Source organism: Pseudooceanicola onchidii (assembly GCF_004959925.1).
GTDB classification, from domain to species: domain Bacteria; phylum Pseudomonadota; class Alphaproteobacteria; order Rhodobacterales; family Rhodobacteraceae; genus Pseudooceanicola; species Pseudooceanicola onchidii.
Genome location: NZ_SPUW01000002.1, coordinates 508,314 through 729,864, shown reverse-complemented (window position 1 = coordinate 729,864; position 221,551 = coordinate 508,314). Strand labels below are relative to the sequence as shown.

The following is a 221,551-nucleotide window of genomic DNA, read 5'->3' as shown; positions in this document are numbered from 1 at the left end:
CCTGCATCGCCTATGAAACCGTGACCGCGCCCGGCGGCGGCCTGCCCCTGCTGCGCCCGATGAGCCAAGTCGCCGGCCGCATGGCGATCCAGGCCGGCGCCCACGCGCTGGAAAAGGCGCAAGGCGGGCGCGGCATGCTGCTGGGTGGCGTGCCCGGCGTGGCCCCGGCCAAGGTGATCGTGATCGGCGGCGGCGTCGTTGGCCGGAACGCGGCGCAGATGGCCGTCGGCATGGGTGCCGATGTCACCGTGCTGGACCGGTCGCATGACGTGCTGGAAGACATCGACCGCCAGTTCAATGGCCGCGTCCGCACCGTCTATTCCACGGCGACCGCGCTGGCCGAGTTGACCCGCACTGCCGATCTGGTGATCGGCGCCGTGCTGATCCCCGGGGCCGCTGCACCCAAGCTGATCAGCCGCACAATGCTGGCCGACATGCTGCCCGGCGCGGTGATGGTCGACGTGGCGATCGATCAGGGCGGCTGTTTCGAGACCTCGCGCCCCACCACCCACGCCGACCCGATCTACGAGGTCGACGGCATCATCCACTATTGCGTGGCGAACATGCCGGGCGGCGTGGCGCGCACCTCGACCTATGCGCTCAACAACGCGACCCTGCCGCACCTGCTGCGTATCGCCGACAAGGGCGTGAAGGCGGCGCTCGAGGCCGACCCGCACCTGCGCGCAGGCCTGAACGTGGCAGGCGGCCGGATCACCTGCGCCCCGGTGGCCGACGCACAGGGGCTGGACTGGATCACCCCGGAAGAGGTGCTGGCGCATCTCGACACCGCCGCGCCTGCCGCCGCCTGAACGGATAACGTCAAATCCTGAAACGAGAGCGGCGGGCCAGTGGCCCGCCGTTTGTTTGGTCGATATCCCATCTACGGGGTCAGCGCTGCCCGGCGTTGCCGCCGGACGGGACCTGCGACCCACGTTCGGGCGCAAGGCTCATTCAAGCTACGGATCCGTCAGTTGAGGATCCGCAACAGGAACAGCGATATCCCGGGGAACAGCACCAGCAGCCCCACCCGCAGCAGGTCGGAAGTGACGAAGTAGATCACCGCCTTGTAGGTCTGCACGATCGGCGTTTCCCGGTCCATCGAGTTGATGACGAACAGGTTCATCCCGACCGGTGGCGTGATCAGCCCCACCTCGACCACGATCAAGACGATGATGCCGAACCAGATCGCGAATTCCTCGGCGTTCAGGCCGAAATCCAGCGCCGACACGATCGGGAAGAAGATCGGGATCGTCAGCAGGATCATCGACAGGCTGTCCATCACGCAGCCGAAGATCAGGTAGAGCACGAGGATCATGACCAGCACGGTCCAGGGGTTGAAGCCGCTCTCGGCGACCCAGGCCGCCAGTTCCTGCGGAACCTGCGTCAACGCGAGGAAGCCGTTGTAGACTGCCGCCCCCAGCACGATGAAGAAGATCATCGCGGTGGATTTCGCCGTGGCGTAGAAGCTCTCAAGCCAGGCGCGGCCACGCAGCCCGCCGTTCACCAGCGCGATGAACCCGGTCCCCGCAGCCCCCACGGCCGCCCCTTCGGTCGGCGTGAAAAGGCCAAGGTAGATGCCGCCCACGACAACGAGGAAGACGATCAGCACCGGCAGCACGTCGACCAGCGATTTCACCCGGTCGGCCATCGGCACCGGCGGACGCGTCCCCGCGCTGTCGGGGTTCACGCGCACATAGATCGCGATGGTGATCATATAGCCGATCGCGGCAAGGATGCCGGGAATGAAGGCCGCGAGGAACAGCTTGGCGATATTCTGTTCGGCAAGGATCGCGTAGATCACCAGGATCACCGAGGGCGGGATCAGGATGCCGAGCGTGCCGCCTGCGGCCAGCGTCGCCGAGGAAAAGCCGCCCGAATAGCCATAGCGCTTCATCTCGGGCAGGGCGACCTGCCCCATGGTGGCCGCCGTTGCCAGCGACGACCCGCAGATCGCGCCGAAGCCCGCACAGGCGCCGATGGCCGCGATGGCCACGCCGCCCTTCAGGTGCCCCAGCCACGACTCCGCCGCCTTGAACAGGGCCTGGCTCATCCCGCCCAGGGTCGCGAACTGCCCCATCAGCAGGAACATCGGCACGATCGACAGCGAATAGGACGAGAAGGTCGAATAGGTTTCCGACTTCAGCCGTGCCAGCGCGACGGTGGTGCCGCCGGTGACATAGAACAGACCCACGATCCCGACGGAAAACATCGCCAGACCGATCGGCATCCGCAGGAAGATCAGGAACAGGAGGATCGCGAAGGACAGAAGCCCGGCGTCGAAATTGCTCATTAGTGTGCGCCCCCTTCGGCGTGCAGAATGACCCGGCCGGTGACCACTTCGGACACCCGGGCCGCCGCGACATAAACCGCGACCACGGCGGCGATCACCGCCCCCGACAGCGACAGCGCATAGGACCACCAGACGGGGAACTGCAGCAGCATCGTCGTTTCGTTGTAGCGCATCTTGCCGGCCATCCCTTCATAGAGCTTCCAGGCGATCACGATCAGCACCACGGCAAACAGCACCTCCCAAATCATCGACAGGACGCGGGTGACCCAGGCGGGCAGCTGCATCGTCAGGATGTCGACGGTGGCATGGGCGCCGGTGATCTGCGCCAGCGGCAGGAAGGCGAAGATACAGAAGGCGACACCGGCCTCGACCAGTTCGAAATCACCCATGACCGGGCCGACGCCCGCGTCCAGCATCCCCTGCCCCACACCGGCCAGCATGCCGGAGTTCACGAGGAAATGTCCCAGGGTGTTCAGCCCACGCCCGGTGACGGACACGACCGTCAGCAGGATCAGGAAGGTCAGCACGATCCCGCCCAGGATCGCGGCAATCTTGGCCAGTGTCAGGAAGGCACGTGTCATTTCGGTCATCCCCCGCCCGAAAAGAAGAACGCCGGGCTGGATCGCCCGGCGTCTGCAGGCCGCGACCGGCGCGGCCCACCTGTTTTACATGGAGTTCTTTTCGATAAGAGCCTTCGCCTCGTCAAGCAGGGCCTGCCCGTCGATTCCCGCGCCCTTCATCTCTTCGACCCACCAGCCCTTGATCGGCTCGGCGGCGTCTTTCCACTCTTGCTGCTGCTCATCGGTCAGCTCGATGATGTTGTTGCCACGCTCCATCGCGAACTTGTGCGCCGGTTCGTCGGCCGCAGCCATCGTCTTGCCCGCGAAGGCCGAGAATTCCTCGCCCGAGTTCGCGTCGATCACGGCCTTCAGGTCATCGGGCAGGCTGTCGTACTTGGCCTTGTTCATACCGAAGATGAAGGTCGTGGTGTACAGGCCCTGACCCGGGAAGGTCGTGTGGTTTTCAACCAGCTCCGACACCTTGAGCGCCGTGGTCACTTCCCACGGGATCACGGTCGCGTCGATCACGCCCTTGGACAGCGCCTCGGTCACGGCCGGAACCGGCATGCCGACGGTGGTCGCACCCATGTCGGTGAACATCTTGTTCGTGACGCGGGTCGGTGCGCGCAGCTTGACGCCGTTCAGATCCGCCACAGTGGTGATCGGCTTCTTGGAATGGATCAGGCCCGGGCCATGCACCCAGACGGCCAGCATCTTCAGGTCCTTGAAGTCCTGGTCGAGCATGTTCTTCTCGACGTACTGCCAGTAGGCGCGGCTGGTGTCTTCGCCATTGGTCATGGTGAAGGGCATCTCGAAGGCTTCCGAACGGGGGAAGCGGCCGGGGGTGTAGCCGGTCACGGTCCAGACGATGTCGGCCACGCCGTCCATCACCTGGTCGACCAGTTCTGGCGGCTTGCCGCCCAGCTGCATCGAGGGGTAGCGGTCGATCTTGATCCGACCATCGGACTCCGCCTCGACCTTGTCGGCCCAGACGTCCAGCACCTGCGCCGGCACCGAGGCCTGGGCGGGCAGGAACTGGTGAAGTTTCAGCGTGACCTCCTGGGCCATCGCAAAGGTGCTGGTCCCGGCAAGCAGGGCTGCCGTCGCAAGACCGCGGGCTGCGGTTTTCATGAATGACATATGATCCTCCCGTCATCTGGTGGCGCCTGTCCCGTGACCCCGGGGCCTCCGCCCCCAAGACCCGTTTACCGGGTTCTGGTCATTGCGGTTTCAGGCACCGCGCGCAGCAAAAATGACGCCGCCCATGAGGCGTGTCAAACGCTCAGATGAGACAAAAGGTATTTTCCAAGGAAATAATTGGCATTGTCACATAAATTTCCTGCAAAGGCGGTGCTGCGCAGGCGACAAACAGCGTCGAAAGACCTGTTTGCACGACGAATCAGACAGATGTTTGAAACCTAGAACCGGGGAAGCAGGGCCGCCGGTGCGTCATCGTTCCGGGCGAAATCCAGCGCGGGGCCGTCCATGGCGACCGAGCGGCGCTTGAACTCGTAGATCATCTCGCCACCCTCTTCGGCCGAGGCGACGATCAGGCACTGACAGACATGCCGCGCACCATCGTAGAGATCGACCAGCCCGCGCAGCCGCGGCGCATCTTCCAAAGGCAGGGCAAAGCCATTGCGTTCCAGCCGCAGGACCGGATGCGCCACGCCATCCACGACCACGCGCAGGCGGCGGGATTTACGCAGGGCCCTGGCCCGCGCGGCGGCAAGCCCATCCCGGATTTCCTTGGACAGATAAGTCGACATGATCGCCCCTCCCCGTCAAAGGATGCCTCAGTTTACCTTTCCGTCAAGTTAAACGAAGGTATCAAATTGTTTCCGGACAGACTGTTGTCAGGCCTCCACAGGCCTCACCCGCGGCCGCAGCACATGCGGGATCGCCGCATCATAGAGCGCGGAGTCCTTGAAATCGCGGATCTCGCCCAGCACCGGCCCCACCAGGATCAGCGCCGTACGCGTGATCTTTTCCGCCCGCACCTTGCCCTGGATATCCGACAAAGTGCCCCGGATGAACATCTGGTCCGGCCAGCCGACGCGATAGGCCACGATCACCGGGCAGTCGGCCCCATAGTAGGGCGCCAGCTGCCGCTCGATCTCGCGCAGGTTCCGCACGCCCAGGTGGATCGCCAGCGTCGCGCCGGTGCGGGCAAAATTCTCCAAGGTCTCACCGGCGGGCATGGCGGTGGATTTCATCGACACACGGGTCAGCACGATCGACTGCGCCACCTCGGGCACGGTCAGTTCCTGTCCAAGCGCCGCCGCCGCCGCCGCATAGGCGGGCACGCCGGGAATGATCTCGTACGGGATGCCATCGGCGCGCAGCCGCCGGATCTGCTCCGCGATCGCACCATAGAGCGACGGATCGCCCGAATGCACCCGCGCCACGTCCTCGCCCCGGCCATGGGCCGCCACGATTTCCGCATGGGTGTCATCCAGCGTCATGGGCGCCGTGTCCATCACCCGCGCCCCCTCGGGCGCGCAGCCCACGACCTCTGGCGGAACCAACGACCCGGCATAAAGACAGACCGGGCAGGACCCGATCACACGCTGCGCCTTGAGTGTCAGAAGCTCCGGATCACCCGGACCCGCACCGATGAAATAGACCGTCATTCTTTTTGCCTCAAATATCCCGGGGGGACGACAAAGCCTGCTTTGTCGTGGGGGCAGCGCCCCCCTCTTCCGGCTCCCACAGGGCGCCCGACCCGATGTGCCGGTTGCCCACGTCCACAAGGTCGCCGTCGATCCGCCGCGCATAGCCGCGCGGGGTGAACATGCGCGGCCCCTCACCCAGCTGCGCCAGCCGCGTGTTCGACGACCCGACCAGCACCACGGTCAGCATGTCGACCTCGTCAACTTCCAGCTCATCCAGCCTCCGATAGCGCACATGTTCTTCGGGCCGACCCAGAGAGGTCGCCAGCATCACCGGCGTATCGCCCGGGCGGTGCTGCAACAGGATGTCCCGGCCTTCGGCCAGAAGGGTCCGGCGCGTCTTGCTGACCGGGTTGTAGAAGGCCACGACGAAGTCCCCCTCGGCCGCCGCACGCAGCCGCCGCAGGATGTCGTCGCGCGGCGTCAGCAGGTCCGACAGCGAGATCGCGCAGAAATCATGCCCAAGCGGAGCACCCGCCCGCGCCGCCGCACCCTGCAACGCCGAAACGCCCGGCGAACAGATCACCTCGACCCGCCGCGCGGCGTCGGTCACGCCGGTCTCATCGCTGCGGTCCAGCAGTTCGAACACCAGCGCGCCCATGGCGTAGATGCCTGCATCGCCCGAGCAGACCAGCGCCACGTTGCGCCCCTCGGCCGCGCGTTCCAGCGCAAAGCGACAGCGGTCCTCTTCTCCGCCAAGCGGGAAATCGGCGCGATGCTTGCCCGCCGCCAGCGGTCCCAGCAGGTCGATATACAGCCCGTAGCCCACCAGTTCCTCGGCCTCCGCGATCAGGCGCGACACCTCGGGCGTGCGCCAGGCGGCCTGCCCCGGCCCGATGCCGACGACCGACACCCGGCCACGCGCGCGGCCCCTGGGCGCCGCGATCACCCCCGGCACCACGGCCAGCGCGCAGGTCGCATTGGCCGTCTTGCGCTTGGGATAGATCAACGCACCCTCGGCCCCCGCACCGGCCAGCGCCGCCCCTTCGGACACGCCGTGACAGCCAACCTCGGCAAAGACGACCTCGGACGGGGTTTCCAGCCGTGGCGTCTCGGCCTCCAACTCGGCCGGTGAAAACAGCCGCAGAGGCAGCCCCAGCCTTTCAGCCAGGCGGATCATCGCGGGCTCATCCCCCTTCACGTCGATCGAATGCACAGCCGAAATCGCCCCCGGCGCGACGCCGGCCTCGTCCAGCATCTGCTGCACCAGCGCGTTCAGCTCCTCCGGCGGGCAGTTGCGCGAACAGCCCACGCCAAGCGCGAACCGCACCGGGTGAAAGGTCAGCACCCCCGGCGTCGCAGGCTCCGCCGTCGCCGCAATCTCCACCACATCCGTATCCTCTGGCCCGGCCTGCGGCAACGCGTCCAGCCACCCGGCCTTCGCGGCCTCATCGCCGACGATCCGCGCCTTCGCGCCCGACAACAGCCGCGCCATCGCCTCCTGCGCCAGATCCGGCGTGCCCAGACGCCAGCCCGCGGGCGGTTCGTCCAGCGACACGCCAAGCGCCACGTCCCCCGCCGTCGTCACCGCCGCCACGCCATCCAGCGCCTCTGCAATCTGCCGCGCCAGCCGGTTCGCCCCCCGGTGCCCGCCCAGCAGCGGCACGACCACCGCGCCGTCATCGCTGACCGACACCACCGGCGGCTCGACCGTCTTGTCACCAAGCATCGGCGCCACGGCCCGGATCAGGATGCCCGAGGCACAGATCCCCACCACCGGACGCCCCGCTGCGAACATCTCGCGCGCGAAATCCAGCGCGTTGGCAAAGCTGTCGTCAGCGCCTGCGACCCGGCCCGCACGGCCCCACATCGGCACGCCAAGCGCATCGGCCACCCGCCGCGCCACCGCCGCGCCGGATCCCGACACCGCCATCACAACCGGATCTAGAGCCATGGATCGCCACCTTTGTTCATCAGGATCATCGAGAAATAGGGCGCCGCCTCGGGCGCCTCGGCCAGCGGGCACAGCACCTCGTCCGGCAGGCCCACACGGGCCACATAGGTCGCGCGATCCAGCAGACCCAGATCGGCAAAGACCCCCCGGATCTTGGCCATGTGCCGCCCGACCTTCATGATCGCCACGGCCTCGGCCCCGGCAACCCGCTCGCGCAGCTCGGCCTCGGGCAGAGGCCCCGGCAGCACCGTCAGCCGTTCGTTGCGCGCCACGAGCGGCCTCCCGGCCCGCGCCGCGCAGGCACTGACCGAAGTCACCCCCGGCACGACCTCGACCGCATACCGATCCGCCAGCCGCGCGAAGAGATACATGAACGACCCATAGAAAAACGGATCCCCTTCACAAAGACACACGACATCCAGGCCACGATCCAACGCCGCCGCGATCTCGGCCGCGCCCGTGTCATAGGCGGCCTGCGCCGGTCCACGCTCGACCGTCATCGGCACATCCATGACGATCTCCCGCGCCCCCGCCGGGATCAGCTCGGCCGCGATCGACCGCGCGAAACTCGCCCCGCCCGCCAGCGCCGGATAGGCCACGACGCCGGCCCCCGCGATCAGACGCGCCGCTTTCAGCGTCAGCAACTCCGGATCGCCCGGGCCAAGCCCGACACAGTAAAGCCGCCCCTTCATCTTGCCGGAAATACTCCCGCCGGAGGCATCCCCGGCCACCACTCGCGTCATCGCTTCACCAGGCTCCACTGCGTCACGGTCATCGACGGCTTCCACCCCGACAGCCGCCCGACCGCTTCGGCCCGCGCGATGGAGATCTTGGTCAACTCGCCGCCGTGTGTCGCATGCAGGGCCAGCATGACCTGTTCGCTCTCGATGGTCACCGCGTTGGCCACGAACCGCCCGAGCGGTTTCAGCGCCGCCCAGCCCGCCGCGAAGACCTCCTCCGACAACCCGCCGCCGACAAAGACCGCATCCGGCCGGTCCAGACCGTCCAGCGCCGCGGGCGCCTCGCCCTCGATCAGGTGCAGCCCCGGCACGCCAAGCGCCAGCGCATTCGCCGCCGCCATCGCGCGACGGTCGGCGCGTGGCTCGATCCCCACGGCGCGGGCATAGCGCGCCCCCCGCATCCATTCGACCGCGACCGACCCGCAGCCCGTGCCGATATCCCACAACAGCGCGCCGCGCATCGGCATCAGCTTGGCTAGCGTCACCGCCCGCACCTCGCGCTTGGTCATCGTGCCGTCGGATTGAAAGAGCTCATCCGCCAGCCCCGGCACCCGTGGCACCAGCGCGGCATCGGGCGCCGCGATGCACTCGACCGCCAGAGTATTGAAGGCCGGCACCTCGTGGTCCCAGCCCTCGGCCTCGCCATCGAAGCGCAGTTCCGCCTCGCCGCCCATGTTGGCCAGCACCGTCATCTTCGACCGGCCAAAGCCGCGTTCGGTCAGGAACCGCGCGATCTGGCCGGGCGTCTCGGCTCCCGTCGTCAGGATCAGCAGCCGCGCGTCGGGCTGGATGAAGGCGATCATCTGTTCGACCGGGCGGCCATGCACCGTCAGCGTTTCCAGATCCGCCATGGACCAGCCCATGCGGGCCGAGGCCAGCTGAAACGCCGACAGCTGCGGGTGATAAGTGATCTCGGACGGTGCAATCGACCGTCCGATCCGCGCGCCCACGGAAAACCACAGCGGATCGCCGGTGACCAGCACGACCACGCGCCGACCCTTCAGCCCCTGCAACACCTCGATCAGCGCATCGAAGGGATGCGGCCAGGCCAGCCGTTCGGCGGTGATCGCCTCTGACAGCTTGTGGTGCCGGTCGCCGCCGATGATCACCTCGGCCGCCTCGACCACGGCGCGCGTCGCGGGCACCAGCCCGTCCATTCCGTCCTCGCCTATGCCGACGATATGCAGCCAGGGTGTATTCACGTCCTGTCCCCTTCACATGTTGCGAATTGAGTATTTCCGGCAAGATGAAGCCCCCGTTCATCTTGCTCCAAATACTCCCGCCGGAGGCATCCCCGGATGGCCACATGCCCCATCATCAGACCTCTTCCCCCGGCAGCCCGGCCGCCAGCGCATTGACCGCGGCCGAGGCCATGGCCGACCCGCCCCGCCGCCCGCGCAGGGCCACGAAATCGCAGCCGCGCGGGCGTGCCGCCAATTCGGCCTTGCTTTCCGCCGCGCCGACAAAGCCGACGGGAAAGCCCAGGATCACGGCCGGGCGCGGGGCGCCGGCGTCGATCAGTTCAAGCAGGTGGAACAGCGCGGTCGGCGCGTTGCCGATGGCCACCACGGCACCGTCGAGATGCGGTTCCCACAGCTCGACCGCCGCCGCCGACCGGGTGTTGCCGATCCGTTTGGCGCGGTCGGGCACCTCCGCGTCGTTCAGCGTCACGATGACCTCGTTGTCAGAGGGCAGCGTGCGGCGGATCACCCCGGCCGCGACCATTTCGCAATCGCACAGCACCGGGGCGCCGGCCAGCATGGCGGTGCGCCCGGCCTCCCACGCGCGCGGCGAAAAGGCGAGCCGGTCCGCCACCTCGACCATGCCGCAGGCGTGGATCAACCGGATCGCCATCGCATCGAGCCCCTTGGGAAAACGGTCAAGCCGCGCCTCGCGCCGCACCGTGGCAAAGCTTTCGGCGTAGATCGCGGCGGGGTCGTGTTCATAGCGCATGACGGCGGGCACATGCACCGGGTCATCCGGCGCGTCATCCAGCCCCGCGCCAAGGATCCAGGCCTCTTCGCGCGCAATCACCTCGCGCTGGTCGGGCGTCAGGGCTGCGGGCCCGGCAAAGGCGCGGGCCAGGGTGCCCTGCGCGTCCCAGGCGGCCAGCTCGGCCGCGGTCACACGCACCTGCGCGCTGTCCAGCACCTCGTCCTCGCGCCGGGCCGCATGGGCCTTGGCCTGCCAGAGCGAGGGGTAGACCTCGGCCAGGACGACCTGCGCTTCGGGCACGTCCAGACCCGTCTCGAACGGCCAGACGGCCACGCGGCCCGCCAGGCGCGGATCGCTGCGCAGAGCGGCAAGGGCCGGCAGGCCAAGGATCACCTGGCTGCCGACGGATCCGGCATAGGCCAGCTGCCAGATCGTCTTGGCCCCCTTGACCGACGCATCGGCGTGGCGCCGTTCGGCAGGCTGATCGGCCCCGGCGCGCGCCGTCTGCTTGACCGGGATCGCCGGGTGATCGGCCGTCTCGGGTCGCCCCCAGAAGGGCCCCACCCCGTCGAAAAGGTCATTGATCCGCGCCGCCACGGCAAAACGGTTAGAGGCATTGTCGACCCCGTCCGACACCTGCCCCGCGAACCAGTCCCAGAGGTCGAGCGCCCGGTCGGATCCGCAGATCCGCTGCGCCACGCCCTGCGGGTAGCCGAAAGGAAAGTCGAAGCCCGCCAGCACCCGGCGGCCCAGGGCGGCCTCGGCCGACAGGAAATCGGCCAGCCAGGCGACGGCACCGTGGCGGGTGCGGAAATAGCGCGGCTCTTCGGCCTGCGCGTCGCGCTGCACCCCGATCCAGATCGCGTCTTTCGACGGGCGCACCGGACTGGGCGCATTGCGCGCCGACCAGTCGACGACGACATGGGTGTCAAAGATCCGCGCGGTCATGACCGGCGGGCGCTTTCCGGCCCGAGCGGGTGCTTGGCGTGCGGATATTCGGCGTGGTGGTGGTGCCCGTGGCCGTGGTCATGTCCGTGGTGGTGCCCATGGTGATGACCGTGCCCATGATCATGCCCGTGATCATGGTGGTGGTCATGCCCATGATCGTGTCCGTGGTCATGGTGGTGATGCCCCAAGTCCAGCCGGCATTCCCCGGTGCAGAAGGTGTCGCACAGCGCACAGTCCGCCACGTTCGACCCGGGCGCCGAGGCCCCCTGCCCTTCGACGTGGTGATGGTGGCTTTCCTGCACCGCGCCGACCTCGCCCTCGAAGCCGATCACGGCGGTGCGGTACTTGCACAGCACGCAGGTCGGCGGCGGCACCTCGGCAAAGGCCGGGTGGGCGCGGTCTTCGGGGCGGATGTGGACGTGTTCACCATTGTCCATCGCCAGCACCTGTTCGCGGTAGGCGCAGATGCCGCAGTTCGGCACGACCACGCCGCCAGCGATTTCGCGCACGCGTTCGGCGAAGGTATCCATGACCAGCGGGTGGTCGCTCAGATACCCGGCCTTGAGGAATTCGATCTCAGGGTGGCGGTCGGCGACCCGGTCGGTAAACCCGTAGATCCGGTCGACGAGGATCCCGGAGAAGAGGAAATAGGGGAAGACCACGACGCGCTTGTAGCCCAGCTTCACCACATGGTTCAGGCAGGGTTCGACCAGCGGGAAGGTGACACCCGAATAACCGACTTCGCACCAGCCAAAGCCGATCCCCTCGTGCAGCATCCGCGCGACCTTGGCGACATTGCCGTTGGCGTCCGGGTCAGACGCACCCCGGCCGATCACGACAAGGCAGGTCTCCTCAAGCGGGACATCGCTGTCGGCCGCGTCGATCGCTTCGCGGATGCGGGCGGCGGCGGCGGCGATCATCTTGGGATCGACGCCCAGCTCGCGGCCATAGCTGACCTCGATCCCGTGCTTGGCGGCATAGGTGTTCAGCACCGTCGGGATGTCGTTCTTGGTGTGCATCGCGGCAAAGAGCATCCCCGGCACGGCCAGGATCCGATCGCACCCGGCCTCGCGCAGGCGGTCCAGCCCGTCGCGGATCACCGGGTTGGCGAATTCGAGATAGCCGTAGTCGACCGGCCAGTCGGGCGGCAGCAGCGCGGGCAGCTTTTCGGCCAGCACGGCGAATTCGTCGACAGCGGACTGGCTGCGGGACCCGTGGCCGCAGATCATGACACCGGTCTTCATGGGCTCAGGCCTCCTGCGGCTCTTCGTCGGACAGCTCTTCCGTGTCCTCGGCCTCGTCTTCCTTCTCGGATGCCTTGCCGCGCAGGCCCTGCCACAGCCCGATGGCGATGGCGGCACCGATGGCGGCGGCGCCCAGCCAGTGACCATGGCCGGCGACCTCTCCGAGGTGACCGATATGGGCCGCGGCGGGACCGGCAAGAACCGTGAAGACCGTCATGAGGAGGGCGAGTGCGATGCGCATAGGCTGTCCTTTCCACGTCTTCGAAAAGGCCGCTGGCCCGCCGGGCGGCGGGGCCTCACAATCCGGCCACGCGATCCCCTGATTGGGTCGATGCGCAGGCCCGGCACCTTTCCGGCCCCTCTTGGGGCATTGCCCCCCGTCTATAGGCGGCAGGCGGACGACAGGCAATGTCCATTCCCGACGCCCGTGGCCCCGGGCACGACATGGCCGCCGTCACGATCGCCTCCGGCCCCGCCCCCCCTGTGCATCACCGCACCCGACCTGCGCGCCCCGCACGGTGGCGCGGCCCGCCCTGCGGGTTAGGTTATGTCGCAAAGGAGATATACACATGGGTCAGCTGATCGACGGTAAGTGGCGCACCGAAAGCCTCGCCAGCCTGTCAAAGGATGGGTCCTTCGACCGCAAGGAAAGCACGTTCCGCAACTGGATCACCGCCGACGGCAGTGCCGGACCAAGTGGCGAGGGCGGGTTTCCCGCCGCCTCCGGGCGCTATCACCTCTACGTCGCCTATGCCTGCCCCTGGGCGCATCGCGCGCTGATCTTCCGCAAGCTCAAGGGGCTTGAGGATCACATCACCGTCTCGGTCGTCGATCCCGACATGCTGGATGAAGGCTGGACCATGTCGGGCGATTACCCCGGCGCGACCGGCGACACCCTGCTGGGCAAGGACAAGCTGCACGAGGTCTACACGACCTCGGATCCCCAGGCGACGACCCGCGTGACCGTGCCGGTGCTCTGGGACAAGGAGCAGGGCAAGATCGTGTCGAACGAAAGCGCCGAGATCATTCGCATGTTCAACAGCGCCTTCGACGCGATCACCGGCAACACCGACGACTACTATCCCGACCCGCTTCACGACCGGATCGAGGAGATCAACGCCCGCGTCTACGACACCGTCAACAACGGCGTCTACAAATCCGGCTTCGCCTCGTCGCAGAAGGCCTATGACAAGGCGGTCACCGAACTCTTCGACAGCCTCGACTGGATCGAGGGCATCCTGTCCGAAAACCGCTATCTGACCGGTGACCGGATCACCGAGGCCGACTGGCGGCTCTTCACCACTCTGGTGCGGTTCGACACGGTCTATCACACGCACTTCAAGTGCAACCGCAGCCGCATCGTCGATTTTCCGAACATGTGGGGCTATCTGCGCGAGCTGTACCAATGGCCGGGCGTGGAGGAGACCGTGAACCTCGATCACATCGCGCGGCACTACTACTACAGCCACGACCACATCAATCCGAACCGGATCATCCCGATCGGGCCGGATCTGGATTTCGCCGCACCCCACGGGCGCGGCTGATCCACACGCTTGCCAAATCGGACCGATTTGGATGATACCCCTCCGGACTTGGCCCCGCCCGGGCCGGAGGGAACGACGATGACAAGCTGGATCACCATCTGCGACACCTGCAAGCGCGAGGACTGGGCCGAACGTGGCACGGGCGTGACCGATGGCGAGGCGCTCGCCATGCTGGTCGAGGCCGCAGCCGAGGGCACCGAAGTCCGCACCCGCCGGACCTCGTGCCTGATGGGCTGCACCCATGGCTGCAACATCGCGATCCAGGCGCAGGGCAAGCTGGCCTATACCCTGGGCCGCTTCACCCCGGATACCGAGGCCGCGCAGGCCATCGTCGACTATGCGGTGATGCATTCCGACAGCGACACCGGCCGCGTGCCCTTCCGCGACTGGCCCGTCGGCGTGAAGGGGCATTTCGTGACCCGGCACCCGCCGCTGCCCGATGCCGACTGATCCCGCCGCCACCCGCGACCATGGCGGTCGCCTCGATGCCGCCGTCGCCCTCTATGGCGGCGACCGTGCGGGCTGGATCGACCTGTCGACCGGCATCAACCCGGTGCCCTACCCGCTTGGCGACATCCCCCCGGGCGCCTGGACCGACCTGCCCGACCAGGCCGCCGCGCAGGCCTTCGTCACCGCCGCGCGGCGGTTCTGGCGCTGCCCCGAGGGGGCGGCGCTGATCGCCGTGCCGGGCCTGTCGTCGGTCATCGCGCAGATCCCCTACCTGTCGCGCCCCGGCAGCGTGCGGATCACCCAGCCGACCTACAACGAACACGCCGCATCGTTCGAGGCGGCGGGCTGGCAGGTCGTCACCGACGACGCCGCCAAGGCCCGCGTCGTGGTGCACCCGAACAACCCCGACGGACGCTGGTTCACGGAAACCGAGGCCGACGCGCCACTCTGCGTGATCGACGAAAGCTTCTGCGACATCGCGCCGGATCGCTCGCTCGTCCACCTCGCCACCCGCCCCGGCACGCTGGTGCTGAAAAGCTTTGGCAAGTTCTGGGGTCTGGCGGGCCTGCGCCTGGGCGCGGTCATGGGCGATCCGGAGCTGGTGGCGAAACTGGCCGCGCGTCTTGGCCCCTGGCCCGTGTCCGGCCCCGCGCTGGACATCGGCCGCCGCGCCCTGACCGATCTTTTCTGGCCCGAAGACACCACCGCCCGGCTGACCGCCGATGCCCTGCGGCTGGACACTGCGATGCAGTCCGTGGGCGCGACACTTACCGGCGGCACGCCGCTCTTCCGGCTATATGACCACCCCGAGGCCGAGGATCTGCACCACCACCTCGCCGCCGAACATATCTGGACCCGGACCTTCCCCTGGTCGGCCACCGTCCTGCGCCTGGGCCTGCCCGCGCCGGACGACTGGCCCCGGGTCGAAGCGGCCATCGCCGGGTTCGCCTGATGTTGGCGCTCGCCCTGCTGCTGGACGCGGCGTTCGGCGAACCCCGCTGGCTCTGGTCGCGGCTGACGCATCCGGCGGTGCTGATCGGCAACGCCATCGGCTGGGCGGACAGGCGGTTCAACCATGGCGCCGCCCGCCGCCTGAAGGGTGTGCTGCTGACCGGGGCGCTGGTCCTTGGCGGGGTGGCACTGGGCGGGGTGATCGAAGCCCTCGGCGCCCTCCCGACGGTGCTGGTCGCCGCCGTCCTGCTGGCACAACGCTCGCTGGCCGATCACGTCCGCGCCGTCGCCCGTGCCCTGCGCCTGTCGACTACCGAAGGACGCCGGTCCGTCGCCATGATCGTGGGCCGCGACACGACCCAGATGGAGCCCCCCGCCATCGCCCGCGCCGCCATCGAAAGCGGGGCGGAGAACCTGAGCGACGGGGTCATCGCCCCCGCCTTCTGGTTCCTGATCGCGGGCCTGCCCGGCATGCTGGCCTACAAGGCCGTCAACACCGCCGACAGCATGATCGGCTACCGCACCCCGCGCCACGAAGCCTTCGGCTGGGCCGCCGCGCGGCTGGACGACCTGCTGAACCTCGTCCCCGCCCGCCTGACCGCCCTGCTGCTCGTGCTCGCCTCGGGGCGCGGCACGGACTGGCGGGCGCTGCGCGCCGACGCGCGCCTGCACCGATCGCCCAATGCCGGCTGGCCCGAAGCCGCGATGGCCCGCGCCCTTGGCATCGCGCTGTCCGGCCCGCGCAGCTATCACGGTGAAATGCAGGACCTGCCCTGGGTCAACGAAACCGGCCGCCGCGACGCCGCGCCCGGCGACATCGACCGCGCCGTGATGATGCTTTGGAAGGCCTGGGGCGTGATGCTGTTCGTGGCCATCCTGGGCGCCGCGCTCTGAGGCATTGCCCACCCGGCCTGACCTGTTACGCTGCCCCCGCCGCGACCAGCCAAGAGGACCCTCATGATCCGCACCCTGACCGCCCTGACCCTGATGGCGCTGACCAGCACCCAGGCCGCCGCCAGTTGTGGCGGAAATTTCGGAAGCTTCGTCAAGGGCCTGAAGGCGGAAGCCACGGCCAAGGGTCACGCCGCCGCCACGGTCGACCGGTTCTTCTCGGGCGTGCGGCAGGATGGCGCCGTGCTCAAGGCCGACCGCGCGCAGGGCGTCTTCCAGCTGGATTTCACCACTTTCGCCCGTCGCCTGATCTCGGCCAACCGGATCAACGCGGGCGTGGCGAATGCCAAGAAGTACGACGCGATCTTTGACCGCATCGAACGCGACTACGGGGTGTCACGCGGGGTGCTTCTGGCCTTCTGGGCGTTTGAAACCGACTACGGCGCGTTTCAGGGCGATTTCAACACGTTGAACGCCCTGACCACGCTGGCCCATGATTGCCGACGCCCCGAGATCTTCCGCCCCCAGATCTTCGCCGCGCTGGAACTTTACGAACACGGCGATTTTGACCCCGCCCGCACCACAGGCGCCTGGGCCGGGGAAATCGGCATGGTCCAGATGCTGCCCGAGGATATTCTGACCAATGGCGTCGATGGCGACGGCGACGGGCATGTCCTTCTCAAGACCTCGGCACCCGATGCGCTGATGTCCGGCGGCAAGATGCTAAGCCATCTGGGCTGGCGCGCCGGCGAGCCGTGGATCCAGGAGATCACCGTGCCCGCCGAGATGGACTGGTCCAGAACCGGCCTGCGCACGACGATGACCCCCGCCGAATGGGAAAGGATGGGCGTCCGTCCCCGGTCGGGCCAATGGGCCGCCAACCTGCCCGCCTCGGTGATCATCCCGCAGGGGCGCAAGGGGCCGGCCTTCCTCGCCTACCCGAACTTCAACGTCTATTTCGAATGGAACCAAAGTTTTACCTACGTCCTGACCGCCGCCTACTTCGCCACCCGCCTGACCGGCGCGCCGGTGTTCGACGCGGGCAACCCCGATCCGGGCCTGTCGGGCGGGCAGATGAAGCAGCTGCAACAGAAGCTGGCCGCGCGGGGCTATGATGTGGGTGACATCGACGGCATCCTCGGCGCCAAGTCGCGTGAGGCCGTTCAGCTGGTCCAGCAGGAGCTTGGCCTGCCCGCCGACGCCTGGCCGACACAGGCGCTTCTTAACCGTCTTTGAGGGTCGTTCTTTACCGGATGTTAGGGGATGTGGTACATCTTGAGGCATCGATATTCTTTTCGTTCAGCGAAATCACCAAAAGGCCCGGCAGAGGTGCGACTCTGCCGGGCCACTCTGTCCCGACCTACGGAAGGCCGGACCAGAGTTTGATGATCGCGATCACCACCGTGATGGCGGCCAGTACGACCATCCACTTTCGGTATTCATTCTCGTTCAGTCTCATCACCTCCTCACGCCGCGAAGGGTCGCGACACGGCGAGGCTACGGTGCACATGGTTAAGCGTCTGCTAAGGCTGGCGGCGGCCATCCCGGGTCAGGCCGAGGTCGTCCAGCAAATAGTCCGGCAGATGGCGCAGCCGCTCGGCATCGCGCGCCAGCCGACGGTGCTCGACCCAGGCGGCAAACATCAGGCGGACTAGCGAGGGCCGCTTGAGGACGGCAGGACGGCTTGGAATTGAAGCATGGAACATGGGGCATCTCCTGTTGATACGACAAGGATGACCGGCCACGACGATCACGGATCGCAAAATCTCGCAAACAGTGATAATCTTCCGCAAGTTGGACCGCTTGAACGCGGCAAAAACACGACTAGCGAGAAATTCCCATGGACCTCGACCAGTTCGACCACCAAATCCTCGCTCTCATGCAAAAGGACGCCCGCCAGACCGGCGCCGAGCTGGCCGACCAGGTTGGCCTCTCCCCCGCTGCCTGCCTGCGTCGCCTGCAGCGTCTTCGCAAGATCGGCGCCATCACCCGCGAAATCGCCGTCCTCTCCGACGACGTCACAGGCCGCAACATCACCCTGATCGTGACCCTGCCCCTCAACCGCGGTCGCCCCGACATGCGGGCCCGGTTCCGCGAGTACTTTGGCAAGCTGCCCGAGGTGAAGCACCTCTATCACGTGACCGGAGAGGCCGACCTTGTCCTGATCCTCGAATGCCAGACGATGGAGGCCTATGCCGACTTCGCCGAACGCCATTTCCGGATGGACGAAATCAAGGGCTACGAAACGAACGTGGTCCTGCAAACGCTGATCTAGGCGACCAGCTGCTCGGCCTTCTTCAGGTCGACGGACACCAGCTGCGACACGCCCTTTTCCTGCATGGTCACGCCGAACAGGCGATCCATCCGGGCCATGGTCACCGCGTGGTGGGTGATGATCAGGAACCGCGTGTCGGCGCGGCGGACCATTTCGTCCAGCATGTCGCAGAACCGCGTGACGTTGGCGTCGTCCAGCGGCGCGTCGACCTCGTCGAGGACACAGATCGGCGCCGGGTTGGTCAGGAAGACCGCAAAGATCAGCGCCATCGCCGTCAGCGTCTGCTCGCCCCCCGACAGCAGCGACAGGACCGACAGTTTCTTGCCCGGCGGCTGGCACATGATCTCAAGCCCGGCTTCCAGTGGGTCCTCGGATTCGACCAGCACAAGGTTCGCCTCGCCGCCGCCGAAGAGGTGACGGAACAGCATGCCGAAATTGCGGTTCACCTGCGTGAACGCCTGCAGCAGCCGATCGCGCCCTTCGCGGTTCAGCCCGGCGATACCGCCGCGCAGGGTGGCGATGGCGCTGGTCAGATCGTCCTTTTCCGTGACCAGCGTCTGATGTTCGGTGGCGATCTCCTTGGCGTCTTCCTCGGCCCTCAGGTTCACCGCGCCAAGCGCGTCACGCTGGCGGCGCAGGCGGTTGAGGTCATTTTCGATGGCATCCGACGACGGCATGGTCGCAACCTCGACCCCCAGGCTTTCCAGCAGCTGCTTCGGCGTCATCTCCTGCTCTTCGGCGATGCGCTCGGCATTGCGCGACACGTTTTCCTGCGCCGCATCCGCCTTGGCCTCGACCCGGGCGCGGGCCTCGCGCGCCTCCGAGGCGGTGCGTTCGGCGTCCCGTTCCCCCGCCACGGCCTCGCGCAGCGCGGCCTCGGCCACCGCCAGCGCCTCCCGCGACTTGGTCTTCCGCGCCTCGGCGGTGACGATATCGGCATCAAGCGCCGCCCGCTTCCCGGCAAGCTCGGACGGCACGGCCTGCGCCACGGCCAGTTCGGCCTCGCTGTCGCCGCGACGGCTGTCCAGCTCGGCGATCCGCTTGTCGGCGGTCTCAAGCCGCAGTTTCCAGCCGCTGATTTCCTTGACGACTTCCTGGCTGCGACGCTTGCGGGCCTCGCCTTCGCGGCGCAGCTCGTCATGGCTGGCACGACGCGACATCATGGTGACCCGGGCCGCTTCGACCGCCATCTTGACCTCTTCGACGGCGCCGCGCGCGGTGTCGAGGTCGGGCAGATCCTTGACCGCCTTCTCCGCCTCTTTCAGCTGGGCCGAGGCCGCGAGCGTCTCTTCCTCGAACCGCGACACCGACAGGCCAAGGTTTTCCAACCGCGTCTCTGCCATCGAGTGATCGGATTCCGCGCGGTTCAGACGCCGCGCGGCCTGGGCGACCAGCCCGTCGGCCTGCCGCCGCGCCTCGCGGGCGCGCTTGTCGGCGTCGGCCAGGTCGGCCAGGCGTTTCGACAGCGCCTCATGCGCGGCGCGGGCGCCGTCGGCCTGGGCAGTGGCGCGCTCCATCTCCTGTTTCAGCTCTTCCAGCCGGTTCAGCTGCTGCAACCGCAGCGCGGCTTCCGACGGAGCGTCTTCGGCCCAGGCGCGCAGCCCGTCCCACCGCCACAGGTCACCCTCGATCGACACCAGCCGCTGGCCCGGACGCAGCAGGGGCTGCAGACGCGGCGCATCCTCGGCCTCGATCAGGCCGATCTGGGTGATCCGGCGGCGCAGCACCTCGGGCACGGTCACCACCTCGGCCAGCGACATCGCGCCCTCGGGCAGCGCGGCGGTACGGTCATAGTCCGGCAGGCTGACCCAACCCGAGGGGCCGTCATCCACCACGATCGGCGCGCGCAGGTCATCGGCCAGGGCGGCGCCCAATGCCTTTTCATACCCCGGGGCCACGCGCACGGTATCCAGCAGCTGCCCGGTTTCCGCCGCCTCGCGCTGTACCAGCCGGGCAAGCGCCGTGGTTTCGGCCCGCAGCGCGTTCAGCTCCCCCTCGACCGAGGACCGCGCGGCGCGGGCTTCGGCCTCGCGGGTCTGGGCCTCGGCGCGGGCGGCTTCGGTCTGCACAAGCGTCTCTTCGGCGTTCTCGACCGTGGCGCGGGCGGTATCCAGCTCGGCCGCCGCCTTCGTCCGGTCCTCGGCTGACGAGGTCAGGACCTTGCGCGCCTCGGTCACGGCGGTGCGGGCCTTTTCGGCCTCGGACTCGGCCCGGGCGCGATTGCGCAGGCTGTCGTCCAACATACGCTGCGCCGACTGGTGCCGTGCGGCCAGACGCGCGACGTCTTCGGTCAGCTGCGACAGGTCGCCCTCACGTTCGGTCAGGATCGCGGCGGCCTGCCGGGCTTCTTCGGCCAGATCGGCCAGCGCGCCCTCGTGCCCCTCGCCCGCCTTGGCCAGTTCGCGCTGTTCCCATTCCAGACGGGCGATGGTTTCGCCCGCGTCCCGGTTCAGCCCCTGTTCGCGGTCGCGGTCCTTCGACAGCTGGTCGATGCGGGCGGTCAGGGTCGCGATCATCTCGGCGGCACGGGTTTCGTCCTCGGTCAGCTGGTCGCGTTGCACCTGAAGGCGTTGCAGGATCGCGCCCGCCACGGCCTCTTCCTCGCGCAGCGGCGGCAGGGCCTCTTCGGCGGTGGCGCGCGCCTTGGCCGCCTGGACCGCCGCCTGTTCGGCCTGTCCGGCCGCCGCCACCTTGCCCCGCAATTCGTCCAGTGCGGCCGACCGCGCCTCGTCCGCCTCTTTCCAGCGACGATAAAGCAGCAGGCCCTCGGCCCGCCGCAGTTCCGCCCCGATGGCGCGATAGCGCTGCGCCTGACGGGCCTGCCGTTCCAGCGTCGCCAGCTGCTGCGCGAGCGTCTCGATCACGTCATCGACCCGGGCGAGGTTCTGTTCCGCCGCCTTCAGCTTCAGTTCGGCCTCGTGCCGCCGCTGGTAGAGGCCCGAGATCCCCGCCGCCTCTTCCAGCACGCGCCGCCGCGCCTTGGGTTTGGCGTTGATCAGTTCGGAAATCTGCCCCTGCCGCACCAGCGCGGGCGACTGCGCGCCGGTCGAGGCATCGGCAAACAGCATCTGCACATCGCGCGCGCGGACTTCCTTGCCATTGGTCTTGTAGGCCGACCCGACGTCGCGGGTGATCCGCCGCACGATCTCGATCTGGTCCTGGTCGTTGAAACCAGCGGGCGCCAGCCGTTCCGAGTTGTCGATCTGCAACGCGACCTCGGCAAAGTTGCGCGCGGGCCGCGAGGCCGCGCCGGCGAAGATCACGTCCTCCATCCCGCCGCCGCGCATCGCGGTCGGGCGGCTTTCGCCCATGACCCACCTCAGCGCTTCCAGCAGGTTGGACTTGCCACAGCCGTTCGGCCCAACCACGCCCGTCAGACCGTCATGAATCAAAAGCTCCGTCGGATCGACGAAGCTTTTGAAGCCGGTCAGTCTGAGTTTCGAAAAGCGCAATGCAGGTCCTGATGATTCCAAAAGGTCCGGCCATGCTGGGTGTCCGGACCGGCCGAGTCAACAAATGTAGGGCCTATTTGGCATTCGCCCGCCGAGTTACCCACAAGATATTGCGGAACCCCACGTCATATCGAAGCCAAGACCGCCCCTTGCCAGTCAGGCCACCGCATTGCCCCGCGCCACGGGGACCCGTCGCAACGGCCCGCCCTATACCGCTTTTGCCCTTGACGGAACGACCCCCAAGCCGCCAGAACGAAGGGATACGGTTCCCCGTTATGGTGCCAAGCGCCAGGGGATAATCGGGAATGCGGAACGGATGACCCATATCGGGGTCCGAAACCGCAGCCGCCCCCGCGACTGTAAAGCGGCGAGCGCGCCTTTGACGCCACTGGGACACCGGGAAGGCAAGGCCGCGCAACGACCCGCCAGCCAGGAGACCGGCCGTGTGAGCAAACCCAAACCGCCGTCGGGGATGACGGCGAAGGAGTATAGACATATGACGACCCAGACCCTTGGCCTCTCCGCCGTTCGTTCCGACATCGCCGCGATCTTCGCGGTCGCCGTGATCGGCCTTGGCATCGTGTTCGCCGCCGGCCACGCACAGGCATCGGCCCTGCATGACGCGGCCCACGACGTGCGCCACGCCACCGGCTTCCCCTGCCACTAAGGCCCTGACCCCTAGTCAGATGTTCCAGAAATTGCTGACCAGCGCGTTGTTCGCTGGATTCGCGGCGGGCCTGTTGGCCGCCGTGCTGCAACTGGCATTCGTCCAGCCGTCCCTCCTGCGGTCCGAGCTGTTCGAATCCGGTGCCCTTGTCCATTTCGGTTCCGGGTCGACCCCGGTGCCGCCCATGCCCTTTGCCCTCGACCCGGTGCGCGACGCGCTGTCGGTTCTCTTCTCGGCCCTGATCTACTGCGGCTACGCCATGCTGCTGGTCGCGGGCATGTCACTGGCCCAAGGGCGCGGCGCGCGGATCGATGCGCGCACCGGCCTGCTCTGGGGTGTGGCGGGATTTGTCGCGGTGCAGTTTGCGCCCGCCTTTTCCCTGCCGCCGGAACTGCCCGGCAATGCGGCGGCAGATGTCGGCGCGCGGCAGGTCTGGTGGTTCGCCACTGTGGCGGCCACCGCCGCTGGCCTTGCGCTGATCGCCTATGGTCGGGGATGGGTCCAGTGGGGCCTTGCCGCCCTGCTGATCCTGGCACCGCATGTCATCGGCGCCCCCGAGGCCCCCGATTACGTCGGCCCCGTCCCGCCTGAACTGGCCGGACTGTTCGCCGCCCGCGCCCTTGGCGTCGGCCTGATGGTCTGGACCGTGCTTGGCGCGCTCGCGGGTTGGCTCTGGTCGCGCGAGGATACGGCATGAAGGCGAACCTCCTGCTGCTGGTGATCGGTCTCTTCTTCGGGACCGGTGCGGGGTTCCTGCTGGGTCAGCAGGTCGAGGCCCCGGCCGGCCACGACCACGACCATGCCGCCCACGGCGAACCGCACGACGACGCGGGCCCGATGACCCACGACCACAGCGCCCTGCTTGAAGGTCCCGTCGCCAGCGTCGCCGTCACCGCCCTGCCCGACGGGCCGGGCGCGCTGAATGTGCGGATCGTGCCGACCGGCATGACCTTTGCCCCCGAAGCCGTCAACGCGGCCCATGTCGCTGGCCAAGGCCATGCCCATGTCTACGTCAACGGGGTGAAGGAAGCGCGGGTCTACGGCGAATGGGTCCACCTCTCGGGCCTGCCTTCGGGGCCCGCGACGCTGCGCGTGACGCTGAACGCCAACAGCCACGAACAGCTGGCGCACGACGGCACCCCGATCGAGACCGTGACCGAGGTCGTGATCCCGTGACCTATGCCGCCGGGATCCGACCGATCAGGCAATGCCTGAGCACCGGGATCGCGGTGGCCTCTGCGATGCGCCCGCCGGGCGCGTCGCGATACAGCTCCAGGAACACCGGCACATCCGCCGCCGCAGCCACCGGCACCGGCCCGAAGAGATACGCCTCGCGCCCCGGGTCGCGCACCGCCATGACGGGCGCCGATCCACAGGCGTTCATGCAGCCCACCAGCCGCACCGGCGCTCCCGTGGCCTCGACCGCCTCGGCCAGCGCCGTGCCGCCTTCGCAATTCGCACAGACCAGGATCACCTGCGTCCCCTTTCCCAACTCACCCGACGCTGATAGGCCCTGATCAGCCGTCACCGCAACACCGGAGGCCCTCATGCCCGCCAAGATCCCCGCCACCGTCGTCACCGGCTTCCTCGGCGCCGGCAAGACCACCCTGATCCGCCACATGCTGCAAAACGCCAACGGCAAGCGGATCGCGCTCATCATCAACGAATTCGGCGACCTCGGCGTCGACGGCGACATCCTGCGCGGCTGCGGTGATGAAACCTGCCGCGAGGAAGACATCATGGAGCTGTCGAACGGCTGCATCTGCTGCACCGTCGCCGACGATTTCATCCCCACGATGGAAAAGCTGCTGGACCGCGAGGATCGGCCCGACCACATCGTGATCGAAACCTCGGGCCTCGCCCTGCCGCAGCCGCTGGTTCGCGCCTTCAACTGGCCCGGCATCTCGACCCGCGTCACCGTCGACGGCGTGGTCACCGTGGTCGACGGCCCGGCGCATCACGCGGGCACCTTCGCCCATGACGTCGCCGCCGTGGACGCGCAGCGCGCGCAGGACGAAAACCTCGATCACGAAACGCCGCTGTCCGAGCTTTTCGAAGATCAGCTGGCCTGCGCCGACATGATCGTCGTCAACAAGTCCGACCTGATGGACCCGACCGCGCTGACCGCCACCACCCAGACGCTGACCGAGGCAACCCGCCCCGGTGTCCGCGTCGTGCAGGCCTCCATGGGCGCGCTGCCGACCGAGGTTCTGCTGGGTCTGGAAACGGCGGCCGAAGCCGACATGGCCGCGCGCCACGAGGTGCACCACCATCATCACCACGACGATGACGAAGACGACGATCACCACGATCATGAACACGAACACGGCCATGACGAATTCGAATCCTTCGTCGTGTCGCGCGGCGAGATCGCCGACCCCAAGGCCTATGCCGAACAGGTCGCCGACGTGATCCGCACCCACGGCATCCTGCGGCTCAAAGGCTTCGCCGCCGTCGCGGGCAAGCCGATGCGCCTGACCCTGCAGGCTGTCGGCCCCCGGATCGACACCTACTTTGACCAGCCCTTCGGCACCGCGCCCCGCGAAACCCGCCTTGTCGTGATCGGCCAGACCGGCCTTGACCGCGCGGCCATCGAACAGGCGCTGGTCGCGTGATCATCGTCGAGCCCGGCAATCCGCTGGCGCCCGAGGCCTCGGCGCTTCTGGACGCCAGCCAGGCGCTGATGCGGCGGCTGTTCAACCCCGAGGAAAACCACTTCCTCAGCCACGCGGCGCTCGCCCAGCCCGAGGTGCGGTTCTTTACCGCCCGAGACGGCGCTGAAACCCTTGGCACGGCGGCTCTCAAGCTCTGCGACGGCTATGGCGAGGTCAAAAGCTTCTTCGTCACCGACGCCGCCCGTGGCCGGGGCGTCGGCGCGGCCCTGCTGCGCCAGATCGAAGACACCGCCCGCGCCGAAGGCCTGACCCTTCTGCGCCTTGAGACGGCCGAGCTGCTCGACGCCGCCTGCCGCCTTTACGAACGCAACGGATTTGCCCGCCGTGGCCCCTTCGGGGCCTACCAGGCCAACGGTACCTCGGTCTTCATGGAGAAATCCCTGCCCGCCGAAGACACCGCCGCCTGATCCTTCACCTTTCCAGACATACTCCCGCCGGAGGCGCCGTCCCGGCAGAGGCGAAACACCCAAATGCACCTTCTTGCCGCCACCCCCGGCCGTGTCGATGACACCGAAGCCACCGACCTGAACCAGACCCCGGCTGATCTGGTGGTGATCTCTGCCGCCGACACCGAACTGGCGGCCCTGTCGACCGCCCGCACGCTCATGACCGACCCGCCCGAGATGCGGCTGGCCAACATGATGATGCTGCAACACCCGCTGTCGGTGGACCTGCACCTTGACCAGACCGCGACCCGCGCGAAACTGGTCGTCGCCCGCATCCTCGGCGGCGCGGCCTACTGGAAATACGGGTTCGAACAATACGCCGCGCGCCTGCGCGAGGCCGGGGTGCCCTTTGCCGCCCTGCCCGGCGACGACAAGCCCGACGCCGACCTGCGCACCTTCTCGACCGTGTCCGAAGACGACTACACCGCCCTCTGGCAGGCGCTGGTCGAAGGCGGGCCGGACAACGCCCAGACCTTCCTTGCCCATGCCAGGGCGATGATCGACGGCACCGACCGCCCGGCCCCGGCCCGGCCACTGCTGAAATCCGGGCTCTACTGGCCCGGCGCACCCGACCCGGACCTCGCCACCCTGCGCCAGACCTGGACCGAAGGCGCGCCGACCGTCCCGATCATCTTCTACCGTGCGCTGTTGCAGGCGGGCGACCTTGGCCCGGTGAACCGCCTGACCAAGGCACTGCTGCGGGCGGGCCTGAACCCGCTGCCCATCTACGTTGCCTCGCTGAAAGACCCGGTCTCGGCCGCCACGCTGGATCACCTCTTCACCAAAACCCGGCCCGAGCTGATCCTGAACCTGACCAGCTTCGCCGTCGGATCGCCGCACGGCGAAGACACCGGCCAGAACCCTCTGACCGCCGCCTCGGCCAACGAAAGCCCCGTCTTTCAGGTCGTCCTCTCGGCCTCGTCCGAAGAGGTCTGGTCCGAGACCCTCACCGGCCTCTCGGCCCGGGATATCGCCATGAACGTCGCCCTTCCCGAGGTCGACGGCCGCATCCTGTCGCGCGCCGTGGCCTTCAAGGGGCAGACCTTCTTTGACGAGGCCACGCAATGCCCGATCGCGGGCTGGCAGACCCGCGGTGACCGCATCGATTTCGTCACGCAGCTGGCCAGGAACTGGACCACCCTGCGCCGCACCGCGCCTGCCGACCGCAAGACCGCGATCATCCTGGCGAATTATCCCAACAAGGACGGGCGGCTGGCCAACGGCGTCGGCCTCGACACGCCCGCCGCCACGGTCCACACGCTCAACCTGCTGAAATCGCAGGGCCACACCGTCGACGCTGCCCCCGCCGACAGCGCCACGCTGATGGAGGAGATCACCGCAGGCCCCACCAATTACCTGACCGACCGGGCGACGCGGACGGGCGGCACCTTCCTGCCGCTCTCGACCTACCTCGACCACTTCAACGCCCTGCCCTGGGACGTCAAACAACAGATCACCGACAGATGGGGCAGGCCCGAAGACGACCCCTTCGTCGCCCCGCTCGCCCCGTCCGACTTCATCTTGCCCGAAATACTCCCCCCGGAGGGCCCGCCGCCCGAAGGCACCCCCGGATTCAAGCTCTCGCTCCACCCCCACGGCAACACGATGGTCGGCGTGCAGCCCGCCCGCGGCTACAACATCGACCCCGAGGCGACCTACCACGCCCCCGACCTCGCCCCGCCGCACAACTACCTGGCGTTCTACATCGCCCTGCGCGAGGCCTGGGGCGCGCAGGCGATGATCCACATGGGCAAGCACGGCAACCTCGAATGGCTGCCGGGCAAGGCCATCGCCCTATCGGACACCTGCCTGCCCGAAGCCGTGCTCGGCCCGGTGCCGCATATCTACCCCTTCATCGTGAACGACCCCGGCGAAGGCACCCAGGCCAAGCGCCGCGCGCAGGCGGTGATCATCGACCACCTGACCCCGCCGCTGACCCGCGCCGAAAGCTACGGGCCGCTGCGCGACCTCGAGGCGCTGGTGGATGAATACTACGAGGCCGTCGGTGTCGACCCGCGCCGCATCGACCACCTGCGCCGCGAAATCCTGTCGCTCACCTCGGTTACCGGGGTCGATCAGGATGCTGGCTTCACCGGTGAGGAAGAGACCGATCTGGCCAAGCTTGACGCCTGGCTGTGCGAGCTGAAAGAGGCACAGATCCGCGACGGGCTGCACATCTTCGGCCAGACGCCCGAGGGGCGGCTGTTCCGCGACCTCCTCATCGCGCTGACCCGCATCCCGCGCGGCGAGGGCAAGGGCGGCGATGCCTCGCTCCCCCGCGCGCTGGCCGCCGATCTGGGCCTGAGCTTCGACCCGCTCGACTGCGACATGGCGGCAGGCTGGGACGGGCCGAGGCCCGAAATGCTGGCGAACCTGTCCACCGAGACCTGGCGGACCAACGGCGACACGGTCGAGCGGTTGGAGCTGCTGGCCATGGCGCTGATCGACGAGTTGCTCGAGACTATGGACAGCGCCCCTTACGAAACGGACAAGATCGGCCCAGCCACGACCGCCGTCCTCGCGCAGATCCGCACCCACATCGCCCCCACGCTCGAAGCCTGCGGGCCGGACGAAGGCTCGGGCCTCCTCACCGCCCTGTCTGGGCGTTTCGTCGCCCCGGCGCCCTCCGGCGCGCCGACCCGGGGTCGGCTGGACACCCTGCCCACGGGCCGCAACTTCTTCAGCGTCGACAGCCGCGCGGTACCCACGCCAACCGCATGGAAACTCGGCTGGAAAAGTGCCAACCTCCTGATCGACCGGCATCTTCAGGATCACGGCGATTATCCCCGCACTCTGCTGCTGACCGCCTGGGGCACGGCCAACATGCGCACCGGCGGCGATGACATCGCGCAGGCCCTGGCGCTGATGGGGGTGAAGCCCACCTGGGATTCCGCCAACCGCCGCGTAACCGGGTTCGAGATCATCCCCGCCACCACCCTTGGCCGCCCGCGCGTCGACGTCACTCTGCGGATCTCTGGCTTCTTCCGCGATGCCTTTCCGCAGCTGATCGCCCTGGTCGACAGCGCCGCGCAGGCGGTCCAGCGGCTCGATGAACCCGAAGACGTCAATCCCGCCGCCGCCCGCACGCGGGCAGGTGAAGCGACGCACCGCGTCTATGGATCGAAACCCGGCGCTTATGGCGCGGGGCTTCAGGCGATGATCGACGAACGGCTGTGGAATGACACCAGGGACCTGGGCGAGGCCTACCTGACCTGGGGCGCCTATGCCTACGGCGCGAAGACCGAAGGCGAGGCCGACCGCGAGGGGCTGACACAGCGCCTGCGCCAGACCGAGGCGATCGTGCAGAATCAGGACAACCGCGAACACGACCTGCTGGATTCCGACGACTACTACCAGTTCGAAGGCGGGGCCTCGGCCGCGATCCAATCGCTTCAGGGCCAGGCCCGTCCGATCTACCACAATGACCATTCGCGCCCCGAACGGCCCGTCATCCGCACCCTGGACGAGGAAATCGCCCGCGTCCTGCGGTCGCGCGTGGTGAACCCCAAGTGGATCGACGGGGTGAAACGGCATGGCTACAAGGGCGCGTTCGAGATCGCCGCGACGGTCGATTACCTGTTCGCCTTCGCCGCCACGACCGGCGCGGTGAAGAACCACCATTTCGATCTGGTCGAAGAGGCTTTCCTGCAGGACGAGGACACGCGCACCTTCATCGAAGACGCCAATCCCGCCGCCCTGCGCGAGATCGCCGAACGCCTGCAAGAGGCCATCGATCGCGGCCTCTGGGTGCCACGGTCGAACTCGGCCCGCGCGCGCATCGGCGGTGAGCTGGGGGGATGACACCGGTCAGGCTCGGCCCCGGCGATCCGTCCCTGCTTGCGGTGCTGACACTGCTGCACGACAGCTTTGCCTACATGGAGGGTCGGATCGACCCGCCGTCTTCGCTGCGCGAGATGACGCTGGCCTCGCTCGCACGTGACGCCGAGGTGAACGAACTCTGGGGCCTCTTTTCCGGGGATCGTCTTCTGGCCTGCGTGATCCTGACGCCAAAGCCGGATCACCTGTATCTGGGCAAGCTGGCCGTGGCCCGTGACGCCCGTGGCACGGGTCTGGCCCGGCAGCTGGTCACCCTGGCGCTGGACCGGACCCGGCAACTGCGGCTGCCCGCCCTGCGCCTGCAGACCCGGGTCGAGCTGACCGAGAACCAGGCCGCCTTCGCGCGTCTCGGATTCCGTGAAATCGCGCGAACTGCCCACGCAGGCTATGACCGTCCGACCAGCGTGACGATGCAGCGCGAGGTCTGACCGCGCAGGAGGGGGCCAGCCCCCTCCACCCCCGAGGTATTTCAGACCAGAAGAAGCCTAGGGACAGGCGCGCAGCACCGGCGCGCGAAACCCGCGCGGGCCCTGCAGGACAGCGTCGACATCACAGGGCGCACGTGGCCGCCCCCCGCAAGAGAGAGAGCCGACCAGAACGGCCGCATCCCCGCCCAGCCTGGTCACCCGGCACCCGCTGGCCGCCTGCATCGCCACCGCCGCCTGTCCGGCCAGTGGGCCGATGCGCGGCGCAAACTGGCGATTGGTGCGCACGGCCTGCGCGGTCTCGCCCTTGACATAAACGGCGAAGGTAGAGCCGTCGACAGTATGGCGGCTTACATCGGCCCCGCGAAACCCCGGGGTGGGCGCATCACAGGCGGCGAGGATGGGCAGACACGACAAGACGGCAGCAACTCTGGACATGACCCAGCTTGACCCGAACAAGGTAAACAAAGTCTTAGTAAAAGCCCTTTTCCTTGCCCGCCCGCCCGCGTCACGTTACGCCTGTAGCGCCAATGAGGAGTGCAAGATGACCATCGAAGACCCCGACCGCCACGCCCAGAAGATGGCCAAGAAGAAGGCCGCCCGCGACAAGATCATGGCGACCAAGACGGACGAAAAGGGGCTGGTCATCGTCCACACTGGCAAGGGCAAGGGCAAGTCCACTGCCGCCTTCGGCATGATCTTCCGCTGCATCGCCCATGACATGCCCTGCGCCGTGGTGCAGTTCATCAAGGGCGGCATGTCCACCGGCGAACGTGACCTGATCCTGTCGCGGTTCCAGGACAAATGCGCCTTCCACACCATGGGCGAGGGCTTCACCTGGGAAACCCAGGACCGCACCCGCGACACCGAGATGGCCCAGGCCGCGTGGCAAAAGGCGAAAGAGCTGATCCGTGATCCCGCCAACCGCATGGTCCTGCTGGACGAGATCAACATCGCCCTGCGATACGACTATATCGACGTGAACGAAGTGGTCGAATTCCTGCAGGCCGAAAAGCCCGCGATGACCCATGTCGTGCTGACAGGTCGCAACGCCAAGGAAGAGCTGATCGAGGCCGCCGATCTGGTGACCGAGATGGAGCTGGTCAAGCACCCCTTCCGGTCCGGCATCAAGGCCCAGATCGGCGTGGAATACTGATCTTCATCTTGCCGGAAATACTCCAGGGTGGCCGGGATCGCAGATCCCGGCAGGGGCAGCGCCCCTTGCCCGATCGCCCCCGGCACACCGACAACGAAAAAGGCCCGGAGGATCCTCCGGGCCTTTTCAATTCGGTTGGGGTGCCGCTCAGTGCAGCTTCTGTTCGACCGTCTCGATGGCGTCATCGATCATCTTGTTCGCGTCGGCGGCCTTCATCTGGCTGGTGATCACGTCACGCGCGGCGGCGACGGCGATGGTCACGGCGCGGTTCTTGACTTCCTTGACCGCGCTCGCCTCGGCCGAGGCGATCTGGTCTTCGGCGGCGGCCAGACGGCGCGCGATGGAGGCTTCGAGATCCTTCTTCGCCTGTTCAGCCGCGTCGGAGGCTTCGGCCTTCGCGGTGGCGACGATCCGGTCCGCCTGCGCCTGCACGTCCTTCTGCTTGCGCTCGTAGGATGCCAGCAGGGCCTGGGCTTCCTCGCGCAGCGACTTGGCTTCGTCCAGCTCGGATTTGATCTGGTCCGCCCGCTTGTCGAGCATGCCGCCCAGCATCTTCGGCACGCCGAAGTAGAACAGCACGGCGACGAACAGGATGAACGCCAGCAGAACGATGAAGTCGGTGTTGTGCAGCGAGAAGAACGGGCCGGTGGCGGCAAACGCCGGGGTGGCCGCGGTCATGGCTGCGAGTATGGCAAGAGTACGCATCGGTCAGCCTTTCATCCGGGAGGTGACGGCGGCATCGACCGCCTTGGCATCGGCCGTGAACCCGAGGCTGGTGATGACGGCTTCGGCGGTGTCCTTGGCCACGACCTCGATGTTTTCGAGAGCGTTGGCGCGGATCTCCGCGATGGCCTTTTCGCCTTCGGCAGCCTTCGCCGCGATTTCGGCATCCGCCTTGGCGGTGGCCTTGTCGAGGTCGGCCTGGATCTCGGCGCGGGTGTCCGCGACGATCTTGTTCGCCTCGACCCGGGCGTCGGCCAGTGCCTTTTCATAGGCGGCCTCGGCCTCCTGGGCCTTGCGCTTCAGGTCTTCGGCCGCAGCGATATCATTGGTGATCGTACCGGCCCGCTCGGCCAGAACGGCCGAGATCCGGGGCAGCGCGACGCGGCTGAGGATGAAGTAGATGGCGACCAGAGTGACGATCAGCCAGAAGATCTGGTTGCCCCAGTGGTCGAAGTTCAGCTGCGGCATGCCGGGGGCAGAACCCGCTGCGTGTTCGGCTACGCCGGTTGCATCGGCAAGCCCGTCACCTTGTGCTGTGGCCATGTCGTCCTCCGTAGGAACGTCGGGTGGAATTCTGGCGGTCTTTCCCGGTGGTCAGGGCGATAGCCTCGCCCGGGGCCTCGCAATGGGCGGAGCGCGATGGCTCCGCCCCTGCGTAAGGATCGCGTCAGTGGATTAGACGGCGAACATCAGCAGCAGAGCGACGAGGAACGAGAAGATCCCCAGTGCTTCTGCGAAGGCGATGCCGATGAAGAGGGTTGCAGTCTGCGAAGCAGCTGCGGAGGGGTTGCGCAGGGCGCCGGCGAGGAAGTTGCCTGCGACGTTGCCCACACCGATTGCGGCTGCGCCGGAACCGATTGCTGCGAGGCCTGCGCCGATGTGTGCGAGTTGACCTTCCATTGGTGTATCTCCTTACGATTGGAAGTTGCGTTACTCAGGGTGCGCGCCGACGGGCCCGCACCGCATCTTTTAGTGACCCGGGTGAAGGGCGTCCTTCAGGTAGACGCAGGTCAGAATGGTGAAGACGTAGGCCTGGATGAAGGCCACGAGAACCTCGAGCCCGTACATCGCGGTGATGGCGACGATCGACACGGGGCTGATCACGGCGATGGCGGCAAAGCCCGCGAACACCTTGATCACCGCGTGACCTGCCATGACGTTACCGGCAAGACGGATGGAGTGGCTGACCGGACGCACGAAGTAGGAAATCAGTTCGATGATCGCCAGGATCGGGCGCAGCGGCAGCGGCGCGGACGAGACCCAGAAGAGACCCAGGAACTTCGACCCGTTCTTCATGAAACCGTAGATCGTGACGGTCAGGAACACGGCCAGCGCCAGAACCACCGTCACGGCAAAGTGCGACGTGGTGGTGAAGGACATCGGCAGCAGGCCAAGGAAGTTGGCGAAGACGATGAACATGAACAGCGTCATCACGTAGGGGAAGAAGCCGACGGCATCCTTGCCCGCGACGTCTTCGACCATCTTGTAGACGAAGCCGTAGGCGAGTTCCGCGATCGACTGGCCCTTCGAGGGGATCGTCGCCCGGCGCGAGGTTGCCAGGACCATCAGCGCGAAGATCGCGATCACGGCCAGCGCCATCCACAGGGTCGCGTTGGTGATCGTGTACCAGTGAACGGCACCGTCGCCGAACAGCGGCTTGACGATGAACTGGTCCATCGGGTGGAAAACCAGACCACCCTCTTCGCCGTGTGCTGCTGCGGTCTCAGTCGCCATCTCGGTCCCCTTCGCGTGTCGCCGGAGTCTCTCCGGCCGCATTCGTCGCGCTGAATTCGGCCGAAGTGCGCATCATCGTCTTGATGCCCGCGGCCAAGCCCAGCAATGTAAACACCAGCATCAGGAACGGTTGGGTGCCAAACAGGAAGTCCAGCCCGTATCCGATGCCGAAGCCGATCCCCAGACCGGCCACCAGCTCGATCACCATGCGCCAGGCGAGGTTCGCCGCCGAATAGTGTTCGTCCCCACGGGGTTTCGGCGCCTGGGCCTGCCTGGCCGCTGCGATCCGGTCTTCGAGTTCGGCCATCTGCCGCTTCGGGTCGGGATCGGACACCTGTTCCCCCATGGAAAAGTTGCCGCTTTGCTAAGTGGCGGGGGGGATTTAGTCAAGCTGACTCATTGCCCGAACATATGCGCCACAACCATTTGTAATCATGAGTATTTTTTGCAAGATGAAGACAGGACGACAGCGCGTCGCAGGCCGCGATAGCGCGAACGGCCCCGCATGGCGATATTCAACTTTGCGGTTGAATCTACAAAGGATGCGGGCGCGATCCCTCAACCATTTGGTTGACCGTCCAGGGTCCTTGGGCCCAGATGGCCCGCATGAGCGAGCATCTCGACACCGTTTTCGCGGCCCTGGCCGACCCCACCCGCCGCGCGATCCTGTCGATGCTGCTGGAGGATGACATGGCCGTCACCGACGTGGCCGAACCCTTCGAGATGTCGCTGGCCGCGATCTCAAAGCACCTGGCCATCCTGACCCGCGCGGGCCTGATCAGCCAGGAGAAACGCGGGCGGGTGAAATGGTGCAAGCTTGAGCCCGACGCGATGAAGCAGGCCTCGGTCTGGATGCAGGGCTTCGGGCAGTTCGAGCCGGTGAACCTGGATGCGTTCGAACGGTTCCTGGAAACCGAGCTGCGCGATCAGGAGGGCTGAGCCCGCCCGACCCGCAACAACAGCAAGAGCGACAGGATCGTCAACGCCACCCCGGCCAGGATCGTCACCGGCGGCAGGGCCGCGCCGCGCGCGATTTCCCACAAGATGACCCAGGACGGCACGAGGTAGGTGTAGGCCATCACCTTGGCCGAGGGCAGTCGCAGCGCCGCGTATTGCATCAGCACGAAGGTCATGGCCGAGGCGAAGATGGCGACGTAGAGGATCGTGATCCAGACGATGCGCGGAAGCGCGGACCAGTCGGTGGCGAGGATGTCCCCCGCCCCATAAAGCCCGACGGTCACGCAGGCGGCGCAGAGCATCCCGAAGGTGAAGACCACAGGCGGTTCGCCCCGGTTCAACGTCGGCACCAGCGGCGTATAGATCGCATGGGCGACGCAGCCCCAGAAGTAGATCCATTCGCCCCGCCCGATTTCGAACCGCACGAGCGCGGACAGATCGGCGCGGAAGATCACCCAGACCGCCCCCGCCGCCCCCACGGCCAGCGCCAGCGCCATGCCGCCCGTCGTCACCTGCCGCAACAGGATCCAGCCGAAGCCCGCCGCCATCACCGGCACCAGCGTGAAGACGGCCGAGGCCGCGACCGGATCGGCGGTCTTCAGGCCTTCGAACATCAGGACGAAATAGCTGCCGAACACCCCGCCCAGCACGAAGTACCGCCAGGGCGCCCGGAAGGCGCTGCGTGGAATTCCCGTGGTTGCCAGCGCCGCCACGCCGACCAGCACCGCCGCGATGGCGAAGCGCACGGTGTTCAGTGCGGCGGGTGCGATATGTTGCGCCGCCTGCACGCCAAGCGAGAACGATCCCGCCACCAGGCAGGAGAAGAGCAACATGGCGAGGTGGCCGCGCCCCTCGTCGGTCATTCCTCGGGTCTCAGGTGCTTGGTGTCTTCCTTGAGGTATCGCAGGAAGGTCTGCACCTTGTTGGTCCGGTGCAGGTCCATGTGCGTGACCAGCCACAGGCGGCTTTCCCAGTCGGGCAGCGGCGCATGTACCTCGACCAGGTCATGGGTCGCGCATTCATAGGTGCGCAGGAACCCCAGCCCGATGCCGCTGAAGATCGCCTGACGTGTCGCCACCGGATCACCCGACCGGAAGACGACCTGCCGTTCGGGGATGTTCTCGCGCATCCAGCGGGCAAAGGGCGCACGACTGGCAGCATCGTCAGAGCCGACAAAGCGGTGGCGCGACATGTCCCCGCAGAAATCGGGCATGCCGTGTTCCTCGATATAGTCGCGGCTGCCGTAGATGCCGAATTGCAGGTGCAGGAAAGGTTGCACGACATTGTCGGGCTGGCTGGGCGGGCTGCCCGCGCGGATCGCCACATGAGCCTCGCCATATTCCAGCCGGAACAGCCGCGCCGAGGTCAGGTAGCGCAGGATCACGTCGGGGTGGTCGTGCTGGAACCGGGTCAGCACCGGCATCACGAGGTCCGACAGGCCTTCGATGGTGGTCACGACCAGTTCGCCCGAGACATCGTTGCCGCGCCCCTTGATCCGCCCGGCCAGCTGGCTGAACTGATCGTCCGTCGCCTGCGCGACGCGCAGCAGGTCCTGCCCGGCCTCGGTCGCGGTATAGCCGCGCGCATGGCGCTGGAACAACTTTACGCCCAGCCGCCCCTCGAGCGCGTCGATGTGGCGGATCACCGTGGCGTGGTGCACCCCCAGAACATCGGCCGCACCGGAAACGGTGCCAAGCCGGGCCACCTGGAAGGCCGTGCGGATTTCATCCCAATTGTCCATCTGTCTCTGCGCGCTGAGGAACCTTGCGCCAGCAATCAACCGCCAATCGTGCGCGAACGCAAGGGCCTGCTAGCGCTGGTCCATCCGGATCGCGAGGTAATCGGCCAGCCGGTCGGCAAAATGCGGGATCGCCTGCGGATGGGTGAAATAGCTGCGCGGCGGCATCAGCTCCCACGACTGTCCTTCGTCGCCCAGCACCACGTCGTGCGCGATGTCCGGCCCGAATTCGGCCGCGAAGAAGATCGAGGGGCCGGACGGGCCCGGCGCCTGCACCCGCCAGATCAGGTCCGCGGCAGACAGGCTCAGCCCCAGCTCCTCTTCGGTTTCGCGCAGCACGCAAACCTCGGCCGTCTCGCTGCCCTCCCGGCCGCCGCCGGGAAAATCGAGGTGGTCGGGCCATGGGATATCCGGCCGGTCATCGCGACGGATGACCAGTAGTTTCCCGCCAATCAGCAGGATCAGCTTTGCAGCCCCGAAGGAAGTGTGGTCTGCTTCCATGTCCGCCCTTATACTCCGTTGGCGTCGGAAAGACGACGCCGCCCAAGGATTGCCGCATGGACGCCCTCTGTCGTGACTGCCTGAACAGCTTCGACGCCAAGCCGGGCGGCCTGTTGCGCTGCCCGGCCTGCCGCAGCCCGCGCTGCATCGCCCATGCCGAACTGAATACACTGTCGATCGCCCATATGGACTGCGACGCTTTCTACGCTTCGGTCGAAAAGCGTGACAATCCCGAACTGGCCGCCAAGCCGGTGATCATTGGCGGCGGGCGGCGCGGCGTCGTATCGACCGCCTGCTACATCGCGCGGATCCGGGGCGTGCGGTCGGCCATGCCGATGTTCCAGGCGCTGAAGCTTTGCCCCGAGGCGGTGGTGATCAAGCCACGGATGGAGGCCTATGTCGAAGCCTCGCGCGCGATCCGCCAGATGATGGAGGAGATGACGCCGGGCATCGAACCGCTGTCGCTGGACGAGGCGTTTCTGGATCTGACCGGCACCGCGCGCCTGCACGGCCATCCACCCGCCTGGATGCTGGCGCGGCTGACCCGCCGGATGAAGACGGAACTTGGCCTGACCGGATCAATCGGGCTGAGCCACAACAAGTTCCTGGCCAAGGTCGCCTCGGACCTCGACAAGCCGCACGGGTTTTCGGTGATCGGCGTGGCGGAAACCGCTGCCTTCCTGAAGGACAAGCCGGTGCGGATGATCTGGGGTGTCGGCGCAGCAACGCAGGCGGCGCTGGAAAAGGCCGGGATCCGGACCTTCACCGATCTTCTCAGATGGGACCGCACGGATCTGGTGGCGCGCTTCGGGTCCATGGGCGACAGGCTGTGGCACCTGGCGCGCGGCGAGGACCGGCGGCGGGTGTCGGCCAATGCGCCGGTCAAGTCGATCTCGAAGGAAACGACCTTCAACGAGGACACCGGGGACGCCGATCTGCTGGATGGACACCTGTGGCGGCTGTCAGAACAGGTGGCCGACCGGGCCAAGGCCAAGGGGATCGAGGGGCGCGTGGTGGTGCTGAAGCTGAGGCGGGCCGATTTCACCACCCTGTCCCGGCGCCTGTCGCTGCGCGACCCCGCGCAGCTGGCAGATACGATCTACCGCACCGCGCGGGGCCTGTTCGACGGCGTGGGCGATCAGGGGCCCTACCGTCTGATCGGGGTCGGCATCGCGGACCTCACCCCCGAAAGCAACGGGGCTGCCACGGGGGATCTGCTCGACCCGGATGCCTCGCGCCGGGGACAGGCCGAACGCGCCACGGACGAGATCCGCAAACGCTTCGGCCCTGACGCGATCCTCAAGGGACGGGCCCTGCGTTAGAAATCTTCGGGCGGGTCGATCCAGTGGCCTGCCGGGTTCCAGCGGCGCGGCTTTTTCTCGACCGGGCGAACCTTGGGGGTGGTCGGGCTGGCGCTGGTGGGGTGGCCCGCGGCCAACATGAAAGTTTTCGCGTAAATTCCAAGCATCGTGACCTCCTGGCCGTTTGCGTTTCGATGATTGATATATGGACCCAAAGGCCCGCACAGGCTAATCAGGAATTCAAGCCGCACGTAAGCTGAGGTTACATGATGGATTGGACCGCCCTGCCGCCCCTGACCGCGCTGCGTGCCTTCGCGGCCTATGCCGATACCAAGTCGATGGCCGAGGCGGGCGCACGGCTCAATGTCAGCCACGCCGCCATCAGCCAGCAGATCAAGGGGCTTGAGGACCGGATGGGCCTGTCGCTGCTGGACCGCGCACGCGGCAGCGGCGCCCTGACGCCCGAGGGCATGGCCCTGGCCGAAGCGACGCTGGACGGGTTCGCCGCGATCGCGCGCCTGTCGGCCGAACTGACGGGCCAAGATGCCGAACGGCCGATCCAGATCTCGACCACGCCGACCTTTGCCTCGGCCTGGCTGATGCCGCGCCTTGCCGCGTTTCGCGCAAAACACCCCGAGCTGTCGCTGATGGTCGACCCGACCCCGGATCTGCGCGACATCAAGCCCGGCGGGCTCGACATGGCGCTGCGCTATGGATCGGGCCGATGGCCCGGGCTCGAATCCGAGCTGATGGTCGAAACCCCGATCGCCATTGTCGCGGCCCCGTCCCTTGTTGGCGACACCCCCTTCAAGACACCGGGCGAACTGACGCAGTTTCACTGGCTGCAAGAGCTTGGCACCAGCGAGGCCTCGGATTTCCTGAGCCGGTACGGGGCGGTGCTGAACAAGGCCAGGGGCGTGACCTCGATGCCCGGCAACCTTGTCGTCGAGGCCGCGCGCAACGGCCAGGGCATTGCCGTGTCGGCCCGCGCCTTCATCCAGCCCGATCTCGATTCGGGTCGCCTGCGGCTGCTGTTCGAAGACACCCGGAACAAGGGCTACTACCTTGTCTACCGTCCCGGGGTCATGCGCCCGTCGGCGCGGGCCTTCTATCGCTGGCTGGTGGCCGAGGCCGGGATGCACCGCCAGAAATAGATAGGCCAAGAATACCGCATTTGATGCAGGTCAAAGAGCACGACCGCGCGGGCTGCGAGAAGCACACTCAATAGCCACGCCAGCGGGAGCCCTCCCCTTGTCCGCCACCGACCAGCAACCTGAAAACCTTTACGCCGCCCGCGAGCCCATTTTCCCCAAGCGGGTCAAGGGCACCTTCCGGTCGCTCAAGTGGGGGATCATGATCGTCACCCTGGGTATCTACTACCTGACCCCCTGGATCAGGTGGGACCGCGGGCCGAACCTGCCCGACCAGGCGGTTCTGGTCGATCTGGCGAACCGGCGCTTTTTCTTCTTCTGGATCGAAATCTGGCCGCATGAATTCTATTTCGTCGCGGGCCTGCTAGTCATGGCGGGGCTGGGGCTGTTCCTTTTCACCTCGGCGCTTGGCCGCGTCTGGTGCGGCTACACCTGCCCGCAGACCGTCTGGACGGATCTTTTCATCCTTGTCGAACGCTGGATCGAAGGCGACCGCAACGCCCGCATACGCCTGCAGCGGCAGAAGACATGGGACCTGCGCAAGGCCCGGCTGCGGCTGACCAAGTGGGTGTCGTGGTTCCTGATCGCCATGGCCACGGGCGGCGCCTGGGTCTTCTATTTCGCCGATGCACCGACGCTTCTGGGCGACCTTTTCACGCTGAACGCGCACCCCGTCGCCTACACGACGATCTTCGTGCTGACGATGACGACCTTCATTTTCGGCGGGTTCGCCCGCGAACAGATCTGCATCTACGCCTGCCCCTGGCCCCGCATCCAGGCCGCCATGATGGACGAGGACACGATCACCGTCGCCTACCGCGAATGGCGGGGCGAACTGCGCGGCAAGGGCAAGCGGCGCGAGATCACGATCCCCGACCAGGTCACCTATGCGGCCGGTGAAAAGCACGGCGGCACCTCTCCGAAGATCCCGATGCCCGGGATGCCCTCGGGCGTCGGCAAGCCCCCGGTGCAGGAATTGGGCGACTGCATCGACTGCAATGCCTGCGTCAACGTCTGCCCCATGGGCATCGACATCCGCGACGGTCAACAGCTGGCCTGCATCACCTGCGCGCTGTGCATCGACGCCTGCGACGACGTGATGGCCAAGATCGGCAAGCCGCGCGGGTTGATCGACTACATGGCGCTGACCGACGAACAGGCCGAACGCGCCGGGGCGCAGCCGCGCCCGATCTGGAAACACATCCTGCGGCCGCGCACGATGCTGTACACTGCGCTCTGGTCGCTGGTCGGCGTCGCGCTGGTCGTCGCGCTGTTCATCCGGCCCAACATCGACATGACGGTCGCCCCCGTGCGCAACCCCACCTTCGTCACCCTGTCGGACGGATCGATCCGCAACACCTACGACATCCGCCTGCGCAACAAGCATGGCGACGACCGCCCCTTCCGCCTGTCGGTCAGCGGTGACCTCGCCCTGCGGGTGACGATCGAAGGGTCGGCCTATGACACCGTGACCGTGCCCGCCGACACGGCCAGCCTGCAACGGGTCTATGTCACCGCCCCGCGCGGGTCCGACCCGGCCGAAGCCGAGCGCACCGAATTCCGCTTCTGGGTCGAAGATATCAGCAACGGCGACCGCGCCCACAAGGACAGCGTCTTCAACGGGAGGACAAACTGATGAGCAACCTCGCAGACACCACCGGGTTCCGCCTGAAGGGCTGGCACGTTCTGGCCGGCTTTGTCGGGGCCTTCGGCGTCATCATCACCGTCAACATCGTGATGGCGACCCAGGCGATCCGCACCTTTCCGGGGCTGGAGGTCAAGAATTCCTATGTCGCCAGCCAGCAGTTCAACGACCGCCTGCACGCGCAACAGGCGCTGGAATGGACCGTCCGTGCCGATTGGCACGACGGCCGGGTGCATCTGTCGATCACCGACCCCGAGGGGCCCGTGCGCGTCAAGGATCTGCACGCCGTCGTGGGACGCGCCACGCAGATCGCCGACGATGTGGAACCTGTCTTTGCCTTCAACGGCACGACCTACGAGGCGCCGCTGGATCTGGGGCCCGGCAATTGGAACATCCGCATGACCGCCCGCGCGCAGGATGGCACCGACTTCATCCAGCGCGTGATCCTGCATGTGACCCGGTGACCCCATGACGACTGTGGCCCTTTCCGCCTGCCCGGCCTGCAACGCCGCCCCCGCCGCCGAGGCGCTGGCGACCCGCGCCGCGCCCCGGGACGTCAAGCTGACCCTGTCTTTGCCAACGATCCACTGCTCGGCCTGTATCGCCACGGTCGAACGCGTGCTGAACGGCCATCCCGGCGTGCAGGGCGCGCGGGTGAACCTGACGCTGAAGCGCGCGCAGGTCGATGCGGATGCGGAGGTGTCGGCCGAGGACCTGGTCGCCGCGCTCAAGGGCGCGGGGTATGAGGCACACGAGCTGGACGCGGGCAGCGCCGCCGTGACCGCGACCGACCGCGCGGGACGCGACCTGCTGATGCGGCTGGCGGTGGCGGGCTTTGCCTCGATGAACGTGATGCTGCTGTCGGTGTCGGTCTGGTCGGGGGCCGAGGACGCGACCCGCGACCTTTTTCACTGGATCAGCGCCTTCATCACCCTGCCGACCATCGCCTTTGCCGCCCAGCCCTTCTTTCGCAACGCCTGGGCAGCCCTGTCGGCGCGGCGGCTGAACATGGACGTGCCGATCACGCTGGCCATCCTGCTGGCGCTGGCGACCTCGCTTTGGGAAACCATGCTGTCGGGCGAACACGCCTATTTCGACGCAGCCCTCACCCTGACCTTCTTCCTGCTCGCCGGCCGCTACCTCGACCACCGCACCCGCGCCATCGCCCGGTCCGCGGCCGAGGAACTGACCGCCCTCGAAGTGCCCCGCGCCTGGCGCATCGTCGACGGCCACGAGGTGCAGACCCCCGTGGCCGAGCTTTGCGTCGGCGACCTGATCCGCGTCCGCCCCGGTGCCCGCATGCCCGTGGATGGTGAGATCATCGAGGGCACCTCGGAGCTCGACCGGTCCCTGCTGACTGGCGAAACCCTTCCCGTTGCGGCCGCCCCGGGCACCCAAGTCAGCGCGGGCGAGGTCAACCTGACCGGCCCCCTGACCCTGCGCGCCACCGCCGTCGGGCAGGATACCTCTCTGCATCGCATGGCAGATCTGGTGGCGATCGCCGAAAGCGGTCGGTCGCGCTACACCTCGCTCGCCGACAGCGCGGCAAAACTCTATGCGCCTGGGGTGCACATCCTCTCGGCGCTCGCCTTCGTCGGCTGGTATCTTTACGCGTGGGATGTGCGGACGGCGCTGAACATCGCCGCCGCCGTGCTGATCATCACCTGCCCCTGCGCGCTTGGCCTTGCCGTGCCGGCTGTCACGACTGCCGCATCGGGCCGCCTGTTCCGCCGTGGCATGCTGGTGAAACACGAGACCGCGCTGGAACGGCTGGCACAGGTCGACACCGTCGTTTTCGACAAGACCGGCACGCTGACCACGGGTACGCCCACACCCACGAACCTCGACGCGCATGACGCCGACAGCCGCGCCCTGGCGCTGGCACTGGCCGAGGGGTCGGCCCATCCGCTAAGCCGGGCCCTGACCGAAGCGCTGCGCGCGGAAGGCGTGAACCCCGCCGGGCTGACCGACATCCGCGAGATCCCCGGTCATGGGACCGAGGCAACCTGGAACGCCACCCGCGTCAGGCTGGGCCGCGCCGATTGGGTCGGGGCCCGCACCGGGGTGGAAACCTCGGCCTGGCTGGCCATCGGCGACACGCCCCCGAAGCCGTTCACCTTCACCGACAGCCTGCGCCCCGGCGCGGCCGAGGCCGTTGCCGGCCTGAAGGCCGCCGGGCACCGGGTCATCCTGATCTCGGGCGATGCCGAAGCGCCGGTCCGCAGACTGGCCGACACCCTTGGCATCGACGACTGGACCGCCACCGCCCTGCCCGGCGACAAGGCCGCCCGGATCGCCGCGCTTCAGGCCGAAGGCGCCAATGTGCTGATGGTCGGCGACGGGTTGAACGACACGGCGGCGCTGACAGCCGCCAATGTCTCGATCTCTCCGGCCTCGGCGCTGGATGCGGCGCGGGTGGCGTCGGATATCGTGCTGCTGGGCACCGACCTGTCGCCCATTCCGGACGCGCTGCGCACCGCGACCCGCGCCACCCGGCGGATCCGCGAAAACTTCCGCATCGCGACGCTTTACAACGTGATCGCGGTGCCGCTGGCCATCGCGGGCCTTGCCACACCGCTGATCGCGGCGCTGGCGATGTCGATCTCGTCGATCACGGTATCCCTGAACGCATTGCGCCTGAGGTAAACATGGACGTTCTTGTCTGGCTTATCCCGATCTCTCTGCTTCTCGGCGGTGCCGGGCTGATCGGGTTTCTCTATACCCTCAGGTCGAACCAGTACGACGACCCCGAAGGGGACGCGCAGCGGATCCTGTCGGGCGAATACGACGACCATCCGAAGCGATAGCGGAAGCGTCGCCAGGGCTCTGCCCCGCGCCCCCGGAGTAGTTCCGGCAAAATGAAGAGCCGCCTCGGATCTCGGGGCGGCTCTTGTCATGGGGTAGGTTCGGTGTCCGAGGTCAGCTTGGCCCGATCATGAAGCAGGTCTGGTTGCGCGCCTGAAGACGGCGGCAGGCAAGATCGGCAGTCTCACGTTCCATCCCAAGGAAGTTCGCGTCGAAACCCGTGGGCCGCCGCACCACCTTGCGCAGTGCGCCGTCCAGAGTGCCGGTTTCCTTGAGAGCCGTCTGCAGCAGGATCCGTTCGGCAGCATTGTGCGACTTGTAGCGACCGATGTTGATGCCCCAGTGGCGCCCGCCCGAGGTCGAGACCCGGGTGACAACGCGCGGTTCGGCGGGTTCGGGATCGACCGCGGGTTCCGGCGACAGCACGCGCTGGAACAATCCCACGGGCCGCGCTTCGGGCGTGACCATGGCGATCGCGGCCGAGGCCGACTTGACCGGCTGGGGTTTGGCCTCCGGTTCCGGATCAGGTTGCGGCATCAGGCTGGCCTTCTGGGCCACGTCCGCGACGACCTGGTCGATCACGTCGGCCATGGCCACGGCAACCGGCGCCTCGGTGCTGCCCGGACGGGCCTGCGGACGCAGGCTGCGGGTCACGGCGGTGTTCAGGCGGATGACCTTGCCGGCGGACCGGGTCGCGCCGTCGGCCTGCTTGACCGTTTCGATATCGGCGTAGACCGGGGCGGACGGCGCCTTGAGCGGCGCCTTGGACGGCGCGCGCTTGAACCCGAGGTCGAGCAGTTCGGCCACCTTGGCGTTCCGCGACGCCGAGGACCGGCCGCCGAAGACGGTCGCGATGATCCGTTCGTTGCCCCGTTCGGCCGAAGCCACGAGGTTGAAGCCGGCCGCGCGCGTATAGCCCGTCTTGATGCCGTCCGCACCACGATAGCTGGCCAGAAGGCGGCGGTTGGTGTTCAGAACCGACTTCACCCCGGCGTCCGTTTCCGTGCGGGAGAAGAGGTTGTAGTAGTCCGGGTAATCATAGAGCAGATGCCGCCCCAGCACGGACATGTCCCGTGCGGTCGACAGGTGGCCGTCCTCGGTCAGGCCATGCGCGTTCTTGAAGCTGGTCCGGGTCATGCCGAGCGCCTTGGCGGTGCGGTTCATCCGGCGGGCGAATTTCGCCTCGGAGCCCTCGATCGCCTCGCCGATGGCGGTGGCGGCGTCGTTTGCCGATTTCACCGCCGCCGCGCGGATCAGGTAGCGCAGCTTGATCTTCTGGCCCGAGACCAGACCCAGTTTCGATGGCGGTTCCGACGATGCGTTCTTTGAGATCCGCACCGGCGTATCCAGCGTGATTTCGCCGTTCTTGATCGCCTCGAACGCGATATAAAGCGTCATCATCTTGGTCAGGGACGCCGGATGCAGCCGTGCATCGGCGTTCGACGAATGAAGCACCTCACCGGTGCGCGCATCCATCACGTAGGCGGCATAGGGTGCCGCTTCGACCTGACGCACACCGACCCCGCCAAGGATCAGCGCAAATGCCCAGAAAAATAGAAAAACGAGTGCCCGCCTACGGGTCGGCTTCGCCTGCCGCTCCATCATGCCTCTCACAACTGCCTCTGGCCGCTGGTTTTCCAACTGACCTTTTTATCATTACGAATAGGCTAACACAGACAGGGCCTGTCGCGAAATACCTAATTTCTAAGGTTTCGCTGCGGGTAAACTGTATACACCGGGCCGATCTAGTGGTCGGCCGGGCCAGCCCCCACCAAACAGGCAATCGTGTCAACATTGTGGCGAAATCGCGGCGGAATAATTCCGCCGATACAAGGGCTTGCCGCAGGGTCAGGCAACAGCCGGACCCGCTTCAGCCAATTGCCTGAAGAATAGGCGCCAGTCCCGACAGATCGCGGATTTCGCGGTATCTGGCACTATCGACGGGGGCTTCGGCATGCTCCAACGCCCAGTTGAGGCTGCCGGGGACATAGATACCCCAGCCGCCGGCGTCGATCATCGGCACCACGTCGGACTTCATCGAATTGCCAACCATCAGACCCCGGTCTGCCCCTGCCCCGTGACGCGCAAAGATCGCCTCGTAGACCGGGCGGGTCTTGTCCGACACGATTTCGACGCCGTGAAACAGATCGCCCAGCCCCGACTGGGCCAGCTTCCGCTCCTGGTCCAGCAGGTCGCCCTTGGTGATCAGCAGCACCCGGTGCGTGGCGGCGGCGGCCTCGACCGCCTCCTGGGCGTGGGGCAGAAGTTCGATCGGGTGCGACAGCATCTCTTGCCCGGCCGCGATCAGCTGGGCGATCACCTCTCCCGGGACGCGGTTGTCGGTCACTTCAAGCGCGGTTTCGATCATCGACAGGACGAACCCCTTGATGCCGAATCCATAGTGGCCGATGTTGCGACGTTCCGCCGCCAGAAGCCGGTCGGCCAGGTGGTCCTTTTCGGCATGATCGGCCAGCAATTCGGCGAAACGGTCCTGCGTCAGCTGGAAAAACCGTTCATTTTGCCACAGCGTATCATCCGCATCGAAGCCGATCGTGGTAAGGTTTTTCGTCATTTTCCCCCAGCTTTTCGCCACGGGGCCCGATCCGACCCCTTCCAACTTTCGACCGCCACGTTATATACAAGGGCCTATCGCCGAAACCCCACGCGACGGTCTTGCATATCTGATGAAGCTGACACCGGACCATATCCCTGGCCTTGCCCCCGCCATCCTGATGTCTTCGGACGGGGATGACGGCGATGCGGGCGTGGTGGTGGAAACCAAGGCGCGGACCAAGCGGCCGCCGCTGTACAAGGTGCTTCTGCTGAACGACGACTACACCCCGATGGAGTTCGTCGTGGCCGTTCTGGAGCGCTTCTTCGGCATGAACCACGCTCAGGCGTTCGAGATCATGCTGACCGTGCACAAGAAAGGTGTCGCGGTCGTTGGCGTCTTCAGCCACGAGATCGCGGAAACCAAGGTGGCACAGGTCATGGACTTTGCCCGCCAGCATCAGCATCCGCTGCAATGCACGATGGAAAAGGAATAGTCGCGCCTTGACCGGGCATCCGCGACTTGACCTGGCGCTCGCCCCCGGCGGGCTGACCCTGCCCGAGGGCCGGATCGCCGTGTTTGGCCCCCGCGAAGGCACATCGCTTGACCCGTTGCCGAAAGACCGGGTCGAGGTCATCACCACGCTGTTCCCCGATCACGCCTGGTTCGATCGTCAGGGGTACGCCTGCCGACTGGCGCCCGATGGCACCTATGCCGCCGCCGTGGTCTTTCTGCCCCGCGCCAAGGCGCTGGCCCGCGACTGGATCGCCCGTGCCCGCGCCGCGACATCTGGCCCCGTCATCGTGGACGGCGGCAAGGAAGACGGCATCGAGGGCGTGCTGAAGGACTGCCGCAAGCGCACGCAGGTTTCGGGCCCGGTGAACAAGGCGCATGGCAAGCTCTTCTGGTTCGAGGGCGGGGATTTCACCGAATGGCTGGCACGGCCCGCAGCCGGGCTGGACGGCTTCGTGACCGCGCCGGGCGTGTTTTCCGCCGACGGGATCGACCCGGCCTCGGCCCTGCTGGCCGAGGCGCTGCCGCGCAGCCTTGGGGCCCATGTCGTCGACCTGGGCGCGGGCTGGGGGTACCTTGGCGCGCAGGTCCTCGAGCGGACGGATGTCACCCGGCTCGACATGATCGAAGCGGACCATGCCGCGCTGGACTGCGCCCGCCAGAACGTGACCGATCCGCGCGCCCTGTTCCACTGGGCCGATGCCACCGCCTGGACGCCCGAGGTGCGGGCCGACGCGGTGGTGATGAACCCGCCCTTCCACACCGGCCGCAAGCCGCAGCCCGACCTGGGCCGCGCCTTCATCCGCACGGCCGCCGCCTGCCTGAAGCCGAAGGGCACCCTGTGGATGGTGGCCAACCGACACCTGCCCTACGAGGCGCAGATCGAAGATTGCTTTGCCACGCACGAAGAAGTCGCTGGAACCGGACGGTTCAAGGTGCTGCGTGCCACAGGCCCCCGGGTCGCCAAGTCGCCTCGCCTGATCCGGCGGGATCGGCTAGGCTGATCCGACGGCCCATTCCCAAGGAGCTCTCATGTCCTTTTCCCTCGCCGGCAAGACCGCCATCGTGACCGGAGGTGGCAACGGCATCGGCCTTGCGATCGGGCGCCACTTTGCCTCGCGCGGGGCCAATGTGATGTTCACCGACATCGACGAAGACGCGCTGGTCCGCGAACTTGGCGCCACGCCCGAAGAAGACAACATCCGGCACTTTGCCGGGGACCTGCGCGAAAAGCTGACCATCGCCAACCTGTTGTCGGCCACCATCGACGCCTTCGACCGGGTCGACATCCTGGTCAACGCGGCCCGTCAGATCATGGCCTCGGATCCGCTGAACCCGGATGACGACGCGATGGAAACGCTGCTGGAAACGAACCTGATGACTGCTCTGCGCGTCACCCAGACGATTGCCAAGCGCATGATCAAGCAGGCCGACGGCAACACCGACGGGCCGACCGGGTCGATCGTCAACCTGTCGTCCATCGCCGCCCGCCGCACCCATCCCGAACTGCTGGCCTATTCGGTGTCCTGCGCCGCGCTGGACCAGATGACCCGGTCGCTGGCCGTCGCCCTGGCCCCGCATGGTATCCGGGTGAACGCGCTGGCCTTCGGGTCGGTGATGAGCGCCAGCCTGCAGTCCGCGCTGAAGGACGACGACGACATGCGTTCGGACATCGAGGACCATACGCCGCTGAACCGCATTGCCGCGCCGGGCGAACTGGCCGAGGCCGCGCAATACCTGGCCTGCGATGCCTCGGGCTTCATGACCGGGCAGGTCCTGACCGTCGACGGCGGACGCACGCTTCTGGATCCGGTCAACACGCCGGCGCACTAGCGGACGCACGAAGGCGGCAGGCCGGGGATGCCTCCGGCGGGAGTATTTCTGGCAAGATGAAGGGGATCCCATGGCCGATCTGATGGAGACCGAGAAGGCGCAGGCCGCGGCATGGTTCCGGCAGTTGCGCGACCAGATCGTCGCGGCCTTCGAGGCGCTGGAGGATGCGCAGACCGACGGACCGCTGTCGGACATGGCCCCGGGCCGGTTCGAGGTAACCGAGACGCGCCGCGCCGCACCGGACGGTGGCGATGCGGGCGGCGGGTTGATGAGCGTGATGCGCGGAGGCCGGGTGTTCGAAAAGGTCGGCGTCAACATCTCGACCGTTTACGGAGAGCTGGGGCCGGAGGCCCAGGTCGCCATGGCCGCCCGCAAGGGTCTGCCCGGCATGACCGAGGATCCACGATTCTGGGCCTCGGGAATTTCGCTGGTCGCCCATATGCAGAACCCGCACTGCCCGGCCGTTCATATGAACACCCGCATGTTCTGGACACCGCACGGCTGGTGGTTCGGCGGCGGATCGGATCTGAACCCCTGTCTCGAGTATGACGAGGACACACGGCACTTCCATTCCGTCCAGAAGGCCCATTGCGATCCGCATGGCGCGGGCGAATATGACCGGTTGAAGGCCTGGGCGGACGAGTATTTCTATATCCCGCACCGGGGCCGCGCGCGCGGCGTGGGCGGGATATTCCTTGACGATCACTGCACCGGCGACTGGGTGGCGGACTTTGCCTTCATCCAGGACATCGGCCGCGCCTTCCTGCCTGCCTACCTGCCGCTGATCGAGAAACGGCGCGGTACGGAATGGAGCGACGCCGACAAGGACGCGCAACTGGTCCATCGCGGGCTTTATGCGGAATACAACCTTGTCTACGACCGGGGCACCAAGTTCGGCCTGGCCACGGGCCATGATGCCAATGCGGTTCTGATGAGCCTGCCGCCCATGGCCAAGTGGGTCTGAGGTCCAAGCGGGTCCGAGGGGCTTCCGCCTCGGCCCGGTTTGATCAGCCCGGTTTGCTCAGATCGATGTCGACGTTGAGTGTGTAGCTGTCGGCGGTTTCCTCGACCTCGGCCCGCGATCCCAGCTGCGCCGCGAAGGCGGTGATCAGCTGCTTGCCCAGGCCGCTGCTTGATCCGCCGTCTTCGACATCGTCGCGTTGCGCCCCCTTCGAGTTCGCCACGCTGAACCGGCAGCCGTCGTCGCCGGTCTTGATCAGCGAGATCTTGATCCAGGGCTTGCTGCCATCCGCCGGTCGGCCGAAGTACTTGATCGCATTGGTCACGGTCTCTGTCGCCAGCAGCGACAAGGGCACCGCGCGGTCAGGCGACAGGATGACCTCTTCGACCTCGATCAGGACATCGGCCTCGCCATCCTGCGGCAGGGCACTTTTCACCACCTGGTCGAGGATATCCTCAAGCAGCCCGTCCGCCCGCAAATTCGCCAGGCGGGCGGTGTGATACAGGTTCGAATGCACGGTCGCGAGGCCAAGCACCCGGTCCTGGATACGGCGCAGGGTCGACTTGGTTTCGGTGTTGCCGGCCTTGCGGACCTCCATGTTGATGATCGACGCGATCAGCTGGAGGTTGTTCTTCACCCGGTGGTGCACCTCTTTCAGCAGGACGTTCTTTTCATGCAGGTTGTTTTCCAACTCGGCCGTGTCGCGGGTGATCCGTTCGACCATGTTGTCGAAGGTTTCCTCGATCTGGATCAGCTCGGTCGGGGCGCGGCTTGCGATCAGGATGCCGGGTTCCTGGTAGCTGTAGGTCGCACCGAAACGCCGCATCTTGACCCGCAGGCTGCGGATGTGGCGGATCACCAGCCGGTGCACGGCGAAATAGGCCACGACAAGCGACACGATCCACATGAGGATCGGGAAGGCCACGGCGGACCGGCTGATCAGCCCGACCTCGTTGCGCGCGGCCTCGGCCGGCCAGACCGATATGGCCACGACGATGCCGGGCACGATCGGCGCGATGGAATAGACCCGCATCACGCCATCCTGGTCCTGCGCGCGGAACGGGTTGAGATGGCGGTAGAGTTGCGAATTCAGGTCGCGGAAGGCCGGCAGGCGGTTGGCGGCGGTATTGATGTCACCCATGGACAGCAGCACATCGCCATCGACATTGATGGTGATCAGGTCGTCCGGTTCGGCCGGGCCAACGAAATCAGGCTGGAAACGGGCGTTGGCGCGCGGCAGCGACAGGGACACGAACCCCATGAACCGGCCTTCTTCGAAGACCGGCTGCGCAATGACCATGACCTCTTGCTTGGTGATCTTGCCGCTGTCGGTCGCCTTCATCAGCGGCCGTGGATCGGCCAGCATGGACTGGAATGTCGAGGTCGACCGCACATCCGCAGGCGCACCGCGCGAATTGCAGCGGGTCACGCCACTGGGTTCGACGAAAAGCGCGAGGATGAAGGCCGGATGGGACCGGATGAACCCCTCCATGAGGGACGTGCAGGCCGCAGGATCGTCACGCATTTCCATCAGCGCGCCACCCAGAACCCGAGCCGAGGCGAAGCCTTCGTGGATCAGGTCGCTTTGCCGTTCGGTGGCGGCGACCGTCTGACCAAGATAGGCGGCCCGCGTAAGAGCGTCCGCCTTCTCGACCACGGAACTGGTCTGGTAGAGAGAGATCAGCCCGATCGGCAGAAGCGCAATCGACAGGAGCGCGACAACCCGCACCCCAAGCCGGTCAGTGAAACGAAGACCCACCGGGTACCCTTTACATGGATTTCATCTTGGCAGCCGACATCACGGCCATGGTCGACTGATCTGTTAGCTCCATCGACTCATCATCGTCCAGATTCATAAGCTCGGCAAGCTTGGCCCGGCCGCGGTTCGCGCGACTTTTGATCGTGCCGACGGCGCAGTCGCACATGTCTGCCGCTTCTTCGTAGGAAAACCCCGAGGCGCCGACAAGGATCAGGGCTTCGCGCTGTTCGTCGGGCAGCTGCGCAAAGGCCTTTTCGAAATCCTTCATGGCCAGGCGGCCGTCGTGATCGGGCTTGGTGGCGAGGTTGGCCGAGAACACGCCATCCACATCGGCAACTTCACGGCCGGACTTGCGGCGGGCGGAGTAGAAGGTGTTGCGCAGGATGGTGAAAAGCCACGCCCGCAGGTTCGTCCCGACCTTGAATTTTTCGATGTTGGTCCACGCCTTGACGATGGTGTCCTGAACAAGGTCGTCGGCCTGGGCGGAATTGCGGCAAAGGCTCATGGCGAATGCGCGCAGGGAGGGAAGATGCTCGACGAGCTCTTCGCGAGGATCGGACGACATTAGACGTTGTCCCCTTCACCCTGCGTCTTCTTCAACTGATCGAGGAGCGACTTGAAGCGGTCCGGAAGATCCTCTTCGAGCTTTTCCTGGTAAACCCGTTTCAAGTTTTCGTCGATCTGTCTCAGCACGTGTTGATTTTCGTTGTCGTGCGCCATAGCCCTACTTTTTCTTGGGTCATTCCTACTTTTCTCGGAACCTAACGCAGTTTACCCGCGTTGGGTTCCCGAAAACCGAAAAAAAAGGTACGAAAAAAATGAACCAGACGGTGGGGTCCGAAGATTTTGCCATGAACGTCGCGACAGAGCTGCCATACCTCCGTCGATACGCGCGCGCCCTTACGGGCAGCCAGACCTCCGGCGACAATTACGCCGTGGCGACGCTTGAAGCGATCCTCGAAGATCCGATGCTGGCCAAGTCCGGCAAATCCACCCGCGTCACCCTGTTCGGCGTCTTCCACGCCATCTGGAACAGCTCGGGCGCGCCGGTCGCTGCCGAAGAGGCCGGGATCGAAGCAAGGGCGCAGGCACACCTTAGCCGCCTGACCCCGAACACCCGCGAGGCGCTTCTTCTGTCCACGATCGAGGAATTCTCGTTCGAGCAGATCGGCGAAATCATGAAGATCGGCACAGCCGAAGCCGAAGAATTCGTCCGGATCGCGCAGCGCGAACTGGCCGAAAGCGTCACCGGCCGCGTCATGATCATCGAGGACGAGGCGATCATCGCCATGGACCTGCAAAGCATCGTGAGCGAAATGGGCCATGCCGTCACCGGTGTTGCGCGGACCCGCGACGAAGCGGTCGCCCTTGGCAAGGCCGAGCGTCCCGACCTTATCTTCGCGGACATCCAGCTGGCGGACAATTCGTCTGGTATCGACGCCGTGAACGATCTTCTGGAAATCCTCGGCGATGTTCCGGTGATCTTCATCACCGCCTACCCAGAACGCCTGCTGACCGGCGAAAAGGCCGAACCGGCCTTCCTGATCACCAAGCCATATTCCGAGGAACAGGTGCGGCTGGCCGCGAGCCAGGCGATGTTCTTCTCCTCGACCGAAACGCTTCGGCACTGATCGTCATCCGGTCAGTCGAATTGAAAAGGGGCGGCCAGTGGCCGCCCCTTTTGTCATCTGTCACCGTTACGGCGTCTGGCCGCGAACGGCCCGTGCCACCATGGCGACGACAAACAGGACCAGGAAGATCACGAACAGGATCTGTGCGATACCGGCCGATGCGCTGGCGATGCCGCCAAAGCCGAAAACAGCCGCGATAAGGGCGATGACAAGGAAGGTAAGTGCCCAGGAAAGCATGGTATTTTCCTTTCAGTATGGTTTTCCGTGCATATCTTGCAGTCTGGGAATGAAACGCCAGATCAGCCCCGCCGGTTCCCGAAATCTGCCGCTGAAAAATTTTTGCAGAAAAATCTGAAACCGGTGGAACCCGGGCGTTCCGCGCGCGTTAACACTGCAGACGCACCCCAAGCGTCTGTCCCTCGAAGACTGGCGGGGACTCCCCGACCTACCTCTCCCCGCCAGTCTCAACCCCTCCCCTGTTCGGGGCCGGGACGCGCTTTCCCTGAATTGAACCAAGGACATCTATCATGTTGGAAGTATCTGGAATTGGCGGCCTCATCATCCTCGCCCTCGACATATGGGCCATCGTGTCGATCATCGGATCCGGCGCATCGACGGGGAAGAAAGTTCTCTGGACGCTGCTGGTCCTGATCCTTCCGGTTCTCGGCTTCATCATCTGGCTGGTTGCCGGGCCGCGCAGCCGTACCGGAATGGCATGATCCGGGGTTTGCCCGCCCGTCCCCGCACCTTAGGGTGAAAGAACCAGACAGGAGAGACACCGCATGGTTCGGGGGATCCGACAAGTTGTCATCGGCATCGTCACGGATGTCGGTGACAAGAACCTAAGCCTGATTGCCGCCGGCGTCGCCTTCTATGCGATGCTGGCCATTTTTCCGGGGATCGCCGCGCTCATCGCGCTGTGGGGGTTGCTGTCCGACCCCCATGTCCTGATCGATCAGCTTGATGCGATCCGGACGATCCTGCCCCCCGATGTCGTCAATCTTGTTGCCACCCAGATCAACGCCCTGACCAACGCCAGCGGCGACCAGCTGGGCTGGGCGGGTCTTCTGTCGACGCTTTTCGCCATCTGGTCCGCACGGTCGGGCGTGGCGGCGCTGATGCTCGGGCTCAACACCATTCACGGCCGGATCAATCGCGGGTCGCTGCGCCATTACCTGATCTCTCTGGTGCTGACGCTGGCCCTGCTGGGCGTGTCGATCGTCACCCTGTCGGCCGTGGTCGTCGTTCCCGTCGTCTTCTCGATCATCCCGCTCGGCCCGGTCACCGCCATGATGGTCGAGGGCTTCCGGTGGTTCGCCGCCGTCTTCGTCCTGCTGGCCGCGCTGGCGGTGATCTATCGCTTCGGGCCGAACAACAAGGGCGAGCGGCTGAAATGGATCACGCCAGGCGCGATCCTGGCCGTGGTCCTCTGGGCCGTCGCGTCCTACGGCTTCTCGCTCTACCTGACGAATTTCGCCAACTACAACGAGGTTTACGGATCGATCGGGGCCGCCATCGCCATGTTGATCTGGCTGTACATCAGCGCCTTCCTGATCCTCCTCGGGGCAGAGGTGAACCTGCACCTCGGTGCCCGCCGAAGCCTGTTGAAAGCCGTGGACGGAGTGGCCGAGGCCACCTAGCGGCCGCGCACCGTATCGATCATCAGCTGCACGTTCTCGGGATCCGCGTCCGGCGTGATGCCATGGCCGAGGTTGAAGATATGTGGCCCCTTCGACAGCGCCTGCACGATCTCGCGCGTTTCATCTACCAAGGCCTGCCCCCCGGTGACCATGTGCGACGAGGCAAGGTTGCCTTGCACGCATCCGTCGACCTGGACATGGTCGGCCGCCCAATGCGCCGACACCGAATTGTCCAGCGCGACACAATCCGCGCCGGTCGCCTTGGCAAACCCGACATAGCGATCGCCCGCCTCACGCGGGAAGGCGATGACCGGGATGCCAGGGTGACGCGCCTTCAGCTCTGAGATGATGCGTTTCGCGGGGTCCAGCGCGAAGTCATCGAAATCCTGCCCCTTGAGCGATCCGGCCCAGCTGTCGAACAGCTTCACCACCTCGGCCCCGGCGTCGATCTGACGGCTGAGGTACTCAATCGTCCCTTCGGTCAGCAGATCGATCAGTGCGGCAAAAAGTGCGCGGTTCTCGTCCTTCAGCGCATGGGCCGGCCCCTGATCCGGCGTGCCCCGCCCCGCGACCATGTAGGTCGCGACGGTCCAGGGCGCCCCGGCAAAGCCGATCAGCGTGGTGTCCTCGGGCAGTTCACGCGACAGTATCGACACGGTGTCATAGATCGGCGACAGCACCTCGTGCACGTCCGACGCGGGTTTCAGCGCGTCGAAATCCGCCTGCGACGTGATCGTCGACAGCCGCGGCCCTTCGCCCGTCACGAACCACAGATCCGCGCCAAGCGCCTGGGGGAGCAGCAGAATATCGGCAAACAGGATCGCCGCATCGAAGCCATACCGCCGGATCGGCTGCAGCGTGACCTCGGCGGCCAGTTCGGGGTTGTAGCACAGCGACAGGAAATCCCCGGCCTGCGCGCGGGTGGCGCGGTATTCCGGCAGATAGCGCCCGGCCTGCCGCATCATCCAGATCGGCGGCACGTCCTGCTCTTCTCCGCGCAGGGCTTTCAGGATCGTCTTGTCGGTCTTGGCTGTGGGCATGGCATCCTCCGTCCGGCCTGTCGTCGCCGCGCGCGTCCGGGAAGTCAAGCAGACCCCACTTGCAGGGACCCTATGCCGCGTCTAGACCATCGCCATGACGAAGGATCTGCCCTCCCCCGCCCGCCCGCTGAAAATCGGCACCCGTGGCTCGCCCCTGGCGCTGGCCCAGGCGCATGAGACCGCCGATCGTCTGGCCAAGGCCTTCGACCTGCCGCCCGAGGCGTTCGAGGTCTGCGTGATCCAGACCACCGGCGACCGGGTGCAGGACCGTGCCCTGCGCGAAATCGGCGGCAAGGGCCTGTTCACCCGCGAGATCGAACAGGCCATGCTGGTCGGAGAGATCGACATCGCCGTGCATTCGATGAAGGACATGCCGGTGCTTCAGCCCGAGGGGCTGGTACTGGACTGCTACCTGCCGCGCGAAGACGTGCGCGATGCCTTCGTGTCCAACGCTCACAAGCGGCTGGCGGATGTGCCCGAAGGCGCGACCATGGGCACCTCGTCGCTGCGCCGCCGCGCGCAGCTTCTGGTGAAGCGCCCCGATCTGAAGGTCGTTGAATTCCGCGGCAACGTGCAGACGCGCCTGCGCAAGCTGACCGAAGGCGTGGCCGAGGCGACCTTCCTGGCCATGGCGGGCCTGAACCGTCTGGGCCGCCCCGAGGTCGCGCAATCCGCGCTCGCCCCCGAAGAGATGCTGCCCGCCGTGGCCCAGGGCGCAATCGGCATCGAACGGCGGCTGGACGACACGCGCACCGCCGACATGCTGGCGGCAATCCACGACACGCCCACGGCACAGCGCCTGGCCGCCGAACGCGCCTTCCTGGCGGCGCTGGACGGGTCTTGTGAAACCCCGATCGCCGGGCTGGCTGACCTGGACGGCAGCACCCTGCGTCTGCGCGGGGAAATCTTGCGCCCCGACGGCAGCGAATGCCTGACCGACGACCAGACCGCCCCGATCGAGGACGCGGCCGAACTGGGCCGGACCATGGCCACCGGCCTGCTGGCGCGCGCGGGCGACGGGTTCTTCGATTTCCGGACTTAATCTACGATCTGGCAGTCGCCCGAGGCATGGCAGCGGGCGACCCGGTCAATGTCCTCGTCGCTTGGATCGGTGAACATCCAGCCGCCGCAGGGTCCGACGTTCAGCTGATAGCCGTCGGGTGATTCCTGCAGGTAGACCAGCACCTCCTGCGAGGGCTCGGGCATCTGGCCGCAGGTCATCATCACGCAGTCCACGTTCACGGTGACCGGCGCGGCAAAGGCGCCGTGAAACCGGTCGTCCTTCAGGAACGCCCCGGTCAGGGTGGCGGGGAAGCTGACGGGCTGTTCGGGCGAATGCCGGTCGGGAACGGACGTCGGATCATGGCTAAGCGTGCCTGTGACGACCAGATAGGCCTCCTCCGCCTCGGCGGCCTGCTGATAGCTGCGCACCGGGTCCGGACGCATGCAGGACAGGGCCAGCGCGGGACCGGCCGACAGTGACAGCACCAGAACGGGGAGGAGGGATTTCATATCTTGTCCTTCAGTTCATCCAAAACGGCCTCGTAGACGGCGCGCTTGAACGGGACGATGTTGTCGACCAGATCCCCGGTCGGCAGCCAGCGCCAGCGGGAAAACTCGGGGTGATCGGTGTCGATGTTCACATCCGCGTCGTCCCCGAGGAAACGCATCAGGAACCACTTCTGTTCCTGCCCGCGAAACCGCCCCTTCCACAGTTTCGGCACCAGGTCATGCGGCAGGTCATAGGGTACCCAACCCGAGGTCTCGGCGATGACCTCGACCTTGTCGGCCGTCACGCCGGTTTCTTCCCACAGCTCGCGCAGGGCCGCATCGCGCGGATCCTCGCCCTTGTCGACACCGCCCTGCGGCATCTGCCAGGCGGGCCCGGGGTTGTCGATGCGCTGACCGACGAAGACATGGCCATCGCGATTGGCCAGCATGACGCCGACGCAGGGGCGATAGGGCAGTTGGGCGATCTCTTCGGGGGTCATGGCGGCTCCTTTGCTTTGGCGAAAGGCTTGCCCGTCGGGGGCCGGGAACTCAAGGGGGCTCTGCCCCTGCGACAAGGCAGGCCTTGTCGCCACCCCGGAGTATTTTCGGCAAGATGAAGATCAGGCCCAGATGTCCTCGATCTCGGCGCGCAGCCAGTCGCGGAAGCGCGCGAAATGCGGCAGGGCCTCGCTGTGGTCGGGGTAGATCAGCGTATAGGCCTCGCCCGTGGCCAGATCGCCGGGCAGCGCGCGGATCAGATCGCCCCGGGCAATCGCGGCACGGGCAAGGATTTCGGGCACCAGTGCGACACCCAGCCCGGCGGTGGCGGCATCCAGCACCATGTCGAAGTGATCGAAGCGCGCGCCGCGCAGCGCGTGGCGCGGGTCCAGCCCCATGGCGCGGCACCAGTCGGGCCAGAGGGTCGGGCGGGTCGATTGCTGCAGCAGCGGCAGGCGCAGGATGTCGTCCGTCCCGAGCGGCGTGCGCACCAGCGACGGCGCGGCGACGACGGTCAGTTCCTCGTCCAGCAGGTGGATGTGGCGATGGCCCGGGGTGCGGTGGCGCGTGCGCTGGATGGCCAGATCGAAGGGGTCGGTTTCGAAATCCACCGGGGCAAGGCGCGCGGCCATATCGATCGAGAGGTCCGGCATCGTCGCCTGGAACCCGCGCAGCCGCGGGATCAGCCAGAGCCGCCCGAAGGTCGGCAGTACCGCGATCCTGAGCACCCGCGCCTGCCCGCCGAAGGCCATCACCGTCATCGCCGCATCGTCAAGCCGGTCCAGCAGCGGCCCGGCCTCGCGCAGAAGCGCCCGGCCCGCGTCCGACAGGCTGAGCCGCTGGCGGGCCCGGATGAAAAGCGCGACGCCCAGCTTGGCCTCGAGCCCCGCGATGGACCGGCTGACAGCGCTTTGCGTGCGGCCCAATTGCTGCGCCGCCTGGATCGTCGTGCCGGCGCGGGCGCAGGCACAGAAGGCCTCGAGTTCCGGGACCGAGGGCGTGTAGGCGTGACGCATCGCGCAACCTATGCGTTTGACTCATCAAGTCGGCAGGATAACTCGTTATGAGATACCACCACAACCGGGTATACGCCACATCAAACTCATAGAGCCACGCGCAGGGAGACCGACATGGACGCTGAAAACCGCCCGATCATCAAGGACAAGGACCGCCCCAACATGGCGTCCTTCAACTGGGAAGACCCCTTCCTGCTGAACGACCAGCTGGAAGAAGAAGAGCGGATGATCGGTGAATCCGCCCGCACCTTCTGTGAAGAGCGCCTCGCGCCGCGGGTCGAGAAAATGTACCTGGAGGAAGGCGTCGACCCCGAGATCTTTGCCGAGATGGGCGAAGTGGGCATGCTGGGCGTGACGGTTCCGGAGCAATACGGCGGGCTGGGGTCCGGCTATGTGTCCTACGGGCTGGTTGCGCGGGAAGTGGAACGGATCGACAGCGGGTTCCGGTCGATGTGTTCGGTTCAGTCCTCGCTGGTGATGTACCCGATCTATGCCTACGGCTCGGAAGAGCAACGGATGAAGTACCTGCCGAAACTGGCCTCGGGCGAATGGATCGGCTGCTTTGGCCTGACCGAACCCGATGCGGGGTCCGACCCGGCGGGCATGAAGACCCGCGCGAAGAAGGTCGAGGGCGGCTATGTGCTGAACGGCGCGAAGATGTGGATCTCGAACGCGCCGATCGCCGATGTCTTTGTCGTCTGGGCCAAGTCCGACGCGCATGACGGGGCGATCCGCGGCTTCGTTCTGGACAAGGGCACCAAGGGCCTGAGCGCGCCGAAGATCGGCGGCAAGCTGTCGCTGCGCGCCTCGATCACCGGGGAAATCGTGCTGGAGGACGTCGAGGTCGGCGAAGACGCGCTGCTGCCGCATGTGTCGGGCCTGAAGGGGCCGTTCGGCTGTCTGAACCGCGCACGCTATGGCATCGCCTGGGGCGTGATGGGCGCGGCCGAGGACTGCTGGTTCCAGGCCCGCACCTACGGCCTGGATCGCAAGCAGTTCAACAAGCCGCTGGCCGGCACGCAGCTGTACCAGAAGAAACTGGCCGACATGCAGACCGAGATCACGCTTGGCCTTCAGGCCGCGCTGCGGGTGGGGCGCCTGTTCGACCTGGCCAAGGCCGCGCCCGAGATGGTGTCGATCATCAAGCGCAACAACTGTGGCAAGGCACTGGACATCGCGCGGATGGCCCGCGACATGCACGGCGGCAACGGCATCCAGATCGAATACAAGGTCATGCGCCACGCCGCGAACCTTGAGACGGTGAATACCTACGAGGGGACGCATGACGTGCACGCGCTGATCCTGGGCCGTGCCCAGACCGGGCTGCAGGCGTTCTTCTGATACCGGGTGCCAGGCGGGCCTGTCCCGCCGCCTCCGGCAGGAGTATTTCGGGCAAGATGAAGAAGGGGCCTTTCGGGGCCCCTTTGTCATTCAGGCGTTCATTGTCGCGGCGGCCAGAAGCTGCTGCGTATAGGGATGGCTGGGCGCCTTGAAGACCTGTTCGGCCGTGCCGACCTCGACCACGTCGCCCTGTTTCATCACCATCACCCGGTGTGACATGGCGCGCACCACGTTCAGGTCGTGGCTGATGAAAAGATAGGCCAGCCCGTATTTCCGCTGGAGGTCCCGCAGCAGGTCGACGATCTGCACCTGCACCGTCATGTCGAGCGCCGAGGTCGGTTCGTCCAGCACAACCAGCTTGGGCCGCAGGATCATCGCGCGGGCGATGGCGATGCGCTGGCGCTGACCGCCGGAAAATTCGTGCGGGTAGCGGTCCATCGTCTCGGGGTTCAGACCGACCTCGGTCATCACTTCGGCCACGAGGTCGCGCACCGGTCTGTCTGTCGGCAGTTTGTGGACCGTCAGACCCTCGGCGATGATCTGCATCGCGGTCATGCGCGGCGAGAGCGAGCCGAAGGGATCCTGGAAGACGATCTGCATCTCGGACCGCTTGTTGCGCAGTTCACGCGTGGACCAAGCGTGGACGTCATCGCCGTTGAAGCGGATGCCGCCCTTGCTATGGATCAGCCGCATGATCGCCAGTGCCAGCGTCGTCTTGCCCGACCCCGATTCGCCCACGATGCCAAGCGTTTCACCGGCCCGCACCTGGATCGAGGCCTCGTTCACGGCCTTCACATGGCCCACGGTCTTCTTGAAAAGCCCGCGCTGGATCGGGAACCAGATGCGCAGCTTGTCGGTCTCGGCCACCACGGGCGCGCTGTCCGACGCCGGATCGGGGGTGCCTGCGGCATGGGCCGCCAGCAGTTTCTGCGTGTAGGGATGCTGGGGTGCGTCGAAGATCGCCTTGGTCTCTCCGGTCTCGACGATTTCGCCGTCCTTCATGACGCAGACCCGGTCCGCGATGCGGCGCACGATGTTGAGGTCATGGGTGATGAAAAGCATCCCCATCCCCTCGCTCGACTTGAGCTCGGCAAGAAGGTCCAGGATCTGCGCCTGGATCGTCACGTCAAGCGCCGTGGTGGGTTCGTCCGCGATCAGCAGCTCGGGCCGGTTGGCAAGCGCCATGGCGATCATCACCCGCTGCCGCTGTCCGCCCGAGAGCTGGTGCGGGTAGGAGCCCAAGCGGCTTTCGGGATCGCGGATGCCGACCTTGTCGAGCAGTTCGATGATCCGCACCCGCACCGCGTCGCCGCGCAGCCCCTGGTGCAGCTCAATCGATTCCGCCAGCTGCTTTTCCAGCGTGTGCAGCGGGTTGAGCGATGTCATCGGCTCCTGGAAGATGAAGGAGATATCGTTGCCCCGCACTTCGCGCAGATGCGCATCGTCGGCGCCGATCATTTCCTTACCCTTGAAGGTCACCGAGCCGTCGACATGGGCATTGCCACCCAGAAGCTGCACGGTCGAGAGCGCGGAGACGGATTTGCCGGATCCGGATTCACCCACCAGCGCGACGGTTTCGCCCTTGTCGACGTGAAAGCTGACGCCCTTGACCGCGGGCACCAGCTGACCGTCCTGCTTGAACGACACCTTCAGGTTTTTCACATCCAGCATCATTCGAACGTCTTTCTCGGGTCAAAGGCGTCGCGCACCCCTTCGAAGATGAACACCAGAAGCGACAGCATCAGCGCAAAGACGAAGAAGGCGGTGAAGCCCAGCCAGGGCGCCTGAAGGTTCTGTTTCGCCTGCAACGTCATCTCGCCCAGGGACGGGGCCGAGGACGGCAGGCCGTAGCCCAGGAAGTCGAGCGAGGCGAGCGAGCCGATCGTGCCGGTCACGATGAAGGGCAGCATGGTCAGCGTGGCGACCATGGCATTAGGCAGCATATGGCGGAACATGATGGTCAGGTTCGACACGCCAAGCGCCCGGGCGGCGCGGACGTATTCCAGGTTGCGTGCGCGCAGGAATTCGGCCCGCACCACGCCGACCAGCGCGGTCCAACCGAAGGCGATCATGAGGAAGACCAGAAGCCAGAAGCCCCGGCCCAGGATCGCGAAGAGGATGATGATGACGTAAAGCTGCGGCACGCCCTGCCAGATCTCGATCACCCGCTGGAACACGAGGTCCAGCCGCCCGCCGAAAAAGCCTTGGATGGCCCCCGCGAAGATCCCGATGAGCGAGGCGCAGGTCGTCACGATCAGGGTGAAGAGGATCGACAGCCGGAAGCCATAGATCGCCCGCGCCAGCACGTCACGCTTGGTGTCGTCGGTGCCCAGCAGGTTCGCGCCGCGCTGATCGGCAGGCAGAAGGCCCCAGTGATCTTCGCCCGCGTCGTCCGTGTAGGATCCGATCACGTTCGGGGCCAAGGGCGCGGCGCCGGGCAGTTCGACCGGCGTGTCGTAGGAATAGGGGATGATCGGCCAGATGGCCCAGCCCTTGTTGATCGGCTCGCCCTCGATCACGCCGTCCTGCGCGTCTTCGAAATAGGCTTCGGGGTCGTCGAAGCACAGGTCCAGACCGCCGGTTTCGATCAGGCATTTGACCTCGGGGTCGCGATAGATCGCCTCGGTCCGGAAGTCGCCGCCAAAGGCGGTTTCGGGATAGAACTTGAAGACGGGGAAGTAATATTCGCCCTGGTACTTCACCAGCATCGGCTTGTCGTTGGCGATGAATTCGGCGAACAGCGACAGCCCGAAGAGCACGGAAAAGATCACCAGCGACCAGTAGGCGCGGCCATTGCGACGGAAGTTGCGCCAGCGGCGCTTGTTGAGAGGCGACAGCGCGAAACGTCCCTGTTTCGCGGGGGGCACGGGGGCCGGGGCCATCTGGCCGGGTTCACGGCCGGGCAGCGGATCGGTGGCGGAATGGACCATGGCTCAGCCCTCCCGCCGTTCGAAATCGATGCGGGGATCGACGAAGACATACATCAGGTCCGACAGGATCCCGACGACCAGCCCGATCAGACCGAAGACGAAGAGCGATCCGAAGATGATCGGGTAATCCCGCGCCACTGCGGCCTCGTAGCCAAGCCGCCCCAGCCCTTCGAGGCTGAAGAGCGTCTCGATGATGATCGACCCGCCGAAGAAGACGCCGATGAAGACCGCCGGGAAGCCCGCGATCACGATCAGCATCGCGTTGCGGAAGACGTGGCCATAAAGCACCTTCCGTTCCGACAGGCCCTTGGCCCGCGCGGTCATCACGTAGTGTTTCTTGATCTCGTCCAGGAACGAGTTCTTGGTCAGCAGGGTCAGCGTCGCGAAGGACGAAATGGTCGAGGCCAGCACCGGCAGCGTGATGTGCCAGATGTAATCCTTGATCTGCCCGAACAGGCTCAGCTGGTCGAAGTTGTCCGAGGTCAGGCCGCGCAGCGGGAAGATCCGCCAGTAGGACCCGCCGGCAAACAGCACCAGCAGCAGGATCGCGAACAAAAAGCCCGGGATCGCATAGGCCGCGATGATCAACCCGCTCGTCCAGGTGTCGAACCGCGACCCGTCGCGCACGGCCTTGCGGATGCCAAGCGGGATCGAGATGAGATAGGCGATCAGCGTCGACCAGAGGCCAAGCGAGATCGAGACCGGCAGGCGTTCGATCACCAGGTCGATCACGTCGGCCTTGCGGAAGTAGCTTTCACCGAAATCGAGCCGCAGGTAGTTGCCCATCATGACAAGGAACCGTTCCACCGGCGGCTTGTCGAAGCCGAACTCCTTTTCCAGCTGTTCGATGAATTCAGGCGGCAAGCCGCGCGCGCCGGCATAGGTTTCGTTGGCGACCGCGCCAGAGTTCGACTCCAGCCCCATGTCGCTGCCCGACCCGGCGAAGGATCCGAACACGTCCCCCTGCCCCTGCTGCTGCGCGATGATCTGTTCGATCGGTCCGCCCGGCACGAATTGCACCAGTGCAAAGTTGATCACCATGATCCCCAGAAGGGTCGGGATCACCAGCAGCAGTCGACGAAGAATATAGGCTCCCATGGGGGCGGCTTACCTCAAGGCCCCGGCGGCTTTCAACGCCTCTTCCTTCTCGGCGTCGGCCCACCAGAAATCCATCTGGCCGACGGCAAAGGGTGGCATGTCCTCGGGGTGGTCGTACATGTTGAAGTAGGCCAGCCAGTTGTCGGCCTTGAAATAGGCGGGAACCATGAAGAACTCGTGCCGCAGAACCCGGTCGAGCGCGGTCAGGGCAGCGGTTTCCGTCTCGGTCTCCTCGGCCTCGAGCGCGGTCTGGATCAGCGCGTCGATCAGGGGGCTGGCGACACCCGCAGGGTTGAAAAGGCTCACATCGGCGTTTTCGGACCCATACAGCTGGAACAGCCCCGTGCCCGCACCGACGAAGGTGCGATAGCCCGCGAAGATCACGTCATAGTCTCGTTCGCGCTGACGCAGCGTGTACTGGCTGGGGTCGACCTTCTGCATCTGGGCGTTCACACCCATTTGCTGCAGGTTCTGCACGTAGGTCTGCACCATGCTTTCCAGCGTCGGTGACCCGGACGAGTTGATCGGGATCACGATGTCCAGCGTCTGCCCGGCGTCGTTCCGGCGCATCCCGTCACCGCCGACCGACCAGCCGGCCTCGTCCAGAAGACTCATGGCGCGGCGCAGGTTCTTGCGGTCCAGAACGCGGGTGGGGCTGCTGGTATGGGCCATCCGCACCGGTTCGCTCAGCACCTCGGCAGGGACCAGATCGCCGAGCGATTCCAGGATCTCGCGCTCCTTGCCCTCGGGCACGCCGGTGGCTTCCTGCACGGTGCCCTGGAAGAAGGAGTTGCGCTGTTCGAAAAGGCCGAACTGCAGGCTCTCGTTCGTCCATTCGAAGTTGTAGCCAAGCGCCAGCGCCTCGCGCACACGCTTGTCCTTCAGCACTTCGCGGCCCAGGTTGAAGACGAACCCGACGTTGGTGGGCGGGTTGCCGTCGGGAATGCTCTCAAGCTTCACATAGCCCTTGTCGACCGCAGGAAAGTTGTACCCGGTCGCCCACTGCTTTGAGTTCGTTTCTTCCCGGAAGGTATATTCGCCGGCCTTGAAGGCCTCGAATGCCGCCGTTTCATCGGAAAAGTATTCGACCCGGATCTCGTCGTAGTTGTGCCGACCCTTGTTGATCGGCAGGTCCTTGCCCCAGTAGTCCGGGTTGCGCTTGTAGGTGATGCGCCGGTTGATGTCGTAGCTGTCCAGCATGTAGGGGCCCGACCCCGGCGAGGTTTCCATCCGCGGCTCGTCCAGCCGGGCGCCGGTTTCCTCGAACCACTTCTTCGACCAGACGGAAACGCCACCGGCCTGATCGATCAGGGACCGGCGCGGGATGTCCGTCGCAAAGGTGAACTTGACCGTGTAGTCGTCCAGCGCCTCGGCCCCGGTGATCCGCTGGCTGACCGCGCGGGCATAGGACGGCAGGCCCTGTTCCAGCAGCAGTTCGTGCGAGAAGACGACGTCATGGGCCGTCACCGGCGTGCCGTCGGAAAACTTGGCGTCCTTGCGCATGTGGAAGATGACCCAGGTCTTGCCCTCGTCGTATTCCAGGCTTTCGCACAGCAGGCAGTATTCCGACCCGTATTCATCCGCCGGCGCCGAGGGATCGAGCAGGGATTCGTACATCATCGACGACATGGCCCCGGGCCGCCCCTTGCGGCTGTAGGGGTTCATGCTGTCGAAGGTGCCCGAGGCGTCGATGGCGAAGGTGCCGCCCTTGGGCGCATCGGGATTGACGTAGTTCATCTGCGGGAACCCGGCCGGATAGGCCAGATCGCCGTAATAGTTGTAGCCGTGCGACTGGATCACCGCGTCGCCCTTGGTCATCTCGGCATGGCTTTCCGCCAGCGCCATCGAAGCACCGAGAAAAAGAGCCAGGCCACCAAGGGCAACCGCCATTGCCGGCCGCGACAGGCCCCACTGCGACAGACCGGTATCTACCTTCGCGCGCGTCTGGCTGCGGGTCGGGGCTGATCGCATGGTGGGCTCCTGATCTCTGGGCAATGCTCTACCTGTCGAATTAGGCTACTTGGCCGCAAAGGCGACATTCAAGTTGAGATTGCGTCAAACCAGCGTGAGCAGACCCGCCCGCCAAACAAAAAGGGCCGCGATCCCGTGATCGCGGCCCTTTTTGTATTGAGATCAGGCTGGATCAGCCGCCGATCGACTGCAGATAGGCAATCAGGTCAGCGCGATCTTCGGCCTTACGCAGACCGGCGAAGGACATCTTCGTGCCGGGGGCCGCACCCTTGGGGTTCTCGAGGAAGGTGTTCAGGTGCTCGGGCGTCCAGGTGTCGAAGACAGCCTCGAGAGCGCCGGAGTAGGCATAGCCGTCAACCGCATCAACCGCACGGCCGACCACACCATCCAGGTGCGGGCCGGTGGCATTGGTGCCGTCGATCTTGTGGCAGGCCTTGCACTTGCCGAAAACCTTGGAGCCGGACGCGACATCCGCGCTGGCCAGAAGCGTTGCAAAGTCGGGGCCTTCTTCTTCAGCCGCGCCGCCTTCTTCTTCGCCGGTTTCGATCACATATGCCTGGGTATATTCGTCCCCGTGGCCGCCGGATTCGGTGGAGTAGAGAAGTTCCGCCGCCCAGTTGCCAAGCAGAAAGACCAGCAGTGCGCCACAGAAAGCGCCGCCAACCTTGGTAATGGTCATGGTGTCGAACATATGATGCCGAGTCCTCGATGTTTCGTCACTTGTTCGGCGCGTATCTATATGCTTCCCCTCCCCCTGCGCAAGGTGTAGTTACCGCGACCATTCGCCCGATCCCCCGGGCACGGAAGGAAAGTGCATGTCGAAACCGCTGATCGCATTCCAGGGCGAACTTGGCGCCTATTCCCACGAAGCCTGCCGCGAGGCCCGCCCGGATCACGATCCGCTGCCCTGCCGCACCTTCGAGGAATGCATCGACGCGGTCCTGGACGGCACGGCGGATCTGGCCATGCTTCCCGTTGAAAATTCGACCTACGGCCGGGTTGCCGACATCCATTCGCTGCTGCCCAAAAGCGGCCTGCACATCGTGGACGAGGCCTTCGTGCGCGTGCGGATCAGCCTGATGGCCCTGCCGAATGTCCCGCTGTCCGACATCACCAAGGTGCGGGCCCACCTCGTCCTTCTGCCGCAGGCGCGGAATTTCCTTAAAAAGCATGGGATCAAGGCGGAAACGGCGGCAGACAGCGCCGGCGCGGCGATGGAGCTTGCCGCCTCGGGCCGCCGCACCGAGGGCGTCCTGGCCAGCGACATCGCAGCCGAGATCCACGGTCTGGACGTGCTGGCCCGCGACATCGAAGACCACGGCCACAACACCACGCGTTTCCTGGTCATGTCGCGCCAGCCCGACCACCACAGGCGCGGTGATCTGGGCATGATCACCACCTTCGTCTTCGAGGTCCGCAACATCCCGGCGGCGCTTTACAAGGCCATGGGCGGCTTTGCGACCAACGGCGTCAACATGACCAAGCTGGAAAGCTACATGGTCGGCGGCAGCTTCACCGCGACACAGTTCTATGCGGATATCGAAGGCCACCCCGACGACCCGAACGTCAAGCTGGCGTTCGAGGAACTGCGGTTCTTCACCTCGATGTTCGAAATCCTGGGCGTCTACCCGGCCGCGTCACAACGTCACTGACGCCCGCGCGCTCAGGCCATCCTGTCCTGGCGCGCTGCGATGTCACGGGCATAGTCGGCCACGCGCGCCTCGAACTTCTTGTCGACGGTGCCCTTGGCCAGCTTGATCGACTGGATCAGGAGCCGCGCCGACAGCGTGTGCGGCTTGAGATCCAGCGACACCCGCATCCGGGTCTTCTTGGGCGACAGGGCGATCAGTTCGATCTCGCAGAACCCGGTCAGCCCGGCGCTTTTGCCTGCAAAGCCCAGCATCACCGGTTCTTCGTAATCCTCTAGGTCGATCCGCACCTCGCGGGTCTTGCCGCGAAAGGTGAATTCGGTCTGCCAGGCCATGCCGGGGCCGCGCACATCCTGGCTGTCCACCCGCTGCACCTTGGCGCCGCGCCGCATGGCAGACCGTTCGAAGGTCGAAAAATCGGACACCTCGGCGAAGACATGCTCGATCGGTGCCTCGATATCCGTGCGGGTCGAAAACTTCATGCTGGCTGCCCTTGTCCTGATGTGTCGCCGCCCCTGACCGAAAGGGGTCTTAACCTCGATTTACTAATAAATTTTAAGCGAGTGTATCCGCAACCCAGTTCCGGATCAGAAACTCGGCGATGGCGCCTTGGCGCAGGGGCCGGATGTCGGGGTGGTTGCCCGCCAGCACGTCGACCATGTCTTCGCGTGACACCCAACGCGCGCCTTCCAGTTCGACCGGGTCGATCTCGATCTCGCGGCCCGTCGCTTCGCCGATACAGCCGAACATCAGCGAATTGGGGAAGGCCCAGGGCTGGCTTGACAGGTAGTCCACCCGCCCGACGGGCACCCGGGCTTCCTCCATCACCTCGCGCCGCACGGCGGCTTCCAGCGTCTCGCCCGGCTCGACAAACCCGGCCAGCAGCGACCACATGTTGTCCGGCCAGCCGGGCGACCGGCCCAGCAGAACGTCGTTGCCATGGGTGATCAGCATGATCACCACGGGATCGGTGCGCGGAAAATGCTGACCGCCGCAACTGTCGCAACTGCGCTGCCACCCGGCCATGGCCATGCGGCTGGCCCGCCCGCAGCGCGAACAGAATTCGTGGGTGGAATGCCAGCTGTAAAGCGCCCGCGCCGTCGCGGCCAATTCGGCATCCCGCCGGTTCAGCCGCCCCATCACACCGCGGAGGTCCCCGAAGTGAAGGGCATCCTCGACCTCGGGGTGCCGGGGCAGCGGCGCCTGTTGCGGCCGACCGGGGCCTGCATCCATCGGCGCATCGGGCGGCGACCATTCCGAGATGTCCTGCGCAAAGGTCATCCCGTGATCTTCGCGGCCCAGGAAGATCGGTGTCTTGTCCCGGCCCTGAAGCACCGGGTGATCCATCGGCAGCCGCGCCAGCGCAGATTCACCGGCCATCAGAAGAAACCCGCGCCACAGCAGAAGGCATTCCGACCCCGGATCGCGCCGCGCCGCCTGCAGGACCTCGTCCTGTCCGCGCAGCTCGGCCGCCCGATCCAGTCCCGATCCGCCGAATGTCACGTCTTCCGCGTGCCGCATGTCCTGTCCCTCGCGCCTGAAATCCTGTGCCGGACCCTGCAACGGGATCAGGGATTGCGCAATGGCCAGGCGGCGGGTGACAGAATTGAACGGCCCGTTCCGAGAATTCTGTTCCCCTGCCCCGAAGTCACGCGCAGTATACCCCCACGACCGTGCCCGACCGTAGCGCAGCTGTCATGCTAGGGTGACACCGTCCCCGCGATGGAATCAGGAGAGAGCCATGACCCGTACCCCACACACGACCCTTTCGCGCCGCCACTTCCTGGCCACCACGGCCGGCGCGTCGCTGATTGCCCTGCACCCCTTTTCGGCCCGCGCCGCCGCAAGCCAGGTGCACCTGCGGATCATGGAAACCACCGACCTGCACGTGCATGTCTTCCCCTACAATTATTACGCCGACAAGGAAGACGACACCGTCGGCCTGGCCCGCACCGCGGCACATATCGCCGACATCCGCGCCGAGGCGTCAAATTCGATGCTGATCGACAACGGCGACTTTCTTCAGGGCAACCCCATGGGCGACTATATCGCCTATGAACGGGGCATGAAGGACGGCGACATGCACCCCGTCATCCAGGCGATGAACACGCTTGGTTTCGATGCCTCGACCCTGGGCAACCACGAATTCAACTATGGCCTGAGCTTTCTGGAAAAATCACTGGCGGGCGCGAACTTCCCCGTCGTGTCGGCCAACATTGCCAAAAAGAAGGGTGCCGATCCGACCAAGGACGAAACGCTGCTCAAGCCCTATGTGCTTCTCGACCGCGTGGTCGTCGACGGCAATGGCGTGGAACATCAGATCAAGGTCGGGATCATCGGCTTCGTGCCACCGCAGGTCATGAACTGGGACCGCAAGCACCTGGAAGGCAACGTCGAGGCCCGCGATATCGTCGAGACCGCCCGCGCCTGGGTGCCGCAGATGAAGGAAGCGGGCGCGGACGTCATCATCGCGCTGTCGCACTCCGGCATCGGGTCGGCGCAGCACGAGGACGGGATGGAAAACGCAAGCGTCCCGCTGGCCGAGGTCGAGGGTATCGACGCGCTGATGACCGGCCATTCGCATCTTGTCTTCCCGTCCGCCAAATACGCCGATTTCGCGGGTGTCGATGCCGACAAGGGCACGATCCACGGCAAGCCGGCGGTCATGGGCGGCTTCTGGGGGTCGCACCTGGGCGTGATCGACCTGATGCTGGAAAAGGACGGATCGGAATGGCGCGTGCTGATGCACGAAGCCGCCACCCGCCCGATCTCCAAGCGCAACGAAGACCGGTCGATCACCGCGCTGGTCGAAAGCGTGCCGACCGTGCTGGCCGCCGTGCAGAAAGAGCATGACGAGACGCTGAATTACGTCCGCACCGCCGTCGGCAAGACCGACACGCCGCTGCATTCCTATTTCGCGCTGGTGGCCGACGATCCCTCGGTCCAGGTCGTGACCAATGCGCAGAAGTGGTACATCGAAGAGATGATGAAGGGCACCGAATGGGAGGCCCTGCCGATCCTGTCGGCCGGTGCGCCCTTCAAGGCCGGCGGCCGGGGTGGACCGGAATATTATACCGAGGTGCCCGTGGGCGATGTGGCGATCAAGAACGTCGCCGACCTCTACCTCTATCCCAACACGATCCGCGCGGTGAAGATCACGGGCGCGCAGCTGCGCGGCTGGCTGGATCGGTCGGCGGGCATGTTCAACCAGGTGGAGCCCGGCGCGACCGATGCCGTCCTGCTGAACCCCGATTTCCCGTCCTACAACTTCGACGTGATGGACGGGGTGAGCTATAAGATCGACCTGTCCAAGCCAATGATGTTCAACCGCGATGGTGAGAAGATCGGCGAGGAAAGCCGGATCGTCGACCTGATGTTCGACGGCCAGCCGGTGACGGACGACATGGAGTTCGTCGTGGCCACCAACAACTACCGCGCCAGCGGTGGCGGCGCCTTCCCCGGCGCCATGGGCGACACGGTGATCTTCGAGGGGCCGGACACCAACCGCGACATCATCGTTCGCTATATCGTCGAAAAGGGCACGATCAGCCCCGCCGCCGATGGCAACTGGACCTTCGCGCCGATGGACGGAACCACCGTGCTGTTCGAGACCGGACCGGGCGGCAAGCAATACGCGGACAGCGTACCGGGCGTGAAGATCGAACCGGCCGGCGACGGCGAAGGGGGCTTTGCGCTCTATCGCATCACCCTTTGACGGTTGCGCGGGCGGTTGCCTGCGCCTCCGGCGGGAGTATTTATGGCAAGATGAAGCAGGGGGCGCGCGTCGTCCCCTGTCGTTTTTGAAGGAGGAATGCGATGCGGGTCTATCTGTCCGGCGAAATTCACACCGACTGGCGCGCGGAGGTCGAGGCGGCCTGCGACGGGCTGGACGTGGTGTTCGATGCCCCCGTCACCGATCACGCGGCCAGCGACGACTGCGGGGTGGCGATCCTGGGTGGGGAGCCGTCAAAGTTCTGGCACGACCACAAGGGCGCCAAGGTCAATGCGATCCGCACCCGCAACGCGATTGAAGCGGCAGACGTGGTCGTCGTGCGCTTTGGCGAGAAATACAAGCAGTGGAACGCGGCCTTCGACGCCGGCTATGCGTCGGCACTTGGCAAGTCATTGATCATCATGCACGGCGCTGATCACCAGCATGCACTGAAAGAGGTCGATGCCGCGGCTCTGGCGGTGACCGAGACGCCGCAGCAGGTGGCCGACATCCTGCGCTATGTGCTGACCGGGCAACTGCCGGGCTGAGCCTTTCGATCTTTCCGACGCACGGGCCGCGCCATGTAGCCAGGCGTTCCGTTTGTCCGTAATCTGGAAACGGATAGTGTCTGCGCGCGGGGTCAAACCCGGGCACAGGTTCGGTCCGGGGCACCTACTGGAGATCATCATGCTCGAAGAATTCAAGGCATTCATTGCCAAAGGCAACGTCATGGACATGGCCGTCGGGATCATCATCGGCGCGGCGTTCACCGCCATCGTGAAGTCGATGGTCGACGATCTGATCAACCCGATCATCGGTCTTTTCACCGGCGGCGTGGATTTCACCAACAACTTCGTCGTGCTGTCCGGTGGCGGCGATTATGCCAGCCTGGAAGCCGCCCGCGAAGCCGGGGCGGCCGTCTTTGCCTACGGGGCCTTCCTCATGGCGGTTTTCAACTTCCTGATCATCGCCTTCGTGGTCTTCATGCTGGTCAAGATGGTGAACCGCGCAAAGGACAGCGTGATGAAGAAGGAAGAGGCCCTGCCCGCCGAAGAGAAGAAGGCCGGCCCGACCGAGCTGGACGTCCTGCTGGAAATCCGAGATTCGCTGAAATCCGGCGCCTGAGAGCGATTTCGGCGCAGATCCTCTCGCCAATCCAGCGGATTATCGAATACCCTTCCGGCCAGTGACCGGCCGGAAGGACCCCCATGACCCTTGATGACATCGACCGCAAGATCCTGCGCGTGATCCAGAAGCAGGGCCGCATTTCCAACGCCGACCTGTCCGAGAAGGTGAACCTGTCGCCGTCGGCCTGCCACAGGCGGGTGCAGCGGCTGGAAGCCGAAGGGATCGTGAAGGATTATGTCGCGCTGCTGGACGCCCGGCGGATCGGCCTACCGTCGACCATCTTCGTCGAGATCAAGTTGCAGGGCCAGGCGGACGAGATCCTCGATGCCTTCGAGGCCGAGGTGAAGCGCGTGCCCGAGATCCTGGAATGCCACCTGATGGCCGGGACCGCCGACTATATCCTCAAGGTCGTCGCCGACAGCACCGAGGATTTTGCCCGCATCCATCGCCAGCACCTGTCCCGCCTGCCCGGCGTGCAGCAGATGCAGTCGAGCTTTGCGCTTCGCACGGTCTTCAAGACCACGGCGCTTCCGGTCTAGGCTGGGCCGCAGGGCTGGGAATTTCGGGGGAGGACCATCATGGACTGGGATTACATCATCGTGGGCGCGGGCAGCGCCGGGGGCGTGCTGGCCAAGCGTCTGGCCGAAGGCGGGCACAAGACGCTGATCCTCGAAGCCGGCGGGCAGGACAATTACCACTGGGTGCATATCCCCATGGGGTATCTCTATTGCATCGGCAATCCACGCACCGACTGGATGTACAAGACGGCCGAAGAACCGGGGCTGGGCGGACGGTCGATCCTTTATCCGCGCGGCAAGGTGCTGGGGGGATGTTCGTCGATCAACGGCATGCTCTACCTGCGCGGCCAGTCCGCGGATTACGACGACTGGCGGCAGATGGGCCTGCCCGGCTGGGGCTGGGACGATGTGCTGCCCTACTTCAAGAAGTCGGAGGATTACGTCGACGGCGCGTCGGACGCGCATGGCGCAGGCGGCGAATGGCGGGTGGAAAACCAGCGGCTGCACTGGGATCTGCTGGACGACTGGATCACCGCGGCCGAAGAAGCGGGTTTCCCCCGCACCAGCGATTTCAACACCGGCGACAACGAAGGTGTCGGATATTTCCGCGTGAACCAGCGCAACGGCTGGCGGATGAACACGGCCAAGGCCTTTATCCGCACGACGTCTGGCCCGAACCTGCGGGTCGAGACGCACGCCCACACCACCCGCCTGCTGATGGACGGCCGCCGGGTGACCGGCGTGGAATACCGGCGCAATGGCCAGCTGCATCAGGTGAAGGCCCGGCGCGAAGTCATCCTGTCGGCCGGGGCCGTAAACTCTCCGGCGATCCTGCAACTCTCGGGGATCGGCCCGGCGGATCTGCTGCGGCAGCACGGGATCGAGGTCGTGCAGGACAGCGCCGAGGTCGGGGCCAACCTGCAAGATCACCTGCAACTGCGCTGTTCGTGGCGGTTGACCGGGGCCAAGACGCTGAACACCCTGGCCAATTCCCTGTTCGGCAAGATGATGATCGGGATGGACTACACCTTCCGGCGGCGTGGGCCGATGTCGATGGCCCCCTCGCAGCTGGGTGCCTTTACCAAGTCCCGCCCCGATGTCGCGACGCCGGATCTGGAATACCATGTGCAGCCGCTGTCGCTGGACGCTTTCGGGCAACCGCTGCACAACTTTCCGGCCATCACGGCCTCGGTCTGCAACCTGCGCCCCGAAAGCCGGGGCCGGATCGAGATCACGACCAACGACCCCATGGCCGCCCCCCGGATCGCGCCGAATTACCTATCGACCGAAGGCGACCGGCGCACCGCCATCGACGCCATCCGGCAGGTGCGGCGCATCATGGAACAGCCCGCCATGTCCCGCTATGCCCCTGACGAGCTGAAGCCGGGCGCCGCCGCCCAGACCGACGCCGAAGTCGCCGAGGCCGCGGGTCAGGTCGGCACCACCATCTTCCACCCAACCAGCACCGTGCGCATGGGGTCCGACGACGCCGCGCCGCTGGACGAGACGCTGAAAATGCGCGGGATCGGTGGCTTGCGCGTGGTCGATGCATCGGTCATGCCGCGCATCACCAGCGGCAACACCAATGCCCCGACCATCATGATTGCGGAAAAGGCCTCTGACATGATCCTGAAGGACGCGCGCGCATGATCGCCATCGCCTATTTCTCGGGCTCGGGCGCGATATCCCACAGCGCAGAGCTGATCGGCGAAGCCGCCCGCGCGGCGGGCGTTGAGACGCGATTGATCGATGTCGCCACGCTGACCGACGCCGACTGGGCCACGCTGGCGGCTGCCGACGCGATCCTCTTTGGCACGCCGACCTACATGGGCGGCCCGGCGGCCGGGTTCAAAGCCTTCATGGACGCCACCGGCGACGACATCTGGCTTGACCGCAAATGGCGCGACAAGATCGCGGGCGGCTTTACCGCAGGCGTCAATACGGGCGGCGACAAGCTTGCCACGCTTCAGGCCCTCAATGTCTTTGCCATGCAGCACGGGATGATCTGGGTCGGGCAGGACATCATCGGCGCCCCGGTCTTCAAGGAAAACGACGGGTTGAACCTCTCGGGCACTTTCCTTGGCCTCGCGGTGAACGCAAATACCAAGGGCCTGACCGAGGGCTGCAAGGCCTCGGCCAAGCTGTTCGGTGAACGGGTCGCGGGGCTCGTCAAACGCCTGCAGGTCGGGAATACCTGACCCCTCACGGCCTTCATGACAGCATAGTTCATGTGAATTGCGCCGCCCCGGCGGCTAAAGTCATTTCCAGTACTTCAACTCAGCTCGATCCCCAGACCGGAGCCGCCCATGCGGCACCGACCACCCCCGGATTGCCGGTTTCCCGGCCTTAGTCAGTAAAGGATTTTCCCATGACACGTTTTACCCTGACCCGCCTGACCCTTCGCCGCTCCATCGCCGCGCTGGCCGCCGCGATCACACTGACCGCCACGCTGTTTGGACAGGCCGCGCAGGCGACCAACTGGCACGGATCAAAGTTCCTGCAGGTCTATTCGATGTCCCATGTCGGCGAGGCCCGTGCCAAGGCCTGGCACATGAAGAAGGCCGGGTTCGGCGACGCCGCCATCTTCCGCGCCTCGAATGGGTATTACGCCGTGGTCGCCGGAAAGGTGCCCCATGGATCGGAACATGTCGTCAAAGAGCTCAAGCACTGGGGCAAGATCCCCCACGACAGCTTTCTGACCTCGGGCCGCGCCTATGTGGAACAGGTCAGCCTGCACAAGCCCAAGCCCCACGGCCACCTGTCCGGCTACAAACCCGCCGCGACGCCGCAATACCACGCCAAGCCGGTGCACACCCACGGATACAGGAAGGTGATCGTCTACGGCTACTGACATCCCCGAGGCCGCCCGAAAGGGCCGAGCAGCGACCGGAGCGACTGTCCCCGCTCCGGTCTTTCGCCTGCGCGACAAACGCGGTGATATCTGGCCACCCTGTCCAAACGCAAAAACAAACCCCCGGGGCCAGGCCACGGGGGTCGCTTGAACTTGCGTTCGTCGAAAGGCTCTTAGAGCAAACCTTCACGCTGCGCTTTTTTGCGTGCCAGCTTACGGGCACGGCGGACAGCTTCGGCTTTCTCGCGCGCTTTCTTGACCGACGGTTTCTCGAAATGTTGCTTGAGCTTCATTTCACGGAACACGCCTTCGCGCTGGAGCTTTTTCTTCAGGGCACGGAGCGCCTGATCGACATTGTTGTCGCGAACACTAACCTGCATGTGGTTGTCACCACCTTCCTAGTTTGAGTTGCAAAAGTTGCAGGAGGTGGCCGTATAGCCGCAAATGCCCTATCTGTCCAGTAGGACACCGAACCGGAGGCTTTGATGACCGAACTGCAGGACAAGCTGATCGACGCGATCCTCACGCATGTCGCTTTTGACGGCTGGTCGGACGAGTCGTTCCGCGCCGCCGTCGCGGATACGGGCACGGATCCGGCGGTGGCACGGGCTCTCTATCCTCGCGGTGCCCGTGACCTGGCCCGCGCCTGGCACGACCGGGGCGACGCCCGCATGGTCGCCGCGATGGAGGCCGCCGACCTGACCGAGATGCGCTATTCCGAAAAGGTCGCCCATGCGGTCCGCCTGCGGATCGAGGCCATCGAGGACAAGGAGGCGCTGCGCCGCGCCATGACCCAGAACATCCTGCCGCTGAACGCGCCCGACGGGGCCAAGATGCTGTGGCAAACCGCCGACCGGGTGTGGACCGTACTGGGCGACACCTCGGACGATTACAACTGGTACACCAAGCGGATGACCCTGTCGGGCGTGATCGGATCGACCCTGCTGTTCTGGCTGGGTGACGACAGCTATGACGGGCAGGCGACCTGGGATTTCCTTGACCGCCGGATCGACAACGTGATGCAGTTCGAAAAGGTGAAGGGCAAGGTCACCAGCGGCCCGCTTGGCCGCGTGCTGACCGCGCCGGGATCGCTTCTGAACATGATCCGCGCCCCGCAACGCCGCGACGACCTGCCCGGGCGGCAGGGCTGAGGCGCGATCCTTCTGCAAGGGCGCCCCTCCCTCACCCCCGGTAGACATTCCCCCCGCCGCGCCGGATAGTCCCCCCAACATCAGGAGGACACCATGACCGACATGCGCGCGATCGAAATCACCACCCCCGGCGGACCGGAGGTGCTGAAGCCGACAACCCGGCCCCGGCCCGAACCGCAGGCAGGCCAGGTTGTCATCAAGGTGGCCTATGCCGGGGTGAACCGCCCCGATGCGCTGCAACGCGCGGGCAATTATGCGCCGCCGCCCGATGCCTCGGACCTGCCGGGTCTCGAGGCCTCGGGCGAGGTCGTGGCGGTTGGCGATGGTGTCGGCTGGCCCAAGGTCGGCGATCAGGTCTGTGCACTGCTGCCCGGCGGCGGCTATGCCGAATACGTCGCCACCCCCGCCGCGCACTGCCTGCCCATCCCCAAGGGCATGGGCCTGAAAGAAGCCGCATGCCTGCCCGAAACCTATTTCACCGTCTGGACCAATGTCTTCATGCGGGGCGGGTTGAAGGCCGGTGAACGGTTCCTGATCCATGGCGGGTCCTCGGGCATCGGCACGACGGCGATCCAGCTGGCCAACGCTTTTGGCGCCCGCGTCTTCGCAACGGCCGGCAATGCCGAGAAATGCGCGAAATGCGTCGAACTGGGCGCCGAGCGGGCGATCAACTACCGCGAGGAAGACTTTGCCAAGATCCTGAAGGACGAAGGCGGCGCGAACCTGATCCTCGACATGGTGGGCGGCGATTACATCCCGCGCGATGTGTCCTGCCTGGCGCTTGAAGGACGGCTGGTCTTCATTGCCTTCCTCGGCGGGCCCAAGGCCGATCTGAACTTTGCCCAGGTCATGGTGAAGCGCCTGACCATCACCGGATCGACGCTGCGCCCGCAGTCCGACGCCGCCAAGGCCGAGATCGCCGAGGGTCTGCGCAAACACGTCTGGCCGCTGCTGGATGAAGGGCGCATCGCACCGGTCATGGACAGCGAGTTCGCCTTCGAGGACGCCGCCAAGGCCCATGCCCGGATGGAGACCTCGGAACACATCGGCAAGATCGTCCTGAAGGTCGGCTGACCCCTGCCCGCCCGGATGGAACGCCGGGGCGAAACGGTCCGGCGGCTGCTTTGGTCGGCGGCCGCCCTGATCGTCTACGTCGGCACGGTCGCCGTTGTGGCCGAAATTGCGCTATGGCTGTCCCCGCCCCCGCCCCGCGGCGTCGGCCATGGCGTGACCCTCTGGTATACCTATCTGATGCTGTGCTGTCTGGGTGCAGTCACCCTTGCCCTGCCATCGCGGCTGGGTTTCGTGCGGTCGTTTGGACTGATCCTGATGGCAAGCGGCCTGATCGCCGCCCTGACCTTCCCTGGCTTTGCCGAGACCACACCGGGTTACGTCGCGATGTTTGGCGGCGCCCTGGCGCTGTCAGCCCTCTACCTGTCGATCCGGGCACAACGCCGCGGCCCACGCGGGCCTACCCCGCCTCGACCGCCCAGTCAGGCAGGGCCCCGCCGCTGACGATCACCGCGCCAAGCCGCCCCAGTTCGTCCGAGTTCTTGGCCGCCCGGCCACAGCCGCCGATCGCCGTGAACACACGATCCGACAGCGCCTTGAGATGCGGCAACTGGTTGGGCGTGTAGCTGGTCACGCAGGTCACGACCCGCCGCCCGGCGATCGCCAGATCGGGCATCCTGTCGCGAATCATGGCCTCGATCTGGTCGGCGACACCCGGCGTCCCCTCGGACCTAAACCAGGCCTTCACGTCCGCAGTGTCACGCAGAAGGATGTCTTCGGGATCATACCCCAGTTTCACGTAGACCTTGCCATCGGGATAGCGGATCGGCGGCAGCAGGTAGGGATTGTCGCGATCCGGGTCCTGCCAGATCAGCGACGGCATGGAGGCAAGGCGCGCGGCCTCGGCCTCCTCAAGCTCGAACAGCGCGACGGTGCGCCCGTAGACCTCCATCGGCAGGACGGAGCCAATCAGCGCGTCCGAAAATCCACCCGTCGCCATCAGGACCCTGTCAAAGACCCGGGGGCCCGATGCGCAGTGCAGCGTGACGCCATCGGGTCCGTCGTCAAAGCCCGTCACCTCTTCGGCCAGGTGCTGCACGCCCGCAGCCACCCCCGCCGTCAGCTGTGCCCGCACCAGCGACCGCGGAGAGATATGCCCGGCCCCGACCGCTTCGAACCGGCCCGTCGCGCCGTCGGGGAAGGCGAAATAGGGGAACCGCCGCGCCAAGGCGTCCCGGTCGAAGTATTCGCAAGACAGCGCATCGCGCGCCGCAACCTCGTCGATCGCGGCCATCTTGGACGATCCTTCGGGCCCCGCCATCAGGCAGCCGACCTCGGAATAGAACCGGATGCCCGATGCGGCCTCGATCTCTCCGTACCGCGCGATCGAGGCGCGTGAAGCGCGGGACCAGAAGGGCATCGGGTCGAGCCCCCGGGTGATCCGGCCCTCGTCATAATGCGATCCGAAGACGCCGGCGTGGCTGCGCAGGTCGGCGGGTTCGCCCGGCCCGATCAGCGTCACGTCCAGCCCGGCCAGCGCCATGTGCCGCGCCGCCGCCGATCCGATCAGCCCTGCCCCGATCACCGCGTATTTCATGCCCGTTCCCTCTGTCAGTCGCGGCGACGGTGGCGCAACTGCCGACGGAAGGAAAGGGCCCGCCGCACGTTCCGATACACCGCAGATGCCCTGCCAAGAAAAAAGGCGCGAAGGTGTCCCCCGCGCCTTCCGATCCTGTCCGGGCCTGCCCGATCAGGGCTGTTCGTCTTCGTCGTCCGAGCTGTTGGGCAGGTTGAAGAAGCTATCCGCATCGACGAGGTTGTCCTCGTCTTCATCGTCCTTGTCGTCGTCGGCGAGGGAAAAGGTTTCAAGCCCCTCGATCGCCGTCGGCATGCGCGGTTCGGTTTCCATGCCAAGCGACTGTTCGGTCGACAGCAGCTTGCGGCGGTCATCGTCCGACATCGCCTCGCCTTCGGCGGCACGCTTGGCCGCGGCCTTCTGCACCTGCGTGTCCAGTTCGGACTGTTTGCAAAGCCCAAGGGCAACCGGGTCGATCGGCTGCATGTTGGCGATGTTCCAGTGGGTGCGTTCGCGAATCGACTGGATCGTCGGCTTGGTGGTGCCCACCAGCTTGGAGATCTGGCCGTCACTCAGTTCCGGGTGGAACTTGACCAGCCACAGGATCGCGTTCGGACGGTCCTGACGCTTGGACAGCGGGGTATAGCGCGGGCCACGGCGCTTTTCCTCGCCGACCGCAGCCGGGTTGAACTTCAGCTTCAGCTTGTGCAGCGGGTCGGCCTCGGCCTTGTCGATGTCGTCCTGCGTCAGCTGGTTGTTGGCGATCGGGTCGAACCCCTTCACGCCCGCCGCGACGTCGCCGTCGGCGATGCCCTGCACTTCCAACTCGTGCATGCCGGTGAAATCCGCGATCTGCTTGAAGGTGATGGTCGTGTTGTCCACCAGCCAGACGGCGGTGGCCTTGGCCATGATCGGTTTGCCCATCTCTGCAACTCCTTCTCGTTTACCCATGATCCGAACAAGTCTTTCCCGTGGCCTGCCGGGACAGGCGGCACCGTGTGGTGCGGGTTTCCGTTGTCGGGGAACTTGGCGGCTATATAGTGCCGAAAACCGCATATGGGAAGAGAGAAGATGCCCAGACACCTGGCCGCCCTGCTGTGCCTGGTCCTTGCCACGCTGACCGCCCCCCCGGTGCGGGCCGAGGGCGAGCGGCCCGGAGACTATGATTACCTGCTGCTGTCGCTCAGCTGGTCGCCGACCTGGTGTGCGCTGACCGGCGATGCGCGGCAGTCACCGCAATGTGACGGGGACAAGGATTTCGGCTGGGTGCTGCACGGGCTTTGGCCGCAGTACGAGGACGGCTATCCGTCCTATTGCCCGACCTCGAAACGCCCGCCATCCCGCGCGATGACCGCCCAGATGGCCGACATCATGGGGGCGCCGGGCGTCGCCTGGCACCAGTGGAAGAAGCACGGCAGCTGCACCGGCCTCGAGGCCGCGCAATACTATGCGCTGATGCGGCTGGCCTATGACAAGATCACCCGTCCCGAGGTTCTGCGATCGCTTGGCAAGGACGTGCGCCTGCCCGCGACCGTGATCGAGGAGGCCTTCCTGGAGGCGAACCCCGGACTGCGGCGCGAAGAGATCACCATCACCTGCAAGCAGGGCCGGATCCAGGAAGCACGGATCTGCCTGGACACGCAACTGAAGCCGCGCCGCTGCGGCGACGACGTGATCCGCGACTGCCGGATGCAGGACGCGCTGCTGGAGGCGGTGCGCTAGGGCTGGCGTCGCAGGGGGGCGCTGCCCCCCGTCCTGCGGACTCCCCCCGGGATATGGAACCAGAGGAAGGCGGGGCCGACGCGCGAGGCCCTCGGACTGCCGTCAGATCTCTTTCCGGGCGCGCAGTGCGGCCGTGATCGTGCCGTCGTCGAGGTAGTCAAGCTCGCCTCCGATCGGCACGCCCTGCGCCAGCGAGGTCAGCTTGACCCGACCGTCCAGCTGGTCGGCGATGTAATGCGCGGTCGTCTGGCCGTCGACCGTGGCGTTGAGCGCAAGGATCACCTCGGTGATGTGCTCTTCTCCAACCCGATCGATCAGCCGGGGGATGCGCAATTCTTCGGGCCCGACAGCATCCAGTGCCGAGAGCGTGCCGCCCAGAACGTGGTAGCGCCCCTGGAAGACGCCCGCGCGTTCCATCGCCCAGAGGTCCGCCACGTCTTCGACGATGCAGATCTCTCCGGTCGCACGCTTGTTGCTTTGGCAGATGTCGCAGAGCGGTTCCGAGCCGATATTGCCGCAGTTCGAACATTCCCGGACCGAGGCCGCGACGTGGTGCATCAGGTCCGCCAGCGGCATCAGCAAGAGTTCCTTCTTGCGGATCATCTGCAGCACCGCACGCCGCGCCGACCGAGGACCTAGCCCCGGAAGCCGCGCCATCATGTCGATCAGCGCGTCGATGTCGCGACTGGCGGCCATCTGCCCTTAGAACGGCATCTTGAAATCGGCGGGCAGGCCCAGACCTTCGGTGATCTTGGCCATTTCCGCCTGGTTGGCCGTCTGCGCCTTCTGCTGCGCATCCTTGATCGCGGCAAGGATCAGGTCCTCGACCACTTCCTTTTCCTCGGGGTTGAAGATCGACGGATCGATGTCGAGGCCCTTGAGCTCGCCCTTGTAGGTCGCGACGGCCTTGACCAGGCCCGCACCCGACTGGCCCTCGACGGTCATGCGGTCCATCTCTTCCTGCAGCGCCACGACCTTGGTCTGAAGCTCCTGCGCGGATTTCAGCATCTTCGCCATGTCGCCCATCTGGCCCAAGCCCTTGAACATCGTCTCTCTCCTGATCTGTTGTGGCGCGGGGGCGCCGTCATCTGTCGATATCGCGATCCCGCGCGGGCTGTGCAACCCCGGGGGTCAGTCTTCCTCGAAGGGATCCCATTCGTCCTCGACCTCGGCCAGGGCTTCGGTCGCGGCTTCAGCGGCCACCTCCTCTGGCGTGCGGATCGCCTTGATCGCGGCCTTGGGGAAGGCGGCCTTGATCGCCTGGAACATGGCGTGCGCCTCGGCCTGCTTTTTCAGCGCGAGGTCCTTGGCATCGCGCTTTTCCACGATGGTTTCCGCGTCACCCCCTGCAGATACGATCACCGCCCAACGGTTGCCGGTCCAGTCCTGCAGACGGCTGCCCAGCTTCTGCGCCAGATCGCGCGGGGCCGTGTCGGTCGGGGCGAATTCGATCCGCCCGGGACGGTAGGAGATAAGGCGAACGCAGGTTTCCACATCGACCAGAAGCTTCACATCGCGGTTTGACCGGATCAGTTCGACCACGTGATCGAAGGTCGGATACCGCGCCAGCGCCTCGTCCAGATCCTCGGCCAGCGCGGTCACCGCGCCATGCACCCGCCCGCCGGGCGCCGGTGCCCCGCGCGCCATCGTGGCGCCGCCCGTCGTGGCACCGGCCGATCCGCCGCCACCCGGCGGCGTCGGGGGCCGGGGTTCGTCCTTCAGCTTGCGCACCAGTTCCTCGGGCGAGGGAAGCTCGGCCACATGGGTCATCCGGATCACCGCCATTTCGGCGGCCATCATCGCGTTCGGGGCCGCGGCGACCTCGTCCAGCGCCTTGAGCAGCATCTGCCACATCCGCGTCAGCGCCCGCATGGGCAGGCGGCCCGACAGGTCGACGCCCCGCGCCCGTTCCGAGGGCGAGATCGTCGGATCCTCAGCCGCGTCGGGCGTGATCTTCACAACCGAAATCCAGTGCGTGATCTCGGCCAGATCGCGCAGCACCGCCAGCGGATCGGCGCCCTCGGCATATTGGCTGGACAGCTCCTCGAGCGCGGCGGCGGCATCCCCGCGCATCACCATCTCGAACAGGTCCAGCACCCGGCCCCGGTCCGCGAGGCCCAGCATGGCGCGCACCTGGTCCACGGTCGTCTCGCCCGCGCCGTGGCTGATCGCCTGATCGAGCAGAGAGGTGCCGTCGCGCGCCGATCCTTCCGCCGCGCGGGTGATCAGCGCCAATGCATCCTCGGCAATCTCGGCACCCTCGGCGGTCGCGATCTTGCGCAGCAGCCCGATCATCACCTCGGGTTCGATCCGGCGCAGGTCGAACCGCTGACAGCGCGACAGAACCGTCACCGGCACCTTGCGGATCTCGGTCGTGGCGAAGATGAACTTCACGTGCTCGGGCGGTTCCTCAAGCGTTTTCAGCAACGCGTTGAAGGCGTTGACCGACAGCATGTGAACTTCGTCGATGATGTAGATCTTGTAGCGGGCCGAGGCCGCGCGATAGTGCACCGAATCGATGATCTCGCGGATATCGCCGACCCCGGTGTTCGAGGCCGCGTCCATTTCCATCACGTCGACATGGCGGCCTTCCATGATCGCGACGCAATGTTCGCAGACACCGCAGGGTTCTGTCGTCGGCCCGCCGGTGCCATCCGGCCCGATGCAGTTCATGCCCTTGGCGATGATCCGCGCGGTGGTGGTCTTCCCGGTGCCCCGGATGCCGGTCATGATGAAGGCCTGCGCGATGCGGTCCGCCTCGAACGCGTTCTTCAGGGTGCGCACCATGGCGTCCTGACCGACAAGATCGGCAAAGGTTTCAGGCCGGTATTTCCGGGCCAGCACCTGGTAGGCGGGTTTGGCGTCGCTCATCTGCCCCTCGGGATTCTCTGTCCCGCGACCCTAAAACCTGCGGCAACCAGCGTCCACCGGCCTTTGAGGGAACCGAACCCTGCTGTACGACTTTACCCAGTATTGGTGAAAGGAATCGCGATGCGGCTCAGAGGTGTCAGAAGAAGCTCCAATATCGAAGACCGGCGCCGCATGGGCGGACGGGGCGGCGCGATCGGAGGCCTTGGCATCGGCGGCGTCCTGCTGGTCCTGGCGATCGGCTATTTCACCGGCATCGACGTATCGCCGATCCTGACCGGCAGCCCGAGCCAATCAAGCGCCCCGCGCGACCTGACCCCGGCCGAGGAAGAGGCCGCCGCCTTCTCATCACGGGTGCTGGCCACCACCGAAGACACCTGGGCCGAGATCTTTCCGCAACAGGTCGGCGAGGCCTACCAGCCCCCGACCCTCGTGCTTTTCTCGGGTCAGACGTCCAGCCCCTGCGGCGGCGCCTCGGGCGCGACCGGCCCGTTCTACTGCCCGCTGGACGAAAAGGCCTATCTCGACACGCAGTTCTTCGCCACGCTGGCGCAACGCCTGGGCGCGAAGGGCGACTTCGCCCAGGCCTATGTCATCGCACATGAGGTGGCGCATCACGTTCAGAACGAACTTGGCATCCTGGGCCAGGTGAACCAGATCCGGCAGTCCTCCAGCCAGTCCGAGGCCAACGCCATCACCGTGCGGCTGGAACTGCAGGCCGATTGCCTGGCCGGTGTCTGGGCCTCGAAGAACACGACGCTCCTGGAACCCGGCGACGTCGAAGAGGCCCTGAATGCCGCTCGCCAGATCGGCGACGACACGCTGCAACGCAACGCGGGCCGGGTGCCGCAACCGCATACCTTCACCCATGGCACGTCCGAACAACGCGCGCGCTGGTTTGCCACCGGGTACAAATCCGGCGACATGGGCGCCTGCGACACGTTCAACGCGCGTCAGCTCTAGGCCGTGCAGCGCCGACACCTGTTCCGGGCAGTGCTGATCCTATGGGCCGGGCTCTGGCTCGGATCGCTCGTCGTTCCGGCCTTTCAGGCACCAACCGGCGACGGCTTCACGCGCGGGCTGAACCGGGTCACCACCTTCTTCGGATTTCAGATCGCGGCCGCTCTGGCCGCCCTGATCCTTGTCCCGCTGCGCCCGGCGTCCGGCTGGGCCCGTCGCGCCGCCTGGATCCCCGCAGCGCTCGCAGCCCTTCTCGCGCTCCTCATGCTGGGCCTGATTCTGAACGCGGAATACGCCTCGCCGCTCGACGGCATCACCGACGACCGCCCGGTCACGGCACCCGCCACGCCGACGATGCCCGTCAAACCAACAGTAGGGGATTAGGGTGAGAGGCTGGACAACGACCCAAGCGGGGCTCGTTACGGCTGCTTCCTTCCGGACCTGACCGGGTTGGCGAGGCGCTCGCCCGCGCCAACCTCTCAAGGCGCATATAGGAAACGGGGGCCGCCCTTGCAACCCCCGCCTGCTTCCTCTGGTCAATATATCCTCGGGGGTGAATTGGTCCGGCACGGACCAAGAGGGGGCAGACAGCCCCCTCCCCCGTCAGCCGCGCAGAACGCCGCCCGTGGCCTTGGTGACCTTCTCGACGACCTTGGCCGAAATCGCCTCGATCTCGTCGTCCTTCAGGGTCTTGTCCTGCGGCTGGATCCGCACGGTCACCGCGATGGATTTCTTGCCCTCGCCAAGCGCCCCGCCGATGAATTCGTCGAAGACACGCACATCCGCGATCATCGCCTTGTCAGCCCCGGCGGCGGCATTGACCAGCGTCAGCGCCTCGACCCCGGTGTCCACCACGAAGGCAAAGTCCCGTTCGACCGGCTGCAGGTCCGACAGGTGCAGCGCCCCGCGCGACGCACCGGTATTGCGCGGCAGCGGCACTTCGCCCGGGAACAGCGTGAAGGCCACGGCGGGCCCCTTCACGTCCATCTCGCGCAGCACCTTGGGATGCAACTCGCCGAACACGCCCAGCACCTTCTTGGGGCCAAGGCAGATCACGCCATGACGGCCCGGATGCCACCAGGCTTCACCCGTGCGCAGGATCTGCACCTTGGCGGGCGCGCCGATGGCCGCCAGCACGGCCTCAGCATCGGCCTTGGCATCGAACAGATCCACCGACCGCGACGTGCCGTGCACATCCTTGGGGGCGGTCTTGCCGACCAGCAGCCCGGCAATCGCCACGCCCTGATCCTCCGGCTCTCCGCCGTGCCAGGTCGCGCCGATTTCGAACAGCGCCATGTCGCCCATGCCGCGCGCCTGGTTGCGCGCCGCCGCCCGCAGCAGCCCCGGCAGAAGCGAGGGGCGCATGTGGCTCATGTCTTGGCTGATCGGGTTCGCAACCATGGTCGCATCCGTACCGCCACCGAAGAGCGCAGCGCCGGCCTGATCGACAAAGGAATAGGTCACGCATTCGTTGTAGCCAAGCGCCGCCGCCGTGCGCCGCGCGACCTGTTCGCGCTTTTGCATCGGGGTCAGGATCGGCTTCGGCACGCCGGGGATCGCCCGCGCCAACGGTTTCGCCTCCAGCTTGGTCAGCGACGCCATGCGCGCCACTTCCTCGACCAGGTCCGCCTCGCCCAGCACGTCGGGCCGCCAGGACGGCACATGCGCCATGTCGCCTTCCATGACAAAACCCAGCCGTTCCAGCGTTGCGCGCTGATCCTCGGCGGGGATGTCCATGCCGACCAGCGACGAACACCGCGCGGTGTCCAGCTTGTAGGCCCGGCTGACGTCCGGCACCGCACCGGCGACGACCATGTCGGTCACCTCACCGCCGCACAGCTCGACGATGAGCGCACAGGCACGGTCCAGCCCTTCCATGTTGAAGCCCGGATCGATGCCCCGTTCGTTCCGGTACCGCGCGTCCGAGTTGATCTTGAGCCCGCGCCCCGCATGGGCGATCGACACGAAATCCCAGAAGGCCGCTTCGACGAAGACATCGGTCGTCTCAAGCGTGCAGCCGGTGGACAGCCCGCCCATGATGCCGCCGACGCTTTCGACGCCGTTGTCGTCCGAGATGACCAGCGCGCCCTCGGGCACCACGTAGTCCTTTTCGTCCAGCCCTGTGAAGGCCTCGCCGCCCTCGGCGCGATGCACCTTCAGCGTGCCGGAAACCTTGCCCGCATCGAAGACGTGCAGCGGGCGGTTCAGGTCATGGGTGAACAGGTTCGTCACGTCCACCAGCGCCGAGATCGGGCGCAACCCGATGCTTTTCAGTTTCTGCTGCAACCAGGCCGGGGACGGCGCGTTCTTTACGCCGCGGATCAGGCGCCCGGCAAAGACATGGCAGCCATCGGTGGCGTTCTCGGCGATCTCGACCTTGACCGGGCAGTCGCCCTGGGCCTCCAGCGCATACTCCGGCATCGGCTTCAGCGTGCCAAGGCCCCGTGCCGCCAAATCGCGCGCCACACCGCGCACGCCAAGCGCATCGGGGCGGTTCGGCGTGATCGCGATCTCGATCACCGGGTCCACGGCTGCAGGCCGGTTGCGGGCCAGCCAGTCCGCGAACTCCTGCCCGATCTCGCCCGAGGGCAGTTCAATGATGCCGTCGTGTTCGTCCGACAGCCCCATCTCCCGTTCCGAGGCCATCATGCCGTGGCTTTCGACACCCCGGATCTTGCCGACCGAAATGGTGATATCCAGCCCCGGGATGTACATGCCCGGCTTGGCCAGCACGACCGTGATGCCTTCGCGTGCGTTCGGCGCGCCGCAGACGATCTGCTTTTCGCCCTCGTCGGTCTGCACCATGCAGACGCGCAGCTTGTCCGCGTCGGGATGTTGTTCGGCGCTGGTCACCTTGGCGATGGTAAAGCCCTTCAGCGCCGCCGCCGGATCCTCGACGCCCTCAACCTCGAGCCCGAGGTCGGTGAGGGTTTCCAGGATCTCGTCGAGGCTCGCCTCGGTCTCAAGATGCTCTTTCAGCCAGGACAGGGTGAATTTCATGTCAGGTCTCCAGGCGGGAGGCGACGTCTTCGGCGTCGCCCATGGATATCAGTTTAATCTCGCGGATCAGGCGCAGCGTCGGCTTCACGGCGAACAGCACCGATCCGATCAGGAAGAGCCAGGTCGCGGCGGTCATCAGATCGTCATAGAAGAACATGACCGACCCGATGATGAAGCACAGGGCCGCGCCGAAATCGACGCAGGTGTGGGCCAGTTCGAACAGCGCATAGACCCGGCGCGTGTCATGGCTGCGCTCGCGGTTCTCGTGGCGAAAGAGGCGGGAGTTGGTCATTTTGACCCCCATGGGACAGTGCGTCCGTTATGCGCCCGACCGGTCGTGCCCGTGGCACGGCCAGCGCCCGGCCGTTGTTCGGCGCGGATCGGACCGGTCAGCCGCATCGACTTAGACCCCACCCCGGATCGTCGGCACCTGCAGGGCGCTGAACCCGTAGTGCCGCAGCCAGCGCAGGTCTGAATCGAAGAAGGCGCGCAGATCGGGGATGCCGTATTTCAGCATCGCGATCCGGTCGATCCCCATGCCGAAGGCAAAGCCCTGCCATTCCGCCGGGTCGACGCCCGCCGCTTCCAGCACCTTGGGGTGGACCATGCCCGAGCCAAGCACCTCGAGCCAGTCGTCGCCTTCGCCGACCTTCACCGTGCCGCCTTCCCAGGAACACTGGATGTCGATCTCGGCCGACGGCTCCGTAAACGGGAAATGCGACGCGCGGAAGCGGGTCTTTACCGGCGTGCCGAAGTAGGCCGTGAAGAACTCTTCCAGCACCCACTTGAGGTTCGCCATCGAGATATCGCGGTCGATCGCCAGGCCTTCAACCTGGTGGAACATCGGCGTGTGGGTCTGGTCGTAATCCGCCCGGTACACCCGCCCCGGAGAGATCGTGCGGATCGGCGCGCCCTGCGCCTGCATCGCCCGGATCTGCACCGGCGAGGTATGGGTGCGCAGCACGTGCGGCGGGCGATTGTCGCCCTCGGCCCGGTGCATGTAGAAGGTATCCATCTCGGCCCGCGCGGGGTGGTGCGAGGGGATGTTCAGCGCGTCGAAGTTGTACCAGTCATCCTCGATCTGCGGCCCTTCGGAGACCGAAAAGCCCATGTCGGCGAAGATCGCCGTGCATTCTTCCCAGACCTGGCTGACCGGATGGATCGTGCCGACCCGCGCGTCGCGCGCAGGCAGCGTCACGTCCAGCCATTCGGTCTTCAGCCGTTCATCCAGCGCGGCATCGACCAGCGCCACCTTCTTGGCCGAAAGGGCCGAGTTGATTTCATCCTTCAGCGCGTTCAGCGCGGGTCCGGCCACCTGCCGTTCCTCGGGCGTCATGCGGCCCAGCTCGCGCATCTTCAGGCTGATCTCGCCCTTCTTGCCCACGGCCTGCACACGAAGCTCTTCCAGCGTCGCCTCGTCTTTGGCGTCGCCGATCGCGGCAAGGTATTTGGCTTTCAGATCGTCCATCCGGGTCCCTCCGGTACTTGTCGACGATCCTGCTACCCAAGCCGGGGCTGAGAGGCAAGGCGGCAGGCTGCCTCAAACCCCGTTCAAAGCTTTCTCAAACCCTAACCAATCGCCACCCATCAGCCACATTCCCGCCCGGGCGACGGCGCGCGGGACCGTCAGACAGCGGGCAGTGACTTCGAAAGGATGGCCCATGCAGCTTCTCAAGATCGGACTTCTCGTCGCCTCCGCCGCGTTCGGCGGCACCCAGGCCAAGGCAATCGGAACGGTCAAGGCCCCGCCGCCACCGCCGGGCACGATCCAGACCGGACAGCAGTGGATCACCACACCGAACGGCTGTTCCTATTCGCGCACGCAGGCGCCAGGGTATCCGGTGCAATGGGTGCTGATCCTCAACCCCCATCACATCGGCCAGCCGAACGCGCATATCGGATGCGCGCCGGTTCTGGGCGGCTGACATCAGGCGGATGGCCCGCCCGGGTCTGTAAAGACTTGGGGCCATCCCGCCCCCGATGCGCCGCAAATTGGCCGGCATTCTGGGGTCGAATCCGTCGATCACATCAGGAACGCTGCCGATGCGAGATACCGCACATGCCCCGCTGCCGGGGGCCCGCAAGACCGTTGATCCGAAGCGGCTGCTGTCGTGGCTGACGCGTGGCCTGCGGCGACCGCCCGCGCGCCCCGACGACCCACACCCGATGACGCTGGAGAGCCTGCGCAGCCAGATCAGCCTGACCGTTATTGCCGGCCACCCCGACCGCCGCGCCCTGGCCCAGCATATCCGGCCCGCCTATCGCGACTGGCAGGCGCAGAACTGGGCCGGGCTGGGACAGCGCCTGTCGCGGCTCGATCAGCGGCACACGGCCCTACCGTCAGGCGAACGCATGGCCCCGGCCCTGGGCCAGGCCCTGTTTCGCCATCTGGTCGGCGCCCGGGCCTGCCAGATCATCGATCGCGGACAGGGGGTCACCGACGAGGATCTGCCGGATACGCTTTTTGCCCCGCTCGACCGCGCCCTGTCGCGGCCCGACACGCCGCCCGCGATCCATCTCTTCGCGGCGCAGATCCATCTTGAAACCAGCTGGGCCCGGCGCGGAGAGACCCATGCCGAACTGACCCCGGACGACGCCTTGGCCGCCACGCGCCGTCATATTTCCATGGCGCGTCAGATTCTTGACGGGATTTCCGACCGCAGCGCCGGGTCAGCCTTCCATGCCGAGCTTGACTATCGCCTGCGCGCCGCCGAGGGCAGCACGGAAGAGGCCCTGACCGAAGCCGCCCTGCGCTGGAGCACCGCCGACCCGACCGCCCTGACCCCTCATGCCGTGCACGGTCTGCACCTGCTGCCGCGCTGGTACGGCAGCGATCACGCGCTGGCGGGCTATGCCGACAAGATCTGGTCCGACACCCACACGACACTTGATGCCGCAGGCTATGCCGCCTGCTACCTGTCCGCGATGGAGGCCGATCCGTCGGTCCTTCTGACGCTCGACATCTACGGCTTCCGCGACGGGCTGATCGACATGATGCAGCAAAGTGACGACCCGGATGTCACCTGCAACGCCATCCTGCGCGTCCTGTGGGAAGTCGGCAGCGAGACCCACGGCGCCGATGCGCGGGAGTCGACGGCCCTGCGCCGCGCGCGCCGCGATCTGCGCAGCGTCTTCGCCTATCTGGTCCACCATGCGCTTGGCCCGGTGATGCCCGATGTCTGGGGGCGCGGCTGGAACGAGGACCGCATCCTGCCGACCCTGGCCGAAGCCTTTGCCCCCGATATCGCCGAGGGCCGCCATATCGCCATCGGGATGGAAGGCGTCGTGATCTCGGACCCTGCCTGACCCGACCGCGCAAAGAAAAAGGCCGCCCCGTGGGACGGCCTTCTGATCTTTCGGCTGGCCTAAGCTCAGGCCAGTGCAGCTTTCGCCTTGTCGACGATGGCACCGAAGGCATCGGGCTCGTGCACGGCCAGATCGGCCAGAACCTTGCGGTCCACTTCGATCCCGGCAAGCGACAGGCCGTTGATGAAGCGCGAATAGGTCAGCGCTTCGTCGTGCGACCGGACAGCCGCGTTGATCCGCTGGATCCACAGCGCGCGGAAGTTCCGCTTGCGGTTCTTGCGGTCACGGGTGGCGTACTGGTTGGCCTTGTCGACCGCCTGGGTCGCGACCTTGAAGGTGGTGGAGCGGCGGCCGTAGTAGCCTTTCGCTGCCTTCAGAACCTTCTTGTGACGTGCGTGGGTGACGGTACCGCCTTTGACGCGAGACATGTTCTATCCTCCCCTATCAGCGATCGTACGGCATCATCGACTTGATGATGCGTGCGTCGGGTTCGGACATCACGGTGGTGCCGCGGGCGTCACGAATGAATTTCTTGTGGCGTTTGATCATGCCGTGGCGCTTGCCCGCCTGGCCGGTGATCACCTTGCCGGTTGCAGAAATCTTGAACCGCTTCTTGCAGCTCGATTTCGTCTTCATCTTGGGCATTTCCGTCTCCTTGATCTTTCGAACGGTGAAACGCGACTCGGTATGCCACTTGAACCGGCCGCGCGGATGAGCGGGCCGTATAGGACCCATGACCCAACAAGGCAAGAGGAAATCCGCACCCTGACAGGGCAGCGGATCGGGTGGGCGCTTTCAGGGTATGACCCGCGCCAGCACCCGGAAGATGACATGCGGCAGTTCTGCCACCGTCATCTCCTCGGGGTGGTGCACCCAGCCCCAGCCCAGAACCCCGGCCCCGGCCAGCACCACCGACAGCGCCACATAGGGGCGGCGTCCATCCGCGAAGGCCGCGACCGCAGATGGGATCGACAGGATCAGCAGACCCAGACCCGCCACCATGATGAGGTCGCTGTCCATCCGCTATTCCGGGTCGGAGGCGAAGATCAGCCGTTCCTCGCAGGGGGCGACGCGCAGGATGTTGGTCGATCCCGGCACGTTGAAGGGCACGCCCGCCATGACGAGGATCTGGTCGGCCTCGGAGGCGAACCCATGACTGCGCGCGGCGCGGGCGGCGTTGACCACCGCCTGCTTGAACCGCTCAAGCTCGGGGCTGATATAGCAGTTCACCCCCCAGCTCAGCGTCAGCTTGCGCGCCGTGCCCCGCTGCGGCGTCAGGCCAAGGATCGGCACCCGGGGCCGTTCGCGCGAGGTCAGCAGCGCGGTCTTGCCGCTGTCGGTGAAGCAGCAGATCGCCTTGATGTCCGTCGTCTCGGCGATTTCGCGTGCGGCGGCCACGATGCCGTCGGCGACCGTGCTGCGTTCGACCCGGCGCGAAGCCTCGATCACCTCGCGATAGTTCGGGTCGGTCTCGACCTCGCGGGCGACGGCATCCATGGTGCTGACCGCCTCGACCGGGTACTGGCCGGCTGCGGATTCCGCCGACAGCATGACCGCATCGGTGCCCTCGTAGATCGCGGCGGCGACGTCCGAGACCTCGGCCCGGGTCGGCATCGGGCTCTCGATCATAGATTCCAGCATCTGCGTCGCCACGATCACGGGCTTCGCCGCCATACGGCACAGGCGCACCAGCTGCTTCTGGATCGGCGGCACGTTCTGCACCGGCAGCTCCACCCCAAGATCGCCGCGCGCCACCATGATCCCGTCCGACACCGCAAGGATGTCCTCGAAGGCCTTCACGGCGGCGGGTTTCTCGATCTTCGACAGGATCGCGGCGCGGCCATCGGCCAGCCGCCGCGCCTCTTCCACGTCCGCCGGGCGTTGCACGAAACTCAGTGCCAGCCAGTCGACACCCAGCTGGCAGACGAATTCCAGATCGGCTCGGTCCTTTTCCGACAGCGCCGCCAGCGGCAGCACGACGTCTGGCACGTTCACGCCTTTGCGGTTGGAAATCGTGCCCCCCGCGATGACCTCGCAATCGGCATGATCGGTGCCACAGGCGGTCACGCGCAGGCGGATCTTGCCGTCGTTCACCAGCAGGTTCGCCCCGACCTCGAGAACCTCGAAGATCTCGGGGTGCGGCAGGGTCACGCGGGTCGCGTCGCCCTCGGCCTCGTCAAGGTCCAGACGGAAGCTTGCGCCTTCCTCAAGCTCTTCTGACCCGTTGGCAAAGACGCCGACCCGCAGCTTCGGGCCCTGCAGGTCCGCAAGGATGCCGATGGCGCTTTCGGTGTCGCGCTCGACCTCGCGGATGATGCGGTGGCGTTCGCGGATCTCTTCGTGGCTGCCGTGGCTCATGTTCAGGCGGAACACGTCCGCGCCGGCCTCGTGCAGCTTGCGGATCATCTCGTAATCCGAGGAAGACGGCCCGAGGGTCGCCACGATCTTTGTGTTGCGTTGTCGTCTCATGCCCGTCCCTGCCTTCTGAACCGCGCGGCCCTTTTGTCCGACGCTACCGTTGTAACTGCAGGATTGCCATAACAAGTGACGCCAAGGTGACAACCCGGGTCGATTGACCTGCCCCCCTCCGCCTGTCAGCCTGCCACCAAACGACCCGAGGGGATCACGATGGACCGCCAGACCCAGACCGAAATCGAAGCCGCCGCCTTCCGCACCCTGCGCAAGCACCTGATGGAAGACCGCCCCGACGTCCAGAACATCGACCTGATGAACCTGGCCGGCTTTTGCCGCAACTGCCTGTCCCGCTGGATGCAGGAAGCCGCGAACGACCGCGGCATCGAGATGACCAAGGAGGAAGGCCGCGAGGCCTTCTATGGGATGCCCTACGACGACTGGAAAGCGCAGAACCAGTCCGAGGCGACGCCCGACCAGAAGGCCGCCTTCGACACGGCCTTCAAGGAAAACGTCACCGACAAGGGCTGATCCGCAGGGCTGCGATCAGACCACGGTCGCGGTGACGGCCCCGTCCATGTTGATCGTCACGCCCGTGACATAGCTGGCCCGATCCGACGCGAGGAAGACCGCCATGTCGGCGACCTCCTCAGGCTCGGCCATCCGGCCAAGCGGGATGCGCGAGGCCGCCGCGCGTTCGGCTTCCTCGTACGTCGTGCCCGCGAATTCGGCCTGCGCCTTCAGACCTTCGGTCAGCCGCGTGGTGCGCGTGGCACCGGGGTTCAGCCCGATGACCCGGATCCCCTCGCCTGCGTAGGCCTGCGCCAGACCGGCAGTCGCCAGCATCAGCGCCGCATTGGCCGACCCGCCCGGCAGGTGGATCGGTGAGGCCAGCTTGCCCCCCGCCCCGATGATATTGACGATCCGACCGGCGCCGCGCGCGGCCATGGTTTTGACCACGGGGTCGATCACGTTGATGTAGGAAAAGAACTTGGCGTCCATCGCGGCGCGCCAGTGCTCCGGCGTCAGCTTTTCCGGCACGGTGCGCTGCGCCGCCCCGGCGCTGCTGATCAGGATGTCGATCTCGCCGATCAGGGCCCGGCAATCTTCGACCATCCGCGCCGCATCCTCGGCCGACCGCAGATCCGCGTGCAGTCCCTGCGCGCCGTCCAGCCCCGCCAGCGCGGCATCGACCGAATCCTGCGACCGCCCCGCGATCACGACCCGGACCCCTTCGGCGATCAGCGCCCGGGCGCAGGCCAGGCCAATCCCCTTCGTGCCGCCGGTGACCAGGGCGGTCTTTCCCTTCAGTGCCAGATCCATCGCCGTCGCCTCCCTAACGCGTGTTGGCGGAAGACTAGTGGGCCACCGACCCGGGCACCACTGGCAAACCGCACGGCCCTGAACATAGGCAGGGATGCATTGAAAGGGCCGCGCAAAGAAAAGGCCCGGGCGCGAACGCCCGGGCCGGACCGTCAAGGCTGACGGGAGGAGGAGTATCAGCCTTTGGCGAACTCGGGGTAGGCTTCCATGCCCAGTTCCGCGGTGTCGAGACCGTTGATCTCGTCTTCTTCCGACACCCGGATGCCCATGACGGCTTTCAGGATGAACCAGACGACCGCGGACATCACGACGGTGGCGATACCGACCACGATGATCCCGTAAAGCTGGGTGCCAAGCGACGCGTCACCGTTGGTGAAGACAACCGCGATGGTGCCCCAGATGCCGCAGATCAGGTGGACCGGGATGGCACCGACGACGTCGTCGATCTTCAGCTTGTCCAGCATCGGCACGGTCAGCACGACGATGATACCGCCGATGATGCCGATCAGGGTGGCCACGCCCAGGGTCGGGGTCAGCGGTTCGGCGGTGATGGACACCAGGCCCGCCAGTGCACCGTTCAGGATCATGGTCAGGTCGGGCTTCTTGTAGAGAAGCTGCGTCATGATCAGGGCTGCAACCGCACCACCGGCAGCCGCCGCGTTGGTGTTCGAGAAGATGCGCGACACGTCGGCCACGTCACCGACCGACCCCATGGCCAGCTGCGAGCCGCCATTGAAACCGAACCAGCCGAGCCACAGGATGAACGTACCCAGGGTGGCGAGGGACAGGTTGGAACCGGGCATCGGGATGGTCTTGCCATCTTTGTACTTGCCGATCCGCGGGCCGAGGATGAGCGCACCGGTCAGAGCGGCCCAGCCACCCACGGAGTGCACGACGGTCGACCCTGCGAAGTCCAGAAAGCCAGCGCCGTCCAGGAAACCACCGCCCCACTTCCACGATGCGGTCAGCGGATAGATGATCGAGGTCAGGATGATGGTGAAGATCAGGAACGGCCACAGCTTGATGCGCTCGGCGAGCGTACCGGACACGATGGACGCGGTGGCGGCACAGAACATCAGCTGGAAGAAGAAGTCCGAACCGGTCGAGGCATAGCCGTAATCGTCAGCCGCATCGGCGGTCACGCCGACGGCTTCCAGAACGCCCGGGCCCCAGACGCCGGACAGCACACCTTCGATCGACCAGGTGCCGAGCGGGTACATCAGGTTGTAGCCGATCAGGTAGTAGAAGATCGACGCCAGGCCGAACAGCGCGACGTTCTTGGTCAGCTGCATGGCAACGTTCTTGGACCGCACGAGGCCCGCCTCGAGCATGGCAAAGCCGCAGGCCATGAAGAAGACGAGGAAACCGCCGATCAGGAACAGGAGCGAGTTCAGGATGAACACGCTGTCGGTGGACGGGTTGGTTCCCGCAACGGGACCGTCCTGCGCCAGGCCAAGGCTCGGCGCTGCGATCAGCGCGGCGGCAAGGCCCAGTTTCGTAAGAGTTTTCATTGTTACTTCCTTTCCCAGTCCGTCGCTTACAGCGCGTCCGCGTTGGTTTCCCCGGTCCGCACGCGAACCGCCTGCTGGATATCCAGCACGAAGATCTTGCCGTCGCCGATTTTCCCGGTCTTGGCAGTGTTCGTGATCGTCTCGACGACCTGGTCGGCCATTTCTGCCGACACAGCGATCTCGAGCTTGATCTTCGGCACGAAGTTCACAGCGTATTCCGCGCCGCGATAGATTTCGGTATGACCGGACTGAGAGCCGAAGCCCTTGATTTCCGTCACCATCATGCCGCGCACGCCGATTTCGGTCAGCGCCTCGCGGACCTCCTCGAGCTTGAACGGCTTGATTGTCGCAATGATGAGTTTCACTGAGTTTTCCCTTCCGTATCTCGGGGCGCGAACCCCGCCTTTGGCAGGAAAACCTAAGACTCGACGTCACCTTCACCGGAAGCGTGGGCACCCGGAACAGGTGATTATTCCCTTCGCATTTGCACAATTTTTGACCACATCATCCTTTGTGCATATTTTTTAGGCAGAGTTGTAACGTCGTTTTGCGCCCAAACTCCTCAACATCCGGGCCGCAACCACGTATATCGGGGCCAGGCAAAAGAACCGGGCAGCACCCAATGAGTGATTCAGGACGACGCAAACCGACGCTGGTGGCTGATCGCCGATATGGCAGCCAGAAGGCCAAGCGCACGACCAAGGGCCAGGGCAAGACCCCGGGCGGGAAACGCGGGCGCCGTCGCGCCCCGGCGCGGCGCACCCCGCGCGGCCCGGTCGGCTGGATCCTGTCGCTGATCTCCTGGGCGTTCCGACTGGTCTGGGGGCTCACCTGGCGGCTGGGCCTCGTCGTCGTCGCGCTCATCGGGCTTGCGGTGGCCTACTCCGCCGCGACCATGCCACCGCTGGACAGCCAGTTGGACGGGCGCGCGCGCGGGTCCGTCACCATGCTGGACAACGAAGGACAGGTCTTTGCCTGGCGCGGGGACCAGTTCGGCGGGGTCGTGACCACGGAAACCGTGTCGCCGCACCTGAAGAACGCCATTGTCGCGACCGAGGACAAGCGGTTCTACAACCACTTTGGCCTGTCCCCGCGCGGCATCGCCTCGGCCATCCGCATCAACCTGCGCGAAGGGCGCGGGCCGCTGTCGGGTCACGGCGGGTCGACGATCACGCAGCAGACCGCGAAACTTCTGTGCCTTGGCGATCCCTATGATCCCGAAATCTGGGACAGCGAAGCCGCCTATGAAGCCGACTGCCGCGAGACCACGCTGTGGCGGAAAGTGCGCGAGGCGATCTATGCCATGGGGCTCGAGGCCGCCTATACCAAGGACGAGATCCTCACCATCTACATGAACCGCGCCTTCCTGGGCGCCGGCGCGCGCGGGTTCGAGGCCGCCAGCCAGCGGTACTTCGGGAAATCCGCGGCCGAGGTCAATCCGGCCGAAGCCGCCATGCTTGCCGGACTTCTGGTCGCGCCGACGCGCTATGCCCCGACGGCCGATCTGGCCAGGTCGCAGAACCGCGCCGCCGTCATCATCGGCCTGATGGAGGATCAGGGCTACCTGACCGCCAATGCCGCCGACGCGGCCCGCGCCAACCCCGCCGAACTGTCCGAGGCCGCCGAGGCCCGCGCCGGCGGCTATTTCGCCGATTGGGTCATGTCGTCGGGGCCCGAGTTCCTGACCCGCAAGACAACCGAGGACGTGGTGATCCGCACGACACTGGATCAGCGCATCCAGAAGGCCGCGGAAGACGGGCTGAAAGAGATCTTCGAGACCAAGGTCAAGGAAGGCTCCAAGGCGCAGGCCGCCGTCATCGTGATGAGCGCGGACGGCGCCGTCCGGGGCATGGTCGGCGGCCGCAAGACCAAGGTGTCAGGCGCCTTCAACCGCGCGACACAGGCGCTGCGGCAGACCGGTTCGGCCTTCAAGCCCTTCGTCTACGCCACCGCGCTTGAGCTGGGCTATCACTGGTACGACACGGTCGAAGACGCTCCGCTGACGATCAACATTCCCGGGTCCGGCCCCTGGTCCCCGGAAAACTATGACCGCCGCTTTCATGGCACCGTGACGCTGGCGCGGGCGCTGGAAAGCTCTCTCAACATTCCCGCCGTCAAGGTGGCGGATTCGGTCGGGCTTGACCTGGTGCGCAAGGTCGCGGGCGACTTCGGCATCCAGTCGGATCTGGCGCAGGGCCCCGCCCTGGCGCTTGGCGCGTCGGAATCCACGCTGGTCGAGATGACCGGGGCCTACGCGGGCATCCTCAACGGCGGATCGTCGGTCACCCCCTACGGTCTGGTCGAGCTGCGCCTGCAGGGTCAGTCCGAACCGCTGATGGATGCCTCGGGCGGGATCGGTGAACGGGTGATCCGGGAAGACGCCGCGCGCGAGCTGATCTGGATGATGCACAACGTCACCACCCAGGGCACCGGCGGGCGCGCGAACCTGACCGATCGGCAGGTCGCGGGCAAGACCGGCACGACCTCGGCCGCGCGGGATGCCTGGTTCATCGGCTTCAGCGCCGATTACGTCGCGGGCGTCTGGATGGGATATGACGACAACACGCCGCTGACCGGCGTGACCGGATCGGGCCTGCCGGCCGAAATCTGGCACGAGGTCATGGTGCGCGTCCACGAAGGCCTGCCCGCCAACCCGCTGCCCATGGCCCACCCCGAGGCCCCTGCCGTCGCGCCGAACGTGGCCGACAGCAACCGCGCGCCGCAGGGCACGCAGCAGCGCGGTCAGGATCCGCTGGAACGGCTGATCCGCAACATATTCGGCATTCGGAACTGACGACGAAAGCGACGGGGCGACAGTGCCCCGTCCGACAGCGCGGCTTAGCCCGCTTTCTTGAGATCTGCGATAAGGCCGTCGATGCTGCCACGGTTGCGGTCCAGCATCGCACCGATCTCGGCCCGCTCGGACGTGCGCAGCGAAATCCCTTCGATCACCATGTCGAAGAACAGCTCGCGCCCCGACCGGTCGGACACGAGGAACCGCACCTCGAAGGGGCTCTGGCCCTTGAGGTAGGCGGTGGTGATGACCTCGTGCCAGGTCTTGACCTGCCGGGTGCTTTGAACCTCGATCCGGCCACCGACGAATTCCTGGAACCGCTTGCCGTACTTGCGCGCGACATAGCCCTGGAAGGCGGCGATGTAGGCGCGCATCTGCGCGGGGGACGCGCTGCGGGCATCCGGGCCCAGCACCGACTGCGCGATGATCGACACGTCGGCATATTTCACGAAGATCTTCTCGAAGCTCGAGATCATCGACGCCAGCGATCCGCCCGAGGCGATGATGCGGTTGATGTCGCCCACGATCCCGTCGACCAAACGCCGCGCCGAGGCATCCGTCAGCGCCAGCGCCGGTAGCGGCGCCACGATCGCCATCGCTGCGGCCGAGGTCAGCAGGCCACGGCGGGTCAGGTTATTGAAGGTACGGGTCGTCATACGGGTCACCTGTCGCAGCATAGGGGTCATCGTAGGGGTCCGCGACCGCCGCATCGCCGTTCAATTCATACCGGCGGTTCTGCAGGTAGGTCACGCGACCCTGGGTGTAACTGTCCGCACTGTCATATAGGACGCTGTCCACGGTTTGCGAATAGCGGCCCCGGTCGCCGATGCGCTTGGCGATCCCGGCCGCCGTGCCGATATACTTCTCGGGCTTGGGCAGGACATGGCCAAGCGGGTTGGTGAACAGATCGACGACGCGGCCCGCCGCATCCCGCTGAGTCGATGGCCCCAGCAGCGGCAGTTCGACATAGCCGCCTTCGCGCACGCCCCAGACATGCAGGGTTTCGCCAAAATCGGTGTCGTGTTCGGGGATGCCCATGGCCGTGGCCACGTCGATCAGGCCGACCAGCCCGATCGTGGAATTCAGCGCGAACCGCGCGGTCGAGGCGACGGCGCCTTCGATATTGCCCTGCAGCGTGTTGTTCACGACCATCGCCGGGGTGGCAAAATTGTTCGACACGTTCCGCACGCCCGTGACCACCGGTTGCGGCAGCACCTTGACATAGCCGCGCCCAGCAGGCCGCAGCAGCGCGCGGTCGATGGCCTTGTTCAGACGGTGCGTGTTCCGGTTCGAGGCTTCCCAGGGGTCGTTGATGCCGACGGCGGGGTCGGCAGGGGCACAGGCCGACAGGGCCACGAGACCAACCAGAGCCGCCAGGCGAAGACATCCGACTGCAAAACGACGCGACCCAAACAATAACCTACCTCCGAAATTCGTCCCGGCTTACCATTCAGCGCCTGACGATTCCAGAGTTGTAAACACTGTTGTGTTTAATCTCGCCAAGGAATGGCGCAACAATGATGTACAGTTTGGAAACGACGCAGTAGAAGGTGGGAAATCCCCAATGATTTTAAGCCTTGGCAGCTTCCTCCCATGATTAGTCCCAAAGTTCAGAACGGCTATCGCGAACTTCGCGCCGCCCGTCGCTCAAACCGATCCCTTTTCTGGGCCGTCGGCATTTTCAGTATGTTTTCCAACCTGCTGATGCTGACCGGTCCATTGTACATGCTGCAGGTCTACGACCGCGTGCTGGGATCGAAATCGGTGGAAACGCTGATCGGCCTGTCGGTCATCGTCGTCTTTCTGTTCATCATCATGGGCCTGGTCGATGCGGTTCGCGCCCGGGTCATCAGCCGCGCCGGCGCCCGGTTTCAGGCGAAATTGGACCAGCGGGTCTTCGATGCGGTGATCCGTCGCAGTGCCGTCAAGCAGGACGAGGTCGGGCAGACCGGCGTCCGCGATCTGGAAGCCGTGCAGCGGTTCATGTCCTCGCCCGCGCTGATCGCGCTTTACGACATTCCGTGGACCCCGCTGTTCCTGGCCAGCATCGCGATCTTCCACCCCTGGCTGGGCATCCTGGCCCTGTGCGGCGGCGCGGTCCTGATCGCTGTCACCATCTTCAATCAGATCATCACCAAGGATCCCCAGGCTGCCGCGATGCAGTCGATGATCAGTTCGGAGAAGCTGGCCGACCAGATCCGGACCGAAAGCGAAATGGTCAACGCCATGGGGATGCGCAAGGCCGCGTTCTCGCGCTGGAACAACCTGCGCGGCCAGACCCTGAAACGGCAGATCGCCGCCTCGGACCTGACCAGCGGGTTTTCCACCACGACCAAGACCTTCCGCCTGTTCCTGCAATCCGCCATGCTGGGCCTTGGCGCCTTCCTGGTGCTGCGCGGCGAACTGACCCCGGGCGGGATGATCGCCGGCTCGATCCTGATGGGCCGCGCCCTGTCGCCGATCGAAATGATCGTCGGCCAGTGGGCCGTGGTGCAGCGCGCCATGCGCGGCTGGCATTCGCTGGCCGTCCTGCTGGGCGAAACCCCGGCCGAGGCAGACCGCACCGCCCTGCCGACCCCGCAGGCACGTCTTGATGCCGTCCAGCTGACCGTGGTGCCCCCGGGCGAAAGCGTGGCGTCGATCCGGATGCTGTCGTTCAAGGTCGAACCCGGCCAGGCCGTCGGCGTCATCGGACCCTCGGGCGCCGGCAAGTCCACGCTGGCCCGCGCGATCACCGGCGTCTGGCGCCCGGCCGGCGGCAAGGTGCGCCTGGATGGCGCGGCGCTCGACAACTATGATCCGACGGTGCTGGGCCGCTACATCGGCTACCTGCCGCAGCGCGTGCAGCTGTTCGAAGGCACGATCGCCGAAAACATCGCCCGGCTTGAACCGAACCCCGACGCGACCGCGATTGTCGAAGCCGCGAAGAAGGCCGACGCGCATGACATGATCCTCAAGATGCCCGACGGCTACGATACCCGCATCGATGCCTCGGGTGGGCGGCTGTCGGGCGGTCAGATCCAGCGGATCGGCCTGGCCCGCGCCATGTATCACGATCCGATGATCCTGGTGCTGGACGAACCGAACTCCAATCTCGACAACGAAGGCAGCCAGGCGCTGAACAAGGCGATCCGCATCATGAAAGAGGCCGGGAAATCCGCGCTGATCATGGCGCACCGCCCCGCCGCCATCCAGGAATGCGACATGATCCTGATGCTCGACGGCGGCAGCCGCGTGGCCTATGGCCCGCGCGACGAAGTGCTGCAGCAGGTGCTGAAGAACCATGACCAGGTCCGCGTCGGCGGCCAGGGAGGCCTGAGATGAGCGCACCTGACACCAACACCGACAAGACCTGGTCTGCCCGCGGCCCTCTGACCCTTGGGTTCATCGCCCTGCTGGCCCTTGTCGGCGGCTTCGGCACCTGGTCGATCTTCACCGAGATCTCGGGCGCCGTCATCGCGCCTGGCCAGCTCGAGGTCGACCGAAACCGCCAGGTCGTGCAGCACCTTGACGGCGGCGTGGTCGCCGAGATCGACGTGCGCGAAGGTGACCGGGTCGAGGTCGGGCAACTGCTGATCCGCCTCGATGACACCCAGCTGCGGTCGCAACTGGCGATCACCGAAGGCGAACTGTTCGAACTCATCGCCCGCCGTGGCCGTCTTGAGGCAGAGCGTGACAACCGCGACGACGTCACCTTTGACAAACTGCTGGTCGATATCGCCCAGACCAACCCCGACGCCGCCGAACTGATGGAGGGGCAGACCCGGCTCGCCGAAGCGCGGCGCGAATCCATCGCCAACGAGATCGAGCAGCTGCGCAAGCGCAAGGGCCAGATCGTAAGCCAGATCGAAGGCATCACGGCGCAACGCAACGCGCAGGACGAACAGATCAAGCTGATCGAAGCCGAACTGACCGACCAGCGATCGCTGCTGGAACGCGGCCTGACCCAGGCCTCGCGCGTGTCGTCGCTGTCGCGCGAAGCAGCCCAGTTGATGGGGTCGCGCGGGGAACTGACCGCCCAGCTGGCCGAGGCCGAGGGGCGGATCACGGAAATCGACATCCAGATCCTGAACCTGCGGACGCAGCGCCGCGAAGACGCGATCACCCGCTTGCGCGACATCCAGTACCGCGAGCTTGAGATGCGTGAACAGCGCAACGCATTGCTGGAACAGATGGCCCGGCTTGAAATCCGCGCACCTGTTTCGGGCGTGGTCTACGGGCTTCAGGTCTTCGCCGAACGCTCGGTGCTGCGCCCCGCCGACCCGGTGCTTTATGTCGTGCCGCAGGACCGGCCCCTGATCATCGCCGCGCGGATTGAACCGATCCACATCGAACAGTTGACGGTGAACCAGTCGGTGAACCTGCGCTTTTCCGCCTTTGACCAGCGCACCACGCCGGAACTGAAGGGCCACGTCACGCAGATCTCGGCCGATGCCTTCACCGACCAGAACTCCGGCATCTCGTACTACCGCGCCGAAATCATCCTGGATGACGGTCAGCGCGAACTGCTGCCCGAAGGGTCCAACCTGATCCCCGGCATGCCGGTCGAAGCCTATATCAAGACCCATGACCGCACCCCGATGGCCTATTTCATGAAGCCCTTCACGGATTACTTCGCCAAGGCCTTCCGGGAAACCTGATCCGCTCTTTCGCTTTGCCGCGGCGGGGTTTAGCGTCGCGGCAAATTGAAAGGAGCTTCCATGAGCAACGCGATCGAATCCCGCCTGGCCGAACTGGGCCTGACCCTTCCCGACAGCCCCGCCCCGGCGGCCAACTATGTGCCCTACGTGATCAGCGGCAACCTGGTCTTCGTGTCGGGTCAGGTCTGCATGGATGAAAACGGCTTCATCAAGGGCGTTCTGGGCGACACCATGACGGTCGAGGAAGGCGCTGAAATGGCCAAGCTCTGCGGCCTGTCGCTCCTGGCCCAGGTCAAGGCGGCCTGCGGCGGCGATCTGTCGAAGCTCAAGCGCGTCGTGAAACTGACCGGCTTCGTGAACTCGACCAAGGACTTCGGCGATCAGCCCAAGGTCATCAACGGCTGTTCCGACATGCTGGTCGATGTGCTGGGCGACGCAGGCCGCCATTCGCGTTCTGCCGTCTCTGCAGGCGCCCTGCCCTTCGGCGTCGCGGTCGAGATCGAAGGCATCTTCGAGATCGCCTGACATGACATTGCCTGCCGCCTTCCTCAGCCTGCCGATCGCGCACCGCGCGCTGCATGACAAGGCGGCAGGCCGCCCCGAAAACTCGATCGAGGCCATCCGCGCCGCCGTCGATGCCGGCTATGGCATCGAGATCGACCTGCAACTGTCGCAGGACGGCGAGGCCATGGTCTTTCACGACTATGACCTTGAACGTCTGACCGGCGAAAAGGGCCCGATCCAGATGCGTGCCGCCGCAGACCTGGTGAAGATCCCGCTGCTAGGCGGCACCCATATGATCCCGACCTTCGCGCAGGTGCTGAGCGAGGTCGACGGCAAGGTGCCCCTGCTGGTCGAGATCAAGGATCAGGACGGAGCGCTTGGGCCGGCGGTCGGGCGGTTGGAACAGGCCGCAGCCACCGCGCTCAAGGGATACCGGGGCGATGTCGCGGTGATGTCCTTCAACCCGAATTCGACCCGGGTCTTCGGCGGCCTGGCGCCCGACGTCCCCGTCGGCCTGACGACCTGCGATTTCAACGCCGCCGACTGGCCGCTGGTCCCAAAGGCGCGTCGTGAACGGCTGGCCGGGATCCCCGACATCGCCGCGTCGCGCGCGCAGTTCATCAGCCACGACCGCGAAGACCTGGCCAATCCGCGCGTGGCAGAGCTGAAGGCGCGGGGGCTGCCGGTGCTGTGCTGGACCATCCGGTCGCCAAAGGCCGAGGCCGAGGCGCGCCGAATTGCCGATAATGTGACCTTTGAAAACTATCTTTCACCGATCCCGGCTTGATCGCCGCGCGCGGCGCGTCACACTTGCCCCATGGACGGTGATCCCGAGACCCTTTTCGAAGTACGCGCGCATCGCGACCTGAGCACTGTCGCCCAGGCCGACTGGGATGCCTGCGCCTGCCCCGAGGTCACCGAGGGTGGCGCGCCGACCGATCCCTTCACGACCTATCGGTTCCTGAAGGCCCTGGAAGACAGCGGATCTGTCGGGCGCGGCACCGGCTGGCAGCCGCATTACCTGACCGCCCACAAGGGCGAGGTGATGATCGCCGCCGCGCCGCTTTACGTGAAATCGCACAGCCAGGGCGAATACATCTTCGACCACAACTGGGCCCATGCCTATGAAAGCGCGGGCGGGCGGTACTATCCCAAGCTTCAGATGGCCGTGCCCTTCACGCCCGCCACGGGTCGCCGGTTCCTGACCCGCCCGGGCCACGAGGCCGATGGCATGGCCGCCCTTGTGGAAAGCGCGGTCCGGATTGCCTCGGACAACGGCGTGTCGGGGCTTCACGTGACCTTTTGCACCGAAGACGAAGCCGTCGCGGGCGACGCCATGGGCCTGATGTCCCGCGCCAGCCAGCAGTTCCACTGGCTCAACAACGGCTACGCCGACTTCGATGGCTTCCTCGCCGACCTCAGCTCGCGCAAGCGCAAGACCATTCGCAAGGAACGGCGGCAGGCGCAGGATTTCGGAGGCGAGATCGTGTCGCTGACCGGTGACGATCTGCGCCCGGACCATTGGGATGCCTTCTGGCGCTTCTACCAGGACACCGGCAGTCGCAAGTGGGGCACGCCCTACCTGACCCGCGACTTCTTTGATCGCGTGCACCAGACCATGCGCGACGACGTGTTGATGGTGCTGGCGCTGCGCGATGGCCTCCCGATCGCGGGTGCGCTGAACTTCATTGGCCGCGACACGCTTTACGGACGCTACTGGGGCTGCACCGAACATCATCCCTGCCTGCATTTCGAACTGTGCTATTATCAGGCCATCGACGCCGCTATTGCCCGGGGCCTGGCCCGGGTCGAGGCCGGCGCGCAGGGCGAACACAAGCTGGCCCGCGGATACCTGCCGACCGCGACCCATTCCCTGCATTGGTTCGCCGATCAGGGTTTCACCCGAGCCATCCGGCAATACCTTGACGCCGAGGCCGACGCGGTCGAGGAGGAGATGGAGATCCTGACCTCTTACGGGCCGTTCCGCCGCGATAAGATGGAGGATCAGGAATGACCGAGAAACTGTCGGACACCGCCCGCGAAACCCTGCTGCCCGCCCTGCTGTCCACTGGCTGGGCCATGGCCGAAGACGCCGATGCGCTGACCAAGTCCTTCCGCTTCGACGATTTCACCGCCGCCTTCGCCTTCATGACGCGCGCGGCGCTTTATGCCGAGAAGTGGGATCACCATCCCGATTGGTCGAACAGCTACAACCGCGTGAAGGTCACGTTGACAACCCACGATCTGGGGGGCCTGTCGACACTGGATGTCAAGCTGGCCCGCAAGCTGGATCAGCTGGTCTGACCGCCGGCCTCGACATCAGCCAGATACCCGTAAAAGGCGGCAGGTCCGCCTTTTTCAAGCCGCTCGGCGCCATTGCGCAGCAGGTCGCGCAGCATCGGGATGACCCACCCCTCGGCCCAGCCATGATCCGCCATGCGCCAGCGGATATGCCGCCACTGCGCGGCACGGATGGCGTCGCCGATGATCGGATCCGGGGCGAAATCCGATGTGATCTCAAGGATCTCGATCCGGATATTCAGATAACCCTGCGCGTCTTCCCGGGCCCTGTCCGCCACCACCTTGGCCGAAGCCAGACGGTCCAGCATCCGCATGTCCGCGGGGGTATCCCCGACGCAGATCGATGCAGCCCTCAGCAGTTCCTTCACCACGATCAAGTCACGTTCACGATGCGCCGGATTCAAAGGCGCAACAATCGTGCCGACGCCGGACCGGGTTTCCACCAGCCGTTCGTGTGCCAGCTTCTGCAGGATCTGCCGGATCGGCGTGCGGGACACGCCGAATTCGGCTGCGATGGCGCCTTCGTGAAGCGTGATCACCTCACCGGTCGTCTGCATCATGCAGATCCGGGTCCGCAGTTCTGATGCGATCGTTGAACTTTCGGCTCTGAGATGCATCCGCGTTTACTTTTCCGGTTCGTTTGGACATCACTCTCAATTGAAGAGAGCCAAAGCATATATGGCCCTGCGCTTCCCCGGCGTCAAAGGTTAATATGCAATTCACATTCATCTTTAAGGCTTTACCCATCATGTCCGTTCCGCAGACCCCCGAAACGTCCCTGCGCGCCGTCATCGAATGCCCGGGTCAGGGACGTTGTATGATGGCGGGCTTCCCCGGCCTCGCCGCCGGTGCAGATGGCACGCCATTCCTCGACCCCGACCGGATGGGCGCGACGCTCGATGCCATCGTCGCAAACGGTGCCCCGCTTCTGGTCGTCCTGACCGAAGAGCACGAATTGCCCGACGGCAGCTTTGACCAACTGCGCGGCCAGGCGGCGGCGCGCGGGCTCGATCTCGCCTTCCTGCCGATCCGGGACTACCACACCCCCGACGACCCCACGATAGGCCGGTGGCACGATCTTCTGGCCTCGCGCCAAGATCTGCCCAACACCGGCGGGACGGTGGCCTTCACCTGTCGACACGGCGCCGGCCGGTCGGGGCTGATGGCGGCCAACGTGCTGCTTCATGACGGGATGGATCTGCCCGACGCCGTAGATCTGGTGCGCAGCCATTTCGCCGAGGCCATCGAAACCGAGTCACAAATGTCTTGGCTACAAGGGGTTTCACGCCGGTTAAAAGATGATTCGCAGACTCTTGACGTAGATTTCGGCACCACACATAGATAATGCATAACCCGACGGTACTACCGTTCGACAACTCCGGATCAACCGGACCTGCTGCATACCGGCCAGAAGGCCAACCGTGGCTGGGGGATTGTAGGGTTTACGGGCGTCGCAAGACGCAACCTTGAGGCCCGCAGGACAGAAGTGCTGCGGGCCTCGTCCGTTCTTAGATGGATTCCAGCAGAGCTTCACCGCCGGACGTGTCGCAGACACCGGGGTTCTCTTCAGCCTGGATCACGGTGACCTTGCCGTCTTCGACGCACATCGCATAGCGCTTGGAGCGGTCGATCAGACCGACCGGCGGGGCCGAGAAATCCATGCCCACGGCCTTGGTGAACTCGGCCGACGGGTCCGCCATCATGGTGATGCCCGCCTTGCCTGCGCCGGTCTGCTGGTCCCACGCGCCCATGACGAAGGGGTCGTTGACGGACAGGCAGATCACCTCGTCCACACCCTTGGCGCGGAACTGGTCCGCCGTGCGGATAAAGCTGGGCACATGTGCCGTGGTGCAGGTACCGGTAAAGGCGCCGGGCAGCGCGAAGATCACGACCTTGCGCCCCTTGAGCCGTTCGGTCAGCGAAACCTGCGCGGGCCCCTTGTCGGTGTTTTCGACCAGCGTCGCGTCGGGAAGTGTGTCGCCTTGGGAAATTGCCATTGGAGGAGCCTCTCGCTATCCATTTGTTCCGGGGACACCATAGCGCCCGGACAGGACGCTGCCAGAGCAAAAGAAGAGGCGCACATGTCACATATCGTTATCGTCGGGGCCGGGCAGGCCGGATCCTCTCTGGCCGCGAAACTGCGCGACGACGGCTTTGACGGCGACATCACGCTGATCGGGGATGAAACCGCCCCGCCCTATCAGCGCCCGCCGCTGTCCAAGGACTACCTGCTGGGCAAGATGCCGCGCGACCGCCTGTTTCTGCGCGCCGACAGCTTCTACACCGACCGCCGGATCGTGCTGCGCACCGGCACCCCGGTCACCCGCATCGACCCCGCAGCCCGGACCCTGACGTTTGGAGACGAGGTTCTGTCCTACGACCAGCTGGCGCTGACCACCGGGTCGGTCCCGCGCCGCCTGCCCGCCGCGATCGGCGGCGATCTGGCGGGGCTGTTCACCGTGCGGACGCTGGCAGACATCGACGCGCTGGAACCGCAGGTCCGCCCGGGACGTCGGGTCCTGATCATCGGCGGCGGCTATATCGGGCTCGAAGCGGCTGCGGTCGCGGCCAAACAGGGGCTGGAGGTCACGCTGGTCGAACTGGCCGACCGGATCCTGCAACGGGTCGCCGCGCCCGAGACCTCGGACTTTTTCCGCGCGCTGCACAGCGCGCACGGCGTCGACATCCGGGAAGGCGTCGGCCTGTCGCGGCTGATCGGCGACGGCCAAGTGGCGCAGGCCGAACTGTCCGACGGCACGACGCTGGACATCGATTTTGCCATCGTCGGGGCCGGGATCCTGCCTGACACCGCGCTGGCCGAGACCGCCGGGATCGCCTGCGACAACGGCATCGCCACCGATACTCACGGCCGCACCTCGGCCGAAGGGATCTGGGCTGCGGGCGATTGCGCGAGTTTCCCGCACGGGTCCGCCCGCCTGCGGCTGGAAAGCGTGCCGAACGCCATCGACATGGCGGAATGCGTCGCCTTGAACATGCTGGGCGGGGACCGGGAGTATGTGCCCGAGCCGTGGTTCTGGTCGGATCAGTACGATGTGAAGCTGCAGATCGCGGGGCTGAACACCGGCTACGACCGCGTGGTGATCCGCGAGGGCGAAGGGTCGCGGTCGCACTGGTATTACGCGGGCGATCGCCTGCTGGCCGTGGACGCGATGAACGACCCGCGCGCCTTCATGGTGGCCAAGCGTCTGCTGGCGGCGGGGAAATCCCCGGATGCGGCGGCGGTCGCCGATGCCTCCATCGACCTCAAGACCCTGATGCGCTGATGCGGATCGTCGGAGGCGCCTTTCGCGGCCGCCGCCTTGCCGCCGTCGGCAAGGGGGATGCGGGCGCCCACCTGCGACCCACGGCGGACCGGGTGCGCGAAAGCCTGTTCTCGATGCTGGAAGGGGGCCGGTTCGGGGATCCGATCGACGGCGCCCGGGTGCTGGACCTGTTTGCCGGAACCGGGGCCCTCGGGCTCGAGGCGCTGTCGCGCGGCGCGGATCATGTGACCTTTGTCGACGACGGCCGGGTGGCGCAAAAGCTTCTGGCCGAGAACATCGCGACGCTTGGGGTGAAGGACCGGGTGCGCGTACTTCGGACCACGGCCCTGCGCCTGCCGGTGGCCGAGGCCCCTGCCACGCTGGTGTTCCTCGACCCGCCCTATGGCAAGGACCTGGGCGCCAAGGCGCTGACGGGTGCACGATCCCAGGGCTGGATCACGGCCGAGGCGCTGGTGATCTGGGAAGAACGCGGCCCGCAACTCGCGCCCGAAGGGTTCACCCTGCTGGAACACAAGACCTATGGCGACACAGTGATGACGCTGCTCATGGCCACCCCGTAGGGTAGGTGTCCGCGCGCGCCGTCACCTGCGGCGGTGCGTGCAAGCACGCACCCTACCGCCCGCGTAACGTCGCCCCTTACCCGAACCGCCCCTGGCAGAACCACCCAGCCGACATCGCCGCCCCGTGGGCAAAGAAAAGCCACAGCCTTTCGCCCCCCTCGACGGTCACCCGCCAGTAGTCGCGGATGCCGGACCGCCAGGCCGGGTCGTCCAGCCACCATTCCGGCGCGATGCGTTCCGGGCCCAGGGTCTCAACCGGCGTCAGATCCCGCCCGCGCCAGCGGAACGGTCCATTCAGGCGCGGCACCTCCGGAGCGGTCACCGGTTCCGGCCGCCACAGCAGAAGCGGACGCGGCACCGGCGGGTCGGGCCATTCGGTCACCGGCTCAGACCAGGCGGCGGCCAGCACAAGCGCGGTCTTTTCCGGGATGTGCGAGGACGCCGGGTGCCAGCGGGTGATCTGCTCCATCCCGACGCGGGCGCCGATCCGGGCGATCAGATCATCATGCCCCGTGCTGGCCGCCAACCGGTCCGCGATCACCTTGCCGGCCTCAAGATGTCCGACGGGCTGGCGGGCCGACACGGGTTCGGTCTGCACCGCCTCAAGCCGCAGCATGTCGATGCCGTGGCCTGCGTCGATTTCTTCGACCTTCATGGCCAGCAGGGGACGGATCCGTTCGGGATCCGCCGTCGGGCGCGCCACCCCGGCGGACACCCATTGCATGGTGTGATCCGTCCGGTAAGCCTGCAACCGGATCAGCCGCACCCCGCGCCCCGCCTTGCCGACCGTATCGCACAGGCGCGGCAGCAGCCGGTCGAGCCCGGCCAGGAGGTCATCGGTCAGCCCGATCGGGTCAGGCAGGGTCATCCGCACGGCAAAGGGCCGCGCTTCGGCCACCGGCGACACCGGTTCGGGCACCTGGCCAAGCGCCTGGTCGATCCGCAGCACGACCCCGGGACCGAACCGGCGCGACAGCGGCCCGCGCGGCTGGTCGATCAGGTCCGACACCCGCCGCAGCCCCAGCCGCGACAGCTGCGTCACCACGTCAGGCTCAAGCCGCAGGGCGGCCAGCGGCAACCCGGCGATGGCGCTGCGGGTCTGGCCGGGCGCGGCGATCCGCTGCGCCTCGACCCCGGCGGTCTTGATCCGGGGGGCCGCGCCGCCCCGTTCCCAATGCCGCCGTTTGGCCGCCCGCGACCGGGTGGCCCGCGCCTCCTGGTCCACGGCGTCACCGCTGCGGTGATGCCCCGCGCCGATGCCGGCAAACCGCGCCAGCGCCCAGGACCCGCCGATCGTGTCGGCGACACCCGCGCGCACCGTCAGCCCCAGACCCGCGCAATCGGCATCGACGGAGTCGAGCAGCCCCTCCTCTCCGCCGAACAGGTGGGCGCAGCCGGTGATGTCGAGGCAAAGCCCCTCTTCCCCCGCGATGCCGACCCAGGGCGAATATTTCCCCGCCCACCTGCGCAGGGAGGCAAGGAAGACCCCTTCGGCCTGCGGATTCCGCAGGCGCGTGATCATGTCCGGGCACATGGCCAGGGCATCCCGCAGCGGCTGCCCCCGCACCAATCCCGCCACGCTCGCCCCGGCCGAAAGCGAATGCAGCACCTGCGCCGGACCCTGCGTCGCCACCACCGCAAAGGGCATCTCCGGATCGCCGCCGATCTGCCGCAGCAGACGGTCGGCCCCCATCCGGGGAAACCACAGCGAGAGGATGCGACGGCGTGGAGCAGGCATGAGTCGGTCAGGTAATGTTCATGATATGTTCCAAAGATAAACCTCACGTGAACGGGAGTCGAGTCTGCTGGCCTCACCCCCGCCAAACCGCCATGGTTCAACAAAATGAAGGAGATACCGATGACAGTTCGCCACCTTGCCCTCGCCCTATGCCTGATTGCGACGGGCGCCCTGGCACATGACAACGTCCAGAACCCCTCGGTTCAAGCCCGGATGCAGATGATGAAAGACATCAAGGCCGCGACCGGTGTGCTGGGAAACATGGCCAAGCAGCCCGCCAGCTATTCCCAGGCCGACGCCGAGGCTGCGGCGGCCAAGCTGGCAGATCTGGCCGGGCGGATCCCCGCGGCGTTCGAAGATGCCGCCACCGATCCGCAATCTGAATCAAGCCCGGCGATCTGGGACAACTGGAACGACTTCACCGCCAAGGCGGCCGCCCTGCAATCCGCCGCGCAGGACATGGATGCAGGCTCGGCCGAGGGCGTCGCCGCCGGAATGCTGGCGATCGGCGGGGCCTGTGGCGCCTGCCACCAGCCCTACCGCCTCTGATCCGTCAGCCACAGCGCAGGCGCGTCACAACGCCCGCGTCATCAAGGTCGATATTCAGCCGGTCGGCACGGTAATCCATCGTCGCCATGTCGTCCGGCCCGAGGATCCGCAGATCCCGCCCGGCCTCCAGCCCGGCCGCCGCGATCGCAGCGCGATCCTGACCGACAAGTGATTGGTATTGCGTCGCGCCACAGGGGTCATCCGCCACCTCGGTCACGCCGGTTTCACGACATCCGGCAAGGGCCAGCGCCGCACACAGGACAACCGCGCCCCTCATCCGCAGTAGACCCGCGTGACGATCTTCCCGTCATCCGACACGATGTTGACCCGTTCTGGGTTGAACTCGTCCGTCAGGATCGCGCCGGGACCGAAGATGCGCACCTTGGGCCCTTCGGCGATGGTCTGTTCGGCGGTTCCAAGGGACTTGCCGACCAGCGCTTTGTAGGCCGACGGGCGGCATTCGTAGCTTTCGTAATAATTCGCGAGACCACCGGTGTCGGCCAGCGCCGCAACCGGCGTGGCCGTCATCAGGGCCATGATAAGAGTCTTCATGAAGGGCACTCCTTTACCAGATGTCTTAAATGGAAATTCCCGGCCCGCCGAACAAGTTCCGCCGTTGATCCCAGGCCCGAACCGGACCAAGGTGGCGCGAAGCCAATTTCAGGAGGATCCCTTGATGCGCACCAAAGCCGCCGTCGCCACACAGGCCGGAAAACCCTTGGAAATCATGGAGGTGAACCTCGACGGTCCGAAGCCGGGCGAAGTTCTGGTCGAAGTGAAGGCCACCGGCATCTGCCACACCGATGAATTCACATTGTCCGGAGCAGACCCCGAAGGGCTGTTCCCCGCGATCCTCGGCCATGAAGGTGCGGGCGTGGTGGTCGAGGTCGGCGAAGGCGTCACCAGCCTGAAGCCCGGCGATCACGTGATCCCGCTTTACACGCCGGAATGCCGCGAGTGCTATTCCTGCACCAGCCAGAAGACCAACCTCTGCACCTCGATCCGCACAACGCAGGGCCAGGGCGTCATGCCCGACGGCACCTCGCGCTTCACCACGCTCGATGGCGACCCGATCCTGCACTACATGGGCTGCTCGACCTTTTCGAACCACACGGTGCTGCCTGAAATCGCACTGGCCAAGGTGCGCGAGGACGCCCCCTTCGACAAGATCTGCTACATCGGCTGCGGGGTGACCACCGGCATCGGCGCGGTGATCAACACCGCCAAGGTCGAGGTCGGATCGACTGCCGTGGTCTTTGGCCTGGGCGGCATCGGGCTGAACGTGATCCAGGGCCTGCGCCTTGCCGGGGCCGAGATGATCATCGGCGTCGATCTGAACAACGGAAAGAAGGAAATGGCCGAACGCTTCGGCATGACCCATTTCATCAACCCGTCCGAGATCGGCGAAGACATCGTCCCCTACATCGTCAACCTGACCAAGCGGCGCGGCGACCTGATCGGCGGCGCGGATTACACCTTTGACTGCACCGGCAACGTCAATGTCATGCGTCAGGCGCTGGAATGCGCGCATCGCGGCTGGGGTGAATCGATCATCATCGGCGTGGCGCCTGCCGGGGCCGAAATCGCCACGCGTCCGTTCCAGCTGGTCACCGGCCGCGTCTGGAAAGGCACGGCCTTTGGCGGTGCACGTGGCCGGACCGACGTGCCCAAGATCGTCGACTGGTACATGGACGGCAAGATCGAGATCGACCCGATGATCACCCACACCATGGGCCTCGACGACATCAACAAGGGGTTCGACCTGATGCACGCCGGAGAATCCATCCGGTCGGTCGTGTTGTATTAACGACGGAGCGGCGGGGTGAACCCCGCCCTACCGCAGGACCATCCCCGTAGGGCGGGGTTCACCCCGCCCCGCGGCCATCCACCAAGGCCTGCCCTACACCTTCCGCGCCACGAGGAACCGCGTGACCACGCCCTTCCCCATGGTTTCGGATTCCACGATCTCAAGCCCGTGCCGCGCCATGGCGGCGTCGATATCGCGGCTCGACAGGAAGCCGACGTAGGGCGCCTTGCCGATCATCCGCATCGCCCCGATCACCAGCCGCAGCGGCCAGCCGCGCCAGTTCTCGGCCAGCGCACCGGTCTTGGTCACCAGCACGCCGCCCGGCTTGACCCGCGCGGCCAGCGACGCGACCGCGCCATCGAAATCCTCGATCAGGTGCAGCAGGTTGTAGGCCGCAACCATGTCGAACTGCCCCTCGGGCAGATCAAACAGACCGTGGCGCGCAAAGCTGACAGTGTCGACCGCCTGTTCGGCCTGCCGCTGCCGCGCGATGTCCAGAAGCGCGCCGCTGATATCCGTGGCCAGCACATGCCCCGCGTGAGGCGCCAGCCGCATCGCGATGGTCCCGGTGCCGCAGCCGACCTCAAGCACCTCGGCTTCGGGCGTCAGGTAGGCCGCTGATCGTTCGACCGTCCGGTCATGCTGATCCATGTTCTGAATGGGCCGCTTGGCATAGGATTGGGCCATGCCGTCCCAGAAGGCTTCCGCTTGCATATCGCTCTCCGTCATCTCTGTTGATCCTGTTTACCCATGCGCGGACCACATAAGAATTGCCTGAATTCGCAGAAACGGCATACAAAAACGCATGAATTGGCCCGCTGCGAGTTTTGACTGGAACCAGGCCCGCGCCTTTCTGGCGACGGCCGAACACGGATCGCTCTCGGCGGCCGCGCGCGCGCTTGGCCAGACCCAGCCCACGGTCGGGCGGCAGGTCACTGCGTTGGAGGACGAACTGGGCGTCGCGCTCTTCGACCGGGCCGGGCGCGGGTTGATCCTGACGGACCCCGGGCGCGAGCTGCTGATCCACATGCGGGAAATGGGGGCGGCGGCCGAACGGGCCGCCCTGACCGCGACCGGTCAAAGCCAGACCCTACGCGGCACCGTGTCGATCACCGCGAGCGACGTCTCCTCGGCCAACCTGCTGCCCCGCGTGATCGCCGATCTGGGCCGCAAGACACCCGAGATCGATATCGAGGTCATTGCCGCCAACGACCTGCGCGACCTCTCGCGGCGCGAGGCCGACATCGCCATCCGCCATGTCCGCCCCGAAGACCCGAACCTGACCGCGCGGCTGTTGGGCGAAGGCACCGGGCGGTTCTATGCCGCGCCCGCCTATATCGATCGCCGGGGGCGGCCCGAAACCCGCGCCGATCTGTCCCGCCATGACTTCGTCGGCTTTCTGGATTCCGACGAAATGTGCGCCTTCCTCGCGCAGCGCGACATCCAGATCACCGCCCAGAACATCCGGTACCGCACCGACAGCGGGCTGGTGCTGTGGGAACTGGTGCGCGCGGGCCTTGGCATCGGCATCATGAGCGACGACACCGGCCGCACCACGCCCGATGTCGACCTGATCCTGCCGAACGAGCCGGTCTTTGCCTTTCCCATCTGGCTGGTCACGCACCGCGAACTGCATTCCTCGCGCCGGATCCGCACGGTCTTTGACCACCTGGCCGACGCGCTTACGGCGCATATCAAGCGCACCTATACCCGCACCGGCACCTGACCGATCAGCGGTGGTCTTCCCCGCCGCCGCGCCCTATGTGAAGGCAAAAGGAGGCCCCATGCCCGACACCCGCCCGCTTTATGCCGTTCTGATCGACGCCGACAACATCCCGGCGAAATACGCCAAGGCGATCCTGAAAGAGATCACCAGCATCGGCGAGCCCGCCCTGCGCAGGGTCTATGGCGACTGGGGATCGGACCGCCTGCGCCCCTGGACGGAACAGGTGCGCGAACTGGGGCTGGTGGCGCATCAGGAAACTGCGAACACCAAGGGCAAGAACGCCAGCGACATCGGGCTGGTGATCGACGCGATGGATATCCTGCACACCGGCCGCTTCGACGGGTTCGTGCTTGTGTCGTCCGACAGCGATTTCACCGCGCTGGCCAACCGGGTGCGGGAACAGGGGCTCGACGTCATCGGCATCGGGGAATCCAAGGCCCCGGAAAGCCTGCGCAACGTCTGCAACCGGTTCATCCTGATCGAGAACATCGTCGAGGATTCGGCCCCGGCAAAAGGCGCCGAAAAGCCGACCGGAAAGCTGAAACCGGCCGAGGCGCAGCCGCTGATCCTGCGGGCCATGGACAAGATCGACACCGACGACGAATGGGTCACCATGGGCCAGCTGGGCCAGTACCTGACGGCAGAGAACCCGGATTTCGACACGCGGTCCTACGGCAAGCGCAAGCTGTCGGACCTGATCGCCGACATCAAGATCCTCGAATCCAAGCGCGGCCCGGGCAATCAGCTGATGGTGCGGCGGCTCGACTAGGCGCCGTAGCGGGCAAGGAACATGTCGACGGCGGAATTGGCGACCTTCTCGCACCACTCCGGCGACAGTTCCCCGGCCACGCCGAACAGGCGCTGCGTAAAGATCCCCGCCTTGCACAGCTCGGCGAACTGGTCAGCGGCCAGCTCGGGGTCCTCGACCTTCAGGTTGCCCGCCTCAGTCGCGCAGCGCAGGTAATCCGCCATCATGTTCCGCGCCATCATCGGCCCGGTGCGGTAGAATTCGCGCCCCAGCTCCGGGAAGCGTTCGGCCTCGGCCACGCACATGCGGAAGATCGACAGCGACATTGGAGAGTTGAAGAATTCGGCGATCCGGCGCGCCCCGAACAGCAGCACGTCGCGCGGCGGCAGGTCGGGCTGCACCAGCTCCATCGCCGCGTCGGCCTGGCGCTGGCATTCGCTGCGCGCGACCTCCATGAACAGCAGCCGCTTGTCGGGAAAATAACTATAGAGCGTCGCCTTGGACACGCCCGCGACCCGGGCGATGTCGTCCACGTTCGCGCCCTCGTAGCCCTCGGCCACGAAGACTTCGCGCGCACCTTCAAGCACCTGGCCGAACTTGCGTCCGGTCCGCATGACGGGGCGGGTGACACCCATGTTTTCCTCCCTCACAGATCCTGACAAATCTAAACTGTTCCGTTCACCTGGTTCAAGCGGCTGAAATCGCGATTCCGGCATGTGTGCGCCGGGTCACGCAGATATGAGCGCCCCGCCGCCGCCCTTGACCCGCCACGTCCCGTCAGGGACAACCCGGGAAAGGGAGGACACCATGACAGCCCAAACCTCGACCACCTATCACCCGGTTCCCCTGCCCGACCGGCAGGAGGTCACGCAGGACCAAAGCCTGCACGGCGCCCGCGCCTTCCACGACCGCATGAAGACCCGCCACACGGTGCGGGATTTTGCCGACACTCCGGTCGATCTGGCGGTCATCCAAAGCGCCATCGCGACAGCCGGGCTCGCGCCCTCGGGGGCGAACCACCAGCCCTGGCACTTCGTGGCGATTTCCGACCCCGAGACGAAGTCAAAGATCCGTCAGGCCGCCGAGGAGGAGGAGCAGAAGTTCTACGACGGCGGCGCGGGCGATGAATGGCTGTCGGCGCTGGAACCCATTGGCACCGGCGTGTCCAAGCCGCACCTGACCGACGCACCCTGGCTGATCATCATCTTCGCACAGCGCTACGGCCTGCGCCCCGATGGAACACGCTTCAAGCACTACTATGTGCCCGAAAGCACCGGCATTTCGACCGGCTTCCTGATCGCGGCGCTGCATCACGCGGGGCTCTATTGCCTGACGCACACCCCGAACCCGATGAAATTCCTGACCGAAATCTGCGGCAGGCCGGATCACGAGAAACCGACGATGATCCTCGCGGTCGGACACGCATCGAAAGACGCGACCGTGCCGCAGAAGGCGCTTCAGAAGAAGCCCCTGTCCGAAATCCTAACCCTCAATCCCGAAAGTAATTGAATGGAAACCCTGTCCGAGAACCGCTGCTTCGGCGGCACCCAGGGCGTCTACAAGCACGCCTCCTCTGCCACCGCCTGCGACATGACTTTCGGCCTGTTCCTGCCGGAAGAGGCGCAGGACGGCCCCGTGCCGATCCTGTGGTACCTGTCGGGCCTGACCTGCACCCACGAAAACGCCATGACCAAGGCGGGGGCGCAGCAATGGGCCGCCGAACAGGGCATCGCGATCTGTTTCCCCGACACTTCGCCGCGTGGCGACAACGTGGCGGATGACGAGGCCTTTGATCTGGGCAAGGGCGCGGGGTTCTACCTGAACGCCACGCAGGATCCCTGGGCGCCGCATTACCGGATGTGGGATTACGTGGCAGACGAGCTACCCGCCCTGCTGGCCGACCAATTCGCCATCGACCCCGATCGCCAGGCGATCACCGGCCATTCCATGGGCGGCCATGGTGCGCTGACGCTGGCCATGTCGCTGCCGGGCCGGTTCCGCTCCGTCTCGGCCTTTTCGCCGATCTGCAACCCGACGGGGGGCGACTGGGGCCGCAAGCAGTTCACCGCCTACCTTGGGACGGACGAAGCCACGTGGAAAGCACACGATGCGTCGATCCTGATGGCTGACAAGGGTTTCGACGGCCCGGTTCTGGTCGACACCGGCACCTCGGACCAGTTCCTTGACCTGCTGCGCCCCGAAACGCTGGCCGAAGCCGCCGCAAAACGGCGCCAGCAGATCCAGTTCCGGATGCAGCCCGGCTATGATCACAGCTATTTCTTCGTCTCGACCTTCATGGAAGACCACGTCGCCTTCCACGCCGAGGCGCTTTACGCGTGACGCTTTACGTCGATGCAGACGCCTGCCCGGTCAAGGCCGAGGCCGAGCGGGTCGCCACCCGCAACAAGCTTCCCATGAAGCTGGTCTGCAACGGCGGCCTGCGTCCCTCGCAGAACCCGCTGGTCGAACTTGTGATCGTCGATGCGGGCCCGGACGAGGCCGACAAGTGGATCGCCGACCATGCAGGCAAGGGCGACGTCGTCGTGACCTCGGACATGCCGCTGGCCGCGAAATGCGTGGCCAGTGGCGCGCGCGTCCTGCGTCACAACGGCGAACGGCTGACGCAGGCCAACATCGGCGCCCAGCTGGCCATGCGCGACCTGATGACCGACATCCGCGCCGCCGACCCCTTTGCCCAAGGCTCGGGCAAGGGCTTTACAAAGGCCGACCGCTCCCGTTTTCTGGACGCATTGGAACGCGAAATCCGCGCCGCAGAGCGTGAAAGCTAGGCCCCGCACGGGGGCTGGAACAGGGGCAGCAATGGGCATTCAGGCCGTCGTCTTCGACATCGGAAACGTTCTGATCGAATGGAACCCCGAACGGTTCTATGACGCCGAAATCGGCCGCGAGCGGCGGGAAGAGCTGTTCGCCCAGGTTGACCTGCACGCGATGAACGACCGCGTCGACATGGGCGAGGATTTCCGAACCACGATCTATGACGCCGCCGAACGGCACCCGGCCTATCGCGACGCCATCCGCCTGTGGCACGACCGCTGGATCGACATGGCCTCGCCCGCGATAGACCAATCGGTCCAGCTGTTGCGCGCCCTGCGGTCCAATGGCGTGCCCGTCTTCGCCCTGTCGAACTTCGGGATCGGCACTTTCGCCCAGGCGCAGTCGGTCTATGACTTCCTGCACGAATTCGATCGCCCTTACATCTCGGGCCACCTGGGCGTGATCAAGCCCGACCCCGAGATCTATCGCATCCTCGAAGACGACAGCGGCCTGCCCCCCGAGAGCCTGCTGTTTGCCGACGACCGCGCCGACAACATCGCCATGGCCGCCTCGCGCGGCTGGCAGACGCACCTGTTCGACGGACCGCAGGGCTGGGCCGACCGGCTGGTCGCCGAAGGCTTGCTGGCGCAGGAGCAAGCGGCATGAGCATTCCCAGCATCTCGTTCGACGAAGGAGAAAAGGTTCTGGACTGGATCGCCCTGACCGACGCCATCGCGGCGGGGCACGACCTGCCCAGGGCCGAGGTCTCGGATACCTTCCTCTATCGCGGCGACGACACGCTGCTGACGCGGTCTGCCTGGATCGACGGGCTGGGCCTGGCGATCAAGGCCGCCACGATCTTTCCCGGCAACCCCGAGCGTGGACTTGGCACCGTCAACGGCATGATGAGCCTGATGTCCGATACCGACGGCACGCTTGAGGCGATGATCGATTTTCACCTTGTCACCAAGTGGAAGACGGCCGCCGACAGCCTGCTGGCCGCCCGCCGCCTGGCCCGGCCCGACAGCCGCAGAATCCTGATCGTCGGCGCAGGTGCGGTTGCGCGATCCCTGCGCGAAGCCTATGGCGCGGCCTTCCCCGAGGCAGACTTCACCATCTGGAACCGCACCGCCGCCAAGGCCGAGGCATTGGCTGCAGACTTCCCCCGCACCACCTGCGCGATGGATCTGCCCGATGCGGTCGCCGAGGCCGATATCGTCAGCTGCGCGACCTCGGGCCATGTGCCGGTTCTGAACGGGGCCTGGCTGCGCCCGGGCCAGCATATCGACCTGATCGGTGCCTACCGCCCCGACATGCGCGAAGCCGACGACGAGGCCCTGCGCCGCGCCCGGGTCTTCGTCGACAGCCGCGACACGACGATCCACCACATCGGGGAAATCGCGCTGGCCATCGCCTCGGGCGCGATCACCGAAGACGCGATCCTGGCCGATTACTACCAGCTCGCCGCCTTCACCCGTGCGCCCGACGACATCACGCTGTTCAAGAACGGCGGCGGGGCGCATCTGGATCTGATGACGGCCCGCCACATCCTGACCGCCTGGACCGCTGCACAATGATCTGGCTTATCCTTCTGGTCCTCGCGGCCGCCGTGGCCATCGCCCCCTTCGTGGTCGAACAGCGCCGCACTCAGATGAATGACGCCGCCCGCGTCGATGCGCCCGGCAGCTTTGCCGAACTGTCGCAGGGCACCACGCATTATCGCTGGTTCGGCGGCACGCGCGGCCCGGTGGCGGTGCTGGTCCACGGCCTCACCACCCCCGGGTTCGTCTGGGACCAGATCGCCGAGGGCCTGACCCACATGGGCTTCCGCGTCCTGACCTACGACCTTTACGGGCGCGGGTTTTCGGATCGGCCCGACGGTGTGCAAGACGACGCCTTCTTCGTGCAGCAGCTAGAAGACCTTCTGGCGCACGAGAAGATCCCCGACGACATCACTCTGTTCGGCTATTCCATGGGCGGCGTAATCGCCACCTGCCATGCGGCCAAACACCCCGACCAGATCCGGCAGCTTGTCCTCGTGGCCCCCGCCGGTTTCGGCGGCTTTCCCAAAGGCTTCTATCGCCAGATCCGCGACATGGGCCGCCTTGGCGACTGGCTGGCCCACGCCCGCCTGCCCCGCGTGATCCGCAAGGGCGCACAATCCCTGGCGGGCCAGCATCCCGACCTGGCCGACGTTGCCGCCGGTCAGGCCGCCGAGTCGGACCGGCGCGGGTTCATTCCCGCGGTCCTGTCGTCGCTGCGCCATGTGCTAAGGGACGAACGGGAATACGAACACCGCAAGCTCAGCCGGGTCGACGTGCCGGTGCTGTCGATCTGGGCGACAGAGGATGACGCGATCCCCCTGTCGGGCATGGGCAACCTCACCCGCTGGAACCGTCTTGCCATCCAGTCCCAGGTCGAAGGGGCGACACACTGGTTGCCCCTGACCCACCCGGACGAGGTTCTCAGGGCCTTCCAGGACGGACGCGAATAGCCAGCCCCAAACGAAAAACCCCGGCGCGAGGCCGGGGTTTATCAAAGGCATGATCCGCAGATCAGGCAGGCACCGCCACCGGCGTTCGCTTTTCCTTCACCGGCAGGTGGACGATCGCGCTGAACGCGCCAACCCCGACGCCGATCCACCATACCATCGTGTAATCGCCATAGACGTCGTACATCCGCCCGCCAAGCCAGACCCCCAGGAACCCGCCCAGCTGGTGCGAGAAGAAGACGATGCCGTAGAGCGTGCCCATGTAGCGCAGCCCCCAGATATGCGCGACCAGACCCGAGGTCAGCGGCACGGTGGCCAGCCACAGCGATCCCATGGCGGCCGAGAAAAGCAGCACGCTGAGCGGTGTGATCGGCAGCAGGATGAAGGCGGCGGCGACGAAGGTGCGCAGGGTGTAGATGCCCGCAAGCAGGTACTTCTTGGTGAACCGGTTGCCCAGCCACCCCGCCAGCAGCGTGCCCGCGATATTGGCCAGCCCGATGAGAGAGATCGAGATCGCCCCAAGCGCCGAGGTCGTGGTGATCCCGATCGAATGCAGCACGCCGCCCGGCATGATCGGCCCGCACATTTCGGTCACGAAGGCCGGGAAGTGCGCGGTGATGAAGGCCAGCTGGTAGCCGCAGGAGAAGAAGCCAAGGAAGATCAGCGTGAACGACGGATCCTTGCCGGCGCGCAACAGGATCTGACCCAGGCTTTCCTCCAGCTCGGTCTTGGTCGCCGTGATCGGGGCACGCATGAACGGCAGGAACAGGATCACGCTCAGGATCAGCGCCGCGAAGACCAGGAAGACGCTTTGCCAGGGCATCATGCCCAGCAGGTATTCCGCAAAGGGCGCGCCGACGACCTGCCCCGCGCTGCCTGCCGCCGTGGCGATGGCCAGCGACATCGACCGGTTCGCGCCCGATGAGGCCCGGCCAACCACGGCCAGGATCACGCCGAACCCGGTCCCCGCGATGCCGAAGCCCACCATGATCTCAAGCAGTTGGTGCTGGACCGGCGACACGGCGAAAGATGACAGGACCAGCCCGGCGGCATAGGTGATCGCGCCCAGGATGATGGCCCGCCGGTCCCCCAGCTTTTCCGCGAAGGCCCCGAAGATCGGCTGCCCGATCCCCCAGGCCAGGTTCTGGATCGCGATCGCCAGCGAAAATTCGGCGCGCGCCCAGCCGAACTCGTCGGCGATCGGGATCTGGAACACCCCGAACGAGGCACGCACAGCAAAACTGATCAGGATGATCACGCAGGCAGAGATCAGGACAGGCGTCATCAGACGGGCAGAGGACATCGGAGGCTCCGGGAGATAAATGCAGGCGCATACAATCCGAAACCCTGCCCCGAGGCAATTCATCCTTTGTGATGTCCCGCATTTGCATTGCTGCTCTTTTCCCTGCCCGGGCCGCAAGGTAACTAGTCAGTATGAGCCAGAAAATGCGCGATCTCTACACCGCCCGCCTGAACTCCGGAGAGCTGCACGCCGACCCCGCCCAGGAGGCGGTGCTGGCCGAGTTCGACCGCATCCTCACAGGGCTTGAGGCGAAACCCGAAAAGCGGGGCCTGTTCCGGCGCAAGACGCAGGTCGACGCACCGGATGGGCTGTACCTTTGGGGCGGGGTCGGGCGCGGCAAGTCGATGCTGATGGACCTGTTCGTCGAAAGCCTCGACGTGCCGGTGCGGCGGGTGCACTTCCACGCCTTCATGCAGGAAATCCAGGCAGGCCTGCACGAAGCGCGCAAGGCCAATGTCGAAGACAGCCTTGCGCCCGTTGTCGAACAGGTGGCCGACGGCCTGCGCGTCTTGGCCTTCGACGAGATGCAGATCACCGACATCGCCGACGCGATGATCGTCGGACGGCTGTTCCAGGCCCTGATGGACCGGGGCGTGGTCATCGTGACGACCTCGAACCGGGTGCCGGATGACCTGTACAAGAACGGCCTGAACCGGCAGCTGTTCCTGCCCTTCATCGACCTGATCAAGGACCGGCTGGTGGTGCACGAACTGGCCAGCCCCCGCGATTACCGGCAGAACCGGTTGTCCGGCAGCAAGGTCTACTTCACCCCCGCCAATGCCGCCGCCCGGGCCGAGATCGACGCGATCTGGAAAGACCTGACCGGCGGCGGAGGCGAACCGCTGGTGCTGACCGTCAAGGGGCGTCAGGTCACGCTGCCCGCCTACCGCAACGGCGTCGGGCGGACGACCTTCCACGCGGTCTGCGGCCAGATGCTGGGCCCCGGCGACTTCCTGGCCATCGCCGATGCCGTGCGCGTGCTGATCATGGAGGATATCCCGCGTCTCGGCCGGTCGAACTTCAACGAGGCAAAGCGCTTCGTCACGCTGATCGACGCGCTTTACGAGGCAAAGGTGCGATTCATCTGCTCGGCCGCGGACGAACCCGAATCGCTTTATATCGAAGGTGACGGCGCGTTCGAATTCGAACGTACGGCAAGCCGCCTGCGCGAGATGCAGGATGCGGACTGGGGGAAGGACTGACGCTGCGCCACAATTGGGGGACCGTTGAATCGGCCCCCTCATATTGTGCCCGACGTATTTCTAAACACCACCGATATTCAGACTGCCGCGTGTATGAAGACGTGAGGGCGGAGGTCCCGGGTGGAGGATTGCCTGTCTAACAACTAAACCCAAGATAGGCGAATCATCGCGAATCGGTCAACCGGTTGCGATTCGTTTCTTGACGAATCGGACCACATTTTTTGTGCAGCCCCGCAGTTTTGAAACTTCGCCTTAACCCGGCTGCACGTTTTCGCGCAAAATTTCACCGGCCAGGTACAGCGAACCGCAGATCAGGATCCGGGCCTGCGGGTCCTGCGCCACGATGTCATCCAGCGCCGCGCGAACGGTTTCGGCTTCGGTTGCGACCATACCGACGTCCCGCGCGGCGGTTGCGGTTTCCTCGGCTGACAGCGTGGCCGCCTCTCCGGGGATGGACACAGCGTGCAGCGACGCCGCCTGCGCTGCCAGGGGTCGCAGGTATCCGCGCACGTCCTTGGTGTTCAGCATGCCGCAGATCAGGTGCGTCGGGCGATCCGGCAGTCCGGCCAGATACCGACCCAAAGCTTCGCCGGCCGAGGCGTTGTGCCCGCCGTCCAGCCACAGTTCGGCAGTGCCCGCGGCCTCGACCAGTGGACCGGCGCGCAGGCGTTGCATCCGGGCGGGCCAGCTGACCCGGGTCATCGCGGCTTCGGCAGCATCTTCGCCGAAGCCGAGCGCGCGTAACGACGCCAGCGCCGCGCCCGCGTTGTCGATCTGATGCGCCCCGAGCAGGGCGGGCAGCGGCAGATCCAGCAGTCCGGTTTCGTCCTGGAACACCAGCCGACCGCGTTCTTCCCAGACATGCCAGTGCTGGCCCTGCGCGATCAGCGGCGCGCCCAGCCGTTCGGCGGTCGCCTCGATCACCTCAAGGCCTGCCTCCATCTGCGGCCCCACAACGCAAGGCACCCCGCGCTTGATGATCCCGGCTTTCTCGCCGGCGATCGCCTGGATCGTGTTGCCAAGGTACTGGGTGTGGTCGATGGACACCGGAGTAATGACCGTCAGCGCGGGCTTGGCGACCACGTTGGTTGCGTCCAGCCGTCCGCCCAGCCCGACCTCGAGCAGGGTGTAATCCGCGGGCGTCCGCGAAAACGCGAGGATCGCGGCGCAGGTTGTGATCTCGAAATATGTGATCGGTTCGCCGCCGTTCACCGCATAGCATTCGTCCAGCACTTCGGTCAGATGCGCTTCGGTGATCAGGTCCCCGGCCAGACGGATGCGTTCATGAAACCGTGCCAGATGCGGCGAGGTGTAGGCATGCACCCGTTTCCCCGCCCCTTCCAGACCGGCCCGGATCATCGCCTGCGTCGATCCCTTGCCGTTGGTGCCGGCGATATGGATCACCGGCGGCAGGCGGTCCTGCGGATTGCCAAGCGCGTCCAGAAGCCGCCAGACGCGATCCAGCACAAGGTCCATCACCTTGGGATGCAGCGACATCATCCGTTCAAGGATGACATCCGAGGACGGCGAGGTCACTTCTTGGCGCCCGGTGTGGCCGGCGTGGCGGGGGCTTCGATCGCGGGGGCCTCTGCCTCGGGTTTCGGCAGGGTGCCCTTGACCGCCGGCGGCAGCCCCAGAAGCATCCGGGTGATCGTGATCAGTTCGTCCCGCATGTCGGTCCGCTTGGTCACGCGGTCCAGCATGCCGTGATCCAGCAGGTACTCGGCCCGCTGGAACCCTTCGGGCAGCTTTTCACGGATCGTCTGTTCGATCACGCGCGGCCCGGCAAAGCAGATCAGCGCATTGGGTTCGGCGATCTGCACGTCCCCCAGCATTGCGTAGGATGCGGTCACGCCGCCTGTCGTGGGATGCGTCAGCACCACGATATAGGGCAGACCAGCCTCTTTCAGCATCTGCACGGCCACGGTCGTCCGCGGCATCTGCATCAGCGACAGGATGCCTTCCTGCATCCGCGCGCCCCCGGCGGCGGAAAACAGCACCAGCGGCCGCTTCAGCTTCACCGCACGTTCGGCGGCGGCGATGATCGCATTGCCGACGTACATCCCCATGGAGCCGCCCATGAACGAGAAATCCTGCGCCACGGCGACGATACCGGTCTGGCCCATCTCGCCCTCGGCGACCAGCATGGCCTCGTGTTCGCCGGTGTCGCGCTGCGCCGCCTTCATCCGGTCGGGATAGCGTTTCTGATCGCGGAAATGCAGCGGGTCGGCCACCGGGTCGGGCACCTTCACCTCGACGAACACCCCGCCGTCGAACAGCGCCTTGAACCGGTCACGTGGCGAAATCGCCATATGATGCCCGCACGAGGTGCAGACGTTCAGGTTCTCGGCCAGCTCGCGGTGGAACAGCATCGTTCCGCATTCCGAGCATTTCGACCAGAGGTTTTCGGGGACTTCGCGGCGCGAGAAAATCGAGTTGATCCTCGGGCGGACGTAGTTGGTGATCCAGTTCATGTCGCGTCCAGAGCGGTTGCGGATTTCTGTCCAGATAGGCCCTTGCCGCCCGGAATGCAATCAACGCCTGACCGCCACCCGCACCGCAAGCCAGGCTAGGGCCAGGATCGCCAGGTCGATTCCGAAGCCAAGCGTGACCACCGGCGACGGGTCCGGCAACACCAGCTCACCGGTGTCCGGCAGGGGCGACACGAGGAACAGGGCCAGCCCGCTGTCGGGCGCCCCGACCTCTTCGACCACGAGAAAGGCAAAGATGTTGTTGGCCATGTGAAACCCGATCGCCGCCCCAAGCGATCCGGTCCGCGCGGTCAGGTCGCTGGCCGCCAGGCCGAACAGGAAGGCCCAGATGACGTACTGTACGGAATCCGCATAGCCGTCGCCGTTGTACCAATGCACCGACGCGAAGGCGATATTGGGCACCGTCAGCCAGACCAGCGGAGAGGAAAACCGCGCCGCGATCTGCTGTTGCAGGTAGCCACGATAGAAGATCTCTTCTGCCCCGGTCTGGATCAGCAGCGCCACCAGCGCCCAGGGCAGATACAACAGCCACGGACCAAGCGGGTTCAACGTCGCCTCGGACGGGGTCCACCACGGCACCACGATCTCGAGCACGAGGTAAAGCAGTGCCCCACCCACGGTCGCGCGGAGCATGTCGTGTTTCCAGACCTGCGCATCGCCCAGCAGGCTGCGCGGCCCGCGGTGATGCGTCATCCAGACCACGAAGATCACGGCAAGCCCCAGCACCCCGAAGGCAAACAGGTCGTAAAGCGCGCCGGCCGCCGTGTCGGGCGCCAGCAGTTGGCCAATCCGGTCGGGGGCAAGGTTGAAGGCGAAGAAATCCAGGGCATCCCGGCCGATCCGGTAGAAGAATTCGACCGCCAGGAACCCGATCAGCGTATAAAACAGCGCCGACGACCGGCGGGCCGGCGCCACGTACCCGGCATGCGGCGCGTAGCCCGACATCTTCAGACCCTCAGCACGATCCGCGCGCCCAGCCAGGACACGAGGATCAGCAGCGCCTCGAGCGCCAGCATCGGCGCAAGCGACGGGTCGGCCATGTCGACCGGCATCAGGTACAGCGCCAGCCCCTGCATCGGCCCCTTGGCTCCGACCAGCATCAGCGCCCCGAAGTTGTTGGACAGATGCATCGCCAGCGCCGGTCCAAGCGTGCCGGTCCGCGCGGTCAGATCGCCCGCCGCAAGCGCGAACAGCAGCGTCACCCCGACGACGCCCCACTTGTTGTCGCCCGCCGACGGATCGACATGCAGCAGGGCGAACAGAACGGCAGGCAGGCCCAGCCAGACGATCGGTGACCGGACCCGCGCCGCAAGCTGCGATTGAAGGTAGCCGCGGAAGATCAGCTCCTCCGCTCCGATCTGCACCATCAGCAGCACCACCGCGGGCCCCAACCAGACCAGCCAGCGCGAGAAAGCCAGATGCGCCACCGGCTCCATCCCCTGTGGCGAGGGCAGGATCAGCGCCAGCGTCAGCACCGCCGCCTGCACCATCAGGACGCGCCCGAACTGGTAGACCGCCGGCCCAAGCGGCCCGACCAGCGACAGAAGCGTCCTATGGTGCAAAAGCTGCATCACCAGCCACAGGGTCAGCATCGGGCACAGGAAGGACGACAGGATCCAGATCATGCCGGCGGGCGTCGTGCCCGGCTCGATCCCCCGGATGCCGAAAAAGGGCACCACGGCCACCCACAGCGCGGTCAGCGCCAGCGTGCCGGCCGCAAGAAGGGCAATCCCGACGGCGGTCCGCCATGCTTCGGCGCGGGGACGGGCCCGCTCGGTCAGGATGTCCTGCGCGTCATAGGTCATGCGCGAGACGCTATCCCGCTGTTGCGACAGCCGCAATCGGCCTTGTCTGCCCGGGTGGCGTCATTTATCCCGATGCCAGCCAGTTACACCGGGGAGGCTTATCATGACCAAGTTCGACAAATCCCGGCTGCCCAGCCGATATGTCACCGAAGGCCCGGAGCGCGCGCCGCACCGGTCGTACCTCTATGCCATGGGCATTGCCGAGCACGAAATTCACCAGCCCCTCGTCGGCGTGGCGACCTGCTGGAACGAAGCCGCCCCCTGCAACATCGCGCTGAGCCGTCAGGCGCAGGCCGTGAAGCTGGGCGTCAAAGCCGCCGAAGGCACGCCGCGCGAATTCACCACCATCACCGTGACCGACGGCATCGCCATGGGCCACGAAGGCATGCGGTCCTCGCTCGCCTCGCGCGAAGCCATCGCCGACACGGTCGAACTGACCATGCGCGGCCATTGCTACGATGCGATCGTCGGCCTTGCGGGCTGCGACAAGTCGCTGCCGGGCATGATGATGGCGATGGTGCGTCTGAACGTGCCGTCGGTCTTCATCTACGGCGGCTCGATCCTGCCGGGCAAGGCGCCCCAGATCGACGAGATCCCCGAGGATTTCCGCACCCGCGACCTGACCGTGCAGGACATGTTCGAAGCGGTCGGCCGTCACCAGAACAACGAACTTTCGGACGCGGCCCTCGACATCCTCGAACGCGTCGCCTGCCCGTCTTCGGGGGCCTGCGGCGGTCAGTTCACCGCCAACACCATGGCATGTGTCTCCGAAGCGATCGGCCTTGCGCTGCTGAACTCGTCTGGCATGCCGGCGCCCTATGAATCGCGCGACCAGTACGGCGAAGCCTCGGGCCGCGCGGTCATGAACCTGATCGAAAAGAACATCCGCGCCCGGGACGTCGTGACCCGCAAGTCGCTGGAAAACGCGGCGCGTGTCGTGGCCTGCACCGGCGGATCGACCAACGCCGGTCTGCACCTGCCCGCCATCGCCCACGAGGCCGGGATCGAGTTCACCCTGCAGGACGTCTGCGAGATCTTCCGCGACACGCCCTATTTCGTGAACCTGAAGCCGGGCGGCGATTATGTGGCGAAAGACCTGTTCGATGTCGGCGGCATCCCCGTCGTGATGAACGAACTCCGCAAGGCGGGCCTCATTCACGAGGACTGCATCACCGCGAGCGGCAAGACCATGGGCGAAGAGCTGGACACCGTGAAGCGCAAGGCGGACGGCAAGGTCATCTTCCCCGTAGAGACCCCGATCACCAAGACCGGTGGCGTCGTCGGCCTGCAGGGCAACCTCGCCCCGGAAGGTGCCATCGTGAAGGTCGCGGGCATCAAGCCCGAGGATCAGAAGTTCACCGGCCCGGCCCGCGTTTTCGAATGTGAAGAGGATGCCTTCGCCGCCGTGCAGAAGCGCGAATACAAGGAAGGCGAGGTCATCGTCATCCGCAACGAAGGCCCCGCCGGCGGCCCCGGCATGCGCGAAATGCTGGCCACCACCGCCGCCCTGTCCGGTCAGGGCATGGGCAAAAAGGTCGCGCTGATCACCGACGGCCGCTTCTCGGGTGCGACCCGTGGCTTCTGTGTCGGTCACGTCGGGCCCGAGGCCGCCCACGGCGGTCCGATCGCCATGCTGAAGAACGGCGACATGATCACCATCGACGCGGTCGCGGGCACCATCGACGTGGACCTCTCGGACGCCGAGATGGAACAGCGCAAGGCTGACTGGGCCGGTCCGCGTGACACGATCTATGCCTCTGGCGCGCTGTGGAAATATGCGCAGCTGGTCGGCAAGACCTATCTGGGCGCGGTGACGCATCCCGGCGGCAAGGCCGAAAAACACATCTATGCCGATCTCTGATCGGACAGACCCCAAGGGGGCCGGGCGCGCCAAGGCGATCCCGGCCCTTTTTGCCTGCGCCGCGCTGGCCCTGTCGGGCTGCCAGATGGCCCTGCCCACGGCCTCGGGCAACGGCAATGCCCTGCCCATGGCGGAACTCGACGCGGGCCAGATCACGGTGCGCGGCCCGGCGGGCTACTGCATCGACGCCAAGTCCCTGCGGTCGTCCGGCGCACGCCAGTTCGCCCTTGTCGCGCAATGCGATCTTCTGACCCGGGGCGAGATCGAGGGCGTCAGTTCGCTGTCCTTCATGACCGTGACCGCCGTGCGGTCCTCGGACGATACGCCCCTGCCCACGGCCAGCCAGATCGCCGCCACCTTCGGCCCCGCCAAGGTTCTGAACCAGACCACCCGCAACGGGGTGATCTACGTCCAGCTGTCCGACGGCGGCCAGCGGGCGACCCGCAACGCCACGCCGGTCCACTGGCGCGGGGTGATGCAGGTCGCGGGCCATACGCTTGGCCTTGCCGCCTATTCGACCGAAGGCGGCGCCGCCAGCGGGCGTGGCGGGCGCGATCTGCTGATGTCGCTCGTTACAAACATCCGGCAGGCCACCACGGGGACCGTGACCGGCGACAGCATCGCGGTCCAGAAGCCCGACGGCTGAGCCCCGGATTAGGCAATAGTCCCGCAGGGGTTTCCGTGCCATAAACGGCCAACGGCGGCACGACCGGCGACACACAGGACGGCAACAGGCTTGGCACGGGCACCCATGGCGACGGCGATACGGTCGATACTGCGAAAGCTCTTCCTCAAACGCGAACAACGTCTGTGGCGCGCCGAGGCCCGCGCGGCCCGCACCCTTCCCATCCCGGCCCTGCGCACCCTGCGCACCCGCGCCCGCAGCCTGCGGCAGACGCTGGACCAGGTGATCCATACGGCAGACGAACGCCTGGCGCTTCCGGCGGTCGGATCGACGATCTTTCCGACACCCCACGGCACCGACTGGTCCTGGCGTCCGCACCTGTGGCGCGCGCCCCTGCCCGTCACCGGGATGGCGGCCGTGCCCGCCCGCACCCGCCTGGGCGACGAGGTTGCGCTGCATCATGACTGCGTCCGCTCGGAACTGTCGCTCAGGCAGATCCGCAACGACCGCGAGGAAGACCTGGCCCCCTATTCGTTGCGCATGGATGTCTTCGCTTTCGACGGCACCTTCCTGTCGCTGGCCATCGACCTGCCCGGCGACATCCTGACCGGCCTGCAGAAGACCCACCTGGTCCGCCTGTCCGCCACGATCGAGCTGGAAAAACCGCTCGAGGTCTTTGCCCGGCTCAACATCGTCCATGGCCCCAACACCGAACAGGTGGTCCGAGAGCTGCCCCTGACCGGGCCGGAAACCATGGTCGAATTCGACCTGGCCTACACCAACCTCAACGAAAAGCGGCTTGAGAAGGCCTGGCTGGACCTGATTTTTGAGGACCCGCAGATGAACCAGATCACCCTGCGCGACATCACCTTTGCCCGCTGCCCGCGCGCGGAATTCTGACAGGAGAGAGCGATGAGCGTCCTGACCGTCACCAAGACACGCCTTGCCAACGGCCAGTGGGAAGGCGTCATCACCGATGTCCCCGACGGCATCCGCCCCGGCGTCGCGGTCCGGTTCCGCGACAAGCCGCTTGACGATGTCACGGTCAGCCCGGCGGGCAACGGCGACTGGCGCCTGTCCTTCGCCATCCCGGTCAACGCGATCTGTGACGGAATCCAGACAATCACCATCGTCGAGGCCAAGACCGGCGACGTTCTGAACAGTGCTGCCATAATCGCAGGCGAGACCGCGGACGAAACAATGCAGGCCGAGATCGACCTGCTGCGGGCCGAACTGGACATGCTCAAGCGGGCTTTCCGGCGACATTGCGTCGAAACCGCCTAGATCGTTTCAAATGTGGCGGGAAACGCCCTGTTTCCCTGTTTCCCGTCCATAAACGATCCCGACATTACCCCGTAATTGACGATGCCCCGCCCGGATTGCGCCCGAATTGGCGTCGATACCTTGCGTCAAGGCAACCGAAACTATGAGGCAGAAAGGTTAGAGCAATGGACCGTCTGACAGAAATGGAAGCATTTGCGACGGTCGTGGATCAAGGTGGTTTCACCGACGCGGCCAAGAAGATGGGGATCTCGAAATCCGCCGTGTCCAAGCATGTTTCCTCCTTGGAAGCACGATTGGGCGCACGTCTTCTCAACCGGACCACGCGTCGTGTGTCCCCGACCGAGATCGGCCTGGCCTACTACGACCGCGCCCGCCGCGTCCTGAACGACGCGGGCGAAGCGGATGCGCTGGTCACCTCGATGCAGTCCGCCCCCTCGGGCCTGCTGCGCATCTCGGTCGCGACCGACTTTGGCGTGAATCATCTAAGCCCCGTGCTGGGTGAGTTTCTGGCCGAGTTCCCCGACATCACCGTCAACATGGTGCTGAACAACCGCTACGTCGAACTGATCTCCGAAGGGTTCGACATGGCCATCCGCATCGGCGAGCTCGAGGACAGCACCCTGCGCGCCCGCAAGCTGACCGACACCAACAAGCGGATGATCGCGGCGCCCTCGTACTTCGAGAAATACGGACGCCCCGGCAAGATCGACGACCTGAACGAACACAAGCTTCTGCACTACTCGTCGCAGGCTTCGGGCAACGTCTGGAAACTGACCGCGCCCTCGGGCGAAAAGCGCCAGGTCCGCACCGCCGGCTGGCTGTCGGTCAACGACGGGCAGTCGCTGCTGAACGCCGCGATCTCGGGCCTGGGCATCGCCTACCTGCCGTCGTTCCTTTATGCCGACGCCATGGCGCAGGGCCTGGTCGAGGACGCGATCCCCGACCTGCCGGTCGAGACCCAGGGCATCTACGCGGTCTACCCGCCGGGCCGGTTCACCCAGCCCAAGGTCCGTGCCTTCATCGATTTCCTTGTCCGGAGCTTCAACGAAAAAGGCCCCGACAAGTGGTGAGCCCCACCTGACGATTTCCTTCCCCTGCCTGACATCAGGCCACCTGGACCCCGGCGGACTCGCCGGGGTTTTTCCTTGGGGGGAGTAGGATGGGGGATGGGTGTTTGATTTCCGCCAAACGCGGGACGAAGGCCTGCTGTGCGAACAAAGCTGCCGTTGCCCTACCTTCACTTTCGCTGCGCGATGACGGTGAGCGCGACGCCGGCAAGAACAAACGCAACTCCGATCAGGAAAAGACCGCCCATACGGTCCCCAAAGAGCGCCGCCGAGGCCCCGATCCCGAAGACTGGCTGAAGGAACTGGACACTGGCCGCAATCCGGGCCGGGATGGTGCGCAGCAACCAGAGCCACAGGAACAGCCCCGCAGCCGTCACGGCCAGCCCAAGGTAGACGGCCGACGCGATCGCCTTGGGCTCGACTGTGAACGGCGTCGTGGCGGCCTCATGCAGGGCGAATGGCACGATGGCCAGGAAGCCCGCCAGAGTGCTCCATGCTGCCACCGTAACCGTTCCGTAGCGGTTGGTCTGCTCTACGCTCCAGACATAGTAGAACGCAATGGTCAGCGCCGAGAGCAGGACGAGCGCCGCGCCTGCGAGTGTGGTCTCAATGACTCCGGCAGCCGCCCCGCCACGATCCAGCGCGACAAGGGCGATGCCACCGAAGGCTCCCGCGAGACCCAGTTTCTGCCGCAGGGACACGGACTGCCCCAGACGAATGGCCGCGAAAATCACGATGAAGATCGGGATCATCGCCGAGATGATCGTGCTGACAGAGGCAGACGCCTCTGCAATGCCGAAAGTCTGGGACACCTGGCCGACGCCGATCCCCAGCAATCCAAGGGCGGCGACCTTGGGCAGGACGCGCAGGGGAATGCGGTGACGCCCGATCGCGAAGAGAAACAGGAAGGGCACAGCGACACCGAACCGCAGCGCAGTCAGCACCATCGGCGGCATGGTCTCAAGGCCGAGCTTCGTGATCGGGATGGACAGCCCCCAGATCACCGCCAGAAGCAGCATCCCGGCCACGCTGAGCAAAGTGATGCGGCTGACGTTGAGTGATGTTGGCGTGATCGTGGCGTCAGACATGGCTGCCCCCCAGTATTGGTTGCGTTTCGATCACCTATGGCGCGCCATATACCCAACTGACAAACGATCATTTTTCCTGTTATGATTGCGCTCAGATCAATCATGAGGCCCAGGATGCCCGCATTGCCCCCGCCGCTACAGACGCTCAGAGCCTTCGAGGCGACCGGACGGCTGCTCAGCATGGCCTTGGCGGCGGCGGAGCTGAACGTGACCCCCGGCGCGGTCAGCCGCCAGATCAGGACGCTTGAGGACGATCTTGGCGTCAGACTGTTCCGCCGGATGACACGGAGCTTGGCATTGACCGAAGACGGCGCGGCCCTTCATCAGGTGGTCAGCAGAAGCCTTGCCGAATTGACGCGAGAAGCCGAGCGCCTGCGCGCCAGGGACACCGGCACGCGATTCACCCTCACGACCAGCGTCTCCTTCAGCCGATGGCTTGCCCCCCGCCTCGCCGGTCTGATGCAACAGATGCCCGAGGTCGATGTGCGGCTGGACGTGAGCGACATCAACGTGGATCTGACCGACGGACGCGTCGATGCGGCGATCCGCTACGGCAACGGGCCTTACCCCGGCGCAACTTGGGAACGTCTGCTGGACGAGACGATCGGGCCTGTCTGCGCGCCGGACTATCGGGCGCGCGTGGGAGGCATTGCCACCCCCGCCGACCTGCTGGCCTGCAACCTGATCCGGGAGGAGCGGGTGCTTCACGACGACCGCCGCCTGCCGAACTGGGAACGATGGTTCGCCACCGCAGGTGTAACAGGGCACCATCGCAAGGGGCCGACGCTCAGCCATGGCAGTCTTGTCATCGAAGCTGCATTGCGTGGTGAAGGCGTGGCCCTGGGGCGCAGCGCCCTTGTCACGGACGACATTTCCGCAGGGCGACTGGTGGCGCTTTTTCCCGACATCACGCTGCCTGCCGGGCGCGGTTATGACCTGGTCTATCGGGATGGCGAGGCGGACGACCCACGCATCAGTGCGTTGCGAAATTGGCTTCGAAGCGAAATCTTGAGCATCAGTGCTGACACCATTTCTGGCTGACCAATGCTGCTCCGAGGATGATGCGAATGTCTTGGATGGGCTCGATGCCGACCTTCACCACAACCCTCACCTGTTCCTCACCCCCCCTCACTCCGCCGCCAGCAGCACCGCCTCGACCCGGCGGTTCGCTTCCCGTCCCGCCTGCGTCAGGTTCGACGCCACCGGCGCCAGATAGCCCGCGCCCTGTGCCACCACCTGCCCGCCCGGCACCTCGTACTTGCCGATCAGCCTCGCGCGGACGGCCTCGGCGCGTTTGCGGGACAGGGCGGTGTTCGCCTCGAGCGATCCGGTCGCGTCGGTGTGGCCGACCAGAGCGATGATCCGGGCGGGGTTGGCCTTGAGGTAGCCCGCCAGTGCCTCGAGCGTGGCATAGCTGCGGTCCGACAGGGTGCCCGCGCCCGATGCGAAGTCGAGGTCCTTGAGAACGACGTGACCGGAGTCCTGTAGGCGCGTGATGATCTCGGGCGTCTCGGGTGGCGACTCGGCCGGGGTGATGGCCAAGGCCTCGGGCGCGGGCTGATCCTCGGGGGTCGTCACGACCTCCATCACCTGGACAAAGCGATTGCTGCGGCCCCGGCTGACAAGGATGTAGACATATTCCGCGCCCGGCCCCTCGCCCTTCTGCGCGACCAGCACGCGGAAGTCGAAGAGATCGACGTTCATAGCCGGGGCCGGCAGGACCGGCAGGCCAAAGCGGAAATCGAACCCGCCGCAGGCCTGCGTGCGACAGTCGAGGATGGTGAAATAGCCGCCCTGCGCCAGGTCCACCCGCAGCCCTTCGATGATCCGCAGGGTCGACAAGGCGGCCGAGGGCACCCGCCAGGCCCGTTCACGCAGCGCGCCCTCGACCTCGAGCATCGGCAGGGTGCCATCATACACGCCAACCGGAACGGACAGCGCCGCCGGGGTTTCCTGCCGGTCATGCGTCGGCTCGGCCGCCTCGGGCAGGCTGCCCGGCTCGAACGCCATCACCGGGGTCGCGACGCCAAGCGCAAGGTATGCCGCGAGGGCCAGCCGCACCTAGCGCGCCTGCGAATGGTATTCGTCGTTCGGCCGCATGTCGGTGGCGCTGGCGACCCGGTTGGTCATGTTGAAGAAGGCGGCGACATTGGCGATGTCCCAGATGTCCCGGTCCGAGAAGCCCACGTCCCGCAGGGCCTGCCGGTCGGCTTCCTCGATCTTGCGCGAGGCCTCGGTCACCTTTGCGGCGAAATCCAGCATGCCCCGCTGCCGCGCGTCCAGATCGGCGACACGGTAGTTCATCACCATCATCTCGCCCAGCTTGGGATCGCCCGACAGTTCGCGCACCGCCGCGCCATGGGCGGTCAGGCAGTAGAAGCACCCGTTGATCGACGAGACGACCACCGCGATCATCTCACGCTCCAACTTGGTCAGCCCGCTGTCGGCCAGCATCAGGTCGTTGTAGAGCGCGGTGAAGGCGTTCAGCTTGTCGATGTCGAAGGCATGGGCCTTTAGCACGTTCGGCACCATCCCCAGCTTTTCGTCGCAGATGTCGAAATACTTCTGCGTGCTCGCAGGCAGTGGATCGACCATCGGCAGGTCCAGGGCGGTCGGCAGGTCGCGGCTCATATCAGCTCTCCTTGATGCGATAGTGGTACTGCCCGACGATTTCCATGCCGAGCTTGCTGTAAAGGGCGTTGGCCGCCGCGTTCTGTTCCACGCACAGACAGGTAAAGTCGGTCGCGCCTTCGTCCTTGGCCCATTGCGCGGCCTGCACGGTCATCGCGCGGCCCATGCCGACACGGCGGGCCTCGGTGATGATCTCAAGCGCGTGCATCATGGCGACGCCACCGTGAATACCGACATAGCAGGTGCCGCCGGGCGAATTGTCGTGCCGCCCGATCATCGCGGTCTTGGCGCAGTCGGCCCGTTCCATGACCGCGATCCGATCCGGTCCGATGCCGCCGCGCGCCCAGAAATCCAGCTGGATCGCCAGCGGCTCCCAGACGGCGAGGCTGGCCTGTTCGACGTCCGTCTCCATCGCCGACAGAAGGCCGATCGGGCAGCTGTAGATATTGGTCCGGTCGACCACGGCATAACCGCGCGCGGCCAGCAGGTCGTCCAGCGCCGTGTCGCCGGGCCGAAGCGAGAAGAGAGGCGTCTGACCCATGTCCCGCATCCGCGCCTCGGCCGCCTCGATGTCCTGCGTGGTGATCGCGTCGTCGACCGTGGCCGCCGACACCCGCTTGCCACCGCCGGAACTGCGCCGCAGGGTGATCGGCCCGCAGGCGATCTTTTCCTCGGCGGGCCAGGTGACGTCGACGGCGTCGAAGATCTTGGAAAGCTCAGGCACTGGGAAACACCTCTTGCAGTTTGACCATCGCCGCGTCCAGCCGCCCGCCATCCGTGCCGCGCACCACGACATTGGCGCCGAAGACACCGTTGAGGCTGAACGGATAGGACCCGAAGGACAGGTCGTCGTATTCCTCGGCCAGCGCCCGCAGCGGCCCGGCGATGTCACCCTCGGGCTGCATCACGCGCCAGGTCTGGCTCAGCAGCGGCGTGCCCCCGGTCAGTTTCGGCAGGACCGAGGCGACCATGGCCTCGAACACGGCGGGCACCCCGGCCATGACATGCACGTTTTCCACGGTGAAACCGGGCGCGGTCGACACCGGGTTTTCGATCAGCGCCGCATCGTCGGGAATCCGCGCCATGCGCAGCCGTGCCTCGGTCACCTCGACGCCCCGGGCGGTGTAGGCCTCGGTCAGCAGCTTGCGGGCGTCGTCGCGCACGTCGATGTGGCGGTCAAAGGCCTGCGCCACGCAATCGGCGGTGATGTCGTCATGTGTCGGCCCGATCCCCCCGGACGTGAAAACGTGATCGAACGCCCCCGACAGCGCCTGCACGGCCGCGACGATCTGGTCGGCCTCGTCCCCCACGACGCGCACCTCTTTCAGATCGATCCCGACCCGGGTCAGTTCGTTGGCAAGGTGGTGCATGTTCGAATCCCGCGTGCGGCCCGACAGGATTTCATCCCCGATGACCAACATGGCGGCAGTAGGGTTAGGCATGGGGCGCTCCGGCTTGTTTTCAGGCTGCGAAAAGGTATAGGCCGGCCCCATGCGCTTTCCCACCCCCCTTGTTCCGGCCACGCTGATCCGCCGCTACAAACGGTTTCTCGCCGATATCCGGCTTGAGGACGGGACCGAGGTGACGGCCCATTGTGCCAACCCCGGCTCGATGCTGGGGCTGGCCGATCCCGGCACGAAGATCTGGGTCGAACCCAACGACGATCCGAAGAAAAAGCTGAAGTACGGCTGGCGGCTGGTCGATCAGGCGGGCACCTTCACGGTGGTCGACACGGCCATCGCGAACCGCGTGGTGAAAGAGGCGCTGCTGGCAGGCCGGATCGAGGCCCTGCGCGACTATTCAACGGTGCTGCCGGAACAGAAGTACGGCGAAAAAAGCCGGATCGATTTCCTGCTGCGGGCCGAGGCCACGCCGACCCTGCCCGATGTCTATGTCGAGGTGAAATCCGTCACCCTGTCCCGCCAGCCCGGCCTGGCCGAGTTTCCCGACAGCGTCACCGCCCGTGGCGCCCGCCACATGGAGGAGCTGGCCGCCATGACGCAGGCGGGGCACCGGGCCATGGTGCTGTTCCTTGTGCAGCGGTCGGACGCCGACCGCGTCACCGTGGCGGCTGACATCGACCCGGCCTATGCGGCGGCCATCACAGCGGCACGGGCCTCGGGGGTCGAGGTGCTGGCCCTGTCCTCGATCATCTCTGCGCAAGAGATCACCGCAGGCCCGGCCTTGCCCTTCGCCTGATCCGCGGCCCGGGTGCGATCCGTTGTACCTGCGCGAAAAACGTCCTATCTAGGGCGCAAACCACGCCGAGAGGACCGCCTTGGACGACAAAGGCCAGATAACCCGCGACGGAATCCGCATCTATCAGGAGGCGGATTTTGCCGGGATGCATGCCGCCGGAAAGCTGGCGGCGCAGATCCTCGACGAGGTCGCCGAACACGTCTTCCCCGGCCAGACGACCGGTGAGATCGACCGCATGATCGAAGAGAAGGTCAATGCGGCCGGCGCGACTTCGGCCACGATCGGCTACAAGGGGTACAAGCACGCCTCCTGCATCTCGATCAACCACGTGGTCTGTCACGGCATCCCCGGCGACAAGAAGCTGAAGGACGGCGATATCCTCAATATCGACGTCACCGTGATCGTCGATGGCTGGTACGGCGACACCAGCCGCATGTACGTCGCGGGCAAGCTGTCGCGCAAATCCGAACGGCTGATCGAAATCACCCATGACGCCCTGATGAAGGGCATCGAGGCGGTGAAGCCCGGCAACACCTTCGGCGACATCGGCTATGCCATCCAGAGCTTCGTCGAAGCCAACCGCATGTCCGTCGTGCGCGATTTCTGCGGCCACGGGCTGGGCCGGGTGTTCCACGCGCCCCCGAACGTGCTGCACTATGGCCGACCCGGCAGTGGCCCGACGCTTGAGGAAGGGATGTTCTTCACCATCGAACCGATGGTGAACCTGGGCCGTCCGGAAACCAAGGTGCTGGCCGACGACTGGACCGCCGTGACCCGCGACAAGTCGCTGTCGGCGCAGTTCGAACATTCGGTCGGCGTGACGGCCAACGGGGTCGAGATCTTTACCCTGTCACCTGCGGGCAAATTCCACCCGACCTATTGATCCCGGCCCGCCGGGGCGCTGCCCCGGACCCCGAGGTATTTCGGACCAGGAGAAGAAAAGGCGCGGGATCAACCGCGCCTTTCGTGTTTTCGGGCAGGGTGTCTGTCAGACTGCTTCGAGCATCAGGGCGATGCCCTGGCCCACGCCGATGCACATGGTGCAGATCGCGCGCTTCGCACCCATGTGGCCCATCGACAGACCGGCCGTCAGGGCAAGACGTGCGCCGGACATGCCAAGCGGGTGACCAAGCGCGATCGCGCCGCCGTTCGGGTTCACATGATCGGCATCATCGGGCAGGCCCAGCTGGCGGGTGACGGCAAGGCCCTGCGCCGCGAAGGCTTCGTTCAGCTCGATCAGGTCGATGTCGCCGATGCCGTAGCCGGTCATCGCCAGCAGCTTTTCGGTCGCAGGCGCCGGGCCGATGCCCATGATGCGCGGCGGCACGCCGGCCGTGGCCATGGCGGTGATCCGGGCGCGCGGGGTCAGGCCGTACTTCTTCACCGCCGCTTCCGACGCGATGATCACCGCGCAGGCGCCGTCGTTCACACCCGAGGCATTGCCGGCCGTGACCGACCCGTTTTCACGAAACGGCGTCGGCAGGGCGCCCAGTTTCTCCAGCGTGGTCGCACGGGGGTGTTCATCGGTATCGACGATCTTGGGGTCACCCTTCCGCTGCGGGATGGTCACCGGCACGATTTCCTCGGCCAGGCGGCCCGAGGCGATGGCGGCGGCGGCACGCTCTTGCGAGCGCAGGGCGAAGGCATCCTGCGCCGCGCGGTCGATCTGGAACTGGTCCGCCACGTTTTCGGCCGTCTCGGGCATCGAGTCGGTGCCGAAATGCTTGTGCATGGCGCGGTTCACGAAGCGCCAGCCGATGGTGGTGTCGTAGATCTCGGCCTTGCGGGAAAAGGCGCTGTCGGCCTTGGGCATGACCAGCGGCGCGCGCGACATGGATTCGACGCCACCGGCGATCAGCACCTCCATCTCGCCCGACTTGATCGCCCGGGCCGCCGTGCCGACGGCATCAAGGCCCGAACCGCACAGGCGGTTGATGGTGGCACCCGGCACATCTTCGCCCAGCCCCGCCAGCAGCGCCGACATGCGGGCCACGTTGCGGTTGTCTTCGCCGGCTTGGTTGGCGCAGCCCATGTAGACGTCGTCGATCTGGACGCCCGGGTTGCGCTCCATCAGGGCCTTCATGACACCGGCCAGCATGTCGTCGGGGCGCACCGTCGACAGCCCTCCGCCATAGCGGCCGATCGGTGTACGCAGGCCATCGCACAGGTAAGCTTCGGTCATTGGGATCCCCTCTTGGTCAATTTGCGCGCAACCTGAAAGAAACTAACCCTGCGGTCAAGTTCCATGGAAGGTCGTTCCGCGATGCGGACAGCCGACCGGTGAAACCCCTTGATTTCCGTCTGCATCCGATCAACTCTTCGGGTATGACGGTGCAAGACCCGACCCCCTTTCCCCATACCCCGCAGTCCGAGCGCGTCGCGTTTCACCGGACCGAACTGTCGGTGATCCTGTCGCTGTATGGGCGCATGGTCGCCGCCGGGGAATGGCGCGATTACGGCATTTCCACCCTGTCGGACATGGCGGTCTTTTCCGTCTTTCGTCGCACGGCCGAGAACCCGCTCTACCGGATCGAAAAGCGGCCGAAGCTGCGGCTGAAGCAGGGGATGTATTCGGTGGTGGGCATGGATGGTCAGGTGCTCAAGCGCGGCGGAGACCTGAAGACCGTGCTGCGCGTGCTGGAGCGCAAGCTGATCCGCGCCGTCGACTGATCAGAGCACCCTTCGACGTACCGTGACCGGCCCTTCGGCCGCCTCGATCCGGGCGATGGCGCCGTTCAGATCCTCGTAGGCCACCGCCATGTGATGGGCATTCGCGTGCAGGATGCGGCCGTCACCGACCACCCAGGCGACATGCCCTTTCCAGAAGATCAGGTCGCCGCGTGCCAGCGGTTCACCGACCTCCAACTCGCGGCCCAGCCCTTCGGCCTGCTGGTCGCTGTCGCCCGGACAGGGGATGCCACAGGCGAGACAGGCGGCCTGAACCAGCCCCGAACAGTCGATGCCAAAGCTGCTGTTGCCCCCCCAGAGGTAGGGCACGTTCAGATAGCGCTCGGCCTCGGCCACAGGATCGGTCGCAGGCGGATCGAGCGGGGCGAGGTGCGGCATCGGCACGTGGATCCCCCAGGTCTCACCAACCTCGCCCGGCAGGCAGGCTTCGGCCCAGTCGCAGTGATCGTGGGTCACCGCGCGCACTGACAGCAGCGACCCGATCGACAGGGGCACACCCGGCGCGGGATCCTTCAGCGCGGGGTTCGAAAACCAGTAGGTCGGGGCCACGACGCGGTGCGTCGGCCGGTGGTCCTGATCCGACAGATCCTCGGCCGCGACATAGCCGACGAACCCGTCGCGTTCGGCAAACCCGAAGACGTGATCCTCGCCGAGATCAAGCACCATGAAGGCCTCTCCGAACACCAGTTCGCGATCCCGCGCGCCCTCCCCGTCGCCCCGGGTCAGGATGGGGGTAACCTCGCTGATGACACGGTGCCGTTGCGGGTCGACGAACCGCTCGGCCTCGACCTGGCCTTCCAGCGACCGGTCGGCGACCCGGCCGTTGGATTTCAGGACACGCCGGTCGGTCACAGGCCCAGAACCTCGGGCAGCGCGGCCAGCACGGCGCGGGCGCCCTGACCGACGCCGCCTTTCGGGCGGGCGGGCGCGGCGGCGGGTTGCCAGCCGTAGATGTCGAAATGGGTATAACGCGCGGTCTCTCCGGCAAAGCGGCGCAGGAACAGCGCCGCCGTGATGGACCCGGCAAAGCCGCCCTTGGGCGCATTGTCCAGATCGGCGATACCCGGTTCGATCATCGCCTCGTAAGGCGCATGGAAGGGCATCCGCCAGACCGGATCCGCGACCCGTGCCGCCGCCCCCGTGATCGCAGCCGCGACGCCCTCGTCATCGGAATAGAAGGGCGCGATATCCGGCCCCACGGCGACCCGCGCGGCCCCGGTCAGCGTCGCCATCGACAGCATCAGGTCCGGCTCGCCTTCGGCCCCAAGTGCCAGGGCATCCGCCAGCACCAGCCGCCCCTCGGCGTCGGTATTGTTGATCTCGACCGTGAGCCCGTTGCGCGCCGTCAGGATGTCCTGCGGGCGGAAGGCGTTGCCGGAAACCGAATTCTCAACTGCCGGGATCAGCACGCGCAGTTGCACCGGCAGATCCAGCGCCATAATCATCCGGGCAAGCCCCAGCACCGTGGCCGCCCCGCCCATGTCCTTCTTCATCAGGCCCATCGACGCACCGGGCTTGAGGTTCAGCCCGCCGGTGTCGAAACACACGCCCTTGCCGACCAGCGTCAGCTTCGGCCCGGATGTGCCCCAGCTGAAATCGATCAGGCGCGGCGCACGGGGCGAGGCGCGGCCGACCGCGTGGATCATCGGGAAGTTCTGCGCCAGCAGGTCGTCGCCCCGGATCACGTCGAAGCGCGCCCCGAATTCGGTCGCAAGGCCAGCGGCCGCGTCTTCCAGGTCCTCCGGGCCCATGTCGCTGGCCGGGGTGTTGATCAGGTCGCGGGTCAGAGCCTCGCCTGCCGCGATCGCCTCGATCCGCGCGGCGTCGATCCCGTCGGGGGCGACCAGCCGGGCGGTTGTGCCATGGGCCGGGGCGTAGCGGTCGAAGGCATAGCCCGAGAGAAGCCATCCAAGGGCCTCCTCCTCGACCGCGATACCCGACAGGTCCCCCGCAAGACGATAATCGCCCTGCGGCAGCTTGGCAGCCGCAGCGGCTAGCGTGAACCGCCCCCGCGCGCGGCGCGCAGCGGCGCCGTATCCGGCCAGTGCCATCACGGGGGCGCCATTGGCATCGGGCACCAACGTCACCTCGCCCAGACCCGCCGCGAAGCCTGTCGCCTTGACCCACGTCTGAACGGCGGCCTCCTGGCCGGACAGCCAGCCCTCCAGCGCGTCGGCATCGATCACGTGAAGCGGCAGGGCCGCGTCGGGGTCTTGGGCAAAGGTCAGGGGCATCGGTGTCTCCGCAGGGAATTTGGCCAGAGCCTAGCCCGATGCAACGCCGCCGCAAGGGCTTTCCGGGGTCAGACCCGCACGCCCTGCATGTCCCAGATTTCCATCAGTGACCGTTCCCCGATGCGCAGCAAACGTGACAGGGTCGCCGACAAGGCCACGCGGTCGTTGTCATCGATGCAGATGGTCACGTCGCTGGCCACACGGCACAACGTATGCATGCCGATCTGTTCGGCGATGCCGGTCAACGACCGCGCCGCCTTGCGCATCTCGCCCATGCGGTCCTGCCGGAACAGCCGTTCGACCAGAGACAGCCGGACGGCCAGTTCTTCCATCGCACGGCACACCACGTCTTCGGCCCCGACTTCGCCCAGCTGGTCATAGAGCGATTGCAGCCGGTCCGGATCGAGGCGCACATCTTCGTTCTGCGCTAGAATCCTTACTTGATCCACGTTCTCACACCCTTGTTCGTCGTCCCACAAGCACTGGTTATGACTGGGATCTCTTCCCAAAACCTTTCGTCACAAGCGAATTCTCGGCAGAATACGTTTCAAATTCGCTTCAACCGCGCGGCCGCCGCGCTATATACGCGACAGGCCGACGCCAAGACGAAAGGATGATCATGCCTCACTCAAAGCCGCTCCCCGCCTATCTGGTCCAAAGGTTCCATGGCTGGCAGGCCACGACTTTTTCGGACAACAAGTCGTGGTACAAGCGTCTTGCCACCGAAGGACAGCGCCCGCGTGCGATGATCATTTCCTGCTGCGACTCGCGCGTGCATGTCACCGCGATCTTCGGTGCGGATCAGGGCGAATTCTTCATTCACCGCAATATCGCCGCGCTGGTGCCGCCCTATGAACCCGATGGCAACCAGCACGGCACCTCGGCCGCGATCGAATATGCCGTCACCGCTCTCAAGGTGGCGCATGTGGTGGTCGTGGGCCATTCCAGCTGCGGCGGCGTCAAGGGCTGCCTCGACATGTGTTCCGGCAACGCGCCCGAGCTTGAAGAGAAATCAAGCTTCGTCGGCCGCTGGATGGACCTGCTGCGCCCCGGCTACGAGCGCGTCAAGGACATCGCCGACTACGATGCCCAGGCCCGGGCGCTGGAACGTCAGGCGATCCTCGTGTCGCTGGACAACCTGATGACCTTCCCCTTCGTGAAAGAGGCCGTCGACAAGGGCGACCTGTCGCTGCACGGGCTGTGGAACGACATCGGCGAAGGCGGACTGGAACAGTACATCCCCGAAAAGGACCGCTTCGAAGCGGTCTGACACATCGACCGGGACAGGCCGCCGGGCCTGTCCCTGCAGTCCCGCGCCCTAGCGCAGGACCTTGCCGTCGGGCCAGCGGATGCGGTGGTTCAGCTCGACCCGCTGGTCTGTCTTGGGCGCCATGTCGAAGCGCCACTCCAGCACGCCGCGCAGATCGTCGATGTTGGTTTCCGTCGGCACCGGCTGCGCATCCCAGGAAATCTCAAGATCCTCCTGTTCCGAATAGGGCACGCGGTCGCGCAGGCGCACCGACCAGCTGCGCGCGGTCAGGTTGCGCAGGGTGATCTGGACCTCTTCGTTCTGTTCGTTCCGGCGGGTGATCACGCCGCGATCGCCTTCCTGCCGGTCCAGCACCACGCGTTCCAGCCGCAACCCCTCGATCGGGCCGAAGGACAGCTCGGCCTTGTCGCCGTTGGCGATCAGGTCAAGGTAACGCTGGCCGACGAAGGTGCCGTCCAGATAGAACTGTGCCGCGCCGCCGCCCAGGATCAGCTCTCCGCTGTCGTTGGTGAATTCGGCCGCAAGAAACGCCGTGGGGTCCGACAGCGGTACCGCGCGGGCAAAGACCTCGGGCGTGAAATCCAGCGTGCCGAGGGAAATCTTCACCGCATCGGCTTCGTTCGCCACGCTGACCCGGTCGGGATAGCTGTAGGTGACCGACAGGCCGTCGAACTGTGACGTCGCGGTCACTTCCTCCATCACCGGTGCGGGTACGGCCATGTCGGCGGCTTTCATCGATCCACGCGCCAGCGTCATCGGCTCGGGACGTTGCGGATCGATGGCCCGGCGCAGCCAGGGCCAGACCTCTCCCGGCTGGCCCTGCCCCGACGGACGCACGGTCGACAGGGTCAGCGCCACGTTGCGCCAATCCTCTCCGGTCGACTGTTCGACGTAGGCGCCGTTCTGAAGGGTCAGCCCGGCATCGCCCTGTGTCACCAGCCGGACATCATAGGTCGGCGTCCACGAGGCTTCGGCCACGGTATAGGTCAGCACCATCTCGCCCTGTGCGCCGCCGTCGGAACTGACGTCGATGGACAGGTAGGCCCGGTCGCCCGATCCGGTCGACAGCGCCTTCAGCGCCTGCTCCGCATCCGCCAGATCCTCGCGCGCGTCCTTCACGGCGCGCTGCGCCTCGCGCACGCGGGTTTCGGCGGCCTGCACGGCGCGACGGGCGGTCAGCCCCTCTTCTCCGATCAGGGTCGCAAGTTCGCGCAGCTTGTCGGCGCTGACCTGCGCGAGGTCGTTGGACTGGCCGATGCCATCCAGAAAGGCGATCCGTGCCCGCGCCGTGTCCGCTTCGATCTGGATCGAGGCGACGGCGTCCTGCGCCACCTCGACCGCGCGTTCGCGCTCTTCCACCAGCGCCTCGGCGGCCTCGTATTCGGCGGTCTGGCTGTCAGTGCGCGGCGGCACGAAATCGTCACGGTAGCGGATCGCGCCGACGGTCAGACCGGGCGCATTCAGCCGCAGGCTGGCCGGATCGATGCGCGGCATGTCGGTCAGGATCAGCTGATGCCGCCCGGCGGGGATCTCGTAGCTGGCCACGCGGGTCAGCGTGGCCCCCTGCGGGAAAACCGTCGCCTCGGCCACCCGGCTGGGGACGGCGATGTCATCAGCCCAGAGCGGTGCGGGAATGGCCAGAAGGCAAAGGGCGAGAGCATGGCGGCGCATCGGAAACCTCACTTGTCCGTAGTGTCGGCGCACTGTCGCGCGAACCATCGCAAAGGCCAAGTGACATCCCCGTTCATTTTTGGTGACCGGCAGGAAAAGGCTGCATGGCCCCGGCAAAACGAAAAGGGGCGGCCCGCCGGACCGCCCCTGTCGTACCTGCAGAAGAGAGGCCTCAGCCCTTCTTCAGCACCCGCTTGCCAAGCGTTTCGGCAATCTGAACCGCGTTCAGCGCCGCGCCCTTGCGCAGGTTGTCGGACACGCACCACAGGTTCAGACCGTTTTCGATCGTGCTGTCCTGACGGATGCGGGAAATGAAGGTCGCGAAATCGCCGACGCATTCGATCGGGGTGACGTAGCCGCCGTCTTCGCGCTTGTCGATCACCATGATGCCCGGCGCTTCACGCAGGATGTCGCGCGCTTCGTCTTCGTCCAGGAAATCCTCGGTCTCGATGTTGATCGATTCCGAATGGCCGACAAAGACCGGCACCCGCACGCAGGTCGCGGTGACCTTGATCGACGGATCGATGATCTTCTTCGTCTCGGCGACCATCTTCCACTCTTCCTTGGTGGAGCCGTCTTCCATGAAGACGTCGATGTGCGGGATCACGTTGAAGGCGATCTGCTTGGGATAGACCTTGGCCTCGTATTCATCGGTCGGGTTGTAGATCGCCTTGGTCTGGTCCCACAGCTCGTCGATGGCTTCCTTGCCCGAGCCCGAAACGGACTGGTAGGTCGACACCACGACACGCTTGATCTTGGCGCGGTCATGCAGCGGCTTCAGCGCCACGACCATCTGCGCGGTCGAACAGTTCGGGTTGGCGATGATGTTCTTCTTGGCATAGCCGTCGACCGCTTCAGGGTTGCACTCGGGCACCACCAGCGGAACGTCCGGGTCGTAGCGATAGAGCGAGGAGTTGTCGATCACGACACAGCCCGCCGCGGCGGCCTTGGGCGCGTATTCCTTGGTCGGGCCCGAGCCCACGGCAAAGAGCGCGATGTCCCAGCCAGTGAAATCGAAGGTATCCAGATCCTGGGTCTTGAGTGTCTTCTCGCCAAAGCTGACCTCAGTTCCGAGCGACCGGCGCGATGCAAGCGCAGCGATCTCGTCCACCGGGAACTCACGCTCCGCGAGGATGTTCAGCATTTCGCGGCCCACATTGCCCGTGGCACCGGCGACGACGACTTTATAGCCCATCTGGAAAATCTCCTTTCACTCGGGTCGGCGGCGTATACCGCAGCCTCGGCCCGGTGCAAAGCGTAATGCGATGATCCCTTGTATCAAGGGCGCGGATGAAACGCCTTAATCCGTTCGGTCCCGCGCCATCAGGTAGATCAGCAGCCCGATGGTCTGCGCCCCGGCATAGAACAGCAGCACCGGCACGAACCCCCCACCTTCGTAAAGCGGCCCGGTGATGACCTGGGCCAGCCCGGCCCCGCCGATCGAGAAGAGGTTCATCAACGTGACCCCCCGCCCGACGAGGTGCGGCGGCAGGAACGCCCGGCCATGGGCCATCAGCATCGGATAGTTCGACAGCATCAGCCCGATCACCGCAAATAGCGCCGCCGCCGTCCACAGGCCCTGCGGCGGCATCAGCGCCAGCCAGGTCACCAGGCTGATCCCGATGGTCGCTCCGCCGACGTTGATCCACTTGCGGGTGCCGAAGATCCGGTCCAACGGGCCGTAGACGAAGGTGCCGAAGATCATGGCCGAGGCCATGATCAGCGTGGCATAGCCGATCATCCGGGCATCCGCGCCGTAGGTTTCCGCAAAGAACGGTCCCGCCCACATGCCGCGCAGACCTGCAGCGGGGGCATAGTTCACCATGGTCAGCGGCAGGATCAGCCACAGGCCCCGGATCTTCAGCACGTCCAGCAGACTGCCCCGGGGCGCATCCAGAATATGCGGCGGATCCTGCACCAGGCGCATCAGCAGCAGCGCCACCACGACCGAGGCCACGGCCAGAAGCGCCATGCTGACCCGCCAGCCGAAGGCCTCGACCGCCAGCGCAAGCGGCAGCGATCCGGCCAGGTTCCCCGCCTGCCCGAAGGCGATGACCAGTGCCGCAAAGGTCGCGAACATGGCGGCCGGATAGACCCGGGCCAGGATGTAGTAGGACGCCATCAGGACCGGCGAACAGCCCACCCCGATCAGACCCATAGCGAAGATGATGTGCCAGGGTGCCTGTGCCAGCGCAAAAAGCGCCGCGCCGCCGCCACCGCCGATCAGCAGCAGCCAGCTTGACGTCAGGCGCGGTCCCAGACGGTCCAGCGCCCAGCCCACGGGGATCTGGCACAGCGCGAAGACCAGAAACCAGATGCCCGAAGCCCAGGACAGATGCGTCGCCTCGACCCCGATGTCCTGGTTCAGGACGTTGGTCAGGACCGGCAGGAAGGACCGGAAGAACTGGCTCAGCACATAGGCCAGCACGAGAAGGACAAGATCGAGACGCATCATCCGCCCCGCCGGGTGGTCACGGTCAGGGCGATGCCGCCCGTCGCATCCGGCCCCTGCACAAGCCTGCGCAGGCCGACGATCCTGTCGTCCCGTGTCATCCGTTCCTCCCTCGATGATCGGCGCGACGATCCACTGACCGCGCGGTAAAGACAAGCCTCGGCGTCACATACCCGCCCCTGCAGCCGCGGGACGTCAGGCGATCTCGGGCAGGTCGGGCGCGGCGGCGATCAGTTGCTGGGTGTAGGGATGCTGCGGGTTGGCAAAGACCTGATCGGTCGGGCCCTGCTCGACGATCTCACCGGACTTCATCACAAGGCAGCGGTCGGTGATGACCCGCACCACCGACAGATCGTGGCTGATGAACAGGTAGCTGAGCCCGAAGCGTTTCGACAGATCCGCCAGCAGGTCGAGGATCTGCGCCCGCACCTGCACGTCCAGCGCCGACACGGCCTCGTCCAGCAGGATCAGGTCGGGCTTGATGATCAGGGCGCGAGCGATGGCGATCCGTTGCCGCTGCCCGCCGGAAAATTCGTGGATGTACTTGTAGCGGTCCGCCTCGCTCAGCCCGACCGAGGTCAGCGCCTCGGCAATCGCGCGGTCGCGGTCGGCCCCCGTCGGAGGCGTGTCGAGCAAGTGGAACGGCTCGCAGATCAGCCGGTCGACCCGGTGGCGCGGGTTGAACGACCCATAGGGGTCCTGGAACACAACCTGCATCCGCCGCCGGACGTCGCGGTTGGGCTTGTGGCCGGTGAAGACCGGTTCGCCGTCCAGCAGGATCTCTCCGCCCTGGACCTCCTCCAGACCCAGGATCGCGCGGGTCAGCGTGGACTTGCCGCAGCCGGATTCCCCGACCAGCCCCAGGCTTTCGCCCTTTTTCAGATCGAAGGAGACGCCCTTCACGGCCTCGACCTCTCCGGCCGGGCCGAACAGCGTCTTGCGCGGCAGGCGATAGGTCCGGCGCACGTCACGCACCCGCAGCAGCGGCGCCTCTTCGACATGCACGGCACGGTCCGGCGCATGGGTCGAGGCGGCAAGAAGCGAGATCGAATAGGGATGCTTGAGCGCGCCGAAGATGCCCGGGCACGGCCCGCGTTCGACCACCACGCCGTTCTGCATGATGACGATCTCATCCGCCATGTCCGCCACGACCGCAAGGTCGTGCGAGATCATGAGCATCCCCATCCCGTCCTCGCGCACCAGCCGCTTGAGCAGGTCGAGTATCTGCGCCTGCGTCGTCACGTCCAGCGCCGTGGTCGGTTCGTCCGCAATCAACAGCTTGGGTCGCAGGGCGATGGCCATGGCAATGACGACCCGCTGACGCTGCCCGCCCGAAAGCTCGTGCGGATAGCGCGACAGGGGAAACCGATCCTCGGGCAGTTCGACCCGGTTCAGCGCCTCGCGCGCACGGGCCATCGCCTCGGATTTCGACACCCGCTCGTGGATCAGGATGGTTTCGGCCACCTGGTCGCCAATGGTGCGGATCGGGTTCAGCGCCGTCATCGGTTCCTGGAACACCATGCCGACTTCGTTGCCGCGCAGGTCGCACAGCGCCGCCTCGGGCAGCGACAGCATGTCATGGCCGGACAGGATCACGCGCCCCGAGGCCTGTGCGCCTTCGGGCAACAGCTGCATCACCGTGAAGGCCGTCATCGACTTGCCCGACCCCGACTCGCCGATGACGCCCACGATCTGGCCCGGATCGACCGACAGCGACACGTCGCGCAGGATGTGGTGCCGCCCGATGTCGAGGCTCAGTTTCTCGATCCGAAGAAGGCTCATGACCGGCCCCGCAACTTCGGATCGAAAAGGTCGCGCAAACCGTCGCCCATCAGGTTGAGCCCCAGCACCGTCAGCAGGATCGCGAGGCCGGGAAACAGCGCCATGTGCGGCGCGAAGGAAATCATCGTCTGGCTTTCCGCAAGCATCCGGCCCCAGGACGGCGTGGGCGGCTGTACGCCAAGACCGACATAGGACAGCCCCGCCTCGGCCAGGATGCCAAGCGAGAACTGGATTGTCCCCTGCACGATCAGCAGGTTGGTCACATTCGGCAGGATGTGTTCCACCGAAATCCGCGCTGCGCCCTTGCCCGCGACACGCGCCGCCAGCACGTAATCGCGCTGCCACAGCGTCAGCGCGCCGGATCGTGTCAGGCGGGCAAAGACGGGGATGTTGAAGATGCCGATGGCAATGATCGCGTTCAGCGCCGAAGGTCCGAAGATCGCGGTGATCAGGATGGCGATGACCAGCGATGGAAAGGCGAAGACCAGGTCATTCGCCCGCATGATGACCTCGTCCAGAAGCGACCCCTTGCGCGCCGCCGCCCAAAGGCCAAGCGGCACACCGAAGACCAGCCCGATGCCGACCGCGACAAAGGCCACGGCGATCGACACGCGCGCGCCGACCATGATCATCGACAGGATGTCACGCCCGAAATGATCCGTGCCCAGCAGGTTGCGGGCCGAGGGCGGCTTGATCCGGTTGGCGATATCCATGCCGGTCACGTCAAAGGGCGTCCAGGCAAAGCTGACCAGCGCGGCCAGCGCAAAGGTCAGCGTCAGCATGGCCCCGATCACCAGGTTGCGCGACCGCAGCGCGCGGCCCCACAGCCGCACCGGCGCACCCGAGGGCGGCAGGCTATCCGTCCGCAGATCCGTCATCGCCGCCGCAGCCTCGGATCGACCAGCGCATAGGCGATCTCGACCATGAAATTGACCATGACCACGGCAAAGACCAGCAGCATCACGACCGATTCCACCACAATCAGGTCACGCGCCGAAATCGCCTGGAAGATCAGGCGACCGAGGCCGGGCAGGAAGAAGACGTTTTCGATGATGATACCCCCCGCCAGCAGGAAGGCGAACTGCATCCCGATGATGGTCAGCACCGGGATCAGCGCATTGCGCAGCGCATGTCGCCACAGGGCCTGGCTTCGGGTCAGCCCCTTGGCGCGGGCGGTGCGCACGAAATCCTCGGACAGGGTGTCGACCAGCGCCGACCGCATCACCCGCGCCAGGATCGACGCCTGCGGCAGCGCCAGCGCGACGGCCGGCAGGGTCAGCGCCTTGATCGACACCCAGAACCCTTCGTCCCAGCCGGGAAAGCCGCCGGCTGAAAACCAGCGCAGGTTCACCGCGAAGACGACCACCATCAGCATGGCGAACCAGAAATTCGGGATCGCAACGCCCAGCTGCGTGATGCCCATCACGCCCACGTCCGCCGCCGATCCACGACGCGAGGCTGCCCAGATGCCCGCCGGAAAGGCGATCACCGTCGACAGGGTCAGCGCATAGATCGCCAGCGGAAGGGACACCCAAAGCCGGTCGCCCACCATGTCCGCCACCGGCGTCCGGTAGGTGTAGGACGTGCCGAAATCCCCGACCAGCATGCCCCCGACCCAGTCGACATAGCGCGTCAGCATCGACCCGTTCAGGCCCAGCTGGTCCCGCAGCGCGGCCAGCGTGTCTTCCTGCGCGTTGACGCCCAGCATCAGTACGGCGGGATCGCCGGGCAGGATTTCGATGACAAGGAAGATGACCAGCGACGCGACCGCAAGGCTGATCGACAGGGACAGAAGGCGCGAGAGGGTGTAGCGAAGCATGGGGTCTTACCCGTCCTGCCGCGCAGATACGACCCGCCCCGCGCCGAAAGACGGCCCGCCGAATGGGGTAACCCCGGTATCCGGCGGGCAGCAGATCATTCGGACCAGGACACCCCGGTCACGTCCGCAGCCTGCGTCGGCGCGTTGATCCAAAGGCCCTCGACCCCGGTCTTGGCAACCGTGTGCAGCGGCAACTGGAACAGATACGCATTGACGTAGTCTTCGGCGATGGTGGTCTGCGCGGTCTTCAGCATCTCGGACCGCTTGGCCGGATCGCTTTCGACGCTCAGATCTTCCATCAGCTTCTGCAGTTCGGGATTGTCATACTGGAAGTAGTAATCGGGCCGCGCGTAGATGTTGATGTCCAGCGGTTCGGTGTGGCTGATGATCGTGAAGCCGAAATCGTGCGCCCCACGGAAGGTCGTCTCAAGCCACTGGGCCCATTCGACATTCTCGATCTCGGCCTCGATACCGACAGCGCGCAACTGGGCCGCCACGATCTCGCCTCCGCGACGCGCGTAGGACGGCGGCGGCAGGGTCATCTTCAGCTTGACCGGGGTGGTCACACCGGCCTCGGCCAGCAGCGCCTTGGACTTCTCGGGATCGTATTCGGACAGGCCCGTCAGATCCAGGTAGTCGGGATGATGCGGCGCGAAATGCGTGCCGATCGGGGTGCCATAGCCGAACATCGCACCGTCGATGATATCCTGACGGTTGATCGCATGGGCCACGGCTTCGCGCACCTTGACGTTGTCCAGCGGCGGCATCTTGTTGTTCATCGCCAGGATCGTCTCGCCCTCGGTCGATCCGATCAGCACCTTGAAGCGCGGGTCGGCATCGAACTGCGGCAGGTTTTCGGGCGCCGGGAAAGCCGCGAAGACATCGAGGTCTTCGGCCATCATCGCGTTGAAGGCCGCCGTCGGGTCGCTGATGAACTTGAAGGTCACCGCATCAAGCATCGCGGGGGTGCCCCAGTATTCGGGGTTCTTCTTCAGTTCAATCCGGTCGCCCTGCGCCCAGCTGTCGAACATGAAGGCGCCGGTGCCAATGGGCGTGGTCTTGATGTTGTCGATGCTTTCGGGTGCCACGATGACGGCATCACCCCAGGCCATGTTGAACAGGAAATTCCCGTCCGGGTTCTTCAGCATCACGGTCACGGTCTGCGGATCGGTCGCTTCGACCGACTCGATCCCCGCGAACAGGGCCTTCTGCGCATTGGCGCTGTCTTCGGCCCGCGCCCGGTCGAGCGAGAATTTCACATCCTCGGCGTCCATCGTGGTGCCGTCGTGGAACTTGACGCCTTCGGCCAGGTGGAAGGTATAGGTCTTGCCGTCTTCCGAGATGTCCCAGCTTTGTGCGAGACCCGGGCCGACCGACCCGTCGGGGCCGAACCGGGTCAGCCCTTCGAACACGTTGGAATACACAACCGAATCGATGGCCCCCGCAGCGGCAGAGGTCGGGTCCAGATGCGGCGGTTCAAGCTGCATCCCCAGGACAAGGTCCGTCTTCTCGGCCAAGGCCATCGTCGCCGACAATGCCAGCACGCTGGCAAGCCCGGCAGTCAAGGGTTTAAAGGTCATAGTCCACTCCCTGTTCACGCCCGTTTTTCAAGGGCTTTGGGGCGACCCGAGAAGCGACAGAAGGCTGAGAGCCATCACCTGTGCAGAGGCCACCATGTCATCGACCCCCACATATTCATCCGGTTTGTGCGCAAGGTCCAGAATGCCCGGGCCATAAGCCACGCAATTTTTTAACTTTCCGATCCGATCAATGTGCTTCTGATCGTAGGTGCCCGGCGAAACCACGTAGGACGGATCCTTGCCAAGCGTCTGGCGAATCGCCTCCGTCACCGTGGTGACGACCGGCGCATCGCGTTCGGTCATGGTCGGCAGGACCCTGTGCATCTCGCGGATGCCATAATCGAACCCCGCACGCCCGGCCTTCACCCGTTCCAGCACGTCGCGGATTTCAGCCTGCACCTCGTCGATGTCTTCCTCGATCAGGAACCGGCGGTCGATCACCATGCGCGCGCTGTCGGGCACGACCGGCGACGGCAGCCCGGTGCTGTCCGAAGGGATCTCCTCCTGCCCGCCATGCAGCGAATTGATGTTCAGAGTCGATTGCTTGGCCCCTTCCGGTACCACCGGCATGTCGGTCCGCTTCTGGGCCAATGCCGGAAACAGCGTCGCCTCCATCTCGTGCAGGACGGCCCCCATGTGGCGCACGGCACAATCACCAAGGAAGGGCATCGACCCGTGGGCGATCTCTCCGTGCGTCTCGATCTCGGCCCACCAGACACCACGATGGCCCAGGCAGATGCGGTCGACGTTCAGCGGTTCCGGGATAATGACGTGATCGACCTTTTGGTAGAACCCCTGCTCGGCCAGGTAGGCGACACCGCCGAACCCGCCCGATTCCTCGTCCGCCGTGCCGGAAATCTCGATCGCGCCCTGCCAGTCCGGCACCACCGCCAGGAAGGCCTCGGCCGCGACGATCGACGCCGCCAGCCCGCCCTTCATGTCACAGGCTCCGCGGCCATAGACCTTGCCGTCCTTCAGCTCGCCTCCGAAGGGATCGGTCGTCCAGCCCTTGCCCACATCGACCACGTCGATGTGCGAATTGAAATGCACGCACTCTCCGGCCCGCGCGCCTTCGCGCCGCGCCACGATGTTCCAGCGCGGATAGACCTCGCTGTCGCCCGGAGCACCGACCGCGCGCACCAGCTGGGTCTCGAACCCCGACGCCTTCAGTCGACGGTCAAGATATTCGCAGATCTCGCGATAGTTCTCGCCCGGCGGGTTCAGCGTCGGAATTCGGATCAGCTCCTGCGTCAGGGCAATCAGGTCGTCGCGCCGCGCCTCGACCTCGGCCGAGATCTTCGCCTGCAGATCAGTCAATTGAGGGGTCTGTGTCATGGTGACAGGATGCGCCGCACCCGCTACGGTCTCAATACCGTAGTTTCACGGGAGTCCCCCTTGCCCGACCTCGCCTCGCTTGCCTTCGACATGGCCCCGGTCGGCATCTGCCTGACCGAAGACCGCATCATCCGTGCGGTCAACGAAAGTTTCGCACGGATGACCGGACACGACGCCAACCTGTTGCCAGGCCAAAGTTTTCGCATCTTCTACGACAGCGACCGCGCCTTCGACGGCATCCGCGATGTCGGGCTTGACCCGTTGCGGGACGGGCGCGACTTCACCGATGAACGGCTGCTGCGCCATGCCACGGGCCGGGCGATCCTGGTGCGGTTTCGCGCGCGAACATTGACGCCGGACCGCCCCCTGGCCCGGCTGGTGATGACCTTTGCGCCCCTGACGGACACCACGCAGGACCGCCACCTGACGCCGCGCGAACGCACCGTGATCGCAGGCCTCACTCGCGGCCGCACCAGTAAGGAAATCGCCCGCGATCTGGGCCTGTCCCCACGCACCGTCGAAGATGTCCGCGCCCGCCTTCTGCGCCGCTTCGGGGTCCGCAATGCCGCTGAACTGCTGGCCCGGCTGTCGGGCCCGGCCTTTTGAACAGACCCCGGGTATAGAAGTGTAACTATAGTTAACTGCAGATATTGTGAACGCCGCTGTAACATGCATATTTCCGCCTTCCGGATGAAGGAGACCCAAGATGCTGGCAATCCCGCCCGATGATCAGCAGGACCGCCTGCAGGAGCTTCGGGACCTCGACATTCTGGACACCGCGCCAGAAGAAGATTTCGACGACGTCGTGCAACTGGCGTCGCGCATCTGTGGCATGCCCATCTCTCTTATTTCGCTGGTTGACGAAGACCGGCAGTGGTTCAAGGCCCGCAAGGGCATGAACGACACCTCCACTCCGCTGGAACAGGCGATCTGTGCCCATGCGATCCTCGAGGACGACTATCTCGAAATCGGCGACACGCTGACCGACCCGCGCACGCGCGACAATCCCCTGGTCACGGCCGACGACGCGCTGCGGTTCTACGCCGGCGCGGTCCTGCGCACCTCGAACGGCCATGCGGTCGGTACGTTGTGCGTGCTGGACAAGCAGCCCAATTCCCTGACCGATCTGCAGCGCGAAACCCTGCGGGTGCTTGCGAAACAGGTGATGGCGCAGCTTGAGCTGCGCCGCGTGGTATCCGAAGCCGACCTGCTGCGGCGCGAGGTCGACCACCGCGTCAAGAATTCGCTTCAGTCCGTTGCCGCACTGACGCGCATCCAGGCCCGCACCGCGACCCACCCCGAAACGCGCGAGGCGCTGAACCTGACGGGGCGCCGGATCGACACCGTCGCGCTGCTGCACGAACACCTCTATGCGCCCCGCGCGCAGGGCCGCATCGCGATGGAGGACTTCCTGCCCCGCGTCGCCAACCTGCTGCAACAGGCCGCCCCTGCCAACATCCTGCTCACCACGGATGTCGCGCCCTTCACGCTCTCCTCGGCGCGTGCGGCGGCCGTGGGCGTTGTGCTGAACGAATTCGCCAGCAACGCCTTCAAGCACGCCTTCACCGACGGCCAAAAGGGAACGATCGCCTTCCGGCTTCAGACGCAGGACGATGGCGGCGCGCTGCTGACCTGCTCCGACAACGGTCGCGGGATAGAAGACGCCGACACCGCGAAGGGCGGGCTTGGCTTCACGATCATGGAGGCCTCGGCCCAGCAGCTTGGCGGTCGGGCCGAACGTCACTCGGACGCGGGTGGCACGACGATCCAGCTGACCATCGCGCCGGAGCCTGCGGCCTGACCCCGGACCCCGGTGGTCAGACCAGCGTGTCGCAGGCCGTACGGATCGCCTTGATGTTCGCCCCATAGGGAGCGGGATCGGCCACCGAACCGCCCTTGAAGACGGCCGACCCGGCAACCAGGACATCCGCCCCGGCCTCCCACATGGCGGGCGCGGTCTTGGGATCCATACCGCCGTCGATCTCGATATGCACCGGGCGGTCCCCGATCATCGACCGCAGCTCGCGGACCTTGGCGGTCATGTCGATGTACTTCTGACCGCCGAAGCCCGGGTTCACCGTCATCACGCAGACCAGGTCGACAAGATCCAGCACCTCGGCAATGGCGCCTGCCGGCGTGCCGGGGTTCAGCGCCACGCCCGGTTTCATGCCCGCGCCCCGGATCGCCTGAAGCGTCCGGTGGATATGCGGCCCGGCCTCGACATGGGCGGTCAGGATATCCGCGCCCGCGTCGGCGAAGGCGTCGATATAGGGATCGACCGGCGCGATCATCAGGTGCACGTCCATGACAGTCTTGATGTGCTTGCGGATCGCCTTCACCAGCGGCGGACCGAAGGTCAGGTTCGGCACGAAATGCCCGTCCATGACGTCGACGTGGATCCAGTCCGCGCCCTGCGCCTCGACCGCTTCGATCTCGGCTCCGAAGTTGGCGAAATCTGCGGCCAGGATCGACGGCGCGATCTTGAGGTTGCGGTCAAAGCTCATGCCCGTCCCTTTCATCTTTCCAGAAATACTCCCGCCGGAGGCGGATTACCCGTGCAACGCGGCGATGCGGTCGACCTCTTCAGCCGATCCGAAGACAAAGGGCCGTCTCTCGTGCAGCTCTTCGGCCGTCAGCGACATGATCGGCGCAACGCCATCCGTCGCCTTGCCGCCCGCCTGTTCGACCAGGAAGGCCATCGGCGCGACCTCGTAGACCATGCGCAACCGGCCATTTTCGTATCCCTTCCGGGCGTCCGACGGATAAAGGAACGTACCACCCCGCGTCAGGATCCGGTGCGTTTCCGCCACCAGCGATCCGACCCAGCGGAAGTTCATGTCCTTGCCCTTGCGCCCATCCTTGCCGGTCTCGTTCTCTTCGACATAGGCCAGCACGGGTTGCGTCCAGTGGCGCCGGTTCGAGGCGTTGATCGAAAATTCCTTGGCCGCGGCCGGCAGGTCCATCGCCTTGTCTGCCAGCACGAAGGCGCCTGTTTCGGGGTCGAGCACGAACAGCATCGTGCCCGCGCCAAAGGTCACCGCCAACAGGGTCTGCGGACCATACGCGATGTAGCCCGCGCAGATCTGGTCAGAGGCGGGGCGCAGGAAGCTGGCCTGCGCACCGCCCGCGGCCTCGAAGATCGAAAAGATCGTGCCGATGGTCACGTTCACATCGATATTCGAAGATCCGTCCAGCGGATCGGTCGCCAGGGCCAGTGTGCCGCCCTCGTCGATCGTCAGCACGTCTTCCTGTTCTTCCGAGGCGTAGTATTTGACGCCCGTGCCCCTGAGCGCGGCCTCGAACATCTCGTCCGCCATGACGTCCAGCGCCTTCTGCTGGTCGCCGTCCGAGTTTTCGCCAACCCCGGCGCCCAGAGCACCCGCCAGGGGCCCGCGCGCGATCACGCGCGACAGTTTCGCGCCGGTCGCGCACATCGCCTCGATCGCGGGGCGCAGGTTTTCGGGAATCAGGGCGGGGTCGATGGCGGGCATGGGCGTCTCCGGCTGCTGTCGCGGTGCTTATGCCCCATTCCGGGCGGGCGCAAAACCTCAAACGGCATCGGGACTGGCCGGGGCGGACGGGGGGCTGTCTGCCCCCCGGCGCGTGCCGCGCTCCCCCCGAGGATATTCGACCAGGGGAAGCAGGGGCCGTCAGGCGAGTGACTGGCCGCCGTCAGCGATGATCAACTGGCCATTGACGTAGCCCGACAGGGGCGAGGCGAGCCAGAGCGCGGTGCCCGCGATCTCCTCGACCGTGCCCATGCGGCGCATCGGGTTGGCGCTGTTGATCCGCTCGATCCGCTCGGGATCTTCCCAGAGCGCCCGGGCGAAATCGGTCTTGATCAGGCCGGGCCCGATGGCGTTGACCCGGATCTTGCGCGGCCCCCATTCCAGCGCCAGCGCGCGGGCCACCGCCGCATCGGCGGCCTTGGTCACCCCGTAGGCGCCAAGCGTGGTCGAGCCTTTGATCGCCGCCACGGACGAGATGATGACGACTGATCCGCCGCCGTTGTCGGCCATCTGCGGCAGCACCATCTTGCACATCGTATTGATCGTGCGGACGTTGGTCACCAGCATCTTGTCGAAGACCGCGTCGTCCAGATCCTGCATCGGGCCATAGACCGGATTGATCGCCGCATTGGGGACCAGCACGTCGATGCGGCCCCATTCGCGGATGGTCGTGTCGACCAGGTTCTGCAGATCTTCGGGATTGCCGATGTGGCAGGGGACGACCAGCGCCTCTCCGCCCTTTTCACGGATCGCCTCGGCCACCGGGTCGCAGGCCTCGCGCTTGCGCGAGGAGACGACGACCTTGGCCCCCGCCTCTGCGAACATTTCCGCCATCGCGCGACCGATGCCGCGCGATGACCCGGTGATGAGGACGACCTTGCCTTTGAGATCAAGCAAGTCGGTCATCCGATCAGTTCCGGTAGGGCTTCAGTTCCATCTTGGCGATGGCTTCGCGGTGCACCTCGTCCGGGCCGTCGACCAGGCGCATGGTACGCGCATGGGCAAAAGCCGAAGCCAGGGTGGTGTCCTGCGACACGCCCGCACCGCCGTGGACCTGCATGGCGCGGTCGATCACACGCTGCACCATGTTGGCCGCGACCACCTTGATCATCGCGATTTCCTTGCGCGCGACCTTGTTGCCAACGGTGTCCATCATGTAGGCGGCGTGCAGGACAAGCAGGCGGGCCTGTTCGATCTCCATCCGGCTTTCGGCGATGTTGTGGCGGGTCACGCCGTGATCGGCCAGCGGCTTGCCAAAGGCGGTCCGGGCCATCGCACGTTCGCACATCATCTCAAGCGCGCGTTCCGCCTGACCGACCGAGCGCATGGCGTGGTGGATGCGGCCCGGCCCAAGACGGCCTTGGGCAATCTCGAACCCGCGGCCTTCGCCAAGCAGGATGTTCGAGGCGGGCACGCGCACGTCGGTGTATTCGACCTCGGCATGGCCGTGCGGCGCGTGGTCATAGCCGATCACGGTCAGCGGGCGGATCACCTTCACGCCGGGCGTGTCGAAGGGCACGAGGATCATCGACTGCTGCTTGTGCGTCGGTGCATCCGGGTCCGTCTTGCCCATCAGGATCGCGATCTTGCAACGCGGGTCCATCGCGCCCGAAGACCACCACTTGCGGCCGTTGATGACGTAGTCGTCGCCATCGCGGACGATCCGGGTTTCGATGTTGGTCGCATCCGAGGACGCCACCGCCGGTTCGGTCATCGCGAAGCAGGACCGGATTTCGCCGTCCAGCAGCGGCTGCAGCCAGGTCGCCTTGTGTTCGTCCGTGCCGTACATGAAAATCGTTTCCATGTTGCCGGTGTCGGGTGCGGAACAGTTGAAGGGTTCGGACCCGATGGAGGAGCGGCCCATGATCTCGCAGAGCGTGCCGTATTCAAGCTGGGTCAGACCAGCGCCCTTGTAGCCGCCGGCCTCGTGGGTGAGGAACATGTTCCAAAGGCCCGACTCGCGACCCTTGGCCTTGAGCTCTTCCATGATCGGGACGGGCTGCCAGCGATCACCTTCATCGACCTGTTTCTTGTATTCTTTTTCAGCCGGGTAGATGTGGTCATCCATGAATTTCAGAAGCTGTTCGCGCATCTTCTTGGCGCGGTCCGAAATCGGGAAATGATCGTAAAGCATAATCGTCCTCCTCCTCTTTGGCGGTAATGGACACGCCTTTCCGGGGCATGTCAACATGCGGAACACGTTTTCGATATGCGGAATATTGACCTCATCTTTCCGGGCGGTAAGCTGGCGCTCAATCCGGACTCAGGGAGGAGGCCAGGTCAATGACCCAGAACGCATCAGCCGGTGTGGCAAAACTGACGCCCATGCAGATCGAGGGAGAGGAGCTGGTCCGCTTCGGCCCCCGCATGGCGGAAAACGCGGCGACCTTCGGCGACAAGCCCTGCATCATCGACGAGACCGGAACCCTGAGCTGGGCTGAATTCGGCGATCTGGCCGCGCGCGTGGCGGGCAGGCTGCGGGGCATGGGGATCGGCCGGGGCGACATGGTCGCGTCGCTGGCCGAGAACTCGGCCATGAACGTGGTGATGTACGCCGGCGTATTATGGTCCGGCGCCTGCATGGTGCCGTTGCCGTTTTCCGCCACCGAAGACGCGCTGATCAAAGAGCGCAACGACTGCGGCGCCACGCTGCTGTTTGCATCAAAGCAGTTCCGCGAGACGGCGGAAAAGCTGGGCGCCTCGGAGATCGTCGACCTGGCCGAGCTGCGCGCCTGGGTGGGCGATGCCCCGGCGATCGACCCGGTGGCGGTCGGCGACGACGACCTTTTCGACATGATCTATTCCAGCGGCACGACCGGCACGCCGAAGGGCATCGTGCATGACCACCGGTTCCGGTCGCGGCAGTTCTCGCGCAATTCCTCTTACGGGTTGGAATCGGACGGCGTTCTGATGATGTCGACACCGCTTTATTCCAACACAACGCTGGTGGCCGTCATGGCCGCGCTGGCCCGCGGCGCGACCATCGTGTCGATGTCGCGCTTCAACACCGTCCGGTTCCTTGAACTGAGCGAACAGCACAGCGCGACCCACGCCATGTTGGTGCCGGTGCAATACATGCGCCTGATGGACGAACCGCGCTTCGACGACTTCGACCTCAGCGCCTATCAGAACAAGATGTCGACCTCTGCCCCCCTGCCCGGCCAGCTGATCGCGCAGGTGATGAAACGCTGGCCCGGAAACATCATGGAATTCTACGGCATGACCGAAGGCGGCCCGGCCACCGTGCTGGATTGCGCGGCCCATCCCGACAAGTGGGACACCGTCGGCCAGCCGCAGCCCGGCGCCGACATGCGCGTGATCGACGAAGACGGCAATGAACTGCCCTATGGCAGCTATGGCGAGGTCGTGGGGCGGTCGGGCGCGATGATGCCCGGCTATCACAACAACCCCGAAAAGACCCGCGAAGCCACCTGGGTCAGCCCCGATGGCCTGCACTTCGTCCGCACCGGCGACATGGGCCGGTTCGACGAAGACGGCTTCCTGCACCTGCTGGACCGCAAAAAGGACATGATCATCTCGGGCGGGTTCAACATCTATGCCGCTGACCTGGAGGCCGTGTTGCGCAAGCATCCCGCCGTGGCCGACGTGGCCGTGATCGCCGTGCCCTCGCGCCAGTGGGGGGAAACCCCGCTTGGACTGGTGGTGCCCAAGGGCGAGGCCGACGCGGACGAGATCCGCGACTGGGCCAACGGCCAGCTGGGCAAGACTCAGCGCCTGTCGGCGGTCGAATTCCGCGACGACCTGCCCCGGTCCGAGATCGGCAAGATCCTGAAACGCGAGCTGCGCGAACCCTACTGGGAAGGCCAGCCGGCATAATCCGCATCGCGGAAGCTAATTCCAAAAATATTGATCGGCACGCCCGGCTGTGCCATCGTTCCATCGGGAGGACACATCGTGAGATTTGAAGGCAAGGTCGCCATCGTGACCGGCGCAGGCAGCGGCATCGGCCGCGCCACGGCCCGTCGTTTCGCATCCGAAGGGGCACGCGTTTGCCTTGTCGACGTCAACGAGGCCGGGCTGGCCGAAAGCCTGCCCGAGGGCGACCACATGACCATGACCTGCGATGTGTCGGACGAGGCGCAGGTCGAGGCGCTGGTGTCGGCCGTCGTCGCGAAATGGGGCCGGGTCGATGCCGTGGCGAACAATGCCGGCATCTCCTGCACCAAGGAACCGATCACGGAAAACACCCCCGAGATCTGGCAGAAGGTTCTGGGCGTCAACCTGATCGGCGTGGCCAATGTCATCAAGCACGCGGGACGCGTCATGACCGGCCAGGGATCCGGCGCGATCGTCAACACGGCCTCGGTGGCGGGCATCCGGTCGGGCGCGGGCGGCAACGCCTATTCGGCCTCCAAGGCCGGGGTCATCAACCTGACCCAGACCGCCGCCTGCGACCTTGGCGGCTTCAACGTGCGGGTCAACGCGGTCTGCCCGGGCCTGATCGAGACGGGCATGACCAAGCCGATCTTCGACATGGCACGCGACAAGGGCAAGGAAGAGAAACTGGGTTCGCGCTGCGAATTGCGCCGCTATGGCCGCCCCGAGGAAATCGCCGCCGCGATCTGTTTCCTGGCGTCGGACGATGCCTCCTACATCACCGGGCAGGCGCTGCCGGTGGATGGCGGCAACACCGCGTCGCTCAACCTGCCGGGAATGAAGGTGTGACCACGCTTCATTTCGCCAACTGGCCTCCGGGCCTGCCGCACCACATCGACGTGCCGGCCCAAAGCCTGGCGCAGAACCTGAGCCAAACGGCAGCCCGCCTGCCCGACAAGGTCGCGATCCACTACTACGGCCGCGCGATCACGTATCGAGAGCTGGCCGCCGATGTCGACCGCATCGCCGCCTGGCTGCAGGCGCAGGGCGTCGCGCGCGGCGACCGGGTGCTGCTTTACGCGCAGAACGCGCCGCAATGGGTCATCGGCTACTACGCGATCCTGCGCGCAGACGCCGCCGTGATCCCGGTCAACCCGATGAACCGGCAGGCCGAACTGGAACACCTGGCCCGCGACACCGGCGCCCGCGTCGCCATCGTCGGGTCCGAGCTGGTCGATCACATCACCCCGCTGGTCACCGGCGGGCATCTCGACCACATCCTCGCGGCCGCCTACGCCGACATGGCCCACCCCTCGGCCGACGAACCCCTGCCCGCAGGGCTGGGCGGCCTGACCGATACCACCGCGACCGGCCCCGGCGTCACCCCCTGGTCCGCCGCGATCGCGCAGGATCTGACGCCCGCCCCGCATCTGGCCGGGCCGGACGACCTGGCGGTGATCCCCTATTCCTCGGGCACGACGGGCAATCCAAAGGGCTGTGTCCATCGCCACCGCACGGTGCAGGCGACGGTCCACGCCTACGTTCGCTGGAGCCCCTTCACCGAAGAGGACACGCTGCTGGCGGTGATGCCCTACTTCCACGTCACCGGCATGCAGAATTCGATGAACGCGCCGATCTGCGCCGGGTCGACGCTTGTCCTGATGACAAGGTGGGACCGCGACCTGGCGGCAAGGCTGATCGCGCGCCACCGGGTCACGATGTTCAGGTCGATCACGACGATGGTCATCGACATCCTCAACGCCCCCGATTTCGCCAGCTACGACCTGTCGAGCCTGACCTCCATGGGCGGCGGCGGCGCCGCCATGCCCGAAGCCATCGCGGCCCGTCTCAAATCGGAAACGGGGCTTGAGTTCATCGAAGGCTACGGCATGTCGGAAACCATCGCCGCGACCCACATCAACCCGCCCCACGCGCCCAAGATGCAATGCCTCGGCATTCCGCTGTTTGACGTCGACGCGCGCGTCCTTGATGTCGACACCGGCGCAGAGCTTGGGCCGAACCAGCCCGGCGAGATCGTGATGCACGGACCGCAGGTCTTCGAGGGCTACTGGCGCAATGACGCGGCGACGCGGGATGCCTTCCTGACCCTCGACGGCAAGCGTTTCTTCAAGACCGGTGACATCGGATACTACGATGAGGGCGGTTATTTCTTCATGACCGACCGGATCAAGCGGATGATCAACGCCTCCGGGTACAAGGTCTGGCCTGCCGAGGTCGAGGCGCTGATGCATCATCACCCCGACATCGCCGAAGCCTGCGTCATCGGCGCGCCCGACCCGCGGCGCGGCGAAACCGTCAAGGCCTATGTCGTGAAACGCGCAGCATCGCAGAATGTGACCGAGGAAAGCATTATACAGTGGTGCCACGCCACGATGGCCGCATATAAATGCCCCCGACAGATCGTTTTCGTCGATGCCCTCCCCAAATCGGGGACCGGCAAGGTACAGTGGCGGGCGCTGGCCGAAGCAGAAGCCGCCGCCGCCGAACAGACGGACGCATAGGACACGCCGACGCCCGGACCCTCCGGGCGTAAAACAAGGAGACGGACAGGTGCGCAAAAGAGCAACCGACATGAGCCCGGACGCCGCCGAACGTCCCGACGGGGATCGCCAGTTCGTTACGGCGCTGCACCGCGGGCTGGAAATCCTGCGTGCCTTCCGCCCGTCCGACAAGGCGGGGCTTGGCAATTCGGAACTGGCCGAACGCACCGGCCTGCCCAACTCCACCGTGTCGCGCCTGACCTTCACGCTGCTCAAGTCCGGCTACCTCGTCTATGACGATGGCACCGGACGCTACCGTATGGGCGTGCCGGTCCTGTCGCTCGGCTATGCCTGCCTTGCGGGCATGCAGGTGCGGGAAACCGCGCAGGTCTACATGCAGGAACTGGCCGATCGCGCCGGCGACGGCGTATTGGTCGCGCTTGGCGGGCGCGACGACATGTCGATGACCTATATCGCGGCGGCGCGATCCAAGGGCGTGATTTCCCTCCAGCTGTCGGTCGGCTCGCGGATCTCCCTCGCCCGGTCTGCCATCGGGCAGGCCTACATCGTCGGCACCAACGATGCTGAGCGCGCCGAGATCGTCGAACGCATCCGCGCCCGCTATGAACCCGACCGCGTGAACGAGGTGCTGGAAAGCCTTGAGGACGCGCGCGAACAGGTCGCCGCGAAGGGATTCTTCACCATGATCGGCGGCTGGCAACGGGATGTGAACGCCGTCGCCGTGCCCTACCGAAGCCAGCAACCCGACACGCCCATGCTGGCCTTCAACCTTGGCGGCTACAGCTTTGCCCTGCCCAAGCAACGGCTTGAGGATGACCTTGGTCCGCAACTGGTCGAACTGGTGCGCATGGTGAACCGCGTCGGCTACTGACGCCCCGGGACTTGTCCCTGATCTTCACCTTCCCAAAATACTCCCGCCGGAGGCATCCGGCGGGAGCAATCTTTCAGACGTTTGACAGGCGCGCTTACGGCACCAGCGCGATCTTCCCGACCGCCCCGCGCCCCAGCACCCGCTTGAGCACCTCGGCCGCATCGGCCAGCGGATAGCGCCCTTCGATCAGCGGCTTGATCTTGCCCTCGGCGTACCAGCCGAACAGCTCGTCCATGTTGGCGAGATAGGCTTTGGGATCGCGCCGGGTCCAGTTGCCCCAGAAGACACCGACCACGGCGTATTCCTTCACCAGCGTCAGGTTCACCGGCAGCTGCGGGATCTCTCCGCTGGCGAAACCGATGATCAGCAGACGGCCGTCCGGCGCCATGAACCGCGATGCCGCCTTGAAGGCATCGCCGCCGACGGAATCATAGACCACATCCGCGCCGCGCCCTTCGGTCAGCGCCTTCACCTCGTCCTTCAGGTTGTCATAGCCGATGGCGTGATCGGCCCCCTGCTCCAGCGCGATCTTCTGCTTTTCGTCCGACGAACAGACCGCGATGACCCGGGCGCCCATGACCTTGCCGATCTGGATCGCCGCCGTGCCCGTCGCGCCTGCCGCGCCGAAGATCACCAGCGTTTCGCCCGGCTGCAGGTTGGCGCGCTGCTTCAGCGCGTGGTGCGACGTGCCCCAGGCGATGATCATCGCGCAGGCATCCGCCGCATCCATGCCGTCGGGCAGCGCGAAACAGGTCTGTTCGGACCCGACCGCCAGCTCGGCGTAGCCGCCCGAACAATATGTCACCACCCGGTCGCCCGGCTGGAACCGCGTCACGCCCTCACCGATCGACACGACCTCGCCCGCGACTTCGCTGCCCGGGGTGAAGGGCCGTTCGGGCTTGGCCTGGTAAAGCCCCTGCACCGTCAGCCCGTCGGGATAGTTCACGCCCGCCGCCTCGGTCCGGATCAGAACCTGCCCCGGCCCGGGCGTCGGATCCGCCACGTCGCCATAGCGCAGATCGTCCAGCGGTCCGAACTCATCACAAATAATCGCTTTCATCTCATACCTCCCACAGGATCCTGGCCGAAACGGCCAGACATTCGCGGCCAATCCTAACGGTTTCGACAGGCTAGGCCATTGAATTTCGTATACTTTAGCACCTTTTTGCCACTATTCCGCACTGCGGGCGGTGATATTCCGACAGGCGAACAAAACGCGACGTCCATTCTGCGGAATACTCTTCCACAGACACCTCCGGACCGTTACACATCTAGGAACAAAACGGGAGGAACTGCCATGAAAGGCATGATGATGCACCAGCCACTGCTGGTGTCAGAAATTCTGGAATTTGGCGCCGGAGCCTATCCCCGCGCCGAGATCGTGTCGGTCCGCACCGAGGGCGACGTCCACCGCGAGACACTGGTCGAATTCCGCAAGCGCACCATCCAGCTGGCACACGGCCTCAAGGCGCAGGGCGTCGAACTGGGCGACCGGATCGCGACACTGGCCTGGAACGGCTATCGCCACATGGAGCTGTACTATGCCATCTCGGGCATGGGCGCCGTGTGCCATACGATCAACCCGCGCCTGTCGGCCGAACAGTTCATCTACATCGTGAACCACGCCGAAGATAAGGTGCTGTTCCTCGACACCACCTTCGTGCCGATCATCGAGGCGGTGAAGGACCACCTGCCGAAGGATCTGGTCTACGTCATCATGACCGACCGGGCGCATATGCCCGACACCTCGTTCGATGCGCTCTGCTACGAAGAGCTGCTGGAAGGCCAGCCCGAGGAAATCGAATGGCCGGTCTTTGACGAAAACACCGCCTGCGGTCTGTGCTACACCTCGGGCACCACGGGCAATCCGAAGGGTGCGCTGTATTCGCACCGCTCGACCGTGCTGCACGCGATGATGATGTCGGTGATGCAGACCACCACCTTCAACGAAGGCCTGTCGGTCCTGCCCGTCGTTCCGCTGTTCCACGTCAACGCCTGGGGCCTGCCCTATTCGGCGCTGCTGTCGGGGATGAACATGGTCATGCCCGGCGCCGCGCTGGACGGCGCGAGCCTGTACAAGCTGATGGACGACGAAAAGGTCTTCTCCGCCTGGGGCGTCCCGACCATCTGGCAGGGTCTGCTGGCCGAGATCGGAAAGCAGGGCCGCAAGCCCGAAGGATTTGGCGACGTGGTGATCGGCGGGTCCGCCGCGCCGCGGTCCATGATCGAAGCGTTTGAGAAGATGGACGTCTCGGTTGGCCACGCCTGGGGCATGACCGAAATGTCCCCCGTCGGCACCCATGGCATCATGCCCAAGTGGATGGACGACGAACCCTTTGATACGCGCATCGACTACAAGTCGAAGCAGGGCCGCCGGTGCTTTGGCGTCGAGCTCAAGATCGTCGACGAGGATGGCAACAAGATGCCCCACGACGGCAAGTCGATCGGAGAGCTGTTCGTACGAGGAAACACCATCGTGTCGGGATACTTCCGGAACGAGGAAGCCACCGCCAAGGCGCTGGACGCCGACGGCTGGTTCGGCACGGGCGACGTTGCCTCGATCGACGAAAACGGCTTCATGACCATCCAGGACCGCGCAAAGGACCTGATCAAGTCGGGAGGCGAATGGATTTCGTCGATCGACCTTGAAAACATGGCCATGGCGCATCCGGCGATCGCCCAGGCGGCGGCCATCGGCGTGAAACACCCCAAGTGGGATGAACGTCCGATTCTTGTCGCGGTGCTGGCCGAAGGGGCGGAAAAACCCTCGGTCGAGGAGGTCCGCGATCACCTGAGCGCCGAATTTGCCAAGTGGCAGCTGCCCGATGACATCGTCTGGCTGGACGCCATCCCGCTGACCGCGACCGGCAAGTTCTCAAAGCTGAACCTGCGCAAGGAACTGGGCGATTACGTCCATCCGGAACTGCGCGAAACCGCCTGACCGGCAGCGGTGATCTGACCCAGAACAAGCGCCCCGGGGAAACCCGGGGCGTTTTGCGTTTCCTTCAGCCGTCGTTGGCCGCCAGCCTGTTAATCCCCGCCATCAATCTGGTGACATCGGCCCCAATATCGGCCTGCTGTCGCGCCACTTCGTCCTGCGCCTTCTGCCAGTCGGCCGAAGCCGCGATCAGCCGCTGGTCGCCTTCCTCGGTCAGGCGCAGCACCCGTTTGCGCTTGTCCTTTTCGTCGGGCGCCGAACTGACCAGCCCCGCGCGTTCCAGCGGCATCAACCCGCGCGACAGGGCGGACTGGTCCATCTCCATCAGATCGGCGATGCGCTGCACCGTGGGATGCCGCAGGTGGCGGATCCAGGCCAGGGTCGCAAGCTGCGAAATCGTCAAGTCATGATCGGCCAGCGCCGCATCGTACAGCCGCACCAACCGCCGCGACGCCCGCCGCGTGGCAAGGCAATAGCATGAACCCGTCAGCAATTCTGCAAGGGCGGGTGTTTCTGGCGGGCGGCGATCCATCGGCATCTCTCCTTGACTCATGCATATGCATGGAATTAGCTGCATATGCATATATCCACGGAGTACCCGATGTTCCAGCCTACGCCAATCCCCGAATACAACGTCGGCCTTGCGGACATGACCGATGTCCTGACCCGCAATGGCCTGGACCTGATGCAGGGGATCCTGGACGGTCGAACCCCCGCGCCCAGCATGGCCCGCACGATGACGCAATGGATCCACGAGGTCGGGGAAGGCACGGTCGAATTCCGGGGCGACCCGACCGCAGATGTTCTGAACCCCGCCGGGATCGTGCACGGCGGATGGGCGATGACGCTGCTGGACAGCGCGCTTGGCTGCGCGGTGCACACCATGCTGGACGCGGGCGAAGGCTATGTCTCGCTCGATACCTCGGTGCGGTTCGTGCGCGCGATCACGGCGAAGACCGGACAGGTCCGCTGTATCGGTCGGGTACAGACCCGGGGCCGCCGCATCGCCACCGCCGAGGGCGTGATCGAAGATCAGCAGGGCCGTATCCTGGCCACCGGCACCACGTCCTGTTTCATCCAGAAGATCGAAGGCTGAGATCATGCGCTTCTTCGCCCTCATGCTGGCGCCCCTGGCCTTCACCACCGGCGTCTTCGTCTTTGCCGGGGTGTTGACCCCGATGGCACAGGATCTGAACACCAGCGTCGGCGCGGCCGGACAGCTGCAGTCGATCTTTTCGATCACCTGCGCGATCTGCGGCCCGATCCTGGCGATGCTGACCACGCGATTCGACCGCAAGATGCTGCTTGTCGTGACCCTGGCCTACCTGACGGTGATGAATGGCGCCTCGGCCCTGATGCCGGGCTTTACCGGCCTGGCCGTCACCCGGGCACTGACCGGAGCCTTCGGGGCGCTGGCCCTGCCGATCGCCTCGACCATTGCCGTGGCGCTGGTGGGGCCGGAACGACGCGCCCGTGCGTTGGCAACGGTCTATGGTGGCGTCACTCTGGCCTTCCTGTCGGGCATCCCGCTTGGATCGGCGATCGGAGAGGTCTATGGCTGGCGCGCCAGCTTCTGGCTGGCCTCGGGCATCAGCGCCTTTGCCGCTGTCATGGCCCTGATCTTCGTGCCGCGCATCCCCACGCCCCCGGCTCCGCACAAGGGCGCCTTCCGCATGGTGATGCGCTGGCCGACCACCGGCTATCTGCTGGTCACGGGCCTCGCCTTCTGCGCCATCTTCGTGGTGATCGGCTTTGTCCGGCCGGTGGTGTCGGACCTGACCGGCTTTGACGGGCGCGGGGTGGGCATGGTGCAGATGATCTCGGGCCTCGGCACCTTCATCGGCCTGGTCGTCGGCACGCGGATGACCGAACGCGGGGCGCGCAGCCCGCTGGTCTGGCTTTTTGCCACCATCGCCCTGTCGCAAACCATCTTTGCCGTGGCCCTGATCGGGGACTGGCACGGCACCCCCGGACTGATCGCCGCCATCAGCGCAATGATGATCGGCTCTGCCTCGCTGTTCGGGACGGCACCGATCGTCCAGTCCCGCCTGGCCGAGGCCGCAGGCCCCGCCGCCACGCTGGCCTTCGCGCTGAATGGGTCGATGGTCTACCTGGGCCAGGGCATGGGCGTGGTCATCGGCGGCGCGATGCTGGCCGGTGTCGGGCTAAGCTTCATCAGCACCGCCGGCATCGCCATCGCGGTCCTCGGCATCCTGATCGCCCTCAAACTCAGGGCGCAGCGTGACCTCCCGTTACCTGCAACCTGAGCCCGAGGCGTGGGGCCGCCCCGCCAAACCACTGGCGGGGCGGCCTTTTGATACGGTTTGACAAGTCGCCCAGAATGCGGTCAGCAGGGTCATGCCGAATATTTCCCTGACCCACGTCGTGCTTGTCGTCCTGGCCATGGCCTGCATCGTGCTGGGCGATACCGGCGGCAAGACCCTGACCTCTCAGGGGATCAGCCCCTACTTCGCCGCCTGGGGCCGCTTTGCCCTGGCCGCCGTCGTGCTGGCCCCGCTGGTCGGGCTGACCCGGGCCGATCTGCCCGCCTTTACCGACCGCCGCCTGCTGCTGCGCACGGTGCTGATCGTGGCCGGGATCAGTTCGATCCTGACGGCCCTGCGGACCGAACCGATCGCCAATGTCTTCGGCGCCTTCTTCGTGGGGCCGGTGGTCGCCTACTTCGGCTCGGCCCTGCTGCTGAAGGAACGCATCACCCTGACCCGCGCCACATTGCTGCTGGTCGGGTTCGGCGGCGTGCTGCTGGTGGTCAAACCGGGCTTCGGCATGTCCTTCGGCATGGCGATGGCGCTTCTGGCGGGCACCTTCTATGGCAGCTACCTGGTCGCGACGCGTATGGTCGCCGGAGAGTTCCGGCCCCGGTTCCTGCTCTTCTCGCAACTGGTGATGGGGGCCGTGGCGATCACCCCGGCCGCCGTCTACACCTGGCCCGAGACATTGCCCCCCGGCTTCGCCTGGGCCTTCCCGCTGTCCGCCTTCGGATCGGCGCTTGGCAATTACCTGCTGCTGATCGCCAGCCGCAACCTGCCCGCAAACGTGGTAGCACCCCTGGTCTACAGCCAGATCCTCTGGGCCATGCTGCTGGGCTTTGCCGTCTTCGGAGACTGGCCTGATGTGCTGGCCTTCCTGGGCCTCGCGATCATCCTGGCCTCAGGGCTCATGGGCCTGCGACTGGCCGGGCGCGGGCGGTAAGGGCGGAGGCCTCCGGCGGGAGTATTTGGGGCAAGATGAAGAAAGGGGCCCCGAAAGGCCCCTTTGGTCGTCGCGAGGTGTCGCGGCTCTCAGACTTCGAGCCATTCCTTGCGGACATCATCGCGCGTGGCGAAATCCGACGGGGTGCCGCCGTAGACGATTTCACCGTGTCCCATGACATAGACGCGGTTGGCGATGCGCAGGGCGATCGACAGCTTCTGTTCGACCAGCAGGATCGCGACGCCGGTCTTGGCGATTTCCGCGATCGTATCGCCGATCTGCTGCACGATCTTGGGCGCGAGGCCTTCGGTCGGTTCGTCGATGATGATCAGCTCCGGGTTGCCCATCAGGGTCCGGCACATGGTCAGCATCTGCTTTTCCCCGCCCGACAGGACGCCCGCCGCATTGTCGGCCCGGCGGCGCAGGTTGGGGAACATGTCGAGCATGTCGTCCACGGTGTACTTGCCGGGGTTCTTCATGTCCTTGATGCCAAGGATCAGGTTCTGGCGCACCGTCATCGTCGGGAAGATGTCCCGCGATTCCGGCACGTAGCCCAGGCCCATGCGGCTGATCTTGTGGCTTTCCAGCCCCGCGATCGGCTCGCCCTTGAAGAGGATCTCCCCTTTCGGCGCGACCTCGCCCATGATGGCCTTGGCGGTGGTCGACCGACCCACGCCGTTGCGGCCCAGAAGCGCGATCACCTCGCCCGGCATGATCTCCATGTTCACGCCGCGCAGGACGTGGGACTTGCCGTAGAAGGCGTGGAGGTCTTTGACCTCGAGCATTGGCTGGGTCATACGGTTTCCTCCGGCAGGGCTTCATCCCCGAGATAGGCTTCGCGGACCTTCGGATCGCCGCGGATTTCCGACGGCGGCGCCGAGGCGATGATTTCGCCGTAGACAAGCACCGAGATGCGGTCGGCCAGGTCGAAGATCACGCCCATGTCGTGTTCGACGATCACCAGCGTCTTGCCCTCGGTCGACTTGCGGATCAGTTCCACCGCGCGGTCGGTTTCCGAATGGCTCATCCCCGCGGTCGGTTCATCCAGCAGGATGACATTGGCACCGCCCGCGATGGTGATCGCGATCTCGAGCGCCCGCTGGTCGGCGTAGGGCAGAAGCGCTGCCGGGGTGTTGGCCTTGTCGACAAGCGAACAATGTTCCAGCACCTCGTAGGTCTTCTCCTGCACCTCTTTCGACGAGGTCACGCTTTTCCAGAAGGCGTAGCCCTGGCCAAGCGAATGCAGCACGCCGCAGCGCACGTTTTCGCGCACCGTCATGTTGGCGAAGATGTTCGAGACCTGGAAGGACCGCGACAGGCCCATCCGGTTGATCTCGAACGGGGCGACGCCTGAGATCAGCGTGCCGTTCAGCGACACCGTGCCGGATGTCGGGGTGTAGAGCCCCGAGATCAGGTTGAAGAGTGTCGACTTGCCTGCGCCGTTCGGACCGATGATCGCGTGACGTTCCCCCTTGGCGATATCCAGGGTCACGTCATTGATGATCTTGGCCGGGCCGAAGCTCTTGCACAGGTTCTTCAGGGAAAGGGCGGGTGCGGTCATGCCGGCATCTCCTCTTTCTCGCGACCCGCGAGCCGCAGCAGGTAACCCCCTGCGACAAGCGGGACGATGATGACGATCCAGGTCACGATGGAGCCATGGGTGAAGTGCAGACCGAAGGGTTCGAAGGCCTCACCCCAGCCGTTGGACCAGCGCACGGCGACCTCGACCAGGACGATCAGACCGATCAGCATCAGGAGACCACCCGCCAGCTGAACCGCCCACTTGCGCATCATCTCGCCTGCATTGGGACCACGGATGCCGTCCCAGATGCCGAAGATGATCCCGGCGATGCCACGCGGCGCGTACATCACGATCAGGACGAACATCAGCCCGAGGTAGAGCAGCCAGGCTTCGGTGAAGTCCGACATCATCGACGACATGTAGGTCAGCAGGATCGCCCCCATGATCGGACCGACGAAGTAGGTGATGCCCCCCACGTAGGCCATGATCAGGACGAAACCCGACGGGATCAGCGACAGCGCTTCCGGCGTGAAGATCTCGTAGTTCACGGCCGACATGCCGCCCGCCAGGCCCGCGAAGGCGCCCGAGAGCGAGAAGACCAGCCAGCGCACGCGCTGCGGGTTGTAGCCGATGAACTCGACCCGCTGCGGGTTGTCGCGGGTTGCCTCGGACAGACGGCCAAGCGGCGTCCGCGTGAAGGCATACATCGCGATGACCGCAAGGATCGTCCAGAAGGCCATGAACCAGTAGATGTCCGACTGCGGACCCATCGACAGGCCGAAGACCTCGGGGCCGTTCATCCGGTCACCGTTGATCCCCTGTTCGCCGCCGAAGAGGCTGTCGAACATGAAGGCGCCGGCAAAGATCAGCTCGGCCACACCGAGAGAGATCATCGCGAAGGTCGTCCCCGACCGCTTGGTCGAGAAGGAGCCGATCACGATGGCCGCAAGGCCGCCGCCGACGAAGCCGATGATCGGCAGGAAGAACGTCGGGAAGCTGCCCCAGATGCCCGTCCCGTCGGCGATCCAGTTCATGGCGTGCATGCACAGATAACCGCCGAGGCCGAAGTAGACCGCGTGGCCGAAGGACAGCATGCCCCCCTTGCCCAGCAGCATGTTGTAGGCCACCGCGAAGACGATGTAGATCGCCATCTGGTGCATCAGCGCATACATGGTCCGCGACGGATCGGTCAGCGGGATCAGCAGGATGATCGCGATGAACACGGCAAACGGCAGGATCCGCTGGCGGAACTTGGCCGCGCCCGAGGGCGCGATGTTCTGATAGCTTTGGGTTGTGTCGCTCATAGCTCTTGCTCTCCCATCAGGCCGCGCGGGCGGAAGATCAGCATCAGGACCAGCAGCAGGAACGGCAGGACCGGGGCCAGCGACGACACGGTGATGTCACCGATTTCCGAGGTCGGGCTGAGGCCGGTAAACCAGAAGATATCCGCGAAGGACGCACTGATCCCCACGGCGAAGTTCTGCAGCAGGCCGATCAGGATCGAAGCCAGGAAGGCCCCTTCCAGCGATCCGATCCCGCCGACGACAACCACCACGAAGACGATCGGGCCCATCTGCACCGCCATGGCCGGGTCGGTCACGAAGATGTTGCCCGCGATCACGCCCGCCAGACCGGCCAGCGCACAGCCGATGCCGAAGACGGTCATGAAGATCAGCGGCACGTTGTGGCCCAGGTGGCCCACCATGTGCGGATGCGTCAGGGCGGCCTGGATGATCAGACCGGCGCGGGTCTTCTTGAGAAGGAACCACAGGCCGATCAGCATCCCGATGGCGATGACAAGCATGAACATCCGGTAGGCCGGGAACGAAGCCCCGTAGATCGTGAAGGCCGGGAAATCGAGAAGCGAGGGGATCTTATAATCCACGGCGGTCTTGCCGTAGAAAATCTTGACGATCTCCTCGATCAGGTAGGCGAGGCCGAAGGTGAACAGAAGTTCCGCCACGTGGCCGTTCGCGTGAACCCGCCGCAGACCGTATCTTTCGACGACGGCCCCGACCAGTCCGACAAGAACGGGGGCAAGGAACAGGGCGATCCAGAAGCTGGTCGCGCCCATGATGGTGAAGGCGAAGTAGGCGCCCAGCATGTAAAAGCTCGCATGTGCGAAGTTCAGCACGCCCATCATCGAGAAGATGAGGGTCAGGCCGGACGACAGCATGAACAGCAAAAGCCCGTAGATCACGCCGTTCAGCAGCGCGAATACGATCGTTTCCATGATGACCTCGTTGAGTGTAGGAAGGGCGCCGCGCAGACCTGCACGGCGCCCTGATCAGTCAGCAGTGAAGAACCCGTGGATTACGGCTTCTCCGGGCGCTCCATCTGGCAGGTCGTCGGCTGTTCGGCCGCGGCTGCGTCGATTTTGCCGCCGTCCAGCAGCTTCCAGCCGAGGTCGATGTTGTCCACGCCGTACTTCACGTCCTTCGAGACGGTCGAGATGTACAGGTTCTGCTGCAGCTGGTGATCGTCGGCGCGCATGGTCGCGGTGCCATAGGGCTCTTCGTAGGTCATGCCTTCCAGCGCGAAGGCCACCGGGATCGGATCGTTGGATCCGGCAGTTTCCGCCGCCTGCTTGAACATGTTCAGAGCGTTGAACGCACGGTGGTAGTAGTAGTCATACTCGGGGAAACGCTGCTTGTATTCCTCGATCAGAGCGTACTGCTCGTCCGACGCATCCAGGTTGGTGATCGCTTCGGTCACCTGGTACAGGCGGTCGATCGCGCCTTCACCCAGGGCCGACACCGCACCAAGCGAACCGCCGTAGAAGGTGAAGTAGGGGATTTCAGAGCCGGATTCCGCAGCGGCTTTCATCAGCAGCTGCATGTCGGCGCCCCAGTTGCCGGTGATCACGGCATCCGCACCGGAAGAAATGATCTTCTGGATGTAGGGGGTGAAGTCCTTCACCTTTGCCAGCGGGTGCAGTTCGTTGCCGACGATTTCGATGTCGGGCCGCTTTTCCTTCAGCTGGCTTTCCGCCGCGGCCGCGACGGCCTGACCGAAGATGTAGTCCTGACCGATCAGGTAGACCTTCTTGATGTCGTCCTGGCCCTGAATGTAGTCGGTGATTGCGGCCATCTTCATGTCGGCATGCGCGTCGAAGCGGAAGTGCCAGAACGAGCAACCGTCGTTGGTGAAGTCCGGCGTCACGGCGGCGTAGTTGAAGAACAGGACCTCGTCACCGGGGTTCCGCTGGTTATGCTTGTTGACCGCGTCGATGATCGCGGCAGCCACGGACGACCCGTTGCCCTGGAAGATGTAGCGCACGCCATCGTCGATGGCTTTCTGCAGCTGAACCAGGGATTCCTTCGGGTTGACCTTGTTGTCGTAGCCTTTGACTTCGATTTGTTCGCCGTTCACGCCACCATTTGCATTGATATGTTCGGCTGCAAGCAGGAAGCTGGTGTAGCCGGCCTCACCGGACGGACCCATGGGGCCCGACAGCGGGTCGATGAATGCGAATTTGACGTCAGCCATTGCAGAAGAAACAGCAACAACAGAGACAGCAGCCGCGAGAGCGGCAGTTTTGATGGACATAGATTTCCTCCCGTTACGAAAGTCCGGATTCTGTTCCCGAACGTTTCTGGGTCGATCAAAAGGTTTCCGACCCGCCTTGTCAAGCAATCTGTGAAATTCTATTCTGCACTGCAAAACATCACGCGTCTGGGAGGAGAGCGCATGTCGTCATTTTCGGACGACCTGGACCTTTTTCGGTCCGAGGTCGCGGCCTTTATCGCCGAAAAATGCCCGCAAAAACTGAAGGATATGCCCGCATCCGCGCGGACGATCTGCTGGGGCGGCAAGCGCTTTGAATTTGCGTCGGACGAGCAGCGAATCTGGATGGAAAACGCGGCTTCGGTCGGCCTGACCGCCCCCCGCTGGCCTGTCGAATACGGCGGCGCGGGCCTGTCGCGGGCGCAGGAAAAGGTCTTCCGCGAAGAGATGGAAAAGGCCAAGGCACCCTCTCCGCTGGAAAGTTTCGGCCTCTGGATGCTTGGCCCGGCGCTGCTGGCCTTCGGCACCCATGAACAGAAGCTGAAATACCTGCCCGACATCACCAACGGCCGCATCCGCTGGTGCCAGGGCTATTCCGAACCCGGCGCCGGATCGGATCTGGCCAACGTCCAGACCCGCGCCGAGGACAAGGGCGACCACTGGGTGGTGAACGGCCAGAAGATCTGGACCTCCTACGCCAACCACGCCGACTGGATCTTTGCTCTGGTGCGCACCGACAAGGACGCGCCCAAGCACAAGGGCATTTCCTTCATGCTGATCGACATGTCCGAAACCGGCGTTTCGACCAAGCCGATCAAGCTGATCTCGGGCTCTTCCCCTTTCTGCGAGACCTTCTTTGACGACGTCACCGTGCCCAAGCAGGACGACGGCACATCCCGCATCGTCGGAGAGCTGAACCGCGGCTGGGACGTGGCCAAGCACCTGCTGACACACGAACGTGAAATGATCGGCGGCGGCGGTTCTGGCGCGGCGGGTGGCATCCTGGGCGGACGGTCCCTGGGCGCCTTCATCGACACGCTGGACGACCACCTCATGGAAGATCCGATCATCCGCGCCGAAACCATGGAGCTTGAGATCGACACGCTCGCCATGGGCATGACGATGGAACGCTACAAGGACATGGCCAAACAGGGCGGCGTCGGCCATGCCTCGGCCATGCTGAAGTATTCGGGGACCGAGCTGAACAAGCGCCGGTACGAAATCCTGATGTCCATCACCGGCTCCGAAGGGGTCGAATGGGACGGCGATCACGGCACGCTGGCGCCGGAATGGCTGCGCACCAAGGCGAACTCGATCGAGGGCGGGACGAGCGAAGTGATGCTCGACATCCTGTCCAAGCGTGTTCTCGAACTGCCGTCTTCGTAAAGGAATAACACCATGGTTGCTTCGCTTGTCCCGACCGAGGATGAAGTCATGCTGCGCGATGCCGCGCGCGGGTTCCTTTCGGAATCCTCCCCCATCACCGCCTTTCGCGCCAACCGCGATGCTGGCCGGACCTATGACCCGGGCCTCTGGAAGGAAATGGCCCAGATGGGCTGGACCGGCGTGCTGCTATCCGAAGAGGCCGGCGGGTCCGACATGGGTCACCGCGCAGCGGGTATCCTGAGCGAGGAGATGGGCGAGGTGCTGGCCAGCTCTCCGTTCATCTCGACCGCCGTGATGACGGCCACCGCGCTCAAAGGTGCCGCCAACGACCGGCTGGCGGGCATCGCCGACGGATCGTCGATCTATGCGCTGGCCGTGGACGAAGGCGCGAAGCACGCGCCCCTGCGCACCGCGCTGAAGGCCGAGAAATCCGGCAATGCCTTCCGGCTGTCTGGGCGCAAGGTCTTTGTCGCGGACGGCGGCGCGGCGACCCGCGTGCTGGTCCTGGCCCGGACCGCCGGCGCCGAGGGCGAGGCCGATGGCCTGACCCTTTTTGACATCGACGCCGACCGTGCGGGCCTGTCGCGCACGGCCAAGCGCACGGTGGACGAACGCGACCACGCCCAGCTGGATTTCGACGCGGTCGAGGCGACCGGCGACGACGTGGTGGGCGAGGTCGACGGTGGCATGGCCGCCATCGCGACCGCGCTGAACGCAGGTCAGGCCGCCCTGTCGGCCGAGCTTCTGGGCGTATCGGCCGGCGCCTTCGGCATGACCACCGGCTACCTGAAGGAACGCAAGCAGTTCGGCCGCACCATCGGGTCGTTCCAGGCTCTGCAACACCGCGCCGCGCACCTGTTCGCGGAAATCGAGATCACGGCCTCGGCCATCGCCAACGCCGGCCGGATGCTGGACGAAAGCCCCGAGGACGCCGAGATCGCGGTGTCGATCGCCAAGGCCCGCGCCACCCGGACCGCCAAACTGGCGGTCAGCGAAGGCGTCCAGATGCATGGTGGCATCGGCATGACCGACGAATTTGACATGGGCTTCTTCATGAAGCGTGCGCGCGTCGGGGCCGAATGGCTGGGCGACTATGGCTATCACGCCGCACGGGTCGCGAAGGCCCGGGGCTTCTGATGTCGGACCTGCTGGCGTCACGGCTGTTCGATCTGACCGGCAAGACCGCCCTTGTCACCGGCGGCGCATCGGGCATCGGCCTGATGGCCGCCGAGGCGTTGATGGGGGCGGGCTGCGACGTGATGATCGCCTCGCGCAAGGCGCATGCCTGCGAAGGCGCGGCGGATCAGCTGAACGCCATGGGGTTGGCCGGACAGGCCGTGGGCTTTGCGGGTGACGTCGGCACCGAACAGGGCGTCCTGGACCTGGTGCGCGAGGTCGAAGCCCGCACCGATGCCCTGCCGATCCTTCTGAACAACGCGGGCAAGACCTGGGGCGCCCCCTCGATCGAGGAGTTTCCCTATGACGCCTGGTCCCGCGTCATGGACGTGAATGTCACGGGCATGTTCTACCTGACCCAGAAACTGCTGCCGCTGCTGCGCCGCGCGGGCACCGCCGAGGATCCGGCGCGCGTGGTCAACACCGGATCGATTGTCGGGATCCAGCCGCGCGGCGGCACGGCTTATTCATACGGCGTGTCGAAAGGCGCGGTGCACCACATGACGACGCTGCTGTCGTCGGAACTGGCGCCGCAACACATCACCGTCAACGCGATCGCGCCCGGGCCTTTCGTCTCGAAGATGATGGCCTTTGCCATCGGCACCGAGGAACAGCGCGACAAGGCCGGCCAGAACATCCCCCTGGGTCGTGTCGGCACGCCCGAGGATATCGCGGGGGTGGTCCTGTACCTGTGTTCCCGCGCCGGCGCCTATGTGTCGGGTCACACCATTCCGGTGGCAGGCGGGCTCAATGCCGCCGTCGCCGCCAAGTCAGCTACAGCATCAGAGGATTGAGATGAGCAAAACCATCACCCGAGAGGAATTCGAGGCCATGGTCGGCCAGGAGATCGGCGTCTCCGACTGGTTCGAGATCACGCAGGCCCGGATCGACCAGTTCGCCGACTGCACCGAGGACTGGCAGTTCATCCACGTCGATCCCGAGGCCGCCGCCAAGACCCCCTTTGGCACAACCATCGCCCATGGCTTCCTGACGCTGTCGATGCTGTCGGCCATGGTCTACCAGATGCCGTCGATCGAAGGCGTCACCATGGGCGTGAACTACGGCATGAACAAGGTGCGCTTCGTGTCGCCGGTGCCGGTCGGGTCCAAAATCCGCGGCCGCTTCGTGCTGGACAAGTTCGAAGAGATCCGCCCGGGCGAGGTGCAGACCACCACCACCGTCACGGTCGAAATCGACGGCAAGGACAAACCCGCGCTCGTGGCCGAATGGCTGGGCCGCAGATACTTCGGAGAGAAATAATGAGCATTCGTTTTGACGGCCGCGTGGCCATCGTCACCGGCGCAGGCGTCGGTCTGGGCCGGTCCCATGCGCTTGGCCTGGCGAAACTGGGCGCAAAGGTCGTGGTCAACGATCTGGGCGTCGCCACCGACGGCACCGGATCGTCCACCGCGCAGGCCGATGCGGTCGTGAAGGAGATCGAGGCCATGGGCGGCGAAGCCATGGCCCACGGCGCAAACGTCACGGACGCGGCGCAGGTCAAGGACATGGTCGATCAGGCCATCGCCAAATGGGGCAAGGTCGACATTCTTGTCTGCAACGCGGGCATCCTGCGCGACAAGACCTTCGCCAAGATGGAGCTTGATGACTTTGCCAAGGTTGTCGACGTGCACCTGATGGGGTCTGTCGTGCCGACCAAGGCGCTGTGGGATCACTTCCGCGAAAACGAATATGGCCGCATCGTCTACACCACCTCGGCCTCGGGTCTTTACGGCAACTTCGGCCAGTCGAACTATGGCGCTGCCAAGGCCGCCATGGTCGGCCTGATGAACGTGCTGGTCCAGGAAGGGCAGAAGTACAACATCAAAGCCAACATCCTGGCGCCCACGGCCGCCACCCGGATGACCGAAGGCCTGCTGCCGGAACAGGTGCTTGATCTGCTCAAGCCGGAAACCATCACCCCGGGCATGCTGACGCTGGTGGCCGAGGACGCGCCGAACCGGATGATCATGGGCGCAGGCGGCGGCTGCTTTGCCGAATGCCGCATTTATGAAACCGAAGGCGTGGCCTTTGGCGATGACGAGCTGAACCCCGATGCCATCGCCGCCCGGATGGACGACATCCGTGCCGAGGACAATCAGCAGATCATGCCGGGCGCCTTTGCCCAGACCCGCAAATATGCCTCGATGGCCGCCGAAAAGCGCGGCATCGAGCTGCCCAAATCGTAATTCTCAGGGAGGAAACCCAAATGCGTGACGCAGTCATCGTCTCGACCGCACGGACCCCGATCGGCAAGGCCTTTCGCGGTGCGTTCAACAACACCCAGGCACAGGAACTGATCGGCCACGCCGTGAAGCACGCCGTGGATCGCGCGGGCCTCGACGGCTCCGAGATCAGCGATTGCATCGTCGGTGCGGCGCTTCAGCAGGGATCGACCGGCGGCAACATCGGCCGTCAGGCCGTGATCCGCGCGGGCCTGCCCGTCAGCATCGCCGGCATGTCGCTGGATCGCCAGTGTGCCTCGGGCATGATGGCCATCGCCACGGCCGCCAAGCAGGTCATCCACGACGGCATGGACATCTGCATCGGCGGCGGCGTGGAATCCATCTCGCTGGTCCAGAACCAGAACATGCGCGCCGACCGTGCCCGTGATCCCTGGATCAACGAACACAAGCCCGAACTCTACATGTCCATGCTGGAAACGGCGGAAATCGTGGCCGAGCGTTACAACGTCAGCCGCGAAGACCAGGACGAATACGCCCTGAAATCGCAGCAGCGCACCGCCGCAGCCCAGCAGGCCGGCAAGTTCGACGACGAAATCGTGCCGCTGACCTCGACCATGGGCGTGATGGACAAGGAGACCAAGGAAGTCTCGTTCAAGGAAGTCACGCTTGAGAAGGACGAAGGCAACCGCCCGTCCACCACGCTGGAAAACCTGCAAAGCCTCGCTCCGGTCTTCAAGGACGGCCAGCAGATCGCCGAAGGCAAGTACATCACCGCCGGCAACGCATCGCAGCTGTCCGACGGCGCGTCCGCCTCGGTCATCATGGAAGCCAAGGTGGCCGAACAGCGCGGCCTGCAGCCGCTTGGCCGCTATGTCGGCGTGATGGCCGCCGGCCTCGGCCCGGAAGAGATGGGCATCGGCCCGATCTACGCGGTGCCGAAGCTGCTGGAAGCGCATGGGCTCAAGATGGACGACATCGGCCTGTGGGAACTTAACGAAGCCTTCGCGAGCCAGGTCCTGCAGTCGCAGCGCGTCCTCGGCATCCCGGACGAACTGCTGAACGTGAACGGCGGCGCGATTTCCATCGGGCACCCCTATGGCATGTCGGGCGCGCGGATGGTTGGCCACGCACTGATCGAAGGCAAGCGTCGTGGCGCCAAGTACGTCGTCTGCACCATGTGTGTCGGCGGCGGCATGGGCGCGGCAGGCCTGTTCGAAGTTCTCTGAACCATAGGGACGGCCCCGGACCCGCTCCGGGGCCGTCCCCCCAGACATAACGCAGTCCCGGCACCCGGCCGGGATAGGCGCATGGAAGACGCAACACACTAATGCCCACGCTCTACCTTATCCGCCACGGTCAGGCCTCTTTCGGGGCCGACGACTATGACGTGCTGTCCCCGATCGGGCACGAACAGGCCGAAGCGCTTGGCCACTGGTTCCGGCAGGAAGGGATCACCCCCGACCTGACCGCCCACGGCACCCTGCGACGTCAGAAGGAAACGCTGGCGGGCATCCTGAAGGGGCTTGGCGTCGACAGCACACCCGAAGAGCACCCCGGGCTGGACGAGTTTGATTTCGGTGCACTGCTGAAGGCCAAATACGCGGCTGGTGGTGAACCGGACGGCATGATGACCGACCACAAAAGCCACTTCCGCACCCTGCGCACCACCGTCGCCGAATGGCAGCGGGACGAGATCCCGAACCCGCCGGAGACATGGGCCCAGTTCACCACCCGCGTCGATCAGGCCTGCACCGCGCTGATGCGCGACGGGGTCGAGACGGTCTTTGCCGTCTCCTCGGGCGGGGCGATCGGTCAGGCGGTGTCGGCGCTGCTGGAAACCCCCGGCCTCCACCAGACCAAGATGCAGCTGCAGATGAAGAACACCGCAATCACGCGCTTCGTCTGGACGCCGCGCGCGAAGTACTTTCACGGGTTCAACGAAACCCCACATATCACGGCGGCCAATGCGGACCGCCTTCTGACTTACGCTTGAGGGAGGGTAACGATGACCAAACAGGACCCCACGAAACTGGACGTCGCCGCCGTTGAGAAATGGCTGACCTCAAACCTGCCGGGCTTCGAAGGCCCGCTCGAGGCCGAGAAGTTCAATGTCGGGCAATCCAACCCGACCTTCCGGCTGATCACGCCGAAACACAACTATGTCCTGCGTCGCAAGCCGCCGGGGGTCCTTCTCAAATCGGCTCACGCCGTCGACCGCGAATTCCGCGTGCAGAAGGCGCTTTACAACACGCAGGTGCCGGTGACCAAGGTGCATGTGCTGTGCGAAGACGACGACGTCATCGGATCGATGTTCTACGTCATGGACGAGGTGAAGGGCCGCCACTTCAACCTGCCGTCCCTGCCGGAACTGGCGCGGGATGACCGCTATGCCATCCATGACGAGATGTCGCGCGTTCTGGCCGCGATCCACGCCGTCGATCTGGAGGCTACGGGGCTGAGCGACTACGGCCCCACGGGCAACTACTATGAACGCCAGATCGGCCGCTGGACCAAGCAGTACCGCGCGTCCGAGACAGAAACGATCCCCGACATGGATGCGCTGATCGACTGGCTGAACAACAACATCCCCGCCGACGACGGTCTGCGGACGTTGGCACACGGCGATTACCGCATCGACAACATGCTGTTCGACAAGGATCAGCCGCGCGTTGCCGCCGTGCTGGACTGGGAACTGTCGACCACCGGCCACCCCTACGCCGACGTGGCAGCGGTCATCATGCAGTGGATGATGCCGGCCGATGCCAACAGCCGCGGTCTTGCCGGTGTCGACCGCCGGGCCGAGGGCCTGATGACCGATGAAGATTTCCTCGAAAGCTACTGCCGTCGCGCCGGAATCCCCGGCATCGACCGCTTTGGCTTCTACCTGGCCTTCTGTTTCTTCCGCATGGCAGGCATCATTCAGGGCGTGTACAAACGCGCGCTGGACGGCAATGCCTCGAACCCGGAACGGGCGAAACAGATGGGCGCCGCTGTCCCCCGCTTTGCCGAAGCGGGCCTCAACGCAGCCAAGACGGTCTGAATACTGAACATGAACGACATCCCCCTGGACCCCCTGCTGGTCGAAGACCCCTACCCTTTCCAGAAGCGCATCGGCTTCTTCCTGACCGACTGGGGCCCCGACCACGCGCGGTTCGACCTGCCGATGGAAGATTTCCTGATGAACCGTTACGGCATCCCGCATGGCGGGGTGCACGCGCTGATGGCCGACACCGTCATGGGCTACGCGGGCTGTTTCACCGGCGATCCCGAGGACCGGCAGCTGGCCATGACACTGAACCTCAACGTGAACTACGTCGGCCCCCTGAAGGGCAAGACGATCATCGCCGAGGGACGCAAGACCGGCGGCGGTCGCAAGACATACTTTGCCGAAGCCGAGATCCGCGATGAACTGGGCAATGTCGCCGCCCGCGCAACCGGCGTCTTCCGCTACCGGGGGCGCTAGGCCCTCAGCCAGCCATCGGGCAGGATATCGGGGTTCGTCAGCTTGGGGTTGGCGAACCAGTCCTTCGGACCCACGACGATCTTGTCCGGGTTGGTGTTCAGCCAGGCCCCCCACCACGAGAAGGACGAATTGGCGATGATGTTGTGGTCACACAGCGACATCAGCCGCATGTCCTCGTAATCCGCATCCTCGCCGTTGTGGTCGATCACCACCCGCCGCCCGGGCAGGGTCAGGTGATGGCGCGCCCAGTCGGGTTCATCCGAGAAAACGAAGATCACCGGTTCGGCATCCAGCCTGGGCAGCAGTTGCGCCAGCGCCGCGTCGTAATAGGCCTGATCGCAGACCCCATGCGCCGCCAGCGCAACGTAGTCGCCCCGGCGCACATGCAGCGACACCGACGGCGCTGCCGCAATTTCCTCGGCCAGCTCGGCATTCCGGCCGGTCGGCGCGGGCAGCGCGAAATCGGCGCGGATCTGGTCGGCGTGACGACCGAAGTATTTCTCGGATTGCCAGTAGCCATGAAGGTAGCTGTCGTCGGGCAGGGAAAAGAACGCCGGATCGAAACCAAGCCCCTTCTCCCGCACGTATTTCGGCGACCGCCCCAGGTAGCGCCACTGGTAATGGGCCAGCTTGCGGTCATGCTTGGACGGCGGCATCGGTGCCTGCGTGCGTGGCAGATCCCAGATCCGGGTGATCGACCGTTCACCCCGCGCGATGGCCAGCCGGTCGTCCAGCACCACCCGCGTGCACAGCTCAAGCGCCAGGGCCCGCGCGGCGGCGTATTGGAACATCTGGTTGCCGGTACGCCCGTGAAACCGCGTGTAGATCATGTCTTGTCCCCTGAAAGCCGCGCCACCCGTGACCGATAGCGCATCCGGCGCCAGCCGCGGCTGATCTCGGCCCAGGCCGAAGTGTGGCTTTGTATCGTGCTGCCGCCCGTTTCCGCCACCGCGCTGCGCACCGGCGCAGGCGTCAGGCTGACCACCTCGACCCCGTGCAGCCAGCGCATCTGAAGGAAGGTGTCGACGGGCCGGTCCAGCGTGTCCGTCAGGTCAAGCAGACGCGCCGCCGCCTCGCGCCCGACGATCTGCATGCCCGTGGTCAGGCCGATGACGCGTGGCCGGAAAAGCCGGACCCCGTCTGCCGTCGCGACGACCTCGGCCACCTCTTCCTTGTCGCGCAGGGGGAAGCGGATCAACCGGTTCGGCGCGATGTGATCCAGCGCCAGCGCCAGCGCCGCATCGAAGCCGTCGGTCGGCGCGATGTCATCCTCGACGATCAGGCCCGCCGCGTCGCCCGACGCCACGATCGCCGCCCAGGCCTTGCGGTGCGACAGGAAACAGCCGATTTCGCCCGGTTTGAGCGGGAAGGGATAGGCCGGATCATGCGGCGTCATCGCCGTGATCGCCGTGCGCGACGCATCGTCCATCACCCGGCCATCGACGGCCGGCAGAACCTCGGCCCCCGGCAGGCGCGCCATCAGCCCGTCGACCAGCCCGCGCCGGGCCGTGCTGCTGTCCATGTGAATGATGTAGCTGCGGATCATGCCGCGATATTGCAGGACCGCCCCCAAAGGGCAAGCCGCCCGCGAAACGCGAAACGCCCCGAGGTCTCCCCCGGGGCGTCCCAAATTCAACCTGACGAAAGGATCACTCCTCTGCGTCGGCCTTGTCCTTGGCGATCTCTTCGCCGGTCTCCTGGTCGACCATCTTCATGGCCAGGCGCACCTTGCCGCGATCGTCAAAGCCCAGAAGCTTCACGTAGACGTCCTGGCCTTCCTTCAGCACATCCGACGGATGGTTCAGGCGGCGGTTCTCGATCTGGGACACGTGCACCAGGCCGTCACGCTTGCCGAAGAAGTTCACGAAGGCGCCGAAATCGACAATCTTCACGACCTTGCCCTTGTAGACCTGGCCTTCTTCCGGCTCTGCCACGATCGAATGGATCATGTCATAGGCCTTCTGGATGGCGTCACCGTTCGGGCTAGCGATCTTGATGATGCCTTCGTCGTTGATGTCGACCTTGGCGCCCGAGACTTCCACGATTTCGCGGATGACCTTGCCGCCGGACCCGATCACTTCACGGATCTTGTCGGTCGGGATCTGCATCGTCTCGATCCGCGGTGCGTGGACCGAGAATTCGCCGGTGCCGGCCTGCGCCTTGTTCATCTCGCCAAGGATGTGCAGACGGCCCGCTTTCGCCTGGGCGAGGGCTTTCTGCATGATCTCGGGCGTGATGCCTGCGACCTTGATGTCCATCTGAAGCGAGGTGATCCCCTCTTCGGTCCCGGCCACCTTGAAGTCCATGTCGCCCAGGTGGTCTTCGTCACCCAGGATGTCGGTCAGGATCGCGTAGGAGCCGTCGTCTTCCAGCACCAGACCCATGGCCACACCGGCCACAGCGGCCTTCAGCGGAACGCCCGCGTCCATCATGGACAGCGACCCACCACAGACGGACGCCATCGAGGACGAGCCGTTGGATTCAGTGATCTCGGACACGATGCGGATCGTGTAGGGGAAGTCGGTCGAGGCGGGCAGAACGGCCTGAAGGGCGCGCCATGCCAGTTTGCCGTGACCGATTTCACGACGACCCGGGGAACCAACGCGGCCCACTTCGCCAACCGAATACGGCGGGAAGTTGTAGTGCAGCATGAAGTTCGATTTGAAGTTGCCGTGCAGCGCGTCGATGAACTGTTCGTCATCGCCGGTGCCAAGCGTGGTCACGACCAGACCCTGCGTCTCACCACGGGTGAAGAGCGCGGAACCATGGGTCCGCGGCAGCAGGCCGGTTTCGACCTCGATCTGGCGGACAGTGTCCAGCGCCCGACCGTCGATCCGCTTGCCTTCCTTCACGACAGAGCCGCGCAGGACGGACGATTCCAGCTTTTTCAGCGCGGAACCGAGGTTCGCATCCTCCAGCTGTTCTTCCGTCAGGCCCGCCTTGATGGCGTCCTTGGCGGCGGCAACAGCGGCAACGCGCTCCTGCTTGTCGGTGATGGCGTAGGCGGCCTTCATCTGGTCTTCACCTGCGGCTTTCACGACGTCATACAGCGCCGAGTAATCCGGGGGAGTGAAGTCGAACGGCTCTTTCGCGGCGTCTTCGGCCAGCGAGATGATCAGGTCAATCACCGGCTGGATCTGCTCGTGCGCGAAGGTCACCGCGCCCAGCATTTCTTCCTCGGTCAGCTCGTAAGCTTCCGATTCCACCATCATGACGGCGTCCTTGGTGCCGGCCACAACCAGGTCGAGACGCTGCTCGGGGTTGTTGCGCAGGCCCTGCATGTCGTCGACAGAGGGGTTCAGCACATACTCGCCATCGACGAAACCGACGCGGGCACCGGCGATCGGGCCCATGAACGGCGCGCCGGAAATGGTCAGCGCAGCAGATGCCGCGATCATCGCCACGACGTCCGGATCGTTGACCAGGTCGTGCGACAGAACGGTGCACATCACCAGAACTTCGTTCTTGAAGCCCGGCACGAAAAGCGGGCGGATCGGACGGTCGATCAGGCGCGCGGTCAGCGTTTCCTTCTCGGTCGGACGCGCCTCGCGTTTGAAGAAGCCGCCCGGAACCTTACCGGCGGCATAGTATTTCTCCTGGTAGTGAACCGTCAGCGGGAAGAAGTCCTGGCCCGGCTTCGGTTCCTTGGCGAAGGTCACGTTCGCCATCACGCTGGTCTCACCCAGCGTCGCGATCACGGTGCCATCCGCCTGACGGGCAACCTTGCCCGTTTCCAGAGTGAGCGTTTCATCGCCCCACTCCATCGTCTTCTTAGTCACATTGAACATATGTCTATCCTGTAGGGAGCACTCCCGCCCCTGCGGGTCTCCCGGTGTCATGGCGGCCCCATTGCCGCCGCCCCCTATCCTTTGCACGACGCCGGGGGCCGGAGCGTCACGTCTCAGATGCGGGGGCCATACAGGAAATCAGCCAACGTGGAAAGCATTGGTTTCTCCCGGCCGCAGGTTTCGCGAAAGGTTGCGGACTGGTATCGATCCGTCGAACCAAAGTCGTCAGGGTCGGCAATACATGAAACGCATTAGCATCCGCCTCGGCCTTACCCTGCTGATCCTCGTCGCCCTCGCCTGGGGCGTTGAACGCTTCAGCGACGCCAATCGGTATCAACTGTTCGGCAAAATCATCGCCAAGGTGCACACCGAAGACAAGGTGATTGCCCTGACTTTCGACGACGGACCCACGGATGAAGCGACGCCGGAAGTCCTGAAAATCCTCGCCGACAGAGGCGTAATCGCGACCTTCTTCGTCAATGGCATCGCGGTTGAAAGGCATCCCGACGCCATGCGCGCGATTATCGCGGCGGGCCATGAGGTCGGCAATCACACCTGGTCGCACCGTCGGATGATGCTTGTCTCTCCCTCCGCCGTACGTAAGGAACTGGAACCGACGGACGCCATCCTGCGCGACGTCGGATATGAAGGCCCTCTTCACTTCCGGCCGCCCTATGGGCGCAAGCTTTTCTCTCTTCCCCTGCACCTCGCGCGAGAGGACCGTCTGACCGTGATGTGGTCGGTGGCGGCCGAGACATTCCAGCCTGACCAGACGGCAGAAGATATCGCCCGACGGGTTCTGGCCCAAGCCGGGCCGGGCGATATCGTGATGCTCCACCTGATGTTTCGCGGCAATGCCAACAGCCGCGCGGCCCTTCCCGTGATCATCGACGACCTTTCTGCGCGGGGCTATCGGTTCGTCACGGTGTCGGACCTTCTGAGCTATCGCTGAACCGAACGGCCGTTTTGCAGGCGTCGTTCGGGCGCTGGAACATCGCCACTTGCAATTCCTGATTAATTTTGTCAGATAAGCGATGCCAAGTCAGGCCTATCGGTCATCGCCAGGCAGCCCTACCGCCCTCGCGGCACAATACGGAAGCACTGGCATGGACAAGACACTGACAAATCTGCTGGCAACCGACGCCTTCGCGCAGCGCTTTGGCTGCGGCCTGAACCCGAAATTGCGTCAGGCAATCGAAGCCGACCTGCGATTCCCGGCCAAGGCGGCGGTACCCCGCCCCGACCCGCGAACCATGGCGACCCTGACCGACGACGACGCGGTTCGGCTGGATGACTATCGCCCGACAGCAGAAAGGACCCGCGCATGAGCGACATGTCGAACGCCCCGCATGGCATTGCCCTGACGGACCTGCCGCTGGACAAGACCGAACGGGATCTTCTGCCGATCCTGCGGCATTTCCTGATCGCGCTGGCCCGGCCCGAAACGCACGCCTGGCACCTTGCATATGCAACGGCGTCCGAGAAATGGGGCGCGACCGTCGGCCTCGCTATGGCGCATGGGTTGGCGGAATATCTGCGCGCGGCTGCGGCCTGCCGACCGGACGGGTTCAAGGTGCACGACCCGCTCGACATCATGCAACGGCACATTCTGACGGTGGACGAGGCGATGTTGCTGATGGTGTTGCACTACACCCGCCGCGACCGGACGGACCAGGCGCGTGTCGCGTTGGAGAGCGCGACACATGGGCGGCGCGATCCCAGGATGATCCGCGCCGCATTGGCCTTCGCAGCGCGGCATGGGGTCGGTGCGGATCATCAGGCAGTCGGCGGTCGTCCGACCCTGCGTGTCGTGGCCTGACCGATCGCCAAAAAGAAAACGCCCGCGTCTTCCGACGCGGGCGTTTCGCAATGTGCCGAGGGCCGAAGCCCAGGGATAGCCTTAGCGGCGCAGGCCCAGACGCTTGATCAGGTCGGTGTAGCGCGCTTCTTCTTTTGCCTTCAGGTAGTCCAGCAGCTTACGACGCTGAGCAACCATCTTGAGCAGACCACGGCGACCGTGGTTGTCTTTCTTGTGCTCTTTGAAGTGCTCGGTCAGCGTGGCGATACGCGAGGACAGGATGGCAACCTGAACTTCGGGCGATCCGGTGTCGCCTTCTTTGGTTGCGTATTCCTTCATCAGGCGCTGTTTTTCTTCAACAGTGATCGACATCGGTCTCTCCTATTCAAAGGGTGGCGGGCACAAGCCGGGATGTCGTCCAGCAAGGTCCGAAAAACGTCAGCCGCCGGGATTTCCGACGGCAACCTGGGCCACATATGTCATGCCGTGCAGAAAATAAAGCTGATTCTTGTTAATGCGCCGTGCACGCATAGCCCGCCAAAGACGTCATGTTGGCGGATACAGGTACGGGCCCGCCGCGCTTTCCGGCAAGAGAGCGATGTCGTCCAGCCCGATCTCCGTCCCCGCTGGCAGTAGGGCGACCACGGTGCCATCCATCGTCACGCGGGTGCCGGTCTGGTCCCGCACGATGTCGATCTCGTGATTTCCGTCCGCGCCATCGGGGTACAGAAGAACCAGTTGATCCTCCCCGGTCAGGAAATCGAGGATCGAGGCTGCGTCCGCCCCCTCCTCGGTCCCGGCTGCCAGAACCGCCGTATCCGCCCCGGCCCCAAGGGTCAGGACATCGCCCGCGTCACCGACAAGGGTGTCGGCCCCCGGACCGCCATTCAGGAAATCCAGTTCTCCGGAGTCGCCCGCACCGGACAGATCCGCAGCAAACCCCGTCAGCCAGTCGTCGCCCGACCCGCCCATCAGCGTGTCGGCCCCCGCGTCGCCGACCAGCACGTCGTTGCCCAGCCCGCCGTGCAGCGCATCGTCCCCCGATCCGCCGTTCAGCCGGTCGTCGCCAGCCCCCCCGTGGGCCACATCCGCGCCGATGCCGCCTGCCAGAAGATCGTGGCCCATCATGCCGAACAGGCGATCATCGCCAGACCCGCCGACAAGTTGGTCGTCCGCGTCGCCGCCCAGGATCGTGTCGTCGCCGGATTCGCCCAGCAGCAGGTCGATCCCCTCGCCACCCAGCATCACATCGGTGCCAGCGCCGCCTTCGACGGTGTCGTCGCCGGAATAGGACCCGATCTGATCACCCTCATCCGTGCCGACCAGCAGTTCGGCAAGGGGTGTGCCGGTCAGGATGTCGCCATCCATGACAGAGGCACCGCGCAGCAGATCCTCGGGATCCTCCACGTCCTCCGACAGGTCGTCAGGCTCTTCGATGCCGATGAACGCAGTCGCGCCCACCAGCATCAGCCCCATCATTCCAGCAAGCATCAGCATGGCATGTTCCCCAGATGTTCCAGGGATACGCCACCCGCCGCACCCGATCAAAACCTATCGGATCACGTGGTAAATCAGGGATTACCAGCGCCACCAACCAGCCGGGCGATGTCGTCAGGCGACCACGGCTCAGGCCTTTGGGAATAGGCGATATACAGCGGATGACGGGGGTGCCCGGCCTTGGACAGCCCCAGATGAACCGGCGCAGATCCACCCGCTGCCAGCAGGGCCGCGACCGCCGCACCGCGTCCCAGATGCGCGCCATGGGCCCCCCAGGCGGCAATCACCTCGTCCGCCCAGTCGACGCCCTCGCGAATCGCCAGATCGTTGTCAGGCCCGCAGGGATCGGCAGCGGCCTTCAGATCGCGCGGGTCGGTGGCGCGGAAGGCAAAGATGTTGACGACCCGCATCCCCCCGAAGCCAAGCGCCCGGGCGCGGCGCTCGCAGCGTTCGACCGTCGGGTCGTTGGCGACCTCGGTCGCCTTCGACGGGTTCAGCATCAGGAACAAGACGCGCCGCCCGGTGTCGTCCCAGACGCGGGTCAGCGCATAGCGATAGGCCTCGCACTCCGAATAGGTCGCAGAGGAGTCCGCGTCGCCTTTCCGGAAATGCCGGGTGATCACAGGTTGAAGACCCGGTTCGGGTGCAACTCTCCGGCCTTGAAGATGCCGACGGCCAGCGGCTTGCCGTCGTGGCTGGCCCAGCATTCCTCGCCATATTCGACGTCGCGGGCAATCACCATGCCGGGGTTGCCATTGCGCAGGCGCACCGCGCCCTCGTCGGTCGCCGTGACCTCTTCCATGCAGTCGAGCGCAAGCTCCATCGGCAGAAGCAGCTCATCAATCTCTTCGCTGCGGGCCAATTCCTCGATCCGGTCCATGCTGGCCCCTTCGGCGGCGTTGAACGGACCGGACCAGACGCGCCGCAGTCGCAGCACATGGCCCTTGCAACCAAGCGCCTCGCCCAGATCGCGCGCGACGGACCGGACGTACCCGCCCTTGCCGCAGACCAGTTCCAGCACGACGTGATCGGCGTCGGGCCGGTCGGTCAGGATCAGGCTTTCGACCCAGAGCGGGCGCGCGGCCAGATCCAGATCCTCGCCCTCGCGGGCCAGCTTGTAGGCGCGCTGACCGTCGATCTTCACGGCGGAAAACTGCGGCGGCACCTGCATGATTTCCCCGATGAAGGGCGACAGCGCTTCCTTGATCTCGTCATCGGTCGGGCGCAGGTCGCTTTCCGCGATCACCTCGCCTTCGGCATCGTCGGTATTGGTCGCCTGCCCCAGCCGTACGGTGAACTCATAGGCCTTCAGTGCATCGGTGACGAATGGCACGGTCTTGGTCGCCTCGCCAAGTGCCACGGCCAGAACGCCCGTCGCCTCGGGGTCGAGCGTACCCGCGTGCCCGGCCTTCTTCGCATTGAAGGCCCACTTCACCTTGTTCACCACCGCGTTCGAGGTGATGCCCGCCGGCTTGTCGACCACCAGCCAGCCAGATACGTCGCGCCCCTTGCGTGTACGTGCCATGTCATTCTCCGTTTATGGCGGGCGGGCCTAGCCCGTCACGCCCGGCGGGTCAATCCGCCGCCTCGACCACGCCCACGATCGGCCCCATCCGGAACCCGAGGTCATTGCGATCCAGCTGCGGCGCATAGAGCCGCGAGACATTGCCATCGAAATACAGCGCCTGCGGTGTCTTCAGCCGATCCCGGAAGAGGCTGGCGAACTGATGGAAGGTGACCGGCAGTTGCGACATGACGAAAAAGGCGCGGCTGCCATCCTCGCTGACGCCGACCCCGTTGCGGATATAGCGCGAGGTGCTGTCGGGCAGGAAACGCGGGTGCAGCTTGCCGTCGATCACCAGCATCGGCCCGGACTGCGTGGCCGACGGGCAGTCGGCCGCATCCAGCGCCTCGTAGGCCAGGCTTTCGATCACCCGCAGACGGTCGGCGCCAATGCAGAAAACCCCGTTCGGCAACATCCCGAAGTTGCCCGGCCCGGCCGAGGTGATGAGCCCCCGCACCTCTTCACCACCCTCGCGGTAGTGCCCGACGGGGCTGCGATCCTCGTGGTACATGCCCGCGTTCATCGCAAAGACCAGCCGACCGCTGTCGCCCAGCCGCGCATCGACTGCCTCGAACGTGCCGTAGGGCGCGCCGCCGGGGTCTGTCAGGAACAGGCGGATGTCTTCGTCCGCCGCGACCTCGCAGATCGTATAGGGGATCTCTCCGACCGTCTCGTCCCGGCAGTCGACCGCAAAGGCAGGCGACGCCCAGAGGGCCAGCACGAGGGCCGCGAGCACGCGCAAGGCGTTATTCCTCGACGTCCCGGCGCACGTCGTCCTGATTGAACAGGCGGCGCGTTTCGTCCATGCGGTCAAAGGTGTCGTCCAGCCGGAAGCGCAGGTCGGGCGTATACTTCAGCCCCAGCTTCTTGCCGATCATCCGGCGCAGTTCACCCTTGTTGCGGGCCAGCAGGCTCACGGCCTCGTCCTGACCCTGCCCGCCAAGCGGCAGAACATAGGCCGTCGCGACCTTGAGATCCGGCGAGGTCCGGACCTCGCCCACGGTGATCGACAGGCGGTTGAGGTCGGGGTCGTGGATATCGCCCCGCTGCAGAACTTCGGACAGGGCACGCCGGATGGTTTCGCCGACGCGAAGCTGTCTTTGGGACGGCCCGGGCCCGTCGTGATGGATGTTTCTGCTCATCCCCCGCATCTAGACCGATCCGGCCCCTTTGCCAAGCGGGACGCGGGGCGATAAGCAAGGCGTGAATGGAACGGAGCGAACGATATGACTGACCTGCCCGGGATCGTGGTGACAGGCGCCTCGGGGCGCATGGGCCGGATGCTGATCGAAACCGTGCGCCAAAGCGACGCCGCCCGGATCGCCGGCGCCGTCGAACGGCCCGGGCACGACTGGGTGGGCAGGGACCTGGGTGCCTGCCTTGGCGGCGCGGATATCGGCGTGATCGTCCGCGACGACCCGGCGCAGGCCTTTGCGGGCGCGCAGGCGGTTCTGGATTTCACCGCACCCTCGGCCACCGTGGCCTTCGCCAAGGCGGCAGCTGAAGCTGGCGCGGCGCATATCATCGGCACCACCGGCTTCGCCCCCGAGGACCTGGCCGCCATCGCCGAAAGCGCGAAGAAGACCGTCATCGTGCGCGCCGGGAACATGTCGCTTGGCGTCAACCTGCTGACCGTGCTGGTGAAACAGGTCGCCGCAGCATTGGACGCCGATTTCGATATCGAGGTGGTCGAAGCGCATCACAACCGCAAGGTCGACGCGCCTTCGGGCACCGCGCTGATGCTGGGTCAGGCCGCCGCCGACGGGCGCGGCGTGGATCTGGACGCGGTATCCGACCGGGGCCGCGACGGCATCACCGGCGCCCGCAAGCGCGGCGACATCGGCTTTTCCGCCATCCGCGGCGGCGGCATCGTCGGCGAACACGACGTGATCTTTGCCGGCCCCGGCGAACGCATCACCCTGCGCCATGTCGCCGACGACCGGTCACTTTTCGCCAAGGGCGCGCTCAAGGCCGCGCTCTGGGCACAGGGCAAGGCGCCCGGTGAATATGCCATGACGGATGTTTTGGGACTTTAAGTGAACCGAAAGGCTTGTTCGCGCGTAATGGTACCATGCGCCGGATATTGCCCCTTCTTGCCCTTTCCCTGACGTCTCCCGCCCATGCGGGGGACAAGCAGCCCGTCACCGACCGGGCCCAGTTCGTGTCACTGATCGAAGGGCGGTCCCTCACGCGGCTTGGCATCCGGCTGAACGTGTCCGGCGACGGCCAGATCATCGGCCGCGCCTTCGGCAAGGACGTCACCGGCGAATGGACGTGGAAGGCGCCTTATTTCTGCCGGTCGATGCAGTGGGGCGATGAACCGCTGCCCTACAACTGCCAGACGGTGAACCTGATCGGGTCCAGCCTGCGGTTCCAGTCGGATCAGGGCACGGGCGATTACGCCGACCTGCGGCTCGACTAGGCCGCACCCTTTAATTCAGAAATCGACGGCGATTCCCTTCTTCTCCCAATCGCCGAAGCGCACAGGTTCCGGCCCGTCGCGACCACCCAGTTCAGTGGGAAGATCGTCGGCCTTCGCCTGACGGCGCCGCTCCTCTGCTTCGGCAAGCGCGCGCTGCGCGGCGGCGGGCAGATCGGGGCGGGGGCTGGCGTCGGTCATAGATTCTGGTTCCTTCTGATCGCCCCCATGATATACGCCCGGCTTGACCCCGGGCAAGGAGCGCGCGTTGAAACCCCCATCTGACAGACCGTCCAACCGTCGCCCCGCCAACCGTGGCGGCGACAGCCGTCCCTCTCGTCCCGGCGGCAAACCCGGTGATCGTGCGGGCGGCAAGCCCGGTGGAAACCACGGCGGCAAACCGGGGGGCAAGCCCTTTGGCAAACCCGGCGGACGCCCCGGCGGCAAGCCCGGTTCGCGCCCCTCGGGCAAGGGCAACGTCAAGCCGCGCGACGACAACCAGCCCCGCCGCATCCCCGATCCGCGCCGCGCCGCGCTGATCCTGCTGAACGGTGTGATGGTCGAAGGCCGCACGCTGGCCGATCTGACCGGCCGCACCGGCCCGCTGACCCGGATGGAGCCCGGCGACCGCGCCCGCGCGCAGCGGCTTGCAACGGAGACCATGCGCTATCTTGGTCCGATCGACAGCCTGCTGCTGCCGCATGTCGCCCATACACCGCCCGATGCCGTGCTGAACGTCATGCGCATCGCGGCCTACGAACTTTGCATCGGCGAAGCCGCCCACGGCGTGGTGAACACCGCCGTTACGCAGATCGCCGCCATGCCCCGCCACAACCGCGCCAAGGGGATGGCCAACGCCGTCCTGCGTCGCGTCGCCGAAGCGCCGGTTGATCTGTCGACCCTGCCGCCCTCCAAGCTGCCCGAATGGCTGCGCGACCCGCTGATCATGGCCTGGGGCGAAGACACGATCGCCGCCTGCGAAACGGCACACGCCAAGGGCGCGCCGATCGACCTGACTTTGAAAGACCCGGCCACCGCCGACCAGCTGGCCGAGGCACTGCCCGCGACCAGGCTGCCGACCGGCAGCCTGCGGATCACCGGCAACGTGCAGGTATCCGCCCTGCCCGGCTTTGCGGAAGGTCAGTGGTGGGTGCAGGACGTCGCCGCCGCGATCCCGGTGCAAATGCTGGATCCGCAGAAAAGCGAAAAGATCCTCGACCTCTGCGCCGCCCCCGGCGGCAAGACGCTGCAACTGGCCGCCGCGGGCGCACGGGTCACCGCGCTGGATATCTCGAACGCACGGATCGAACGGGTGGCCGAGAACCTCAAGCGGACCGGGCTCGACGCGCGCACGGTGACCGCCGATGCGCTGGAATTCCGCGAAACCGGCTGGGACGCGATCCTGCTGGACGCGCCCTGTTCCGCGACGGGCACCATTCGCCGCCATCCCGACTTGCCATACGCCAACGACGGCAGCGCGATTTCGGACCTGATCGACCTGCAGGCGCAGATGATCGACCACGCCATCAGCCTGCTGAAACCCGGCGGGCGGCTGGTCTTCTGCACCTGTTCGCTGATTCCCGACGAGGGCGAGGTGCAGGTCGACGAAGCCCTGGCCCGCCACCCGGGCCTGAGCGTCGACCGCAGCGCGACCGACCGCCCCGGCCTGTCGCCCGACTGGGTGACAGAAGAAGGCGGGCTGCGCTTGCGCCCGGATTTCTGGGCCGACGAGGGCGGGATGGACGGCTTCTATTGCGCGGTGCTGCGCAAGGGCTGACCCCTCTGCCGGTCGCCCAATCGCCGCTCTGTCCGCCGAGACCCGGCTTTTTCGGTGACGCCGCGCGCGCCGCCCGTTAAGTTGGACCCGACGCCAGAGAAGCGACGCAAAGACAGGCAGGATGACGAAACGCACGATCCCCGAAGGCTCCGGGCCTCGGTTGCTGGACAGGGTCCACGCGCGCCTGACGCGCTGGACCCCTGCCCCGGAAGGATTCGTCAGCCCGCCCGAACCCCGCACCATCGGCAGCTTTGCGAGGGGCCGTCAGCTCGTTGCCGGCAATTTCCTGTTCGCGGGACACCTTGTCGAGGATTCGGGCGCCGACATCTGGGCCCTGCCCTTCCCCGATCCTGCCTTCCAGGAAGAAATCCACGGGTTCACCTGGCTTGATGACATGGCCGCCGTGGGCGATATCCCGACGCGCCAGCGCGCGCAGGCCTGGGTGTGGGAATGGATCGACCTCTACGGTCCCGGGCGCGGCCCGGGCTGGACGCCTGCGCTGACCGGACGGCGCATCATCCGCTGGATCAACCACGCGGTCTTCCTCCTGCAGGGCCAATCGGACGAGGCGAAGGCGGCCTTCTTCAAATCCCTCGGCCACCAGACCCGGTTCCTTGAGAAACGCTGGCGCAGTGCGCCCCCGGGCCTCGCGCGGTTCGAGGCGCTCTGCGGTCTCATCCACGCGGCCCTGTCGCTCAGGGGGATATCGCGCCTGCTGGATCCGGCGGTGACCGCACTGGAACAGCTGTGCCGTGATGACATCGACGCGCAGGGCGGCGTGGCGACCCGCAACCCCGAAGACCTGCTTGAGGTGTTCACGCTGCTGACCTGGGTGGCCGCCGCGAAGTCGGACGCGGGCCATACCCCAGGCGAGGCGCTGCAGGGCGCCATCGAACGCATCGCCCCAACCCTGCGGGCCCTGCGCCATGCCGACGGCTGCCTGGCCCGGTTTCACGGCGGAGGGCGCGGCGTCGAAGGGCGGCTGGACACGGCGCTGGCGACCTCGGGGATCAAGCGCCGTCACGCGGACGGGCTGGCCATGGGCTATGCCCGCCTGTCGGCCGGACGCACCAGCGTGATCCTTGATGCCGCCGCCCCGCCGACCGGGCGCGATGCCTTCAACGCCCATGCGTCGACGCTGGCCTTCGAACTCACCTCGGGCCGTCGCCCACTGGTCGTCAACTGCGGATCGGGCGCAGTCTTCGGGCCGGACTGGCGCCGCGCGGGCCGCGCCACGCCCAGCCATTCGACCCTGTGCCTCAACAACGCATCCTCGGCCCGTTTGCCCAACGGCAGCCGCGACGCCCGCAGCCCGCTGGTCGACGGCCCCACCCATGTTCCGGTGCGCATGACCCACGCGCCCGACGGCATGCGGTTTCAGGGCGGCCACGACGGGTACCTGCGATCCTACGGGCTGACCCATGCCCGCACGCTTGAACTGACGGCCGACGGGCGCGCGCTGGCGGGCGAAGACCTGCTGGTCGCGATGGAGCTGCGCGAACGGCAGTTTTTCGAACAGGCGATCCACAACCGCGACGGCGAAGGCTTTCCCCTCGCGATCCGTTTCCACCTGCATCCCGATGTCGAGGCGCAGCTGGATATGGGGGGCGTCGCGGTGTCGCTGGCGCTCAAATCCGGGGAACTTTGGGTCTTCCGGCATGATGGCAGCGGCGAATTGCGCCTTGAACCTTCCGTCTTTCTGGAGAAGAACCGCCTCAAGCCGCGTGCGACCACCCAGATCGTGCTGGCGTCAACGGCGCAGGACCCTGCAACCCGCATCCGCTGGTCGCTGTCCAAGGCGCAGGACACGCCGATATCGATCCGCGATCTCAACCGGGACGGGATGGACGGGGCGCTCTGACTGCCGATTCTCTGCCGATAAGGGACCTGCCACCGCCATGACCGACCTTCACCCCGTCCGCCGCGCGCTGATTTCCGTTTCCGACAAGACCGGGTTGATCGACCTGGCCAAAGAGCTGGCCGGGATGGGCATCGACCTGCTGTCCACGGGCGGCAGCGCGGGCATGCTGCGTGACGCGGGCCTGACCGTCACGGACGTGGCCGATGTCACCGGTTTCCCGGAAATGATGGACGGCCGGGTCAAGACGCTGCACCCCAAGGTGCACGGCGGCCTGCTGGCCCTGCGCGACAACGACGGCCACGTCGCAGCGATGAACGACCACGGAATCGAGGCGATCGACCTGCTGATCGTCAACCTCTACCCCTTCGAGGAAACCGTTGCCAAAGGTGCCGACTATGACACCTGCATCGAGAACATCGACATCGGCGGCCCCGCGATGATCCGCGCCGCGGCCAAGAACCACGCCTTTGTCACCACCATCGTGGATGTCGAGGACTATGGCGTCCTGGTCGACGAGCTGAAGGCCAACGACGGCCAGACCAGCCTGAACTTCCGCAAGCGGCACGCCCAGATCGCCTATGCCCGCACCGGCGCCTATGACGCGGCCGTGTCCACCTGGATGGCCAGCGCAATCGGCGAAGAGACCCCGCGCCGCCGCGTCTTTGCCGGCACGCTGGCGCAGTCGCTGCGCTATGGCGAGAACCCGCACCAGTCCGCCGCCTTCTACACCGACGGGTCGGTCCGCCCGGGCGTGTCGACCGCACAGCAACACCAGGGCAAGGAACTGTCCTACAACAACATCAACGACACCGACGCGGCCTTCGAACTGGTGTCGGAATTCCTGCCCTCGAACGGTCCGGCCTGCGCGATCATCAAGCACGCCAACCCCTGCGGCGTGGCCCGGGGTGAATCGCTGCGCGACGCCTACCTGCGGGCCTTCGACTGCGACCGAACCTCGGCCTTCGGCGGCATCATCGCGCTGAACCAGCCGCTGGACGGCGACACCGCCGAAGAGATCGCGCAGATCTTCACCGAGGTCGTGATCGCCCCCGGCGCCGACGACCGCGCCAAAGAGATCTTTGCCAAGAAGAAGAACCTGCGCCTGCTGACCACCGATGGCCTTGCCGACCCGAAGACCGCGATCCTGTCCTACCGCCAGGTCGCGGGCGGCCTGCTGGTGCAGGACAAGGACAACGGCCGCATCGACATGGACGACCTGAAGGTCGTGACCAAGCGCAAGCCGTCCGAAAAAGAGATGGCCGACCTGCTCTTCGCCTGGACCGTCGCCAAGCACGTCAAGTCCAACGCCATCGTCTACGTCAAGGACGGCGCGACCGTCGGCGTCGGTGCGGGCCAGATGAGCCGCGTCGACAGCTCCACCATCGCCGCGCTCAAGGCCGCGCGCATGGCCGAGGAAATCGGCCTCTCCGAAACCCCGGCCAAGGGGTCCGTGGTGGCCTCGGACGCCTTCTTCCCCTTTGCCGACGGCCTTCTGGCTGCGGCGAACGCAGGGGCAACGGCGGTGATCCAGCCCGGCGGGTCGATGCGCGACAACGAGGTGATCGAAGCCGCGGACGAAGCGGGCCTTGCCATGGTGCTGACCGGCATGCGCCACTTCCGGCACTGACCCTCGCATGAAGACCGTTTTCTGGGCCGGGTTCTGGACCTTCCTGATCGATCAGCTGTCGAAGTACGTGGTTGTCCACATGCTCGACCTGGTCAATCGCGGCGTGATCGAGGTCGCGCCGCCCCTTCTCACGCTGCGCATGGCCTGGAACACCGGGATCAACTTCGGCCTCTTTTCTGACGGATCGGGCGCCGCGCGCTGGTTCCTGATCGCGCTTGCCCTGGCGATCTGCGGTGCGGTCCTGTTCTGGGTGCACCGGGAACGTCCGCGCCACATCGGGCTGATCGCCGCAGGCGTCCTGGTCGGCGGCGCGCTTGGCAACGTGATCGACCGGATCATTTATGGCGCCGTGGCGGATTTCCTGAACATGTCGTGCTGCGGTATCGACAACCCATTTGCCTTCAACGTCGCCGATATCGCGATCTTCGTCGGGGCTGCCGGCCTGATCCTGCTTCCGGCCGAGAAAGGCGCGTGACCTCTTTGGCCAGATGGGTTAAGACTTGCGGCCAGACGACTAGGGAGACGACCATGCCAGCGACCGGACGCTTCGCGTTGCCGCTGATCCTTCTGACCTGCACGGCGCTGTCCGCCTGCGGGGGGCTTAGTCCTGATCCCGACAAGGAGTTCGCGCTGCACAAGGTGCGCAACACCTCGAACGGCCCGGATGAATTCACCGTGCTGCCGACGCGCCCGCTGGAAACACCGCCAAGCTTTGTCGAACTGCCCCAGCCGACCCCGGGTGGCGCGAACCGCACCGACATGACCCCCAAGGCCGACGCCGTGGCTGCCCTTGGTGGCCGTCGCGAAGCGGTCGAGGATCGCGGCGTGGGCGCAGCCGATGGCGCACTGGTGACGGCAGCGGCCCGCCGGGGCATCGACCCGAACATCCGCGCCGACCTGGCCGAAACCGACGAAAACTTCCGCTATCGCCGCTGGCTGGCCAGCCGCCTGCGGATCTTCGGCAGCGACGAATATTACCGCGCCTACGACAAGCAGACGCTGGATCGCCGCGAAACACAGGAACTTTGGCGTCGCGCCGGTGCGCCGACCCCCAGTTCCCCGCCCGAGAACTGACGGCCGCGTCACGCGACGCTCAAACTCCTGTCATCTGAGAAGGCCCGAGTTGCGCACCCGGGCCTTTCGCCTATCTTGAGCGCCAAGACACCGACGCCCCAATGAAAGGACACCGGATGCCCCTGTCGCCCCTGGCGCGGCTGGCCAGATGGACCGCCGCCCTGACCTTCCTGTCCGCAACCCTGGCCACGGCCTCGGATGACCTGGTCACCGACTTCACGCTCGACAACGGCATGCAGGTCGTCGTGATCGAAGATCACCGCGCCCCGGTCGTGGTCCACATGGTCTGGTACAAGGCCGGTTCAGCAGATGAAACGCCCGGTGTCTCCGGTGTCGCGCATTTCCTGGAACACCTGTTGTTCAAGGCAACTGACACGCTGGACTCCGGCGAACTCTCCAAGACGGTTGCCGAAAATGGCGGCACCGACAACGCCTTTACCAGCTTTGACTACACCGCCTACTTTCAGCGCGTCGCGGCGGACCGCCTCGGTCTCATGATGTCGATGGAATCCGACCGGATGCGCAACCTCCGCCTGACCGAGGATGACATCCTGACCGAACGCCAGGTGATCATCGAGGAACGCAACCAGCGGACCGAAAACTCTCCTCAGGCGCTGTTCAATGAACAGGCCAATGCCGCGCAGTACCTCAACCACCGCTACGGTGTCCCCATCATCGGCTGGCGGCACGAGATGGAGGAGCTGAGCCTGCAGGATGCCCTCGCTTATTACGAACAGTTCTACGCCCCCAACAACGCCATCCTCGTGGTGGCGGGTGACGTGACCCCCGACGAGGTGCGGACGCTGGCCAAGCAGTACTACGAACCGATCCCGCCCAACCCGGACCTTCAGCCGCGCGACCGGCCCGCCGAACCACGCCAGACCGCCGAACGCCGCCTGTCCTACGAAGACCCGCGCGTCGCGCAGCCCTATGTCACCCGAAGCTACCTGGCCCCCGAACGCGACACCGGCGATCAGAAGACCGCCGCCGCGCTGGTCATGCTGTCTGAGGTGCTGGGCGGCGGCCAGACCGGGTATCTGAACGAACAGCTGGTCTTCGATCAGAAGAAGGCGCTTTACACCTCGGCCTATTACCGGGGGCAGTCGCTGGATGACACGACCTTCGGGCTCTACATCGTGCCCGCCGAAGGCGTCAGCCTGGACGAGGCCGAAGCGGCCCTGGACGACGTGCTGGCCCAGTTCCTGAAGGATGGCGTCGACGCGGCCAAGCTGGACCGCATCAAGATGCAGATCCGCGCCGGTCAGGTCTATGAACGCGACAACGTGCAAAGCCTGGCGCGCCGCTATGGATCTGGCCTGACGCAGGGGCTGACCATCAAGGACATCCAGGAATGGCCCGACCTGCTGCAGGCCGTGACCGAAGACGACATCCTGGTCGCCGCCCGGGATCTCTTTGACCGCAACCGCGCCGTCACCGGCCATCTGACCGGCCCGGCCCGTCCGACGGACGCCAGCGCCCCCGCTGACGCCGACGCCGCCCCGCAGCCCGCCGCCGAGGAGGTGAGCCAATGATCCGTTTCGTCCTTCCCCTGATCCTCACGCTGGTCACCGCCGTGCCCCTGCGGGCCGAGGTCGAGATCCAGGAGGTCAAGACCCCCGGCGGCCTGACCGCCTGGCTGGTCGAGGAACATTCCATCCCCTTCACCGCGCTTGAAATCTGGTTCAAGGGCGGCACCTCTCTGGATCGCGAGGGCAAGCGCGGCGCCATCAACCTGATGACCGCCACGCTCGAGGAAGGCGCCGGAGAGATGGACGCGCTGGCCTTCACCCGCGCCAAGGAAATGCTGGCCGCCGACTTCGACTATGACGTCAGCGACGACACCCTGACCGTCTCGGCCCGGTTCCTGACCGAAAACCGCGACAAGGCCGTGGCCCTGCTGCGCGAGTCGCTGATCGACCCGCGTTTCGATCAGGACGCCATCGACCGGGTGCGGGGGCAGGTGGTTTCGATCATCCGGTCCGACGAAAAGGACCCCAACGACATGGCGGGCCGCGAATTCGAAACGCAGGCCTTTGGCGATCATCCCTATGGGTCGGACGGCAACGGCACGCTGGACAGCGTGGCGGGCCTGACCCGCGACGATATCCTGAACGCGCACGCCGACACGATGACCCGCGACCGCATCTACATCGGTGCCGTCGGGGACATCACGCCCGAGGATCTGGCGACCCTGCTGGACGACCTGCTGGGCGATCTGCCCGAAACCGGCGCGCCCATGCCCGATGACATCGCCCCGGCGCTGACCGGGGGCGTCACGGTCGTCGACTACGATACCCCACAGTCGGTGGCGCTGTTCGGCCACACCGGCATCAAGCGCACCAGCGAGGACTTCTTTGCCGCCTACCTGTTGAACACCATCCTCGGCGGCGGCGGCTTTGAAAGCCGCCTGATGACCGAGGTGCGTGAAAAGCGCGGGCTGACCTACGGGGTCTACAGTTTCCTCGTCGACAAGGACCACGCCGACCTCTGGATGGGGCAGGTGCAATCGGCCAACGACCGCGTCGCCGAGGCGATCGACGTCATCCGCACCCAGTGGTCCGACATCGCCGAAAACGGCGTGACGGAAGAGGAGCTGACCGCCGCCAAGAAATACCTGACCGGCGCCTATCCCCTGCGCTTCGACGGCAACGGGCCGATCGCCAACATCATCACCGGGATGCAGATCCAGGACATGCCGATCGACTATGCCGAAACCCGCAACGACCGGGTGAACGCCGTGACGCTGGAGCAGGTGAACGACGTGGCGAAACGCTACCTCAAGCCGGATGACCTGCGGTTCGTGGTGGTCGGCAAGCCCGAGGGGCTGACCAGCACGAACTAGGCCTGCGCCTGCCCCGCCCGAACGGAAGGGGCAGGCCCGCTCTCAGGCGAACGAACCGGGCCGGACGAACCCGACCTCCTTGCCGCGGCAATTGGTCATTGGCGCGTTCCAGAACTTGGCGACCGCCGGATGGCCCGCATCCAGCACCCCCGCCCGGATCAGCAGCGCCGCGATGGCGCATTCCGCCCCGCGCGTGCCGCCGTCGACGACCTTCAGCGCAATGCCCAGCTCCTGCTCGGGCAGGATCGCGACAAAGACCGCCTCGGCCCCAGTCTTGATCGCCACGCGCCCGCCCATGGCACGCATCAGCTCCGTACAGGCCCGCCCCTCGCCCGCGACCAGCAGCGGATGCGTCGCCATGGCGCGCGTCAGCCGGGTGGCGGCCTCGGCCCGCGCGCCGCTGCGCCGGTGCGCCGAGGCAAAGAATCCCATGGCCCGCGCCAGCCCGGTCAGGGAGGTCGCGAAGTTCGGCGCCGAACACCCGTCGATGCCATAGCCGGGGCTGTCTTCGCCGGTCATGTCTTCGAACGCGGCACGCACGGCGACTTGCACCGGATGATCAGGGTCGACGTATTCCGACCCGCCGCCCAGATGTTGGTTCAGCGCCAGGAACCCCGCATGCTTGCCGGAACAGTTGTTGTGCAGCTGGCAGGGCTCTTCCCCCGCCCGGATCAGCCGGTGATGCTCGGGCTCGTCCTTGGGCATGTGCGATCCGCACCGCATGTCGTGCTCGGCCAGCCCCAGCTCACCCAGCCAGGACCCGACCATGTCGACGTGCACGCCCGCGCCATTGTGCGACGCGCAGGCAAGGGCCAGCTGGCTCTCGCTCAGCGCGATCCCGCTTTCCACCAGGGGCAGCGCCTGGATCATCTTGCACGACGACCGCGGGTACATCACCAGCGCCGGATCGCCCCAGGCATCGACCACCTCGCCGTCCCCGTTACAGATCACCGCATGACCCATGTGGATGCTTTCCAGAAGATCCCCCCGCCAGACCTGCGCCAGTTCAACTGCACTCGACATCTTCCCGCCTTCCTTGCAAATTACGGCCAATCGCTCTTTCGTCATTGGCACATTTTGGACTATTGTAGCACTGTCGATTTACATCGAGCTCTGACAGACAGCCAGTAAGGCGGAAGAGCAGGATAGAGGCAAGGACGGCTTGGAGGCTGGATTAATGATTTCCCGTAAAGTGCTGGGTCTGACCACGGCTGCCGTGATCGGAACGATCACCATGAGCGCTGGTGTCGCATCCGCACAGCAGGTCAGCGAAAACATCGTTAGCGAAAAGGGTGACTGGGCGGTCTACGAAGAGGCGGACCCGAAGGAATGCTGGGCCGTCGCGGCGCCCAAGGAAACCGTGAACACCAAGGACGGCCGCGTCGTGACCGTGACCCGGTCGCAGATGCTGTTGATGACCTTCTACCGCCCCGGCGCGGGCGTGGATGCGCAGGTGACCTTCACCGGCGGCTATCCCTTCGCCCCCGGATCGACGGTCAACCTGAACGTCGACGGCACTGAATTCGAACTGATCACCCAAGGCGAATGGGCCTGGCCCGAGAACAAGGGCGAAGACGCCAAGATCGTCGCCGCCATGAAGGCCGGCGCCAACGCGATCCTGACCGCCCGGTCGTCGCGCGGCACCACCACGAAGGACACCTTCTCGCTTTCGGGCTTCACCGCTGCCGTGGGCGAAGCACAGAGCCGCTGCAAGTAAGTCTCGTGGGCCCTTTCGGGGGTCAGTGCCCGATGACGGGCACGCCCTCGCAGGCGGCCTCGACGGGCTCAAGTTCGATCACCGAATGATGAATATGAAAGCGCTCCGACAGGAGCGTTTTCAACGTCTGGCGCAGGCCATCGCCGGGCTGGTCGGACACCACGTGCGCCTCAAGCGCAACCTCGTGTTCCTGCATCCGCCAGATGTGCAGGTGATGCACGTCCCGGACGCCCGGCAGGCCGCGCATGGCGTCCAGCACCTCGTCCGCGTGGGGCGCATCCGGGCTGCCCATCATCAGGATGCGGACCACCGGCATGATCTCGGACGCGGCATGCCACAGGATGTAGGCGGAAATGCCCAGGGTCACGATCGGGTCGATCAGCCGCCAGTCGTACAGCAGGATCAGCGTTCCGGCGACGATCACTGCCACCGATCCAAGCGCATCCGCGATATTGTGCAGGAAGGCCGCGCGGATGTTCACGCTGTCCTTCGCCATCCGCAGTGTCAGCAACGCCGTCACCGCATCGACCACCAGTGCGATGCCCGCGACGATCACCACGGTCCACCCCTCGACCGGTTGCGGGGTGATCAGCCGCATCACCCCCTCGGCCGCCAGCCAGACCGACAGGACGATCAGCGTGGTGTAATTGATCAGCGCCGCCACCACCTCGGCCCGGCCATATCCAAAGGTCATCGCGGCGTCCGCAGGCCTTCGGGCGATCCGCCGCGCCACCAGTGCCACGATCAGCGACACGGCATCCGACAGGTTGTGCACCGCATCGGCGATCAGGGCGAGGCTACCTGAGAAAAGGCCCGCAACCACCTGCGCCACGGACAGAAACAGGTTCACGCCTATGGCGGCCCACAGGTTGCGGTCGCTGCCATCGGCGGGGATGTGGTGATGGTGGTGGTGATCGTGCGGCATGAGGTCATGCAATCCCTTTTCCCAAGCCGCGGCAACGGATTATTCGTCGCAGTTCACGCAGCCGCGCGTTCCGCGGCCTCGATCTGGTTCTCGCGCCGCCGCCCGGCCGCGGCCGCCGCAACCAAGGCGCGGAAAATGGCCCTTTGGCGATGCGCATAGATCAGGTGTTCGGGATGCCATTGCACGCCAAGTGCAAACGGGTCGCTGAAACGTTCGATCGCCTGGATCATCTGGCCCTGATCGCGCGCTGCCACCCGCAACCCGTCACCCAGCCGGGCGACCGCCTGCGTGTGCAGGGCATTGACCTTCATGACCTCGGGCCCCGCGATATCCATCAGGCGAGTGCCCGGCAGGACCCGCACGGATTTGCGCGGCAGGATGGTCTTGTAGAACCGGCTGCCGGTGAAGGTCGCATAGGCATCCTGATCGAGGGTGCCGCCAAGCGCGACGTTCAGCATCTGTGACCCGCGACAGATCCCCAGAACCGGCTTGCCCTGATCCATCGCCTCTCCGACCAGACGCCGTTCCAGCGCGTCGCGCGCCGGATCCAGCCGGGCCGATGCGACGATCTCTCCGCCATAGAGATCCGGCGAGATATCGTCGCCGCCGCCGATGATGATGCCGTCGATCGCCGCCACATCCGCAGGCCGACCGGCGCCCCATCTTACGGCGCGGCCTCCGGCCAGCCAGATGTTCGCCGCAACCAGCGGAAAGATCCGCCAGCCCGACCGAGAAGAGGTCGTCACGCCGATCAGGGGCCGGGTCATGCCGCCGTCCTTTCCGAAATCGCGCCGGCATCTGCCAGGATCTCACCGCAGCGCTCGGCCCAGGGCGTGCGGCGCAGGGTGATCGCGCCATGCATGTCGTCCCATTCGCGCATCAATCGGGCCAGCAGACCTTGGTCAGCCGCGACCTGTTCGACCAATCGCCAGCGAGTCCATTCGGACCGCAGGGTCCAGTCGGCCTCGTCGATGCGGCAATCGGGCAAGCGGAAGTGGAAAGCGGGGCGTGCCGACACGGCCTTGCCGCCGCCCAGGGCATCGCGCACCCGGTCTTCGTCCAGCCAGGCAAAGATCGGCAGCATGTCGAGCCCGTAGTTCCGGCTTGGCGCATGTTCGAGGTAGATCTCCATCGCCGCCTCCGGCGTCACGACCCCGGCCTCGCAGAGGGCCGAGACCAGCTTGGTCGGATAGGGGTCGGTGAAGGGCAGGACACGGCGGCTGAAGTCGATCGGATGGGCTTCTCGCATCCAGGCCTCGCAAAGCGCGTAGGCCATGAGGGGGGCGGTGATCCCGGCAGCGTCGCGCCGCGCGATCGCCGGGTTCAGGTGCACGCCGAAGCCGTAGGCCAAGCCTGCACGCGTCCCTTCGGCCCCGGCCTGGCGCAGGTCGTCGCGCAGCCCGTCAAGCGCCGCGAGCCCGTCCAGATCAAGCGGTTCGGTGACGATTTCGACCGGGATGACCTCCTTGCCGATATCCAGCCCGATGCGCTTGATCGGAGAGCTGTCCTTGTGGCGCAACGCCGTGTCGAGATAGATGTCGAGCTTTCCGATGCGGCTGTCGGACACGCGCCAGGCGTGATCGTCCTGCTGCTGCGCCGACCCGCCCAGGGCGTCGGTCGCAATCTGCGCCACGCGGTCGGCATCGAGACCGGAAAATTCGATCTCGACCCCCGTCAGGCGCGGATCGCCGTTGATGTCGGTGTCGTGCGGAAGTGCTTGAAACGTCTCTGCCATCGGTCCCCTCTTGGATCGGGGGACCAACGGTCAGACCGGCGAATGGTTCCGAAGGGGCCTTGCGCTCAGCCCAACCCGGCCTCAGCCGCGATTTCACGGCGCGACTTGCGGGCGCGTTCCGTGGCCGACTTCAGCTGACCGCAGGCCGCCATGATGTCTTCGCCCCGCGGCGTGCGGATGGGCGAGGCGTAGCCGGCCTTGTAGACGATGTCGGCAAAGCTCTCGATCCGGCTCCAGTCCGACCGCTGGTAGGGGGCGCCGGGCCATTCGTTGAAGGGGATCAGGTTGATCTTGGCCGGGATGCCCGCGATCAGCTTGACCAGACGCCGCGCATCCGCGTCGCTGTCGTTCACGTCCTTCAGCATCACGTATTCAAAGGTGATGCGTTCCGAGTTCGACAGCCGCGGGTATTCGCGCAGCGCGGTCAGCAGCGTCTCGATGTTCCAGCGCTTGTTGATCGGCACCAGCTTGTCGCGCACCTCGTCGGTGGTGGCGTGGAAGGACACCGCCAGCAGGCAGCCGATTTCCTCGGCGCACTTGGCGATTTCGGGCACCACGCCCGAGGTCGACAGCGTGATCCGGCGGCGCGACAGGGAAATCCCCTCGCCGTCCATCGCGATCTTCATGGCGTCGCGCACGTTGTCGAAATTGTAAAGCGGTTCGCCCATGCCCATCAGCACGATGTTCGACAAGAGCCGCGTTTCGTTCTTGGGCGCGCCCGGTTCGGGCCATTCGCCCAGATCGTCCCGCGCCACCATGATCTGGCCGACAATTTCCCCGGCGGTCAGGTTCCGCACCAGTTTCTGCGTGCCGGTGTGGCAGAAGGAACAGGTCAGCGTGCACCCCACCTGAGACGAGATGCACAGCGTTCCGCGATCTTCTTCCGGAATATAGACGACCTCGACCTCGTGCCCGCCCGCGATCCGCACAAGGTACTTGCGCGTGCCGTCCGCGCTGACCTGCTTGGACACGACCTCGGGCACCTCGATCACGAAGTGCTCGGCCAGTTTCGCACGATAGTCCTTGGCCAGGTTCGTCATCTCGGCAAAGTCGCGCACGCCCCAGTGATACAGCCACTGCCAGACCTGGTTCACCCGCATCTTCGCCTGCTTCTCGGCGGTGCCCATGTCGATCAGAGCCTGCCGCAGCGCGTCACGGGTCAGGCCGACGATGTTCGGCTTCCCCTCGGGCAGCTTGCGGGGGATGGTCATCACGTCCTGCGTGATCGGGCTCTGCGGCGCGTCAGTCATGGGTCGGGCTCCTGCGGCGAAGCCCGCGCTATACGCGATTCAGGCGCGCGTGGCTACACCCTTGCCGGCAAGGGCCGGGGCGTGGGTGATCACAAGGCACTCACGCTTTGATCACAGGGCGTTGTCCGGCCGCATGTACCCGCGCCGGGTCTGTTCGTCGTAGAAGGCGCGCAGGGTCTTGTCGCGGTCTTCACGGAACACATGGGCTTCGGTCATCTCGGCCATGCGGTCCACGCGGAAGTTCCGAAAATCACCCCGCAGCTCGCACCAGGCGACCAGCGTCCAGACCTTGCCCCAGAAGAAGAGGCCAAGCGGGCGCAGGTCGCGTCGGCTTCGGCTGCCGTCCTCGGCCGCATAGGCGACCTGCAGCGTGACCCGCCCGTTGATCGCCGCTTCGATCCGGTCCAGCCGCTTGCGCACCTCCTCGGACATCTCGCCGAAGTGCATCGCGTGGATCTGAACGCGGTCCGACTGCGCCCGGGCGGCATCGGGCAGCACGGCGTTGATCTTGACCAGCGCCTCTTCGGCGGCCGAGGCCATTTCCATCCCGCCCCAGGCCCGGATCAGGCGCGCGCCCGCCACCAGCGCGACGATTTCCTCTTGCGTGAACATCAGCGGCGGCAGGTCATACCCGGCCCGCATGACATATCCGACGCCGGCCTCGCCTTCGACCGGCACGCCGGACCCGATCAGGTCGGCGATGTCGCGATAGATCGTGCGCTCGGACACCTCGAGCTTCTCGGCCAGTTGCGCGGCGGTGGTCAGGCGACCGCCGCGCAGGTACTGGACGATCTGGAAAAGGCGATCGGCCCGTCTCATGCCACCGGCTCCATCAGGCGGCCTTGGGTTCGAACAGCCCGATCGAATTGCCGTCGGGATCTTCGCAATAGAGGAAACTGCCGACCGGGATGCTGATCGGCCCCATGACAACCGTCCCCCCTGCCGCCGTCAGCCGGTCCGACGCCGCCGCAAGCGTATCGGGCACGGCCAGGTGGATCGTCGGGCCGGTGCCGGGGGCCGCAGGCTTGCCGGGGTAAAGATGCCCGCTGACGCCCGTGGTCTCGGCGGTGAAATTGGCCATCGGGTTGGGTCCGCTGTCGTCTTTCATCATCTGCCACTCGAAGACCTTGGAATAGAAGCTGATCGCGTCATCAAGGTCGGTCACGGGGATTTCGGTCCAGACGGCGGTTGGTCGGGTGGTCATGTCGGTCACTCCATCAGTGTTGCGATGGTTCGGGTATGACATACTCCTCCTGACAGCATTCTGTCAGGAGGTTTGGCGAATCCAGTCAAGCCCGGCCTCCGGGTCGGCCTTCGGGGCATATTCGCCACTGATCCACCCGTCATAGCCGTCGGCCTTCAGCTGGTCGAAAAAGCCGGACAGGTCGATCTCGCCGGTCCCCGGTTCGTTTCGCCCGGGGTGATCGGCAACCTGAACATGCCGTGCCCGCGCCCCGTGCGCCGCCCAGGTGCCCGCCAGATCACCGGTGATCCGATGCGCATGGTAGGCGTCGAACTGCAGGCCCAGGGTCCTGGCCCCGACCGCATCGATCACCCGGGCCGCCACGTCGAAATCGGACAGGAAATAGCCCGGCATGTCCTCGGCGTTGATCGGTTCGATCAAGATGCTCTGCCCCGGCGCATGGTCGCAGGCCCAGTTCAGGTTCTCGATGAAGGTCGCTTCGGCCTCGGGCCCCATGGCGACCCCGGCCATGACATGCAGGTGTTCGACCTTCAGCGCCTTGGCATAGCGCAGCGCGCGGCGGAAATCCTGCCGGAACCGGTCGCGGTCTTCAGGCACGGCGGCAAAGCCGCGACGACCGCCGGTGTAGTTCGGCGGCGGGCAGTTGATCAGCGCCAGCGACAGCCCTGTCTGGGCAAGCGCCGACTGAACCTCGGGCATGGGATCGTCATAGGGAAACAGGATCTCGACCGCGCCGAAACCGGCCGCGGCGGCGGCGCGCACACGGTTCGGCACCGACAGGTCTTTCCACAGGAAAGAGATATTGGCACAGACCTTCGGCAAGACCGCCCCCCTTGTCATACCCTCACACCGAAAATTCCGTGAGAACAGGGGCCTGTCAACTCAGTCTGGCAACTCAGTCCGGCAGGTCTTCGGATTTCTGGACCGGAAAGAATTCGCCCCCCGACCACAGCCCGAACCAGTCCTCGCCCTCGTGCCGATGCGCCACGCCCAGATCGACGAGTCGGTAAAAGGTCTTGCGATCGATCAGTGCCTCAAGCCGGTCACGGACCAGCACGTAGGGCGACGGCTCTCCGGTCTCGGCGTCGCGGGTGACCCGGATCGGGTGGTCCGGCCCCGCCTCCGCCACATCACCGACGTTGGTGACAAAGCTCAGAACCTGCGCCTCGCCCGTGCCCTCGGCTTCGACGTCGACGGCGACAAAGGGGGCGTCCTCGACCGTGATTCCCCACTTTTCGACCGGAGTGACCAGCACATAGCCGTCGTCATCGCGCCGCAGGATGGTGGAAAACAGCCGCACCAGTTCGGGGCGCTGAATTACTGTGCCTTCGTGATACCAGGTCCCGTCGCGGGCGATCCGCATGTCCATTTCGCCGCTATGCTCCGGGTGCCAAAGATGAACCGGCGGCAGGCCCCGCCCCTTGGTGGCTGCCTTGGCAGAGGCTTCGATGCTGTCTGCACCCGCTTTCACGCTATTTTGTGAACTCATTGCTTTTGTATGTCCCGATGGCCGCGATACACTCACCAATGACTATAGTCCCGGACGGAGCCTTTGCCATGACCACGACCCCCGACGACGACCTCGTTGCCAAGATCGAAGCCGTTGAGGAGAAGCTGGCAGATGCCCGTAAATCCATCGAACGCCGGTTCATCGGCCAGGAACGCGTGGTCGAACTGACCCTCTCGGCCCTGCTGTGCGGCGGCCATGGTTTGCTGATCGGCCTGCCGGGCCTCGGCAAGACCCGCCTGGTCGAGGCGCTGTCGACCGTGATGGGCCTGAACGGCAACCGTATCCAGTTCACCCCCGACCTGATGCCCGCCGATATCCTCGGCTCCGAGGTGCTGGAAACCGCCGCCGACGGGTCGCGCGCCTTCCGCTTCCTGCCCGGCCCGGTCTTCTGCGAACTTCTGATGGCGGACGAGATCAACCGCGCCTCGCCCCGGACCCAGTCGGCGCTGCTGCAGGCGATGCAGGAAAAGCAGGTGACCGTGGCCGGCGAAGACCGTCCCCTCGGCCGCCCCTTCCATGTGCTGGCCACCCAGAACCCGATCGAACAGGAAGGCACCTACCCCCTGCCCGAGGCGCAGCTTGACCGCTTCCTTGTCCAGATCGACGTCGAATATCCCGACCGCGACACCGAACGCGAGATCCTGATGGCCACCACCGGTGTCGAAGAGGCCGAAGCGCACGAGGTCTTCACCGCCGCCGAACTGATCGAGGCGCAGGCCCTGCTGCGCCGGATGCCCGTGGGCGAGACGGTCGTCGAACAGATCCTCGACCTGGTGCGCGCCTGCCGCCCCGATGATCCCTCGGCCGCGCCGAAGGTCCGCGAAACGGTCAACTGGGGGCCCGGCCCGCGTGCCGCACAGGCGCTGATGATGACCGTCCGCGCCCGCGCGATGCTGCATGGCCGTCTGGCCCCCTCGACCGAGGACGTACTGGCCATGGCGCGCCCGGTCCTGTCGCACCGGATGGGCCTGAACTTTGCCGCGCGCGCCCGGGGCGACAGCCTGGCCGCCCTGATCGAAGACACCGCCGCCGCCATCACCCGGACCGAGGCCGCCGCGTGACCGAAACCGCCCGGCTCACCGACCCGCGCCAGCTGCGCGAACGGGCCGAGCGTCAGGCGGAAAGCCTGCCGCCGCTGCTGGCCCGGGCCGAGCATCTGGCCGGGACCGTCCTGCTGGGCGATCACGGGCGTCGGCGGTCCGGGCTGGGCGACGACTTCTGGCAATACCGCCCGGCACAGATCGGCGATCCGGCCCGCTGGATCGACTGGCGCCGGTCGGCGCGCAGCGACGATCGCTATGTCCGCGAACGCGAATGGCAGATTGCCCAGTCGGTGATGCTCTGGGTCGATCAGGCGGCATCGATGCGCTTTGCCTCGGACAAGGGGTTGCCGGACAAGGGCGAACGCGCCCGCCTGCTGGCGCTGGCCACCGCGATCCTGCTGATCCGGGGCGGCGAACGGGTCGGGCTGACCGGCACCCTGTTGCCGCCGCGCCGCGCCCGTAACCAGATCTACCGCCTTGCCGAATTCTTCGCCGAACCGGGCACCGACGACTATGGCGTGCCCGAACACCGCGCCATGATCCCCAATGCCCGCGCGCTCTTCATCTCGGACTTCTTCGGCCGCCTGGACGAGGTCGAACTGGCCCTGACGAAGGCCGCAGACCGTGGCGTGCGCGGCGTGCTGCTGCAGGTCCTTGACCCGTCCGAGGAAAGCTTTCCCTTCAAGGGCCGCACCGTGTTCCAGTCCATCGGCGGCACGGTCGAACATGAAACGCTCAAGGCCGGCGACCTGCGCGATCGCTACCTGACGCGGCTGGCCGAACGGAAGGACCGCCTGGATCACCTGTGCCGCGCGACCGGCTGGCAGTTCCACACACATCACACCGACCGGTCGGCGCAATCGGCGCTGCTGACGATCTATGCCGCGCTTGACCGGGGGACGACCTGATGATGCTTGGCCCCATCGGCTTTGCCGCCCCCTGGCTGCTGATCGCACTGGCCGCGCTGCCGATCCTGTGGATCATCCTGCGCGCCGTCCCCCCCGCTCCGATCCGCCGCCGCTTTCCCGGCGTGGCGCTTCTGCTGGGCCTCAAGGACGAAGAAAGCGTGTCCGACCGCACGCCGTGGTGGCTTCTGCTGCTGCGGATGCTGGCGGTGGCTGCGGTGATCATTGGCCTCGCCGGGCCGATCCTGAACCCGCAGGACGAGGCCGAGACGGGATCCGGCCCGCTGCTGATCGTGATGGACGGATCCTGGGCCGCCGCGCGGGACTGGGACCGGTCCGCCACGCTGGTCGAAGGGCTGCTGGCCGAGGCCGGGCGTCAGGGCCGCACCGCCGCCATCCTGCGCCTGACCACGCCCGAGGCGGTGACGTTCGCCGCCGCCGACACCCTGCGCGCCCGTCTGCCCGGATATCAGCCGCAGCCCTGGTCCCCCGCGCCGCAACAGATTGATGCCGCGGGCGGCCTGCTGCCCGACACCGACTTCGACACCTACTGGCTGTCCGACGGGCTGGCGCACGAAGGACGCACCGCGCTGCTTCAGGAACTGGAAAGCCGTGGCACCGTCACCATCTACGAAAGCCCCCGCCCTGCGCTTGGCCTGAAACCCGTGACGATCGAGGATGGCGCGTTGCAGGTCACCGCGATCCGCCCCATGGCACTTGGCCCGCAGGAGATCACGGTGCAGGCCATGGGCCGCGACCCCTCGGGCACGCTGCGCACGCTGGCCAACCTGCCGATGACCTTCGCCGATGCCGAGACCGAGGCCACCGCAGGCCTGTCCCTGCCCGCCGAATTGCGCGCCCGGGTCACGCACCTGTCGATCGCGGGCGCCCGGACGGCCGGGGCCACCACCCTGTCGGACGACAGTTTCCGCCGCCGCGAGGTCGCGCTGATCGGTGCCCGGCAGGAAGGCGAGACGCTCGATCTGCTGTCGCCCATGCATTACCTGCGCAAGGCGCTGGCCCCCACGGTCGACCTGATCGAAGGCCCGCTGATGGACATGATCCCGGCCAACCCCGATGTCATCGTGCTGGCCGATGTCGCCACCCTGTCGGAATCCGAGGAAGAGGCGCTGTACGAGTGGATCGACCAGGGCGGGATGCTGCTGCGGTTCGCCGGGCCGCGCCTTGCCGCCAGCGACGTCAGCCGCGAGGTCGAAGACCCCTTCCTGCCCGTGCGTCTGCGCGCCGGCGGCCGCAACGTGGGCGGCGCAATGAGCTGGGGGGAACCCAAGACGCTGGCCCCCTTCGATGCAACCAGCCCGTTCAGTGGGCTCGAGATCCCCGGCGACGTCACGATTTCCTCTCAGGTCATGGCACAGCCCGATCCATCGCTGGCCGACCGCGTGATTGCCCGGCTGACCGACGGCACGCCGCTGGTCACCCGCAAGACGACCGGACAGGGGCAGGTCGTGCTGTTCCACGTCACGGCGAACGCCGAATGGTCGACACTCCCGCTGTCGGGCCTCTTCGTGCAGATGCTTGAACGCCTGTCGGTGTCGTCCTCCACCTCGCGCCCGCAGGCCGAGGATCTGGCAGGCACCACCTGGCAACCCGTGCAGTTGCTGACCGCGACGGGCCGGATTGAACCGGCGGGCACCCTTCCCGGCGTGCCCGGTGAACGGCTGATCGACGCGGCGCTTGGGGCCGACCTGCGACCCGGGCTTTACCAGGGGCCGGACCGCACGCTGGCGCGCAACGTGCTGTCTGCCGATGACACCCTGCGCCCGACCCAATGGCCCGCGCGCCTGCGTGTCGAAGGCCTGACCCGCGCGCAGGAACAACCGCTTGGCGGCTGGCTGCTGGCGCTGTCGCTGATCCTGCTGACCGCCGATATCCTTGCCACTCTTGCCCTGTCGGGCCGACTGACCGGGCGCGGCGCCGGAGGGGCCACAGCCGCCGTGCTGCTGGCGCTGACGCTTGTCTCCCCCGCCCCTGTCCGCGCGCAGCAGGCGACCGACGACCCGCAGGAGATCGCCCGCGCCATCGCCGCGACATCCGAGGTCGTGCTGGCCCATGTGGTCACCGGCAACCCGCAGGTCGATGACCTCTCGCAGGCCGGGCTCCGGGGGCTGACGCAGGTGCTGACCTTCCGCACCTCGGTGGAACCGGCCGCGCCCGTCGCCGTGAACCTCGAGACGGACGAACTGGCCTTCTACCCGTTCCTCTACTGGCCGATCACCCCCGATCAGCCGATCCCCTCGGCCGAGGCCTATGAAAAGCTGAACCGCTACCTGCGGACCGGCGGGATGATCATGTTCGACACGCGTGACGCCGACGTCGCGGGCTTCGGCGCCTCAAGCCCCAATGGTCGCAAGCTGCAGGCGCTGGCCGAACCGCTGGATATCCCCGCGCTTGAACCCGTGCCGGAAGACCACGTGCTGACGCGGACCTTCTACCTGCTGCGCGACTTCCCCGGGCGTCACGCAGGCCGCGATGTCTGGGTCGAATCCGCGCCCGCCGATGCCGAACTGATCGAAGGCATGCCCTTCCGCAACCTGAACGATGGTGTCACGCCGGTGGTGATCGGCGGCAACGACTGGGCCGCCGCCTGGGCCGTGGACCAGACCGGCAACCCGATGCTGCCCGTGGGGCGCGGCTATGCCGGGGAACGTCAGCGCGAGATCGCCCTGCGCTTCGGCGTGAACCTGATCATGCATGTGCTGACGGGCAACTACAAATCTGATCAGGTCCATGTGCCTGCGCTTCTCGACAGGCTGGGCCAATGACCGGAACCGTGATCTTCACCCCGCTTCTGCCCTGGCCGCTGGTGGCGGTCATGGCGGCGCTGGCACTGGCCGGCGTGATCCTGGCCACCTGGCGCGGGCTGGCGGGCTGGGGCCTGCGCGGGCTGGCGGCGCTGGTGGTGATCGCCGCGCTGGCAGGGCCGTCCTGGCGCGAAGAAGACCGCACGCCGCTGACCGACATCGTCCTGCTGGTCGAAGACCGCACCGCGTCGCAGCGCCTGTCGGACCGCGCCGCCCAGACCGAAGAGGCGGCGGAAACACTGGCCGCCCGCATCGGCGCGCGCCCCGACACCGAGGTGCGCCGCGTGACCCTGGCCGATGGCGAAGGCGACACCGGCACGCGCCTGATGACGGCCCTGTCGGACGCCCTGGCGGAAGAACCCCGCGCCCGAATCGCCGGGATGATCCTGCTGTCCGACGGTCGCCTGCACGACCTGGATCAGGCCCCCGACCTGCCCGCGCCGCTGCACCTGCTGCTGACCGGCGAACCCGAGGACTGGGACCGCCGCCTGATCGTGCGCAACGCCCCCGCCTTTGCCATCCTGGGCGAAGAGGTCACCCTGACCCTGCGGATCGAAGACACCGGCGCCGCCCCGACCGAAGAGGCAGAGGTGCCGCTGGACATCTCGGTCGACGGAGGTGAGCCCGAACGCTTCCTCGTGTCCACCAACCGTGATCTGGAACTGCCGCTGACCCTGCCCCATGGCGGGCGCAACGTGATCCAGTTCTCGACCCCCGAAGCGGACGGAGAGCTGACCGCGCGCAACAACACCGCCATCGTCCAGATGAACGGCGTGCGCGACCGTCTGCGCGTGCTGCTGGTGTCGGGCGAACCGCACGCCGGTGGCCGCACGTGGCGCAACCTGCTGAAATCCGACAGTTCGGTCGATTTGGTGCATTTCACCATCCTGCGCCCCCCGTCGAAACAGGACGGCGTGCCGGTGTCGGAGCTGTCGCTGATCGCCTTCCCGACGCGCGAGCTGTTCATGGACAAGGTCGATGACTTCGACCTGATCATCTTCGACCGCTACAAGCGGCGCGGCATCCTGCCCTCGCTCTACCTGCAGAACGTGGCCGATTACGTCGAACGCGGCGGCGCGGTGCTGGTGGCGGCGGGGCCCGACTTTGCCTCGGCCGACAGCATCTACCGATCCCCGCTCAGCGCGGTACTGCCCGCGCAGCCGACCTCGGCCCGGGTGAT

General features: G+C 65.7%; 233 protein-coding genes, 1 other RNA gene and 1 riboswitch (2 of these 235 only partly in view). Of the genes, 115 read left to right on the top strand and 119 right to left on the bottom strand.

Annotated elements, in window-relative coordinates; genetic code table 11:
* A protein-coding gene (ald, locus tag E4S58_RS11480) for an alanine dehydrogenase (protein ID WP_136636532.1) crosses the window boundary here: on the top strand, positions 1–809 show its 3' portion. The gene continues 334 nt to the left of window position 1, outside the view; the window shows 809 of its 1,143 coding nt (coding positions 335–1,143); its start codon lies off the left edge, out of view; the stop codon is at positions 807–809.
* A gap of 158 nt (positions 810–967) precedes the next feature.
* On the opposite strand, the gene E4S58_RS11475 is transcribed toward ald, so the two are convergent.
* From E4S58_RS11475 to E4S58_RS11425, 11 genes are all read right to left on the bottom strand, one after another.
* The gene (locus tag E4S58_RS11475; protein WP_136636531.1) at positions 968–2,290 is read right to left on the bottom strand and encodes a TRAP transporter large permease; all 1,323 of its coding nucleotides are present in this window, start codon (positions 2,288–2,290) and stop codon (positions 968–970) included.
* Complete coding sequence (locus E4S58_RS11470; RefSeq protein ID WP_136636530.1) at positions 2,290–2,871, bottom strand: TRAP transporter small permease; 582 nt, start codon at positions 2,869–2,871, stop codon at positions 2,290–2,292. Before E4S58_RS11470 ends, E4S58_RS11475 begins: the two co-directional genes overlap by 1 nt.
* Positions 2,872–2,955: 84 nt before the next feature.
* A complete protein-coding gene (locus E4S58_RS11465; protein WP_136636529.1) occupies positions 2,956–3,990 on the bottom strand; it encodes a TRAP transporter substrate-binding protein in 1,035 nt (344 codons plus the stop codon).
* A 278-nt stretch (positions 3,991–4,268) separates the two neighbouring features.
* On the bottom strand, positions 4,269–4,619 hold the full coding sequence (locus E4S58_RS11460; protein WP_136636528.1) for a hypothetical protein: 351 nt from the start codon (positions 4,617–4,619) through the stop codon (positions 4,269–4,271).
* A gap of 87 nt (positions 4,620–4,706) precedes the next feature.
* A complete protein-coding gene (cobM, locus tag E4S58_RS11455; protein WP_136636527.1) occupies positions 4,707–5,483 on the bottom strand; it encodes a precorrin-4 C(11)-methyltransferase in 777 nt (258 codons plus the stop codon).
* 10 nt (positions 5,484–5,493) lie between these two features.
* Positions 5,494–7,416: a precorrin-3B C(17)-methyltransferase gene (gene cobJ / locus E4S58_RS11450; RefSeq protein WP_136636526.1), complete on the bottom strand. Its 1,923-nt coding sequence runs from the start codon at positions 7,414–7,416 to the stop codon at positions 5,494–5,496.
* Entirely contained in the window at positions 7,407–8,108 is a 702-nt protein-coding gene (cobI, locus tag E4S58_RS11445) for a precorrin-2 C(20)-methyltransferase (protein WP_136636837.1), read from the bottom strand. The genes cobJ and cobI overlap by 10 nt, the downstream gene beginning before the upstream one ends.
* A gap of 47 nt (positions 8,109–8,155) precedes the next feature.
* Positions 8,156–9,358: a precorrin-6y C5,15-methyltransferase (decarboxylating) subunit CbiE gene (cbiE, locus tag E4S58_RS11440; protein WP_136636525.1), complete on the bottom strand. Its 1,203-nt coding sequence runs from the start codon at positions 9,356–9,358 to the stop codon at positions 8,156–8,158.
* 115 nt (positions 9,359–9,473) lie between these two features.
* The gene (locus E4S58_RS11435) at positions 9,474–10,109 is read right to left on the bottom strand and encodes a precorrin-8X methylmutase (protein ID WP_136636836.1); all 636 of its coding nucleotides are present in this window, start codon (positions 10,107–10,109) and stop codon (positions 9,474–9,476) included.
* A 926-nt stretch (positions 10,110–11,035) separates the two neighbouring features.
* Complete coding sequence (locus E4S58_RS11430; RefSeq protein ID WP_136636524.1) at positions 11,036–12,283, bottom strand: sirohydrochlorin chelatase; 1,248 nt, start codon at positions 12,281–12,283, stop codon at positions 11,036–11,038.
* A 4-nt stretch (positions 12,284–12,287) separates the two neighbouring features.
* Positions 12,288–12,524, bottom strand: a complete 237-nt coding sequence (locus E4S58_RS11425) for a DUF6732 family protein (protein WP_136636523.1) — start codon at positions 12,522–12,524, stop codon at positions 12,288–12,290.
* 328 nt (positions 12,525–12,852) lie between these two features.
* On the opposite strand from E4S58_RS11425, the gene E4S58_RS11420 reads away from it, so the two are divergent.
* The 5 genes from E4S58_RS11420 (at position 12,853) to E4S58_RS11400 (ending at position 17,355) form a co-directional block, all read left to right on the top strand.
* Positions 12,853–13,827, top strand: coding sequence for a glutathione S-transferase family protein (locus E4S58_RS11420; protein WP_136636522.1), 975 nt, complete (start codon positions 12,853–12,855; stop codon positions 13,825–13,827).
* Positions 13,828–13,905: 78 nt separating this feature from the next.
* Positions 13,906–14,277: a DUF1636 family protein gene (locus E4S58_RS11415; RefSeq protein WP_136636521.1), complete on the top strand. Its 372-nt coding sequence runs from the start codon at positions 13,906–13,908 to the stop codon at positions 14,275–14,277.
* Positions 14,267–15,229: a threonine-phosphate decarboxylase gene (locus E4S58_RS11410; protein WP_136636520.1), complete on the top strand. Its 963-nt coding sequence runs from the start codon at positions 14,267–14,269 to the stop codon at positions 15,227–15,229. The genes E4S58_RS11415 and E4S58_RS11410 overlap by 11 nt, the downstream gene beginning before the upstream one ends.
* Positions 15,226–16,122: an adenosylcobinamide-phosphate synthase CbiB gene (cbiB, locus tag E4S58_RS11405; protein ID WP_420821281.1), complete on the top strand. Its 897-nt coding sequence runs from the start codon at positions 15,226–15,228 to the stop codon at positions 16,120–16,122. Before E4S58_RS11410 ends, cbiB begins: the two co-directional genes overlap by 4 nt.
* Positions 16,123–16,185: 63 nt before the next feature.
* The gene (locus E4S58_RS11400) at positions 16,186–17,355 is read left to right on the top strand and encodes a lytic murein transglycosylase (RefSeq protein ID WP_136636518.1); all 1,170 of its coding nucleotides are present in this window, start codon (positions 16,186–16,188) and stop codon (positions 17,353–17,355) included.
* Positions 17,356–17,642: 287 nt separating this feature from the next.
* On the opposite strand, the gene E4S58_RS11395 is transcribed toward E4S58_RS11400, so the two are convergent.
* Positions 17,643–17,825 (bottom strand): DUF1127 domain-containing protein, encoded by a 183-nt coding sequence (locus E4S58_RS11395; RefSeq protein WP_136636517.1) that lies wholly within the window; start codon positions 17,823–17,825, stop codon positions 17,643–17,645.
* A gap of 134 nt (positions 17,826–17,959) precedes the next feature.
* Here E4S58_RS11395 and E4S58_RS11390 point away from each other — a divergent pair, with 134 nt between their 5' ends.
* Positions 17,960–18,394 carry an Lrp/AsnC family transcriptional regulator gene (locus E4S58_RS11390; protein WP_136636516.1) on the top strand — a complete coding sequence of 145 codons (435 nt, stop codon included), beginning with the start codon at positions 17,960–17,962 and terminating at the stop codon, positions 18,392–18,394.
* On the opposite strand, the gene smc is transcribed toward E4S58_RS11390, so the two are convergent.
* A complete protein-coding gene (gene smc, locus E4S58_RS11385; protein ID WP_136636515.1) occupies positions 18,391–21,846 on the bottom strand; it encodes a chromosome segregation protein SMC in 3,456 nt (1,151 codons plus the stop codon). The genes E4S58_RS11390 and smc overlap by 4 nt on opposite strands.
* 246 nt (positions 21,847–22,092) lie before the next feature.
* A riboswitch (cobalamin riboswitch) is annotated at positions 22,093–22,306 on the top strand.
* A 36-nt stretch (positions 22,307–22,342) separates the two neighbouring features.
* On the opposite strand from smc, the gene E4S58_RS11380 reads away from it, so the two are divergent.
* The 3 genes from E4S58_RS11380 to E4S58_RS11370 are packed head-to-tail and all read left to right on the top strand — an operon-like array spanning position 22,343 to position 23,689.
* Entirely contained in the window at positions 22,343–22,513 is a 171-nt protein-coding gene (locus E4S58_RS11380; RefSeq protein WP_136636514.1) for a CbtB domain-containing protein, read from the top strand.
* 19 nt (positions 22,514–22,532) lie between these two features.
* On the top strand, positions 22,533–23,210 hold the full coding sequence (locus E4S58_RS11375) for a CbtA family protein (protein ID WP_136636513.1): 678 nt from the start codon (positions 22,533–22,535) through the stop codon (positions 23,208–23,210).
* The gene (locus E4S58_RS11370; protein ID WP_136636512.1) at positions 23,207–23,689 is read left to right on the top strand and encodes a hypothetical protein; all 483 of its coding nucleotides are present in this window, start codon (positions 23,207–23,209) and stop codon (positions 23,687–23,689) included. Before E4S58_RS11375 ends, E4S58_RS11370 begins: the two co-directional genes overlap by 4 nt.
* Position 23,690: 1 nt before the next feature.
* Here E4S58_RS11370 and E4S58_RS17890 read toward each other — a convergent pair whose 3' ends face one another.
* The gene (locus E4S58_RS17890) at positions 23,691–23,987 is read right to left on the bottom strand and encodes a DUF1636 family protein (RefSeq protein ID WP_169052657.1); all 297 of its coding nucleotides are present in this window, start codon (positions 23,985–23,987) and stop codon (positions 23,691–23,693) included.
* A gap of 73 nt (positions 23,988–24,060) precedes the next feature.
* On the opposite strand from E4S58_RS17890, the gene cobW reads away from it, so the two are divergent.
* From cobW to E4S58_RS11345, 4 genes are all read left to right on the top strand, one after another.
* On the top strand, positions 24,061–25,128 hold the full coding sequence (gene cobW, locus E4S58_RS11360) for a cobalamin biosynthesis protein CobW (RefSeq protein WP_136636510.1): 1,068 nt from the start codon (positions 24,061–24,063) through the stop codon (positions 25,126–25,128).
* The gene (locus E4S58_RS11355; protein WP_136636509.1) at positions 25,125–25,595 is read left to right on the top strand and encodes a GNAT family N-acetyltransferase; all 471 of its coding nucleotides are present in this window, start codon (positions 25,125–25,127) and stop codon (positions 25,593–25,595) included. The genes cobW and E4S58_RS11355 overlap by 4 nt, the downstream gene beginning before the upstream one ends.
* A gap of 63 nt (positions 25,596–25,658) precedes the next feature.
* Entirely contained in the window at positions 25,659–29,435 is a 3,777-nt protein-coding gene (gene cobN / locus E4S58_RS11350; protein ID WP_136636508.1) for a cobaltochelatase subunit CobN, read from the top strand.
* Entirely contained in the window at positions 29,432–29,899 is a 468-nt protein-coding gene (locus E4S58_RS11345) for a GNAT family N-acetyltransferase (RefSeq protein ID WP_136636507.1), read from the top strand. Before cobN ends, E4S58_RS11345 begins: the two co-directional genes overlap by 4 nt.
* A gap of 57 nt (positions 29,900–29,956) precedes the next feature.
* Here the strand turns inward: E4S58_RS11345 and E4S58_RS11340 are convergent, their stop codons facing one another.
* The gene (locus E4S58_RS11340; protein WP_205965382.1) at positions 29,957–30,334 is read right to left on the bottom strand and encodes a hypothetical protein; all 378 of its coding nucleotides are present in this window, start codon (positions 30,332–30,334) and stop codon (positions 29,957–29,959) included.
* A gap of 106 nt (positions 30,335–30,440) precedes the next feature.
* Here E4S58_RS11340 and cobO point away from each other — a divergent pair, with 106 nt between their 5' ends.
* Positions 30,441–31,052 carry a cob(I)yrinic acid a,c-diamide adenosyltransferase gene (gene cobO / locus E4S58_RS11335; RefSeq protein ID WP_136636506.1) on the top strand — a complete coding sequence of 204 codons (612 nt, stop codon included), beginning with the start codon at positions 30,441–30,443 and terminating at the stop codon, positions 31,050–31,052.
* Between the two features lie 147 nt (positions 31,053–31,199).
* Here the strand turns inward: cobO and E4S58_RS11330 are convergent, their stop codons facing one another.
* The 5 genes from E4S58_RS11330 to E4S58_RS11310 all read right to left on the bottom strand — a co-directional run bounded on the left by E4S58_RS11330 (position 31,200) and on the right by E4S58_RS11310 (position 33,843).
* Complete coding sequence (locus tag E4S58_RS11330; RefSeq protein WP_136636505.1) at positions 31,200–31,757, bottom strand: F0F1 ATP synthase subunit B; 558 nt, start codon at positions 31,755–31,757, stop codon at positions 31,200–31,202.
* A gap of 3 nt (positions 31,758–31,760) precedes the next feature.
* Positions 31,761–32,318: a F0F1 ATP synthase subunit B' gene (locus tag E4S58_RS11325; protein ID WP_136636504.1), complete on the bottom strand. Its 558-nt coding sequence runs from the start codon at positions 32,316–32,318 to the stop codon at positions 31,761–31,763.
* A 132-nt stretch (positions 32,319–32,450) separates the two neighbouring features.
* Positions 32,451–32,675, bottom strand: coding sequence for a F0F1 ATP synthase subunit C (locus E4S58_RS11320; RefSeq protein ID WP_090027589.1), 225 nt, complete (start codon positions 32,673–32,675; stop codon positions 32,451–32,453).
* 69 nt (positions 32,676–32,744) lie between these two features.
* Positions 32,745–33,509, bottom strand: coding sequence for a F0F1 ATP synthase subunit A (locus E4S58_RS11315; protein WP_136636503.1), 765 nt, complete (start codon positions 33,507–33,509; stop codon positions 32,745–32,747).
* Positions 33,499–33,843: an AtpZ/AtpI family protein gene (locus E4S58_RS11310; protein WP_136636502.1), complete on the bottom strand. Its 345-nt coding sequence runs from the start codon at positions 33,841–33,843 to the stop codon at positions 33,499–33,501. The genes E4S58_RS11315 and E4S58_RS11310 overlap by 11 nt, the downstream gene beginning before the upstream one ends.
* 272 nt (positions 33,844–34,115) lie before the next feature.
* On the opposite strand from E4S58_RS11310, the gene E4S58_RS11305 reads away from it, so the two are divergent.
* A complete protein-coding gene (locus E4S58_RS11305; protein WP_136636501.1) occupies positions 34,116–34,448 on the top strand; it encodes an ArsR/SmtB family transcription factor in 333 nt (110 codons plus the stop codon).
* Here the strand turns inward: E4S58_RS11305 and E4S58_RS11300 are convergent.
* The 3 genes from E4S58_RS11300 to E4S58_RS11290 form a co-directional block, all read right to left on the bottom strand.
* Positions 34,436–35,329 carry a DMT family transporter gene (locus E4S58_RS11300; RefSeq protein ID WP_136636500.1) on the bottom strand — a complete coding sequence of 298 codons (894 nt, stop codon included), beginning with the start codon at positions 35,327–35,329 and terminating at the stop codon, positions 34,436–34,438. The genes E4S58_RS11305 and E4S58_RS11300 overlap by 13 nt on opposite strands.
* Positions 35,326–36,207 carry a LysR family transcriptional regulator gene (locus E4S58_RS11295; RefSeq protein WP_136636499.1) on the bottom strand — a complete coding sequence of 294 codons (882 nt, stop codon included), beginning with the start codon at positions 36,205–36,207 and terminating at the stop codon, positions 35,326–35,328. The genes E4S58_RS11300 and E4S58_RS11295 overlap by 4 nt, the downstream gene beginning before the upstream one ends.
* A 69-nt stretch (positions 36,208–36,276) precedes the next feature.
* Positions 36,277–36,705, bottom strand: a complete 429-nt coding sequence (locus E4S58_RS11290; protein ID WP_136636498.1) for an NUDIX domain-containing protein — start codon at positions 36,703–36,705, stop codon at positions 36,277–36,279.
* A gap of 56 nt (positions 36,706–36,761) precedes the next feature.
* Between E4S58_RS11290 and E4S58_RS11285 the strand changes: the two genes are divergently transcribed.
* Positions 36,762–38,027 (top strand): DNA polymerase IV, encoded by a 1,266-nt coding sequence (locus tag E4S58_RS11285; RefSeq protein ID WP_136636497.1) that lies wholly within the window; start codon positions 36,762–36,764, stop codon positions 38,025–38,027.
* Here the strand turns inward: E4S58_RS11285 and E4S58_RS17885 are convergent.
* Positions 38,024–38,173, bottom strand: coding sequence for a hypothetical protein (locus E4S58_RS17885; protein ID WP_169052656.1), 150 nt, complete (start codon positions 38,171–38,173; stop codon positions 38,024–38,026). The two genes, E4S58_RS11285 and E4S58_RS17885, sit on opposite strands and share 4 nt — an antisense overlap.
* Positions 38,174–38,272: 99 nt before the next feature.
* Between E4S58_RS17885 and E4S58_RS11280 the strand changes: the two genes are divergently transcribed.
* From E4S58_RS11280 to ccoS, 5 genes are all read left to right on the top strand, one after another.
* A complete protein-coding gene (locus E4S58_RS11280) occupies positions 38,273–39,160 on the top strand; it encodes a LysR family transcriptional regulator (RefSeq protein ID WP_338101528.1) in 888 nt (295 codons plus the stop codon).
* Positions 39,161–39,257: 97 nt separating this feature from the next.
* Positions 39,258–40,793 (top strand): RdxA/RdxB/FixG family protein, encoded by a 1,536-nt coding sequence (locus tag E4S58_RS11275; RefSeq protein WP_136636496.1) that lies wholly within the window; start codon positions 39,258–39,260, stop codon positions 40,791–40,793.
* A complete protein-coding gene (locus tag E4S58_RS11270) occupies positions 40,793–41,266 on the top strand; it encodes a FixH family protein (RefSeq protein WP_136636495.1) in 474 nt (157 codons plus the stop codon). Before E4S58_RS11275 ends, E4S58_RS11270 begins: the two co-directional genes overlap by 1 nt.
* 4 nt (positions 41,267–41,270) lie before the next feature.
* Entirely contained in the window at positions 41,271–43,448 is a 2,178-nt protein-coding gene (locus E4S58_RS11265) for a heavy metal translocating P-type ATPase (RefSeq protein ID WP_136636494.1), read from the top strand.
* Between the two features lie 2 nt (positions 43,449–43,450).
* On the top strand, positions 43,451–43,609 hold the full coding sequence (ccoS, locus tag E4S58_RS11260) for a cbb3-type cytochrome oxidase assembly protein CcoS (protein WP_136636493.1): 159 nt from the start codon (positions 43,451–43,453) through the stop codon (positions 43,607–43,609).
* Positions 43,610–43,721: 112 nt separating this feature from the next.
* Here ccoS and E4S58_RS11255 read toward each other — a convergent pair whose 3' ends face one another.
* Positions 43,722–45,212, bottom strand: coding sequence for a serine hydrolase (locus E4S58_RS11255; protein ID WP_276605909.1), 1,491 nt, complete (start codon positions 45,210–45,212; stop codon positions 43,722–43,724).
* A 265-nt stretch (positions 45,213–45,477) separates the two neighbouring features.
* Positions 45,478–46,179 carry an HAD family hydrolase gene (locus E4S58_RS11250; protein WP_136636492.1) on the bottom strand — a complete coding sequence of 234 codons (702 nt, stop codon included), beginning with the start codon at positions 46,177–46,179 and terminating at the stop codon, positions 45,478–45,480.
* A gap of 160 nt (positions 46,180–46,339) precedes the next feature.
* Between E4S58_RS11250 and clpS the strand changes: the two genes are divergently transcribed.
* The 4 genes from clpS to hemF all read left to right on the top strand — a co-directional run bounded on the left by clpS (position 46,340) and on the right by hemF (position 49,468).
* Positions 46,340–46,654, top strand: coding sequence for an ATP-dependent Clp protease adapter ClpS (gene clpS, locus E4S58_RS11245; RefSeq protein WP_136636833.1), 315 nt, complete (start codon positions 46,340–46,342; stop codon positions 46,652–46,654).
* Between the two features lie 7 nt (positions 46,655–46,661).
* The gene (locus E4S58_RS11240) at positions 46,662–47,675 is read left to right on the top strand and encodes a class I SAM-dependent methyltransferase (protein WP_136636491.1); all 1,014 of its coding nucleotides are present in this window, start codon (positions 46,662–46,664) and stop codon (positions 47,673–47,675) included.
* Between the two features lie 28 nt (positions 47,676–47,703).
* Positions 47,704–48,504, top strand: coding sequence for an SDR family NAD(P)-dependent oxidoreductase (locus E4S58_RS11235; RefSeq protein WP_136636490.1), 801 nt, complete (start codon positions 47,704–47,706; stop codon positions 48,502–48,504).
* A 70-nt stretch (positions 48,505–48,574) separates the two neighbouring features.
* Entirely contained in the window at positions 48,575–49,468 is an 894-nt protein-coding gene (gene hemF, locus E4S58_RS11230) for an oxygen-dependent coproporphyrinogen oxidase (protein ID WP_136636489.1), read from the top strand.
* Positions 49,469–49,511: 43 nt separating this feature from the next.
* On the opposite strand, the gene E4S58_RS11225 is transcribed toward hemF, so the two are convergent.
* The 3 genes from E4S58_RS11225 to E4S58_RS11215 are packed head-to-tail and all read right to left on the bottom strand — an operon-like array spanning position 49,512 to position 51,917.
* On the bottom strand, positions 49,512–51,224 hold the full coding sequence (locus E4S58_RS11225) for a sensor histidine kinase (protein ID WP_136636488.1): 1,713 nt from the start codon (positions 51,222–51,224) through the stop codon (positions 49,512–49,514).
* 10 nt (positions 51,225–51,234) lie between these two features.
* Positions 51,235–51,789 (bottom strand): RNA polymerase sigma factor, encoded by a 555-nt coding sequence (locus E4S58_RS11220; protein ID WP_136636487.1) that lies wholly within the window; start codon positions 51,787–51,789, stop codon positions 51,235–51,237.
* Positions 51,789–51,917, bottom strand: coding sequence for a NepR family anti-sigma factor (locus E4S58_RS11215; protein WP_338101527.1), 129 nt, complete (start codon positions 51,915–51,917; stop codon positions 51,789–51,791). The genes E4S58_RS11220 and E4S58_RS11215 overlap by 1 nt, the downstream gene beginning before the upstream one ends.
* Before the next feature lie 125 nt (positions 51,918–52,042).
* Here E4S58_RS11215 and E4S58_RS11210 point away from each other — a divergent pair, with 125 nt between their 5' ends.
* Positions 52,043–52,855 (top strand): response regulator, encoded by an 813-nt coding sequence (locus E4S58_RS11210; protein ID WP_136636485.1) that lies wholly within the window; start codon positions 52,043–52,045, stop codon positions 52,853–52,855.
* 66 nt (positions 52,856–52,921) lie between these two features.
* Here E4S58_RS11210 and E4S58_RS11205 read toward each other — a convergent pair whose 3' ends face one another.
* Positions 52,922–53,092 (bottom strand): DUF1328 domain-containing protein, encoded by a 171-nt coding sequence (locus E4S58_RS11205; protein WP_136636484.1) that lies wholly within the window; start codon positions 53,090–53,092, stop codon positions 52,922–52,924.
* 290 nt (positions 53,093–53,382) lie between these two features.
* On the opposite strand from E4S58_RS11205, the gene E4S58_RS11200 reads away from it, so the two are divergent.
* Together E4S58_RS11200 and E4S58_RS11195 are read left to right on the top strand one after the other, a co-directional pair.
* Positions 53,383–53,574 carry a PLD nuclease N-terminal domain-containing protein gene (locus E4S58_RS11200; RefSeq protein WP_169052655.1) on the top strand — a complete coding sequence of 64 codons (192 nt, stop codon included), beginning with the start codon at positions 53,383–53,385 and terminating at the stop codon, positions 53,572–53,574.
* A gap of 63 nt (positions 53,575–53,637) precedes the next feature.
* Positions 53,638–54,495, top strand: coding sequence for a YihY/virulence factor BrkB family protein (locus tag E4S58_RS11195; RefSeq protein WP_136636483.1), 858 nt, complete (start codon positions 53,638–53,640; stop codon positions 54,493–54,495).
* Here E4S58_RS11195 and hemE read toward each other — a convergent pair.
* Positions 54,492–55,535: a uroporphyrinogen decarboxylase gene (gene hemE / locus E4S58_RS11190; protein WP_136636482.1), complete on the bottom strand. Its 1,044-nt coding sequence runs from the start codon at positions 55,533–55,535 to the stop codon at positions 54,492–54,494. The genes E4S58_RS11195 and hemE overlap by 4 nt on opposite strands.
* A 94-nt stretch (positions 55,536–55,629) precedes the next feature.
* Between hemE and hemC the strand changes: the two genes are divergently transcribed.
* Positions 55,630–56,577 carry a hydroxymethylbilane synthase gene (gene hemC / locus E4S58_RS11185; RefSeq protein ID WP_136636481.1) on the top strand — a complete coding sequence of 316 codons (948 nt, stop codon included), beginning with the start codon at positions 55,630–55,632 and terminating at the stop codon, positions 56,575–56,577.
* Here hemC and E4S58_RS11180 read toward each other — a convergent pair.
* The 3 genes from E4S58_RS11180 to E4S58_RS11170 form a co-directional block, all read right to left on the bottom strand.
* Complete coding sequence (locus E4S58_RS11180) at positions 56,574–57,047, bottom strand: hypothetical protein (RefSeq protein ID WP_136636480.1); 474 nt, start codon at positions 57,045–57,047, stop codon at positions 56,574–56,576. The genes hemC and E4S58_RS11180 overlap by 4 nt on opposite strands.
* Positions 57,044–57,526, bottom strand: a complete 483-nt coding sequence (locus E4S58_RS11175) for an RNA pyrophosphohydrolase (protein WP_136636479.1) — start codon at positions 57,524–57,526, stop codon at positions 57,044–57,046. Before E4S58_RS11175 ends, E4S58_RS11180 begins: the two co-directional genes overlap by 4 nt.
* Positions 57,527–57,646: 120 nt before the next feature.
* Positions 57,647–58,540: a LysR substrate-binding domain-containing protein gene (locus E4S58_RS11170; RefSeq protein ID WP_136636478.1), complete on the bottom strand. Its 894-nt coding sequence runs from the start codon at positions 58,538–58,540 to the stop codon at positions 57,647–57,649.
* 114 nt (positions 58,541–58,654) lie between these two features.
* Between E4S58_RS11170 and E4S58_RS11165 the strand changes: the two genes are divergently transcribed.
* On the top strand, positions 58,655–59,881 hold the full coding sequence (locus tag E4S58_RS11165) for an acyl-CoA dehydrogenase (RefSeq protein WP_136636477.1): 1,227 nt from the start codon (positions 58,655–58,657) through the stop codon (positions 59,879–59,881).
* Positions 59,882–59,971: 90 nt separating this feature from the next.
* Here E4S58_RS11165 and E4S58_RS11160 read toward each other — a convergent pair whose 3' ends face one another.
* The 5 genes from E4S58_RS11160 to E4S58_RS11140 form a co-directional block, all read right to left on the bottom strand.
* The gene (locus tag E4S58_RS11160; protein WP_136636476.1) at positions 59,972–61,555 is read right to left on the bottom strand and encodes an ABC transporter ATP-binding protein; all 1,584 of its coding nucleotides are present in this window, start codon (positions 61,553–61,555) and stop codon (positions 59,972–59,974) included.
* A complete protein-coding gene (locus E4S58_RS11155; RefSeq protein WP_136636831.1) occupies positions 61,552–62,763 on the bottom strand; it encodes an ABC transporter permease in 1,212 nt (403 codons plus the stop codon). Before E4S58_RS11155 ends, E4S58_RS11160 begins: the two co-directional genes overlap by 4 nt.
* A gap of 51 nt (positions 62,764–62,814) precedes the next feature.
* Complete coding sequence (locus E4S58_RS11150) at positions 62,815–63,909, bottom strand: microcin C ABC transporter permease YejB (RefSeq protein WP_136636475.1); 1,095 nt, start codon at positions 63,907–63,909, stop codon at positions 62,815–62,817.
* Positions 63,910–63,918: 9 nt separating this feature from the next.
* Positions 63,919–65,880: an extracellular solute-binding protein gene (locus E4S58_RS11145; RefSeq protein WP_136636474.1), complete on the bottom strand. Its 1,962-nt coding sequence runs from the start codon at positions 65,878–65,880 to the stop codon at positions 63,919–63,921.
* Positions 65,881–66,052: 172 nt separating this feature from the next.
* The gene (locus E4S58_RS11140; protein ID WP_136636473.1) at positions 66,053–66,571 is read right to left on the bottom strand and encodes a c-type cytochrome; all 519 of its coding nucleotides are present in this window, start codon (positions 66,569–66,571) and stop codon (positions 66,053–66,055) included.
* Positions 66,572–66,695: 124 nt separating this feature from the next.
* Between E4S58_RS11140 and E4S58_RS11135 the strand changes: the two genes are divergently transcribed.
* Positions 66,696–67,532, top strand: coding sequence for a prephenate dehydratase (locus E4S58_RS11135; protein ID WP_136636472.1), 837 nt, complete (start codon positions 66,696–66,698; stop codon positions 67,530–67,532).
* Between the two features lie 11 nt (positions 67,533–67,543).
* On the opposite strand, the gene E4S58_RS11130 is transcribed toward E4S58_RS11135, so the two are convergent.
* Positions 67,544–68,011 (bottom strand): SRPBCC family protein, encoded by a 468-nt coding sequence (locus E4S58_RS11130; protein ID WP_136636471.1) that lies wholly within the window; start codon positions 68,009–68,011, stop codon positions 67,544–67,546.
* Between the two features lie 73 nt (positions 68,012–68,084).
* Positions 68,085–69,050, bottom strand: a complete 966-nt coding sequence (gene nudC / locus E4S58_RS11125; protein WP_136636470.1) for an NAD(+) diphosphatase — start codon at positions 69,048–69,050, stop codon at positions 68,085–68,087.
* A gap of 220 nt (positions 69,051–69,270) precedes the next feature.
* On the opposite strand from nudC, the gene E4S58_RS11120 reads away from it, so the two are divergent.
* From E4S58_RS11120 to E4S58_RS11090, 7 genes are all read left to right on the top strand, one after another.
* A complete protein-coding gene (locus E4S58_RS11120; protein WP_136636469.1) occupies positions 69,271–71,244 on the top strand; it encodes a bifunctional 2',3'-cyclic-nucleotide 2'-phosphodiesterase/3'-nucleotidase in 1,974 nt (657 codons plus the stop codon).
* Between the two features lie 101 nt (positions 71,245–71,345).
* On the top strand, positions 71,346–71,789 hold the full coding sequence (locus E4S58_RS11115; RefSeq protein WP_136636468.1) for a YtoQ family protein: 444 nt from the start codon (positions 71,346–71,348) through the stop codon (positions 71,787–71,789).
* A 139-nt stretch (positions 71,790–71,928) separates the two neighbouring features.
* Positions 71,929–72,366, top strand: a complete 438-nt coding sequence (gene mscL, locus E4S58_RS11110; protein WP_136636467.1) for a large conductance mechanosensitive channel protein MscL — start codon at positions 71,929–71,931, stop codon at positions 72,364–72,366.
* Positions 72,367–72,449: 83 nt separating this feature from the next.
* Positions 72,450–72,908: an Lrp/AsnC family transcriptional regulator gene (locus E4S58_RS11105; protein ID WP_136636466.1), complete on the top strand. Its 459-nt coding sequence runs from the start codon at positions 72,450–72,452 to the stop codon at positions 72,906–72,908.
* 39 nt (positions 72,909–72,947) lie between these two features.
* Complete coding sequence (locus E4S58_RS11100) at positions 72,948–74,537, top strand: GMC family oxidoreductase (RefSeq protein WP_136636465.1); 1,590 nt, start codon at positions 72,948–72,950, stop codon at positions 74,535–74,537.
* A complete protein-coding gene (locus tag E4S58_RS11095; protein WP_136636464.1) occupies positions 74,534–75,085 on the top strand; it encodes a flavodoxin family protein in 552 nt (183 codons plus the stop codon). Before E4S58_RS11100 ends, E4S58_RS11095 begins: the two co-directional genes overlap by 4 nt.
* 170 nt (positions 75,086–75,255) lie before the next feature.
* Entirely contained in the window at positions 75,256–75,738 is a 483-nt protein-coding gene (locus tag E4S58_RS11090) for a hypothetical protein (protein WP_136636463.1), read from the top strand.
* A gap of 173 nt (positions 75,739–75,911) precedes the next feature.
* Here the strand turns inward: E4S58_RS11090 and rpsU are convergent, their stop codons facing one another.
* On the bottom strand, positions 75,912–76,118 hold the full coding sequence (gene rpsU, locus E4S58_RS11085) for a 30S ribosomal protein S21 (protein ID WP_043871123.1): 207 nt from the start codon (positions 76,116–76,118) through the stop codon (positions 75,912–75,914).
* Positions 76,119–76,223: 105 nt separating this feature from the next.
* On the opposite strand from rpsU, the gene E4S58_RS11080 reads away from it, so the two are divergent.
* The 3 genes from E4S58_RS11080 to E4S58_RS11070 all read left to right on the top strand — a co-directional run bounded on the left by E4S58_RS11080 (position 76,224) and on the right by E4S58_RS11070 (position 78,404).
* Entirely contained in the window at positions 76,224–76,889 is a 666-nt protein-coding gene (locus E4S58_RS11080) for a COQ9 family protein (protein ID WP_136636462.1), read from the top strand.
* 93 nt (positions 76,890–76,982) lie between these two features.
* Complete coding sequence (locus E4S58_RS11075) at positions 76,983–77,963, top strand: NAD(P)H-quinone oxidoreductase (RefSeq protein ID WP_136636461.1); 981 nt, start codon at positions 76,983–76,985, stop codon at positions 77,961–77,963.
* Between the two features lie 15 nt (positions 77,964–77,978).
* Entirely contained in the window at positions 77,979–78,404 is a 426-nt protein-coding gene (locus tag E4S58_RS11070) for a hypothetical protein (protein ID WP_136636460.1), read from the top strand.
* Here the strand turns inward: E4S58_RS11070 and E4S58_RS11065 are convergent.
* The gene (locus E4S58_RS11065; RefSeq protein ID WP_136636459.1) at positions 78,361–79,497 is read right to left on the bottom strand and encodes an NAD(P)/FAD-dependent oxidoreductase; all 1,137 of its coding nucleotides are present in this window, start codon (positions 79,495–79,497) and stop codon (positions 78,361–78,363) included. The genes E4S58_RS11070 and E4S58_RS11065 overlap by 44 nt on opposite strands.
* A gap of 153 nt (positions 79,498–79,650) precedes the next feature.
* On the bottom strand, positions 79,651–80,400 hold the full coding sequence (locus E4S58_RS11060; RefSeq protein WP_136636458.1) for a DUF1013 domain-containing protein: 750 nt from the start codon (positions 80,398–80,400) through the stop codon (positions 79,651–79,653).
* Between the two features lie 147 nt (positions 80,401–80,547).
* On the opposite strand from E4S58_RS11060, the gene E4S58_RS11055 reads away from it, so the two are divergent.
* Positions 80,548–81,198 carry a ribonuclease T2 family protein gene (locus tag E4S58_RS11055; RefSeq protein ID WP_240789534.1) on the top strand — a complete coding sequence of 217 codons (651 nt, stop codon included), beginning with the start codon at positions 80,548–80,550 and terminating at the stop codon, positions 81,196–81,198.
* Positions 81,199–81,300: 102 nt separating this feature from the next.
* Here the strand turns inward: E4S58_RS11055 and recR are convergent, their stop codons facing one another.
* The 3 genes from recR to E4S58_RS11040 form a co-directional block, all read right to left on the bottom strand.
* Positions 81,301–81,894 carry a recombination mediator RecR gene (recR, locus tag E4S58_RS11050; protein ID WP_136636456.1) on the bottom strand — a complete coding sequence of 198 codons (594 nt, stop codon included), beginning with the start codon at positions 81,892–81,894 and terminating at the stop codon, positions 81,301–81,303.
* 6 nt (positions 81,895–81,900) lie between these two features.
* A complete protein-coding gene (locus tag E4S58_RS11045; RefSeq protein WP_136636455.1) occupies positions 81,901–82,245 on the bottom strand; it encodes a YbaB/EbfC family nucleoid-associated protein in 345 nt (114 codons plus the stop codon).
* A gap of 84 nt (positions 82,246–82,329) precedes the next feature.
* Positions 82,330–84,069, bottom strand: coding sequence for a DNA polymerase III subunit gamma/tau (locus E4S58_RS11040; protein WP_136636454.1), 1,740 nt, complete (start codon positions 84,067–84,069; stop codon positions 82,330–82,332).
* A gap of 120 nt (positions 84,070–84,189) precedes the next feature.
* Here E4S58_RS11040 and ypfJ point away from each other — a divergent pair, with 120 nt between their 5' ends.
* Both ypfJ and E4S58_RS11030 read left to right on the top strand, forming a co-directional pair.
* Complete coding sequence (gene ypfJ, locus E4S58_RS11035; protein ID WP_136636453.1) at positions 84,190–85,029, top strand: KPN_02809 family neutral zinc metallopeptidase; 840 nt, start codon at positions 84,190–84,192, stop codon at positions 85,027–85,029.
* A gap of 3 nt (positions 85,030–85,032) precedes the next feature.
* Positions 85,033–85,410, top strand: coding sequence for a hypothetical protein (locus E4S58_RS11030; protein ID WP_136636452.1), 378 nt, complete (start codon positions 85,033–85,035; stop codon positions 85,408–85,410).
* On the opposite strand, the gene ffs is transcribed toward E4S58_RS11030, so the two are convergent.
* The 4 genes from ffs to pheS form a co-directional block, all read right to left on the bottom strand.
* Positions 85,411–85,507: signal recognition particle sRNA small type (gene ffs / locus E4S58_RS11025), an RNA gene on the bottom strand.
* A gap of 122 nt (positions 85,508–85,629) precedes the next feature.
* Positions 85,630–88,026 (bottom strand): phenylalanine--tRNA ligase subunit beta, encoded by a 2,397-nt coding sequence (gene pheT, locus E4S58_RS11020; RefSeq protein WP_136636451.1) that lies wholly within the window; start codon positions 88,024–88,026, stop codon positions 85,630–85,632.
* A 1-nt stretch (position 88,027) separates the two neighbouring features.
* Complete coding sequence (locus tag E4S58_RS11015) at positions 88,028–88,318, bottom strand: YrhK family protein (RefSeq protein WP_136636450.1); 291 nt, start codon at positions 88,316–88,318, stop codon at positions 88,028–88,030.
* 111 nt (positions 88,319–88,429) lie between these two features.
* The gene (gene pheS, locus E4S58_RS11010) at positions 88,430–89,494 is read right to left on the bottom strand and encodes a phenylalanine--tRNA ligase subunit alpha (RefSeq protein ID WP_136636449.1); all 1,065 of its coding nucleotides are present in this window, start codon (positions 89,492–89,494) and stop codon (positions 88,430–88,432) included.
* 193 nt (positions 89,495–89,687) lie between these two features.
* Between pheS and E4S58_RS11005 the strand changes: the two genes are divergently transcribed.
* Both E4S58_RS11005 and E4S58_RS11000 read left to right on the top strand, forming a co-directional pair.
* Positions 89,688–89,951 (top strand): hypothetical protein, encoded by a 264-nt coding sequence (locus tag E4S58_RS11005; RefSeq protein ID WP_136636448.1) that lies wholly within the window; start codon positions 89,688–89,690, stop codon positions 89,949–89,951.
* 118 nt (positions 89,952–90,069) lie between these two features.
* Positions 90,070–91,332, top strand: a complete 1,263-nt coding sequence (locus E4S58_RS11000; protein ID WP_136636447.1) for a hypothetical protein — start codon at positions 90,070–90,072, stop codon at positions 91,330–91,332.
* A 65-nt stretch (positions 91,333–91,397) separates the two neighbouring features.
* Here E4S58_RS11000 and rplT read toward each other — a convergent pair whose 3' ends face one another.
* From rplT to pyk, 4 genes are all read right to left on the bottom strand, one after another.
* Positions 91,398–91,760, bottom strand: a complete 363-nt coding sequence (gene rplT, locus E4S58_RS10995; protein ID WP_136636446.1) for a 50S ribosomal protein L20 — start codon at positions 91,758–91,760, stop codon at positions 91,398–91,400.
* Positions 91,761–91,776: 16 nt separating this feature from the next.
* Complete coding sequence (rpmI, locus tag E4S58_RS10990) at positions 91,777–91,977, bottom strand: 50S ribosomal protein L35 (RefSeq protein WP_136636445.1); 201 nt, start codon at positions 91,975–91,977, stop codon at positions 91,777–91,779.
* Between the two features lie 150 nt (positions 91,978–92,127).
* Positions 92,128–92,352, bottom strand: coding sequence for a hypothetical protein (locus tag E4S58_RS10985; protein WP_136636444.1), 225 nt, complete (start codon positions 92,350–92,352; stop codon positions 92,128–92,130).
* A 3-nt stretch (positions 92,353–92,355) separates the two neighbouring features.
* The gene (pyk, locus tag E4S58_RS10980; RefSeq protein ID WP_136636443.1) at positions 92,356–93,801 is read right to left on the bottom strand and encodes a pyruvate kinase; all 1,446 of its coding nucleotides are present in this window, start codon (positions 93,799–93,801) and stop codon (positions 92,356–92,358) included.
* 159 nt (positions 93,802–93,960) lie between these two features.
* Here pyk and E4S58_RS10975 point away from each other — a divergent pair, with 159 nt between their 5' ends.
* The gene (locus E4S58_RS10975; RefSeq protein ID WP_136636442.1) at positions 93,961–94,275 is read left to right on the top strand and encodes a DUF1244 domain-containing protein; all 315 of its coding nucleotides are present in this window, start codon (positions 93,961–93,963) and stop codon (positions 94,273–94,275) included.
* A 15-nt stretch (positions 94,276–94,290) separates the two neighbouring features.
* Here the strand turns inward: E4S58_RS10975 and E4S58_RS10970 are convergent, their stop codons facing one another.
* From E4S58_RS10970 to E4S58_RS10960, 3 genes are all read right to left on the bottom strand, one after another.
* Positions 94,291–95,067 carry an SDR family oxidoreductase gene (locus E4S58_RS10970; protein WP_136636441.1) on the bottom strand — a complete coding sequence of 259 codons (777 nt, stop codon included), beginning with the start codon at positions 95,065–95,067 and terminating at the stop codon, positions 94,291–94,293.
* Positions 95,068–95,243: 176 nt separating this feature from the next.
* On the bottom strand, positions 95,244–96,578 hold the full coding sequence (locus tag E4S58_RS10965; protein WP_136636440.1) for an ammonium transporter: 1,335 nt from the start codon (positions 96,576–96,578) through the stop codon (positions 95,244–95,246).
* Between the two features lie 26 nt (positions 96,579–96,604).
* On the bottom strand, positions 96,605–96,943 hold the full coding sequence (locus tag E4S58_RS10960; protein ID WP_043744466.1) for a P-II family nitrogen regulator: 339 nt from the start codon (positions 96,941–96,943) through the stop codon (positions 96,605–96,607).
* A 257-nt stretch (positions 96,944–97,200) separates the two neighbouring features.
* Here E4S58_RS10960 and E4S58_RS10955 point away from each other — a divergent pair, with 257 nt between their 5' ends.
* Complete coding sequence (locus E4S58_RS10955) at positions 97,201–99,372, top strand: transglycosylase domain-containing protein (protein WP_136636439.1); 2,172 nt, start codon at positions 97,201–97,203, stop codon at positions 99,370–99,372.
* Between the two features lie 44 nt (positions 99,373–99,416).
* Here E4S58_RS10955 and E4S58_RS10950 read toward each other — a convergent pair whose 3' ends face one another.
* The gene (locus E4S58_RS10950) at positions 99,417–100,028 is read right to left on the bottom strand and encodes an MlaC/ttg2D family ABC transporter substrate-binding protein (protein ID WP_136636438.1); all 612 of its coding nucleotides are present in this window, start codon (positions 100,026–100,028) and stop codon (positions 99,417–99,419) included.
* On the bottom strand, positions 100,006–100,728 hold the full coding sequence (locus E4S58_RS10945; RefSeq protein ID WP_240789533.1) for an MlaA family lipoprotein: 723 nt from the start codon (positions 100,726–100,728) through the stop codon (positions 100,006–100,008). Before E4S58_RS10945 ends, E4S58_RS10950 begins: the two co-directional genes overlap by 23 nt.
* A 237-nt stretch (positions 100,729–100,965) precedes the next feature.
* Here E4S58_RS10945 and E4S58_RS10940 point away from each other — a divergent pair, with 237 nt between their 5' ends.
* Genes E4S58_RS10940 through E4S58_RS10915 form a run of 6 tightly spaced genes read left to right on the top strand, consistent with a single transcriptional unit; the run spans position 100,966 to position 106,820 of the window.
* Positions 100,966–102,696: a type I secretion system permease/ATPase gene (locus E4S58_RS10940; protein WP_136636436.1), complete on the top strand. Its 1,731-nt coding sequence runs from the start codon at positions 100,966–100,968 to the stop codon at positions 102,694–102,696.
* Positions 102,693–104,012 (top strand): HlyD family type I secretion periplasmic adaptor subunit, encoded by a 1,320-nt coding sequence (locus E4S58_RS10935; protein ID WP_136636435.1) that lies wholly within the window; start codon positions 102,693–102,695, stop codon positions 104,010–104,012. Before E4S58_RS10940 ends, E4S58_RS10935 begins: the two co-directional genes overlap by 4 nt.
* A 60-nt stretch (positions 104,013–104,072) precedes the next feature.
* Positions 104,073–104,537 (top strand): RidA family protein, encoded by a 465-nt coding sequence (locus tag E4S58_RS10930; RefSeq protein ID WP_136636434.1) that lies wholly within the window; start codon positions 104,073–104,075, stop codon positions 104,535–104,537.
* Position 104,538: 1 nt separating this feature from the next.
* Positions 104,539–105,303 carry a glycerophosphodiester phosphodiesterase family protein gene (locus E4S58_RS10925; RefSeq protein ID WP_136636433.1) on the top strand — a complete coding sequence of 255 codons (765 nt, stop codon included), beginning with the start codon at positions 104,539–104,541 and terminating at the stop codon, positions 105,301–105,303.
* Positions 105,304–105,333: 30 nt separating this feature from the next.
* The gene (locus E4S58_RS10920; protein ID WP_136636432.1) at positions 105,334–106,530 is read left to right on the top strand and encodes a GNAT family N-acetyltransferase; all 1,197 of its coding nucleotides are present in this window, start codon (positions 105,334–105,336) and stop codon (positions 106,528–106,530) included.
* Positions 106,527–106,820, top strand: a complete 294-nt coding sequence (locus tag E4S58_RS10915) for a 4a-hydroxytetrahydrobiopterin dehydratase (protein ID WP_136636431.1) — start codon at positions 106,527–106,529, stop codon at positions 106,818–106,820. The genes E4S58_RS10920 and E4S58_RS10915 overlap by 4 nt, the downstream gene beginning before the upstream one ends.
* Here E4S58_RS10915 and E4S58_RS10910 read toward each other — a convergent pair.
* Entirely contained in the window at positions 106,808–107,434 is a 627-nt protein-coding gene (locus tag E4S58_RS10910) for a GntR family transcriptional regulator (protein ID WP_136636430.1), read from the bottom strand. The genes E4S58_RS10915 and E4S58_RS10910 overlap by 13 nt on opposite strands.
* A 95-nt stretch (positions 107,435–107,529) precedes the next feature.
* On the opposite strand from E4S58_RS10910, the gene E4S58_RS10905 reads away from it, so the two are divergent.
* Positions 107,530–108,162 (top strand): protein-tyrosine phosphatase family protein, encoded by a 633-nt coding sequence (locus E4S58_RS10905; protein ID WP_136636429.1) that lies wholly within the window; start codon positions 107,530–107,532, stop codon positions 108,160–108,162.
* A 163-nt stretch (positions 108,163–108,325) separates the two neighbouring features.
* On the opposite strand, the gene E4S58_RS10900 is transcribed toward E4S58_RS10905, so the two are convergent.
* Positions 108,326–108,814 (bottom strand): peroxiredoxin, encoded by a 489-nt coding sequence (locus E4S58_RS10900; protein WP_136636428.1) that lies wholly within the window; start codon positions 108,812–108,814, stop codon positions 108,326–108,328.
* A gap of 84 nt (positions 108,815–108,898) precedes the next feature.
* Here E4S58_RS10900 and E4S58_RS10895 point away from each other — a divergent pair, with 84 nt between their 5' ends.
* Both E4S58_RS10895 and rsmD read left to right on the top strand, forming a co-directional pair.
* A complete protein-coding gene (locus tag E4S58_RS10895; RefSeq protein ID WP_136636427.1) occupies positions 108,899–110,101 on the top strand; it encodes an NAD(P)/FAD-dependent oxidoreductase in 1,203 nt (400 codons plus the stop codon).
* Positions 110,101–110,661, top strand: a complete 561-nt coding sequence (gene rsmD, locus E4S58_RS10890; protein WP_136636426.1) for a 16S rRNA (guanine(966)-N(2))-methyltransferase RsmD — start codon at positions 110,101–110,103, stop codon at positions 110,659–110,661. The genes E4S58_RS10895 and rsmD overlap by 1 nt, the downstream gene beginning before the upstream one ends.
* A gap of 76 nt (positions 110,662–110,737) precedes the next feature.
* On the opposite strand, the gene E4S58_RS10885 is transcribed toward rsmD, so the two are convergent.
* Positions 110,738–112,399 (bottom strand): Y-family DNA polymerase, encoded by a 1,662-nt coding sequence (locus E4S58_RS10885; RefSeq protein WP_136636425.1) that lies wholly within the window; start codon positions 112,397–112,399, stop codon positions 110,738–110,740.
* A 120-nt stretch (positions 112,400–112,519) separates the two neighbouring features.
* On the opposite strand from E4S58_RS10885, the gene E4S58_RS10880 reads away from it, so the two are divergent.
* Positions 112,520–112,948 carry a c-type cytochrome gene (locus tag E4S58_RS10880; RefSeq protein WP_169052654.1) on the top strand — a complete coding sequence of 143 codons (429 nt, stop codon included), beginning with the start codon at positions 112,520–112,522 and terminating at the stop codon, positions 112,946–112,948.
* Positions 112,949–112,952: 4 nt separating this feature from the next.
* On the opposite strand, the gene E4S58_RS10875 is transcribed toward E4S58_RS10880, so the two are convergent.
* Both E4S58_RS10875 and E4S58_RS10870 read right to left on the bottom strand, forming a co-directional pair.
* Entirely contained in the window at positions 112,953–113,225 is a 273-nt protein-coding gene (locus E4S58_RS10875; protein WP_136636423.1) for an I78 family peptidase inhibitor, read from the bottom strand.
* Positions 113,222–113,500: an I78 family peptidase inhibitor gene (locus E4S58_RS10870; RefSeq protein WP_136636422.1), complete on the bottom strand. Its 279-nt coding sequence runs from the start codon at positions 113,498–113,500 to the stop codon at positions 113,222–113,224. The genes E4S58_RS10875 and E4S58_RS10870 overlap by 4 nt, the downstream gene beginning before the upstream one ends.
* 124 nt (positions 113,501–113,624) lie before the next feature.
* On the opposite strand from E4S58_RS10870, the gene E4S58_RS10865 reads away from it, so the two are divergent.
* Positions 113,625–114,755 carry an S-(hydroxymethyl)glutathione dehydrogenase/class III alcohol dehydrogenase gene (locus tag E4S58_RS10865; protein WP_136636421.1) on the top strand — a complete coding sequence of 377 codons (1,131 nt, stop codon included), beginning with the start codon at positions 113,625–113,627 and terminating at the stop codon, positions 114,753–114,755.
* A 93-nt stretch (positions 114,756–114,848) separates the two neighbouring features.
* Here E4S58_RS10865 and E4S58_RS10860 read toward each other — a convergent pair whose 3' ends face one another.
* The gene (locus E4S58_RS10860; RefSeq protein WP_169052653.1) at positions 114,849–115,469 is read right to left on the bottom strand and encodes a class I SAM-dependent methyltransferase; all 621 of its coding nucleotides are present in this window, start codon (positions 115,467–115,469) and stop codon (positions 114,849–114,851) included.
* 91 nt (positions 115,470–115,560) lie between these two features.
* On the opposite strand from E4S58_RS10860, the gene E4S58_RS10855 reads away from it, so the two are divergent.
* A complete protein-coding gene (locus tag E4S58_RS10855) occupies positions 115,561–116,481 on the top strand; it encodes a LysR family transcriptional regulator (protein ID WP_136636419.1) in 921 nt (306 codons plus the stop codon).
* A gap of 58 nt (positions 116,482–116,539) precedes the next feature.
* Positions 116,540–117,250, top strand: a complete 711-nt coding sequence (locus tag E4S58_RS10850) for an NYN domain-containing protein (protein ID WP_136636418.1) — start codon at positions 116,540–116,542, stop codon at positions 117,248–117,250.
* On the opposite strand, the gene E4S58_RS10845 is transcribed toward E4S58_RS10850, so the two are convergent.
* A complete protein-coding gene (locus tag E4S58_RS10845; RefSeq protein WP_240789531.1) occupies positions 117,247–117,864 on the bottom strand; it encodes a TetR/AcrR family transcriptional regulator in 618 nt (205 codons plus the stop codon). The two genes, E4S58_RS10850 and E4S58_RS10845, sit on opposite strands and share 4 nt — an antisense overlap.
* A gap of 172 nt (positions 117,865–118,036) precedes the next feature.
* Between E4S58_RS10845 and E4S58_RS10840 the strand changes: the two genes are divergently transcribed.
* From E4S58_RS10840 to E4S58_RS10815, 6 genes are read left to right on the top strand one after another with little or no spacing between them, the layout of a single operon-like run.
* Complete coding sequence (locus E4S58_RS10840; protein WP_136636417.1) at positions 118,037–118,738, top strand: nitroreductase family protein; 702 nt, start codon at positions 118,037–118,039, stop codon at positions 118,736–118,738.
* Positions 118,739–119,569 carry an S-formylglutathione hydrolase gene (gene fghA, locus E4S58_RS10835; protein WP_136636416.1) on the top strand — a complete coding sequence of 277 codons (831 nt, stop codon included), beginning with the start codon at positions 118,739–118,741 and terminating at the stop codon, positions 119,567–119,569.
* Positions 119,566–120,018 carry a YaiI/YqxD family protein gene (locus E4S58_RS10830; RefSeq protein ID WP_136636415.1) on the top strand — a complete coding sequence of 151 codons (453 nt, stop codon included), beginning with the start codon at positions 119,566–119,568 and terminating at the stop codon, positions 120,016–120,018. The genes fghA and E4S58_RS10830 overlap by 4 nt, the downstream gene beginning before the upstream one ends.
* 31 nt (positions 120,019–120,049) lie before the next feature.
* Positions 120,050–120,670: an HAD family hydrolase gene (locus E4S58_RS10825; protein ID WP_136636414.1), complete on the top strand. Its 621-nt coding sequence runs from the start codon at positions 120,050–120,052 to the stop codon at positions 120,668–120,670.
* Entirely contained in the window at positions 120,667–121,581 is a 915-nt protein-coding gene (locus tag E4S58_RS10820; protein ID WP_136636413.1) for an ornithine cyclodeaminase family protein, read from the top strand. Before E4S58_RS10825 ends, E4S58_RS10820 begins: the two co-directional genes overlap by 4 nt.
* Complete coding sequence (locus E4S58_RS10815; protein ID WP_136636412.1) at positions 121,578–122,498, top strand: alpha/beta fold hydrolase; 921 nt, start codon at positions 121,578–121,580, stop codon at positions 122,496–122,498. The genes E4S58_RS10820 and E4S58_RS10815 overlap by 4 nt, the downstream gene beginning before the upstream one ends.
* Positions 122,499–122,559: 61 nt before the next feature.
* Here E4S58_RS10815 and E4S58_RS10810 read toward each other — a convergent pair whose 3' ends face one another.
* Positions 122,560–123,798 (bottom strand): MFS transporter, encoded by a 1,239-nt coding sequence (locus tag E4S58_RS10810; protein WP_136636411.1) that lies wholly within the window; start codon positions 123,796–123,798, stop codon positions 122,560–122,562.
* 143 nt (positions 123,799–123,941) lie between these two features.
* Between E4S58_RS10810 and zapE the strand changes: the two genes are divergently transcribed.
* Positions 123,942–125,000: a cell division protein ZapE gene (gene zapE / locus E4S58_RS10805; RefSeq protein WP_240789530.1), complete on the top strand. Its 1,059-nt coding sequence runs from the start codon at positions 123,942–123,944 to the stop codon at positions 124,998–125,000.
* 252 nt (positions 125,001–125,252) lie between these two features.
* Here zapE and E4S58_RS10800 read toward each other — a convergent pair whose 3' ends face one another.
* Genes E4S58_RS10800 through E4S58_RS10785 form a run of 4 tightly spaced genes read right to left on the bottom strand, consistent with a single transcriptional unit; the run spans position 125,253 to position 129,297 of the window.
* The gene (locus tag E4S58_RS10800) at positions 125,253–126,536 is read right to left on the bottom strand and encodes a bifunctional folylpolyglutamate synthase/dihydrofolate synthase (protein ID WP_205965381.1); all 1,284 of its coding nucleotides are present in this window, start codon (positions 126,534–126,536) and stop codon (positions 125,253–125,255) included.
* On the bottom strand, positions 126,533–127,474 hold the full coding sequence (gene accD, locus E4S58_RS10795; protein ID WP_136636409.1) for an acetyl-CoA carboxylase, carboxyltransferase subunit beta: 942 nt from the start codon (positions 127,472–127,474) through the stop codon (positions 126,533–126,535). The genes E4S58_RS10800 and accD overlap by 4 nt, the downstream gene beginning before the upstream one ends.
* Positions 127,475–127,534: 60 nt before the next feature.
* The gene (locus E4S58_RS10790) at positions 127,535–128,437 is read right to left on the bottom strand and encodes a CPBP family intramembrane glutamic endopeptidase (protein ID WP_136636408.1); all 903 of its coding nucleotides are present in this window, start codon (positions 128,435–128,437) and stop codon (positions 127,535–127,537) included.
* 2 nt (positions 128,438–128,439) lie between these two features.
* A complete protein-coding gene (locus E4S58_RS10785) occupies positions 128,440–129,297 on the bottom strand; it encodes a CPBP family intramembrane glutamic endopeptidase (protein ID WP_136636407.1) in 858 nt (285 codons plus the stop codon).
* 103 nt (positions 129,298–129,400) lie between these two features.
* On the opposite strand from E4S58_RS10785, the gene ilvD reads away from it, so the two are divergent.
* From ilvD to E4S58_RS10760, 5 genes are all read left to right on the top strand, one after another.
* On the top strand, positions 129,401–131,158 hold the full coding sequence (gene ilvD / locus E4S58_RS10780) for a dihydroxy-acid dehydratase (RefSeq protein ID WP_136636406.1): 1,758 nt from the start codon (positions 129,401–129,403) through the stop codon (positions 131,156–131,158).
* Positions 131,145–131,804 carry a hypothetical protein gene (locus tag E4S58_RS10775; protein WP_136636405.1) on the top strand — a complete coding sequence of 220 codons (660 nt, stop codon included), beginning with the start codon at positions 131,145–131,147 and terminating at the stop codon, positions 131,802–131,804. The genes ilvD and E4S58_RS10775 overlap by 14 nt, the downstream gene beginning before the upstream one ends.
* Positions 131,805–131,921: 117 nt before the next feature.
* Positions 131,922–132,683, top strand: a complete 762-nt coding sequence (locus tag E4S58_RS10770) for a DUF6478 family protein (protein ID WP_420821280.1) — start codon at positions 131,922–131,924, stop codon at positions 132,681–132,683.
* 12 nt (positions 132,684–132,695) lie between these two features.
* The gene (locus E4S58_RS10765; protein WP_136636404.1) at positions 132,696–133,067 is read left to right on the top strand and encodes a hypothetical protein; all 372 of its coding nucleotides are present in this window, start codon (positions 132,696–132,698) and stop codon (positions 133,065–133,067) included.
* 164 nt (positions 133,068–133,231) lie between these two features.
* Positions 133,232–134,137, top strand: a complete 906-nt coding sequence (locus tag E4S58_RS10760; RefSeq protein WP_136636403.1) for a LysR family transcriptional regulator — start codon at positions 133,232–133,234, stop codon at positions 134,135–134,137.
* 167 nt (positions 134,138–134,304) lie between these two features.
* Here E4S58_RS10760 and E4S58_RS10755 read toward each other — a convergent pair whose 3' ends face one another.
* The gene (locus E4S58_RS10755) at positions 134,305–135,222 is read right to left on the bottom strand and encodes a DMT family transporter (protein ID WP_205965380.1); all 918 of its coding nucleotides are present in this window, start codon (positions 135,220–135,222) and stop codon (positions 134,305–134,307) included.
* A 114-nt stretch (positions 135,223–135,336) separates the two neighbouring features.
* On the opposite strand from E4S58_RS10755, the gene E4S58_RS10750 reads away from it, so the two are divergent.
* Positions 135,337–136,263 carry a LysR substrate-binding domain-containing protein gene (locus E4S58_RS10750; RefSeq protein WP_136636402.1) on the top strand — a complete coding sequence of 309 codons (927 nt, stop codon included), beginning with the start codon at positions 135,337–135,339 and terminating at the stop codon, positions 136,261–136,263.
* A gap of 87 nt (positions 136,264–136,350) precedes the next feature.
* On the opposite strand, the gene E4S58_RS10745 is transcribed toward E4S58_RS10750, so the two are convergent.
* Genes E4S58_RS10745 through E4S58_RS10730 form a run of 4 tightly spaced genes read right to left on the bottom strand, consistent with a single transcriptional unit; the run spans position 136,351 to position 139,295 of the window.
* Positions 136,351–137,283 carry an OmpA family protein gene (locus tag E4S58_RS10745; RefSeq protein WP_240789529.1) on the bottom strand — a complete coding sequence of 311 codons (933 nt, stop codon included), beginning with the start codon at positions 137,281–137,283 and terminating at the stop codon, positions 136,351–136,353.
* Positions 137,284–137,853 (bottom strand): peroxidase-related enzyme, encoded by a 570-nt coding sequence (locus E4S58_RS10740; protein ID WP_136636401.1) that lies wholly within the window; start codon positions 137,851–137,853, stop codon positions 137,284–137,286. It lies immediately after the preceding gene.
* 1 nt (position 137,854) lies between these two features.
* Positions 137,855–138,577 (bottom strand): GNAT family N-acetyltransferase, encoded by a 723-nt coding sequence (locus E4S58_RS10735; protein WP_136636400.1) that lies wholly within the window; start codon positions 138,575–138,577, stop codon positions 137,855–137,857.
* Positions 138,570–139,295, bottom strand: a complete 726-nt coding sequence (locus tag E4S58_RS10730; protein ID WP_136636399.1) for a competence/damage-inducible protein A — start codon at positions 139,293–139,295, stop codon at positions 138,570–138,572. The genes E4S58_RS10735 and E4S58_RS10730 overlap by 8 nt, the downstream gene beginning before the upstream one ends.
* Positions 139,296–139,344: 49 nt before the next feature.
* Between E4S58_RS10730 and sfsA the strand changes: the two genes are divergently transcribed.
* Positions 139,345–140,052 carry a DNA/RNA nuclease SfsA gene (gene sfsA / locus E4S58_RS10725; protein WP_136636398.1) on the top strand — a complete coding sequence of 236 codons (708 nt, stop codon included), beginning with the start codon at positions 139,345–139,347 and terminating at the stop codon, positions 140,050–140,052.
* A 79-nt stretch (positions 140,053–140,131) separates the two neighbouring features.
* Entirely contained in the window at positions 140,132–140,935 is an 804-nt protein-coding gene (gene map, locus E4S58_RS10720) for a type I methionyl aminopeptidase (protein WP_136636397.1), read from the top strand.
* 105 nt (positions 140,936–141,040) lie between these two features.
* On the opposite strand, the gene pcaF is transcribed toward map, so the two are convergent.
* On the bottom strand, positions 141,041–142,234 hold the full coding sequence (gene pcaF / locus E4S58_RS10715) for a 3-oxoadipyl-CoA thiolase (protein ID WP_136636396.1): 1,194 nt from the start codon (positions 142,232–142,234) through the stop codon (positions 141,041–141,043).
* Between the two features lie 143 nt (positions 142,235–142,377).
* On the opposite strand from pcaF, the gene E4S58_RS10710 reads away from it, so the two are divergent.
* Positions 142,378–142,722 carry a DUF2794 domain-containing protein gene (locus E4S58_RS10710; RefSeq protein WP_136636825.1) on the top strand — a complete coding sequence of 115 codons (345 nt, stop codon included), beginning with the start codon at positions 142,378–142,380 and terminating at the stop codon, positions 142,720–142,722.
* On the opposite strand, the gene E4S58_RS10705 is transcribed toward E4S58_RS10710, so the two are convergent.
* From E4S58_RS10705 to E4S58_RS10695, 3 genes are all read right to left on the bottom strand, one after another.
* On the bottom strand, positions 142,723–143,592 hold the full coding sequence (locus E4S58_RS10705; RefSeq protein ID WP_136636395.1) for a C40 family peptidase: 870 nt from the start codon (positions 143,590–143,592) through the stop codon (positions 142,723–142,725). It abuts the gene before it with no gap.
* Entirely contained in the window at positions 143,589–144,974 is a 1,386-nt protein-coding gene (locus tag E4S58_RS10700; RefSeq protein ID WP_136636394.1) for a leucyl aminopeptidase family protein, read from the bottom strand. Before E4S58_RS10700 ends, E4S58_RS10705 begins: the two co-directional genes overlap by 4 nt.
* Before the next feature lie 68 nt (positions 144,975–145,042).
* Positions 145,043–145,387: a hypothetical protein gene (locus E4S58_RS10695; protein ID WP_240789528.1), complete on the bottom strand. Its 345-nt coding sequence runs from the start codon at positions 145,385–145,387 to the stop codon at positions 145,043–145,045.
* Positions 145,388–145,593: 206 nt separating this feature from the next.
* Between E4S58_RS10695 and E4S58_RS10690 the strand changes: the two genes are divergently transcribed.
* The gene (locus tag E4S58_RS10690) at positions 145,594–146,244 is read left to right on the top strand and encodes a carbonic anhydrase (RefSeq protein WP_136636392.1); all 651 of its coding nucleotides are present in this window, start codon (positions 145,594–145,596) and stop codon (positions 146,242–146,244) included.
* A gap of 48 nt (positions 146,245–146,292) precedes the next feature.
* Here the strand turns inward: E4S58_RS10690 and E4S58_RS10685 are convergent, their stop codons facing one another.
* The 8 genes from E4S58_RS10685 to E4S58_RS10650 form a co-directional block, all read right to left on the bottom strand.
* Positions 146,293–147,915: a mucoidy inhibitor MuiA family protein gene (locus E4S58_RS10685; protein ID WP_136636391.1), complete on the bottom strand. Its 1,623-nt coding sequence runs from the start codon at positions 147,913–147,915 to the stop codon at positions 146,293–146,295.
* A 172-nt stretch (positions 147,916–148,087) separates the two neighbouring features.
* Positions 148,088–149,110: an aspartate-semialdehyde dehydrogenase gene (locus E4S58_RS10680; protein ID WP_136636390.1), complete on the bottom strand. Its 1,023-nt coding sequence runs from the start codon at positions 149,108–149,110 to the stop codon at positions 148,088–148,090.
* 105 nt (positions 149,111–149,215) lie between these two features.
* Positions 149,216–150,367, bottom strand: a complete 1,152-nt coding sequence (locus tag E4S58_RS10675; RefSeq protein ID WP_136636824.1) for an MFS transporter — start codon at positions 150,365–150,367, stop codon at positions 149,216–149,218.
* Between the two features lie 195 nt (positions 150,368–150,562).
* A complete protein-coding gene (locus E4S58_RS10670) occupies positions 150,563–152,149 on the bottom strand; it encodes an ABC transporter ATP-binding protein (RefSeq protein WP_136636389.1) in 1,587 nt (528 codons plus the stop codon).
* Positions 152,146–152,931, bottom strand: a complete 786-nt coding sequence (locus tag E4S58_RS10665) for an ABC transporter permease (protein WP_136636823.1) — start codon at positions 152,929–152,931, stop codon at positions 152,146–152,148. The genes E4S58_RS10670 and E4S58_RS10665 overlap by 4 nt, the downstream gene beginning before the upstream one ends.
* Positions 152,932–153,023: 92 nt before the next feature.
* Positions 153,024–153,968 carry an ABC transporter permease gene (locus tag E4S58_RS10660; RefSeq protein ID WP_136636388.1) on the bottom strand — a complete coding sequence of 315 codons (945 nt, stop codon included), beginning with the start codon at positions 153,966–153,968 and terminating at the stop codon, positions 153,024–153,026.
* A gap of 95 nt (positions 153,969–154,063) precedes the next feature.
* Complete coding sequence (locus tag E4S58_RS10655) at positions 154,064–155,548, bottom strand: ABC transporter substrate-binding protein (RefSeq protein WP_136636387.1); 1,485 nt, start codon at positions 155,546–155,548, stop codon at positions 154,064–154,066.
* A gap of 27 nt (positions 155,549–155,575) precedes the next feature.
* Positions 155,576–156,865 carry an acetylornithine deacetylase/succinyl-diaminopimelate desuccinylase family protein gene (locus E4S58_RS10650; RefSeq protein ID WP_420821278.1) on the bottom strand — a complete coding sequence of 430 codons (1,290 nt, stop codon included), beginning with the start codon at positions 156,863–156,865 and terminating at the stop codon, positions 155,576–155,578.
* A 78-nt stretch (positions 156,866–156,943) separates the two neighbouring features.
* Here E4S58_RS10650 and E4S58_RS10645 point away from each other — a divergent pair, with 78 nt between their 5' ends.
* Together E4S58_RS10645 and E4S58_RS10640 are read left to right on the top strand one after the other, a co-directional pair.
* Positions 156,944–157,489, top strand: a complete 546-nt coding sequence (locus E4S58_RS10645; protein WP_136636385.1) for a PAS and helix-turn-helix domain-containing protein — start codon at positions 156,944–156,946, stop codon at positions 157,487–157,489.
* 100 nt (positions 157,490–157,589) lie between these two features.
* A complete protein-coding gene (locus E4S58_RS10640) occupies positions 157,590–158,684 on the top strand; it encodes a sensor histidine kinase (protein ID WP_136636384.1) in 1,095 nt (364 codons plus the stop codon).
* Positions 158,685–158,700: 16 nt separating this feature from the next.
* Here E4S58_RS10640 and rpe read toward each other — a convergent pair whose 3' ends face one another.
* The 4 genes from rpe to E4S58_RS10620 form a co-directional block, all read right to left on the bottom strand.
* Entirely contained in the window at positions 158,701–159,387 is a 687-nt protein-coding gene (rpe, locus tag E4S58_RS10635) for a ribulose-phosphate 3-epimerase (protein ID WP_136636822.1), read from the bottom strand.
* 45 nt (positions 159,388–159,432) lie between these two features.
* Positions 159,433–160,374, bottom strand: coding sequence for a class 1 fructose-bisphosphatase (locus E4S58_RS10630; protein ID WP_136636383.1), 942 nt, complete (start codon positions 160,372–160,374; stop codon positions 159,433–159,435).
* Between the two features lie 159 nt (positions 160,375–160,533).
* Positions 160,534–161,298 (bottom strand): SDR family NAD(P)-dependent oxidoreductase, encoded by a 765-nt coding sequence (locus E4S58_RS10625; protein WP_136636382.1) that lies wholly within the window; start codon positions 161,296–161,298, stop codon positions 160,534–160,536.
* 4 nt (positions 161,299–161,302) lie between these two features.
* Positions 161,303–162,526, bottom strand: a complete 1,224-nt coding sequence (locus E4S58_RS10620) for an acyl-CoA dehydrogenase family protein (protein ID WP_136636381.1) — start codon at positions 162,524–162,526, stop codon at positions 161,303–161,305.
* A gap of 149 nt (positions 162,527–162,675) precedes the next feature.
* Between E4S58_RS10620 and E4S58_RS10615 the strand changes: the two genes are divergently transcribed.
* The 4 genes from E4S58_RS10615 to E4S58_RS10600 all read left to right on the top strand — a co-directional run bounded on the left by E4S58_RS10615 (position 162,676) and on the right by E4S58_RS10600 (position 167,622).
* Positions 162,676–164,229 carry a class I adenylate-forming enzyme family protein gene (locus E4S58_RS10615; RefSeq protein ID WP_136636380.1) on the top strand — a complete coding sequence of 518 codons (1,554 nt, stop codon included), beginning with the start codon at positions 162,676–162,678 and terminating at the stop codon, positions 164,227–164,229.
* Positions 164,230–164,307: 78 nt separating this feature from the next.
* On the top strand, positions 164,308–165,078 hold the full coding sequence (locus E4S58_RS10610) for an SDR family NAD(P)-dependent oxidoreductase (protein ID WP_205965379.1): 771 nt from the start codon (positions 164,308–164,310) through the stop codon (positions 165,076–165,078).
* On the top strand, positions 165,075–166,751 hold the full coding sequence (locus E4S58_RS10605) for a long-chain-fatty-acid--CoA ligase (protein WP_136636379.1): 1,677 nt from the start codon (positions 165,075–165,077) through the stop codon (positions 166,749–166,751). Before E4S58_RS10610 ends, E4S58_RS10605 begins: the two co-directional genes overlap by 4 nt.
* A gap of 70 nt (positions 166,752–166,821) precedes the next feature.
* Positions 166,822–167,622: an IclR family transcriptional regulator gene (locus E4S58_RS10600; RefSeq protein ID WP_136636378.1), complete on the top strand. Its 801-nt coding sequence runs from the start codon at positions 166,822–166,824 to the stop codon at positions 167,620–167,622.
* A gap of 94 nt (positions 167,623–167,716) precedes the next feature.
* Here the strand turns inward: E4S58_RS10600 and E4S58_RS10595 are convergent, their stop codons facing one another.
* Positions 167,717–168,682, bottom strand: a complete 966-nt coding sequence (locus tag E4S58_RS10595) for an NADPH:quinone oxidoreductase family protein (protein ID WP_136636377.1) — start codon at positions 168,680–168,682, stop codon at positions 167,717–167,719.
* 237 nt (positions 168,683–168,919) lie between these two features.
* Between E4S58_RS10595 and E4S58_RS10590 the strand changes: the two genes are divergently transcribed.
* Positions 168,920–170,563, top strand: coding sequence for a long-chain fatty acid--CoA ligase (locus E4S58_RS10590; protein ID WP_136636376.1), 1,644 nt, complete (start codon positions 168,920–168,922; stop codon positions 170,561–170,563).
* A 64-nt stretch (positions 170,564–170,627) separates the two neighbouring features.
* Here the strand turns inward: E4S58_RS10590 and E4S58_RS10585 are convergent, their stop codons facing one another.
* Positions 170,628–171,092, bottom strand: coding sequence for a MarR family winged helix-turn-helix transcriptional regulator (locus E4S58_RS10585; RefSeq protein WP_240789526.1), 465 nt, complete (start codon positions 171,090–171,092; stop codon positions 170,628–170,630).
* 69 nt (positions 171,093–171,161) lie between these two features.
* Between E4S58_RS10585 and E4S58_RS10580 the strand changes: the two genes are divergently transcribed.
* From E4S58_RS10580 to E4S58_RS10570, 3 genes are all read left to right on the top strand, one after another.
* Complete coding sequence (locus E4S58_RS10580) at positions 171,162–171,656, top strand: PaaI family thioesterase (RefSeq protein WP_136636375.1); 495 nt, start codon at positions 171,162–171,164, stop codon at positions 171,654–171,656.
* 4 nt (positions 171,657–171,660) lie between these two features.
* Complete coding sequence (locus E4S58_RS10575; protein WP_136636374.1) at positions 171,661–172,827, top strand: MFS transporter; 1,167 nt, start codon at positions 171,661–171,663, stop codon at positions 172,825–172,827.
* 91 nt (positions 172,828–172,918) lie between these two features.
* Positions 172,919–173,773 carry a DMT family transporter gene (locus E4S58_RS10570; RefSeq protein ID WP_136636373.1) on the top strand — a complete coding sequence of 285 codons (855 nt, stop codon included), beginning with the start codon at positions 172,919–172,921 and terminating at the stop codon, positions 173,771–173,773.
* Between the two features lie 89 nt (positions 173,774–173,862).
* On the opposite strand, the gene E4S58_RS10565 is transcribed toward E4S58_RS10570, so the two are convergent.
* The 5 genes from E4S58_RS10565 to E4S58_RS10545 form a co-directional block, all read right to left on the bottom strand.
* Positions 173,863–174,570: an ABC transporter ATP-binding protein gene (locus E4S58_RS10565; protein ID WP_205965378.1), complete on the bottom strand. Its 708-nt coding sequence runs from the start codon at positions 174,568–174,570 to the stop codon at positions 173,863–173,865.
* A complete protein-coding gene (locus tag E4S58_RS10560) occupies positions 174,567–175,334 on the bottom strand; it encodes an ABC transporter ATP-binding protein (RefSeq protein WP_136636372.1) in 768 nt (255 codons plus the stop codon). Before E4S58_RS10560 ends, E4S58_RS10565 begins: the two co-directional genes overlap by 4 nt.
* Positions 175,331–176,599, bottom strand: coding sequence for a branched-chain amino acid ABC transporter permease (locus E4S58_RS10555; protein WP_136636371.1), 1,269 nt, complete (start codon positions 176,597–176,599; stop codon positions 175,331–175,333). The genes E4S58_RS10560 and E4S58_RS10555 overlap by 4 nt, the downstream gene beginning before the upstream one ends.
* Positions 176,596–177,528 carry a branched-chain amino acid ABC transporter permease gene (locus E4S58_RS10550; protein ID WP_136636370.1) on the bottom strand — a complete coding sequence of 311 codons (933 nt, stop codon included), beginning with the start codon at positions 177,526–177,528 and terminating at the stop codon, positions 176,596–176,598. The genes E4S58_RS10555 and E4S58_RS10550 overlap by 4 nt, the downstream gene beginning before the upstream one ends.
* Positions 177,529–177,608: 80 nt before the next feature.
* Positions 177,609–178,784, bottom strand: a complete 1,176-nt coding sequence (locus E4S58_RS10545) for a branched-chain amino acid ABC transporter substrate-binding protein (protein WP_240789525.1) — start codon at positions 178,782–178,784, stop codon at positions 177,609–177,611.
* A gap of 201 nt (positions 178,785–178,985) precedes the next feature.
* On the opposite strand from E4S58_RS10545, the gene E4S58_RS10540 reads away from it, so the two are divergent.
* From E4S58_RS10540 to E4S58_RS10500, 9 genes are all read left to right on the top strand, one after another.
* Positions 178,986–180,188 carry an acyl-CoA dehydrogenase family protein gene (locus E4S58_RS10540; RefSeq protein WP_136636368.1) on the top strand — a complete coding sequence of 401 codons (1,203 nt, stop codon included), beginning with the start codon at positions 178,986–178,988 and terminating at the stop codon, positions 180,186–180,188.
* 12 nt (positions 180,189–180,200) lie between these two features.
* Positions 180,201–181,325, top strand: a complete 1,125-nt coding sequence (locus E4S58_RS10535; RefSeq protein ID WP_205965377.1) for an acyl-CoA dehydrogenase family protein — start codon at positions 180,201–180,203, stop codon at positions 181,323–181,325.
* Complete coding sequence (locus E4S58_RS10530; protein WP_136636367.1) at positions 181,325–182,158, top strand: SDR family oxidoreductase; 834 nt, start codon at positions 181,325–181,327, stop codon at positions 182,156–182,158. The genes E4S58_RS10535 and E4S58_RS10530 overlap by 1 nt, the downstream gene beginning before the upstream one ends.
* 1 nt (position 182,159) lies before the next feature.
* The gene (locus tag E4S58_RS10525; protein ID WP_136636366.1) at positions 182,160–182,624 is read left to right on the top strand and encodes a MaoC family dehydratase; all 465 of its coding nucleotides are present in this window, start codon (positions 182,160–182,162) and stop codon (positions 182,622–182,624) included.
* The gene (locus tag E4S58_RS10520) at positions 182,624–183,550 is read left to right on the top strand and encodes an SDR family NAD(P)-dependent oxidoreductase (protein WP_136636365.1); all 927 of its coding nucleotides are present in this window, start codon (positions 182,624–182,626) and stop codon (positions 183,548–183,550) included. Before E4S58_RS10525 ends, E4S58_RS10520 begins: the two co-directional genes overlap by 1 nt.
* 20 nt (positions 183,551–183,570) lie before the next feature.
* On the top strand, positions 183,571–184,773 hold the full coding sequence (locus E4S58_RS10515; protein WP_136636364.1) for an acetyl-CoA C-acyltransferase: 1,203 nt from the start codon (positions 183,571–183,573) through the stop codon (positions 184,771–184,773).
* Between the two features lie 101 nt (positions 184,774–184,874).
* A complete protein-coding gene (locus tag E4S58_RS10510) occupies positions 184,875–185,540 on the top strand; it encodes a histidine phosphatase family protein (protein WP_136636363.1) in 666 nt (221 codons plus the stop codon).
* A 12-nt stretch (positions 185,541–185,552) separates the two neighbouring features.
* Positions 185,553–186,587 carry a phosphotransferase gene (locus tag E4S58_RS10505; RefSeq protein ID WP_136636362.1) on the top strand — a complete coding sequence of 345 codons (1,035 nt, stop codon included), beginning with the start codon at positions 185,553–185,555 and terminating at the stop codon, positions 186,585–186,587.
* 9 nt (positions 186,588–186,596) lie between these two features.
* Positions 186,597–187,010 (top strand): PaaI family thioesterase, encoded by a 414-nt coding sequence (locus E4S58_RS10500; RefSeq protein ID WP_136636361.1) that lies wholly within the window; start codon positions 186,597–186,599, stop codon positions 187,008–187,010.
* Here E4S58_RS10500 and E4S58_RS10495 read toward each other — a convergent pair.
* The 3 genes from E4S58_RS10495 to pnp all read right to left on the bottom strand — a co-directional run bounded on the left by E4S58_RS10495 (position 187,007) and on the right by pnp (position 190,798).
* A complete protein-coding gene (locus E4S58_RS10495) occupies positions 187,007–187,840 on the bottom strand; it encodes an alpha-1,2-fucosyltransferase (protein WP_136636360.1) in 834 nt (277 codons plus the stop codon). The two genes, E4S58_RS10500 and E4S58_RS10495, sit on opposite strands and share 4 nt — an antisense overlap.
* Positions 187,837–188,556, bottom strand: a complete 720-nt coding sequence (locus E4S58_RS10490; protein WP_136636359.1) for a glycosyltransferase family 25 protein — start codon at positions 188,554–188,556, stop codon at positions 187,837–187,839. Before E4S58_RS10490 ends, E4S58_RS10495 begins: the two co-directional genes overlap by 4 nt.
* A gap of 103 nt (positions 188,557–188,659) precedes the next feature.
* Positions 188,660–190,798, bottom strand: coding sequence for a polyribonucleotide nucleotidyltransferase (gene pnp / locus E4S58_RS10485; RefSeq protein WP_136636358.1), 2,139 nt, complete (start codon positions 190,796–190,798; stop codon positions 188,660–188,662).
* 157 nt (positions 190,799–190,955) lie between these two features.
* Here pnp and E4S58_RS10480 point away from each other — a divergent pair, with 157 nt between their 5' ends.
* The 3 genes from E4S58_RS10480 to E4S58_RS10470 all read left to right on the top strand — a co-directional run bounded on the left by E4S58_RS10480 (position 190,956) and on the right by E4S58_RS10470 (position 192,617).
* Complete coding sequence (locus E4S58_RS10480; RefSeq protein WP_240789524.1) at positions 190,956–191,750, top strand: polysaccharide deacetylase family protein; 795 nt, start codon at positions 190,956–190,958, stop codon at positions 191,748–191,750.
* A 154-nt stretch (positions 191,751–191,904) separates the two neighbouring features.
* Positions 191,905–192,126 carry a hypothetical protein gene (locus E4S58_RS10475; RefSeq protein ID WP_136636357.1) on the top strand — a complete coding sequence of 74 codons (222 nt, stop codon included), beginning with the start codon at positions 191,905–191,907 and terminating at the stop codon, positions 192,124–192,126.
* Entirely contained in the window at positions 192,123–192,617 is a 495-nt protein-coding gene (locus E4S58_RS10470) for a hypothetical protein (RefSeq protein ID WP_136636356.1), read from the top strand. The genes E4S58_RS10475 and E4S58_RS10470 overlap by 4 nt, the downstream gene beginning before the upstream one ends.
* An 81-nt stretch (positions 192,618–192,698) precedes the next feature.
* On the opposite strand, the gene rpsO is transcribed toward E4S58_RS10470, so the two are convergent.
* The 6 genes from rpsO to rbfA form a co-directional block, all read right to left on the bottom strand.
* Complete coding sequence (gene rpsO / locus E4S58_RS10465) at positions 192,699–192,968, bottom strand: 30S ribosomal protein S15 (RefSeq protein ID WP_136636355.1); 270 nt, start codon at positions 192,966–192,968, stop codon at positions 192,699–192,701.
* A 174-nt stretch (positions 192,969–193,142) separates the two neighbouring features.
* On the bottom strand, positions 193,143–194,093 hold the full coding sequence (locus E4S58_RS18095) for a calcium-binding protein (RefSeq protein WP_136636354.1): 951 nt from the start codon (positions 194,091–194,093) through the stop codon (positions 193,143–193,145).
* A gap of 74 nt (positions 194,094–194,167) precedes the next feature.
* Positions 194,168–194,716, bottom strand: coding sequence for a DUF1643 domain-containing protein (locus E4S58_RS10455; protein WP_205965376.1), 549 nt, complete (start codon positions 194,714–194,716; stop codon positions 194,168–194,170).
* Positions 194,713–195,618, bottom strand: a complete 906-nt coding sequence (truB, locus tag E4S58_RS10450; RefSeq protein ID WP_136636352.1) for a tRNA pseudouridine(55) synthase TruB — start codon at positions 195,616–195,618, stop codon at positions 194,713–194,715. The genes E4S58_RS10455 and truB overlap by 4 nt, the downstream gene beginning before the upstream one ends.
* A 49-nt stretch (positions 195,619–195,667) precedes the next feature.
* Positions 195,668–196,399 (bottom strand): phosphodiester glycosidase family protein, encoded by a 732-nt coding sequence (locus E4S58_RS10445; RefSeq protein ID WP_136636351.1) that lies wholly within the window; start codon positions 196,397–196,399, stop codon positions 195,668–195,670.
* 4 nt (positions 196,400–196,403) lie between these two features.
* Positions 196,404–196,799: a 30S ribosome-binding factor RbfA gene (gene rbfA / locus E4S58_RS10440; protein ID WP_136636350.1), complete on the bottom strand. Its 396-nt coding sequence runs from the start codon at positions 196,797–196,799 to the stop codon at positions 196,404–196,406.
* Positions 196,800–196,883: 84 nt separating this feature from the next.
* Between rbfA and dapB the strand changes: the two genes are divergently transcribed.
* Positions 196,884–197,693 carry a 4-hydroxy-tetrahydrodipicolinate reductase gene (gene dapB, locus E4S58_RS10435; RefSeq protein ID WP_136636349.1) on the top strand — a complete coding sequence of 270 codons (810 nt, stop codon included), beginning with the start codon at positions 196,884–196,886 and terminating at the stop codon, positions 197,691–197,693.
* A 125-nt stretch (positions 197,694–197,818) separates the two neighbouring features.
* Positions 197,819–198,079: a dihydrodipicolinate reductase gene (locus E4S58_RS10430; RefSeq protein ID WP_240789523.1), complete on the top strand. Its 261-nt coding sequence runs from the start codon at positions 197,819–197,821 to the stop codon at positions 198,077–198,079.
* 15 nt (positions 198,080–198,094) lie between these two features.
* Here the strand turns inward: E4S58_RS10430 and E4S58_RS10425 are convergent, their stop codons facing one another.
* Complete coding sequence (locus E4S58_RS10425; RefSeq protein WP_136636347.1) at positions 198,095–198,277, bottom strand: DUF1674 domain-containing protein; 183 nt, start codon at positions 198,275–198,277, stop codon at positions 198,095–198,097.
* 310 nt (positions 198,278–198,587) lie between these two features.
* Here E4S58_RS10425 and E4S58_RS10420 point away from each other — a divergent pair, with 310 nt between their 5' ends.
* The 7 genes from E4S58_RS10420 (at position 198,588) to E4S58_RS10390 (ending at position 207,257) form a co-directional block, all read left to right on the top strand.
* Positions 198,588–199,853, top strand: a complete 1,266-nt coding sequence (locus tag E4S58_RS10420; RefSeq protein ID WP_276605908.1) for an RsmB/NOP family class I SAM-dependent RNA methyltransferase — start codon at positions 198,588–198,590, stop codon at positions 199,851–199,853.
* Between the two features lie 121 nt (positions 199,854–199,974).
* Positions 199,975–201,714 carry a heparinase II/III family protein gene (locus E4S58_RS10415; RefSeq protein ID WP_136636345.1) on the top strand — a complete coding sequence of 580 codons (1,740 nt, stop codon included), beginning with the start codon at positions 199,975–199,977 and terminating at the stop codon, positions 201,712–201,714.
* 37 nt (positions 201,715–201,751) lie between these two features.
* The gene (gene purH, locus E4S58_RS10410) at positions 201,752–203,341 is read left to right on the top strand and encodes a bifunctional phosphoribosylaminoimidazolecarboxamide formyltransferase/IMP cyclohydrolase (protein ID WP_136636344.1); all 1,590 of its coding nucleotides are present in this window, start codon (positions 201,752–201,754) and stop codon (positions 203,339–203,341) included.
* Between the two features lie 7 nt (positions 203,342–203,348).
* Positions 203,349–203,816, top strand: coding sequence for a signal peptidase II (gene lspA, locus E4S58_RS10405; protein WP_136636343.1), 468 nt, complete (start codon positions 203,349–203,351; stop codon positions 203,814–203,816).
* Between the two features lie 53 nt (positions 203,817–203,869).
* Positions 203,870–204,415, top strand: coding sequence for a DUF3035 domain-containing protein (locus tag E4S58_RS10400; protein ID WP_240789522.1), 546 nt, complete (start codon positions 203,870–203,872; stop codon positions 204,413–204,415).
* 116 nt (positions 204,416–204,531) lie between these two features.
* Positions 204,532–205,947 (top strand): M16 family metallopeptidase, encoded by a 1,416-nt coding sequence (locus tag E4S58_RS10395; protein ID WP_136636342.1) that lies wholly within the window; start codon positions 204,532–204,534, stop codon positions 205,945–205,947.
* Positions 205,944–207,257, top strand: coding sequence for a M16 family metallopeptidase (locus E4S58_RS10390; protein ID WP_136636341.1), 1,314 nt, complete (start codon positions 205,944–205,946; stop codon positions 207,255–207,257). The genes E4S58_RS10395 and E4S58_RS10390 overlap by 4 nt, the downstream gene beginning before the upstream one ends.
* A 42-nt stretch (positions 207,258–207,299) precedes the next feature.
* On the opposite strand, the gene E4S58_RS10385 is transcribed toward E4S58_RS10390, so the two are convergent.
* Positions 207,300–208,280, bottom strand: coding sequence for an asparaginase (locus tag E4S58_RS10385; RefSeq protein WP_136636340.1), 981 nt, complete (start codon positions 208,278–208,280; stop codon positions 207,300–207,302).
* A gap of 154 nt (positions 208,281–208,434) precedes the next feature.
* Here E4S58_RS10385 and E4S58_RS10380 point away from each other — a divergent pair, with 154 nt between their 5' ends.
* On the top strand, positions 208,435–208,974 hold the full coding sequence (locus E4S58_RS10380) for an invasion associated locus B family protein (protein WP_136636339.1): 540 nt from the start codon (positions 208,435–208,437) through the stop codon (positions 208,972–208,974).
* Between the two features lie 22 nt (positions 208,975–208,996).
* On the opposite strand, the gene E4S58_RS10375 is transcribed toward E4S58_RS10380, so the two are convergent.
* The 8 genes from E4S58_RS10375 to E4S58_RS10340 form a co-directional block, all read right to left on the bottom strand.
* Positions 208,997–209,899, bottom strand: coding sequence for a cation diffusion facilitator family transporter (locus E4S58_RS10375; RefSeq protein ID WP_136636338.1), 903 nt, complete (start codon positions 209,897–209,899; stop codon positions 208,997–208,999).
* A 53-nt stretch (positions 209,900–209,952) separates the two neighbouring features.
* Positions 209,953–210,666 (bottom strand): gamma-glutamyl-gamma-aminobutyrate hydrolase family protein, encoded by a 714-nt coding sequence (locus E4S58_RS10370; protein ID WP_136636337.1) that lies wholly within the window; start codon positions 210,664–210,666, stop codon positions 209,953–209,955.
* Positions 210,663–211,634 carry an amidoligase family protein gene (locus E4S58_RS10365; protein ID WP_136636336.1) on the bottom strand — a complete coding sequence of 324 codons (972 nt, stop codon included), beginning with the start codon at positions 211,632–211,634 and terminating at the stop codon, positions 210,663–210,665. The genes E4S58_RS10370 and E4S58_RS10365 overlap by 4 nt, the downstream gene beginning before the upstream one ends.
* 65 nt (positions 211,635–211,699) lie before the next feature.
* Positions 211,700–212,884: a dual-specificity RNA methyltransferase RlmN gene (gene rlmN, locus E4S58_RS10360; protein WP_136636335.1), complete on the bottom strand. Its 1,185-nt coding sequence runs from the start codon at positions 212,882–212,884 to the stop codon at positions 211,700–211,702.
* Between the two features lie 111 nt (positions 212,885–212,995).
* The gene (locus tag E4S58_RS10355; RefSeq protein ID WP_136636334.1) at positions 212,996–213,703 is read right to left on the bottom strand and encodes a helix-turn-helix transcriptional regulator; all 708 of its coding nucleotides are present in this window, start codon (positions 213,701–213,703) and stop codon (positions 212,996–212,998) included.
* A 13-nt stretch (positions 213,704–213,716) separates the two neighbouring features.
* Complete coding sequence (locus tag E4S58_RS10350) at positions 213,717–214,088, bottom strand: VOC family protein (protein ID WP_136636333.1); 372 nt, start codon at positions 214,086–214,088, stop codon at positions 213,717–213,719.
* 63 nt (positions 214,089–214,151) lie between these two features.
* Entirely contained in the window at positions 214,152–214,910 is a 759-nt protein-coding gene (locus tag E4S58_RS10345) for a hydroxypyruvate isomerase family protein (RefSeq protein WP_136636332.1), read from the bottom strand.
* A 73-nt stretch (positions 214,911–214,983) separates the two neighbouring features.
* Positions 214,984–215,577 carry a DUF1285 domain-containing protein gene (locus E4S58_RS10340; protein ID WP_136636331.1) on the bottom strand — a complete coding sequence of 198 codons (594 nt, stop codon included), beginning with the start codon at positions 215,575–215,577 and terminating at the stop codon, positions 214,984–214,986.
* 68 nt (positions 215,578–215,645) lie between these two features.
* Between E4S58_RS10340 and E4S58_RS10335 the strand changes: the two genes are divergently transcribed.
* The 4 genes in view from E4S58_RS10335 to E4S58_RS10320 are tightly spaced (each overlapping or abutting the next) and all read left to right on the top strand, a layout consistent with a single transcriptional unit that may run on beyond the window.
* On the top strand, positions 215,646–216,659 hold the full coding sequence (locus E4S58_RS10335; protein WP_136636330.1) for an AAA family ATPase: 1,014 nt from the start codon (positions 215,646–215,648) through the stop codon (positions 216,657–216,659).
* Positions 216,656–217,549, top strand: coding sequence for a DUF58 domain-containing protein (locus tag E4S58_RS10330; protein ID WP_136636329.1), 894 nt, complete (start codon positions 216,656–216,658; stop codon positions 217,547–217,549). The genes E4S58_RS10335 and E4S58_RS10330 overlap by 4 nt, the downstream gene beginning before the upstream one ends.
* Positions 217,549–220,332 (top strand): DUF4159 domain-containing protein, encoded by a 2,784-nt coding sequence (locus E4S58_RS10325; RefSeq protein ID WP_136636328.1) that lies wholly within the window; start codon positions 217,549–217,551, stop codon positions 220,330–220,332. Before E4S58_RS10330 ends, E4S58_RS10325 begins: the two co-directional genes overlap by 1 nt.
* A protein-coding gene (locus E4S58_RS10320; RefSeq protein WP_136636327.1) for a hypothetical protein crosses the window boundary here: on the top strand, positions 220,329–221,551 show its 5' portion. Its footprint extends 835 nt past the window's final position; 1,223 of the gene's 2,058 nt are visible here — the first part of the coding sequence; its start codon is at positions 220,329–220,331; its stop codon lies beyond the right edge, outside the window. Before E4S58_RS10325 ends, E4S58_RS10320 begins: the two co-directional genes overlap by 4 nt.

Bases quoted from the DNA above. Each gene is read 5' to 3' on its own strand.
- E4S58_RS11295 (WP_136636499.1), bottom strand. From the start codon at position 36,207: ATGGACAATTGGGATGAAATCCGCACGGCCTTCCAGGTGGCCCGGCTT.
- E4S58_RS11325 (WP_136636504.1), bottom strand. From the start codon at position 32,318: ATGGCCACAGCACAAGGTGACGGGCTTGCCGATGCAACCGGCGTAGCC.
- cobJ (WP_136636526.1), bottom strand. From the start codon at position 7,416: ATGGCTCTAGATCCGGTTGTGATGGCGGTGTCGGGATCCGGCGCGGCG.
- E4S58_RS10955 (WP_136636439.1), top strand. From the start codon at position 97,201: ATGAGTGATTCAGGACGACGCAAACCGACGCTGGTGGCTGATCGCCGA.
- E4S58_RS10595 (WP_136636377.1), bottom strand. From the start codon at position 168,682: ATGAAAGCGATTATTTGTGATGAGTTCGGACCGCTGGACGATCTGCGC.
- E4S58_RS10415 (WP_136636345.1), top strand. From the start codon at position 199,975: ATGACGAAACGCACGATCCCCGAAGGCTCCGGGCCTCGGTTGCTGGAC.
- E4S58_RS11055 (WP_240789534.1), top strand. From the start codon at position 80,548: ATGCCCAGACACCTGGCCGCCCTGCTGTGCCTGGTCCTTGCCACGCTG.
- E4S58_RS10845 (WP_240789531.1), bottom strand. From the start codon at position 117,864: ATGGGTGTCACCCGCCCCGTCATGCGGACCGGACGCAAGTTCGGCCAG.
- E4S58_RS10590 (WP_136636376.1), top strand. From the start codon at position 168,920: ATGAAAGGCATGATGATGCACCAGCCACTGCTGGTGTCAGAAATTCTG.
- E4S58_RS11100 (WP_136636465.1), top strand. From the start codon at position 72,948: ATGGACTGGGATTACATCATCGTGGGCGCGGGCAGCGCCGGGGGCGTG.
- E4S58_RS11175 (WP_136636479.1), bottom strand. From the start codon at position 57,526: ATGACCCCCGAAGAGATCGCCCAACTGCCCTATCGCCCCTGCGTCGGC.
- E4S58_RS10840 (WP_136636417.1), top strand. From the start codon at position 118,037: ATGACAGCCCAAACCTCGACCACCTATCACCCGGTTCCCCTGCCCGAC.
- E4S58_RS10340 (WP_136636331.1), bottom strand. From the start codon at position 215,577: ATGAGTTCACAAAATAGCGTGAAAGCGGGTGCAGACAGCATCGAAGCC.
- E4S58_RS11040 (WP_136636454.1), bottom strand. From the start codon at position 84,069: ATGAGCGACGCCAAACCCGCCTACCAGGTGCTGGCCCGGAAATACCGG.
- rsmD (WP_136636426.1), top strand. From the start codon at position 110,101: ATGCGGATCGTCGGAGGCGCCTTTCGCGGCCGCCGCCTTGCCGCCGTC.
- E4S58_RS11320 (WP_090027589.1), bottom strand. From the start codon at position 32,675: ATGGAAGGTCAACTCGCACACATCGGCGCAGGCCTCGCAGCAATCGGT.
- E4S58_RS11075 (WP_136636461.1), top strand. From the start codon at position 76,983: ATGACCGACATGCGCGCGATCGAAATCACCACCCCCGGCGGACCGGAG.
- E4S58_RS11145 (WP_136636474.1), bottom strand. From the start codon at position 65,880: ATGCGATCAGCCCCGACCCGCAGCCAGACGCGCGCGAAGGTAGATACC.
- E4S58_RS11465 (WP_136636529.1), bottom strand. From the start codon at position 3,990: ATGTCATTCATGAAAACCGCAGCCCGCGGTCTTGCGACGGCAGCCCTG.
- ilvD (WP_136636406.1), top strand. From the start codon at position 129,401: ATGACCAAGTTCGACAAATCCCGGCTGCCCAGCCGATATGTCACCGAA.
- E4S58_RS10970 (WP_136636441.1), bottom strand. From the start codon at position 95,067: ATGGATCTGGCACTGAAGGGAAAGACCGCCCTGGTCACCGGCGGCACG.
- E4S58_RS10335 (WP_136636330.1), top strand. From the start codon at position 215,646: ATGACCACGACCCCCGACGACGACCTCGTTGCCAAGATCGAAGCCGTT.
- E4S58_RS10755 (WP_205965380.1), bottom strand. From the start codon at position 135,222: ATGTCTGACGCCACGATCACGCCAACATCACTCAACGTCAGCCGCATC.
- fghA (WP_136636416.1), top strand. From the start codon at position 118,739: ATGGAAACCCTGTCCGAGAACCGCTGCTTCGGCGGCACCCAGGGCGTC.
- E4S58_RS11045 (WP_136636455.1), bottom strand. From the start codon at position 82,245: ATGTTCAAGGGCTTGGGCCAGATGGGCGACATGGCGAAGATGCTGAAA.
- E4S58_RS10935 (WP_136636435.1), top strand. From the start codon at position 102,693: ATGAGCGCACCTGACACCAACACCGACAAGACCTGGTCTGCCCGCGGC.
- purH (WP_136636344.1), top strand. From the start codon at position 201,752: ATGACCGACCTTCACCCCGTCCGCCGCGCGCTGATTTCCGTTTCCGAC.
- E4S58_RS10660 (WP_136636388.1), bottom strand. From the start codon at position 153,968: ATGCTTCGCTACACCCTCTCGCGCCTTCTGTCCCTGTCGATCAGCCTT.
- E4S58_RS10630 (WP_136636383.1), bottom strand. From the start codon at position 160,374: ATGCCCGCCATCGACCCCGCCCTGATTCCCGAAAACCTGCGCCCCGCG.
- cobM (WP_136636527.1), bottom strand. From the start codon at position 5,483: ATGACGGTCTATTTCATCGGTGCGGGTCCGGGTGATCCGGAGCTTCTG.
- mscL (WP_136636467.1), top strand. From the start codon at position 71,929: ATGCTCGAAGAATTCAAGGCATTCATTGCCAAAGGCAACGTCATGGAC.
- E4S58_RS10670 (WP_136636389.1), bottom strand. From the start codon at position 152,149: ATGAGCCTTCTTCGGATCGAGAAACTGAGCCTCGACATCGGGCGGCAC.
- hemC (WP_136636481.1), top strand. From the start codon at position 55,630: ATGACGAAGGATCTGCCCTCCCCCGCCCGCCCGCTGAAAATCGGCACC.
- E4S58_RS10510 (WP_136636363.1), top strand. From the start codon at position 184,875: ATGCCCACGCTCTACCTTATCCGCCACGGTCAGGCCTCTTTCGGGGCC.
- pheT (WP_136636451.1), bottom strand. From the start codon at position 88,026: ATGAAATTCACCCTGTCCTGGCTGAAAGAGCATCTTGAGACCGAGGCG.
- E4S58_RS11300 (WP_136636500.1), bottom strand. From the start codon at position 35,329: ATGACCGACGAGGGGCGCGGCCACCTCGCCATGTTGCTCTTCTCCTGC.
- E4S58_RS11120 (WP_136636469.1), top strand. From the start codon at position 69,271: ATGACCCGTACCCCACACACGACCCTTTCGCGCCGCCACTTCCTGGCC.
- E4S58_RS10600 (WP_136636378.1), top strand. From the start codon at position 166,822: ATGAGCCCGGACGCCGCCGAACGTCCCGACGGGGATCGCCAGTTCGTT.
- E4S58_RS11070 (WP_136636460.1), top strand. From the start codon at position 77,979: ATGGAACGCCGGGGCGAAACGGTCCGGCGGCTGCTTTGGTCGGCGGCC.
- E4S58_RS11165 (WP_136636477.1), top strand. From the start codon at position 58,655: ATGGACGCTGAAAACCGCCCGATCATCAAGGACAAGGACCGCCCCAAC.
- pcaF (WP_136636396.1), bottom strand. From the start codon at position 142,234: ATGACCGAAGCTTACCTGTGCGATGGCCTGCGTACACCGATCGGCCGC.
- rpsO (WP_136636355.1), bottom strand. From the start codon at position 192,968: ATGTCGATCACTGTTGAAGAAAAACAGCGCCTGATGAAGGAATACGCA.
- E4S58_RS10585 (WP_240789526.1), bottom strand. From the start codon at position 171,092: ATGGATCGCCGCCCGCCAGAAACACCCGCCCTTGCAGAATTGCTGACG.
- E4S58_RS10490 (WP_136636359.1), bottom strand. From the start codon at position 188,556: ATGATCCGCAGCTACATCATTCACATGGACAGCAGCACGGCCCGGCGC.
- E4S58_RS10625 (WP_136636382.1), bottom strand. From the start codon at position 161,298: ATGACCGACTTGCTTGATCTCAAAGGCAAGGTCGTCCTCATCACCGGG.
- E4S58_RS11475 (WP_136636531.1), bottom strand. From the start codon at position 2,290: ATGAGCAATTTCGACGCCGGGCTTCTGTCCTTCGCGATCCTCCTGTTC.
- E4S58_RS10825 (WP_136636414.1), top strand. From the start codon at position 120,050: ATGGGCATTCAGGCCGTCGTCTTCGACATCGGAAACGTTCTGATCGAA.
- rpmI (WP_136636445.1), bottom strand. From the start codon at position 91,977: ATGCCCAAGATGAAGACGAAATCGAGCTGCAAGAAGCGGTTCAAGATT.
- E4S58_RS10685 (WP_136636391.1), bottom strand. From the start codon at position 147,915: ATGCGCCGCCATGCTCTCGCCCTTTGCCTTCTGGCCATTCCCGCACCG.
- E4S58_RS10985 (WP_136636444.1), bottom strand. From the start codon at position 92,352: ATGGACAGCGACCTCATCATGGTGGCGGGTCTGGGTCTGCTGATCCTG.
- ypfJ (WP_136636453.1), top strand. From the start codon at position 84,190: ATGCGGCTCAGAGGTGTCAGAAGAAGCTCCAATATCGAAGACCGGCGC.
- E4S58_RS11210 (WP_136636485.1), top strand. From the start codon at position 52,043: ATGAACCAGACGGTGGGGTCCGAAGATTTTGCCATGAACGTCGCGACA.
- E4S58_RS10615 (WP_136636380.1), top strand. From the start codon at position 162,676: ATGACCCAGAACGCATCAGCCGGTGTGGCAAAACTGACGCCCATGCAG.
- E4S58_RS11460 (WP_136636528.1), bottom strand. From the start codon at position 4,619: ATGTCGACTTATCTGTCCAAGGAAATCCGGGATGGGCTTGCCGCCGCG.
- rpe (WP_136636822.1), bottom strand. From the start codon at position 159,387: ATGAGCTTTGACCGCAACCTCAAGATCGCGCCGTCGATCCTGGCCGCA.
- E4S58_RS10680 (WP_136636390.1), bottom strand. From the start codon at position 149,110: ATGGGCTATAAAGTCGTCGTCGCCGGTGCCACGGGCAATGTGGGCCGC.
- E4S58_RS10540 (WP_136636368.1), top strand. From the start codon at position 178,986: ATGTCGTCATTTTCGGACGACCTGGACCTTTTTCGGTCCGAGGTCGCG.
- E4S58_RS10810 (WP_136636411.1), bottom strand. From the start codon at position 123,798: ATGTCCTCTGCCCGTCTGATGACGCCTGTCCTGATCTCTGCCTGCGTG.
- E4S58_RS10895 (WP_136636427.1), top strand. From the start codon at position 108,899: ATGTCACATATCGTTATCGTCGGGGCCGGGCAGGCCGGATCCTCTCTG.
- E4S58_RS11135 (WP_136636472.1), top strand. From the start codon at position 66,696: ATGTCGAAACCGCTGATCGCATTCCAGGGCGAACTTGGCGCCTATTCC.
- rbfA (WP_136636350.1), bottom strand. From the start codon at position 196,799: ATGAGCAGAAACATCCATCACGACGGGCCCGGGCCGTCCCAAAGACAG.
- E4S58_RS11390 (WP_136636516.1), top strand. From the start codon at position 17,960: ATGGACCTCGACCAGTTCGACCACCAAATCCTCGCTCTCATGCAAAAG.
- nudC (WP_136636470.1), bottom strand. From the start codon at position 69,050: ATGCGGCACGCGGAAGACGTGACATTCGGCGGATCGGGACTGGATCGG.
- E4S58_RS10375 (WP_136636338.1), bottom strand. From the start codon at position 209,899: ATGCCGCACGATCACCACCACCATCACCACATCCCCGCCGATGGCAGC.
- E4S58_RS11205 (WP_136636484.1), bottom strand. From the start codon at position 53,092: ATGCTTTCCTGGGCACTTACCTTCCTTGTCATCGCCCTTATCGCGGCT.
- E4S58_RS11265 (WP_136636494.1), top strand. From the start codon at position 41,271: ATGACGACTGTGGCCCTTTCCGCCTGCCCGGCCTGCAACGCCGCCCCC.
- E4S58_RS10880 (WP_169052654.1), top strand. From the start codon at position 112,520: ATGACAGTTCGCCACCTTGCCCTCGCCCTATGCCTGATTGCGACGGGC.
- E4S58_RS10915 (WP_136636431.1), top strand. From the start codon at position 106,527: ATGACCGAGAAACTGTCGGACACCGCCCGCGAAACCCTGCTGCCCGCC.
- E4S58_RS11410 (WP_136636520.1), top strand. From the start codon at position 14,267: ATGCCGACTGATCCCGCCGCCACCCGCGACCATGGCGGTCGCCTCGAT.
- E4S58_RS11195 (WP_136636483.1), top strand. From the start codon at position 53,638: ATGGTTCGGGGGATCCGACAAGTTGTCATCGGCATCGTCACGGATGTC.
- dapB (WP_136636349.1), top strand. From the start codon at position 196,884: ATGACTGACCTGCCCGGGATCGTGGTGACAGGCGCCTCGGGGCGCATG.
- E4S58_RS10500 (WP_136636361.1), top strand. From the start codon at position 186,597: ATGAACGACATCCCCCTGGACCCCCTGCTGGTCGAAGACCCCTACCCT.
- E4S58_RS11105 (WP_136636466.1), top strand. From the start codon at position 72,450: ATGACCCTTGATGACATCGACCGCAAGATCCTGCGCGTGATCCAGAAG.
- E4S58_RS10495 (WP_136636360.1), bottom strand. From the start codon at position 187,840: ATGATCTACACGCGGTTTCACGGGCGTACCGGCAACCAGATGTTCCAA.
- accD (WP_136636409.1), bottom strand. From the start codon at position 127,474: ATGAACTGGATCACCAACTACGTCCGCCCGAGGATCAACTCGATTTTC.
- E4S58_RS10750 (WP_136636402.1), top strand. From the start codon at position 135,337: ATGCCCGCATTGCCCCCGCCGCTACAGACGCTCAGAGCCTTCGAGGCG.
- E4S58_RS10350 (WP_136636333.1), bottom strand. From the start codon at position 214,088: ATGACCACCCGACCAACCGCCGTCTGGACCGAAATCCCCGTGACCGAC.
- E4S58_RS10815 (WP_136636412.1), top strand. From the start codon at position 121,578: ATGATCTGGCTTATCCTTCTGGTCCTCGCGGCCGCCGTGGCCATCGCC.
- E4S58_RS10730 (WP_136636399.1), bottom strand. From the start codon at position 139,295: ATGCCTAACCCTACTGCCGCCATGTTGGTCATCGGGGATGAAATCCTG.
- E4S58_RS10950 (WP_136636438.1), bottom strand. From the start codon at position 100,028: ATGACGACCCGTACCTTCAATAACCTGACCCGCCGTGGCCTGCTGACC.
- E4S58_RS10355 (WP_136636334.1), bottom strand. From the start codon at position 213,703: ATGAGACGGGCCGATCGCCTTTTCCAGATCGTCCAGTACCTGCGCGGC.
- E4S58_RS10940 (WP_136636436.1), top strand. From the start codon at position 100,966: ATGATTAGTCCCAAAGTTCAGAACGGCTATCGCGAACTTCGCGCCGCC.
- E4S58_RS10580 (WP_136636375.1), top strand. From the start codon at position 171,162: ATGTTCCAGCCTACGCCAATCCCCGAATACAACGTCGGCCTTGCGGAC.
- E4S58_RS11315 (WP_136636503.1), bottom strand. From the start codon at position 33,509: ATGGCGACTGAGACCGCAGCAGCACACGGCGAAGAGGGTGGTCTGGTT.
- E4S58_RS11380 (WP_136636514.1), top strand. From the start codon at position 22,343: ATGACGACCCAGACCCTTGGCCTCTCCGCCGTTCGTTCCGACATCGCC.
- E4S58_RS11220 (WP_136636487.1), bottom strand. From the start codon at position 51,789: ATGTCGTCCGATCCTCGCGAAGAGCTCGTCGAGCATCTTCCCTCCCTG.
- E4S58_RS10520 (WP_136636365.1), top strand. From the start codon at position 182,624: ATGAGCATTCGTTTTGACGGCCGCGTGGCCATCGTCACCGGCGCAGGC.
- E4S58_RS10925 (WP_136636433.1), top strand. From the start codon at position 104,539: ATGACATTGCCTGCCGCCTTCCTCAGCCTGCCGATCGCGCACCGCGCG.
- E4S58_RS11270 (WP_136636495.1), top strand. From the start codon at position 40,793: ATGAGCAACCTCGCAGACACCACCGGGTTCCGCCTGAAGGGCTGGCAC.
- E4S58_RS10765 (WP_136636404.1), top strand. From the start codon at position 132,696: ATGAGCGTCCTGACCGTCACCAAGACACGCCTTGCCAACGGCCAGTGG.
- E4S58_RS10900 (WP_136636428.1), bottom strand. From the start codon at position 108,814: ATGGCAATTTCCCAAGGCGACACACTTCCCGACGCGACGCTGGTCGAA.
- sfsA (WP_136636398.1), top strand. From the start codon at position 139,345: ATGCGCTTTCCCACCCCCCTTGTTCCGGCCACGCTGATCCGCCGCTAC.
- E4S58_RS10425 (WP_136636347.1), bottom strand. From the start codon at position 198,277: ATGACCGACGCCAGCCCCCGCCCCGATCTGCCCGCCGCCGCGCAGCGC.
- E4S58_RS10620 (WP_136636381.1), bottom strand. From the start codon at position 162,526: ATGCTTTACGATCATTTCCCGATTTCGGACCGCGCCAAGAAGATGCGC.
- E4S58_RS10760 (WP_136636403.1), top strand. From the start codon at position 133,232: ATGGACCGTCTGACAGAAATGGAAGCATTTGCGACGGTCGTGGATCAA.
- E4S58_RS10570 (WP_136636373.1), top strand. From the start codon at position 172,919: ATGCCGAATATTTCCCTGACCCACGTCGTGCTTGTCGTCCTGGCCATG.
- E4S58_RS11425 (WP_136636523.1), bottom strand. From the start codon at position 12,524: ATGCGCATCGCACTCGCCCTCCTCATGACGGTCTTCACGGTTCTTGCC.
- E4S58_RS10910 (WP_136636430.1), bottom strand. From the start codon at position 107,434: ATGCATCTCAGAGCCGAAAGTTCAACGATCGCATCAGAACTGCGGACC.
- E4S58_RS11005 (WP_136636448.1), top strand. From the start codon at position 89,688: ATGCAGCTTCTCAAGATCGGACTTCTCGTCGCCTCCGCCGCGTTCGGC.
- E4S58_RS10470 (WP_136636356.1), top strand. From the start codon at position 192,123: ATGAGCGACATGTCGAACGCCCCGCATGGCATTGCCCTGACGGACCTG.
- E4S58_RS11345 (WP_136636507.1), top strand. From the start codon at position 29,432: ATGACACCGGTCAGGCTCGGCCCCGGCGATCCGTCCCTGCTTGCGGTG.
- E4S58_RS11375 (WP_136636513.1), top strand. From the start codon at position 22,533: ATGTTCCAGAAATTGCTGACCAGCGCGTTGTTCGCTGGATTCGCGGCG.
- E4S58_RS10545 (WP_240789525.1), bottom strand. From the start codon at position 178,784: ATGGCTGACGTCAAATTCGCATTCATCGACCCGCTGTCGGGCCCCATG.
- E4S58_RS11255 (WP_276605909.1), bottom strand. From the start codon at position 45,212: ATGATGGAGCGGCAGGCGAAGCCGACCCGTAGGCGGGCACTCGTTTTT.
- E4S58_RS11235 (WP_136636490.1), top strand. From the start codon at position 47,704: ATGTCCTTTTCCCTCGCCGGCAAGACCGCCATCGTGACCGGAGGTGGC.
- cobI (WP_136636837.1), bottom strand. From the start codon at position 8,108: ATGAAGGGGCGGCTTTACTGTGTCGGGCTTGGCCCGGGCGATCCGGAG.
- E4S58_RS10785 (WP_136636407.1), bottom strand. From the start codon at position 129,297: ATGACCTATGACGCGCAGGACATCCTGACCGAGCGGGCCCGTCCCCGC.
- E4S58_RS10870 (WP_136636422.1), bottom strand. From the start codon at position 113,500: ATGAAGACTCTTATCATGGCCCTGATGACGGCCACGCCGGTTGCGGCG.
- cobN (WP_136636508.1), top strand. From the start codon at position 25,659: ATGCACCTTCTTGCCGCCACCCCCGGCCGTGTCGATGACACCGAAGCC.
- truB (WP_136636352.1), bottom strand. From the start codon at position 195,618: ATGGCACGTACACGCAAGGGGCGCGACGTATCTGGCTGGCTGGTGGTC.
- E4S58_RS10400 (WP_240789522.1), top strand. From the start codon at position 203,870: ATGCCAGCGACCGGACGCTTCGCGTTGCCGCTGATCCTTCTGACCTGC.
- E4S58_RS10550 (WP_136636370.1), bottom strand. From the start codon at position 177,528: ATGGAAACGATCGTATTCGCGCTGCTGAACGGCGTGATCTACGGGCTT.
- E4S58_RS10560 (WP_136636372.1), bottom strand. From the start codon at position 175,334: ATGACCGCACCCGCCCTTTCCCTGAAGAACCTGTGCAAGAGCTTCGGC.
- hemF (WP_136636489.1), top strand. From the start codon at position 48,575: ATGGCCGATCTGATGGAGACCGAGAAGGCGCAGGCCGCGGCATGGTTC.
- E4S58_RS10525 (WP_136636366.1), top strand. From the start codon at position 182,160: ATGAGCAAAACCATCACCCGAGAGGAATTCGAGGCCATGGTCGGCCAG.
- E4S58_RS10370 (WP_136636337.1), bottom strand. From the start codon at position 210,666: ATGACCCGGCCCCTGATCGGCGTGACGACCTCTTCTCGGTCGGGCTGG.
- E4S58_RS11060 (WP_136636458.1), bottom strand. From the start codon at position 80,400: ATGGGCAAACCGATCATGGCCAAGGCCACCGCCGTCTGGCTGGTGGAC.
- E4S58_RS10820 (WP_136636413.1), top strand. From the start codon at position 120,667: ATGAGCATTCCCAGCATCTCGTTCGACGAAGGAGAAAAGGTTCTGGAC.
- E4S58_RS10905 (WP_136636429.1), top strand. From the start codon at position 107,530: ATGCAATTCACATTCATCTTTAAGGCTTTACCCATCATGTCCGTTCCG.
- E4S58_RS11285 (WP_136636497.1), top strand. From the start codon at position 36,762: ATGGACGCCCTCTGTCGTGACTGCCTGAACAGCTTCGACGCCAAGCCG.
- E4S58_RS10555 (WP_136636371.1), bottom strand. From the start codon at position 176,599: ATGAGCGACACAACCCAAAGCTATCAGAACATCGCGCCCTCGGGCGCG.
- E4S58_RS11395 (WP_136636517.1), bottom strand. From the start codon at position 17,825: ATGTTCCATGCTTCAATTCCAAGCCGTCCTGCCGTCCTCAAGCGGCCC.
- E4S58_RS10565 (WP_205965378.1), bottom strand. From the start codon at position 174,570: ATGACCCAGCCAATGCTCGAGGTCAAAGACCTCCACGCCTTCTACGGC.
- E4S58_RS10530 (WP_136636367.1), top strand. From the start codon at position 181,325: ATGTCGGACCTGCTGGCGTCACGGCTGTTCGATCTGACCGGCAAGACC.
- E4S58_RS10535 (WP_205965377.1), top strand. From the start codon at position 180,201: ATGGTTGCTTCGCTTGTCCCGACCGAGGATGAAGTCATGCTGCGCGAT.
- E4S58_RS11370 (WP_136636512.1), top strand. From the start codon at position 23,207: ATGAAGGCGAACCTCCTGCTGCTGGTGATCGGTCTCTTCTTCGGGACC.
- E4S58_RS10325 (WP_136636328.1), top strand. From the start codon at position 217,549: ATGATGCTTGGCCCCATCGGCTTTGCCGCCCCCTGGCTGCTGATCGCA.
- E4S58_RS11305 (WP_136636501.1), top strand. From the start codon at position 34,116: ATGAGCGAGCATCTCGACACCGTTTTCGCGGCCCTGGCCGACCCCACC.
- E4S58_RS10575 (WP_136636374.1), top strand. From the start codon at position 171,661: ATGCGCTTCTTCGCCCTCATGCTGGCGCCCCTGGCCTTCACCACCGGC.
- E4S58_RS11090 (WP_136636463.1), top strand. From the start codon at position 75,256: ATGACACGTTTTACCCTGACCCGCCTGACCCTTCGCCGCTCCATCGCC.
- E4S58_RS11400 (WP_136636518.1), top strand. From the start codon at position 16,186: ATGATCCGCACCCTGACCGCCCTGACCCTGATGGCGCTGACCAGCACC.
- E4S58_RS10740 (WP_136636401.1), bottom strand. From the start codon at position 137,853: ATGAGCCGCGACCTGCCGACCGCCCTGGACCTGCCGATGGTCGATCCA.
- E4S58_RS10395 (WP_136636342.1), top strand. From the start codon at position 204,532: ATGCCCCTGTCGCCCCTGGCGCGGCTGGCCAGATGGACCGCCGCCCTG.
- E4S58_RS11290 (WP_136636498.1), bottom strand. From the start codon at position 36,705: ATGGAAGCAGACCACACTTCCTTCGGGGCTGCAAAGCTGATCCTGCTG.
- E4S58_RS11420 (WP_136636522.1), top strand. From the start codon at position 12,853: ATGGGTCAGCTGATCGACGGTAAGTGGCGCACCGAAAGCCTCGCCAGC.
- E4S58_RS11000 (WP_136636447.1), top strand. From the start codon at position 90,070: ATGCGAGATACCGCACATGCCCCGCTGCCGGGGGCCCGCAAGACCGTT.
- E4S58_RS11130 (WP_136636471.1), bottom strand. From the start codon at position 68,011: ATGAAGTTTTCGACCCGCACGGATATCGAGGCACCGATCGAGCATGTC.
- E4S58_RS10855 (WP_136636419.1), top strand. From the start codon at position 115,561: ATGAATTGGCCCGCTGCGAGTTTTGACTGGAACCAGGCCCGCGCCTTT.
- E4S58_RS11095 (WP_136636464.1), top strand. From the start codon at position 74,534: ATGATCGCCATCGCCTATTTCTCGGGCTCGGGCGCGATATCCCACAGC.
- pnp (WP_136636358.1), bottom strand. From the start codon at position 190,798: ATGTTCAATGTGACTAAGAAGACGATGGAGTGGGGCGATGAAACGCTC.
- E4S58_RS10690 (WP_136636392.1), top strand. From the start codon at position 145,594: ATGCCTCACTCAAAGCCGCTCCCCGCCTATCTGGTCCAAAGGTTCCAT.
- E4S58_RS10700 (WP_136636394.1), bottom strand. From the start codon at position 144,974: ATGCCCCTGACCTTTGCCCAAGACCCCGACGCGGCCCTGCCGCTTCAC.
- E4S58_RS11430 (WP_136636524.1), bottom strand. From the start codon at position 12,283: ATGAAGACCGGTGTCATGATCTGCGGCCACGGGTCCCGCAGCCAGTCC.
- recR (WP_136636456.1), bottom strand. From the start codon at position 81,894: ATGGCCGCCAGTCGCGACATCGACGCGCTGATCGACATGATGGCGCGG.
- E4S58_RS10640 (WP_136636384.1), top strand. From the start codon at position 157,590: ATGCTGGCAATCCCGCCCGATGATCAGCAGGACCGCCTGCAGGAGCTT.
- E4S58_RS11015 (WP_136636450.1), bottom strand. From the start codon at position 88,318: ATGACCAACTCCCGCCTCTTTCGCCACGAGAACCGCGAGCGCAGCCAT.
- E4S58_RS10850 (WP_136636418.1), top strand. From the start codon at position 116,540: ATGCCCGACACCCGCCCGCTTTATGCCGTTCTGATCGACGCCGACAAC.
- E4S58_RS11140 (WP_136636473.1), bottom strand. From the start codon at position 66,571: ATGTTCGACACCATGACCATTACCAAGGTTGGCGGCGCTTTCTGTGGC.
- E4S58_RS11180 (WP_136636480.1), bottom strand. From the start codon at position 57,047: ATGAAATCCCTCCTCCCCGTTCTGGTGCTGTCACTGTCGGCCGGTCCC.
- E4S58_RS10860 (WP_169052653.1), bottom strand. From the start codon at position 115,469: ATGCAAGCGGAAGCCTTCTGGGACGGCATGGCCCAATCCTATGCCAAG.
- E4S58_RS10505 (WP_136636362.1), top strand. From the start codon at position 185,553: ATGACCAAACAGGACCCCACGAAACTGGACGTCGCCGCCGTTGAGAAA.
- E4S58_RS10975 (WP_136636442.1), top strand. From the start codon at position 93,961: ATGGACCGCCAGACCCAGACCGAAATCGAAGCCGCCGCCTTCCGCACC.
- E4S58_RS10885 (WP_136636425.1), bottom strand. From the start codon at position 112,399: ATGCCTGCTCCACGCCGTCGCATCCTCTCGCTGTGGTTTCCCCGGATG.
- E4S58_RS11250 (WP_136636492.1), bottom strand. From the start codon at position 46,179: ATGACGAAAAACCTTACCACGATCGGCTTCGATGCGGATGATACGCTG.
- E4S58_RS11080 (WP_136636462.1), top strand. From the start codon at position 76,224: ATGACCGAACTGCAGGACAAGCTGATCGACGCGATCCTCACGCATGTC.
- E4S58_RS17885 (WP_169052656.1), bottom strand. From the start codon at position 38,173: ATGCTTGGAATTTACGCGAAAACTTTCATGTTGGCCGCGGGCCACCCC.
- cobW (WP_136636510.1), top strand. From the start codon at position 24,061: ATGCCCGCCAAGATCCCCGCCACCGTCGTCACCGGCTTCCTCGGCGCC.
- E4S58_RS11340 (WP_205965382.1), bottom strand. From the start codon at position 30,334: ATGTCCAGAGTTGCTGCCGTCTTGTCGTGTCTGCCCATCCTCGCCGCC.
- E4S58_RS10930 (WP_136636434.1), top strand. From the start codon at position 104,073: ATGAGCAACGCGATCGAATCCCGCCTGGCCGAACTGGGCCTGACCCTT.
- rlmN (WP_136636335.1), bottom strand. From the start codon at position 212,884: ATGACTGACGCGCCGCAGAGCCCGATCACGCAGGACGTGATGACCATC.
- E4S58_RS10475 (WP_136636357.1), top strand. From the start codon at position 191,905: ATGGACAAGACACTGACAAATCTGCTGGCAACCGACGCCTTCGCGCAG.
- E4S58_RS10515 (WP_136636364.1), top strand. From the start codon at position 183,571: ATGCGTGACGCAGTCATCGTCTCGACCGCACGGACCCCGATCGGCAAG.
- E4S58_RS10920 (WP_136636432.1), top strand. From the start codon at position 105,334: ATGGACGGTGATCCCGAGACCCTTTTCGAAGTACGCGCGCATCGCGAC.
- clpS (WP_136636833.1), top strand. From the start codon at position 46,340: ATGTCTTCGGACGGGGATGACGGCGATGCGGGCGTGGTGGTGGAAACC.
- E4S58_RS11065 (WP_136636459.1), bottom strand. From the start codon at position 79,497: ATGAAATACGCGGTGATCGGGGCAGGGCTGATCGGATCGGCGGCGGCG.
- zapE (WP_240789530.1), top strand. From the start codon at position 123,942: ATGCGCGATCTCTACACCGCCCGCCTGAACTCCGGAGAGCTGCACGCC.
- pyk (WP_136636443.1), bottom strand. From the start codon at position 93,801: ATGAGACGACAACGCAACACAAAGATCGTGGCGACCCTCGGGCCGTCT.
- E4S58_RS18095 (WP_136636354.1), bottom strand. From the start codon at position 194,093: ATGCTGATGCTTGCTGGAATGATGGGGCTGATGCTGGTGGGCGCGACT.
- E4S58_RS11150 (WP_136636475.1), bottom strand. From the start codon at position 63,909: ATGGGAGCCTATATTCTTCGTCGACTGCTGCTGGTGATCCCGACCCTT.
- ccoS (WP_136636493.1), top strand. From the start codon at position 43,451: ATGGACGTTCTTGTCTGGCTTATCCCGATCTCTCTGCTTCTCGGCGGT.
- E4S58_RS10385 (WP_136636340.1), bottom strand. From the start codon at position 208,280: ATGTCGAGTGCAGTTGAACTGGCGCAGGTCTGGCGGGGGGATCTTCTG.
- E4S58_RS10365 (WP_136636336.1), bottom strand. From the start codon at position 211,634: ATGGCAGAGACGTTTCAAGCACTTCCGCACGACACCGACATCAACGGC.
- E4S58_RS10775 (WP_136636405.1), top strand. From the start codon at position 131,145: ATGCCGATCTCTGATCGGACAGACCCCAAGGGGGCCGGGCGCGCCAAG.
- E4S58_RS10665 (WP_136636823.1), bottom strand. From the start codon at position 152,931: ATGCTGACGCTGACCTTTGCGCTGGCCGCGCTGGTCAGCTTTGCCTGG.
- E4S58_RS11415 (WP_136636521.1), top strand. From the start codon at position 13,906: ATGACAAGCTGGATCACCATCTGCGACACCTGCAAGCGCGAGGACTGG.
- hemE (WP_136636482.1), bottom strand. From the start codon at position 55,535: ATGCCCACAGCCAAGACCGACAAGACGATCCTGAAAGCCCTGCGCGGA.
- E4S58_RS11160 (WP_136636476.1), bottom strand. From the start codon at position 61,555: ATGATGCTGGATGTGAAAAACCTGAAGGTGTCGTTCAAGCAGGACGGT.
- E4S58_RS10655 (WP_136636387.1), bottom strand. From the start codon at position 155,548: ATGACCTTTAAACCCTTGACTGCCGGGCTTGCCAGCGTGCTGGCATTG.
- E4S58_RS11115 (WP_136636468.1), top strand. From the start codon at position 71,346: ATGCGGGTCTATCTGTCCGGCGAAATTCACACCGACTGGCGCGCGGAG.
- E4S58_RS10380 (WP_136636339.1), top strand. From the start codon at position 208,435: ATGATTTCCCGTAAAGTGCTGGGTCTGACCACGGCTGCCGTGATCGGA.
- rpsU (WP_043871123.1), bottom strand. From the start codon at position 76,118: ATGCAGGTTAGTGTTCGCGACAACAATGTCGATCAGGCGCTCCGTGCC.
- cobO (WP_136636506.1), top strand. From the start codon at position 30,441: ATGACCATCGAAGACCCCGACCGCCACGCCCAGAAGATGGCCAAGAAG.
- E4S58_RS11200 (WP_169052655.1), top strand. From the start codon at position 53,383: ATGTTGGAAGTATCTGGAATTGGCGGCCTCATCATCCTCGCCCTCGAC.
- E4S58_RS10675 (WP_136636824.1), bottom strand. From the start codon at position 150,367: ATGCGTCTCGATCTTGTCCTTCTCGTGCTGGCCTATGTGCTGAGCCAG.
- lspA (WP_136636343.1), top strand. From the start codon at position 203,349: ATGAAGACCGTTTTCTGGGCCGGGTTCTGGACCTTCCTGATCGATCAG.
- E4S58_RS10965 (WP_136636440.1), bottom strand. From the start codon at position 96,578: ATGAAAACTCTTACGAAACTGGGCCTTGCCGCCGCGCTGATCGCAGCG.
- E4S58_RS11435 (WP_136636836.1), bottom strand. From the start codon at position 10,109: ATGCGCTATGAACACGACCCCGCCGCGATCTACGCCGAAAGCTTTGCC.
- E4S58_RS10865 (WP_136636421.1), top strand. From the start codon at position 113,625: ATGCGCACCAAAGCCGCCGTCGCCACACAGGCCGGAAAACCCTTGGAA.
- rplT (WP_136636446.1), bottom strand. From the start codon at position 91,760: ATGTCTCGCGTCAAAGGCGGTACCGTCACCCACGCACGTCACAAGAAG.
- E4S58_RS10790 (WP_136636408.1), bottom strand. From the start codon at position 128,437: ATGTCGGGCTACGCGCCGCATGCCGGGTACGTGGCGCCGGCCCGCCGG.
- E4S58_RS10390 (WP_136636341.1), top strand. From the start codon at position 205,944: ATGATCCGTTTCGTCCTTCCCCTGATCCTCACGCTGGTCACCGCCGTG.
- E4S58_RS11155 (WP_136636831.1), bottom strand. From the start codon at position 62,763: ATGGCCCCGGCCCCCGTGCCCCCCGCGAAACAGGGACGTTTCGCGCTG.
- E4S58_RS11280 (WP_338101528.1), top strand. From the start codon at position 38,273: ATGATGGATTGGACCGCCCTGCCGCCCCTGACCGCGCTGCGTGCCTTC.
- E4S58_RS11330 (WP_136636505.1), bottom strand. From the start codon at position 31,757: ATGCGTACTCTTGCCATACTCGCAGCCATGACCGCGGCCACCCCGGCG.
- E4S58_RS11170 (WP_136636478.1), bottom strand. From the start codon at position 58,540: ATGCGTCACGCCTACACGCCCTCGGTCCCGGAACTCGAGGCCTTCTGT.
- pheS (WP_136636449.1), bottom strand. From the start codon at position 89,494: ATGGACGATCTGAAAGCCAAATACCTTGCCGCGATCGGCGACGCCAAA.
- E4S58_RS10710 (WP_136636825.1), top strand. From the start codon at position 142,378: ATGACGGTGCAAGACCCGACCCCCTTTCCCCATACCCCGCAGTCCGAG.
- E4S58_RS10875 (WP_136636423.1), bottom strand. From the start codon at position 113,225: ATGAGGGGCGCGGTTGTCCTGTGTGCGGCGCTGGCCCTTGCCGGATGT.
- E4S58_RS11470 (WP_136636530.1), bottom strand. From the start codon at position 2,871: ATGACACGTGCCTTCCTGACACTGGCCAAGATTGCCGCGATCCTGGGC.